At 47.5% G+C, this 230,686-nt stretch carries 178 protein-coding genes, 3 tRNA genes and 1 pseudogene (2 of these 182 cut by a window edge); 75 read left to right on the top strand and 107 right to left on the bottom strand.

The window, feature by feature from the left end:
- From ACO08K_RS18840 to ACO08K_RS18805, 8 genes are all read right to left on the bottom strand, one after another.
- On the bottom strand, nt 1-820 hold the 5' portion of the coding sequence (locus ACO08K_RS18840; RefSeq protein ID WP_421797963.1) for a hypothetical protein. It extends 533 nt beyond the left edge of the window; only the first 820 of its 1,353 coding nucleotides appear in the window; its start codon is at nt 818-820; its stop codon lies off the left edge, out of view.
- A 159-nt stretch (nt 821-979) separates the two neighbouring features.
- Complete coding sequence (locus tag ACO08K_RS18835) at nt 980-2,602, bottom strand: SulP family inorganic anion transporter (protein ID WP_421797962.1); 1,623 nt, start codon at nt 2,600-2,602, stop codon at nt 980-982.
- A 158-nt stretch (nt 2,603-2,760) separates the two neighbouring features.
- On the bottom strand, nt 2,761-3,522 hold the full coding sequence (locus ACO08K_RS18830) for an NADH:ubiquinone oxidoreductase (RefSeq protein WP_421797961.1): 762 nt from the start codon (nt 3,520-3,522) through the stop codon (nt 2,761-2,763).
- Nucleotides 3,523-3,533: 11 nt separating this feature from the next.
- The gene (locus ACO08K_RS18825) at nt 3,534-5,069 is read right to left on the bottom strand and encodes an NADH dehydrogenase subunit (protein WP_421797960.1); all 1,536 of its coding nucleotides are present in this window, start codon (nt 5,067-5,069) and stop codon (nt 3,534-3,536) included.
- A gap of 11 nt (nt 5,070-5,080) precedes the next feature.
- Nucleotides 5,081-6,511, bottom strand: coding sequence for a proton-conducting transporter membrane subunit (locus ACO08K_RS18820; protein WP_421797959.1), 1,431 nt, complete (start codon nt 6,509-6,511; stop codon nt 5,081-5,083).
- Between the two features lie 201 nt (nt 6,512-6,712).
- The gene (locus ACO08K_RS18815; protein WP_421797958.1) at nt 6,713-7,342 is read right to left on the bottom strand and encodes a hypothetical protein; all 630 of its coding nucleotides are present in this window, start codon (nt 7,340-7,342) and stop codon (nt 6,713-6,715) included.
- 27 nt (nt 7,343-7,369) lie between these two features.
- Nucleotides 7,370-8,281 (bottom strand): respiratory chain complex I subunit 1 family protein, encoded by a 912-nt coding sequence (locus ACO08K_RS18810; protein ID WP_421797957.1) that lies wholly within the window; start codon nt 8,279-8,281, stop codon nt 7,370-7,372.
- 27 nt (nt 8,282-8,308) lie between these two features.
- The gene (locus ACO08K_RS18805) at nt 8,309-10,288 is read right to left on the bottom strand and encodes a proton-conducting transporter membrane subunit (RefSeq protein WP_421797956.1); all 1,980 of its coding nucleotides are present in this window, start codon (nt 10,286-10,288) and stop codon (nt 8,309-8,311) included.
- 166 nt (nt 10,289-10,454) lie between these two features.
- On the opposite strand from ACO08K_RS18805, the gene ACO08K_RS18800 reads away from it, so the two are divergent.
- From ACO08K_RS18800 to ACO08K_RS18790, 3 genes are all read left to right on the top strand, one after another.
- Nucleotides 10,455-11,459 carry a sensor histidine kinase gene (locus ACO08K_RS18800; protein ID WP_421797955.1) on the top strand — a complete coding sequence of 335 codons (1,005 nt, stop codon included), beginning with the start codon at nt 10,455-10,457 and terminating at the stop codon, nt 11,457-11,459.
- A gap of 411 nt (nt 11,460-11,870) precedes the next feature.
- Complete coding sequence (locus tag ACO08K_RS18795; protein WP_421797954.1) at nt 11,871-15,041, top strand: SusC/RagA family TonB-linked outer membrane protein; 3,171 nt, start codon at nt 11,871-11,873, stop codon at nt 15,039-15,041.
- Nucleotides 15,042-15,059: 18 nt separating this feature from the next.
- A complete protein-coding gene (locus ACO08K_RS18790; RefSeq protein ID WP_421797953.1) occupies nt 15,060-16,703 on the top strand; it encodes a hypothetical protein in 1,644 nt (547 codons plus the stop codon).
- A gap of 141 nt (nt 16,704-16,844) precedes the next feature.
- On the opposite strand, the gene ACO08K_RS18785 is transcribed toward ACO08K_RS18790, so the two are convergent.
- The 4 genes from ACO08K_RS18785 to ACO08K_RS18770 all read right to left on the bottom strand — a co-directional run bounded on the left by ACO08K_RS18785 (nt 16,845) and on the right by ACO08K_RS18770 (nt 20,690).
- Nucleotides 16,845-17,615, bottom strand: coding sequence for a LytR/AlgR family response regulator transcription factor (locus tag ACO08K_RS18785; protein ID WP_421797952.1), 771 nt, complete (start codon nt 17,613-17,615; stop codon nt 16,845-16,847).
- Nucleotides 17,616-17,750: 135 nt separating this feature from the next.
- Entirely contained in the window at nt 17,751-19,154 is a 1,404-nt protein-coding gene (locus ACO08K_RS18780) for a dicarboxylate/amino acid:cation symporter (protein ID WP_421797951.1), read from the bottom strand.
- 77 nt (nt 19,155-19,231) lie between these two features.
- Entirely contained in the window at nt 19,232-20,110 is an 879-nt protein-coding gene (locus ACO08K_RS18775; RefSeq protein WP_421797950.1) for a hypothetical protein, read from the bottom strand.
- Between the two features lie 106 nt (nt 20,111-20,216).
- Nucleotides 20,217-20,690, bottom strand: a complete 474-nt coding sequence (locus ACO08K_RS18770; protein ID WP_421797949.1) for a hypothetical protein — start codon at nt 20,688-20,690, stop codon at nt 20,217-20,219.
- Between the two features lie 313 nt (nt 20,691-21,003).
- Between ACO08K_RS18770 and ACO08K_RS18765 the strand changes: the two genes are divergently transcribed.
- Nucleotides 21,004-21,816 (top strand): hypothetical protein, encoded by an 813-nt coding sequence (locus ACO08K_RS18765; protein ID WP_421797948.1) that lies wholly within the window; start codon nt 21,004-21,006, stop codon nt 21,814-21,816.
- A 115-nt stretch (nt 21,817-21,931) separates the two neighbouring features.
- On the opposite strand, the gene ACO08K_RS18760 is transcribed toward ACO08K_RS18765, so the two are convergent.
- Complete coding sequence (locus tag ACO08K_RS18760) at nt 21,932-22,567, bottom strand: 4'-phosphopantetheinyl transferase family protein (protein WP_421797947.1); 636 nt, start codon at nt 22,565-22,567, stop codon at nt 21,932-21,934.
- A gap of 263 nt (nt 22,568-22,830) precedes the next feature.
- On the opposite strand from ACO08K_RS18760, the gene ACO08K_RS18755 reads away from it, so the two are divergent.
- The 4 genes from ACO08K_RS18755 to ACO08K_RS18740 all read left to right on the top strand — a co-directional run bounded on the left by ACO08K_RS18755 (nt 22,831) and on the right by ACO08K_RS18740 (nt 26,241).
- Entirely contained in the window at nt 22,831-23,745 is a 915-nt protein-coding gene (locus ACO08K_RS18755; RefSeq protein ID WP_421797946.1) for a WD40 repeat domain-containing protein, read from the top strand.
- Between the two features lie 111 nt (nt 23,746-23,856).
- Nucleotides 23,857-24,393, top strand: a complete 537-nt coding sequence (gene dcd / locus ACO08K_RS18750; protein ID WP_320032267.1) for a dCTP deaminase — start codon at nt 23,857-23,859, stop codon at nt 24,391-24,393.
- A 56-nt stretch (nt 24,394-24,449) separates the two neighbouring features.
- Nucleotides 24,450-26,036 carry a sodium-dependent transporter gene (locus ACO08K_RS18745; RefSeq protein WP_421797945.1) on the top strand — a complete coding sequence of 529 codons (1,587 nt, stop codon included), beginning with the start codon at nt 24,450-24,452 and terminating at the stop codon, nt 26,034-26,036.
- 82 nt (nt 26,037-26,118) lie between these two features.
- Nucleotides 26,119-26,241: a hypothetical protein gene (locus ACO08K_RS18740; RefSeq protein WP_421797944.1), complete on the top strand. Its 123-nt coding sequence runs from the start codon at nt 26,119-26,121 to the stop codon at nt 26,239-26,241.
- Between the two features lie 110 nt (nt 26,242-26,351).
- On the opposite strand, the gene ACO08K_RS18735 is transcribed toward ACO08K_RS18740, so the two are convergent.
- The 7 genes from ACO08K_RS18735 to rsmA form a co-directional block, all read right to left on the bottom strand.
- Nucleotides 26,352-27,065 (bottom strand): MIP/aquaporin family protein, encoded by a 714-nt coding sequence (locus ACO08K_RS18735; protein WP_421797943.1) that lies wholly within the window; start codon nt 27,063-27,065, stop codon nt 26,352-26,354.
- Nucleotides 27,066-27,548: 483 nt separating this feature from the next.
- Entirely contained in the window at nt 27,549-28,280 is a 732-nt protein-coding gene (locus tag ACO08K_RS18730; protein ID WP_421797942.1) for a hypothetical protein, read from the bottom strand.
- Nucleotides 28,281-28,357: 77 nt separating this feature from the next.
- A complete protein-coding gene (locus ACO08K_RS18725) occupies nt 28,358-28,810 on the bottom strand; it encodes a hypothetical protein (RefSeq protein ID WP_421797941.1) in 453 nt (150 codons plus the stop codon).
- A gap of 22 nt (nt 28,811-28,832) precedes the next feature.
- Nucleotides 28,833-30,215, bottom strand: a complete 1,383-nt coding sequence (locus ACO08K_RS18720; RefSeq protein ID WP_421797940.1) for a C39 family peptidase — start codon at nt 30,213-30,215, stop codon at nt 28,833-28,835.
- A gap of 10 nt (nt 30,216-30,225) precedes the next feature.
- A complete protein-coding gene (locus ACO08K_RS18715; RefSeq protein ID WP_421797939.1) occupies nt 30,226-30,906 on the bottom strand; it encodes a response regulator in 681 nt (226 codons plus the stop codon).
- A 75-nt stretch (nt 30,907-30,981) separates the two neighbouring features.
- The gene (locus ACO08K_RS18710) at nt 30,982-32,022 is read right to left on the bottom strand and encodes a sensor histidine kinase (protein WP_421797938.1); all 1,041 of its coding nucleotides are present in this window, start codon (nt 32,020-32,022) and stop codon (nt 30,982-30,984) included.
- A 246-nt stretch (nt 32,023-32,268) separates the two neighbouring features.
- Entirely contained in the window at nt 32,269-33,048 is a 780-nt protein-coding gene (rsmA, locus tag ACO08K_RS18705) for a 16S rRNA (adenine(1518)-N(6)/adenine(1519)-N(6))-dimethyltransferase RsmA (protein ID WP_421797937.1), read from the bottom strand.
- A 75-nt stretch (nt 33,049-33,123) separates the two neighbouring features.
- On the opposite strand from rsmA, the gene pdxA reads away from it, so the two are divergent.
- Together pdxA and ACO08K_RS18695 are read left to right on the top strand one after the other, a co-directional pair.
- A complete protein-coding gene (gene pdxA / locus ACO08K_RS18700) occupies nt 33,124-34,311 on the top strand; it encodes a 4-hydroxythreonine-4-phosphate dehydrogenase PdxA (protein WP_421797936.1) in 1,188 nt (395 codons plus the stop codon).
- Nucleotides 34,312-34,442: 131 nt separating this feature from the next.
- A complete protein-coding gene (locus tag ACO08K_RS18695) occupies nt 34,443-35,168 on the top strand; it encodes a lipoprotein signal peptidase (protein ID WP_421797935.1) in 726 nt (241 codons plus the stop codon).
- 102 nt (nt 35,169-35,270) lie between these two features.
- Here ACO08K_RS18695 and ACO08K_RS18690 read toward each other — a convergent pair whose 3' ends face one another.
- Nucleotides 35,271-35,507, bottom strand: coding sequence for a CDGSH iron-sulfur domain-containing protein (locus tag ACO08K_RS18690; RefSeq protein WP_421797934.1), 237 nt, complete (start codon nt 35,505-35,507; stop codon nt 35,271-35,273).
- Between the two features lie 94 nt (nt 35,508-35,601).
- Between ACO08K_RS18690 and ACO08K_RS18685 the strand changes: the two genes are divergently transcribed.
- Entirely contained in the window at nt 35,602-36,273 is a 672-nt protein-coding gene (locus ACO08K_RS18685; RefSeq protein ID WP_421797933.1) for an RluA family pseudouridine synthase, read from the top strand.
- 417 nt (nt 36,274-36,690) lie between these two features.
- Here the strand turns inward: ACO08K_RS18685 and ACO08K_RS18680 are convergent, their stop codons facing one another.
- Nucleotides 36,691-37,122 carry a hypothetical protein gene (locus ACO08K_RS18680; protein ID WP_421797932.1) on the bottom strand — a complete coding sequence of 144 codons (432 nt, stop codon included), beginning with the start codon at nt 37,120-37,122 and terminating at the stop codon, nt 36,691-36,693.
- 83 nt (nt 37,123-37,205) lie between these two features.
- Between ACO08K_RS18680 and ACO08K_RS18675 the strand changes: the two genes are divergently transcribed.
- The 4 genes from ACO08K_RS18675 to ACO08K_RS18660 all read left to right on the top strand — a co-directional run bounded on the left by ACO08K_RS18675 (nt 37,206) and on the right by ACO08K_RS18660 (nt 42,808).
- Nucleotides 37,206-37,832, top strand: a complete 627-nt coding sequence (locus ACO08K_RS18675) for an ABC transporter ATP-binding protein (RefSeq protein WP_421797931.1) — start codon at nt 37,206-37,208, stop codon at nt 37,830-37,832.
- Between the two features lie 128 nt (nt 37,833-37,960).
- Nucleotides 37,961-39,355 (top strand): ABC transporter permease, encoded by a 1,395-nt coding sequence (locus ACO08K_RS18670; RefSeq protein ID WP_421797930.1) that lies wholly within the window; start codon nt 37,961-37,963, stop codon nt 39,353-39,355.
- Between the two features lie 203 nt (nt 39,356-39,558).
- The gene (locus tag ACO08K_RS18665) at nt 39,559-39,945 is read left to right on the top strand and encodes a BlaI/MecI/CopY family transcriptional regulator (protein WP_421797929.1); all 387 of its coding nucleotides are present in this window, start codon (nt 39,559-39,561) and stop codon (nt 39,943-39,945) included.
- A 145-nt stretch (nt 39,946-40,090) separates the two neighbouring features.
- Nucleotides 40,091-42,808 (top strand): M56 family metallopeptidase, encoded by a 2,718-nt coding sequence (locus ACO08K_RS18660; protein ID WP_421797928.1) that lies wholly within the window; start codon nt 40,091-40,093, stop codon nt 42,806-42,808.
- Between the two features lie 125 nt (nt 42,809-42,933).
- Here ACO08K_RS18660 and ACO08K_RS18655 read toward each other — a convergent pair whose 3' ends face one another.
- The 9 genes from ACO08K_RS18655 to ACO08K_RS18615 form a co-directional block, all read right to left on the bottom strand.
- On the bottom strand, nt 42,934-44,199 hold the full coding sequence (locus ACO08K_RS18655; protein WP_421797927.1) for a serine hydrolase domain-containing protein: 1,266 nt from the start codon (nt 44,197-44,199) through the stop codon (nt 42,934-42,936).
- A 357-nt stretch (nt 44,200-44,556) separates the two neighbouring features.
- Nucleotides 44,557-46,560 (bottom strand): M1 family metallopeptidase, encoded by a 2,004-nt coding sequence (locus tag ACO08K_RS18650; RefSeq protein ID WP_421797926.1) that lies wholly within the window; start codon nt 46,558-46,560, stop codon nt 44,557-44,559.
- Nucleotides 46,561-46,681: 121 nt separating this feature from the next.
- A complete protein-coding gene (locus ACO08K_RS18645) occupies nt 46,682-47,566 on the bottom strand; it encodes a tetratricopeptide repeat protein (RefSeq protein WP_421797925.1) in 885 nt (294 codons plus the stop codon).
- 123 nt (nt 47,567-47,689) lie between these two features.
- Nucleotides 47,690-48,199: a hypothetical protein gene (locus ACO08K_RS18640; RefSeq protein ID WP_421797924.1), complete on the bottom strand. Its 510-nt coding sequence runs from the start codon at nt 48,197-48,199 to the stop codon at nt 47,690-47,692.
- A 14-nt stretch (nt 48,200-48,213) separates the two neighbouring features.
- Complete coding sequence (locus ACO08K_RS18635; protein ID WP_421797923.1) at nt 48,214-48,795, bottom strand: hypothetical protein; 582 nt, start codon at nt 48,793-48,795, stop codon at nt 48,214-48,216.
- A gap of 129 nt (nt 48,796-48,924) precedes the next feature.
- Nucleotides 48,925-49,845, bottom strand: a complete 921-nt coding sequence (locus ACO08K_RS18630; protein ID WP_421797922.1) for a helix-turn-helix domain-containing protein — start codon at nt 49,843-49,845, stop codon at nt 48,925-48,927.
- A gap of 15 nt (nt 49,846-49,860) precedes the next feature.
- On the bottom strand, nt 49,861-50,736 hold the full coding sequence (locus ACO08K_RS18625; RefSeq protein ID WP_421797921.1) for an SDR family oxidoreductase: 876 nt from the start codon (nt 50,734-50,736) through the stop codon (nt 49,861-49,863).
- Between the two features lie 130 nt (nt 50,737-50,866).
- Complete coding sequence (locus tag ACO08K_RS18620) at nt 50,867-51,046, bottom strand: SDR family NAD(P)-dependent oxidoreductase (protein ID WP_421797920.1); 180 nt, start codon at nt 51,044-51,046, stop codon at nt 50,867-50,869.
- 137 nt (nt 51,047-51,183) lie between these two features.
- On the bottom strand, nt 51,184-52,236 hold the full coding sequence (locus ACO08K_RS18615; RefSeq protein WP_421797919.1) for an NAD-dependent epimerase/dehydratase family protein: 1,053 nt from the start codon (nt 52,234-52,236) through the stop codon (nt 51,184-51,186).
- Between the two features lie 209 nt (nt 52,237-52,445).
- On the opposite strand from ACO08K_RS18615, the gene ACO08K_RS18610 reads away from it, so the two are divergent.
- The gene (locus ACO08K_RS18610; protein WP_421797918.1) at nt 52,446-54,005 is read left to right on the top strand and encodes a sulfatase; all 1,560 of its coding nucleotides are present in this window, start codon (nt 52,446-52,448) and stop codon (nt 54,003-54,005) included.
- Between the two features lie 115 nt (nt 54,006-54,120).
- Here the strand turns inward: ACO08K_RS18610 and ACO08K_RS18605 are convergent, their stop codons facing one another.
- The 23 genes and pseudogenes from ACO08K_RS18605 to ACO08K_RS18495 all read right to left on the bottom strand — a co-directional run bounded on the left by ACO08K_RS18605 (nt 54,121) and on the right by ACO08K_RS18495 (nt 88,980).
- Nucleotides 54,121-56,094, bottom strand: a complete 1,974-nt coding sequence (locus ACO08K_RS18605; RefSeq protein ID WP_421797917.1) for a glycoside hydrolase family 97 protein — start codon at nt 56,092-56,094, stop codon at nt 54,121-54,123.
- Between the two features lie 126 nt (nt 56,095-56,220).
- Nucleotides 56,221-56,763, bottom strand: a complete 543-nt coding sequence (locus tag ACO08K_RS18600; RefSeq protein WP_421797916.1) for a hypothetical protein — start codon at nt 56,761-56,763, stop codon at nt 56,221-56,223.
- A 219-nt stretch (nt 56,764-56,982) separates the two neighbouring features.
- Nucleotides 56,983-61,104 carry a hypothetical protein gene (locus ACO08K_RS18595; protein ID WP_421797915.1) on the bottom strand — a complete coding sequence of 1,374 codons (4,122 nt, stop codon included), beginning with the start codon at nt 61,102-61,104 and terminating at the stop codon, nt 56,983-56,985.
- A 141-nt stretch (nt 61,105-61,245) separates the two neighbouring features.
- Complete coding sequence (locus tag ACO08K_RS18590) at nt 61,246-64,701, bottom strand: hypothetical protein (RefSeq protein WP_421797914.1); 3,456 nt, start codon at nt 64,699-64,701, stop codon at nt 61,246-61,248.
- A gap of 139 nt (nt 64,702-64,840) precedes the next feature.
- Entirely contained in the window at nt 64,841-65,566 is a 726-nt protein-coding gene (locus tag ACO08K_RS18585; RefSeq protein WP_421797913.1) for a superoxide dismutase, read from the bottom strand.
- 175 nt (nt 65,567-65,741) lie between these two features.
- Entirely contained in the window at nt 65,742-67,085 is a 1,344-nt protein-coding gene (chrA, locus tag ACO08K_RS18580; protein ID WP_421797912.1) for a chromate efflux transporter, read from the bottom strand.
- A 48-nt stretch (nt 67,086-67,133) separates the two neighbouring features.
- On the bottom strand, nt 67,134-67,997 hold the full coding sequence (locus ACO08K_RS18575) for a chromate resistance protein ChrB domain-containing protein (protein WP_421797911.1): 864 nt from the start codon (nt 67,995-67,997) through the stop codon (nt 67,134-67,136).
- Nucleotides 67,998-68,094: 97 nt separating this feature from the next.
- The gene (locus ACO08K_RS18570; protein WP_421797910.1) at nt 68,095-68,298 is read right to left on the bottom strand and encodes a DUF6496 domain-containing protein; all 204 of its coding nucleotides are present in this window, start codon (nt 68,296-68,298) and stop codon (nt 68,095-68,097) included.
- A 25-nt stretch (nt 68,299-68,323) separates the two neighbouring features.
- On the bottom strand, nt 68,324-68,938 hold the full coding sequence (locus ACO08K_RS18565; protein WP_421797909.1) for an SOUL family heme-binding protein: 615 nt from the start codon (nt 68,936-68,938) through the stop codon (nt 68,324-68,326).
- A gap of 3 nt (nt 68,939-68,941) precedes the next feature.
- Nucleotides 68,942-70,039 (bottom strand): alkene reductase, encoded by a 1,098-nt coding sequence (locus ACO08K_RS18560; RefSeq protein ID WP_421797908.1) that lies wholly within the window; start codon nt 70,037-70,039, stop codon nt 68,942-68,944.
- 246 nt (nt 70,040-70,285) lie between these two features.
- Nucleotides 70,286-72,547: a TonB-dependent receptor gene (locus ACO08K_RS18555; protein ID WP_421797907.1), complete on the bottom strand. Its 2,262-nt coding sequence runs from the start codon at nt 72,545-72,547 to the stop codon at nt 70,286-70,288.
- A gap of 350 nt (nt 72,548-72,897) precedes the next feature.
- Nucleotides 72,898-73,278, bottom strand: coding sequence for a hypothetical protein (locus tag ACO08K_RS18550; protein WP_421797906.1), 381 nt, complete (start codon nt 73,276-73,278; stop codon nt 72,898-72,900).
- Nucleotides 73,279-73,595: 317 nt separating this feature from the next.
- Complete coding sequence (locus tag ACO08K_RS18545; protein ID WP_421797905.1) at nt 73,596-74,027, bottom strand: hypothetical protein; 432 nt, start codon at nt 74,025-74,027, stop codon at nt 73,596-73,598.
- Nucleotides 74,028-74,197: 170 nt separating this feature from the next.
- On the bottom strand, nt 74,198-74,413 hold the full coding sequence (locus ACO08K_RS18540; RefSeq protein ID WP_421797904.1) for a heavy-metal-associated domain-containing protein: 216 nt from the start codon (nt 74,411-74,413) through the stop codon (nt 74,198-74,200).
- 25 nt (nt 74,414-74,438) lie between these two features.
- Nucleotides 74,439-76,688, bottom strand: a complete 2,250-nt coding sequence (locus ACO08K_RS18535) for a heavy metal translocating P-type ATPase (RefSeq protein ID WP_421797903.1) — start codon at nt 76,686-76,688, stop codon at nt 74,439-74,441.
- Between the two features lie 295 nt (nt 76,689-76,983).
- Nucleotides 76,984-78,687, bottom strand: coding sequence for an efflux RND transporter periplasmic adaptor subunit (locus tag ACO08K_RS18530; RefSeq protein ID WP_421797902.1), 1,704 nt, complete (start codon nt 78,685-78,687; stop codon nt 76,984-76,986).
- Between the two features lie 248 nt (nt 78,688-78,935).
- Nucleotides 78,936-80,099 carry a TolC family protein gene (locus tag ACO08K_RS18525; RefSeq protein WP_421797901.1) on the bottom strand — a complete coding sequence of 388 codons (1,164 nt, stop codon included), beginning with the start codon at nt 80,097-80,099 and terminating at the stop codon, nt 78,936-78,938.
- Nucleotides 80,096-83,248, bottom strand: a complete 3,153-nt coding sequence (locus tag ACO08K_RS18520) for an efflux RND transporter permease subunit (RefSeq protein ID WP_421797900.1) — start codon at nt 83,246-83,248, stop codon at nt 80,096-80,098. The genes ACO08K_RS18525 and ACO08K_RS18520 overlap by 4 nt, the downstream gene beginning before the upstream one ends.
- A gap of 59 nt (nt 83,249-83,307) precedes the next feature.
- Nucleotides 83,308-84,318 (bottom strand): heavy metal-binding domain-containing protein, encoded by a 1,011-nt coding sequence (locus ACO08K_RS18515; RefSeq protein WP_421797899.1) that lies wholly within the window; start codon nt 84,316-84,318, stop codon nt 83,308-83,310.
- A 256-nt stretch (nt 84,319-84,574) separates the two neighbouring features.
- Nucleotides 84,575-85,023 (bottom strand): annotated as a pseudogene (locus tag ACO08K_RS18510) (HYC_CC_PP family protein).
- A 96-nt stretch (nt 85,024-85,119) separates the two neighbouring features.
- Nucleotides 85,120-87,348 (bottom strand): TonB-dependent receptor, encoded by a 2,229-nt coding sequence (locus tag ACO08K_RS18505; RefSeq protein WP_421797898.1) that lies wholly within the window; start codon nt 87,346-87,348, stop codon nt 85,120-85,122.
- 238 nt (nt 87,349-87,586) lie between these two features.
- Complete coding sequence (locus ACO08K_RS18500) at nt 87,587-87,937, bottom strand: hypothetical protein (RefSeq protein ID WP_421797897.1); 351 nt, start codon at nt 87,935-87,937, stop codon at nt 87,587-87,589.
- A gap of 266 nt (nt 87,938-88,203) precedes the next feature.
- A complete protein-coding gene (locus ACO08K_RS18495; protein ID WP_421797896.1) occupies nt 88,204-88,980 on the bottom strand; it encodes a hypothetical protein in 777 nt (258 codons plus the stop codon).
- Between the two features lie 156 nt (nt 88,981-89,136).
- Here ACO08K_RS18495 and ACO08K_RS18490 point away from each other — a divergent pair, with 156 nt between their 5' ends.
- Nucleotides 89,137-90,048, top strand: coding sequence for a helix-turn-helix domain-containing protein (locus tag ACO08K_RS18490; RefSeq protein ID WP_421797895.1), 912 nt, complete (start codon nt 89,137-89,139; stop codon nt 90,046-90,048).
- 56 nt (nt 90,049-90,104) lie between these two features.
- Nucleotides 90,105-91,283, top strand: a complete 1,179-nt coding sequence (locus tag ACO08K_RS18485; protein ID WP_421797894.1) for an alpha/beta hydrolase family protein — start codon at nt 90,105-90,107, stop codon at nt 91,281-91,283.
- Between the two features lie 85 nt (nt 91,284-91,368).
- On the opposite strand, the gene ACO08K_RS18480 is transcribed toward ACO08K_RS18485, so the two are convergent.
- Entirely contained in the window at nt 91,369-92,994 is a 1,626-nt protein-coding gene (locus tag ACO08K_RS18480) for a sulfatase (protein ID WP_421797893.1), read from the bottom strand.
- A 47-nt stretch (nt 92,995-93,041) separates the two neighbouring features.
- Complete coding sequence (locus ACO08K_RS18475; protein WP_421797892.1) at nt 93,042-94,217, bottom strand: MFS transporter; 1,176 nt, start codon at nt 94,215-94,217, stop codon at nt 93,042-93,044.
- 32 nt (nt 94,218-94,249) lie between these two features.
- Here ACO08K_RS18475 and ACO08K_RS18470 point away from each other — a divergent pair, with 32 nt between their 5' ends.
- Complete coding sequence (locus ACO08K_RS18470; RefSeq protein ID WP_421797891.1) at nt 94,250-94,816, top strand: Crp/Fnr family transcriptional regulator; 567 nt, start codon at nt 94,250-94,252, stop codon at nt 94,814-94,816.
- A 200-nt stretch (nt 94,817-95,016) separates the two neighbouring features.
- On the top strand, nt 95,017-95,721 hold the full coding sequence (locus ACO08K_RS18465) for a class I SAM-dependent methyltransferase (protein WP_421797890.1): 705 nt from the start codon (nt 95,017-95,019) through the stop codon (nt 95,719-95,721).
- Nucleotides 95,722-95,725: 4 nt separating this feature from the next.
- On the opposite strand, the gene ACO08K_RS18460 is transcribed toward ACO08K_RS18465, so the two are convergent.
- Nucleotides 95,726-96,127, bottom strand: coding sequence for a VOC family protein (locus ACO08K_RS18460; RefSeq protein ID WP_421797889.1), 402 nt, complete (start codon nt 96,125-96,127; stop codon nt 95,726-95,728).
- Between the two features lie 196 nt (nt 96,128-96,323).
- Here ACO08K_RS18460 and ACO08K_RS18455 point away from each other — a divergent pair, with 196 nt between their 5' ends.
- Nucleotides 96,324-97,421: a glycoside hydrolase family 130 protein gene (locus ACO08K_RS18455; protein WP_421797888.1), complete on the top strand. Its 1,098-nt coding sequence runs from the start codon at nt 96,324-96,326 to the stop codon at nt 97,419-97,421.
- Nucleotides 97,422-97,424: 3 nt separating this feature from the next.
- Here ACO08K_RS18455 and ACO08K_RS18450 read toward each other — a convergent pair whose 3' ends face one another.
- The 3 genes from ACO08K_RS18450 to ACO08K_RS18440 form a co-directional block, all read right to left on the bottom strand.
- Nucleotides 97,425-97,844, bottom strand: coding sequence for a PH domain-containing protein (locus ACO08K_RS18450; RefSeq protein ID WP_421797887.1), 420 nt, complete (start codon nt 97,842-97,844; stop codon nt 97,425-97,427).
- A gap of 108 nt (nt 97,845-97,952) precedes the next feature.
- Nucleotides 97,953-99,224, bottom strand: a complete 1,272-nt coding sequence (locus ACO08K_RS18445) for a glucose-1-phosphate adenylyltransferase (protein WP_421797886.1) — start codon at nt 99,222-99,224, stop codon at nt 97,953-97,955.
- 62 nt (nt 99,225-99,286) lie between these two features.
- Nucleotides 99,287-100,714 (bottom strand): glycogen synthase, encoded by a 1,428-nt coding sequence (locus tag ACO08K_RS18440; protein ID WP_421797885.1) that lies wholly within the window; start codon nt 100,712-100,714, stop codon nt 99,287-99,289.
- Nucleotides 100,715-100,758: 44 nt separating this feature from the next.
- On the opposite strand from ACO08K_RS18440, the gene ACO08K_RS18435 reads away from it, so the two are divergent.
- A complete protein-coding gene (locus ACO08K_RS18435) occupies nt 100,759-101,028 on the top strand; it encodes a hypothetical protein (protein ID WP_421798332.1) in 270 nt (89 codons plus the stop codon).
- Here the strand turns inward: ACO08K_RS18435 and ACO08K_RS18430 are convergent.
- Nucleotides 101,012-101,113: a 30S ribosomal protein THX gene (locus ACO08K_RS18430; RefSeq protein WP_421797883.1), complete on the bottom strand. Its 102-nt coding sequence runs from the start codon at nt 101,111-101,113 to the stop codon at nt 101,012-101,014. The genes ACO08K_RS18435 and ACO08K_RS18430 overlap by 17 nt on opposite strands.
- A 100-nt stretch (nt 101,114-101,213) precedes the next feature.
- Between ACO08K_RS18430 and queG the strand changes: the two genes are divergently transcribed.
- The 3 genes from queG to ACO08K_RS18415 all read left to right on the top strand — a co-directional run bounded on the left by queG (nt 101,214) and on the right by ACO08K_RS18415 (nt 103,929).
- Nucleotides 101,214-102,161, top strand: coding sequence for a tRNA epoxyqueuosine(34) reductase QueG (queG, locus tag ACO08K_RS18425; protein WP_421797882.1), 948 nt, complete (start codon nt 101,214-101,216; stop codon nt 102,159-102,161).
- 81 nt (nt 102,162-102,242) lie between these two features.
- Nucleotides 102,243-102,974, top strand: a complete 732-nt coding sequence (locus ACO08K_RS18420; RefSeq protein ID WP_421797881.1) for an esterase family protein — start codon at nt 102,243-102,245, stop codon at nt 102,972-102,974.
- Nucleotides 102,975-103,101: 127 nt separating this feature from the next.
- Complete coding sequence (locus ACO08K_RS18415; RefSeq protein WP_421797880.1) at nt 103,102-103,929, top strand: amidohydrolase family protein; 828 nt, start codon at nt 103,102-103,104, stop codon at nt 103,927-103,929.
- A gap of 261 nt (nt 103,930-104,190) precedes the next feature.
- On the opposite strand, the gene ACO08K_RS18410 is transcribed toward ACO08K_RS18415, so the two are convergent.
- Nucleotides 104,191-104,820, bottom strand: coding sequence for a hypothetical protein (locus ACO08K_RS18410; RefSeq protein WP_421797879.1), 630 nt, complete (start codon nt 104,818-104,820; stop codon nt 104,191-104,193).
- Between the two features lie 66 nt (nt 104,821-104,886).
- On the bottom strand, nt 104,887-105,456 hold the full coding sequence (locus tag ACO08K_RS18405) for a Crp/Fnr family transcriptional regulator (protein WP_421797878.1): 570 nt from the start codon (nt 105,454-105,456) through the stop codon (nt 104,887-104,889).
- Between the two features lie 108 nt (nt 105,457-105,564).
- Here ACO08K_RS18405 and ACO08K_RS18400 point away from each other — a divergent pair, with 108 nt between their 5' ends.
- Entirely contained in the window at nt 105,565-106,626 is a 1,062-nt protein-coding gene (locus ACO08K_RS18400; protein WP_421797877.1) for a ferredoxin, read from the top strand.
- Between the two features lie 4 nt (nt 106,627-106,630).
- Here ACO08K_RS18400 and ACO08K_RS18395 read toward each other — a convergent pair whose 3' ends face one another.
- Nucleotides 106,631-107,095, bottom strand: a complete 465-nt coding sequence (locus ACO08K_RS18395; RefSeq protein WP_421797876.1) for a pyridoxamine 5'-phosphate oxidase family protein — start codon at nt 107,093-107,095, stop codon at nt 106,631-106,633.
- A 330-nt stretch (nt 107,096-107,425) separates the two neighbouring features.
- The gene (locus ACO08K_RS18390) at nt 107,426-108,130 is read right to left on the bottom strand and encodes an aspartate/glutamate racemase family protein (protein ID WP_421797875.1); all 705 of its coding nucleotides are present in this window, start codon (nt 108,128-108,130) and stop codon (nt 107,426-107,428) included.
- Between the two features lie 206 nt (nt 108,131-108,336).
- On the opposite strand from ACO08K_RS18390, the gene ACO08K_RS18385 reads away from it, so the two are divergent.
- The 4 genes from ACO08K_RS18385 (at nt 108,337) to ACO08K_RS18370 (ending at nt 114,309) form a co-directional block, all read left to right on the top strand.
- The gene (locus ACO08K_RS18385) at nt 108,337-109,605 is read left to right on the top strand and encodes an adenylosuccinate synthase (protein WP_421797874.1); all 1,269 of its coding nucleotides are present in this window, start codon (nt 108,337-108,339) and stop codon (nt 109,603-109,605) included.
- Nucleotides 109,606-109,814: 209 nt separating this feature from the next.
- Nucleotides 109,815-110,612 carry a hypothetical protein gene (locus ACO08K_RS18380; protein ID WP_421797873.1) on the top strand — a complete coding sequence of 266 codons (798 nt, stop codon included), beginning with the start codon at nt 109,815-109,817 and terminating at the stop codon, nt 110,610-110,612.
- A 39-nt stretch (nt 110,613-110,651) separates the two neighbouring features.
- Nucleotides 110,652-111,620 (top strand): 6-phosphofructokinase, encoded by a 969-nt coding sequence (gene pfkA, locus ACO08K_RS18375; protein ID WP_421797872.1) that lies wholly within the window; start codon nt 110,652-110,654, stop codon nt 111,618-111,620.
- 16 nt (nt 111,621-111,636) lie between these two features.
- Complete coding sequence (locus ACO08K_RS18370; protein ID WP_421797871.1) at nt 111,637-114,309, top strand: GNAT family N-acetyltransferase; 2,673 nt, start codon at nt 111,637-111,639, stop codon at nt 114,307-114,309.
- Nucleotides 114,310-114,467: 158 nt separating this feature from the next.
- Here ACO08K_RS18370 and ACO08K_RS18365 read toward each other — a convergent pair whose 3' ends face one another.
- Complete coding sequence (locus ACO08K_RS18365) at nt 114,468-115,409, bottom strand: DUF4382 domain-containing protein (RefSeq protein WP_421797870.1); 942 nt, start codon at nt 115,407-115,409, stop codon at nt 114,468-114,470.
- A 184-nt stretch (nt 115,410-115,593) separates the two neighbouring features.
- Here ACO08K_RS18365 and ACO08K_RS18360 point away from each other — a divergent pair, with 184 nt between their 5' ends.
- From ACO08K_RS18360 to ACO08K_RS18335, 6 genes are all read left to right on the top strand, one after another.
- Complete coding sequence (locus tag ACO08K_RS18360) at nt 115,594-116,064, top strand: RidA family protein (protein ID WP_421797869.1); 471 nt, start codon at nt 115,594-115,596, stop codon at nt 116,062-116,064.
- A 374-nt stretch (nt 116,065-116,438) separates the two neighbouring features.
- On the top strand, nt 116,439-117,005 hold the full coding sequence (locus ACO08K_RS18355) for an RNA polymerase sigma factor (protein ID WP_421797868.1): 567 nt from the start codon (nt 116,439-116,441) through the stop codon (nt 117,003-117,005).
- The gene (locus tag ACO08K_RS18350; RefSeq protein WP_421797867.1) at nt 117,002-117,373 is read left to right on the top strand and encodes a hypothetical protein; all 372 of its coding nucleotides are present in this window, start codon (nt 117,002-117,004) and stop codon (nt 117,371-117,373) included. Before ACO08K_RS18355 ends, ACO08K_RS18350 begins: the two co-directional genes overlap by 4 nt.
- Entirely contained in the window at nt 117,357-117,857 is a 501-nt protein-coding gene (locus tag ACO08K_RS18345; protein ID WP_421797866.1) for a c-type cytochrome, read from the top strand. The genes ACO08K_RS18350 and ACO08K_RS18345 overlap by 17 nt, the downstream gene beginning before the upstream one ends.
- Before the next feature lie 268 nt (nt 117,858-118,125).
- The gene (locus tag ACO08K_RS18340) at nt 118,126-118,590 is read left to right on the top strand and encodes a DUF5606 domain-containing protein (protein ID WP_421797865.1); all 465 of its coding nucleotides are present in this window, start codon (nt 118,126-118,128) and stop codon (nt 118,588-118,590) included.
- A gap of 151 nt (nt 118,591-118,741) precedes the next feature.
- Nucleotides 118,742-120,463 (top strand): M3 family oligoendopeptidase, encoded by a 1,722-nt coding sequence (locus ACO08K_RS18335; protein WP_421797864.1) that lies wholly within the window; start codon nt 118,742-118,744, stop codon nt 120,461-120,463.
- Nucleotides 120,464-120,467: 4 nt separating this feature from the next.
- On the opposite strand, the gene ACO08K_RS18330 is transcribed toward ACO08K_RS18335, so the two are convergent.
- From ACO08K_RS18330 to ACO08K_RS18315, 4 genes are all read right to left on the bottom strand, one after another.
- Nucleotides 120,468-121,169: an SMI1/KNR4 family protein gene (locus ACO08K_RS18330; protein ID WP_421797863.1), complete on the bottom strand. Its 702-nt coding sequence runs from the start codon at nt 121,167-121,169 to the stop codon at nt 120,468-120,470.
- A 13-nt stretch (nt 121,170-121,182) separates the two neighbouring features.
- Nucleotides 121,183-121,842 carry a hypothetical protein gene (locus ACO08K_RS18325; protein WP_421797862.1) on the bottom strand — a complete coding sequence of 220 codons (660 nt, stop codon included), beginning with the start codon at nt 121,840-121,842 and terminating at the stop codon, nt 121,183-121,185.
- Nucleotides 121,843-121,883: 41 nt separating this feature from the next.
- Nucleotides 121,884-122,492, bottom strand: a complete 609-nt coding sequence (locus ACO08K_RS18320; protein WP_421797861.1) for a Uma2 family endonuclease — start codon at nt 122,490-122,492, stop codon at nt 121,884-121,886.
- Between the two features lie 145 nt (nt 122,493-122,637).
- Nucleotides 122,638-123,240, bottom strand: a complete 603-nt coding sequence (locus ACO08K_RS18315) for an HD domain-containing protein (protein WP_421797860.1) — start codon at nt 123,238-123,240, stop codon at nt 122,638-122,640.
- Nucleotides 123,241-123,591: 351 nt separating this feature from the next.
- On the opposite strand from ACO08K_RS18315, the gene ACO08K_RS18310 reads away from it, so the two are divergent.
- The 8 genes from ACO08K_RS18310 (at nt 123,592) to ligA (ending at nt 133,103) form a co-directional block, all read left to right on the top strand.
- Nucleotides 123,592-124,728, top strand: coding sequence for a S1C family serine protease (locus ACO08K_RS18310; protein WP_421797859.1), 1,137 nt, complete (start codon nt 123,592-123,594; stop codon nt 124,726-124,728).
- A 350-nt stretch (nt 124,729-125,078) separates the two neighbouring features.
- Entirely contained in the window at nt 125,079-125,783 is a 705-nt protein-coding gene (locus tag ACO08K_RS18305) for a ComF family protein (protein ID WP_421797858.1), read from the top strand.
- 94 nt (nt 125,784-125,877) lie between these two features.
- Nucleotides 125,878-126,285: a GxxExxY protein gene (locus ACO08K_RS18300; RefSeq protein WP_421797857.1), complete on the top strand. Its 408-nt coding sequence runs from the start codon at nt 125,878-125,880 to the stop codon at nt 126,283-126,285.
- A gap of 236 nt (nt 126,286-126,521) precedes the next feature.
- A complete protein-coding gene (locus ACO08K_RS18295) occupies nt 126,522-127,793 on the top strand; it encodes a hypothetical protein (RefSeq protein WP_421797856.1) in 1,272 nt (423 codons plus the stop codon).
- A gap of 92 nt (nt 127,794-127,885) precedes the next feature.
- The gene (locus ACO08K_RS18290; protein ID WP_421797855.1) at nt 127,886-129,316 is read left to right on the top strand and encodes an L-serine ammonia-lyase; all 1,431 of its coding nucleotides are present in this window, start codon (nt 127,886-127,888) and stop codon (nt 129,314-129,316) included.
- A 66-nt stretch (nt 129,317-129,382) separates the two neighbouring features.
- Nucleotides 129,383-129,934, top strand: a complete 552-nt coding sequence (locus ACO08K_RS18285) for a 1-acyl-sn-glycerol-3-phosphate acyltransferase (RefSeq protein ID WP_421797854.1) — start codon at nt 129,383-129,385, stop codon at nt 129,932-129,934.
- A 123-nt stretch (nt 129,935-130,057) separates the two neighbouring features.
- Nucleotides 130,058-130,894, top strand: a complete 837-nt coding sequence (locus ACO08K_RS18280; protein ID WP_421797853.1) for a choice-of-anchor V domain-containing protein — start codon at nt 130,058-130,060, stop codon at nt 130,892-130,894.
- A gap of 73 nt (nt 130,895-130,967) precedes the next feature.
- Entirely contained in the window at nt 130,968-133,103 is a 2,136-nt protein-coding gene (gene ligA, locus ACO08K_RS18275; protein ID WP_421797852.1) for an NAD-dependent DNA ligase LigA, read from the top strand.
- A 111-nt stretch (nt 133,104-133,214) separates the two neighbouring features.
- Here the strand turns inward: ligA and ACO08K_RS18270 are convergent, their stop codons facing one another.
- From ACO08K_RS18270 to ACO08K_RS18260, 3 genes are all read right to left on the bottom strand, one after another.
- A complete protein-coding gene (locus ACO08K_RS18270) occupies nt 133,215-133,646 on the bottom strand; it encodes a hypothetical protein (RefSeq protein ID WP_421797851.1) in 432 nt (143 codons plus the stop codon).
- A gap of 307 nt (nt 133,647-133,953) precedes the next feature.
- Nucleotides 133,954-134,370: a hypothetical protein gene (locus ACO08K_RS18265; protein ID WP_421797850.1), complete on the bottom strand. Its 417-nt coding sequence runs from the start codon at nt 134,368-134,370 to the stop codon at nt 133,954-133,956.
- Between the two features lie 213 nt (nt 134,371-134,583).
- Nucleotides 134,584-135,588: a T9SS type A sorting domain-containing protein gene (locus tag ACO08K_RS18260; RefSeq protein ID WP_421797849.1), complete on the bottom strand. Its 1,005-nt coding sequence runs from the start codon at nt 135,586-135,588 to the stop codon at nt 134,584-134,586.
- A 358-nt stretch (nt 135,589-135,946) separates the two neighbouring features.
- Between ACO08K_RS18260 and ACO08K_RS18255 the strand changes: the two genes are divergently transcribed.
- Both ACO08K_RS18255 and ACO08K_RS18250 read left to right on the top strand, forming a co-directional pair.
- Nucleotides 135,947-137,290 carry a cytochrome P450 gene (locus ACO08K_RS18255; protein ID WP_421797848.1) on the top strand — a complete coding sequence of 448 codons (1,344 nt, stop codon included), beginning with the start codon at nt 135,947-135,949 and terminating at the stop codon, nt 137,288-137,290.
- Between the two features lie 55 nt (nt 137,291-137,345).
- On the top strand, nt 137,346-137,858 hold the full coding sequence (locus ACO08K_RS18250) for a hypothetical protein (protein ID WP_421797847.1): 513 nt from the start codon (nt 137,346-137,348) through the stop codon (nt 137,856-137,858).
- Nucleotides 137,859-137,875: 17 nt separating this feature from the next.
- Here the strand turns inward: ACO08K_RS18250 and ACO08K_RS18245 are convergent, their stop codons facing one another.
- A complete protein-coding gene (locus ACO08K_RS18245; RefSeq protein WP_421797846.1) occupies nt 137,876-138,643 on the bottom strand; it encodes a GNAT family N-acetyltransferase in 768 nt (255 codons plus the stop codon).
- A gap of 129 nt (nt 138,644-138,772) precedes the next feature.
- On the opposite strand from ACO08K_RS18245, the gene ACO08K_RS18240 reads away from it, so the two are divergent.
- Complete coding sequence (locus tag ACO08K_RS18240; RefSeq protein ID WP_421797845.1) at nt 138,773-139,876, top strand: DNA alkylation repair protein; 1,104 nt, start codon at nt 138,773-138,775, stop codon at nt 139,874-139,876.
- 188 nt (nt 139,877-140,064) lie between these two features.
- On the opposite strand, the gene ACO08K_RS18235 is transcribed toward ACO08K_RS18240, so the two are convergent.
- The 4 genes from ACO08K_RS18235 to ACO08K_RS18220 form a co-directional block, all read right to left on the bottom strand.
- Complete coding sequence (locus ACO08K_RS18235) at nt 140,065-140,670, bottom strand: class II aldolase/adducin family protein (protein ID WP_421797844.1); 606 nt, start codon at nt 140,668-140,670, stop codon at nt 140,065-140,067.
- Between the two features lies 1 nt (nt 140,671).
- A complete protein-coding gene (mtnA, locus tag ACO08K_RS18230) occupies nt 140,672-141,772 on the bottom strand; it encodes an S-methyl-5-thioribose-1-phosphate isomerase (protein ID WP_421797843.1) in 1,101 nt (366 codons plus the stop codon).
- Nucleotides 141,773-141,834: 62 nt separating this feature from the next.
- The gene (locus ACO08K_RS18225) at nt 141,835-142,833 is read right to left on the bottom strand and encodes a LacI family DNA-binding transcriptional regulator (protein ID WP_421797842.1); all 999 of its coding nucleotides are present in this window, start codon (nt 142,831-142,833) and stop codon (nt 141,835-141,837) included.
- A gap of 570 nt (nt 142,834-143,403) precedes the next feature.
- Complete coding sequence (locus ACO08K_RS18220) at nt 143,404-145,326, bottom strand: serine hydrolase domain-containing protein (protein WP_421797841.1); 1,923 nt, start codon at nt 145,324-145,326, stop codon at nt 143,404-143,406.
- Between the two features lie 92 nt (nt 145,327-145,418).
- Between ACO08K_RS18220 and ACO08K_RS18215 the strand changes: the two genes are divergently transcribed.
- Complete coding sequence (locus tag ACO08K_RS18215; protein ID WP_421797840.1) at nt 145,419-146,765, top strand: D-alanyl-D-alanine carboxypeptidase/D-alanyl-D-alanine-endopeptidase; 1,347 nt, start codon at nt 145,419-145,421, stop codon at nt 146,763-146,765.
- Between the two features lie 145 nt (nt 146,766-146,910).
- On the opposite strand, the gene htpG is transcribed toward ACO08K_RS18215, so the two are convergent.
- Nucleotides 146,911-148,779, bottom strand: coding sequence for a molecular chaperone HtpG (htpG, locus tag ACO08K_RS18210; protein ID WP_421797839.1), 1,869 nt, complete (start codon nt 148,777-148,779; stop codon nt 146,911-146,913).
- 674 nt (nt 148,780-149,453) lie between these two features.
- Here htpG and ACO08K_RS18205 point away from each other — a divergent pair.
- Entirely contained in the window at nt 149,454-151,241 is a 1,788-nt protein-coding gene (locus ACO08K_RS18205; RefSeq protein WP_421797838.1) for a WG repeat-containing protein, read from the top strand.
- A gap of 20 nt (nt 151,242-151,261) precedes the next feature.
- On the opposite strand, the gene ACO08K_RS18200 is transcribed toward ACO08K_RS18205, so the two are convergent.
- The 3 genes from ACO08K_RS18200 to ACO08K_RS18190 all read right to left on the bottom strand — a co-directional run bounded on the left by ACO08K_RS18200 (nt 151,262) and on the right by ACO08K_RS18190 (nt 154,445).
- Nucleotides 151,262-152,908: an NACHT domain-containing protein gene (locus ACO08K_RS18200; RefSeq protein ID WP_421797837.1), complete on the bottom strand. Its 1,647-nt coding sequence runs from the start codon at nt 152,906-152,908 to the stop codon at nt 151,262-151,264.
- Between the two features lie 242 nt (nt 152,909-153,150).
- Nucleotides 153,151-153,885 carry a tetratricopeptide repeat protein gene (locus ACO08K_RS18195; protein ID WP_421797836.1) on the bottom strand — a complete coding sequence of 245 codons (735 nt, stop codon included), beginning with the start codon at nt 153,883-153,885 and terminating at the stop codon, nt 153,151-153,153.
- A gap of 5 nt (nt 153,886-153,890) precedes the next feature.
- The gene (locus tag ACO08K_RS18190) at nt 153,891-154,445 is read right to left on the bottom strand and encodes an RNA polymerase sigma factor (RefSeq protein WP_421797835.1); all 555 of its coding nucleotides are present in this window, start codon (nt 154,443-154,445) and stop codon (nt 153,891-153,893) included.
- Nucleotides 154,446-154,701: 256 nt separating this feature from the next.
- Here ACO08K_RS18190 and ACO08K_RS18185 point away from each other — a divergent pair, with 256 nt between their 5' ends.
- The 4 genes from ACO08K_RS18185 (at nt 154,702) to ACO08K_RS18170 (ending at nt 158,364) form a co-directional block, all read left to right on the top strand.
- Entirely contained in the window at nt 154,702-156,759 is a 2,058-nt protein-coding gene (locus ACO08K_RS18185) for a T9SS type A sorting domain-containing protein (protein WP_421797834.1), read from the top strand.
- 152 nt (nt 156,760-156,911) lie between these two features.
- Complete coding sequence (locus ACO08K_RS18180; RefSeq protein WP_421797833.1) at nt 156,912-157,259, top strand: ArsR/SmtB family transcription factor; 348 nt, start codon at nt 156,912-156,914, stop codon at nt 157,257-157,259.
- Nucleotides 157,256-158,197: an SRPBCC domain-containing protein gene (locus ACO08K_RS18175; RefSeq protein ID WP_421797832.1), complete on the top strand. Its 942-nt coding sequence runs from the start codon at nt 157,256-157,258 to the stop codon at nt 158,195-158,197. Before ACO08K_RS18180 ends, ACO08K_RS18175 begins: the two co-directional genes overlap by 4 nt.
- A gap of 44 nt (nt 158,198-158,241) precedes the next feature.
- Entirely contained in the window at nt 158,242-158,364 is a 123-nt protein-coding gene (locus ACO08K_RS18170) for a hypothetical protein (RefSeq protein ID WP_421797831.1), read from the top strand.
- Between the two features lie 69 nt (nt 158,365-158,433).
- On the opposite strand, the gene ACO08K_RS18165 is transcribed toward ACO08K_RS18170, so the two are convergent.
- The 4 genes from ACO08K_RS18165 to ACO08K_RS18150 form a co-directional block, all read right to left on the bottom strand.
- On the bottom strand, nt 158,434-160,695 hold the full coding sequence (locus ACO08K_RS18165) for an ATP-binding cassette domain-containing protein (protein WP_421797830.1): 2,262 nt from the start codon (nt 160,693-160,695) through the stop codon (nt 158,434-158,436).
- A 125-nt stretch (nt 160,696-160,820) separates the two neighbouring features.
- Nucleotides 160,821-162,236 carry a hypothetical protein gene (locus ACO08K_RS18160; protein ID WP_421797829.1) on the bottom strand — a complete coding sequence of 472 codons (1,416 nt, stop codon included), beginning with the start codon at nt 162,234-162,236 and terminating at the stop codon, nt 160,821-160,823.
- Between the two features lie 147 nt (nt 162,237-162,383).
- Nucleotides 162,384-163,127 carry a beta-ketoacyl-ACP reductase gene (locus ACO08K_RS18155; RefSeq protein WP_421797828.1) on the bottom strand — a complete coding sequence of 248 codons (744 nt, stop codon included), beginning with the start codon at nt 163,125-163,127 and terminating at the stop codon, nt 162,384-162,386.
- 167 nt (nt 163,128-163,294) lie between these two features.
- Nucleotides 163,295-164,248: an alpha/beta fold hydrolase gene (locus tag ACO08K_RS18150; protein WP_421797827.1), complete on the bottom strand. Its 954-nt coding sequence runs from the start codon at nt 164,246-164,248 to the stop codon at nt 163,295-163,297.
- Between the two features lie 630 nt (nt 164,249-164,878).
- Here ACO08K_RS18150 and ACO08K_RS18145 point away from each other — a divergent pair.
- The 3 genes from ACO08K_RS18145 to ACO08K_RS18135 all read left to right on the top strand — a co-directional run bounded on the left by ACO08K_RS18145 (nt 164,879) and on the right by ACO08K_RS18135 (nt 170,043).
- Nucleotides 164,879-167,419 (top strand): TonB-dependent receptor, encoded by a 2,541-nt coding sequence (locus ACO08K_RS18145; protein ID WP_421797826.1) that lies wholly within the window; start codon nt 164,879-164,881, stop codon nt 167,417-167,419.
- Nucleotides 167,420-167,556: 137 nt separating this feature from the next.
- Nucleotides 167,557-168,546, top strand: coding sequence for a 3-oxoacyl-ACP synthase III family protein (locus ACO08K_RS18140; protein WP_421797825.1), 990 nt, complete (start codon nt 167,557-167,559; stop codon nt 168,544-168,546).
- A 9-nt stretch (nt 168,547-168,555) separates the two neighbouring features.
- Entirely contained in the window at nt 168,556-170,043 is a 1,488-nt protein-coding gene (locus ACO08K_RS18135; RefSeq protein WP_421797824.1) for a class I adenylate-forming enzyme family protein, read from the top strand.
- Between the two features lie 6 nt (nt 170,044-170,049).
- Here ACO08K_RS18135 and ACO08K_RS18130 read toward each other — a convergent pair whose 3' ends face one another.
- From ACO08K_RS18130 to ACO08K_RS18100, 7 genes are all read right to left on the bottom strand, one after another.
- On the bottom strand, nt 170,050-170,718 hold the full coding sequence (locus tag ACO08K_RS18130; RefSeq protein ID WP_421797823.1) for a Uma2 family endonuclease: 669 nt from the start codon (nt 170,716-170,718) through the stop codon (nt 170,050-170,052).
- Between the two features lie 109 nt (nt 170,719-170,827).
- Entirely contained in the window at nt 170,828-173,224 is a 2,397-nt protein-coding gene (locus ACO08K_RS18125) for an ABC transporter permease (RefSeq protein WP_421797822.1), read from the bottom strand.
- 52 nt (nt 173,225-173,276) lie between these two features.
- Nucleotides 173,277-175,667 carry an ABC transporter permease gene (locus tag ACO08K_RS18120; RefSeq protein WP_421797821.1) on the bottom strand — a complete coding sequence of 797 codons (2,391 nt, stop codon included), beginning with the start codon at nt 175,665-175,667 and terminating at the stop codon, nt 173,277-173,279.
- A 28-nt stretch (nt 175,668-175,695) separates the two neighbouring features.
- Entirely contained in the window at nt 175,696-178,131 is a 2,436-nt protein-coding gene (locus ACO08K_RS18115; protein WP_421797820.1) for an ABC transporter permease, read from the bottom strand.
- A 125-nt stretch (nt 178,132-178,256) separates the two neighbouring features.
- The gene (locus ACO08K_RS18110; protein WP_421797819.1) at nt 178,257-180,647 is read right to left on the bottom strand and encodes an ABC transporter permease; all 2,391 of its coding nucleotides are present in this window, start codon (nt 180,645-180,647) and stop codon (nt 178,257-178,259) included.
- A gap of 117 nt (nt 180,648-180,764) precedes the next feature.
- Nucleotides 180,765-181,442, bottom strand: coding sequence for an ABC transporter ATP-binding protein (locus ACO08K_RS18105; protein WP_320031896.1), 678 nt, complete (start codon nt 181,440-181,442; stop codon nt 180,765-180,767).
- A 103-nt stretch (nt 181,443-181,545) separates the two neighbouring features.
- On the bottom strand, nt 181,546-182,790 hold the full coding sequence (locus tag ACO08K_RS18100; RefSeq protein WP_421797818.1) for an efflux RND transporter periplasmic adaptor subunit: 1,245 nt from the start codon (nt 182,788-182,790) through the stop codon (nt 181,546-181,548).
- Between the two features lie 282 nt (nt 182,791-183,072).
- Between ACO08K_RS18100 and ACO08K_RS18095 the strand changes: the two genes are divergently transcribed.
- The 6 genes from ACO08K_RS18095 to ACO08K_RS18070 all read left to right on the top strand — a co-directional run bounded on the left by ACO08K_RS18095 (nt 183,073) and on the right by ACO08K_RS18070 (nt 189,615).
- A complete protein-coding gene (locus tag ACO08K_RS18095) occupies nt 183,073-183,492 on the top strand; it encodes a hypothetical protein (RefSeq protein WP_421797817.1) in 420 nt (139 codons plus the stop codon).
- Nucleotides 183,493-183,588: 96 nt separating this feature from the next.
- Nucleotides 183,589-184,326 carry an RDD family protein gene (locus ACO08K_RS18090; RefSeq protein WP_421797816.1) on the top strand — a complete coding sequence of 246 codons (738 nt, stop codon included), beginning with the start codon at nt 183,589-183,591 and terminating at the stop codon, nt 184,324-184,326.
- Between the two features lie 372 nt (nt 184,327-184,698).
- A complete protein-coding gene (rlmD, locus tag ACO08K_RS18085) occupies nt 184,699-186,105 on the top strand; it encodes a 23S rRNA (uracil(1939)-C(5))-methyltransferase RlmD (protein ID WP_421797815.1) in 1,407 nt (468 codons plus the stop codon).
- Nucleotides 186,106-186,202: 97 nt separating this feature from the next.
- Nucleotides 186,203-186,550, top strand: coding sequence for a hypothetical protein (locus ACO08K_RS18080; protein WP_421797814.1), 348 nt, complete (start codon nt 186,203-186,205; stop codon nt 186,548-186,550).
- Between the two features lie 40 nt (nt 186,551-186,590).
- Nucleotides 186,591-186,950: a response regulator transcription factor gene (locus tag ACO08K_RS18075; RefSeq protein WP_421797813.1), complete on the top strand. Its 360-nt coding sequence runs from the start codon at nt 186,591-186,593 to the stop codon at nt 186,948-186,950.
- Nucleotides 186,951-187,128: 178 nt separating this feature from the next.
- Nucleotides 187,129-189,615, top strand: a complete 2,487-nt coding sequence (locus tag ACO08K_RS18070) for a penicillin-binding protein 1A (RefSeq protein ID WP_421797812.1) — start codon at nt 187,129-187,131, stop codon at nt 189,613-189,615.
- Nucleotides 189,616-189,867: 252 nt separating this feature from the next.
- Here ACO08K_RS18070 and ACO08K_RS18065 read toward each other — a convergent pair whose 3' ends face one another.
- Nucleotides 189,868-190,908, bottom strand: coding sequence for a S66 peptidase family protein (locus tag ACO08K_RS18065; RefSeq protein ID WP_421797811.1), 1,041 nt, complete (start codon nt 190,906-190,908; stop codon nt 189,868-189,870).
- 89 nt (nt 190,909-190,997) lie between these two features.
- Here ACO08K_RS18065 and ACO08K_RS18060 point away from each other — a divergent pair, with 89 nt between their 5' ends.
- Both ACO08K_RS18060 and ACO08K_RS18055 read left to right on the top strand, forming a co-directional pair.
- Complete coding sequence (locus ACO08K_RS18060; RefSeq protein ID WP_421797810.1) at nt 190,998-192,659, top strand: AMP-binding protein; 1,662 nt, start codon at nt 190,998-191,000, stop codon at nt 192,657-192,659.
- Nucleotides 192,660-192,723: 64 nt separating this feature from the next.
- Nucleotides 192,724-193,950, top strand: a complete 1,227-nt coding sequence (locus tag ACO08K_RS18055; RefSeq protein ID WP_421797809.1) for a T9SS type A sorting domain-containing protein — start codon at nt 192,724-192,726, stop codon at nt 193,948-193,950.
- A gap of 112 nt (nt 193,951-194,062) precedes the next feature.
- Here the strand turns inward: ACO08K_RS18055 and ACO08K_RS18050 are convergent, their stop codons facing one another.
- The 8 genes from ACO08K_RS18050 to ACO08K_RS18015 form a co-directional block, all read right to left on the bottom strand.
- Nucleotides 194,063-195,631 (bottom strand): M28 family peptidase, encoded by a 1,569-nt coding sequence (locus tag ACO08K_RS18050; protein ID WP_421797808.1) that lies wholly within the window; start codon nt 195,629-195,631, stop codon nt 194,063-194,065.
- A 170-nt stretch (nt 195,632-195,801) separates the two neighbouring features.
- On the bottom strand, nt 195,802-197,181 hold the full coding sequence (locus ACO08K_RS18045) for a sigma-54-dependent transcriptional regulator (RefSeq protein ID WP_421797807.1): 1,380 nt from the start codon (nt 197,179-197,181) through the stop codon (nt 195,802-195,804).
- Between the two features lie 6 nt (nt 197,182-197,187).
- Nucleotides 197,188-198,024: a universal stress protein gene (locus tag ACO08K_RS18040; protein ID WP_421797806.1), complete on the bottom strand. Its 837-nt coding sequence runs from the start codon at nt 198,022-198,024 to the stop codon at nt 197,188-197,190.
- 13 nt (nt 198,025-198,037) lie between these two features.
- Nucleotides 198,038-199,063, bottom strand: coding sequence for a TerC family protein (locus tag ACO08K_RS18035; protein ID WP_421797805.1), 1,026 nt, complete (start codon nt 199,061-199,063; stop codon nt 198,038-198,040).
- 217 nt (nt 199,064-199,280) lie between these two features.
- Nucleotides 199,281-199,351, bottom strand: a tRNA-Cys gene (locus tag ACO08K_RS18030).
- A gap of 112 nt (nt 199,352-199,463) precedes the next feature.
- Nucleotides 199,464-200,363 carry a 4-hydroxy-tetrahydrodipicolinate synthase gene (gene dapA / locus ACO08K_RS18025; RefSeq protein WP_421797804.1) on the bottom strand — a complete coding sequence of 300 codons (900 nt, stop codon included), beginning with the start codon at nt 200,361-200,363 and terminating at the stop codon, nt 199,464-199,466.
- Nucleotides 200,344-200,898 (bottom strand): DUF6913 domain-containing protein, encoded by a 555-nt coding sequence (locus ACO08K_RS18020; protein ID WP_421797803.1) that lies wholly within the window; start codon nt 200,896-200,898, stop codon nt 200,344-200,346. The genes dapA and ACO08K_RS18020 overlap by 20 nt, the downstream gene beginning before the upstream one ends.
- 61 nt (nt 200,899-200,959) lie before the next feature.
- Nucleotides 200,960-201,940, bottom strand: coding sequence for an acetyl-CoA carboxylase carboxyltransferase subunit alpha (locus tag ACO08K_RS18015; protein WP_421797802.1), 981 nt, complete (start codon nt 201,938-201,940; stop codon nt 200,960-200,962).
- Nucleotides 201,941-202,174: 234 nt separating this feature from the next.
- On the opposite strand from ACO08K_RS18015, the gene ACO08K_RS18010 reads away from it, so the two are divergent.
- The 5 genes from ACO08K_RS18010 to ACO08K_RS17990 all read left to right on the top strand — a co-directional run bounded on the left by ACO08K_RS18010 (nt 202,175) and on the right by ACO08K_RS17990 (nt 205,250).
- Nucleotides 202,175-202,251 (top strand) — tRNA-Asp (locus ACO08K_RS18010).
- 25 nt (nt 202,252-202,276) lie between these two features.
- Nucleotides 202,277-202,350, top strand: a tRNA-Asp gene (locus tag ACO08K_RS18005).
- Between the two features lie 133 nt (nt 202,351-202,483).
- On the top strand, nt 202,484-203,491 hold the full coding sequence (locus tag ACO08K_RS18000) for a TlpA family protein disulfide reductase (RefSeq protein ID WP_421797801.1): 1,008 nt from the start codon (nt 202,484-202,486) through the stop codon (nt 203,489-203,491).
- A 102-nt stretch (nt 203,492-203,593) separates the two neighbouring features.
- A complete protein-coding gene (locus tag ACO08K_RS17995; RefSeq protein WP_421797800.1) occupies nt 203,594-204,409 on the top strand; it encodes a DUF6597 domain-containing transcriptional factor in 816 nt (271 codons plus the stop codon).
- A gap of 67 nt (nt 204,410-204,476) precedes the next feature.
- Nucleotides 204,477-205,250 carry an isocitrate lyase/PEP mutase family protein gene (locus ACO08K_RS17990; RefSeq protein ID WP_421797799.1) on the top strand — a complete coding sequence of 258 codons (774 nt, stop codon included), beginning with the start codon at nt 204,477-204,479 and terminating at the stop codon, nt 205,248-205,250.
- Nucleotides 205,251-205,311: 61 nt separating this feature from the next.
- On the opposite strand, the gene ACO08K_RS17985 is transcribed toward ACO08K_RS17990, so the two are convergent.
- Genes ACO08K_RS17985 through ACO08K_RS17975 form a run of 3 tightly spaced genes read right to left on the bottom strand, consistent with a single transcriptional unit; the run spans nt 205,312 to nt 209,441 of the window.
- Complete coding sequence (locus tag ACO08K_RS17985) at nt 205,312-206,052, bottom strand: 4'-phosphopantetheinyl transferase family protein (RefSeq protein ID WP_421797798.1); 741 nt, start codon at nt 206,050-206,052, stop codon at nt 205,312-205,314.
- A gap of 14 nt (nt 206,053-206,066) precedes the next feature.
- Entirely contained in the window at nt 206,067-207,410 is a 1,344-nt protein-coding gene (locus tag ACO08K_RS17980) for a cytochrome P450 (protein ID WP_421797797.1), read from the bottom strand.
- 12 nt (nt 207,411-207,422) lie between these two features.
- Entirely contained in the window at nt 207,423-209,441 is a 2,019-nt protein-coding gene (locus ACO08K_RS17975; RefSeq protein ID WP_421797796.1) for a 3-oxoacyl-[acyl-carrier-protein] synthase III C-terminal domain-containing protein, read from the bottom strand.
- 287 nt (nt 209,442-209,728) lie between these two features.
- Here ACO08K_RS17975 and ACO08K_RS17970 point away from each other — a divergent pair, with 287 nt between their 5' ends.
- From ACO08K_RS17970 to ACO08K_RS17955, 4 genes are all read left to right on the top strand, one after another.
- Nucleotides 209,729-211,453 carry a fatty acyl-AMP ligase gene (locus tag ACO08K_RS17970; protein ID WP_421797795.1) on the top strand — a complete coding sequence of 575 codons (1,725 nt, stop codon included), beginning with the start codon at nt 209,729-209,731 and terminating at the stop codon, nt 211,451-211,453.
- Nucleotides 211,450-212,757, top strand: a complete 1,308-nt coding sequence (locus ACO08K_RS17965; protein ID WP_421797794.1) for an LLM class flavin-dependent oxidoreductase — start codon at nt 211,450-211,452, stop codon at nt 212,755-212,757. The genes ACO08K_RS17970 and ACO08K_RS17965 overlap by 4 nt, the downstream gene beginning before the upstream one ends.
- 71 nt (nt 212,758-212,828) lie before the next feature.
- On the top strand, nt 212,829-218,501 hold the full coding sequence (locus ACO08K_RS17960) for an SDR family NAD(P)-dependent oxidoreductase (RefSeq protein ID WP_421797793.1): 5,673 nt from the start codon (nt 212,829-212,831) through the stop codon (nt 218,499-218,501).
- A gap of 1 nt (nt 218,502) precedes the next feature.
- Nucleotides 218,503-221,715, top strand: coding sequence for a non-ribosomal peptide synthetase (locus ACO08K_RS17955; RefSeq protein ID WP_421797792.1), 3,213 nt, complete (start codon nt 218,503-218,505; stop codon nt 221,713-221,715).
- A gap of 193 nt (nt 221,716-221,908) precedes the next feature.
- Here ACO08K_RS17955 and nadB read toward each other — a convergent pair whose 3' ends face one another.
- The gene (nadB, locus tag ACO08K_RS17950; RefSeq protein ID WP_421797791.1) at nt 221,909-223,516 is read right to left on the bottom strand and encodes an L-aspartate oxidase; all 1,608 of its coding nucleotides are present in this window, start codon (nt 223,514-223,516) and stop codon (nt 221,909-221,911) included.
- A 178-nt stretch (nt 223,517-223,694) separates the two neighbouring features.
- Entirely contained in the window at nt 223,695-225,509 is a 1,815-nt protein-coding gene (locus ACO08K_RS17945; RefSeq protein ID WP_421797790.1) for a T9SS type A sorting domain-containing protein, read from the bottom strand.
- 210 nt (nt 225,510-225,719) lie between these two features.
- Here ACO08K_RS17945 and ACO08K_RS17940 point away from each other — a divergent pair, with 210 nt between their 5' ends.
- Nucleotides 225,720-228,956, top strand: coding sequence for a SusC/RagA family TonB-linked outer membrane protein (locus ACO08K_RS17940; protein WP_421797789.1), 3,237 nt, complete (start codon nt 225,720-225,722; stop codon nt 228,954-228,956).
- 49 nt (nt 228,957-229,005) lie between these two features.
- On the top strand, nt 229,006-230,686 hold the 5' portion of the coding sequence (locus ACO08K_RS17935; protein WP_421797788.1) for a RagB/SusD family nutrient uptake outer membrane protein. It continues 32 nt past the right edge of the window; 1,681 of the gene's 1,713 nt are visible here — the first part of the coding sequence; the start codon lies at nt 229,006-229,008; its stop codon lies beyond the right edge, outside the window.

The raw sequence follows: 230,686 nt of genomic DNA, 5'->3' as shown, positions 1-230,686 counted from the left end.
TGCTGCGCAGCCACATGGCGTCTTTCTGGAAAATGCCCCCAACTGCAATGTTGAATACTTTCTTTTTACCCAAATAAGTACCCGTCATATAAGGTGTGTTGTGGCCTTCATGGTCGAAAAACTGCCAAATGAGGTAACCTTGGGCTTGTTTGTGGCGACCAAATTGGGAAAAATTGGCCACTGAAGACGACAAGGCAGGCAGAGCTTGTCCATTCGAATTGATGGGAAAGGGATCGCTCAGTACCAGGCGATAGTCCAGTTTACCAACCTGGCCTCGCGCATACAAACTCAATTTGCGGCTGAATTCATCGGTTTGATCCACAGTGGTTTGCAGGCCTACGGGCACATCCAGTGTCATGATGGTACCAATGCTGGGCTGTGAAAAGCGGGAAAGGCCATTGGCAATGGTCAAACCTCCACCCAACTTCAAGGCATTGCCTTGACCCACTTTAAATTCGCACAAGGCATCGTGGAAAAAAGCCGCCAACTTACGGTTAGCGCCGGTATTGAACTGGCTGTTGAAGTTGTTTTGCCCGAACTGGAAATAGATAAAAGCTTTGTCGGTAATTTGGCCAAAGAGCTGGATCCGCGTGCGGCGCAAGCCGATATCGAAAGTTTGGTCCTGAGCCTGCCCCTGTACCAATGTTCCCGGATTGCTTTGGTTGTAGCGCAGCCAAGTCTGGTTCAAAAAGGTAGCCTGAAAAAAGTGGCTACCACTTTCATTGATGTTGATTTTCAGTGCATCCTTTTCAGGGTTGCTTTGTGCAAAAAGCAAGGTACTCAGTAGGCTGAATGCTACCAAGGCAAGGAAGTTTCTCATCGGATGATTGATTAGATTAAAGGGGGGGCGAGTATCCTTACTCGCCCCCTGGCTAGTATGAAAAGACAATTTTACAAATAAAATCAAAAAGAAAGAATGGTATGGAACTGTTTGAAGGACTTCCTTCAGGTAATAGCAAGGTGAAAATTTAAACAAGTTCTAGGTGTGCTGAATCATGTCGTCGTTTTTGCCACGACGTGCAGCCAATGGGTGATCAGACAGCGGTTTGTGCCGTTCAATACCGGTCACTTGAAAATTACCGCCCCCCAACTCGTGCTCACGCTTGTAGTTGTGCAGGTTTTCCAGCACGGTGTGGTCTACATAGCGAGATTTTTCCAAATTGATGCGCACATTGGAGCCAGAAGGCACCTTATCCAAATGTTTTTTGATGTTGAGCAAATTGCTGAAGGTTGCCGCACCGCTCACTTCCAGGAGGTATTCCTCTTCAGAAATGGACATTTTGATGGGCTGACGGAAAACGTATTTCAGCGGCACACCAGAGATCAATTGCATGATCAGTTTAAGCAAGATTCCGGTGCCTACACCAATCAACAAATCCGTGGATATGGTGGCAATAACGGTTACAATAAAAATGAGCAACTGTTCCTTACCGATGTGGTAGACGTGGATGAACTCTTTTGGTGCTGCTAAACGGAAACCTACAAAGATGAGCATCGCAGCCAATGAGGCCACGGGGACCATTTTGATTAGTGGGGTCAATACCACTACAAATACCAGCAGCGACACCCCTTGGAATAAATTGGCCCAACGGGTACGACCGCCGTTGCCAATATTGGCAGAACTACGGGCAACTTCTGAAATCATCGGCAGACCACCCAAAAAGCCAGCTACCATGTTGCCTATCCCTACTGCGGTAAGGTCTTTACTTAGGTTGGCTTTGCGCTGGTAAGGATCGAGCAGGTCGATTGCTTTACCCGTCAACAAAGACTCAAGGCTACCTACCAGAGTAAACATCAGGACGTATTTCAGAAAAATCGGCAACAAATCACTACTCAATCCGGCAAAACTTGCGTTAAAAGCCAATTTAAAGTCGCCAGGACTTACCAATGGTTTGATGTTGGCATAGTTGGGGTCCGATAAATGGAAATACAAACCCATCAACACCCCTACAATCAGAACCAATAGTGCTGGTGGGAATTTTTTCAAAGCTTTCACTTTGATGAACTGCCAACCAAACAGGATCACCAAACTGACGAAGCCGATAATGGCAACGTGGTACTCCATGTGGTACAAACTATGTGGTACCATGGTCAAGAGTTCCAGCGGTTCCTTACCCTTCAATTCAGCAGGCGAAATACCTACCGCCAGGTGAATTTGTTTGGACATGATGATGATGCCAATGGCGGCCAACATCCCGTGAACTGCCGAAAGCGGGAAAAAGTCGGCTAGTTTAGCCACCTTAAAGATGCCAAACAGCACCTGGATGGCTCCCGCTACCACCACTACACCCAGGGCCAGTTTCCAGCCCAGGTCATTGTCCCCTTTACCAAGCTCTTCAACGGCACCAGCAACAATAACGATGAGCCCGGCGGCCGGGCCTTTAATGGTCAATTCAGAACCTGCAAAAAAAGCAACAACTATACCGCCTACTATGGCTGTCATTACACCCATGATGGGAGGGAAGTTACTTGCTCCGGCGATACCTAAACTGAGTGGTAACGCAATCAGGGACACCAAAAATCCCGACAACAGGTCTTTTGACCAGTTTTCTTTGAATCCAGCCCAGCCAGTTTTAGGGCGAATAATGGTTTGTTGTTCCATGGTGAATAATTGTTTGAGTCCTTTTTGAAAAAACAGTCTCCTAGCCGCAACAGGGAGAGATTCCTGTGCAGTGGAATGGTGTTCCGGTCTGTTCTTAATTGGGCGGGTCAGCAAAAGGTCAACTCCAGATGCTGGGTTTCATTATGTTGAGGAACAGGTTATGACCTGCTCCGGCTCAAGGCCAAAATGCCATTGATGAAGGTTAAGGGATGTGGGGGATTCCCTGGTACGTAAAGATCGATCGATACCTTGTTCAAAAAGCTGCGATTCAATGCACCACTTCCCGCAAAGATGCCACCACTGATGGCGTCGGAGCCAACCAGTACGACAATTTTGGGATCGGGTACTGCTTCGTAGCATATCTCGGTAGCTTCAGCCATGTTTTGCGAAATTGGCCCCGTGATAACGATGCCATCAGCATGGCGTGGCGAAGCCACAAATTCGATGCCATAACGGCCCATGTCAAAGTTGACGTTGCCACAGGCGTTCAGTTCTGCTTCGTGGCTGTTCTCTCCTGCGGCAGAAATCTGGCGCAACTTGAGGGAACGGCCGAACATAGCGGTAATCTCTTTTCTGATTTTGTCAGGATCCAGTTCTATTCCACGGGTATCTCCTTCTGCTACAATGAGTCGCTGACGGACATTGCTGGCCAGGCGATGATCATTGGTAAAACGAATCGCTTGTGGATAAGCCAGCGCACATTCGCCGCAGAAGTAACATTTACCCAAATCAATCGAAAGGGGATTCATCCCTATCGCTTCCACGGGGCACAAATCAGCCAGGGCTTGCTGCGTGTCCTGGCTCATGCCCACTTGTATCTCCGGGCGGCCTCTAAAAGGCGCCGGTACTTCGGCCTTTAGTGGATCCGGGATGTATTGCCAGCCATGTTGGCGCAGGATGTTGATTTCTTCGATGATCATGTTTTCCTGTTTTACAAATCAAATCCACAGTAGGATAAATTATAACTCTTGTTGTTGATGGGGAAATCGGAAATTTCCAGATTCCGCAAGCTCAGTGCCAGGGCCAACCAATTGTGGAAGGAAGGATCTTTGACCTTGTAATGTTGCAAATCCCCATGCTCATCAGTAATTGCGCAGTGGCAAATCTCACCTCTCCAGCCTTCCACCAGGGCCAAGCTGAAAGTATTGGGTTTCATGCTGGCTTCACTTTGCTTCAATGGCGCACCAGACTCCTGATCTACGTATTGCCGCATGTCCAACAAGTGGCGAATCATCGTGATGGATTGTTTGATTTCCAGCCTGCGCATGATGAAACGGGCCAATACATCCCCGCCGTTTTGCATTTCGGGGAGTATTTTGAGGATTTCGTAAGCCATTACCGGGTGGGTATAACGAGTATCTCGAATGAGCCCTGCTGCTTTTGCCGCCTGGCCTACCGCGCCGATCAGGGTCATTTGTTTTTTGGTCACTTTGCCAATGCCGTCAAAACGGTTCAGTACAGAAGGCAAATGGAAAGTTTTTTCGGCCATCGCATCAAAACGGGTCTCAAAATCGTCCATGATGGCTACCAATTTTGCCACCAATTCATCCGTCAGTGGATAATGGGCTCCCCCAGGACGGATCAGGCTTTTGCCAAAACGGTTGCCACACCAGGATTGGAAGAAGTTGATGACTGGTGTACGCAGTGCGCCAAACACTGAATTGGCCAATTGATAAGCAATCCCGATATTGAGGTTCGACAAATCAAAAATGCACATTGCAATACGTTCCCATTCCAGGGCAATGGTTCGCTCGATATCGAGCATCGTATTTTGAGTATGAGCGCCAGTCAAACTTTCACTTACCAAGGCATAGGCAGTAGCGTGTCCTACTGCCGTATCCCCGGCGATGTTTTCCGAAAGAATAGCACGCTGTAACATTGTTTTTTTATCCAAGTACAATTGTTCTATGCCACGGTGCTGCCAGCCCAACTGAATTTCGAGGTGCAAAACCGTCTCACCATTGCACAAAAACCGGAAGTGTCCCGGTTCGATAACACCAGCGTGAATGGGCCCAACCCCCACTTCATGCAATTGATCACTCTCAATTTTATAAAAGGGGTAGTCATTGACTTGCATCTCCTGGTTGAAGCGGTTAAACGCAAAGCGCACCGGTTTGGGCCAGGGATGGTTGTTAAAAACTACTCCGTAATTTTCGGCAATTTCTCTTTCGTAAATGTGCATGGGCATCGCCGTAGCACTCAGTGCGTCCAATTCGATGTTTTGGCCTTTTTGCTCATGCGAAAGCAAATAAATCTGCGCATTGGAATCATCGGCAATCGCGGCAATGAATTTTAATCCACCTGCAAATGGATAGGCGAAGTAGGCTACACAATGACATTTTTCAAAATGCAACCAGGTTAAAACCTGCGCTTTAAAGTCGGAATAAGCCAACACCGGGATCTCCGCTATCGAAACGGCTTCCGTGTTGTGTATGCTGATGCTTTTTTTGTCAGTTGTCAGTACCATGGATCCGATGTTTAGCGTACGCAAGCTTGATTCAAAAGGTCAACCAAAAAAACCGGAGGATTGAATCCGATATAAATCATCAATCCCAGTACGGTGATTTGGGCAATAATTTCCAGCGCGTCTACTTTGACCACTGCCACATCTGTTTTGATTTTGGCTTTGATCCCGTAGAGCATGTTCATCACCTGTCGCCCCAGGGTTAAGAGTACAATGGTCATTAAGAAGAGGACTAAAACCAGTACCCACCACTGTTTTTGCGCAGCGAGTTGCGAAAAAATCATCAACTCGGTACTGAACAACCCAGAAGGCGGCAGCGCCATAACACCAATATAACCTAGCAAAACCACCAGCGACCCAATGGGGTTGCTATGAAAATAGGCGGCATTTTTTTCAGGAAAGTGGTGATCGTAAATCCGGTTGACTTGCCCCATCTGTAGGAAAAGGCCAGCTTTGGCAAAAGAGTGCAAAACAAGGTGGAAAACGGCAGCATAAAACCCGACTTGCCCCAATGAAAGGCCTACCAAGGCCAAACCTACGTGCTCCAGACCCGAGTAACCGAGCATCCGGTTGAGGTTTTGGGTACGTTGGGTTTGGGTCGCTGCCAGTGCAATTGAAATCAATCCAACCAACAACAACACATGACTGGCCCATTCAGCAATGGAGGTTTGCATCACTGCCTGATACAAGCGAAATACAGCGACGAAGCCTGCATTTTTGAGGGCAGTCGACATGAGTACATTGACCGGATGTGGTGCTACCATGGTGGCATCAATACCGACCGTATGAAAAGGAAAAACACCCATCTTGGTGCTCAACCCGGTTACCATCAAGGCAAAAGCTACTTTTAACCAAAGAGGGTCCAGGTTCTTTGCATTTTCCAGTACTGCACTGATGTGCAAACTTGCCCCCGATTCGCGGTGCATGGCTACATTTAAAAACAAAAGGCTAATCAGCACCAATGAAATCCCCACCGAACTCAGGAAAATGTATTTCCAGGTAGCCTCCAGAGCCAATTTGGTCCGGTAGAAATAGATCAGTGCAGCCAGCGCTATGGTTGAAACTTCAATCAACACCCACAGAATGCCATAGTTATCGGCAAAATAAACGGCAGTCAATACGGCAATGAGTATAATCAGGGCGGCAGTATAAAGACTGGCCTTTCGTTTGTCTGCCCATTCCCCCGTTTGGTGCTCCAGCATACGGTAGCTGTTGTAAAAAACGGGCAAACTAATGATACTCAGCACCGAAGTAAAAATAAAACCCAATGCATCGAAGCTAAAATAGATAGAATCGGTCTGACTCAGATGCCCCCATGCATAATAATTGAGCCCCAACTGAGTGCTCAAAAAAGCCAAAACAGCCAGTACGCTTGCCCAGCGTTGCTTTACCCCAAAAGCCAGTGCACTACAGCACAAAGCGATGAATAAATACAGTGCAATCATAAAATGGCCGTTTTTGACTTGTGGTTAAATATGCTTGTCGTTAAAAATAAACACGCTTACTCTTTTTTAAAAAGGTGGGGGAATCGAGTTCCCCCAACCCATAGTTCGGGCGCTTCTCTCCAACGCCCGAAAAACCCCAATTAAGCTCTTGATTGAGTCGACAGAATGCAATTCCCTCCACTCAATCAGTCGTATAGCGCATCAATCCTTTAATTCAGAAAGATGGCTCAAGGCTGTAGCACCAAAACTGGTACTCAAACGATTGATAATCAACCCCAACACCAACACGGCCAGTACAATATCCAGCAAAATGGCACCATTGACGATGAACGGCATCTCGCCGCCCACGGCTAGGGTAAGCAGGAAAATTCCATTTTCCAGCACCAGGTAACCCATCAAGTGAGTCAATACCTTGTCGTGTTTTACAATCAGCATGATACCGGTAAGAATGGCGGCTATACCTACCGAGAAGTACTTGGCCTGAATGGCATCCGAAGATTCATGCAACAAGTGCCCGGCGGTAAAGCTAAACGCGATAATGACCGCCATCCATAACCCTTTACTGAAACCCGATACTGCCTGGGTGCTGACCCGTGATATTTCGTTTTTCTTTTTTACCCGCAGCAAAAAAAGTGGCAATACCACTGCTTTAACTACCAGGGTTTCCAGTAGGATGATAACCAAATTGAGCACATCAATATGGTGCAACTGCACAATGGCCATCCCAAACAACAATACACCCTGCAAAATCAACATGTCGATGTGCCGCCGTACCCGATCGGCAATCCCCATGTAAACCAAAGTGAGTCCAAAAGCCAGTAGCAAAAGCATAGGTTTTTTGTTTTGGGTGATTGGTAATTAGATTCGGTTGGCGATGATCATTACCGTAAAAAAGAACAGCAAGGAAACCGCCGACAGCGTAAGGATGAATTGGGGGTTACGCGCCATTTTGTTGCGTGCCCGAAAGGACTCCAACAAGCCCACCATCACCCCAAACAGTACAGCAATCACAAGGGCAAAACCCAAGCGCAAACCCAACGGCAACCATATTGGCACCATCAAATTGGCCAGTAGCCCGGCATAAATCCCAAACTTGAGGCTATTGGTGATCATGATGATCCCGAAATCAAAACCACTATTGTCGAGTACCATCACTTCGTGCACCATCGTCAATTCAAGGTGTGTCCTTGGGTCGTCCACGGGTAGGCGACTATTCTCCACCATGGCTACTTGTCCCAGGATGTAAGCACCCAGAAAGCCTAATAAAATAGCGTATTGAGTCGTATCCTGAAATTGGCTAAAAATGTCGACAAAAGAATTGTGCCCACTCAGCAAGGCCATCGATCCCATGACAATGAAAAATGCCGGTTCAGCCAACATGGAATAAAGCGCTTCACGATTGGCCCCCATGCCTTCAAAACCACTGCCTGTATCCATGGCATTCAGGATCAACAAAAACTTGCCTAAACCCAGTAGGTAGGCAAAAAAGACAAAGTCGCCCTGAAAATGCATAAGGCCAGGAACATCTCCCAGTGGAATAAAAGCCAAAGCCAATAAAGCCGCCGCAAAATTCACCAGTGGAGCATATTGGTACAAATAACTGGTAGTTGTACTGTATACGCTGCCTTTGCGCAAAAGGCGTAAAATATCGTAGATCGGCTGCCACAATCCTGGCCCTTTGCGCCCACTGAGCTTGGCCTTGGTGATGGCAATCACCCCTGGTATCAACAGGGCACAGCAGGTATAAAGCAAGTAGAGTAGAATTGACATTTTTCTTTCTTTTGGGTCATCAAAGGTTTACAGCAGCTTCAAGTAAGACATCGCGCCTACCACAATCAGAAAAAGCAATCCGTACCAGAGGTAGTGTTGCAATTTGCCAGATTGAAATACGGCAGATTTTTGCAGGTAGTACAAGAGGGCATTGCCCGGTTTTTCCACCAAATTGGCCTCCATTGGATCGTGCTGATGCCGCTCAAAATGGTGGGTTTGGGGGAAAATTTCCGTTTCAGCAAAAGGGGAATAGTGCGTTTCTACACCCAAAATAGGCTCCGCCAATTGGACGAAATTATCAGCATAGGATGTAGCGGTATATTGGTGTAGCGCTGGATCAGCTCCGGTATAACCACAACCCCAGGTTGGGCCATAAGCCACTTCTACCCGCCGCTGTTGGATACTCCGCAACAAAACCAGAATGACCAACAACAGGATGAAAATCCCCGAAGCAATACCTACGTAGCGCAGCGTATCCAAATAAGCATGTGGCAAACTGGCATCAGGAAGATAAAGGTGGGCAACCTGCTCGATGTAGTGTACAAAGAAACCAGGTACCAAACCAATCGCCAAGATGACCAAACCAATCAGCCCTTGTGGCAACAACATGCTGAGGCTTACCTCCTGGGCACCTGTTGTCGAAGCGCTGCGGCTCGAACCCAGAAATACAATGCTGAATACTTTGGTGAAGCAAAAAATGGCCAACCCACCGATCAAGGCCAAACTCAGAATACAAGCCAGGAGGATCAAGGCCTCATTCATATCACCTGCACCAATGTGGTTAAAAGACCCGTAATAGATCAAAAACTCGGAGATGAAGCCATTAAAAGGAGGCAAACCACAAATGGCCAGGGCTCCCAACAAGAATAAAAATGCGGTATAGGGCATTTTTTTGATCAAACCACCCAATTTTTCCACGTAGCGGGTATGGGTTTGTTGATACACCGAACCTGCGGAATAAAACAGCAGTGACTTGAACAAGGAATGGTTCAGGATATGTAAAATGCCTCCGGCAAAAGCCAAAGTTGCCAATACCGGATGCCCCAGGGCATACCCCATCATGCCCAGCCCAATGCCAATGCCGATGATGCCTATGTTTTCAATACTATGGTAAGCGAGTAGTTTTTTTACATCGTGTTGCATGATGGCGTAAATCACACCCATCACTCCAGAGATGATCGAAACAATCAGAATGGTTGCCCCCATAGTCATCCAATGCTCCTTGGGCAGATAGATCACGCAGCGCAAAATGCCGTAAATCCCCATTTTGATGATGACGCCCGACATTACCCCCGAAACATGCGAAGGTGCAGCGGGGTGAGCGTGTGGCAACCAAGTGTGCAAAGGCATAAACCCGGCCTTAAAAGCAAACCCAATCAAAAGCAGCAAAAAAGCTTGCACCGGCATTTGTGTCTTTGCCAATCCGCTAAAACTAAAACTGCCACCGCCCTGGTATTGGATCAAAAACAAACCAATCAGGATAAAGACAAAACCTACGTGCATTTGTACCAGGTAATTCAAGGCAGCATGTACTGATTCGGGTTTTTCCCATTCAAAAGCCACCAGGATAAAGGCAGTTAAAGTCATGAGTTCCCAGGCGAATAAAAATGGCGTTCCTTGTGGCACCATGACTACAACAATCATGGCCAGATGCAACCAGAGATAAGTAAAGCGGTGAAAAGACAACTCAATGACGCTCTTGCTTGATTCGTAAGGCTTGAGGTAGCCCCCAGAATACCAGGCCCCCGTCAACATCGTGAGGTTGATGACCATCACAAAAAAGGCACTCAATGCATCCAATTCCAATCTTATAGGTTCACCTAGTAAATAAATACCCGTATTGATCGCCCAGGTTTGCCCCTGAAATACGGCTATGGCCACGCTGGAACTTGCTACGATCACCGCCAGATGCAGCAACATAGCAGCCCAGTAACGCAGTTGCCCCTGCAGCAAAAACAGCAGTGGCGACAGCAACATGGAACCTAGTAAAATGGATTGATTTGTCATGCCTGGTTTTTTACTCAATCAGCAAGGCAAATTTCTTGAATGCGGCTGGCATTTCAGCGGCGAGTTTGCCCGCTTGAGGGGAGGTCCTGCCCGTTTTGCAGCGAGTGAACCGAAGCAGAAGATCTGCATCAGCTATTTTTGATTACTTTTGGGAAAAAAACGAGAATTGGTTTTTCAACGCTACTTTCGAAGAATTGCCATTTGGGCTACCCTGGCCATTACCTTTTTCTTCATGTTGAACCGAGCGGTTGATGGAGAATACAAGGACGTGTTGCAAGCATCCATCGACTTTTTGGTGCTTTGCACGTATTCGATTTTGATCTGGCAATTCAACTTTGCCTTGGATCGACGTGAAGAGCAATTCCGCAACTCTTTCAAATCTGAGGCGCTCAGGTTATTTGTGCAAAGTGCCATTAGCCTTTTTGTAGGCGTCTCTTTGGTTTTAGTCGTCGAAATTATTGTTCATGAAACGATCAAGGAAGAAAAGGCACCATTGGTTTTTTTCATTTTCCGGGGCATCCTCATCAACATCATTTTACAAATTCTTTTTTATGCGGTGCGCTCGGTATACCAGACCCAGCAAGTGCAGGTAAAAAATGCGCAACTATTGGAAATGAGTGCAAAGGCGCAGATGGATCTGTTGCGCCAACAAGTCAATCCGCATTTTTTATTCAACGCACTAAATACCTTAAAAACACTGGTAAAAGGCAATAACCCCAATGCTCAGGACTTCATCGTGCAATTGGCGGATGTGTACCGCTATTTGTTGCAAAACAACCAAAAGGAAAAAGTATCCTTGCGTGAAGACCTATCGATTGCCCGATCCTACGCCAGTTTAATTCACGCCCGCTTTGAAGACAATTTTAAATTGCAAGTATCCCTTTCTCCAGAAGTATACGAGAGTTACACCCCTCCCAATACCTTCCAATTGCTCATTGAAAATGCAATAAAGCACAACATGATTGGGGTAGGGAAAGCACTTCTGGTCGAAATTTATGATGAGGATGGCCACATCATCGTCCGCAATAACCTTCAACCCAAACGCACTGTTGAACACAATACGGGCCTTGGTCTGGAGAACATTCGACAGCGCTACAAACTACTCTGTGGCCGCGACATCAGAGTCGATAAAGGGGAAAAGCACTTCGAAGTGGCATTGCCAATTGTTTGATCAGAATGAATACTTTAAGTAGTTCTATTTTTAAAATGCTGATTTTTTTGAAGTTTTTTGCCCAAATAAACACTTTGATTTTTACCTTGGTGCTTAGGTTTGTGGATGAAACCATTTTTGTTTACCAAACCTTGGCAGCATCTTATCAACTTTAAACGTTGTTCTCAAACACCAGGACTGTTAAAATTCTCTCAAGGCTCTAATTTCACCTACTTCCATTTCGCATCAAGCTTTTTATTGTTTTCACCTCAATTAAGCCTTTTCAATTCACCTCAATTAACATTTTTTCTGCAACAGTGATCTGACTTGTTTGTCAGCTCCCTGTATTTCATTGCTTTGGCTATTCTCTGTTTTTGGCAGGCCCAAATACAGGTGTGGTATAACTATTGCTTTTTTAAAAACGAAATTAGTATGAAAAAAATCTTACTAGCACTTGCGCTGGCGCTATTTGCTATGGCGGGAGCTATGGCCCAAAAAAGCATCAGTGGCAAAGTGTCCGATCAGAATGGCCAGCCCTTAATTGGTGCCAGCATTCTAGCCAAAGGCACCACAGTTGGGACTGTTTCCGATGTAAACGGTAGCTATGTCCTCGCTTTGCCTGCTTCTGTAAACGTTATTGTGGTCAGTTACACTGGTTTTACTACCCAGGAACTTACCGTTGGTGACGCCAGCACACTGGATGTGATTTTGAAAGAAGCGGCCACCAACCTTAGTGAATTGGTCGTTACAGGCTCCGGGGTGGCCACCAGCAAAGCCAGACTGGGTATCTCCGTAGAAACCATCGCTGCCAAAGACCTGCCCGCAGTGCCTACGGGCTCCGTAGACCAGGCGCTGATTGGTAAAATCGCCGGTGCACAAATCAGCACCGTAAGTGGTAGCCCGGGGGCAGCTGTAAACATCCTGCTCCGTGGTATCAACTCCGTAAACCGGGGTACCACTCCGATGATTCTCGTCGACGGCTTACAAATGGCCGCCTCGGATTTGAACTCACTGGACTTGAACTCGATCGATCGCATCGAAGTTGTACAAGGTGCCGCATCTGCCTCCATTTATGGTGCCCAGGGCGCGAATGGCGTAATCCAATTGTTTACTAAAAGAGGAAAAAGTGGAAAAGTGAGCATTGACTTTTCTTCAGGCATCACCAACAACACCTACCTCAACATTGGCGGACTGGCCAAATCCCAATTCCACGGGTATGCTACAGATGCCAACAACAACGTAGTAAGTGGCAGTGGTGTGCCGTTGGCAATTGACCCTGCTACGGGCATCTACAATGCCAACCTGGTGTGGAACAGTACCGATCCCACCAACCTGACCAATAAGCCTTACAATGCCAACCTGAAATACCACGATCACTTCAGCGAGTTCTTTGTCCCCGCCAATACCTTCAACAACAGCGTATCCATTTCAGGCGGTGCCGACAAGATTGACTTCAGTGTATCTGGCTCCAACAACCGCCAATATTCCAACTTCATCAACAACGGGTACAACGACCGCAGCAACCTGACCCTCAACATGGGCGTGGAGCTGGCCAAAGGATTGCGTTTCCGCAATACAACCCAGTTGGTGCGCACCGAGAATACGGTAAATGGGGAGCAAAGTTTGGTGTATCCGGTCTTCAACAGCCGCGCTTTTGCCGATTATGGTGCCAAACTGCCCGATGGTTCTTACTCGGCTTATTTGGGCGATGCGGTGGGTGTAAATGGTGCAAACCCCTTTTATTACGAGCAATACCGCACCAAAAAAGACCTCAAGACGGACATCATTCAGAACTTCAACCTGAACTACAAATTCGCCAAATTTGTAGAATTGGATGCCAAGTACGGGATCAACTACCGCAAAGAAGACCTCGTTTGGAACATCGCCAACCAATCTGGTAACGCCAACTCCAATGAGGCTCAGTATTATGTTGGGGGTAACATCACTCCAGACAATACCGGGGGAATTGACAAGTATTTTTATACCAACTCTTTCCAGAACTTCCTGGCAACGGCTTACGTCCGCACCGATTTTCAGAAAGACTTTGGCATGAAAATCCCGATCACCACTTCTACCCAAATCACTTTTGACCACCGCAGACAAAAATACACCGAGTACGACGCTTCTTCAGCGGGATTGCCTTCCTATACGCCATATACGGGCTCACAAGGTACCTCGTTCAAGGTGCTCACCGACTATGTTGAACCATTCGTGACTTATGGTTTCCTGGTCAACCAAAAAATTGAATTTGACGACATCGCTGGTATTTCTGCCGGGGTGCGGAGTGATTATTCTTCAGCTTTTGGAGAGGGCTCCAAGCCATTTACTTTCCCACGTGGAGACGCTTATTTGCGCTTGTCTTCAATGGATTTTTGGCAAAACAGCAATTTGACCAACATTATCCCTGAATTCAAATTACGTGCTGCTTATGGTCAGGCGGGTATTCAACCTCGGCCATTTGACCGTTACGTTACCCTGGGTACCCGGACTTTGGGCGCTTCAAACGGTTTCTACTTCAACCCTGCTCAAAACAACCCTGAGTTGAGTGTGGAAGTATCCAAAGAAACCGAAATTGGTACCGACATCACCTTCAATGTAGGTGGAGAAAGCAGCAACTGGCTCAATAGTTTGCGCCTTTCGGCTACTTATTGGAAACGGACCACTGACAACGCGATTTGGGACGTAAACGTAGCGCCTTCTGCTGGTTCAGGCTCCCTTAAAACCAACGCATTCTCTTTAGGTTCTTCCGGCTTGCAGGCTTCTTTGAACACCAATGTTTTCCGCAGCAAAAAACTCAACTGGAATTTTACGCTCAACTTCACCAAACAAACCTCACAAATCAACTCAGTGGTTGGCAACCAGGAAATTGTAGTAATTTCCAATGCAGGTAGCACCAACTACGTATTGAGAGGGGGCGAAAAAATTGGCCAGTTGTACGGTTATTTTATGTTGCATAGCATCACTGAGAAAAAACCGGATGGCACGCCTTTTATTCCTGCTGACCAACAAGGGCAGTACACCGTGGGTAGCAATGGTTGGGTAATCAACAAAGCGACCAAATTCCCTTATGTAACTCCTGACAAGTACAGCTTTGGTGATCCAAATCCAAAATTCAACTTGTCTTTCATCAACGACATCAGCTTTAGTGATTGGTTGACCTTTTCCTTCCAGATTGACTGGGTAAATGGCAATCACCTGTACAACCAAACCAAAGAATGGATGTATCGGGATGGTATCCACAGTGATTATGCACAACCCTTCACCATTGATGGTCAAACGGGTGCCTGGACCGCATTTTACCGTGGGGTTTACGCTGCAGTTTCTCGCAATGGTACCAAAAACTATTTCTACGAAGATGCCTCTTTTGCCCGCCTGCGGAACGTAGCGCTAGCCGTAGATTTTGCCAAAGTGAGCAAATTGCCCGTTTTGAAAAGATTACAATTGGTTTTGTCTGGTCGCAACCTCGTAACGATTACCAAGTATACGGGAATGGATCCCGAAATTTCTTCAGGTTCGATCAACTCTGCCTGGGACCGTGGTACTGATCACAGCACCCTACCCAACTTTAAGTCATACCAGGCAACCCTCAATTTTGGATTCTAACTTTAAATCTTCTACGCAATGAAAAATAGCAAAATATTCATTTCCATGCTGGTGTTGTTGGGGCTTTCCGTTTCCTGCAAAAAGGAATTGGACATCCTGAATCCCAACCAACCCACTACTGGAAGTGCCAATTCTGAAGCGGGCATCATCGCTCTTGCCCAAGGTGGAGTTTACGTCAATGGCTTTCGCACGGTAAACTATGGCGGTTTCCAGGGTACCTTTTTTGGCGACCCTCTAGCTTACCACGACATCATGGGTGACATCGTTGCCTGTGAAGCGGCCAACCAACGGGTCAATGAAATTGGTTGCCCCAACTATGTCATCACCGACAATGGCACCAAAATCATCAACCCCAACTCGCCCAGTACCCAGCCAGCGATGTTGCGCCAGGTCAACATCAACGCCAACGCCAGCGACAACCCACTTTATTACGAGTGGGCCTATATGTATGGCCTGAATACCGCCTGCAACAACGTTTTAGCTTTGGTCGAAACCGTTTCTTTTACGGGTGACGCCAATGCAAAGAAAGGTGTATTAAAGGCTTGGGCCTATTGGTGGAAAGGTTTTGCCTACGCCCGAATTGGCTCCATTTATTACGCTGGCATCATCAACGATGCGGTTTCGGGTACCAACGATAAGTACTACAGCAAAGAAGACATCATCAAGGAATCCAATAAAAACCTGGATGCTGCTGCCGCTGCCCTGAATGGATTGAGCGCAGGTGGTGATTACAGCAAAGTTTTGGGTGCCTTGATCCCCGATTTCTTTCAGGTAGGAAAGGGTGGCGTTTTGACTCCAGACATGTGGAAGCGCAACATCAATTCCCTGAAAGCGCGCAATATACTTGTAAATACAATTGCAAAAGATATGACGCCTGCCCAATGGAACGCCATCATTGATTTGACCAACAATGGCATCAAATCCTCCGACTTTGTGTTCACTGGGCGCTCCAACTCCAATGCTGACTTCTTCTCCGCAACGGGCAACGTGCCTGCTACACTGGCAGTTGGTGCAACCAACGTAGGCGTAACCTACCGCATCAGCGAACGTTTTATCCAGGATTTTAAAGCAGGCGACAAACGTTTGGAAAACAACTTCAACAACGGACCTGCTGCGCCCTGGATTGGCAACAGCGACCGGGGTAACGTTTTTAATACCCGTTGGGGCATGGTCAGCAATGGCAAAGGGCTCCCCGGAGTCATTTTTTATGGCTCCAGAGACGTAGGCGCTTATGAACTGTACCTGGCTACTACCTACGAGGAAAACGAATTGACCAAAGCAGAAGCCTTGATCAATACTGGCAAAATTGAAGAAGGGTTAAAAGTCATTGACGCTATTCGCAGTTTGCAAGGTGCTGGTTTGGCCCCAGTAGCAGGGACCAACTTGACTTTGGCGGATGCCAAAGAGGAGCTGCGCAGAGAACGGCGGGTAGTGTTGCCTTTCCGTGGCTTGGCATTCTACGATGCCCGTCGTTGGGGCGTTATCGACGACATCAGCAAAGGTGGTGGCCGTACCAATTGTGTTGTACTGGATAAGTTCAATATCCTGAACACCAAGGCAACCATCAACTATAACTACCTCGACTATTGGGATGTACCCGACAATGAGTTGGCGTACAATCCAGCCGGAGCAGGAAGTGCCGCCGTGAAAAATCCTAAATAAGGGTGGATTAAATAAAAAAACTTCCAATGAATTGACCTTGTGGTCGTTCGTTGGAAGTTTTTAATAAGCGTTTTTTTTTACTATCTGTATTGCGAGGTGAAGCCTTCTCTTGGGCGGGCTTCACTCTTTTTATTCCCATTTTTACCTTTCATTCATCCATTGCAAAAACTCACTTGCCTTCGCCTTGCTCACTGTGATTTGATCGTGGCATTTGACTTTGGGTTTGATTTTCAACTTGCGGGCAAAGTCCTGTTCAATGGATTCAATCAGTTCAAAATTAATGAGGTGCTGGCGATTGGCCCGGTAAAACTGCTGGTGTCCCACCATACGCTCAATTTCTTCCAAAGAGTGCGGCACCAAATAAGTATTGCCCTTGAAAGTTTGTAAACAGACATCTTCTCCTAAAATGTAAAACAGGGCAATCTCCTTGGTTGGGATGGGAATGAAGCTACCTCTAAAGGATACTAAAAAATTACTTTTGAGCCCACCACTGTTGTGCAAGGTATCCATCGCTTCGGCAAAGGCGCGCAAATCCGGGGCCTCCGAACGATAAAAACTCGCCAGTGATTTTACTTTATCCAGGGCCAAACGTACATCTGCCGTACTAAAGGGTTTGAGCACGTAGGCTACTCCATTGGTTTGAAAAGCTTGCAAGGCATATTCATCGTAAGCGGTGCAAAACACCACCGGGCAGAGTATGGTTGTCTCTTTAAAAATATCAAAACTAAGGCCATCCGCGAGTTGGATGTCTAAAAAAATCAAATCTGGCGCCGGTGGGTAAGCCAAAAAATTGAGCGTACCTTCAATCGAATCGGTGATGCCCAGAATGGTAATGGAGGAATCGATTTCCTGGAGGGTTTCGCTCAAGTCCTGGGCGGTCTTGGGCTCGTCTTCTACGATCAGGATTTTCATTGGTACATTATGGTTTAGGGAAGTTGAGGAAGGTTGAGGAAGGTTGAGGCTCCGCGAGCAGCTTAGACATAGCACTTGCTCAAGTCGCTCGCGGAGCCTCAACCTTCCTCAACCTTCCTCAACCTTCTCAACTATCTAAACTTGCGCAACCGGCTCTTCATCCACAAAATTGGTCTCTCCCTCCCATTGGCCTACAATGGCCGTTGCCAGGCAATTACCAAGGGTATTGGTGGCCGTGCGTCCCATGTCCATCAGAGCATCAATACCCAGGATGGCGGCAATGGGCCAATCTGGCAAACCAAATGAAGCAGCTGTTCCAGTCAAAATCACCAAAGATGCGCGCGACACCCCGGCGATGCCCTTTGTGGTCAGCATCAAGGTGAGCAGCATCGTGATTTGGGCGCCAATAGGCATTTCAATTTTACCCGCTTGGGCCACAAAAATTGCCGCAAGGGACAAGTATAAGGTGGAACCATCCAGGTTAAAACTCAATCCTGTAGGCAAAACAAAAGAAACCACCCGACGGGAAACCCCCATTTTTTCCATATTTTCCAGGGCTTTGGGCAAAGCCGCTTCGGAGCTGGTTGTAGCAAAAGCAATCGTCACTGGCTCAGAAGCGTATTTCCAAAAGCGCCGAATCGGAATGCGGAAAATCAAGGCAGCAGGTAACAATACCCCCAGAATAAACACGATCAAGGCACCATACAGGGTAAGCAGCAGGAGTCCTAAATTGGCAAAAACCCCGAGCCCCAGTTTGGCCACGGTGTAGGCAATGGCGCCCCCAACGCCAAAAGGTGCAAAATACATGACGATGTTGGTGAATTTGAACATGATTTCGGACAAACTCTCCGCAAAAGTCAGGAAAGGGCGGCGATGCTCTGGCTTAGCCTGCGTCATGGCAAAAGCGAAAATCAAACAAAAGACGACAATTTGTAGGATTTCTCCTTCGGCTACAGATTTGATCAGGTTTTCAGGAAAGGTATGCAGAACGATCTCGGGACCAGTCATGGGCTTGCGCACTTCCGGGAGCGTTTCGGACGTAGGCATGGGGGGCAGGTTTTCGCCTGCTTTGGTGATATTGATGGCCGCCAACCCGATTACCAGGGCAATGGTGGTCACAATCTCAAAATAAATAATCGCTTTCAGCCCCATCCGACCTACCGATTTCATGTCGGAATGCCCGGCAATACCTACTAGCAAAGTGCCAAAAATCAAAGGTGCGACAATGGTTTTGATCAATTTGATGAACACTTTGCTCATCACATTGTACCATTCGGCACCTCCCGGCAGGGTATGACCCACTTCAGCACCAAAAACCAGTGCAAAGAGTATCCAGGTTGTAATGCTGCCTTTGCGGTAAGCCAAATAAGCCAGGCCAGCCAAGCCAACCCAACGGGCAATAGTAGCAACCAGGTCTGGTACAACTTGTACCTTGTAAGCCAGGAAGTTGATAAATAAGGCTGTTGCAACAACTATCCATACCGGCAATTGCTCCTTCAAGGTCAGTTGTGGGGAAGATTTGGTGTTTGTTTGTTCCATCTCGTGCTGTCTGTAATTTGGTTTCAGCTTACAAGATAGCAACAATGGGGAAAAACCTAGGGCAGCGGCTAAAAATCTTAAAACTGACGGGATATGGATAAGCCAAAATAGGCACTGCTGCTTTGTTCTTCATAGGTTTCACCGGGCAAAGGCACCGAAACAACCAAATTTGGGGTCAGGCCAAAAGTCCAATTCCCCGCGTAGTAATAAAATGGCACTGCCAAATTGATGCTCATCAGGCCAAAAACATTGGCGCTGCCTTCTTGTCGGGGCCTTGGAGTGGGGGTCGGTAGCTTTTTTTTGCGCTCGGTCCAGCGTACTCCAGTTGCCCTTTCAAATTGCGCTAGAGGCAAAGTGTAAAAGGGAATGTTTTCGGTGCCGAACAAACCTGATAGAGACGGCCCAATGGCACAATTCCCCAGGACCCCCTTTTGCCCCAGAGGCCAATATCCAGAAGAAAAAAGATTGAGCCGATATCCATTTTCTTCCCCCAGCATGGCCGTGAATGAGGTACCTACATTAAACGCACCAAAAGTCAAATCGGTAGATAGTCCAATGCCATTGCTTAGCAGTCCTTCTTCAGCAGGGTTAAAAAAGGTGTGGGCAAAAGACAAACCGTAACGCCAATTGGATGTAAAGGAACCCGCAAAGCCCAGACTTAAATTGGTCTGGGTATAGGATAACGATGCAGAATCTCCATACATACTGCCACTCAATCCGACGTACAGTCCAGTTGGATGGCTGTAAAAAACACCTGGAAATAGGCCAACCTGACTACTTCCAAAATCCCGCCCGGCGGAAAGCACCCGGCTATTGAATGTGGTAGAGATGGTCCAGGAGGCGGTTTTGATTTGTTGGGTTTGAAAACTGGTATCGGGCAAACGGTTGATGTCTGGGTTTTGGGCACAAAGCTGGCCCAACAAAATCAGGATTAGACTGGTCAATAAGGGTTTCATGAGCAGGTGAATTTAAATTGTGGTGCAAAGGGATGCTTGTTTGGATATGCTTTGGGAAAAATCAGAGGTCTGTCATCCCAATGCACCACAACAGGATGGGAAGAAATTAATTCACTTTAGTCCGACGGTTGGCTGCATTCTCTACCGCGGTGTTGCGCCGCGCATCCGAATTTTGCTGGGCAGCACCTTTACGGGCAGCACTGTTGGTAGAGCCGGTTTCCTGGCGTGCGGCAGAGTTGGTTTTGGCATTCGCCAGGCGCTCTTTTGAATTCTGGTCTACCAATTGTTTTGCTTCGTCTTTGCTTACCTGGCCGTCGGCAGCAGCAGCTTCCCGTTCGCCTTTGTTTTCGTCATAAGTGGACTTGCGGACCTCGCTGTTGGCTCCTTTCGTCGCTTCCCGATTGGCTTGTCCGGCAGTAGCCGTTTCTTTGCGGACAGTTGAATTACTTTTGGCTGTCTCACGGCGATTCTGAGCATTTTGCTCCGGGATGGTGCTTGATTGGGCATTGCTGTTCACAAAGCTAAAAGTCATCAGGGCCAAGGTGCAGGCGAAAAAGCGAATCATCAATTTTGTTGACATGGTTTTGAAATTTTTAGGTGAAAAATGTACACTTGTTTGTGTTTGATGATTCAAAAGTAGAGGGCGGAACAAGGCCTGCCAACTTTATTCAACCTGGGGAGAGAAGCCTTCAACCAATGGTGAATTTTCTTCAATTTGGCAGATAGATTAAACCCGTCAAGCGTAACCAATCGCCGTTTCAGCACGTCTTTGCTCTGTAGAAATGCACTTTGATCCAAAAAAAATCCACCCTGATCGGAATTTGAAAAGACCAAAGGTGTTTTGTACCCTATATTTAGAACACTTTCCCGAACGATAAATCAAGTACCGCACCATGTCAAACTTTCGTACCTACCTGAAAGAGCATTTTAATCAATTTTTGTACACCCTCCACTCCATTCCGGAGGCTGTGCGTTTTTTTCGCAAAAACCGCTTATGGGAAGGTTTCCTAGCCTATGGCTGGGTGAACAAAATTTTGATCCTGGTGGGCATCATCGCAGGCGTCAGAACCCTGGCGAATGTTTTTGAATCCGTAAATGCGGTGGATACCTCGAATGCAATGGCGCTAATGAGTTCGATGGACAATTTTGTGAACAATCTGGTCAAAAACCAGTGGGAGTTTTTTACTGACGAAGGCTTCCGTTACGGCGTTTTGATCCTACTCGAAATTTTCATTTTCCATGTTTGTCACCGCACAGTAGACATTTTATTAAAAGACAAAATGCGGGAACCCCGCCTCAACGACTTCATCAAAGCTCAAATTCGCATCGCTGTATTGGGGGCTATTTGTATGGCCATTGAAGGTGTGGTCGTAGCCATTATTGAACCTATTATTGAAGGCATCCCGGTAGTAAGCTGGTTTAAGGAGCCCCTTCTCTTTTTTATCCATTGTTTCTTTATGGGCATCCTGATTCTGGACAACTACAATGAGATGTTCGGCCTGAAAATTAAAGACAGCTTTAAATACTCCCTGCGTTTTCCTGGCATCGCTCTGGCGGTAGGAATGGTCCTACGGATTTGTTTCGTGGTGCCTGTAATTGGCCCAATTGTAGGCACATTGGTGACTGCAGTCACTGTATCCATCGTGATGCATGAATTGGCCAATTTGCAGTTGGGAGACGGGGATTGGGAAGAGGAGTTGGTGTGAAGGTTGAGAAGTTGAGGAGTTGAGAAGTTGAGGCTACCGCGAGCGACATTGACAATGTCCTTGTCTAAGCCGCTCGCGGTAGCCTCAACTCCTCAACCTCTCAACTCCTCAACTGTTAAACTAGCTCCGCCGTCACCAACATACAATCTTCAAAAGTGGAATACTGTAGCTCAAACGTGGCTTCAAAATCATCCTTGATAACCCGCCCCTGAAACGAGCCACCTGCTGTTTGATAGTCAAAAGCATCGAGCAGCAGGTGCTCACAAAAATCGATTTCCCGCTTTCCATAAGCTTTGTACAAAGCCTCCTTGGCGCACCAACAGACGTGCAAGTGGGCAATGTGGTGTTCAGCCGGATGGATAAAAGCCAGTTCACGCGCACTTAAAAAACGTGGGGCCAGGCGACCAATTTTTTCTACGATTTGCTGAATGTCAATGCCCAGTACTTTTTCACCCACCATCGCTGCTGCCAACTGATGGGAATGGCTGATTGATACTTGCAAGGGGCTATTGTGCAAATGTGGTTTCCCGTATTCATCCTTGACCAGCATAGCCCGCTCCTCCCCGGGAACCAATGCAGCCACCAACTGTCGAACGGCCAACCATTCCATCCTCCGCCAACCTTTAATCGTTTCCAGTTGCGCCTGCTCAGCTGCACTAAGCTGTAACTGCTCCAAAAACCACGCTTCGGATTCTTCGATGCGCCAGATGGCGTAGGTACTCTGATCTTGATGTTGACTAATGATTGGCATTTCTGGTCTATCTGCATATATTTGAGCGCATCGACCAGCGGCAGAGCCGCGAAACGTCTGTAGGAAAATGGCAAAAATCCGGCATGAAGGTGCAGCGCACCGGAACATTTCGCTGACATTGTTCCGGTGCGCTGCACCTTTACGCTGGTCTCATGCCTTAAATCTACAGACGTTTTGCGGCTCTGCCGCTAGTCGTCAGCGCCATTTGTTGCAAATAACTAAACTTTTCACCATTATTTTTTGTCAAAAAAGCCTAGAAAAACATGGGTTCTTCCTTACAATATCAACGCCACGCCGTACTCACGGGCCACAATGCCGCAGTATTTGCCCTGAGTGCAACGGATGATCCCCGTTTTTTCCTCTCCGGAGCAGGTGAGGGTTGGGTAGTGCGTTGGGATATGGAAGCGCCGGAGTTGGGCAAGCTGATTGCCAAGGTGGACACCCAAATTTTTTCCCTTCTGCATTTGCCCGATCTCCAGCAAGTGGTGGTCGGCAATATGAATGGTGGCGTGCATTGGGTGGACCTGGCTGAACCGGAGGCCACCAAAAACATTGCCCACCACCGCAAGGGCGTTTATCGCATCCTGCGCATAGGGGAGCAAGTTTTTACCGCTGGCGGCGACGGCATTTTAACTCGTTGGGACATCCAAAGCGCCCGCACCCTGGAGAGCATTCAACTGAGCCACCAAAGCCTGCGTGGCCTGGCCTATTGCCCAATCCGTCAGGAAATTGCGGTAGGTGCCAGCGACCACAACCTCTACCTTGTTGATGTGCATACCTTTCAAATCAAAGCCAAAATTCCTAAAGCCCACAATCATTCGGTTTTTTGTGTGCAATACAGCCCGGATGGAAAATACCTGATCAGTGGTGGGCGCGATGCCTTACTCAACGTTTGGGATGCCGAGAACCTGGATTTGCTCAATTCACAAGCGGCCCATCTGTTTACCATCAATGACATTGTTTTTAATTCCGCTGGCACCCTGTTTGCCACCGCCAGTCGCGACCGAACCATCAAAATCTGGGACGCTGAAAGTTTCAAATTGAATAAGGTATTGAACACCATCCGGGACCATTGCCACGTCAATTCGGTCAATGCCTTACTCTGGTCAGCGCACGACAATCTGTTGATTTCTGCTAGTGACGACCGCAGCATGATGTTGTGGCGGAGTTTGTCGTAAAATTTAATTTTGTACCTTGCCCCCAGAAAGGGCGATAAAAAAGATAAGAACTCATTTTGCCAAAGATGAAAACTTATTTTTGCCCCACTACAAAGAAAACCACTCGAGCACATGATTTTTTCGGATAAGAAGATTTTGGAGTCAATTGAGGCAAAAAAAATCGTCATTGAACCTTTTCGACGCGACTGTTTGGGCACCAACTCCTACGATGTACACCTCGGCAAATGGCTGGCTACGTACAAAGACCAAATCCTGGACGCCCGCAAACACAACGAAATTGAGCACTTCGAAATCCCTGAAACGGGTTTTGTACTACACCCTGGCATTTTGTACCTTGGCGTAACCGAAGAATACACCGAAACGCACAACGCTGTTCCTTTTCTCGAAGGCAAATCCAGCGTTGGCCGCCTGGGCATCGATATTCACGCTACCGCAGGAAAAGGTGATGTAGGTTTTTGCAATACCTGGACTCTCGAAATTTCGTGCACCCAACCCGTGCGGGTATATGTAGGCATGCCCATCGGGCAACTCATCTACTTTGCGGTGGAAGGAGAAATTGAACGGTACTACAACCTCAAAAGCGACGCCAAATACAATCAACGGACAGAAAAACCCGTAGAAAGTATGATGTGGCGGAATAGTTTTTAAATTTGAATCTTTGTTTACCAATAAAACCTTATTCAATCACTAACCTTCACAATGGTATGAGTAGTAGCAATACAGAATCCTGGGGCTCCCGAGTTGGCCTGGTACTGGCCATGGCGGGTAACGCGGTAGGTCTGGGTAACTTCCTGCGCTTCCCGGTACAGGCCATCCAAAACGGCGGTGGTTCCTTCATCATTCCCTATCTCGTCTGTTTTTTATTGATGGGTATTCCACTGCTTTATGTGGAATGGGCAATGGGTAGATTTGGTGGAAAATACGGCCACCACAGTACCCCCTTTATCCTTGATTCCATGTCGAAATACGGCTTCTGGAAATACATCGGGGTATTTGGTATTTTCACCAACCTGGCTGTAGCAGCTTATTATTGCTACCTGGAAAGTTGGACTTTGGGTTACATCTGGCATTCCGTGGCGGGCACCTTCAATGGTCAAACCCGTGATGAAGTAGCCAATTTCTTTACCAACTATACCGGATTGAGTGATGCTCAGCCAATCATTTTCTGGATCATTTGTTTGTTGCTCAATACCTGGATCCTATCCCGTGGTTTGAGTGGCGGGGTAGAAAAAGTAGCCAAAATTGGGATGCCTTTGTTGATCCTTTTTGGCATCATTCTGGCCATTCGTGGGGTAACTTTACAGCCCGGCAGTGGAAATGCCTTGTATGCTGGTACCGAAGGTTTGAATTACCTCTGGACCCCTGATTTTTCCACCATCTGGTCGCCTAAGGTCTGGCTGGCTGCCGCCGGGCAAATCTTCTTTACCCTCTCGGTGGGCATGGGTAGTATTCAGTGTTATTCCTCCTACCTCAAATCCCGCGACGACGTGGCGCTCAACGCCATGAGTGCGGGCTGGATGAACGAATTTGTAGAAGTGTGTTTGGGTGGTGCCATCGTGATTCCCATTACCGTGGGGTATTTTGGCATCGATGGCATGTTGGAACTGGTGAACAAAGTAGGTGGTTTGGGGCTTGGTTTCCGCACCTTACCTTTCTTGTTCCAACAATGGGGCCCCTTCCTGGCAGTTATGGCCAGCGTGATGTGGTTTGGTTTGTTGTTCTTTGCCGGGATTACTTCATCGCTGGCGATGGGAACACCATGTATGGGCTTCCTGCAGGATGAATTTGGTTGGAAAAGAGAGAGTGCAGCCTGGGCATTTGGTGCTACGGTTGCCGTTTTGGGTCTTCCAACCGTTCTTTACTTCAACTACGGCGTCTTCGATGAATACGACCACTGGGCAGGCACCGTTTCCCTGGTCATTTTTGCCTTCTTCGAACTCATTCTGTTTGCCTGGGTTTTTGGCATGAAAAATGGCTGGGAAGAAATTACCCGGGGTGCCGATATCAAAGTGCCGATCATTTTCCGCTACATCATTCAATACGTGACTCCGGTTATCCTGGGCTGGGTATTGTTTGCGAGTATGCCGGCAAACTGGGACAAAATCATGAACACGGGCCTGTACGCTCAAATTGCTGAAGCGACCGACCCTGCAGTGATTGATCACCTGAAAAAAACAATAATGTACCAAAACATCGCACGCCTGGGGCTTTTAGCCATTTGGGTGGGTGTTGCCGTACTCGTATACGTGGCCTACCGCAAGCGCATGCGCGAAGGTAGATTTACCCATTAATTACTTATGTATGACGCAAAACATGAGTCATCTCGAATTTTCGGGATGACTCATGTTTCTGTGTCACTAAAAATCAACTATCATGAACACAACTGCATTGTTGATGTATCTTGGCGCAAATATTACGGTGGCTGCGTTCACCGCGTACTTTTTTTACAAAGTATTGACCACGCCAGCACAAAAGCACGATGATGACGAGGCTTAGTGCTTCATCATCAAGTTGATACAAAAAGAGCTTGGGGCAAATAAATCGCCCTCAAGCTCTTTTTAATTTAAGGAGCAACTGAAAATTAAGTTGCTTGGTTTTTATCTTTCCTAAAAGCCAAACCCACTCATAATCGCCCCGGCAATCACTGCGGCGATAACTGGCCCAAGCACCGGAACCCAGGCGTACCCCCAATCACTTCCGCCCTTGCCCGCAATGGGCAAAATCGCATGGGCAATCCGTGGCCCTAAATCCCGCGCCGGATTAATCGCGTACCCCGTAGTACCGCCCAGACTCAAACCGATGGCCCACACCAATACACCCACCAAATAAGGGGACAAGCCCGAACCTGCTTCCGCATACAGCGCAATCACTCCAATGAGCAATACCATGGTACCAATGATCTCACTGATGAGGTTGGCGGGAGCATTGGCAATGGCAGGGCTGGTACTGAAAGCGGCCAGTTTTAGGCCTTGATCATTGGTAGCGCCCCAGTGAGGTAAGTGATGCAACCAAACCAGCGTGGCTCCCAGGATTGCGCCGATCATTTGAGCGGCTATGAATGGCAGAACATTGCTGTAATCACTGTTTTTGATCGCCATGGCGATGGTTACAGCGGGGTTGAGGTGCGCGTCAGCACTGCCAAATTTTTGTGCAACAAAAATTCCGATGGTCACCGCAAAGGCCCAACCTGCGGTGATGGCAATAAGCCCACCATTGTTGCCTTTGGTTTTGTTGAGCAATACGTTGGCGACTACACCATTGCCAAGCAAAATCAAAACGGCGGTACCGATGAGCTCGCCTAAAAAAGGAGAAGTGGTCATTGGATGAAAGGGTTTTAAGAGTTGCCTTGTTGAGCACCTCCAAGGAATGAGTTGAATTGTTCTAGGACTGCTGAACAAGATAGTAAGGGGATTTGAATCTTGCAAATTTGCTTTGTAAGTGATGAGCTAGCCCAAAAAAAATGCCAGTAAGGGCTTGGGAGGCACGCTTACTGGCTTTGTATAGGGGTCTAGTTGGAATACTTGGGGTTCACAGAGTGTTTTACTTAGGGCACAAAAAAATAGCACGCTACAAGTATTTCAGTGTTGTTGGCTTTTTATTAGTACATCACAATAAAACTGTAAAAGGGGGCGGTCCCGGCAATCGTAAGTCAAATTAATAAATTGTTGTAGGGTTTTAGTTTTACACGACCAACCGGGAACAAGCGCCAAACCCTCAGGGATACAGTGCTCTATCGTTCTCATGATGTAAAGATACGTGGGAAAATCCTCCAAAAACATCCCCGGATCAGGGGGCATATCGCACTATTGGCGAAGGAATTGAGCATATCGGCCATACGAAAAGCCGATGGTGAATAGGAGTTGGCTGATCATTTCAATGATGGAACGACCAATCATGATTTTAATGAATAGGAGATAGTCTGTATTAGAGATTTTATCTCCAGCGAAATATAAAAATATGCTGAGTAGATTAGGGATGATTAAACCAATATTTACCCAAAAATAAGGATTCTTGTTAAGTGGAACTTTAGAGTCAGTGTGGTAAAGTATCCACATGTATATGATCGGAAGTACGAAATTGAAGATTGCTAATGAGGTAGAATTGAAGGAACCATAAGCGTCTGGCCCTTCTATAAAGAAGAAATTTATCAAAATCGCAGCCAAAAGACTATACGACGTCCAAAGTACCCATTTAGCTTTGGGTCTAGGTAATAGTAATAAATAGAAAAAATAGCCGAGTAGAGAAAAATTAGTAAGAATAAAAAAGATTTCATAAAAATTAAAAGTTTTCAACGAAAAAAAAGCTAATAAAGGTTGAATTATATGTGGTTTGTTATTCATTAAATAAAAAACGACTTGTTCCCCAAGTGCTGTAATCAAGTGTGCGATTAAAAAATAATAAAAAACTTTTAGGGGCTTATTTAATGCTTTTAAGTGCTTTATCGAAGCTACAATCGGCAAAAGCATAGTTACCAAAGCTATTCTTGTCAATATTAGCCAAACATAGAAAGCTGCGGCTTCGGGATCTTGGGGCATGGCATCCAATTTTAAAGTGAAGAATTATGGAGTTAAAGACAAAATTTTACCTTTAACTCCATTTTGACAGAGTAATACTAAGGAGATGGAACTTTTGCACCATGTAGAAGGCCACCACCACCACCACCGATAAAATCTGTGTATGAACCCATTACAAGATGTGCAGTAATTGGGCGATTTTCATTTTTCCCAAGTCTAAATGCAATGGTATTGCTGCCTCTTGCTTTTGCTTTCAGAGAATCATATACGGCTTCCGATAAAATAAAATAGTAATCCGGAATGTGAGGCAATATGCTTATTTTATCTATCCAAAGCCTAGATACGGACAACCATGACACTCTGACGTTTGCCATGTCTCCGTAGTCCATTACTCGAATAGCAATGTGCTTATTGTCTTGATAAGCAAACAGTTGTTCTATTTGCGAGTCATGCGCTAAAAAGGTAATTACATTACCAAGTGCCGTAGTCTCGGTTCTCAAGTCATCTTTATTGAATCCTTGACCGGCGGTAAATTCGAAAATAGCTCCCATAATGAAATTTTTTATTGATTAATCACTTGTTAAAGACCTTAGAACGGACTTCTTCCAATTGACTTTGTATGTTCAGTTTTTTGGGGTTTAAGTAATCATTTTGCCTAAGCTCTTTTTTTAGAACCTTTGGGTTTAATGGAACTATTGGCTTGTCAATTTTATTTCCAGAGGATATTTCAAAATCTTTAGGGTCAAAAAAATACTCAGCTTTATCTTTTTTTACATAATAATATTCTTTGTACAAAGGGCCATAAGCCCTAATCAGCTGTAACTCAATACTCCTATCCTCCTGTAAATTAACAGGAATAAGTTTCCTATTCACTTGTATAGAAAAAACAATAGGATACCTACCCGTTTTTACTTGGGTAATTTTTAGTTCTTTTTTTACAAGTTGCTTAGTAAGAATATTATTTTTTTTCTCATTAAAGTAATAAAAATCTGTATCTCTTGCGATTACGAAATCAGTTTTCTTGTAATTTTTACGGAGAAAAATGTTTCTTGAAGCTTTCAACCTCATATAATTCACGGGCATTTTAATATAATTCTTTTCGTTAGCTAGTTTTCGAATCAACCCCTCATAACTTAAATCTTCCTTGAAGGCCTTCAATTGTGCAGATGAAACTGATAACTGAGAGTCTTTGCTGGTAAAAGGGTCAGTCTTAAATACGCAGGAATCACACAAGCGTTTGTTTCTAGGTCTAATTCCAGCTAGTAAATAGTCAATTTTTGAAACTATCTCATCATCACCTATCATGCTCAAATTTATCATGCTTATTGGAGCAATTTCACAAGAGTTTTCTACAAAATTCATGGGGTCGTTTATATGTAAAATTTGTTGATGGTCCGACGTTTCTTCGTATCCACTAATCACGACAATGTGGTTGCCGGAATCTGCATCTTCCCCCGCTCCACTGCCATACTCAAGTCCTAAAACCAAAGGCATACAGTAATTAATCTCTTTTACTATATCACTAAATACCAACTCTTTTAACATAGTATTATAATATCCCAATTTGTGAAACACCGAGGAGTAAGTTGAATTGAAAAAATAAGAGGGATAAAAATAAGGTATAGTAAAATTCCCAGGGGTTCCACTGTCGTCGCACAAACAAGTTCCGCAGCATTCTGAAGAAACAGATAACGGGAAGTCATCTGTATCTATGCCATATCTCGGCGCTGAACCGTGTAAACCATCAAGAAAAAAATCTACAATTTGACATTGGGTGCTCAATGTGCCTCCAGAGGTAGTAATGTCTCTGTTATGAAATTTATCGATCATCTCAGCACTCGCAGCCCAGCACCAAAGCGACTTTTGCTGTTTACACATTGGGACATCCAATATCGTTTGTCCGATAATCATTGTTGACAAGCTCAAGAATAAAGTAAAAAATATAACCTTCTTCATATTTATTTTTTTATTTATAAAACAATCCAATTAATAAAACCATAAACTGAAACAACCGCCACTTCTTCACCGCCTCAAGGGCCGAGTTCACATCCAGTTTTTCATAAATGGCTTTGATGTGATCCCCCACGGTGTATTCTTTGATCCCCATTTCGTCTGCAATCATTTTGCGGCTGAGACCATCGGCGAGTAGCTCCAAAATTTCTTTTTGCTTTGCCGAAAGGGGTTTGAAATTGGGTTTTTCGAATATGGTTTTGTCATTAAAAAAGTTAATGACTTTGTACGCAATGGAAGGCGACATGTAGCCGCAGCGCTCGGAAGTAGCTACGTCTTTAATGGCCTGAATCAGATTGATCCCTTCTACTTCATCTTCGGTTGCTTTCAAAGCATACCCATTGGCACCTGCACGGAGGGAACTGAAAATTTTGTCGTCGTCATCAAAACCAGTAAGCATCAATACTTTGGTGGTCATTTTGGCCTTACGGATCTCAATAAGTGCTTCTATACCCGTTTTACCCGGCATTTGTATATCCATCAAAACAATATCGGGGTTGATCTCCTTTATTTTTTTCAAGGCCTCCTTGGCATTGGGAAAAGCAGCTATCAGCTCCACGTCTTTGTCATCAGCTAAATAATCAGCCAGGCTTTTCCTGAATTTTGGATTGTCCTCAAATAATATTGCTCGAATCATAGCCTCTGAATTTTACAATGACCAAAAATCGTATACTATTTCCAGCTTACCTATCCCCAGAATTGGGGGGTATGTTTAAAGTTTGGGTATCAAAACCCTGATGTGGGTCCCCTGCCCAGGTGCAGTGTCCAATGAAAATTTGAAAAAACTTTCCGCTGAGCGGGTTTCAAAATTGGAGAGCCCATTTCCTTCACTTGGTACTTCCCGGCTGAATCCCTTCCCGTTGTCGTCTATTTTCATTTCAATCCAGTCGTGATTGTGAGGCGAGAATTTGATGCTCACTTGCTGGGCTTCGGCGTATTTGATGGTATTGTGCAAAGATTCTTTAAAAATTAAAAAGACATTACGGCGTTGCTCCATGCCGATCTTAAAATTATTTTTTTCACTCAAATCACTCGCAAAATCCAAGTTGATGCCGCGATTTCTAAGCAATTTACTCGCCGTTGATTTGATGCGTTCAACCAAACGCAGAAAATCATCGTTATCCGTTTTAATGGTCCAGACGGTATCTCGCAAGTTGGTAATGATTTCTTCAGCCGTTTGGCGCACTTCCTCCAAAGCAGCATGGATGAATGCTTTGGGTTCATCAAGTTGGGTCTGGATTTTTTCGATATCTAACTTAATACTGGACAAAGAAGAACCTATTTCATCGTGTAAATCACTGGCGATCCGGTTGCGAATCAATTGCATCTTTAAATTTTGCCTCAGGTTATATATCGCCCAGAAATAAACGATGGCCCCCAGAATCAAAACAATGTAAAAAACAATGGACGGATAAAACCACCAGGTTTCTGCCAACTCCTCTTCTACCTTAATTTTGAGGGTTTGAAACTTTACTTTTTTCCCCTTGGATAGAATGACATAATTGAATTCATACTCACCTCCTTTGAGAAAAGTATAGCGGATTTTTGGACTGATGCTGGATATGAGTTTTTCATCAACACCCTTTAGCTGATAAACATAAATAATCTCAAGATCCGTGGAATCGATAGGCTTCAATTTGATCTCCAGAATATCCTGAGTAGCAGCCAAAGGAAATTCGGGTTCAGCCCCTGTCCATGCTTGGCCATTGATGCTATCAATTTTTACTTGTGCAAAAGCAAGTTGAGATACCAACAGTATCGATGCGGTGGTTGCAAGCTTTATGAAGGAAACATAGCTCCCTAAAGGTAAGTGTAAGCCAAAATGCACGGAAAACGGGAGGACGGCACAGGGTTTCATCGTCTAAGGGTTTGTTATACTCCCTAAAAATAAAAAAATAAAATCAGAAAACATTATTTTTTTAACATAACACAAAATAAACCATGCATTTAGCCAATGTAAGACTAAAATATTTGTGGAGTCACCTGCTTCTTGAATGCATCAAGTAGTCTGTTTCCCCAAAAGCTGGGTCACCCTCACAAAATCCGCCAAACTCAACTGCTCCGGCCTTTTTTGAAAAAATTCATCCTCCAATTCCGTACTGCCTTCCGGGAAGAGCGGCTTTAGGGTATTCCGCAACATCTTTCGCCGTTGGTTAAAGGAGGTTTTGACCACCTGCCGAAACAGCCCCTCATCACAGCCCAAATCCTGATTTTCCTTGCGAATCAAACGAATGACCGCCGACTGTACTTTGGGTGGCGGGCTAAAACAACTTTTGTCCACATTGAAGAGGGTCTTGCCCTCGTAATAGGCCTGTGCCAGCACACTGATCACGCCGTAATCCTTACCTCCGGGTTTAGCAATGATGCGATCGGCCATTTCCTTTTGGAACATCCCCACCATCTCGGGTACGATGGCGCGGTATTTGATCATGTGAAAAACGATCTGGGAAGAAATATTGTAAGGGAAATTCCCGATCAAACTAAAACTTTGGCCCTCAAAGACTGCCGCCAGGTCGACTTTTAAAAAATCGCCGGAGATCACGCGATTTTCCAGTTGAGGGTAATATTTGTGCAGGTAATTGACCATGTCTACATCGGCCTCTACCACCTTGAGCAAAGGGTATTGCTTGAGCAAATATTTGGTCAACATGCCCTTTCCCGGGCCGACTTCCAAAACAGGATGGCCCAATTCGTTGTTTATCGTTAAACTATCGGCGATGCGTTCTGCAATTTCTTCCCGATTGAGAAAGTGTTGCCCGAAGGATTTTTTAGCTTTCAAAACAATTTTCTGCTTTTTTTACCATTACTTTGCAAAACTATCAAAATTACAGCAACCCGTAGGATTTTTACTGTGATGAATGAACAAGCAGCAGCCCAGGAAAAACTGGACAAACTAAAAATCGGCATCAGCATCGGAGATATCAATGGTATTGGACTGGAGGTGATCATCAAAACTCTGGCCAACCCCAAAATAATCGACTTTTGCGTCCCCGTCTTATATGGGTCTTCCAAGATCGTTTCATACCACAAAAACATCGTCGGTATTGATTTTCTTTTTCAGCAAATTCGCAACGCCGAACGGGTTTTTCCCGACCGGGTCAATGTGGTGAATTGCTGGCAGGAGAATGTCAATATTTTGCTGGGAAAACCCACCGATGTCAGTGGTAAGTATGCTTATATGGCCCTCGATTTTGCGGTCAAAGAATTGAAAGCTGGCAACATCGACGCCCTGGTTACGGCTCCTATCAATAAAGAGGCCATGCAAATGGCAAACTTCCCCTTCCCTGGGCATACCGAGTTTTTGACCCAGGAATTGGGCAATGGCAAAGAAAGCCTCATGTTGATGGTTAGTGAGGAGCTGCGCATCGGTGTAGCGACCAATCACCTGCCTATACGCGAAGTAGCAGGCAAAGTGACCAAGGACCTGATTGCCCGCAAACTCAAAACCTTTGAAGAAACCCTGCGGATCGATTTTGGTATTGATCGCCCCACCATCGCGGTTTTGGGCATGAACCCGCACGCCGGGGATGGGGGTGTTTTGGGCGACGAAGACGATCGCATCATCCGTCCGGCTATCATTGAGGCCAAAAAGCACGGCATGCTGGCCATGGGGCCCTACCCTGCTGATGGCTTTTTTGGCGCGGGTTATTACAAAAAATTTGATGGCATTTTGGCCATTTACCACGATCAAGGTCTGATTCCCTTTAAATTGCTGGCCTTTGGAAGTGGCATCAACTATACAGCGGGATTAAGCGCGGTACGCACCTCGCCCGATCATGGTACAGCTTATGACATTGCCGGTAAAAACGAAGCCGATCCCGATTCGTTTCGCGAAGCCTTGTTCATGGCCATCGAAATTGCCAAAAACCGCAAGGAATACTACGGCGATCGCGCCAATGCATTGGTGCGCCGCAGCAAGATAAAGTCGGAAAGTGGCATTGAAGAAGAGGAAGAAGAACTCGAAGACGAACTGGAGGATGAACTGGAAGACGATCAGGCCTACGAGGACGAAGGATACGAGGAGGACGAAGAAGAACAATAATACCAAGTTGAGGAGTTGAGGGGTTGAGGAGTTGAGGCTGCCGCGAGCGATTTTGACATGTCCTTGTCTAAGTCGCTCGCGGCAGCCTCAACTTCTCAACTCCTCAACCTCCTCAACCTCTCAATCATACTATGAAGCCATCCACTAAAGTAGGAATCTTGATTTTTTTGGTTTTGCTGGCCGATCAGGCATTGAAGATCGGCGTCAAAACCCATATGGAATACGGGGCTGAAATCCAAATTTTGGGCTTCGATTGGGCCCTGCTTCATTTTGTGGAAAACAATGGCATGGCCTTTGGCTGGGACCTTGGAGGCGATTACGGCAAATTGGCGCTGAGCCTGTTCCGCATTGCTGCCGTCATTTTTTTGATTTTTTTTATCCGCCAACTCATCAATGAAAAGATCCGTTTTGGCGTATTGGCCAGTTTTGGGCTGATTTTGGCTGGAGCCATTGGCAACATCATCGATAGTGCTTTTTATGGCCTGATTTTTTCCCAATCCTGCCATTATTGTGAAGTGGCTACGCTTTTTCCTGCGGAGGGGGGCTACGCTGGCTTTTTACATGGCAAGGTGGTGGATATGATGTATTTCCCGATTTGGCAAGGCATTTATCCCGATTGGGTACCCTTATTGGGCGGCAAAGAGTACTTCTTCTTTAAACCCGTATTCAACATTGCAGATGTGTCCATCACGGTTGGGGTGCTCAATATTTTAATTTTTCAGCGCGATTTTTTCCGCTATTATCAAAAGGAAGAAAACGCCACTCCTTCAGCAATCATGCCAGCAGCTGTGGAAACCAACAATCCCGATTTGCCAGAGGCACAAGATTTGAACAACCAGCCGAATAATCCGCAATAAATTATTTGATAATATGGTAACATCGGGGCAACGTAAAATTTCGGATTGTAGAGACGCACGGCCGTGCGTCTCTACAATCCGAAATTTTACGTTGCCCCGATGTTATTCCTGTGATGCTACCGTTTCAAAAGGTGGCAATGTTTTATGGGCGCCATCGCAAAAAGGTTTGTTAGCCGAGGCACCACAACGACAAAAAGTAGTGCGTGGCCCAGGCTTATTTACGATGGTTCCATCCGCCAGTTTTACTTCCAAAGGACCCAGTACCCGCAATGGGCCATTGGTGATCACTTCAATGATGGTTGGGTTTTCAACAACTTCAGGATTTGACTTTTCTTCCATAATGTGCTTATTTGTGACAATTCTGCATTTGTGGGCTCTAAACTAATGGTTTTTTTGCGGAACTACTTATTTTGTACAACAGCTTTGAGAGAACATGACAGAACACAAGCCGAATTGGTGGATTGCTGAAACATCAGCCTGGATCGCGGTCAACAAGCCCTTTGGTCTGAGCGTTGAAAAAACCATTGGCGCCAATGACACCATTGAAGATCAAGTACTTGCCTATCTCAGGCGCAGTACTTCCATGCCTTTTTTGGGCATTGTTCATCGCCTTGATCGGGTAACTTCGGGGATATTATTGTTGGCCAAAAAAAAGAGTGCTCTCCGCAAACTCAACGAACAATTTTCGCAACGGCAGGTCAAAAAAACTTACCTCGCAGTGGTGGAAGGTGTACCCGAAAAACCCGAAGCCCACCTCTCCCAATGGTTGTACAAAGATCAGAAAGAAAAAAAAGCCATAATTTTTGATGAAGCTGGTGAGCAGCGGGACGCCTGTCAATTGTATTACCGGACCCTTAAAGAAGATGGAAAAAAAGCCTTGTTGGAGGTAGAGCTCCTGACTGGTAAATTTCACCAGATTCGCGCCCAATTGGCAGCTATGGGTACCCCGATTATTGGGGATGATAAATACGGTGCTGGACTCACTTACGCAGACAAAGGCATTGCACTACACGCCTATAACCTTTCCTTTGTGGATCCAATCGATGGAGCTCCGATTTTACTGCATGCAAAAACTCCACACAATCCAATTTGGAAGATTTTATGAATAGAAGCTACCTGAGACAGAACGGAGGGCTTTTGAGCTTCTGTTCATAAAGTCTAGTGGTAGAAAAAAAAGTGCCCCAGCTGACAAGTATTACAGTGGGGCCCTCTGGTGTATAATGACGAACACACTAGTGGATGCGAAACAAGTGGGAAGCCTGAGTACGGTTTCCGGTCGGACAGGTACAATTACCTGAAATTGAAAATTATGTACTTATTAGGGAGAAAACACACTTCGTCAAACGGTGATGTTTGATTCAATTCAGTGTATGGTGTGTAGATAGCTTAAATCGATGCGTAAATATATATACTTTTTAAATCTCAAGCAACTTTTTGTCAGGAATTTGTAAAAAAATGCTATGTGTATTTTTTTGGTGCACCAGTTTAAAGAGATGAATTGATGCACCAAAAAAATACATTGCTATTTAATCGGCACAACCATGTGCTGCTCGTAATGGTAACCCTCGTCAGTTTGTTCTTCCGCTTGCCAACCTTTCATTACCACAACTTTCCCTTTGACTTCCAGAGCATAAAAGTAATCACCCGCTCCGGCATACCAACCTCCGCAGGCAGCTATAGCATTGGAAGGGATTTGAAAATTGAGGTAGCCATCCTTGGTAATTTCATCACAGGCGGTAACATCGGCAACTTTGGTACTTCGGTCGTTGACCACCAAAAAAACCTGATTATGGGGTACCTCATTTTTGTCTTCGCCAACGAATTCGCATCGAAAACTGACCTTAGCCTTAGGTGGATCGGTAGTCAAGCCCGTTCCATTGTCCTTGGTTTTGGACTCTGGCTGACAAGCCGTAAAAAAAAGTAGAAAAATTGAAGAGTAGACCAACAAGCGCATGGTAAAGATGTTTATTTTTGAAGAATCTATCAAAGTTAACATTACCTGAGTAATCCACTAACCAAATCGCTTATTTTTATTCCATGTTAGCAATCAAACAATTACAGTTCAGTTACACCCGCAATCAGGTGATGAACTTTCCCGATTTTAGCCTGCAAAAAGGTGAACATTGGCTTTTGCTGGGACAATCAGGTAGTGGAAAAACCACTTTGCTCCATTTGCTCGGTGGCTTACTTTCGCCCACTGGTGGCTCCATCCAGATTGGGAACACCGAATTGGGTCAACTACGTGCTTCGGCACTGGACCAGTTTAGGGGCAAAAACATCGGCATCGTTTTCCAAAAATCTCATTTTGTGCGGGCCCTCAGCATTGGTGAAAACCTGGCCCTGGCCCAACAATTGGCCGGATTAAAACCCAACCGGGAACGGATTGTAGAACTGCTCGAAAGGCTCAACATCGGAGATAAGTTCCGCCTCAAACCCGATCGCCTGAGCATTGGTGAGCAACAGCGCGCCGCCATCGCCCGAGCCCTCGTCAATCAAGCCCCCATCATTCTGGCAGACGAACCCACCTCAGCCCTGGACGATCACAACGCCACCGAGGTCATTAACCTGCTCGAAGAGCAAGCGAGTGCCCTGGGCTCTACCCTGCTCGTAGTCACCCACGATAAACGACTCAAAGACCGCTTCCCGAACCAAATCGCCCTCTAGCTCCCCCAACCCATGGCTTTAGCCGTGGGAGGGACCAACACAGCTCTAACCCATGGCTTTAGCCGTGGGAGGAGGGAATCCACCGCCCTAACCCATGACTTTAGTCTTGGGAGGCTAAACATACTCAAATGACCTTACTCAACCTAAGCTGGAAAAACCTCAGCAATAAACCACTCACCATGCTGCTCAGCCTCGTGCTTTTTGCACTGGGCGTAGGGCTCATTTCTTTTTTGTTGCTCATCAACCACCAAATCAGCGAAAAATTTGAAAAAAATCTCGCGGGTATCGATCTGGTGATTGGCGCCAAAGGCAGCCCTTTGCAGCTGATTTTGTCGAGCATGTACCACATCGACGCACCTACGGGAAACATTCCCATCAAGGGCGTCATGCCCTACCTCAACCCCAAAAACCCCTTCATCAAATCCGCCATTCCTCTTTCCCTGGGGGATAGTTATCGGGGATACCGGATTGTGGGCACTACCGCCAACTTTTTAGAGCTGTACAAAGCCAAAGTGAACACTGGCCGCTCCTTCAAAGCGGTAATGGAAGTACTCGCCGGTGCTACGGCTGCGCAGGAACTGGGCTTAAAAGTGGGCAGTACCTTTCAAAGCTCACATGGCTTGATTGAAGACGACAACCTGGTTCACGAAGGCCACGCCTTTAAAGTAGTGGGAATCATGAAACCTACCGGGGCCTCCATCGATCAACTCCTGCTTACCCCGGCGCAAAGCATTTGGGAGGTGCACGAACACGCCGGGATGGGCGCTGCACCCACTGTCGAGGAGCCAGAGGAAGCCGAACACAACGACGAGGAACACGCGGCCGAAGATAGCATTGCGGAAAACCACGCCGATAACACCCAACAAATCAACCAGATCGCACTCACCAATCAGGAAGAAGACCACCAGAATGACGATGAGGCACCCCACGATCATGCGGAAGAGCACCAGCTCAAATCCATTTTAGAATACCCCGACAAAGACATTACCGCTCTGCTGCTCCAATTCAATGGGCACAACATCACCACCCTCAACCTGCAACGCATGATCAACCAAAATACCAGCATGCAGGCAGCTACCCCGGCCATCGAAATTACCCGCTTGTACAGCTTGATGGGGGTCGGGCAGGATGCGCTGCGTTGGTTGGCCTTCATCATCATGGGGGTATCGGGCTTGAGCATTTTTATCTCGCTGTTTTCTTCCTTGCGGGATCGGCGCTATGAACTGGCGCTGATGCGCACAATGGGGGCCTCCCCCGGCAAGTTGTTTGCCATGATCATTATGGAGGGGCTCTTATTGGCCATTTTTGGGTACCTGATTGGTCTGGCGATCAGCCATGGCGGTATGGAATTGCTGGCTGGAGAAATGAAAGCCGCTTACCGTTATACGTTTACCGGGCGTACTTTCCTTTTGGAAGAAGGGTATTTGCTCCTGGGAGCACTGGCAGTAGGATTTGTAGCTGCGGTGATTCCGGCGATTCAGGCAAGGAATACGGATATTTCGGAGACTTTGGCGGAGGGGTAGGTTTTAACCAAAGCGACATTATTTTAGCCACAAAGGCGCTAAGACACGAAAAAAGCAGGGTTTTGCTTGGTGTCTTAGCGCCTTTGTGGCTTTAAATGAAAAAAAATCAAAAAAAAACATCTAGGAATTTTGTCGTACGAAAAATTTCCTAGACATTGCACTAGGATTTTTTTCCTAGGTATTCTGTTACCAAAAATACAAGCATGCAAAATAACGAACAGGCCAATCCGACCAAATCCGAACTGGAGATTCTCCACGTGCTTTGGCAATACGGCCCATCTACCGTACGTACCGTTAATGAACATCTCAACGAACAGCGTGAGGTCAATTATTCCTCAACCCTGAAGTTGATGCAAATCATGGAGACTAAAGGACTATTGAAGCGCGATACCAACGACCGCAGCCACGTATACCGCCCGGCAGAAAATCCCGAAAAAGTACAAACCCAGGTGGTCAATGGTCTGCGCGACCTGGCCTTCGGAGGCTCCACCTCCCGACTGGTGATGCGTGCACTCGGCGATGGCTCTGCGACACCTGAAGAATTGGAAGAAATCAAACGACTGATAGAAAAAATGCAAAGGAAGGGTTGAGTTAGTTGAGAGGTTGAGAAGTTGAGGAGTTGAGGCTGCCGCGAGCGACTTGGACAAGGTCATTGTCAAAATCGCTCGCGGCAGCCTCAACTCCTCAACTTCTCAACTCCTCAACCTTTCTCAACTGACCTCAAACTCTCCACCTATGTTAGCCTTTTCCCTTTTTGACCGCCAGCTCGAATACGCGCTGGGTTGGATGGTGCTTCATTCCCTGTGGCAAGGGATGTTGATTGCCCTCATTACCGGAGTGGTTTTGATTGCGCTACGCCACCACAGTGCCAAAGACCGTTACCTGGCCGCTAACTTTGGGCTTTTTGCGGTGGTTCTGGCCGCAGGCTTTACTTTTTATGTGTACACCCAATCAACATCCGCGAGCAGTGTCGAACTGGCTTTAGCTCGAATCGAAATGCAAGCCCCTCAGGAACAGATCAACACCGCGCTGTTGGAACAACTCGAAGGTTTGGAAAACCTTGATGTCCAGTTGGCAGAAGAACTTGCAACAGAGCTAGCTCCACCTGATCAGGCATTTGCTCCTGGTTTTCCTGCTGAAGAAGGATCTTTTGCCTTTAACTGGCAAAGCATTCAAGCTTATTTCAACCAAAATTTGCCGCTGATTGTAGGCTTATGGATCCTGGGCGTGGCCATTTTCCTGCTGCGCATGCTCAGCAGCATCAGTTATGTGTATTACCTGAAAGGGCGGATGAATTTCCCAGCGGATGAATATTGGCTGGACCTGCTGGATGATATGATCAGAAAAATTGGATTGGACAAAACCGTAACCCTGGTTGAATCCGCCCTGGTGCGCACTCCTCAGGTAGTAGGTTACCTCAAACCGGTTATCCTTTTCCCTTTGGGGATGATCAATCGGCTCCCTGCGGCTGAAGTGGAAGCCATTCTGGCCCACGAATTGTCGCATATCCTGAGGCACGATCACCTGTTGAATGTGCTACAGAGCGTGGTCGAAACCCTGTTTTATTTCCATCCCGGAGTATGGTGGATTTCGGCCCAAATCCGTACCGAACGGGAAAGCGCCAGCGATGAAATGGCCATCCAACTCACGGGCGATGCACTTACTTACGCGCAGGCACTGGTTACCGTCCAGGAAATGGGGTACATGCCCATGTCGCCCGCCCTGGCCTTCGCCGGACAACACAAAAGCCAATTTATGCTGCGTTTGCAGCGCATTTTACACATTAAATCACCAACGACTAACACAATGGAAAAAATGCTCACCGTCGTCCTCATTGCCGGAACCCTCGTCGGCATGGGATGGATCAAAAATTTTGCCCACAACACCTACACCCACATCAAGGCAGGTTTGGTTGAAACCCAAGATGAACCCTATTACATCATTGAAACCAACAACAATGCCTTTATGGCCCGGAATGGTTTCTGGAATGCCGAAATAAAAGGAGAAAGGGTGTATGTCAACCTGCAATCCAAAACTGAACATTCCAATTGGAACACCTCCCGCTATTTTGATAAAAAAGAGTTTTCAGCATTGCCCACCACCGAGTCTGATTTCAACCTCAAGAGAGAGGCTGGGGTGATCAACTTTAAAGGCAAATTTGAAGGCAACGAAGGGTACGGCAAGTTTGAATTTGTACAAAGCGCCGAGTTCAAGCAATACCTCGATCAACAAAAAGTGACGGGTGTTGACGAAGACGACATGTTGCATCTCTTTATGGCCAATGTCAACAAAGATTACATCGCCTATTTGGGGCAAAACGGCTACACTTCCGTGTCGGGCTCCAAACTGGTAGAAATGGCCATTCATGGTCTGGACAAAGAAACGCTGGCAGGATATTTCGATGCCTTCAAAAAAGCGGGATATGGTCAGGTGAGTTTAAGCAAACTGGTAGAACTGAAAATTCACGGTGCTGGTCCTAAATACATGCAGGGCTTGACCGATCTGGGCTTCAAAAACCTGGATCTTGACGAAGTATTGGAAGCCAAAATTCATGGCGTTTCCGCAGATTACATCAAGGATTTGAAAGATGCGGGTTATACCAATCTGCCCATGGAGAAAATTGTTGAGTTCAAAATTCACGGCGTCAATGCTGATTATGCGAAGCGAATGGCTCAGGCCAATGGTGGCAAAATAATGTCTGCCGATGAGTTGGTCAGCTCCAAAATCCACGGCCTGAATCCTGATCGAATCGAAAAAATCCAAAAAAGCGCCAATGGCCAAATGAGCATGGATGACATGCGCAACTACAGCATTCATGGTGTGGATGACGCGTACATCCAATCTTTGAAAGACGCTGGTTTTAGCAACTTGGATCCGCAGGAAGTGGTGCAAGCCAAAATTCATGGCCTGAATGGCGCTTACATGAAAGACTTGAAGGAGGCTGGATACAGTGATCTTTCTTTCGAGCAAGCCATTGAGGCAAAAATTCATGGCTTAAGCTCCGAGCTGGTCAAGGCTTATAAAACCGCTTACAAGGATTTGTCTTTCAGCAAAGCGGTTGAATTCAAAATCCATGGCGTAAGTGCCGATTACCTGCGGCAATTCACCGATGCTGGCTTTAAAGACATTTCAGCGAGCAAATTGGTGGAGTTGAAAATCCATGGGGTAAATCCTAAAGCTGCGCAAGAGTACAGCGCGCTGGGTTTCAAAGACATTTCCGCTGGTGATTTGATCAACCTGAAAATTCATGGCGTAAGCCCCGATTTTGTCAAATCCTTGCAGGGCATGGGCTTCAAATCTTTTGACCTGGATGAAGCGGTCAATCTGAAAATCCACGGAGTTACTCCGGAATACATCCAAAAAATGCGCGACAAGGGCTTTAAAGACCTGGATTTGGATGACTATGTAAAAATGAAAATCCACGGCATCGCCAATGGAAAGGATGAAAAGTAGATAAGAGCGGTTGAGAAAGTTGAGAGAGGTTGAGAAAGGTTGAGGCTACCGCGAGCGACTTGGACAAGGACATTGTCAAAATCGCTCGCGGTAGCCTCAACCTTTCTCAACCTTCCTCAACTTTGTTAGTTCCCCCCTTGCAGGTTATCCAGGAACAAGTCCTTTACGATGCCGCGCAAAGACCAATCGTCTACGCTGATTTTGGAGTTGACCAACAATACCAGTTCCATACCGTTGGGGAAGTAGTAGATTACACTCTTTTCAGAACGACCACCGCTGCTCCAGCTACCATTTTTGTTGTAGATTCTACCCGCAGGGGTGTCAATAGCTTGGTCAATACCGAGCTTCTGATCCAACATTTGTTGCGCACGAGCAGCAGGAATAATTGTGTTTCTGCGGCGTACGTGATCCATCACTTTCAACAAATCATCAACCGAAAGCCTCCAGGCTGCACCACCGGCCATACTAGCCAGATCGCCAGAGTTCCAGCCATCTTCATTGTTGTGTGGGAATTTGTACGCCAGGGCATTTTTGAAGCCAGCCAAAGGAACAAAGCTTGCGTTGGGTACTCCAGCAGGATTGAAGATATGGGTTTGGCAATAAGATTTGTAAGCGTTGATCCCCACCGCGTCCCACACTTGATCGGTAATTGGGCCGACATTGAAGTTTTGAGGAATATTGCCGTTGATTACAGCCAACAAGAGGCGACACAGGCCGAAGTTCATGTTTTCGTAGTCGTAAGAGCCGTTGCTAGGTGCACCCGCAGCGACCATTTGCTTCATGAAGTTGTAGTTGGAAGCAGAAGAGTTGGAAGCAAAACCAGAAGTATGGTTCAACAACTGCCGGAAAGACACCAGGTTCACTTTAGGGCCTTTCACCCAATGTGCAGGCAAATAGTTGATGATCTTGGCATCAAGGGAAATCCCTTTAGAGTCCAACAATTTCACCATTGCAACGGCGGTGATGTACTTGCTCACACTGGCTACGTGCATCCGGGTATCGAGTTTCCAGCCTTGGCTGGCATCGGCTGGAGTTTGAGCCCAGTTCCAGATCAAGGTGTACGCTGGAGCGCCGTTCTGGCGCAATTGCATTGCATAACCAGTTACATGGTCTTTGATCTTGGCGTGGAGCTCTTGCCCAAATGCATTTACATTGAGTTTAGGAGCAGTGTTGAACTGGATTCTTGGGCGGAATACAAAAGGCATAACCCGCTCTTGTTCTTCACCGTCGGTACTTACGCCGCGCAGTTCAACGGGATCAATGATGTGGGCGTTTACTTGCTGAGGGGTCAAGCCGCCGGGCAATTGTTGGGCTTGGGCCTGGAAGGCAATCAGCAGTACCGCAGTGGCGAAAAATGATTTTACTGCTGTGAAAAAAATGGACTGTTTCATGGTGTTAAAAGATTCTAGGTGTAAAGGATTAAATTGTTGTTACACCTGAATGTGTGCGGGCCATGAGGTAGCGTTCCAGATTTTTGGAAAAAGATGAAAAAAAGGTTGAGGGAGCTTGAGATGGTTGAGGAGGGTTTAGGCTACCGCGAGCGATTTTGACAATGACCTTGTCCGAGTCGCTCGTGGTATCATTAGGCGCTGGTGCTGGTACAAGTCTCCAGACTTGTACCAATATCAACACGTCTCTGACGTGTATACTTACTCGAGATTTTCGCATTGCTTGTGCGTCAGAGACGCGAAAATACTGGTACAAGTCTGGAGACTTGTACCAGCTAAAGTTGCTCGCGACAGCCTCAACTATTTCTTTGGCCAAACATTATCCCCCACATTCGCATCCGGGAAACGGCCATGCGGGTCCAAAGTAATCTTTTTGATCTTGCGTTTACCAAAGTCCATGACAGCGTCAAACGTACGTTTTCCATCAAACCAAACCGATACTGGCCAAGTTACTTCTGCCGTAGTTGCATCAATCATTTTGGCGTTGGGCAAGGTCTTAATCGCGGGGCCTTCGGCTTCAAACTCTACCTTGAGCACCACTGGCGAAGGCATCTCCCCGGCCTGATGAACCTTTACCGTTGTTTTGTTGCCAGCCATTTTCACCTCCTGGATCGATCCTTCCACCGACTCCGTTGTCCACAGCCAGTAGTACCAGAACCATTCCAGGTTTTGCCCCAATTCATTGTTCATGAAGAAAATATAATCCCAGGGCGAGGGGTGTTTGTACACCCAGGTTGCCGTGTATTTTTTCATGGCATTGATCACCGCCTCATCACCTACAATTCCGCCCAGCATGGAGAGCATCAAGGGCGCTTTTTGGTAGGTTTGGAAGCCATAGCCACTTCCCGCATCATTGGCACTCCACATCATGGGTGCCTCACTTTCGCTGCCACTCATCCGGCCATAACTCTGGCCCAGGCCATCCAGGTTGTAGGGCTTGTTTTGGTTATCTGCACCCGAGAGGATATTCATGTATTGGTTGAAGCCCTCGTCCATCCAGCCATAACGGGTTTCATTGGTGCCCAGCATCATTGGCCACCACTGGTGGGCGGTTTCATGATCGGCGGCACCCTGATTCGAGTTGATGACCATGGGGTATTCCATGCCCGCACTGGGGCCATCCTGCAGGGTCAATTGTGGGAATGGATAGGGCGCCCACAATTTGGAATAAAACTCCAGGGCGTGGCGGGTCACCTTGCCCGCTCTTTCAAAAAACCGGGCCCTATCGGGCAAGTAAAACATATGGATGGGGACCGGGCCTTTGCCCGGAATGTTGGCGCGGGTGGCTTTCCACATAAAGCTATCCGCCGTCGCCCAGGCAAAATCATTCACCTTGTCGGCCAGAAAATGCCAGGTCAATTTGTCGCCTGGAGCGGTAGCCTGACCGGGGCCTTTCTCCTTTTCACCTACAATCATTACCTCCTCATCAGAGTTGAGTACGGTGGCCAAACGTTGCCTGGCGGTGGCGGTCAATACCTCATTGGGGTTTTGCAACAAGCCGGTACCACTGACAATCCAGCCGCCGGGTACGGTGATGCGCACATCAAATTTGCCAAAGTTGTTGTAAAACTCGGAAGGCCCCAGGTAAGGGCTGGTTTCCCAACCACGCAAATCGTCGTATTTGGCCAGACGCGGGTACCATTGGGTGGGTTGGAACAATCTACTGTCAAATCGCTGGGTCATCCGGTGTCCGCGCCCATTGGGACCACCGGGCAATTTGGTGTGCCATTCTATTTCTAATTCAGCGGTGGTTCCAGCTTTGATCGGATCGACGAGGTTGATGGTGGCGATCGTCTGGGTAAGGCCAAAGATGCTCACTTTGGAAGCGCTGCTGCCACCACCGGGGCGCCCCATACCAGTTGCCGCCTTGAGGTCTGCAGCCTGACCTGCTACTTTCAAACTGGTCAGCACCATACCCTCCGTGGCCTCTGCAGGTACGGATGCACCACGCTGGGCTTCGGGGCGAAAGATGTTGTGATCGAGGCGCAACACAACCGTTTTTAGATCGTCCTTGCTGTTGTTGTGCAGGCTGATTTTTTCTGAGCCCGTGATGGTTTGGGTTGCAGGATCAAGGCTGGCCTGAATGGTATAGTCGGCTTCCAACTGCCAGTAATTTGGCCCCGGTTTGCCCGAAAAGTCGCGTGTGCCCGCTTCAAAGGCTTTGCGAATCGAATTGGTCATCGGCACGTCGAGCCGGATGGAGCGGGTTGGCGTTTCGAGGGTTTTGCGGAGGGGGATATTTTGTTGCGCTGATAGAGTTGTGGTGCCAATCAGCAGGGTTAGAAGGGTAATTTGTTTGAGCATGGTTCGTTTGTGGTTAAGGAGATTTGAGGGCTAATTTAGGGATAATTGTTGGGAATGGGAGGGGGCACCATTATCGAGGTGGCTTTTTTGTATTGGTTGATAAGGCCTCATTCTTTGCTATTCATTTTATCAATCGTTTATAAAAATTTCGATTCTGAATGTAATTAATGATGTTCTGTTTGTCAGGTATTGAGTTTTTATCAATGAAATAGATTGTCCAATAATGGGGAAGGTTTTTGTCTGGATAAACATTGCTTATTGGAATGTTATAAACTAGTCTATCCAACGAAAAGGAGGCAACCCAATTTCCATTATCCAATTTTTTTATTTCTAACTGGTTGATTGCGTTGTCAAATTTAGGTTTAAACGGCGTTTTATCAACGAGTTTTATTAAAACATCCTCAGAGGCTTTAAAAAAATTTTCAAGCTTATCCGAACAAATCAATTCTGTTATGATCAATCTGATTGCCTCTTCAGGTTTGTTTAAATTTTGCAATACCTCAGCCTTCCATGCTAATAGATACGCTTGTCTTTTACTCACATTCGATGCGCTACCCTCAAATCCCCAATAACGATATAGCGTGTCTGCTTTTTCCAACCATTGTAAGACTTCAGTATAATTTGAATCTAGTTGATACAGTCCTGCAAGTGCTACTGCTGCTTTGTGCTTGTAATTGGTATGAGGATCCATTAACGAGCCTGTTTCATCATTATCCTTTAAATCAGAGGCAAGTATTTTCCTGTACCAGTCTCTTGCTTTATCGTAATTCTTTATTTGCCAGTATATAGTGGGAATATTAAAAAATGCGTTGCCGTAAATATCAGAATGAATACCTATTTTATTGTCAACAATTTTTGTCCAAATGATAAGGGTAGAATCCAGGTTACCTTTCTTGTAAAACTCAAGCCCACGATTAAAAAGTTTTATTCCAACTGTATCATCTGGCGTCTGTCCAAACAAATGGAAAGGCAGAATTATAAGTATAGTAATGATTATATTTTTCATATTAATGAGTCGTTGTGAATAGTTGCCAGTGTGGAGTATATATTTTAGTGAAAATAAATCAAGCACTTCAAAGCTCCAAAACATTAGCCGTTTTTAACTTTATTCACCGTCGCAAAACCGTGGTCAGTTACTTTCCTTCATCCCCCGCCCCCAATGAAATACCACATACAGCAAGGCCACAGTCACCAGGATTTGTAAAACAGTCAACGCAGTTGCCAGTCTTGCTGCAAAAGGGTTTAATTCGGCATATTCCGGTCCTGATTCCGGTAACATCGATAAGGGCGGATATGCTGTCCAACCGAAATTGGTGCCAAGCATGACGAGCGATTTATTGACAAAAGCAAGCAAGGTGATTAAACCAAGACCAATCAGCAACAGTAGGATATTGGGAATTTTTCTACTAAACTTATTGCGATTCTCTTTGATAAAAAAGAGCAAAAAGGCTACCAGAAGAAAAACTGGAGGAACGATTGTTGTAGTCGAAAGGATGATGTAGGTATCGGACCTTTGCGGGGTTATTATTGCCCCCCGGGCGTCCCAATCAAGCAGGAGATAACAAATAAGCGCAGCCGCAATAAAGGCAATTGCCAACCAAAGGAGTTCGCTCAAAATGGGTTTAAATGATTTTGCCATCACAAATGATCCAATTATTTCTTACTCTTGATTCTTACAAATGTTCCACCATAGAAAAAACCAGTGGCCTTGTCATTTGCATCGTATTGAACCGATTTTAATTCGTATTCATCGGCTGAAACCCATTTGTAAGAATAAAGCCGGTAAGTTCCTGGAGCTTCGTCCGCAAAGGAGATTTTTAAAAAAACATCGCCATTTTCGTTTACCGTTCCTTTACCTACACCTGCTCTGGTCGTGCCAAAACTGGACAAATGATCCACTTCCTTTTTTACGGGATTATAGGACCAAAAAATATGCCCATAAGGTGGAACACCATCGATTACTGCAAGCAGGCTGTTGTCGGTATTGAGTTGCCGACAAATGGTATGGTGATGAGGAATTTTGATGTGTTCATCCGCTCCGCCCCAATTTTGAGACCAATTGTCATCTTTTAAAGTCCATTCCCCAATGAATTTGTTGAATGGATTTTTAGGATTTTGGACGAGGGCTTCCTTTTTATGCCCGCCAGCTGATTGGTTTTTCTGTGCATAGCAATGGGCAAAGGAAAAATACAATAAAAACAGGAGAATCAGGGATTTAAACGAGGTGCTTTTCATTGAAATTGATAGATGTTGATTTTTTCCTAACGGAGAAAAAGGTTCATTATTGCAGCTAAGGTTAATGCAGCAAAAGCAGTGCAGCAGTGGATTTATTTACCACTTCGACACCCCCTCTTCATTAATCCCTCAATTAAACGACTGCCTGAATTCCAAAGGCGAAACACTGGTTTTTTTCTTAAAGAACTTGCTGAATGACTGGGAATGTTCAAAACCCAGTTCATAGGCGATTTCACTCACCGAAAGAGTAGAAGTAGAAAGCATTGCCTTGGCTTTTTCGATGAGCTTTTCATGGATGTGCTGCTGGGTGTTCATACCCGTCAGCGATTTGAGCAAGGAACCGAGGTAGCCCGCCGAAACATTCAAGTGTTCAGAAACCCATTGTACCGTAGGCAAACCTCTGGACATCAGCTCCTCGTTGCTGAAATAGCCTTCCAGCAAAATTTCCATTTTTTCCAGCAACTGGTGGCTTGATTTTTTTCGGGTGATAAATTGGCGCTGATAAAAACGTTCAGCATAATTCAGCAAGGTTTCAATTTGGGCGATGATGATGTTTTGGCTGAATTTATCAATGTTGTTTTGGTATTCTTCCTTGATGCTGTTGATGATGTGGTTGAGGGATGCTTCTTCTTTTTCCGACAAAAACAAGGCTTCATTTACCGCATAGCCAAAGTAATCGTATTGCCTGATGTTTTTGGCCAGGGGGGTGTTCCACATAAAATCGGGATGGATGAGCAACATCCATCCCGAACGCACCGCAGAGGAACCCGCTAGTTTTTCTATTTTCAGCAGCTGGTGCGGAGCTATAAAAGACATCACCCCTTCGTCGTGATCATAAGTTTGCTGACCGTATTTCAATTTGATGGGTAAGCCTTTTTTTACCGAAATCAGGTAAAAATCAAACAGGAGCCCCTGGCTCTCATCCGCGTCCCCTATTTTCATTTTTGAATAGTCTATCACACTGATGAGCGGGTGCTCAGGAGCAGGCAGGCCCCGGAGTTTGTGAAATGCGCTGATGGATTTCAGGTGGAGTGGTCTTTTTGCTTCCATTGAACTTAATTTTCTTTAAAAATAATTTTCTGCTACATCTTCCAACAAACCAATCTGCTCCGGCTGCCAGCCCAGTAGTTCCTGAGTTTTCAAACCAGAGGCAGGGCTGTCAAACCCGATGAATCTGCTCATCCATTCAAAATGCTTTGCCACCTCTTCACCTTCAACTGCTTTTACTGGCAAGTTAAATTTTTCCGAAATTAATTCAGCGATGGTTTTTACAGGAACACCCCCATCACCAATGGCATTGTACAAGGCTCCTTTTTCGGCTTTCTCCAAAGCCAGCCGATACAACCTGGCAGCATCCAAACGATGAACGGCAGGCCAACGGTTACTACCAGTGCCGGGATAGGCGGATACTCCTTTTGTTCTGGCCAGCTGGATGATGAATGGAACAAAACCCTGGTCACCTTTGTCGTGTACGGAGGGCGGCAAACGAACCACGGAGGCCTTTATTCCCTTCTCAGCAAGAGCCATTGCAACGGCTTCCGATCCTCGGGGCATACCTGGGGAAAGGCTTTCCTCTGTAACAACTCCATTTATCAGCGGCAATCCCAGGATTCCGGCGGTCACCACGAGTGGCTTATCTGTTCCTGCCAAGGCCTCGCCCAGGGCATTGATGGCCGTTTTGTCTACCTCGGCGGCTTTGGCGTATTCATTAAAATTGTGAATGAATGCCGTGTGAATAACCCCATCAGCCGCTGAGGCACCTTGTTTGAGTACATCCAGATCTTCCAGGCTGCCCAGCAGCACTTCAGCTCCTGCCTGACGAATGGCTTCGGCCGAAGCTTCCGAACGCGCCAAACCTGTTACTTCATGCCCTGCTTTGATCAACTCCTGCACCACGGCTGAACCAATAAAACCCGATGCACCGGTTACAAATACTTTCATTGTTAGATTATTTTGTTGGCACAAAGTTCTTAAGGTTTTAAGCAGGGGGCGTGTCCAAATCGATGTTTCCTGTAGCCAAAACCATCCTCAGCAAAAGGAGTAACAGTTCATACTACTGGACTTTTGTTTTTTAGACATCGCTCTGAATGATGTGTACTGCTGGAAGTTTCTGTTTGGTTTCCTGCAATTTCTGAGCATTTCTGCCCGTGATGATTACCGTGTTGCCAAGTGCGATCAATTTGGATGCAAACTCAAAGCCAAAGCCGCTCGTTCCGCCCGTGATCAAAATGGTGTTGTTTTCTAAATGCATGGTCGTTGAATTTTGTTGCTGCAAAGTTCAACTGCAATCAGAAAACCCGCGTAGCCGAAAGTCGGAAGCTTGTAGTCAAAAGGGAAGATGTGGTTGCTGTGGCGGCCTAATTTGTTCGGACCAAATGGAACTGGTAATTATCGGCTACTCTCCAACCAGGCTGCTTCCGGCTGAAATTGCTCCTTCAAACCATCCTTGAGTTTTATTTTTTTGATAAATGAAAACCAGCGGATGGTATCCTGCATGGTTTCTTCCATAGTGTAAAGTTTGTAATCGAAATCTTTCAAGGTTTTGGAATTGTCATATTGCGCATAGCGGTGACTCAATTCCCGGGCAACCCCTGCGGTAAATAGTGGGTCCCATCCGGTTAATTTTGCCACCAGCTCCATCATCATGGCTGAGGAAATATTGACGAAGCGTGGAAAAGGAAGATGGGGTACCAGTTTACCAGATAAAGCTTGTACCAATTTACCAACGTCCTGCATTTTTATTCCGGTATTACTGAGGATGTACCTTTGACCGATGTACCCTTTTTCTACTGCTAAAGCATAAATTTCTCCGGCATCACGGGCATCTATAAAGGAGAACACGCCTTTAACGGTTAGGCCCCGGCCCCTCAACATATCAAGAATTTGCCTGCTGGTGGGGGTGATATTGTAGTCGTATCTCCCCAATATCCCGCTTGGGCAAAATACCAGCATGGGAATATTGTATTTGCTCGAAAGCTCCCATGCCAATTCCTCGGCTTTGGTTTTGGCAAGGTAGTAGGGAACCATTTCACTTTTGTTCCAGTCTTTTTCGCTCAGAAACTGCTCTGGACTGGTGGATACCCCTACCGCAGTAGTCGAACTGGTATAAATGACCTTTTCGATTCCTGCATTTGTTGCTGCTGAAAACAGGTTTCTGGTTCCCTCAATGGCCGGTTCCATAATTTCAGCAACAGTTTTGCCCCAAAGTTTATACACTGCCGCATGGTGAATAATGATGTCGCAACCTTTTACAGCTTCCTTGAGTGCAGCTACATCCTGAATGTCGCCATATTTATAGGCCAGGGGGAGGCCTTTCAGGCCGCTTAGGTTGGAGGTTTTTCGGACAAAAGCTGTTACGTTATGCCCCTTGTTTAATAGCGCCCGAACGGTGTTTACACCTAAATGGCCATTGGCCCCGGTTACCAGGATGTTTTTGCCCATTGGATTTGATTTGAGGAGGTTGCAAATTAAATATCCAGGTTTGGGATAGGACTTAAGCTTGGCGTTGCTGTCAGCAATTAAAGATAAAATAAATTTACCAAAATTGCTATAAAATGCTTATAATCAGGGTAAATTGACCGAAATTTTAGTTTGTTTTGAACATTTTTATCTTTAAAGTTCCACCAATCTTCACCAGAAAATTTCTTGCAATGCCACACTCCATCCAAAAAGCATTCCTGTCCATTTTTTTCTGGTCAATGTTTCCAGGTCTCTTTTTTATTCAATCTTTTTCAACATCGGCACATGCAACTTCTCCTTCGGACAAGCCAAATATAATCATTTTCCTGGTTGACGATCTTGGCTATGGAGACCTGGGGTGTTACGGCAATCCAATTATCAAGACCCCAAATATAGATCGCTTTGCCACCGAGGGCGTTCGTTTAACCGATTGTCATTCAGCTGCGACCGTTTGTTCTCCTTCCAGGGCGGCTCTGTTGACGGGGCGAAATCCGTATAGAAGTGGTTTTTATGACATCCTGGGAAGTTTTAACTGTTATTTGCAGGGGCGGGAAATCACCTTACCCGAACTGCTCAAACCCGTAGGATACTCAACCTGCTTTATGGGTAAATGGCATTTGTCCCAAATCAACACCAGCGGAAAAGCCAACAGCCAAAACAGTCAACCCTCCCCTGGTGAGCAAGGATTTGATCATTGGTTGGCCACTTCACTCAATGCGTTTGAAGGCCCCAGAAATGTCAAGAAATTGGTAAGAAATGGCGTTCCACTTGGCGCAGTAAGCGGCTCTTATTGTGATATAATTGTTAAAGAAGCTTGCGATTGGATCGGCCTTCAGAAAAAAGACCAGCCTTTTTTTCTGGAAATTTGCCCCCATGAACCCCATACCCCGATTGATCCGCCGGAGGAATACAGCGCCCCCTACCGGAACGCAGCAGTGGATTCCTTGGAGAAAACCATCAAATATGGCGGGGTGCCAAGACCTACTGGCATAACAAAACACAAAGACAAATATTACGGCACGGTAACCCAACTCGATCATGCCTTTGGCCAATTAATGAAATTCCTGGATGCCAATGGATTAAGCGACAACACCCTGGTGATTTTCACCAGTGACAATGGCCCTGAATCGCCCGTAAATTTTGATGAATCGAGAGGCCTGTGGAAGGATACCATCAGAGACCAATGTTTCGGAACGCCAGGCTTGTTGCGGGGCATGAAAAGGTTTACTTACGAAGGTGGTCATCGGGTGCCCGGTATTGTACGTTGGCCAGGTAAAATTCCGGCGGGCATTGTGAGCGACAAACTGGTGAATGGAACCGACTTTTTTTCAACGATCTGTGCTATTGCAGGCATCAAACAACCTGATGATCGGGCTATTGATGGTAAAAATATTTGGCCAACCTTATTGAATCGGCATCAAGACAAAAACAGGTCGGTAATCTGGCCCCTCCAGTTGAATGAGGATATGTATCCAAAAATGCCGGATATGTCCATGCGGTATCGGGAGTATACCCTAATTGGCCGGATGCCGCCTAAAACCGATTCAGTAAGCCTGCTAAACTGGATGTATCAGTCCCAGCCGGAAAAATTTGAATTGTACAACATCGCAAAAGACCCGGGGCAGCAGTTTGACATTGCCGATCAGCATCCCCGGCTTTTAAAAAAGCTGATCCCCATTATGACGAAAATGTGGATCAATATTCGGGATGAGGGAAAAATGAATGCTGCGGCATTTAAAGCTCAAAAATGAAAATCCTTTTGCTCCTCATCAATCAAATTTGCCTGAGCGGGCAAGGGAAAGGAAATGACCAGCCAAATGAGTTCAGTCAAAATGGGTTTATATGAGTTCATACCACCCGACAGTTTTATTCCTCCAACACCATCACCCAGCCTCCTCCCGGCGCCAGTTTAATTGGCAAGGTGTCCCCAGCCTTCACCTTCCTCTCCAATTCCCGCAACACGTAATCCGATCCAAAGCGGTGTGCATTCACCCCATCCGCACAAATGGTAGCCCGATAGGTTTTCCCCTGGGGCAAAAAATCCAGTTTGACTGTAGTTTCATAAGGCGTCCAATCATTGATGGCTGCCAGGTACCAACGATTGCCGTGGCGACGGGCCAGGACCAAATGATCGCCCAATTGAGCCTGCAAAACCCGGGTTTCGTGCCAGGTAGTCGGGAAGCTGCCCAACAGTTCCATGTATTCTGGTTCCAGCCAGGCTGACGAGGGGTTGCCGCTGAACATTTGCAGGGGGCTTTCGTACACCAAAAACAGCGCCAGCTGATGCGCCCGAGTGCCCTGAGTCATTACTTTTTCGGCAATGGGTCGAAAGGTCTTTTTGGACGCATTGTCCAGGCCTCCCGGCTCATAGTCCATGGGCCCACTCGGCTGGCGGATAAAGGGCAAGAGCAGGTCGTGATCGGGCGTCACAGTTTCGCTCCAGATGTTGAACTCTGAGCCCAGCACCCCCTCACGGGTGATCAGGTGCGGATAAGTGCGTTGCATGCCCGCAGGTTTGTAAGCCCCATGAAACATCACCATGATCTTGTACCTGGCCGTTGCTTCCGCAATGCGTTCATAAAAATTGACCATAAACTGATCGTCGCGATCCATAAAATCGGTCATGATGCAACGTACCCCCCAGCGCTGAAACTGCCGCATGGCACTGTCCAGTTGCCGATCCAGGGTCATGGAAAGGGTCCACAGGATCAGGCTTACGTTTTTTTTGCGGGCGTAATCAGCAATGGTATCCAGGTTCATTCCCGGGCTGATCTTGAACAGGTCTTTGACGTCGCTCCAACCCGCGTCGAGCATCACATATTCCAGGCCAAAACGGGCGGCAAAATCGATGTAGTACTTGTACGTATTTGTATTGATGCCCGCTTCAAAAGGCACATTGTACAAATTGCTACCAATGATCCACTCCTCGGTGCTGGTGCCAGGCCGAATCCAATCCGTATCCACGAGCCGATTGGGGCTGGCCAAACGGTACACCAAGTCGCTTTGCACCAGATCGGCATCATTGGGCGCCACCACAAGTACCCGCCAGGGGTAAGTTCGGGTACCCGCACAACGCGCGATCCAGTTTTCGCGCTCCGTCACGATCTGCTGCGGGAATTCTCCTTCCGTAACCTTGATTGTTGCAGGGTAAGGGGCAAATACGCCGCGCAAACTGTTTCCGCTGCCTTTTTGTAAAAACATGCCCGGATAACCCAAGAGGTCCGATTCGGTCAGCAGGATTTTGGGCCCAGTTTGAGGCATGAGCAGCACTGGCGAAAAAGCCAAATCTGCCTTCGGCATGGTATCGAGCCGCACAAATTTGTATGGCGCTTCAAAACTGGTATGGTAAATGTCGGCATCGCTGCGTGGCCATACACTGGGGTAATACAGGGTGCTGGAGCCTGGTACCCGCACTTCGGCCACCTCGTTTTGAATGGTAATGCTGTCTTTAAAGCGGGTGGCAAAACGGTAAGCCAGGCCATCGTTGTACACCCGAAAGTGGAGACTGTAATTGCCCTGAAAATCCAGACTAAGTTCCTCGTACTGCTCGGGAATCAGGGCGCGTTTTTCGGGCACGATTGGGCGAATGGTATCCCGTACGCTGCGGCGGGTTTCTTTTTGCAATTTGGCCCGAATCCCCAATTGCTGGCCATTGAGCAATTGTAAACTAAGGGTGCAAGAGTCCAGAATACTGCGCTGCTGGTATTTTACCTGGTAGTGCAGGGTGGAACCTATCCCAATTTCCAGTTCGAGCTGGCCGTTGGGTGAGCTGAGGCGGAAACTCTGGCCATGGACTTGAACCCCTAGAAATAGGATAATGTAGAGTAGGTAAAGGCGCATAATTGAGTTATTGCCTTAGGTGTATCATCAGTGCCTTAAGTTACTTAGGTGGTGAAATAATGTCTTCTTCTTCACCACCTAAGTAACCTAGGACACCGAAGAACCACCTTAGTAGGTTATCGAACTTCATTCCCAGGACCTCACTTCAATCAACCTACTGATCGCCCAACTGATGAAAAACGCGATAATGAAGGAAGAAACAAACGGTATCCAGAAATAAATGCGGAAGTACTCCAGCAGCAATTGTAGTGGGAAGTAAAAAACCGCATTACCCGTGGTGCGTGCCCAGGCCACCGAGATGATTGATTGCCCGTCTTCGCGCAACAACAGCGTAGTAGCAATCAATACCAGACTCAACAATAGAGAGGTGCTCCACACTTCGCTCACCCACTCGCGCATCAGCGCCAGGACGACAATTACCAAACCCAGGGTAAGCGGCGCGGTCAGGCGGATCATTTTGTAAATCAAGGTGATGCCCTCAGCATCCAAACTAAAATCGCCTTGCAACACCGTAGACAAGATACCCGGCAAGGAAAATGAGGTGAGTGTCGTGATGACAAACACGGCAAGCCCCCCAGCCGTACTAATGTCTTTTAAGGCTTGTTTGAGGCTGTGTTTTTTCTTTTCCGGTTCTGCGGCAGGATTGGTGGTTTTTTCGCTGGCCTCCATTGGTTTTTTGTGTAAATATAGGGGGTTTAGGGAAAAAATCAACACCTATTTGGAACACCCGGATTGGCCCAAGGGCACAACCTGGACTGAACCGTCCAGTGGCAAAAGCAACACATTCGAATTGCCACCATCCTACCCGACTTTTTACTCGGAGGGCTTGAATAGCCGCTGGTTGCTAAAGCCCGATGTCCTTGACTTTAGCATTTTTGGATTATTGGCTCACACCACACCATTCACCTCAAACACATCCAAAAACACCAATCTTTCCCCCATCGTCACACTTTTATTCTCCACCCCTGGCGCAAAACCACTCTCCCGTACCGGATCATTCGCCACCAATTCATACTCCTCCACAATCACCCGGAAGGGCTTACTTTTGTACTCATCAGGAATCTCTACACCAGTGTTGAAGGCCATTTGCCCATCCACGATGAAATTCCGATCGATGTCAAACTCCTTCACCCACAGGGTCGTCGTTTCCCGCAAGATGCTGATGAAGGCCTCGTCCGTTTTCGGAATCGTTGGCGTTTCCACCGCAATGCGGATGCGCGAGCGGATCATCGGGTTTTTATTGCCCGTATCCAGTAGCGGCATGGAGATCGCTACCGGAACTGGGCCAGCTACCCCAATGGAAAACTTATTTTTTGCCGCAGGCCCACCCGAATAGTTCAACACCACCGTACGCGGCGCTGGCAACTGGATCCAATCCGTATGCACCACCCCACTCAGGCAACAATCCTTGTTGTCGATGCGTAGCGAGTTCTTTTGGTAACGGGTCAGGGCCAGTTTGACAAAAGGGAAATAGGCTTTACCCGTAGCGATTGGCACGTTGGCGTAGTACAACTGCCGCTCTTCGTCGAACAAGGGTTGGTAGGCCGCCGTAGCTACCCGCACCGTTTCCACTTCCGCCAAAGTCAGCGACTTTTCATACGCCGCTGCCAGGGGGAAAGTGTTCAAATCCGGCGTCGGAAATTGCTGGTTGTTCAAACCATTGGCCACATAAATCGGATCCTGCCCCCAGAGCGTCGCGTAGGGCTCGTACCCAGCATTGTTGTTGGGCGCCAGCACAACGCCCAGCATTTCCTCCTCCCCACTGCTGAACCAGGGCCGCTTGAGGTACACCTGCACATTGGCCGTGCGGATATGGGTTTCACTTTTGCCCGGACTGCTGGATTTCAGCCAGTTGAAGCTCGGGATCACGTATTCTACCAGTGGAACCGCCGGGCGTGCCGTGCTCAAAATGCTTACTTCCTGCGTAACGCCCCCTTTGGTGACCAGCGGAAAATCCTTCTTTTGTTGAGCCAGGACGGTAAAATATTCCCGATAGCGCGTAGTCGCAATGGTTGTGTAGCGAACCTTGCGGTGTTTGGTATCCTGAAAAGCCTGGATCACCTGGCGGCCATTTTGCCCGCTGCCCCAATCCGAGGTATCGTCGTTGTAGCCAATCAGCAGGGATTGTACATCGGCACTGCTGGGCTTGATGTTGGCTTTGACTTCTGAAAGGTCATCTACGTATTCATTCCAGCCTGCGATCAAGGCCACCTTTTCGGTGCTGGCAGCATTCGTTTTGAGTTGAAAGCGCAGGGCGGCGGTGGTGTCGCCGTATTTGCGTACAGCTTCAATTTCTACAGTGCCCTTTTTTACAATACTCGGTGCGGTCAAAGGTTGTTGCAGCGCATGCACCAGCGTAATCCGCCGCCAGGGCGAGACCATCCAGTGCAGGCTTTTTAGCGCAAAATCACGGGCCGGTGCAGCGGGATTGCCGTCGTTGAGCATGGCGAACACCCCCGAAAGGCCCTGCAAATCCGCAGGTCGCCAAAAGCTGGCATAGCGGAGCACGGCCATTTCACCCTTGGGCAAATACACCGTGAGGATGCGGCGCTCATCGTCCCATACCGGCGCTTTGATGGCGTTGCCCGTGTTTTCTTCCAGGCGGATACGCAGGGATTTGGGCGTTTGCCATTGCTCGTAAGTCAGTGCGGGCAAGGTGGCAGGATCACTGATTTCGCCTTTTTGGTAAAAACTGAAAAAATGTGGTTTGCCCCGCGTCCAGCTGTCGGTCAGGTTGCGGCGCGGCGATTCTGGGTCGAGGCAAAATACGATGCCCATCGCCATCGGGTCGGCGATGTACTCCAGCTCCAGATTGCTGGCTTCCCGCTCTTTCAGGGCGATGAAACTGCGCGAAACTTTGGTAAAATCACTGGGGTTATTGAATTCCTGGTCTTTTTTGTCGATCCAGTTCCATACATCCTGACGCCGGCTGGGTTCACTCATGGGTTTGTCAAACAGACCGTGCTGTTCAACCAACAATTGGGCTGCCCGGGGCGCCTTGATGTGCCGCTCGGAGTAGGGCGGATAAGCTCCCGGGAGTTCCTTTGTGATGAGGTTGTTGCGCTCGTAATCCACGGCACTGACATTGCCGTTGCTGCGCACCACCATCCGCTCCATCGATTCCCCATCGCGTTGTTCGTTGCCCAGAACTAGTGCCGGGGTGGGTAGCGAGTCGAAGCGTTGGTAAGTGATTTCAGGACTGATGGTAAGGCCAGGGTTCTCCGGGGTTTGCTCGTGGCTGAGGCTGTTGCCTGCGAGGTCCACGGTGCGGATTTTGATGCGGTATTTGTTGCCAAAACGCAGCTTGGGCAAGGTGCCTTTGACCAAATTGCTTTTGATTTGCAGACGGAAATTTTTAAAATCTTTGGGCAAAAGATACTTGTCCTTGGTGGAATCGTCTACCTCACTGGTTCCGGGGCGAGGGTTGTTCAAGGCTTTGCCGGGGCGGGGTACCGAGAGGCTCCAACCCTCCCAGCGCGCCAGCACTTCACCTACACGCAACTGGGTTTTGTCTTGCGTATCCTGGGTGACCGACAACTGGATAAAACCTTCGTCCTCCACATTGTCTTTCAAACGGATGTTTTTGCCCTCGGGGTCGAGCACGTATTCGTCGAGGCGGCGGTGCAGGGAGTACCATTTTCCGCCCGCCTGAATGTCCATGCGGTAGCCTTGCACCAGGTCGTCGGCATAAAGCAGATTGGTGGGCACAGCAGGCAGGACGAACACCGTTTTATCGGCTTTAAACTCTTTGGTTTCGGGCGCAGTTTTCAAAAATTTTTCGCTAAAGGCATAAGCATTGACCCATTTTTTGTTGAGTTGGGCGGCCAGTCCATTGCGCACTACGGCCAGTCCAGCGCTGCGCAGGGCTGGTAACCCCGCTTCGCGCGGCTTTTCATTTTCGTAGTCGAGCAGGTTTTGCGGACTTATTTTGACCGATCCACTGTAGTTGTTGCCGTTGTAAAAGTTCAGCGCCTGCTTGCCCTTGAGTTGCATGAGGTTGTCCATTTGTTGGGCCAGTTTCAGGGCTGCGCCGTTGGCGTCGATTTGTACAATGGCAAAATCGGCGCTGTTGATTTTGAGGCAACCCTTATCAATACTGCTTTCGGGGCGGGATTGGGCGTAAAAACCAGCGGGAGTCAATTGATAAGCCGTTGCAGGACAGGAAATTTTGGTGTCGGAGTTGAAGTTCATCCTTTCGGGCGCCACGCGTACAAAACCCGTACTGGGTATATCTTTCAACGCTTTTTCCGGCACCACCAAATCGATCACCAGCCCAAAGCGCCGCAACAAATCGGGATGGGAGGATAAAACCGCCAGGATGTCGTGGTATTCAAAATCGGGTCTTCTGATTTCCGGCAGTTGTCCCCTGATGTTTTTTTTGTTGCTGGCATCGTTAAAAATGCGGACTTGGGCAAAATCGGTTTGGGGATTGGGGGTAGGCGAAAAAGGCATGGCTTTGTACACCGACAATTGCCTTTTGATGCGCGATTGCCCGGTGGGGCGGTATTGGACAAAATCGGCTTCGCTGTACGGAGGGCGCTTTTTTTGAAAATCCATCACCAGTTCGTACTCGCTGATGTCGCTTAGTTCTTTGACTTCGCTGCTCAGGAAGTTTTCATCGGGCAGAGTTTGTACTTTTTGGTTACCCACCTTTTTGTAGAGGTCTTGAACAAAACTCGCGATGTGTTTTTCTGGAAAAGAATTGAGGGTGAGTTTACCCAGGTCTTCAGGCTGGTAGGAACGGACTTTTATCCCCGAATTGAACAATTGCTCGTAGTTGTCGCGATCGAGTTTTACCTCCAGATCGACCTTGTATTGTTTGTCATCGTTGAAATATAGGGTAAAACGCCCTTGCTCCATCAGGCGGGGCCATTTGAGGAGGTCGGGGAAACTTTGCAGGGTTGTCTCCGTCGTCGAGCTCAATTGAATACTGACGTGAGCGGAGATCATCATTTGCCCGGTTTTGGGGTTTTTCCAGGGCAGGGCGGTGAAAATGAATTGCTGAGGCATATGAAGAGTGATGAAGAGTTAAAGAAAATTAGTTGAGGAGTTGAGGAGTTGAGAAGTTTGGGCTACCGCAGCGATTTTGACAATGTCCTTGTCCAAGTCGCTCGCGGTAGCCTAAACTTCTCAACCCTCAACTTCTCAACTTCATCCAAACGCATCCCAGTAGTTATTCCAGTCATCCTTGCTAACCATCATGCCGAAGGTGGGGTCAGCCCCCGATCCAGCGAATTCGCGGCGGGTGGTCAAGGAGACGGTTTTGGAGAAGAACAGGACTTCCACTTTTACCATCAAAATTGCTTCACCCCAGGCTTTGCCCGTGCTGACATTGTATTCGAGACCCAGATAGAACATCACCGAGACCGTGATCAAACCCAGCACGCTCAAAGCTCCATTGATGCGCACATAACCCGTAAGACTGGTGACGGAGTTGCCATTGTCGATGGTCATTTTGAAATAAATGCCCGCCATGACCGATACGGCACCACTGGCTACGCCCAGGTTGAGGGCCACGGCAGCACCAAATTCCAGGGCAGCTTCCAGGGAGCGCAGGCCTTTTAAGTCTAGCTCCAGCCCAAAAAATCCACCACCACCCAAAGCCGAAACCGTGAGGGTAAAGGGCTGGTGTCGTTCACAAAAATTGAAACGCAGACTCATCGGTGAACCTGTAAAAGGCAAATTCACCATGGCACCCAGGCTGATGTTGCGCAACATAAAAGCGCCCAGCGAAAGGTCGGGCACGGCGAGGGTATACCCGGTTTTTACCCCGCCACTCGTCACGTCCAGGAAGGGTGGATCGCTGAAACCATCAGCAGGAATGAGGTTTTTCAGGTCGTTGAGGAAAGAAAGTGGCCCCAGGAAACTCATGGGTTCCGCTTGCATGTCCACACTGATGTCGGTTTTGGCCTGGCTATTGACCGAAAAACCGACCTTTTTAAAATTGACCTGAATGATGCCCGCAAGCAAGACATTGAAATTGTTGATTGAAGAGCTGGTAGTAAAAGTAGGCGCAGCCCCATTGCGCGGGCGGCTGATGGCCGTATTGATTTTGATGGTTTCGGTCGGCGTGTTTGATTTTAAGGTAAGCAAACCACCTGCGAGTTTGTATTCTGGCTCGGTTTCGCCATTCCAAAGCATTTGGGTCACCACCTTGTCGGGCAATTCCACGTTTTTAAACACGGGCATTTTGGCCGCGTATTTGCTCATTTTGTCCTGCAAGGCGGCGCTTTCGGCGCTCAGGGCATTTTTGGCCGTTTCCAATGCTGCCCCGCCACTTTCCTTGGCCTGTTCCAGTTTCGCTCGTGCATCTTCAACTTTGCTGACGGCAGTTTTGATGTCGGACACATAGCCTTCTACATTCAGATTCATTTTTTTCATCAAGCCAGAGAGGGGCACTACCCCAAACAACTTGGCTTCGGCTTGCCCGTTTGGCTTAAAAAAATTGGCTGGGTTAAAATTCAGGTTTTGGATTTCGTTCAAATCACCACCTACCGCGCCCTGAATTTTGGACAAACCCGTGAGTTGAAAATTGGGCACCAAGGCGCCTCCGGCTTTGTCGGCATTCCCGGCAAAATCCAGGTTGATCGAGCTGTTGGCTTTGGCAAATACCTGGCCTTTGTTGCTTTCCTGGGTATCGTCCACCAGTTGCACCGTTACGGTCTCTTTTTTACCCGTAAGGGATTCGTAAGCGGGCTCGTGCAGGTCAATACTGCTGATCTTGGGGTAAAAACCCGTGGGGCTACTTTCCAGATACTGCACGCCAAACTGGATCTGGTCTACTTCAAAACTGGTATCTCCCGGTACCAGGCTACTGGCAATGGCCATTTTTTGACCTCGAATCCCAGCCCGGGTACTTGGCTGCACGCCCTGACTTTGTATAAAAGCATAGGCGTTGTATTGCTGGAGGAGTTTGTCGAGGGTGCTTTTATTGGCTTTGCCAACCACGTTGGTCCCTACAAATACCAGGGGGAGTTCAAAATCGATCTCCCGCCCTTCCGGGTCCACTCCACTCATTTTGAAAGGAAAGCCTTTGCCGCCGACTGCAATCGCAAAGTTGGACTTGTCGGCCGTTACTGATTTTTCAAAGGCCTTGACGGGCTGATCCATATTCGGCGTGATCAGGGTATGGATGCGAATCTGGCGGAAAGGGAAGGCCATAAAGGTATCGCCCGGGTATTTTTTCTCTGCCTCGGAAATGATCACAAACTCGCGGGTGCGGTTGAGCGCAAAGCCGGAATCCGTTTTCCTTTCTGTAATTTTCACATAAGCGGCGCGGTGTCCAAAAGGCAATACATAGCCTTCCTTGACTACCTCCACGTAGTGATCGCGGCCCATGGTAGCCAAGTGCGACCATTTGATCAGGTTAAGCGCAGCGTAGGAGGGCGGGGTGAAATTGCTGTCGAGCCAGCCGCCCAGCGCACTCAACATCAGTCGATTGACTTCAATGGATTGTGGCGTATAATTGGGGATATTCCAATTGCTGCTTTTGTGCACAATCTGGTGGCGATCGTCGTTCGAGAGGGCAGTTTTAAAATTGGGGTCAGCACTCGGCAATTTGCTGTAATCTTCATTGATGCCATAGGCCCAGATGGCGCGCAGAGTCAGGATTTTTCGCGCAGCCTCACTTTCGTCGATGCCTTTGGCGGTACGCATACCCAGGCGGGTATGCCACATTTCGTACACTTCAAACTGGGTGGGTTTGCCCTTGTTGGCATTGACAAATTCGGCAAAGAGGCGCAGTTTGTGGTCGTGGGCAAAACCTGCAAACTGGTTTGGCGACAAAATGACCCGCCAGGGCAATTCGATGGCGGTTTCATTTTGATCGGGCTCCCCCATCCGAATGGAACGGGGATTGACACTGCTGGGGGTATTTTTGAAGGTTTCTTTGATCAAATCTTCCAATTGCTCTTCGCTGGCCAGGCGGTAGGTTTCATTCTGCCGCTGGGTGCGCAGTTTGGCGGAGCTCAGATTTTGGCTTTGCTGGTAATTGCTCAATACCTTGTTGGCTCGAGTGTTCAGGGTGAGGTTGTTGGCGTTGAGGTTGGCATTGGGGCGGACTTGCCCGGTATTGAAGTGAGCTCCAGAGAGGATGAACTTGTTGGCTGCCAAAGCCCGGCCATTCACCACCAACTCGTACTTGCTCCAGTCGAGTATTTTTTCTGCGGTTAGCGAAATGGTAGTAATATTGGCGGGGATTTTGAAGACCAGGCGGCTGGGGCCAGATAAAAAGGCCGCGGCAGGGTATTGTCTGGTTTCAAGTTGATCGAAAGCCTGCTCGGCAATACTTTGTGGTTGGAAAAAGACGGCCAAAAAAGCATCACCCCCGCTGCGTTCCAACTGGTTGCCAGTGCCTTTTTTAAAATTGAGGAAAGACATTTTCAGGTGCAGCAAATCCTGCGGTCGGAAGATGCTGAGGTTGACCTGCCCATCGATTGGCGGGAGGTCATCTTCAGAAAAAAACAGGGCCGTGCTCGGGTCAGCCAACAAGGAACTTACCGGTAAGCTCACCCCGATTAATGCTAACCAGCTCAAAAAAGCGCGGCGGGAAGCCAAAGGGAGTTCATCCCCGACCTCGGGTTCGGTGTTTGGGACCATGGAGTTCATGCCAAATTGGTTTCCAATGGGTTGATGGAAAAGGGGGAGGGACAAACAAATATAATCAAGGGTTTTGAAAAAGCATAAATTCAGTGCTTTTAATTATTGCAGTCCCAGCCACTTAGCCCAACAACAGCCTGGAATTCCCTTATTTTATCAACTTCAACCCTGTGTTGTATCGCTGCGCCACATTGTCCCAATTCAAAATACTAAAGAGGTTGTCCACAAAATCGGCGCGTTTGTTGCGGTATTTCAGGTAATAGGAATGTTCCCACACATCAATCACCAACAGTGGAATGACGCCCCATTGGGTCAATTTTTCGTGGTTTTCGCATTGCAAAACTGTGAGTTTATCGGTATAGGGAAGATAGCCCAGGATGCCCCAACCATTGCCGTCCACGTCTTTGGAGGTTTTGGAAATGAGTAGTTTTAATTTGTCGTAAGAGCCAAAATCGCGTTCAATTTTTTTCAGTAACTCCCCTCCTGGCTCGGTTTTTTTATTGGTCAAATTCGTCCAAAAGATGGTGTGCAGGATGTGCGAGGATAAGTGATAAGACAATTTTTTGGTCCAATAATCCACAGTCTCCACGTTGTTTTCATCCAGGGCCTTACGGATCATTTGTAGGTCTTTGTTGGCTCCTTTTACTGCGCCGCCGTGGTGAAAGGTGTAGTGGAGGTGCACCGTTTCTTCATCCATGTAGGGTTCGAGGAAAGTTTCTTTGTAGGGCAGGGCTTGCAGGGCAAAATTGCCATCGGCATCCACCAGTTTGTCGATTCCATTTTCGCTGACATTGTTGGCAAAAACGGAATTGTTTGGCAGCAGCGAAGCCGTGCCCAGAATGGCTGTGTTTTTGAGAAAAGTACTTCGATCCACAACAGTTGATTTTAAAGAATGAAAAATTGTAACTATTTAGCAGCCGCCTGCGGAGGGATTTTTCACCACGAAGACACTAAGGCACAAAGACACGAAGAGGCAACATTTTTGCGCTTAATGTCTTTGTGCCTTAGTGTCTTAGTGGTATAAAATAAAAAACCTCCGCAGGCGGCTGCTAAATAGTTACGAAAAATTTGAAAATCAGTCCCAAGACTATACAAATACCGATGGTACGCAACATGTCCCATTTCAAACGAAAAGAAAAAAACAAGGCAGCCAAAGTAATGATCACCGCCCCCCACTCAACGGTATTCCACACCGGAGCAGGAATGTGCAATGGCCCTGCACTCACTTCATTTACCTGAGCGAATAAAGTATGCAAACTGAACCAAATCCCCAGGTTCAAAATCACCCCCACTACCGCCGCAGTTATGCCCGAAAGTGCGGTGCTCAGTGATTTGTTGCCTCGCAGGTATTCGATGTAGGGCGCTCCTGTAAATATGAACAAGAAGGAAGGCAAATAAGTTACCCAGGTGACCAACACCGAGGCGAGTACCCCAGCCAAAATCGGATCGAGGCTACCTGCATTGCGAAAAGCGCCCATAAAACCGACAAATTGCACTACCTGAATGAGTGGACCCGGCGTAGTTTCGGCCATACCCAGCCCATCCAACATTTCGCCGGGTTGTAACCAGGCATAAGTTTCTACCGCCTTCTGGGAGATGTAGGCCAATACCGAGTACGCGCCCCCAAAGGTGACGATAGCGGATTGGCTAAAAAACAGTGCTTCCTTGGTGAACACGTTTTCGCTCCCCAAAATCAAAAACAAGGCTACAACCGGAACCAACCACATGGCCAGCCAAAACAGAGCCACCCCCAGCGTTTTGACCAAAGTAGGCCGTTCTGCCTGGATGTAGGAGTCGATCAAACCCATTTCGCTATTTTTTACGTCGGCGTGGCCTTTGATCACGTAGAATTTTTCTTCCCAGATTTTCCCTCCGAAATAGCCCAGCAGTCCCGCTGCCAAAACAATGTAGGGAAAGGAGATTTTGAAGAAAAAGATGGCAATGAAGGCCAAAACGGCAATGCCCACCATGACCTCGTTTTTGAGTGCCCGTTTGCCAATTTTGATGACTGCACCCACCACCACCGCCAGCACGGCAGGTTTGATGCCGTAAAAAATGCCCTGAACAAAGGTCAGGTCTTTCCACAACGCGTACAAAATGCTCAAAACCAGAATAGACAAAAAACCTGGCAATACAAATAAGCCCCCAGCTAACAAGCCACCCCGGGTTTTGTGCATCAACCAGCCAATGTAAGTAGCCAATTGCTGCGCTTCGGGGCCGGGTAATAGCATACAATAATTGAGGGCATGCAGGAAGCGGTTTTCTCCGAGCCATTTTTTGTCTTCTACGATGTATTTGTGCATCACCGCGATTTGTCCGGCGGGGCCGCCGAAGCTGTACATCGCCACTTTGAGCCAGACTTGGAAGGCTTCGCGAAAGGAAGGATAAGCCATTTTTACCTGCAAGATAAGCAAGCTGCACTCAGGAAGAATAGAACAAATTTAATCACTAGCATCCGTTTTACCTTTTTGCAGTAATTTTCGATAAACAGAGGGCTGCACGCCCAAATGTTTTTTAAAAATGCGGTTGAAATGGCTCTGATCGGAAAAGCCGGTGATATAGGCAATTTCGGTCAAGGACATGCCCGTCGTTTCCAGCAGTTGCACCGCTTTTTCGATGCGCAACTTGCGGATGTACTCACCAAAAGAAAGGTTGTCAAAATACTTGGAAAAAGCCCTTGACACGTAGGCTGGGTGTAGGTCCAGTTCCTGCGAAATGTCTTTTAAACTCAAACTGAAATTGGTGTCCACATAGTCCTGAATGGTTTCTTTGAGCTCCTTAGCCCAGGCGGGAATGCGCTGCTTTGTTGCCGATTTTTCACTAATGTACTTTTCCACCATTTGCAGCAAGAGTTGTTCTACCGGGTCGCCCGTATGTTTTTCATGCTGGAGGTATTTGACCCAGGTATACAGGGCGTCGTACAACAGCATGCCAACTTCCAGGAGTTGGTGGTCATCCTGGATATTGTAGGCCAAGCCGGCCGAAATAGCCCATAGTCCTGCCGCCTGCGGAGCCAGCGCAAAATGGTCGGTATCGGCAGCCCGCACAATGACGGCCAGTTGCTGCAAAGCGGGGTCGCTTAACTGGTGTTTTTTCAGGATGTAATCGAAGGTACACAACTCGCCTTCGTGCGAATATTCCACGTTGGGGATATCGAAAGGGATCGCATTCAATTCCTCCGCTTTAACAAGCACTTCAGCTTCGGGCACGTAGATGAATACTGCCTCTGCGTCCACAAAGTTTTTAATCAGCCAGGGGCAGGCAATGCGGTCGATTTTCGGGCGTTCGCGGGTGATCCATTTCATGACTGTAATTTGGATACGAAGGTAAAATTACCCGTCCATTTTCCGGTCAGTCTGGATTTATTTTACTTTCACCTGCCCCAAATTAGAAGGCATGCACTCAATCGTTTTTTTTAGGGGTTTCGGCTTCCACCTCACTCGCTTCACTGAGTGCAATCGCAATTGCCTGTTTGCGATCGGTGACGATGGTATCACTTTTCCCCGAGTGAAGTTCACCTTCTTTAAATTCATGCATGACTTCTGCAATCTTTTCTTTAGCAGGAGAAAGTGCCTTTGGAGCTGCTGCTTTTTTTGCCTTTTTCATAAATTGTTATTTGGTTACCAGTTATTCAATGTTTAGCCAGGTTTAGTTCACGCTCATTGAGCGCAACAATCACTTCATTCCTTCTGCCAAAGATTTGATAGGGTGGGTTGTATCCCAGGAAGCGAAAATTTCCATGGTGAGATAGGCCTGCCTCCTTTAAGGACTCCTGGAGGATTGCGATGTGCTTGTTTATCCTGTCAGTAGAAGCAAAACCGCCAAATTTCACTGCAGCAACAAATTCGGGTTCTGATGCCCTAATGGCTATGCTGCTGTCGTTGGGTTTTGGTAAATCATCCTGGTTATAGCCTGAGGGGAGCACAAATGCCATGGTGGAAGTGGTGTCGTTAATGTCCATGTGTACTGGCGAGGTCATGGCTATTTGTTTCTTTTCATCATTTCCTCCGAAAATATACTTTGCCAATTTTCCAAATCCTGAGCTCCCCAAGTCGCGGTAAGACTTTGAGGTAGACGAAATCATGGCCATCATTGCCACCGGGTAGTATCGAATTTCAAAATTTTTCTCAACACGAATTACCTGGTAGGCCTGAGTTTCTGTTTTATGAGTAGACATGGTGGTGTAAATTTGAAATAGCACAAACAATGAAATGAGGATGCTTGCTGTGATCAGAAAAATTTTCATGGCTTATTGAATTTGAAGCACCTCTGGCGTTGTGAAATTGGGGTAATCGGTATAGCCATTTTTGTCCGCAGTGTAGAATAACTCCGTTTTAAGGTCTTGCGATAATTCCTCATTGTTTTCCAATCGTTCTACCAAATCAGGGTTATTGATAAATGGTCGGCCGAATCCTACCAGGTCACACAAACCACTTTCAATAGCTGCTTCTGCACTTTCTTTGTCAAAACCACCGCAAATAATCAGGGTGTTTTTGAAGTTTGTACGAATCAGTTCTTTTATTTCTATCGGCACAGTAGGGGCACCCATTGAAGAATGGTCAACAAGGTGAATATAATTATTGAGTTCTTTTGAGAGGTAGTCGTAAGTTGAATCAATTTCAGGATAATTTGGCATGTCACTCGCAACACCATAGGGCGATAAGCGAATGCCCGTTTTCTCTTTGCCAATAGCAGCTGCGACAGCGCTTGCCACTTCTAGTACAAAGCGGCAACGATTTTCAATGCTGCCAGCATACTTATCGGTGCGCACATTGCTGACAGGCGATAAAAATTCTTCCAGCAAATACCCGTTGGCACCGTGCAGTTCAACGCCATCAAATCCTGCTTCAATGGCATTCTTTGCGGCGGCCACATACTCGGCTTGGGTCGCTACAATATCTTCTGTAGTCATTGCTTTAGGAATGGGGTAGTCCTGCAATCCTTTGGCATCGGTCCACATTTGTCCAGTTGCTGCTTTGGCAGAAGGTGCTACTATTTCCGTACCCTGTGGCATATTCAGCATGTGGCTTATTCTTCCCGTGTGCATCAATTGAATAACAATCTTGCCACCGCTTTTATGTACCGCTGCGGTTACCTTCTTCCAACCGAGTATCTGCGCTTCGCTAAAAATACCCGGAATACGAGCATAGCCCAAGCCATTTACCGAAGGGGATGTACCTTCGGTGATGATTAAACCAGCCGTAGCACGTTGTTGGTAATAAAGTGCCATTGAGTCATTGGGGATGTTTCCAATGGCCCGGCATCGGGTCATTGGAGCCATGACAATGCGATTTTTCAATGCTAGCGCGCCAACCTTTGTAGAGGCAAATAATTTGTATGGGTTCATTTTGTTACTATTTTTTTGTTCATTTTGACCAGGTAGGGATACTTTTTTGATTTGGTGACTCGTCAGTATTCTGGATCATAACTACTGATTTGTACAAAATTTCTTGTGCAATAAAATTAGGGGCTTTGCTACCCAAAAGTGTTACACAACTTCATTGGTCAGTTACATGATTCACGCATTTATTTAAAAAGCCCGGCAAACGTTCCATTCGTCTGCCGGGCTTCACTTAATTTATAGGAAGTTGTCTTAAAAAAAGAACGTCGCACTCACCTTCGCAAAAAACGGCGTCCCCGGCGTATAATGCAATTCCGATACCGAATTCGGCTCATTGAACAAGCGACTTTCCGTATCAAACTGCGCCTCATTCCAGTCTACATTCAGGATGTTTTCGAATGACAAACCGAACTCCGCTTTGCGGGCGGTGTAAGTGAGGCCGCCATCCAGCAGTGTGTATCCCAAGGCCGTTACGGTATTGTTTTCGTTGGCCGGACGATCGGCAACATGACGGTAGCGGATACTGCCGTTCAAGCCTTTCGCAAATTTGGTGGTAAGGCCGCCAATGCTGGTGAAGGTAGGTGCCAATGGAATGAAGTTCTCACCTTCGGCCGCTTCCCGGCTACGCGGCCGGGTGTAGTTCATGTCCAGGTCTACAAACAACCACTTCGTTGCCTGGTACCGCGCCGATAGATCAAGACCATAGCGGCGCGTTTTGCCCGAGGGTTCAACTACGGCCTCGTCGCCCACGTACACAAACTCCTGATCCAGGTCAAGAAACCAGGCTGCAACATTCAAGAACAGATTGGGGAGAGGTTTGACAAAAGCGCCAAAATCCACGCCGTAAGCTTTGGGCAGGATTTCAACCCCATTTTGAGGAACCACCACCCGCGCATCATTGGAATGAAAGCCAAGGCCCGACTTGAGGTAAACCTGCACACTCGGACTGGCATTGTAATAAAAATTCAACTTGGGGCTGACGGTATTGGCAGCTACCACAGGGTGGTCATACAGGCTGTCCAGCAAGTTGACGTAGCCAAAGCTGAACTGGTCAAAACGCAAGCCGGCATTGATTGTAAAGCGGTCACTCAGCTTCAATACTTCATCCACGTAGAGCGCCGCATTCAGCTGGTCAATATCCCCCAGTGCTGCATAACTAATGAGGGTATTGCGCCGGCGGGTATGGGCGAGGTCGGTTCCCTTGGTTTTGTCGTAGCGGATGTTTAAGCCCGCTTCTGTGCGTAAGGACATGCCACCAAGTTTACGTTCTGCGCTGTACGAAAGGTTGTAGCCAAAAATGTCCCGATCTTCAGTTTGGCGAATTTCGTCCCCATTGACCGGGTCATTGAGGAAAAAGGTAAAATTGGAGAAGAGTTGAAACTTGTTTTTGACGTAAAAAAACTGGTTACGCAATACATCGCCATTATCCAGGGTTTTGAGCAGTTGAATGTTCGCGTTGGTTCGACTGGTATTGCCCCCTTCGTTGTCGTCGATGGCACCAAAGCGGCTGATGAGGCCACTGCGCACCGCACGATCTGGAATCTGCCCCGATGCTTCCCAACGGCTGCTGAAAGTAGATAAAGAAACAGTAAGCACCTGATCTGAGCCAATCAAACCGTGGTATTTGCCCATCAGGTTGATGCGGTTGAAATTTTGGGGACTTTCAAAAGGCCCATTGCTGAAGGTAAGGTCGGAGCCGAAATAAGCATTTTGCTGGCTACCGGCATTTTTACCCAATAAATCCAAAAGTCCGACGGCCCGGTAGGTATCGAATCGCCCGGTTTCCAGTTTGATGGAACTGCGCGACAGGGCATTGCGGGTATTGAAATTGGCATAACCCGCAGTGGTGAAGTCGCCTTGTTGGGTATAGTATGGCCCTTTGTTAAAATCGACATTGTCGATCAGCTCGGGGATTAAAAAATGCAAATCAGCATAACCTTGCCCGTGGGCGTGGCTGACCATATTGACCGGCATGCCATCTACCGTAACCCGAATGTCGGTGCCGTGGTCAATGTCAAAGCCGCGCAAAAAAATTTGTTCAGCTTTGCCTCCACCCGCATGTTGGGCAGTGATGAGTCCGGGGATCATCCGCAGTACGTCCTGTGAGGAACGGGTGGGGCGCAATTCCAGGTCAATTTTGTTGATCAGGGTCATGGTTTTGCCCAGATCCCGCTGATTGTTTACCACGAATTCACTTAGGTCGAGCACCGTAGGCTCCAGGCGAATGTCCAGCGGTTCGCTGGTATTTGCCTGCACATTTTGGGTCAAAAAGCCCACAAAAGAAATGCTCAATTCGTATTGATCGCCGTCTAGGTCTTTGATGCTGAAGGCCCCCAATTCATTGGTGGTGGTACCCGTTTGTAGCGCCGGAATAAAAATGGTGGCGCCGGCGATGGCTTCTCCCGTTTGGGCATTGAGCACCCGCCCGATGATGTCGTGTGCACAAAGTAAACCGGTATGCAACAACAGGAGCAAACCCAATAGCATCGTTTTTGGGTAATATCGTTTTTTCATGATCAAAATAGCTTGGGCAAGCCAGGTACAGCACTTCTGTGCGGATGTACCTGCGCTAGAAAGTTAAAAAAGCAAGGTCCAGCCTGGTCCCTTCGCTGGGCAGGCAGACATGATGGATAAAGAAAAATGGGGAATACGCACACTATTGGACTCGGAGGACATGAATAGCCCCAGGCTTCAGCCTGGGGTCATGGAGAGCCCTCTTGTTTGGGCTTTAGCCAAAGCCTTAATTTTCAGAGTAGGGCTGAAGCCCAGATTTGATGGTCTTACGACCACCCCAGGCTGAAGCCAGGGGCTATTCATGTCCTTCGTGCCTGAAAAACAAAAATGTCCAGTAGTGTGATAAATCCTTAGGCGAGCTCTGGTGGTTGGAAAACTGCGTTCCCTACACCCAATGACCAAGAAAAAGAATAAAGTGGGATGGGAACTTGTTGAATACAACCTAATCTGCGCGTTTTGAAAACGATGGTCGGTGCAATTAAGTGCAGCGATAAAGTGAATTTATAGTCGGGTGATTCCGAAATGGCTGTGGTAGCTCCGTGATCCAGATTCAACAACTGGACGATTTCTTCTGCTACGTGAGTATGGTCTTCGTCGCCATGGTGCACGTGTTCCAGGTGATGATGGTGCCAAAAAAGGTGCGCAAGCGTATCCTTCAATACTGGCAGGAGCTCCACACAGGAGGCCGTAAGATAAACCAGTAAAAGAATCCAGATGCTTGCTTTTTTCATGTGTTATGGTACTGCACAAATATACGTAGCAAAGCATGGATTGGGATTTGGGATTCAGGATAATCTTTATATCATGAGCTCCATGCACTAGGTCGACGTTTTTTAGTGGTGCTAAAAAACTCCGTTCAGCGACCTTCTCTTTTATCAATCAACGGGGAACAGGCTCGTGTACCATTTCGTTGGCCATAGGCGGAAGGTTGGAAAACCCCTATGTCCCTGATGCCGTTTAGCCAACCTGACAAATTGATAAAAGTGCGCCAAACGGAATTTTTTAGAACAATCTTTTAAAAGATTTGGGGCTGTTTTATTTTAAGGGCTTATTTTTTTGTAATCATTTTCATTCCGTGCATGTCCTGCATGTTTTTCATCACATTTGGATTTTCTTGCATAGACTCCATCATCATTTTGCACATGGCCTGGTCCTCGTTGCACATCGCCATTGATTTATTCATCATCATTTTGAACACGGAGGAATCCTCCTTGCCCATTTCCATCATTTTGTCCATTAGATCTGACCGAATCTGGTCGTTGTTTTTGGCAGTCATTAAAACATTGGTAAGCATGGCCTCAGGGTGCTTGGTCTGCATGGAATACATCACTTCCGAGCGGTAAGAATCATTGTCCATTAATTCGGTGATGATTTTTGCGCGGGAAGAATTGCTGCTGAGATCCAGGGGCGCCGCAGTATCGCATTGGCTAAGCAAAATCAAGGCTGCAAAAGCGATGAAGAACGAGCTTGTCTTTTTCATTTTTTGTGTTTGAATTCGAAAAGAATTTTCCGCACAATAAAATTACGCTGCTATCCACTCAAAAGCATTACACAAGTTCAACACAAAGTTGTAAAATTCACTGATTTATCAGCGCTAAGCACGAACTGCCAGCCTGGGCCTTTTGGCACCAAACTGACAGTTGCAATGAATCAAGCGGCAATGACTTCTTTTACCTCAAATCCGGCCTCCACGACCAGGGCTCTTACTTCCTCCACAGAAATATCCCCTTTTACGGTCAGGATTTTGTCGGGACTGGTAGTATCCACTTCCCAGGATTCTACCCCTTCCTCATCTTGAATAAAGGGGGTAAATTGGGCCACACAGCCCATACACTTGATGTTGGTTTTAAACTTCTTTTCTTCCATTGGAAAAAGGTTTTGGTTGAAAAAATCATAATTTCAGTCGTTTCAGCCTCAGACTATTGGTGACTACTGATACCGAGCTAAGCGCCATGGCCAGACCCGCCAACATTGGATTGAGTAAAAACCCGGTGGCTGGATACAAAATCCCGGCAGCAATCGGAATCCCGATCAGGTTGTAAATGAAGGCCCAAAAAAGGTTCTGGCGAATGGTCCGCACCGTGCGTTTTGACAAGTGAAACACCTGTGGCAATGCACTTAAATCGGAGCGCATCAGGGTGATAGACGCCACATCCATGGCAATATCCGTCCCCTTGGCCATGGCGATGCTGATGTCCGCTTGCGCGAGGGCAGGCGAGTCATTGATGCCATCGCCAACCATGGCTACAATTTTGCCTTCTGCCTGTAATTTTTGTACAAATCCCGCCTTGTCGTTGGGCATCACCTCGGCTTGATAGTGCGCGATACCTGCGAGCTGGGCGATTGCCGCAGCGGTTTGTGGATTATCACCAGTGAGCATGTAGACCTCAATGCCTTGTGCCTGTAGTTGTGCTACCGCAGCGGACGATTTGGGCTTGATGGGGTCGGCCATGGCCACTACCGCCAGAATGCCTGCATCGGCACCAGCGAAAAAAATGACCGTATAGGCCTTTTCCCGCCAAAGTTCCGCCATTGTTTTGATCTCGGTTGAAAGGACAATGCCGCGACCTTCGGTCATTTTTTCATGGCCCACCCAGTATTGCTGACCTTGATAAGTCGCTTCTACACCTTGGCCGGTAATGCTTTCAAATTTGTCCAGTGGCAGTTTTTCCGAAACCCCCTCTTGCTCCAATTTTCGCAGGATGGCATCGGCCAGTGGGTGCTCCGATTGGTTTTCAATGGAAAAAAGCAAGGCCTGGTGTAGCGGATTTTGACTGACCCAATGCCAGGCCAAAACCTCCGGCTTGCCTTCGGTGATGGTACCCGTTTTGTCCAGCACTACGGCATTGACCCGGTGGGCAATTTCCAAACTTTCCGCGTCCTTGATCAGGATATGGTTCTCGGCACCTTTACCCACACCGACTGTAATTGCAGTTGGCGTGGCGAGTCCCAAGGCGCAAGGGCAAGCAATGACCAGTACCGTAACAAAGGCCAACAGTGCGTAGGTAAAGGCATTTTCTCCGCCAAAAATCATCCAGAGCCCGAAGCTCAGCAGGGCAATACCAATGACCGCAGGCACAAAAATACCCGCAATTTTATCCACCAGTCGTTGAACCGGAGCTTTGCTGCCCTGGGCTTCCTGAACGGTTTGAATGATTTGGGCCAAAAGGGTTTGGCTACCTACTTTTTCTGCCCGAAACTGTAAACTGCCTTTTTGATTCAAAGTGCCCGCAAATACCCGATCCGAAGTTTGTTTTTCAATGGGCAGCGGCTCGCCATTGAGCATACTTTCGTCCACAAAGGAGCTGCCTTGAATGACTACACCGTCTACAGCAATTTTTTCGCCGGGGCGCACCAGCACGACATCGTCGATTTGCACCTCAGCAATGGGAATGGTCTTTTCCGCCCCATCGCGGATAATGCGGATGGTTTTGGGTTGGAGCCCGATCAATTTTTTAATCGCGGAGGAGGTTTGGCCTTTGGCTTTTTCCTCCAGCAGTTTCCCCAGAAGGATGAAGGCAATGATCACTACTGCAGCTTCAAAATACACGTGTGGATGTAAGCCCCTTTGGTGCCAATAAGCTGGATAAATCGTATTGAAGGTGCTAAAAATGAAGGCGACTCCAGTACTCATGGCTACCAGGGTATCCATATTGGCTTTGCCATGTTGGGCCTGCCGCCAGGCGTTGCGGAAAAAGTCCTGGCCAAAAAAGATCAATACAGGTAAAGAAAGGCCCAGCATGATCCAGTTGGCATAGGGCATGTTCATAAAAAACATCCCGATGATCACCGTTGGCAAGGCAAGGATCATGGCACCGATGGTCTTGCGTTGCAATTTTTGGAACTGAATTTCCTGGATTTCAGCCTGCTGCTCGGTGGCGTTTTCTTCCTGAATGATCAAATCATAGCCAAAGGATTGCACGGCCTTTTGCATTTCCGGCAAAGTGATGACTTCCTGATTGTAGTTTATTTGAACGGTTTGGGATGCGAAATTGACCTCCGCACTTGAAATACCCGGCAGGCTGCGCAGCACAGACTCGATGCTCCCCGCACAAGCCGCACAACTCATGCCCAGTACGGGTAGGTTGGTTTTAGCGACGATTGTGCTATTCTTGGTGGGTGATTGCGTGATGGTTGACATAGTGAATATTGGTTTTGACTCTACAAAGTTCACTACATCTACAAGCAGAAGCGTTATACAATTTTGGGAGAATTGTACATGATTATGGGTTTCAGAAAGGCTTAATACCTTCCCTAAAGGATCACAAAGAAAAATTAGCACAAAGGACACAAAGGCAGCACAAAGGACACAAAGACCGTCAACGTCTAACTTTGTGTCCTTTGTGCTGCCTTTGTGTCCTTTGTGCTTAAAAATTGTGTCGCTTTGGGTTTAAGCGGAAATCCGAGATGACCTCCCGCCTAAAACACCGTTCCCCTTACTGATTCAAATACATCATTTTCACCTCGTACACCCCATTGATCACCACCTTCGTGCTCTCTTCAAGGCCTTTCAAGATAAGCGTACGGGTGCCGTCATCCTCGCCGGTTTGCACATAAGCCAATTCAAACTCTTCAGGCCCATGTTTGAGAAAAACGGCGGTTTTTCCATTGATTTCGGTAAGGGCTGAGTTGGGTACAGTCACCTGGCGGCTGCTTTGTTGATTGAGCGCCTTCAGGGTAACAAACTCGCCGATTTTGAACTCACCCTGGGGATTGTCCAACTCAAAAATCACCCGTTGACTTTGGTTGCCCGGATTCATCGTCTGGGCGGGTGAAAGCAGGCGTACTTTGGCCGTTTTGTGGTCGTCGGTTGCGCAAAAAACCTGGAAGGAATTGCTGGCCTCGATCAGCGGAACGTCGCGGTCGTATACCTGTGCTTCAACGTACACCTTGTTCAGGTTGGTGACGCTGAACAGGGTTTGCCCGGCCACTACTTCGGCACCAGAAGTAAGGGTAAAAGCCCCCACCACACCCGAAATTGGAGCAACCAGCGCCACAGTACGCGAGTTGGCCGAGGTATTGGCCCCCACTGCCCTACTCTCCAGGGTTTGTAGTTCGGCCTGAGCAGCATTGTAAGCAGATTCTGCGGCTTGTACATCCCGTCCGGCAGCAATGTCTTCGATCTTTTTCAATCGCTTGTATTCACGCTTGGTGGCAGCAAGTCGGGTTTTGGCACTTTCGATTTGTACGGCCAAGCCGGAATTGTTGGCAGCGATCCCCACCTGGTCGGCGGTAGTGATGTTTTGCTGCAGGATCGCTAGGGTTTGCCCGGCGCGTACGGTTTGCCCTACAGCGGCATTGAGGCGGATGATGCGGCCGGATTGAGGGGCCACAACGGTGCCCAAACCACCCGATGCTGGAATAATGGTGCCATACATGGTGGTCGCCGACTGGTAATCTCCGATGGCAATCGCCTGGGTGGTGATTTCAAATAAAAACTGGGTTTCTTTGGGTGTGTACACCGATTTGCCATAGCTACTGCCGCCCGATTTAGGGCCATGCTCTTCATCGCCGTGGGCAAAAACGGGGTTTATCCCTGGAGTTGAAAACCAGGCGCTGGCCAAAAGCAGGAGCATGGTCAACACTCGCTTGCGGCGACTGATCAGCCAAACGACCAGCCCACCAATGAGCGCGCCACCCCCAAACCACCACAATACCCCGACGAAAGGGGAAGTGGTGCTGGCAATTTCGGCAGCAGCAACCAGTTTTTTGCCCACCTGAATCCCTTGCACCCCAATGAGGTCAGCACCATTGGAGTGGCTGATCTGAAAATTGAGGGTATAGGTTTTGTGCTCAGGAAAGCTACCGTGTAGTTCGTACACCCCTGGCGCAATTTGTTCTGCTTCAAAAACAAGCTTGGGGTCTTCTAAAGTGCTGATCTTAAATTTGGCCTGATCGATCGGGCGATTGCTCTGGTAATCGGCCAGGTATAGGGTCAGGTGCACGTCTTTTTTTGCTTCCAGCTCGGGGTAATACAGCGTCAACTCATAACGCTCTGATTGCCCATACACAGTAAAATGATCCTTGGCAATGCCTGGGTCGTTTGGGATTTCATCGCCGTAGGCAGTAAGCACTTGAGGCGATAGCGCAAGGCCAAAAAACAAGGAGAAAATTCGGATGAAAAGATTGGACAAATTCATGGCCATTGTTTTTTTTATGGAAAATGGTGATCGTCATAATGCTGGACGTTTTGCTCGGAGGACATCAATAGCCCCTGGCTTTAGCCTGGGGTCATGGAAACGCCCTCTCGATCGGGCTTTAGCCCAAGCCTTAATTTCAAACGAGGGCTAAAGCCCAAATCGGAAGGTATTACACCAACCCCAGGCTAAAGCCAGGGGCTATTCATGTCCTCCGTGTCTAGAGTACAAAAACGTCTGTAGTATGCTGATCATTGACCTACCAGATAAAGCAGTTTAATTCGAGCCGTTTCAAAGCTTTGCACCTGCGCGGTATACTCGCCCTGTATGGCATAAGCCTGGTCCAGGGTACGCAGAAAAGTAAGGTAATCCACCTGCCCGGCCTCTCGCATCCGCAGCGCGGTAGCGATGAGGGTACGGCTGCGTGGCAGTGCATTGCGTTCGTAATAACGAGCCTGATTGAATGCAGTGGCTGCCTCGGTTTGGGTGCGGATCAACTCAAGTTCCACCGCTTGTTGTTGGCCTTCCACTCTGCTTTGTGCAGCTTGAGCCTGACTCTCGGCGTTTTGCCGACCGGCGCGGTATTGCCCAGTCCAAAGGGGAATGCCAACGGTAACCCGGAAGCGGTAATCGAGCGGGGTTCCCCGTGCCCCCTGGTTGAGGTAACCCATCGAAAAGCTGGGTAAATCGAGGCTTTTGGCCAAACGGACCTGCTTCTCGGCTACTTGCAGCGATTGTTGTTCAAAAGCCACACTGGGGTTGCTGGCAATATTAGCAGCAGTGCCTGACCCGAGTGAATCAAGGGTAAGCGGAAGCAAGGTGCCTAAATCGTTCAATCCACTTAGTTTTGACAATTGTTGGCGCAAGGCGATGGCGTTTTGTTCGGCGGCAAGGCGCTCCTGATGTACTTGTCCGGCTTCATTTTCCGCCAGGATTTTTTGCAACAAATCGATCTCACCACCAATAAATTGGCGGGCTGCTACCGCCGCGACCGCTGTGTAAAGGCTATCGCGGGATACCCATTGCCGGACCAGATGCTCCGCAGTTTGCAACTCCAGGTACAGGGAACGCACCGTGTAACGCAGGTCATTTTCGCTCACCCGCTGCCCCGATTGCGCGAGAGCAGTTTCGGCCTGGGCCACCTGCTTTTGCCGGGCATAAACGGTGGGAAACTCAAAGGATTGCAAGACGCCTACTGCATAAAACTCACCAGTCGGGCTTTCTGCGTTTATTTCGGGATTCGGTAATTTCAGGGCGTTTTTTTCGGCGTATTTTTTGGCTTGCACTTCAAAAGAAGCAGCTTTCACCGAGGGGTGGTTCCGCAATGCCGCGCTGATGACAGCATCAGGTGTGGTTTGTGCAAACACCCCCGTTGCAATCAGGCCAGGCAGTATGATGTTCATCCAGGATTTCATAGGGAATGATTGTCAGTTGTAAGGTTTTCAGATTGTTTTTTGCCATCAAAATAAGCCTCCACCGCCTTTTTTCCCCAGGCCCAAAAAACGGTAGGGGTCACGATCATGTCCAAAAGGGTGGAAGACAAAAGCCCCCCTAGAATCACAGTAGCCACTGGATAAAGGATTTCCTTACCCGCCGCCTGGGCATCCAGGGTTAATGGAATCAGGGCCAGCGCCGCCACCAGAGCGGTCATCAGTACAGGCACCAGGCGTTCGAGGGAGCCACGTACAATCATACCCTGGTCAAATTTTTCTCCTTCGTGTTCCATCAAGTGTAGGTAATGGGAGATCATCATGATCCCGTTGCGCGAAGCAATCCCGGTAAGGGTAATGAAACCCACCAGAGTAGCCACTGAAAAAGTCCCCCCCGTAAGCCATACGGCAGTGACACTACCGACCAGCGCCAGTGGGACGTTCAGCATCACTTGTAGCACAATGCGCCAGGAGCGAAAATGCGCGTACAGCACCAGAAATATACCCAGAAAAACAAACAAACTCAAGATGCCAATCAGCCGCGAAGCTTCTTTTTGGGCTTCAAACTGGCCGCCGTATTCAAGGAAATAACCTTGGGGAGGAGTTATTTTTTCGGCCACCATTTTTTGAATTTCAGCAGCGGTACTTCCCAGGTCACGCCCCTGCACATTACAGGACACAATGATGCGGCGTTGGCTGTTCTCGTGGCTTACGGTGTTGATACCTTTTTCGTACTCGATGTGGGCAATACTTTCCAGCGGAATCAAAATTCCTTCGGGAGTATGAATTTGGGTGTTGCGGATGTTTTCCAGATTTTCCCGGTCTTCGGCTACGGCGCGTAGAATCAAGTCAAAGGTTTTTTGACCATCCAGAATTTGTGAAACCACTTTACCGCCATACAGCACTTCCAGATCGCGGGCCACTTCCCCCGTTTGCATGCCATAACGCTGGAGTGCGGCGCGATTAAGGCGAATGGTCAATTGAGGCACCAGAACCTGGCGTTCTACTTGTACATCTACTGCCCCGGGGATGGTTTCAACCACTTTCTGCACCTCGGCAGCCAGTGCCCGGAGTTCACCCAGGTCTTCCCCAAATATTTTAATGGCAATTTGTGCCCTAACGCCGCTCAATAAGTGATCGAGGCGGTGGGAAATGGGTTGCCCAATGCTCAGGGAAACTCCTTTGAGGTTGGAGAGCTGTTGGCGGATGTCGGCTACCACTTCCGAACGGGAGCGGGCATCTTCGTGCAATTCTACTTCGATTTCCGAGTTGCTGACCGGCTCCACGTGTTCGTCCAGTTCCGCCCGCCCGGTGCGCCGGGCCGTGTATTGTACATCGGGTACCCGCAGGATGAGTTGTTCTGCAACGGTCCCGATTTTATTACTTTCTTCCAGTGATGTTCCAGCTGGGGTATAGAGGTTGACGGTGAAACTTCCTTCATTAAAAGGTGGTAAAAACTCGGTGCCAAAACGGGTAGCTACTCCCATAGCGATAAGCACCATTACCGCAGCCGATCCAATGATCAGACGAGGATTGGACAAACCAAAATGAAGCAGCTTGCGGTCTTGTTTTTTCAACCACTGAACCAACAAGGACTCTTTGCCTTCACTCAGTTTGGATTGGGGCAACAAGTACGCACAAAGCGCCGGAGTAACCGTCAGTGAAACCAACAAAGAGGCCAGAATCGAGGTAATGTAGGCAATACCCAGCGGTGCAAAAATCCGGCCTTCCATCCCCTGCAACTGAAACAAGGGCAAAAAGACCAACACTACGATGATGGTAGCATAAACGATGGAATTGCGCACCTCGCTACTCGCATCGTAAATGACTTGTAAGGGGCTTTTAGGATCGCCGAGTTCCCGGTTTTCGCGCAAGCGGCGGAATACGTTTTCCACGTCTACAATTGCATCATCCACCAACTCACCAATCGCGATGGCCAAACCGCCCAGAGTCAGGGTATTGATGGAGATGTTGAACCATTTAAAAATCAGGGCGGTGATCACCAACGACAAGGGGATTGCCGTCAAGGTGATGACCGTAGTTCTAAAATTCAACAGGAACAAAAAGAGGATAATCACTATCAAAATAAAACCATCACGGAGCGCCTCTTCTACATTGCTCAAGGCATTCACGATGAAATTTTTCTGCTGAAAAACCTTGGCATTGAGGCGTACATCAGCGGGCAGCGATAATTTTAATTCGTCCAGGGCTTTTTCAATTTCTTCGGTCAGGGTTACGGTGTTGGCGCCGGGTTGTTTTTCCACAGTCAGGATGACGGCGGGCTGGGCATTGATCGAAGCGTCGCCACGTTTGATGGCTGCGCCAAATTTCACCTCCGCGACCTGGTTCAACAAAACGGGGCTACCTTCCCGGTTGACAACTACAGTACGTTGTAAGTCTTCCAAACTTTTGGACCTTCCCAATACCGAAATGAGCACTTCCGAGCCGTAGCGGTTGAAAAAACTACCCGTAGCGTTCAGGTTGGCATTCGCCAAGGCGCGGTCGAGGTCTTCCAGGGTAAGGTTGAATTGTTTCAATTTTGCGGATGAAACCAGAACCTGGTATTGCAGGCGGTCGCCCCCGATGGGAATCACCTGGGCCACTCCCTTGATTGCCAGCAATCTGCGGCGGATGGTAAAATCGGCCAGGGTGCGCAAATCGGCCGCAGTGCTGATGGTTTTCCCACTTGCACTGTCCCGTTCTGCGGTTACCCCAACCAGCATGATTTGCCCCATCACGGAAGAAATCGGCCCCATCACGGGCACTATTCCATCGGGCAGGGGCACGGTACTCAGCTTTTCAGCCACCAGTTGGCGGGCGCGGTACAGGTCGATGTCCCAATCAAACTCTACAAACACGAGGCCAATCCCCCGGGAAGAGTTGCTGCGCACCACTTCTACACCAGGCGAACCATTGAGGGCTGTTTCGATGGGCAATACGGCTTGTACTTCAATTTCTTCCGGCGACATTCCCCCTGCTTCGAGGAATACCGTGACCCGTGGGCGATTGAGGTCGGGTAGCACGTCGACGGGGAGGTTGACAACTGTCCAAGCCCCCCAACCGAGCAGTAAGGCTGCTGAAGCGACTACAAAGAGTCGGTTTTGCAACGAAAATTGGATGATCCGATTGAGCATTGGGAAAGAATATGGTGGCTCCGGGTTTGGCCAAGTCAAAGCCCGGAGCCAATTAAATTTTAATGTCCAGCGTGTTCGTCTGCACTATGACCATCATGGGTCCCTTGCTTAACTTTTAGCACAAAATCAGCGGTGTGTACCTTGCCATCGGTTTGGAATTGCAACCAACCACGATAGGTCCCCGGCTTGGCAAAAGTGGTGTGGATGTCCAATTTGCCATTTTCCACCGAGGGGTGGGTGTGTACAAATTCCTTGGAAGCAACTTCAACCATCACCAGGTGAGCCTTTTCGCCCAGGTAATTTTCAAAGGTAGCTGGGTCAATGGCCTTACCGCCTTGTTTGATCGAAACCGGAATGTGCTGCTGACTGCCGGAGCTAAAGCCCGTGCCATCGTGCCCTGCCTCCATGGTGAGGTTGAACCCGTCGACGTTGGCGCTCAGTTTGGGTTGGTTGTAGGCAACGGCTTTGCCAGGAGTACCCAGTACATTGATTTCGGTTTTGTTGACCTGATTCAAGGCACCGGTAGGTTTAAAATCTGCAAAAGCCCAGTATTTGCCTCCGGCGTCAAAGCGGGTTTCATTGTGCCCACGGCCGTCAGTGAAGTTTTCCCCTTTGCCTAAAACCTTGATGTCATAAGTACCTGCATTGGAAAACTCGGGGTGGATGTGGTCGAACCAAGAGAGGTCGTCACTGACCAGAATCAGGTGCATTTTTTTCTCATGTACGAGATCCAATGGCACTGCAGCGCTTTCGTTGCCCTTGATTTGAGGGGTAAAAGACATGGCACCGGGTTTGCCCGCTTCGAGTTGGGCTGGGTTGCTTACAAATGCGGTAATGTATTCCGACTTATTGGCTTCAACTTCGGCTTTGGTTGGTTCCAGATCCATGTGGCATACGGGGCAGGAACCCGGTTCGTCGTAAGTCTTTCCATCTTCACAGTTCATTGGGCAGATGTATTTTACACCTGCGGCGGCGGTTTCTACTTCGGTTTTAGGTGCGTTGTTTTGGCACGCGGTAAAAAGACCAATCGAGAGCACAAGCACCAGGCTTGCGGTGAACAGATTTTTCATAAAAAAGATTTTTGAACTTGAGTTTAAAGCACTTGCTTGAATGATGAGACAAATTTCAAGCATTTGAAAATCACTGGCATTACACAATTATGGGATAGATTTATATGATTTAGGGTTGCCGAAAAACCCTAATGCATTGGAATAGATGCATAGAACCCTGTGGTCCATAATCATTCTTTGGATACCCATTTTTGTGAAATGAAGCGATTGACCCTTTTTGTTGGAGCAACAAAAACAGGGCATTTTGGAAAGACAACTAACAGAGGAAAGACTGTATAAACACCCGAATATCGGTCACCGTGGGCGGTGGTTTATACAGGTAAAAACGCAGTGCTTTTTGGCTGATTGGAATAATGTCCAGGCTCAATACCACAAACGGGTTAACCGGAAAGTCGATGGCTTGAAGGTTGAAATCAGGGAGCGCTATTTTTGGATTGCTCCGTCGATATTGGATTTGAGGACTTGGGTTTTATCCTGGCAGCAAGGCTTTTTGGAAAATGTGCTGTGTGGTTTTGTTTGGTCAGCGCTGCAACCTTTCTTTTCACACAGCTCTTTTTTCAGGACGATATGTTTGCAACAGCCCTTGGGTTGGATAAAAATACTTAGTGTTCTACCCTTCATCTGGCAGAGGTGCTCGAATACTGTGATCCCCGTTGAGGACAACAGTATGTGAAGCGCCAAAATGAGATGTAGAACTTTAAGCATTTTTAAACTGGTATAAATGACATAACGATTAAACGTTCCCTGGTGGCATTTGTTTCAAAGGCTCGATTTTCGTACAAATGAAACTTTTACAGTCTCTTACAACCTCATCCTCACCCCCACATACAACTCCCTTCCCCGCGTAGGTCCCCAGGCAAAAGCTGTATCAAAATACTCATCAAAAGGATTTTGCCAATTGATGATGGGGCGAATCTGGCGGAAATCAAAGAGGTTTTCACAACCCGCATAAACATCCAGCTTTTTCCAAACCTTGGTGAATTGCACATTGGTCACCGAAAAAGCGCGGGAAAACTCGGGCTGTCGTAAGCTCTCTGGTAGTGCTTTGGTATCTGGCAAACGCTGCGGGCCCATCCAGTGCAGGTTTACATCGGCGTGCCATTGTTTGTTTTTGGGTTCGTAGGAAAAAGCGCCAACCACCCGGTGGCGGGCATTGAACGGCAAATAAACTGGCCCTTCAATCGTGGGGCGATACACGTCCAAAAAGTTGTAGGCAAACTTGGCTTCAAAAATTTTCGACAACACAAATTTGGCATCAAACTGAAACCCATTGGAAACCGATGGGCTGCGGTAGTTTTGAATGATCGCCAAACCTGGATTGGAATCGTAATCCGGGAAAATTTGATTTTGGAAGCGGGTATGGTAAAAATCGACCGAAAAAGTAGCCACCAGGTTTTCTCCCGTAGCAGTATGGGTGAGGTTGATTCCCGAGTTCCAGGCTCTTTCCAGTTCCAGGGGCTCCGCAAAACGAATGTCGCGGGAACTGATCAGCAGTGAGACGTTTTCGGCAAATAAATTGACTGAGCGCAAACCACGACCCACATTGGCGCGAATAACCGTGGCATCGCCTGCGTTGTAGCGCAGGGTTAGGCGCGGCACGAATTGCCAGCCAAATTGCCGATGGTGGTCCATTCTGGCTCCGGCAATGATGCTAAAGTTTTCAAAATTGAACACGTTTTCGGCAAACAGGCCTGGGGTGCGTTCCTGCCGTAGGTAATCGCCTGCAAAGGTGCGCTTCAGGTCATTATTTGAAAAACGGATGCGCTCGTCCAGATTGAGGTGGCGGTAACTGAGGCCAAACTTCAGGTCGTGTTTTTGCGCCCAAAGTTGTTCGTATTGCAGGTTTGTGTAGGCATTCAGGTGTTTGGCGTTACCCAATACAACGCCAAACCAGGCCGATTGCTGGTGCTGAAAAGCTGAAGCAATCAGGGATATTTTTGACTGGGGGTTGAAACGAAAGCCGGTTTTGGTGTACAGTTCGGGTTGTTGGTACTGCACGGTCTGGCCATAAACCTGAGTGGAACCCTGGTCATTTTTGGCATCAAAGGTCGTCTGCCCGCCAATGCGTTTTTCATCCAGGTAGCGCAAGCCAATTTTGCTGCTCCAACCTTCGGTCTGTTCATCACCCAGGGTAAATTTTTGATAAATGGCCAGGCGGGTTAGCAAGGGCAGGTCCAAAAAAGCATCGCCATCCCGGTCGCGTTTGCCAGCGGGTTGTACCAGGTGCAGGGAAGTCAGGCTTTTCCAGTTTTTGCCCAGGTTGGTGGAAAAATTGGCATTTAGGTGTTTTTCTCCAAAAGAATTGAGGTAGGCGTTGAGTAGGATTTTTTCTTTGTCGGGCTTTGGCTCTTTCAACACCACGTTGACCTGGCCGCTGATGCTTTCAAAACCTTGCAAGACCGAATTGGCGCCTTTGGCTACAAAAATCTGATCAACCAAAGTGCCGGGGATGCTGCTGATGCCGTAGGTGAAGCTGCTGCCCAAAATCATCGGCATACCGTCTACCAGAATTTGGTTGTAAACGCCGGACAGACCCAGAATGCGCAGTTCCTTGCTGTTGAGCAGGAGGTTCGTGGTTTGGGCCTGGATGGTGCCCTGGGTTTCAAAACAACCCGCCAAATCACAACAGGCCGCTTTGGTGAGTTCTTTTTGGTTGATGACTTCCACCTTGATTCCTTGTAAGGCCGAGATGAAGGAACCGCCTTGCTGGGCTACGACGGTGGCTGCTTCCAGGTTTTTGGGGTCGGGACTGAGGTAAATCGAAAAATAGGTCCGGCCTGCAATGGCTACGGTATCGGTTTTGAAGCCTAAAAAGGAGACGACCAGACGTGGGTCGGCGTCGGCGGGTACCTGGATGTCGAATACGCCAAATTCATTGCTCACTGCGCCCTGGGTAGTGCCTACCAAAGTGAGGGTGGCTCCGGGCAGGATTTCATTGCCGGAGGGGGTTTGGCCAAAGATCTTGCCTTTGATCGTCTGGGCGGAAAGGACACAGGGGAAAAGGGAAATGAGCAGTAGAAGAAAGCGCATGGAAGCATAATTTTACCAATGGAGCTCAGGGAAAAGCTACCCGTTTGGTTTATAGCGGGAGTGTCAAATAGGTTCCATCCCGAATTTTGTCATTGCTTAGGTGACTCCTTGGGTGCCTTAGGTTTCTTAGGTGGTGAAAAATGTGTGGCCTGCTTCGCAGGCTTTTTTCTTTACCACCTAAGAAACTTCAGGCACCATAGACTCACCTCAGGTTATGCACCTTGAATGAGAAGCTTGTTTACAAATAAGTAACCGCTTTCACCTTGTATGGTAGATCCCCAGGTTTTTCACAACCTTCGGTTTTTTCAATCAAGCTACGAATTTTGGCTTCCGAAATAAGCCCAGGGTGGTAAGTCACCTTGATGTTGGTCGCTTCTTTCTTGGCATCACCAGCGGTCACCGCATCGACGCCTTCCTGGTTGACCAGTTTCTTTTTGATGGTGGCCAGGTCGCCATTGCAGCATACGCCGCTCACTTTTACCGAAACTACCTTGACTTCGTCCTTTGGGGCATTGGCTGTTTGTGCCATCAGGTTTTGGGCAAAAAACAGGCAGGCGAAGGTCAAAAATGCAGCGAATACGTTTTTCATGGTTGATGAGTTTTAAAAGCTGTTTGGATGTATCTCGTGGGCTGCAAAGGACCTATTTTAAACCAATTTTCGTTCCGAAAATGCTCATTTAGCGCTGCTAAACTCCGCTTTTCGTGCCTCAATTGGTTTAAAATAGGCTCCTTTTCGCTTCCACGAGATACATCTAAACAGCTTTGAGAGAATTTTTTTGGTGCTGCAAAAATAGGGGAAATACGCTTGAGATGCGAGGGCTCAAGAAGTTTTAACAGGTGAATAACAAGTAAAAACTAACGCCGAGTCAAAGTGCTGGTTTTAAAATAGGTATTGTTGATGTTGTAAACCAGCCCCAGGCTCCACAAAAAATCTTTCCCGGCAATTTCCGACTGGATTTTTTGACTGATAATGGCTGAAAAGCTAAGTGGAAAATGTTTTTTGGCCAGCCCAAAGCTGGCATTCCAATAGGTTCCTTCCAATTTATCCTGTTTCAGGTAATAGACTTGTGGTGAAAAAGAATAATTGAATTGTGAACCCAATTTCAGGTTGGTGAAGATGGCTCGGGCCGCTACAAAATTGCCCAATTGAATCAAGTCTTTGGTCAAACCATGTGAACCAATGTAATAGAAGCCCACGGCTACATTTTTGTTGAGGCGATAAGTGGGCGAAGCTTCCCAAGCTACATAACGCTGGGCAGTCAAGGTTTCTTTATTGATTCCGGCAATAGTGGCGGTTTCGGTGCGGAACAACAGGGCCGGGTGTGCACCGATCCCGAGCGTGAATTTGCGCTGGTCCACTACTTTGTAACGAAACCAGAAAATCAAGGTCCAGGGTTTGCCGTCCAGGCCAAAGCGGAACATGGGGTCAAAACTCAAACGGCCCTTGCCTATGGACAAATCGAACAAAGCTGCAGGTTTGTTTAGGGAAAAATTGGGGATGAGGGAGATGCCGTTGTTGGTGGCGGTGATTTGCCCGCGGAAAAAACTGGGGATTTGGGTCGTATCGATGGTTTGTGCAAAGGAGCAGAGTGTAAAAAGTAAAAAGCTGAAAAAGGTGATTGTTTTTTTCATCAGTTGAAGCGCTTTGATTGTTGTGCACAAAGCTCCATCCCTTTTGTTAAAAGCTACTTACCCAGATTACTGCATCCCATACCATTTTTACGGATTGGTGTAGACAAACAGAAAATCAAGGCTACTATTGTATTTTTAAAGCCTAAACAAGCTGCCATGGCTGAAATTGAAAAACTGTCCACTGTGTCCCAATTCAGTTCCCGCCGGGGGCAAGAAACCCTACATCCCCTGGTGAACGTATTGGATCAATCCAAGTCCATACCCATCGCCGCCAATCGGTGCTTGTCGGAGATTTATGTGGTTTTTTTAAAAGACTTGCGCTGCGAAGATTTTCAATACGGCCGCAACAAATACGACTACGAGGAGGAAACCTTGTTGTTCATTGCTCCAGGGCAGGTTTTTGGTTTTGATCTGCCAGAAGAAACCCTGGTACAACCCAGCGGCTGGGCTCTGGTTTTTCACCCCGATTTGATCAAGGGTACTTCTCTGGGCCAAAAAATGAAGGACTACCGATTTTTTGCCTATGACGCGAGTGAGGCACTACACATCTCCGCCCGGGAACGACAGATTGTGCTGGAATGTTTCCATAAAATCAAGGAAGAGCTGGAGCGCGGCATTGACAAACACAGCAAAATGTTGATTGTGAGCAACATTGAATTGTTCCTGAATTACTGCATCCGCTTCTACGACCGCCAATTCATTACCCGCGAAAACCTGAACAAAGATATTTTAACCCGCTTTGAGCACTTGTTGGAAGCCTATTTTGACTCGGATTTACCGCAGTCGCTCGGCTTGCCAACGGTGGCTTATTGCGCGGAAAAATTGAACCTCTCCGCCAACTATTTTGGGGATTTGGTTAAAAAAGAAACGGGAACCTCTGCCTTGGAATACATTCAGGCCAGTATCATCGACCTGGCCAAACAGCAAATTTTTAACCAGAGCAAATCCATCAGCGAAATCGCGTATGCCATGGGGTATAAGTATCCGCAGCATTTTACGAGGTTGTTTAAACAAAGGGTGGGGGTTTCGCCATTGGAGTATCGGATGGGGGGCGTGAATGAGAGCTAAACCAAGTATTCTTGTTTTTTTATTTAAATTTGAACGTCGAACAAAAAACATTTGCCATGAGAAGTTCAGCCTTGTTTGCCTTCCTTTTCACCCTCCTCTCCAGCACCCTCCTCGCCCAATTCAACCCCGAAAAGCCCGAGCTCTGCCAACGCAACTTCTACACCGAAGCCCAGGCCGTAGAAATCCACCGTGCCGTAGCCGAAAAATACACGGACCAAGCCAGCTGGGAAAAACGCGCCCAACTCATCCGCCAAGGCATTCTGGACGGCGCCGAAATCAAATCCCTGAGCCATAAAAAGCCCAACAACATTATCATCCACAGCCGGAAAACCCTGAACGGCTATGCCGTGGAGAACGTATCCTTCCAATCCCTGCCTGGCATTTACGTGACCGGGAATTTGTACACCCCGCTGGAGAAAAAAGGCAAACTGGCCGCCATCCTCGCCCCGCATGGGCACGGCCCCGAGCCCCGCTACAAGGAATACGTCCAGCAGCGTTGTGCGACCCTCGCACGTATGGGCGCAGCGGTATTTGCCTACGATATGGTGGGGTATGGCGACGCCAAATACTGCGATCACAAAATTGAAAAGGCCTTTAAACTGCAACTCATCAACAGTACCTATGTGCTCAATTTCCTGCTTTCATTGCCTGGAGTGGACAAAAACCGTGTGGCCATGAGCGGTGAATCTGGCGGCGGCACCCAAACCTTTATGCTGGCCGCAGTGGACGAACGCATCAAGGTATCGGTGCCGGTAGTCATGGTGTCGGGGCATTTTTTTGGGGGCTGTACCTGCGAGAGTGGCATGCCCGTACACAAACGCCCGACCCACATCACCTCCAACCTCGAAATTGCGGCGCTTTTTGCCCCCAAACCCCTGCTGCTGATCTCTGACGGCGACGATTGGACCAAAAACACGCCCAGCTTTGAATATCCCTTTGTGCAACGCATTTACGGGTTTTACAACAGTACGGCCAATGTGGAAAACGTGCATTTTCCCCAGGAAAAACACGACTACAATGCCTCCAAACGCCAGGCAGCCTATACCTTTTTGGCCAAACACCTACACTTGAATACGGTGGGAGTGCTGAAAGACGGGAAATTTGATGAGAGCACCAATACGGTTTTGACGGAAGGGGACTTGAAGGTATTCAATGAAAAATACCCACTGCCTGGCGATGCTTTAAAAGGCGACGAGGCAGTGGGGAAGGTATTGAATGAGCTCGTTGGAAAATGAGAATCGAATTGGTAAGTTGATTGTTTTAGTAGCGTTTTTTTTAAGTGAGGAGTGACGAATACAGGAGTAGTGTAATCCCCATTCCTCACTTAAAAATCTTCCCCTGCGCCTCCAACTCTTTATATTTCTCAATGTACATCTTATCCAGGGCCTCCGAATCCTTGTACTTCAGCCGCAGTTTGGCTAGTTTTTTGTGCAATTCTGCCCTTACTTTGGCGTATTTGGGATCGTTGTACACGTTTTTCATTTCATTTTTGTCGTTCACCCGGTCGTACAATTCCCATTCGTCGATGTCGTAATAAAAATGCACCAGTTTGTATTGTTCGGTGACAATCCCGTAGTGCCGCTTGACCATGTGTACGCTGGGGTACTCGTAATAATGGTAGTACGCCGCGTCTCGGAAGTTTTGGCCCTTGCCTTTAAAGATGGGAATCAGGCTTTCGCCCTGCATGTCGCTCGGGGGCTTGATGCCCGCTGCTTCCAGGAAAGTTTGGGCGAAGTCCAGGTTTTGCACCATTTGGGAGTTGCGTGAGCCGGGCTGGATTACCCCCGGCCATTTGATCAGGAGAGGGGTTTTGAACGACTCATCAAAAATGAACCGTTTGTCGAACCAGCCATGCTCACCCAGGTAAAAGCCCTGATCGGAGGTGTACACCACAATGGTATTTTTATCCAGGCCATTTGCTTTCAAAAAATCCAACACCTCCCCTACTCCCTCGTCCACGGAGGCAATACAACCCAGGTAATCCTGCATGTAGCGTTGGTAGCGCCAGCGCATTTGGTCTTCCTGGGACATATTGGGATAGTTTTGGATGAATTCCTCGTTCATTTTGCCGTACACCGCATCCCATTCCTTGCGTTGGGCTGCGTTCATCCGCCCGACTGTCGCGTTGTAATTGCGTTTGTCGTAGGAATGTGATTCCTTGATGCCCAATTTATCCATGTTCTCGGGGGAAATTTTGGAATCACCCGCCCAGTTCATGTGGGTGAGGAGGTTCATTTCCTGCTCTTTGGAGGCTCGGCCCCGGCCTTCGTAGTTGTCAAAAAGGGTGGCAGGTTCCGGAAATTTGCGCTGAATGAATTCCTTATAATGCCGTTCAGCGGGGAGCCATTCGCGGTGGGGCGCTTTGTGCAAATAGGCCAGAAAGAAGGGTTTGTCTTTCTTCCGCTCGTTTTTCAGCCAGTTGAGGGTCATGTCGGTGATGAGATCCGTGACATAGCCGGTCAACTTGATGTTGCCTTCTTTTTTGGTGATGAAGTCAGGGTTGTAATAATTCCCTTGATCGGGCAGGATTTTGAATTCGTCAAAGCCTTTGGGGTTGTTGCCAAAATGGAGCTTACCGAACATGGCTGTTTGGTAACCATTGGCTTGCAACAGTTGTGGAAAAGTGACATTGGTGGTATCAAAAGGGAAGTAGTTGTCAACTTTTCCGTTCAGGTGGCTGTGTTTGCCCGTGAGGATGACTGCCCGCGAGGGCGCACAAATCGAGTTGGTGACGCAGGCATTGGTAAACAGCATGCCTTCTTTGGCAATGCGGTCGATATTGGGGGTTTGTAACAGTTTATCGCTGTAGGCCGAGATGGCCTGGTAGGCATGATCGTCGGACATGATGAAGACGATGTTGGGGCGCTCCGGCTTTTGGGGCTTGAAGGACCAAAAAAGCAAGGCTCCTGCTGCTAATAAAAACAAACTGATGTAAGCTCTTTTCATGCGACCGTTCTTTTGAGCAATGTTAAGCATAAAACCGGAAACCTTTACTAAGTTTTGGCTACTGCAGGAATTGCCAGTATAAAATACCCCGCAATCACCAAAGCCATTGCCCCACTCAAAGCCAAAGTAGCCGCTGCCCCAAATTGCCACCAAATCAGCCCCGCCAATGAACTGGCCAGCATGGTGCAAATACTCTGAAACGCCGAATAGATGCCGATGGCGGTTGCGGTATCCCCCTTAGCCGAGATGTTGCTGATCCAGGCTTTGGAGACGCCTTCGGTCGCAGCGGCATAGAGGCCGTACAACAAAAAACAGGCTGCGAGGGCATAGGCATTACAGGTAGTGGCCATGCCCAAATACACGATGGCAAAAAGCAATAGACCAATGCTGAACATCTTTTTGAGTCCGATTTTATCCGCCAGTATCCCCAATGGAAAAGCAGCCAGGGCATAAATGAGGTTGTAAAAAATGTACAGCCCAATGATCCAGGTATCGTTGAGCCCGCTGGCCTTTGCTTTGAGCAACAGGAAAACATCCGAGCTATTGAACAAGGTAAAGGCCAGAAGCCCGAGCACCAATTTGCGGTAATCCACCGGGCTTTTTTTCCAATAACCCAAAAAAGCGAGGAAAGGGATAGAGGTGTTTTTTTTACCCAGCAGCAGCTTTTTTTCCTGTAAAAAAAATGACGCTGCTACCGCCAACACCCCGGGAATAAAAGCGATGTAAAACAAAGTAAGGTAATCCTCGGGGTAAAAATAGAGGTACAACAAAGCCAAAAGGGGCCCTAAAACCGCGCCAAAAGTATCCATGGAGCGGTGAAAACCAAACACCTTTCCCTTGGTATCAGGAGTTGCCTCGTCTGAAAGTAGCGCGTCTCTTGCCCCTGTGCGAATCCCTTTGCCAAAACGATCAATGGTACGGGTAAAAAATATCCAGATGGGGTGGATGAAAAAGGCCATCATGGGTTTCGACAAGGCACTTAGCGCGTAACCAATTTGTACAAAAGGAACCCTGCGGCCCATTTGATCCGACAATTGGCCAAAATACCCTTTGCTCAAACCCGCAGTTGCCTCGGCAACACCTTCGAGGATTCCAATCAGCACGATAGAAAAACCAATACTTTTGAGGTAAATTGGCATGATAGGGTACAACATTTCACTGGCCGTGTCGGTAAACAGGCTGATGAGGGATAAAACCCAGACGCTGCGGGTGATGTATTTCATACCAAAACAGAATTTGTCATGAACAATTGATCATGAAGGCTTTACTGACTTATTTTCAACAATTTCAAGCGCTAAATAAGGAATGCCAGGATCAACTGCTGGTCATTTCCAAGCTGCAACATTTGAAAAAAAATGAGATTCTGCAACCCATTGGCCACACCTGCAAAACCATTTACTTCGTACAAAAAGGCATGGCCCGCATTTTTTATTACAAAGACGGCATCGACATCACCGAGTGTTTTGCTGCCGAAAACCACATCATCGCCCGGGTAGAAAGCCTGTTTACCCAACGCCCCTCGCAAAAAGGCATCCAAATCATCGAAGCGGCGGAAATCATTGCCATTAATGCCCCTCAACTTTTCACCTTGTACGACCAATATCCAGCTATTGAGCGACTCTTTCGCAAGATTTTTGAACAAGGTTATGTAGAAACCGTGAATCGTCTGGAAAGCCTGCAGTTTTATAACGCGGAGGAGCGCTACACCCGACTCCTGGAAGAAATGCCGGAGCTGTTGCAGCGGGTGCCCCTTAAATACATTGCCTCTTATTTGGGCATTACACAGGTGAGTTTGAGCCGGATTCGGGCCAGTGTAAAATGATTGACACTACTGGATATTTTTGCTTGGAGGACTTCAATTGCCACGTGCTTTAGCGCGTGGATTGGAGCTACACCTCTTGATCGGGCTTTAGCCCAAGCCTTAATTTTCAAGCCAGGGCTAAAGCCCAAATCCGATGGGTTCCTCCCCCCCAGGCTGAAGCCTGGGGCAATTGATGTCCTCCGAGCAAAATGTCCAGTAGTATGGATTATTTATCAAATGTTAAAGGATGCCATCCAAAAACCCTGGAGTTTTGTACGGTAATTCAAAACGTATACTCCATGGACACAAATGGCGCAAGGCAGTCGCACTGGGATCAGGTTTACAGCAGCAAAGCATTGGAGCAAAGCAGTTGGTATCAGCCCAGACCCAGCATTTCCCTTGATTTTATACAACAATTTTCGATTGCTAAAGATGCCGCAATCATTGATGTGGGCGGTGGGGATAGTTTATTGATAGATCATCTGCTGGACTTGGGTTATCAAAACATCAGTGTGCTGGACATATCCTCTAAAGCCCTGGAAAGAGCCCAAAATCGCCTGGGTGAACGGGGCAAAGCCGTCAAATGGATTTGTGCTGACGCTGCCCAATTTGAACCAGCCGAGCAGTACGATCTTTGGCATGACCGGGCCGCATTTCATTTTTTAACCACCACAGCGGACATCCAACGCTATGCTCAAACGGCAGCGCAAGCCGTCAAACCCGGCGGTTTTTTAGTCATTGGAACCTTTTCGGAACAAGGTCCAAAAAAATGCAGCGGCCTGGAAATTACACAGTATTCTGAAGAGAGTCTGGTGCACGTTTTTGGCAGTCAATTCCAAAAAATACGTTGCCACCAAGTCGATCATTTGACGCCGACCCAGGCTATCCAACAGTTTATTTTTTGTGCTTTTCAAAGAATGGGATGACTCGCTATCGATACAAAGTCGACACCTCAATCCGGTTGTTATCCGGGTCCAAAGTTTCAAACTCATAATACCCATCCCCCGTTTTGCGCGGTCCACTCAGGATCGGGAAACCTGCTGCACGCAATTCCTCTACTTTTTGGTCCACCTCAGCCATGGTATCTACGCCGAAGGCGAAATGGATCAAGCCCAGGTATTGTGTGTTTACTGGATCGTTGGTATTCGCCGGAATGTCGGGCCGACTCATCAACTCCAGGCGTGCACCTGAATCAAAGCTTAAAAAATAACTCTGGAACTGTTTTTGGACATTGGTGTACTTGTCATTGGGCTGGGCACCAAAGTATTGCACGTAGTAATCTTTTAGTGCCTCCAAATTTTGGGTCCAAATGGCGAGGTGTTCGATGATCATTGGATGTAAATTTAGTAGAATTGTTGCCACAAGACAGGCTTAGTAGTGGGGCAAAAATAAGTGATCATTTTTCCTGAGCCAGAGGATTAGATAAGATACTTGAAATGAAACGTTTTCTTATCCAATCCTCTGGCAAAATGATCACTTATTTTTTTATCGCCCCAAATGCCTACATTCGTAGCAAAACCTATTCAACATGCGCAAGTTCGGCCTTTTTCTCCTCATTGCCCTACAGTTTTCGGCCTGTGCCGTCCAAAAGATGCACAGCGGCCTGGAAAAGTTGTCTTTTTACAAACCTGCTGAAAATCCTATTCTAAAGGCTGATTCCAGTTTTACTTTTTTTGATCCCGTCAAAAAACAAAACGTGCGTTGGCAAAGGGCGGATGTGTTCAATCCCGGCGCCATTGTCAAGGATGGCAAGGTGTTTTTGTTGTACCGCTGTGAAGACAACCCTGCTGCGCATCTGGGTGGGCGTACTTCACGCCTGGGTTTGGCCGAAAGTACGGATGGTATCCATTTTACCAAACACCCCAAGCCTGTTCTCTACCCAGACAATGATGCCCAAAACCAATACGATTTCCCCGGTGGTTGTGAAGACCCTCGACTGGTTCAAACCGAGGATGGACTATACGTAGTGGCCTATACAGCCTGGAATTACAAAACGCCTCGCTTGTGCATCGCTTTTTCCAAAGACCTGGAAACCTGGGAAAAGAAAGGCCCCGCCTTTGCCAAAGCCTACAACGGAAAATTCCTGGACATGGCCTGCAAATCGGGCTCCATGGTCACCAAAATGGTCAAAGGCAAACAGGTATTGGCCAAAATCAATGGCAAGTACTGGATGTATTGGGGGGAATTGTTTGTCAACCTGGCCTGGTCGGAAAACCTTTATGACTGGTACCCCGCCGTAGACGAAAAAACCGAACTCAAAGCCGTCATCCGCACCCGTCCGGGTATGTTCGACAGCAGCCTGACCGAGTGTGGCCCGCCCGCCATCATCCTCAACAATGAAATCAACCTCTTTTACAATGGCCGCAATAGTACCGATGAGAAGGCGGATCCCAAATTGCCCAAGGGCACTTATTCGGTAGGTCGGGTCACTTTTGATGCCAGTAATCCAGAAAAGATGCTGCGCCGCCTGGACGAGCCATTCCTCAAACCTAGTTTACCTCACGAAGTGAAGGGACAATACCTGGCCGGGACAACTTTTGCCGAAGGGCTGGTTTATTTTAAAGGGAAGTGGTGGTTGTATTATGGCACGGCGGATTCCTTTGTGGGGGTGGCAGTGTCCGAGTAGACCTTATCTTTTTTTGTAGTGAATACTGATCTTGGGATTGATCTGGAGAAGTTGATCCAAAAAATCTTGTTTTTCCTTTGGAGAAATGATGACACTGTTGTGCGACCCGTAACGGATTTCCAGGCGATCCAGCGAAATCGCCGGGGAGCTGATCAAATTATTGGTTTCGGACACTTTGCTGATCGTGTGAATATCGATGGTCGAATTGTACAAAAAGCCGGATTTGACGGTCAATAGATGGCCTTCAATGGTGTAATGGGTGTTAAAAAACAGGTGCAAGATAAAAGCCAAGACTGCCAAAATAATCAATAGGCCAAGCCAGGATTTGGATGTGATCATGAGGGCACTCGTGCTCAGGAGAATGAAAAGGATCGGGAGCAGGAGTTCGAGGCCAATTTTGGAGGGGTAGGTTTTGGCGAACATTAAGGTGATTTTTTCAAGACAAAGTATATCCCAAGTTTCCGTCTTGCCACAAAAAAGAGGTGAGCAGTCCATCTTTGATAAACTACTCACCTCTCATTTATGATAGGTTTACGCCAACCCAATCCGTGTCCCGCTCGGAATTTTCGCCTTTTTCTTCAGCACGATAATTCCATCCCGGATCACGTAGGTAGCCGTTTCCATATCTTCCAGCGAGTGGTGGCCTTTGATCACCACATTATTGCCAATGCTGCAGTTTTTGTCGATGATGGCATTTTCGATGTAGCAGTCCTTGCCGATGCCCATCGGGATGTCGGCTGCTTCGATTTGCTCCAGCGACTCGTAATAGTCCGCCCCCATCAGGATGGCGTTGTTGATTTCGGTGCCGTCGCCAATCCGGGAACGAATCCCCACAATGGCCTTATCGATCTTTTTGGCGTGGATGATACAGCCTTCTGCCACCAGGGTACGGTTGAAGAAAGTTCCGTAAATCTTGGAGGGCGCCAAAGGCCGGGGCCGGGTAAAGACCGTAGCACTTTTGTCAAATAGGTTGAAGTCTGGAATTGGATCGGTCAAGGCAATGTTCGCCTCAAAGAAGGAAGCAATGGTACCAATGTCCGTCCAGTAACTATCAAAAGCGTAGCTGGCTACTTTGAAGTTGTTGTTGATGGCGTAAGGAATGATCTCCTTGCCAAAATCCGTCGCGTCTGGTTTTTCGGCAAACAGGCGCTCCAACACGTCCCGCTTGAACACATAAATACCCATGGAAGCCAGGTAATCTTTGCCTTTGGAGGTGTATTTCTCTTCCAGTGGCGAACGCCAGGCTGGCAATACATCCTTTTTGGGTTTTTCGGTGAAGTCCTGAATGTACTGGTCTTCATCCACTTTGAGGATACCGAATTCGGAAGCCTCTTTGGCGACTACTGGAATGGTTGCAATGGTCAGGTCTGCCCCTTTTTCAATGTGGTAAAAAGCGAAAGCCTTGAAGTCCATCTGGTACAACTGATCCCCGGAAAGGATAAGAATGTAGTCAAAGTCATGGTTGATCAAGTGGTGCATCGACTGGCGCACCGCATCGGCTGTTCCCTGAAACCAGTTGGGCGAATTGGGGGTTTGCTCTGCCGCCAAGATATCTACAAAGCCATGCGTAAACATGTCAAAGGTGTAGGTATTCTTGATGTGTTGGTTGAGCGAAGCCGAGTTGAATTGAGTCACCACAAACATCCTGCGCACCCCGGAATTCAAACAGTTTGAAATCGGAATGTCGATGAGGCGGTACTTTCCAGCAATGGGCACCGCTGGTTTAGAGCGTTGCTCGGTGAGTGGATAAAGCCGCGAGCCAGCGCCACCGCCGAGAATAAGTGCGATCATTTTCACTTCCATACAAATTTAGGTTGGCGTATTCAGGTTTGTGATAAACCCGTGTTTTTTTATGAATATTAGATTTATAAACTGCTGTACACCGTAATGTAGTTCTCCGCTGCACTTTCCCAGGAAAAGTCCACCTGCATGATGTGTTCTCTCACCTGAGATAAAGCGCCTGGATTGTGGTACAATTCGTGGGCCCGGTATACGGCCAAAGCAGCATCATTCAGGGTAAAGTGATCGAAACGAATGCCCCGACCCGGCAAATCAGGTTCACCAATATCAATTACAGTATCTTTTAATCCTCCCACCGAACGTACAATCGGCACGGTGCCATAACGCATGGAGTACATTTGATTCAAACCACAAGGCTCCACCCGCGAAGGCATCAATAAAAAGTCGGAACCAGCGTAGAGCTGATGGGCCACCCCTTCATTGTAGGCCAAAACCACCGCACAACGGCGTGGGAAACGCCATTGCAAGTCGGCCAATGCCTCGTGCAAATGGGGCTCACCCGTACCCAAAATCAGGAAAGAAACACCTAAACCTTCGGATAAGACCCTGGCAATCAAATCGGGAATCAAATCTGCACCCTTTTCTCGCACCAATCGACCAATGAAGGTAATGACCGGCAAATCCAGATCAGCGTTGAAATGTTGTTGCAACGCTAACTTGTTGACTGACTTGTAGCTGTCAATGTTCCCTTCAAAATGGTGCGGCAAATAAGGATCAGTTGCCGGATCCCACACATCAGCGTCGATGCCATTGAGAATACCCGAACATTTGGCGGCTTCTGTGCGCAAAAGCCCTTCCAGGCCATTGGAGTATTCCATCAATTCATCCAGGTAGGTCTTCGACACCGTGGTCACCCGCCAGGCGCACTTGATCGCTGAAGCGAGCGGATTAATGGCCCCTTCCCAATCGATCAATCCTGAAGCGCTGGCTTCAAAGGCGGGCAATAAAACGTGTTTGTCCCAACCAAAAGCGCCATGGTATTCCCCATTGTGGATGGTAAAAACAGTGGGGATATGGCTAATGCTGCGGTACTCCATACTGTGTTGCACCATAAAGGGGATCAAACCCGAATGGTGGTCATGACAATGTAGCACTGCTGGCTTTTCAGGCATGTTCAGCACCCAGTTTAAAATGGCTTGCTGAAAAAACACCCAACGTTCGGCATTGTCGTTGAACCATCCGCTGGCATCCCCATAAATCCCGGGGCGATCAAATTTGCCGGGTAAATTCACCACGTAAAGAGGGAATCCGAGGCTGTCACCCAGTTCTTTTTCAATGGCGAAGGGGTAATAAACGTTGTGCAAGCGGAAGGCTCCAGCGTAAACCAGCTCAAATTGCCGGGCCTGGAACCAGGGCAGCTGGTACTTCGGGATTACAGCAGCAGATGACCATCCGCGCTGACTCAGGTATTTCGGTAGTGCACCGACCACATCACCCAAACCACCTGCTTTGGCGGCTGGGTAACATTCTGCACTGACGTGTAATATTTTCATGGCAGAGTACTAGTTCGTGTTTTGTTGGGGCAAAACAATTGGTGTTGCGCCAAACAATCGTCAGTGCTAAAAATAGAATATTATTGGAGAAAAAAAGCAGGAAAGAGAAAATAAAATTTGGCTTGCTAGAAGAAGCTTCGAGGGTTTTAAAGACCAAGGTTCCGGGCTTGCAAAGTTCCAGGTTACAAGGTTCTTGGGTTCCAGGGTTTAACAGTAAAAGAGTCTGGAACATTGAATGCCCTTTGAACCCTGGAACTTTGAAACCCTGGAACCTTGGAACCTTAGAAGCGAGCAGGTTTATTCCTGCTTTTTGACTTTTTTGCCTTTCTTGGGGCGAGTATTGCCGTAAGAGCTCATGAAGAGCTTACCGCGCAAGGTTCTTTTGTCACCTTTTCCCATGGTTGATTAAATTTTGTGGTTTTAAAGGCTGCAAAGGTACACTTTTTTAGCTAAGGAAAAGCTAAACGTAGAGTAAGAATTGCTTTTGTATCTTTGTATGATGGCATCAACACAAGCCCATACCGCTCTTATCCGTACTGAAGCCCAACGTTTGGGCTTCAACATGGTAGGTTTTGCCAAGGCAGAATTCATGGATGAAGAGGCGCGGCGTTTGGAGGACTGGCTCAACCGAGGCTTCCATGGCCAGATGCACTACATGGCCAATCATTTTGACAAGCGGGTGGACCCGACCCAACTGGTACCGGGGGCAAAATCAGTTGTCAGCTTGCTCTATAACTACCACAATCCCGACAAACAGGAAGACCCCGATGCCCCAAAAATTTCTCAATACGCTTACGGAAAAGACTATCATTTTGTACTCAAAGACAAGCTCAAAACCCTCTTGCAGTACATTGAGCAAAACATTGGGCAAGTCGCCGGGCGTTGTTTTGTGGATTCGGCACCCGTATTGGAGCGCGATTGGGCCAAGCGAGCTGGCTTGGGCTGGACAGGACGGCACACCTTATTAATTAATCCTAAAGCAGGGTCTTATTTTTTCCTGGCCGAGCTCATTCTGGATCTGGAATTGGATTACGATGCACCCATGCGGGATTATTGTGGTACTTGTCGGCGTTGTATTGACGCCTGCCCTACTGAGGCCATTTCACCCGAAGGTTATTTGTTGGATGGAAGCAAGTGTATCTCATACCTGACGATTGAGTTGCGCGAGGCCCTACCGGTGGAATTCAAAGATAAAATGGACAACTGGATGTTTGGCTGTGATGTTTGTCAGGATGTTTGCCCATGGAATCGTTTTTCGCAACCCCATCAGGAACCTGCTTTTGAGCCCCACCCCGATTTGTTGTCTATGCGTAAAAGTGATTGGGAGGAGATCACCCAAGAGGTTTTTAATCAAGTCTTTAAACAATCCGCGGTCAAACGCACCAAGTTGGAGGGCTTACAGCGCAACATCGCTTTTTTAAATCAATCAAAGGGTGATCAAGAATAATAATCGTCTGGCAAGGGGAAATAAGGTTAAAAAACCGTATGTTTCCTTCTTCAAATCAGAAAACAGTAAACTACAAGCTGTATGCACCGCGAAATACACCACTGGTACAGTCCGAATCTGAACAAAAACATGGAGATTGCCATGTATGGGCATTATGGCTTTGCCTTACTTTTGTTGCCCACTGCGGCGGCTGACTATTTGGAATACGAGCGTTTTCAGCTGATTGATGCCATTGCACCTTTTATTGAGAGTGGTAAAATAAAGGTATTTTCAATCAACAGCATCAATTCCGAAGCCTGGCTAAACGACCACATGAATCCCGTGCACAAAGGGATTCGCCACCAGCAATTCAATGCCTATGTAGAGCAGGAGGTCATACCTTTTATCAAGGACAAAACCAGTCAGGACACCAAAGTCATTATTTCCGGGGCCTCTTTGGGGGCTTTACATTCAGCCAATTTGTTTTTCCGCAGGCCCGATTTGTTCAATGGGGTGATTGCCATGTCCGGTGTTTACGACCTCACGGCCTATAGCAAGGGGCATTACGACGACAATGTGTATTACAATTCGCCTTGTCATTATTTGCCCAATTTGACCGACGAGCACACTTTACACTTGTTGCGCTCCTCAGGGCACATTCACTTGGTAACGGGCTCAGGGGATTATGAAGATCCACAGGCTAGCCGGAATCTTTCGTACATCCTGAGCAATAAAGCCATCCCACATGAATTGGACATTTGGGGGCCAGATATCAAGCATGATTGGCCGACCTGGCGGCAGATGTTGCCTACTTATTTGGGGACAAGATTCTAATCGGGGCGATAAAAAATAACTCATTTTGCCCTACTACATAGATTGACAAACAGACTACCCCGCTAACAACTATTCATCAAAAACAACACTGTATTCTTAAAGAAACAGTAAGACTTCACGACAACTCATGCGCATCGATTCCCATCAACATTTTTGGAACTACAGCCCTGAAACCCACGCCTGGATCAATGACGAGATGCATTTGATTCAGCGCAATTTTTTGCCAGCGGATCTGGCTCCAGCCTTGAAACAGCACAGTATCGACGGCACCGTCTTGGTACAAGTAGATCAAAACGAGGAAGAAAATCTTTTCTTTTTGGAATTGGCGCAGCAAAATCCCTTCATCAAAGGAACAGTGGGCTGGGTAGATTTGCGGGCAGAAAACGTGGAAGAACGCCTGGACTTTTACAAGCAATATCCAACGTTAAAAGGATTCCGGCACATTGTCCAAGGCGAATCCGACCCATATTTTTTGCAAAATCCTGCCTTCCGTCGGGGGATTGAGGCCCTGGGCAAACGGGGGTACACCTATGATATCCTGATTTATCCCCATCAATTGCCCGCCGCGATTGAGCTGGTAAAAGCTTTTCCAGACCAAATTTTCGTGCTGGATCACCTCGCTAAGCCCTACATCAAAGCCGGGCAAATTGATCAATGGGCTTCCTTCATCCAGCACCTGGGTGAGATGCCCAATGTACACTGCAAGGTATCAGGCATGGTAACCGAGGCGAACTGGCAAAACTGGGAGTTCCGCAATTTTCGGCCATTTTTGGATAAAGTCACCGAAGCTTTTGGCACCCAACGCCTGATGTATGGCTCGGATTGGCCGGTGTGCCTGGTTGCCGGGAGTTATTCCAATGTGATTGGTATTTGTGAGGCTTATTTTGGCAGTTTCAGTGCCGATGAACAGGCAGATGTGATGGGACGGAATGCGGAGCGGGTGTATTCTTTGTGAAAATGTAACTAAATAGATTAGGCGCTGGCGCTGGTACAAGTCTGGAGACTTGTACCATTATCAACACGTCTCTGACGTGTGTTCACTTAATATTTTTGCGTTGCTCATGCGTCAGAGACGCGGAAATGTTGGTACAAGTCTGGAGACTTGTACCAGCGAAGAGCGAGTGTATTCTTTGTAAAAAATGCAGCCACGAAAGGACATTTTTCGCCTCAAAGACACCCAATTTGAGGCAAAAAAATGTCCCTTAACATTACAACCCTACCTCCGCATCATCAACACCCCCATACTCACAATCCAGCTCAATAAGCCAAAAATAAAAATCCTAAACCCGGTCAGGTCAATAAAATTAAACTTAGTCACCAGTCCCAATAGCACCAACAGCAAAAACAAAATCCCCAAATAACCCGCCCACTTGGGGAAAACTGCCGTCCGCAGGATCAATACCGACCAAACTCCCATCGCCAAAAGGATAGAAATGATGAACACATAATCCATGGGATGATTGATGGCCGCGCCGTATCGGACGATGGATTGGACTACCTCCGGTTGGGATTGAATCGCCTCTGTGGAATGGGATAAAAACAAGGGCAAAGTCAGGCCGTTGATGGTTCCCGCAATCATCGCCGCAACCAAGCCCAAAGCAGCCATCATAAATGCCAGGGTAGCTACCCGGCCAGGCGTTTGTAAAGCCTCCGAGATGCCATAAAACCCAAAACCAATAAAAGGCAGACACAATATGGCCAACGAATGGGAGCCTACAATGACCTTGGAAATGCGCAAAATATGCGCTACGCTACCCCCACTCGGGTGCAAAACCATCGTCGCAATGAGCAATAAAGAGCCGATAATCAGGCTGATGCCTGAAGTCCGTTTGAATTGAAAGTCCATAATCTGTGGTATTTAAAATGTAACTCAAAGATATCTGAACTCCAGCCTAAACACACTTGATCGAAATCAAGAACGACCTTTGCCTTTGGACAATTTATCACGCACCCTGCTCAGGGTCTCTGGCGTGATTTTCAGGTAAGCAGCAATGATTTTGAGGGGAAACTGTTGGATCAAATCGGGGCGATGATCCAACACGTATTGGTATTTCTGGAGCGGAGTCATCAGGTTGTCAAAAAAATGAACCCTGCTCGTGGCAGACTCCAGCACTTTACCCAATTGCAAGAAAACTGGCGATACCGCAATGAGCTCATGCAAGCGGAACACAGATAACTCAAAAATTGAACAGTCTGTAAAGGCTTTGATGCAACAATCCGAGGGCTTTTGGTTGAAAAAACTGCTGGCATTCAAAAACCATTCCTGATCCAGGTGCAGATCAATTACGTTTAATTCATTGTCCACTTTGTGATTGAATTGATAAAGGGCTCCACTCAAGTTGTAAAAAACGGAAGAACAAACGCCCCCTTCGGGCAAAACAATGTCATCCTTGCTCAGCTTGCGGTACACAATTTTGGATTCAAACAGTTGTACCTGCTCTTCATTAAAATTTCCGATTTGTTTCAAAATCTGCGCAATCATCGCTTCTCGCTTTGAGCTGGTAAAGGAATGCTTCAATTGACAAAAATCATCTTTCTCAAGATAAGTTACACCTTTATATTCACGCCAGTTAAAAAATATTTCTGCGTCATGGCAAAAAACAATCCAAGATTTCAGGCTACTTCAGTCCTGAGCGGAACAAATCAGTTGCTCTGGCTGATTTTGCAAGGATTGTTTTTTGTACTGGGTCTGGGAATTTTCATAGCCTTGATTTTGGCACCAAACCTCGGCATCAAGGCCTTTTGGAATGTGCTGATTCCACTCGCGCCTTTGTTGTTCGTACTGGTGGTGGGCTTATGGCGCAATGTTTGCCCGCTGGCCGGTATTGCTTTGCTGCCTCACCGTTTGGGTTTTTCTCAGCGAAAACGTATTCCGCTCAAATGGCAGGACCGTTTGAATTTGGCCAATGTTTGCCTTTTGTTTCTCATTGTGCCCGCCCGTCACCTTTCACTGAATGTCGACGGACTGGCAACGGCACTGCTTTTGGCCTTGCTGGCCTGTATCGCCTTTGTGGGGGGCATTTTTTTTGACGCCAAAAGTTTGTGGTGTTCAGGCCTATGCCCCATCCATCCGGTAGAAAAATTATATGGGCAAAAAGTTTTATTCAGTCCCCCAAATGCCCATTGCGGAGCTTGCCACAACTGCGTCATTCCCTGTCCCGATTCTACCCCAATTGCCGAATTGAACTGTTCCCCAAAAAACCGAAAGCTCCAGCAACTGGCGGCAAACCTACTGACCGGGTGTTTGCCTGGTTTCATATGGGGCTGGTTTCAGGTGCCTGATTGCCAGAATTCTGCGGGGTGGATAGAATGTGTTTGGGCTTACGCCTTGCCTTGGGGAACCATGTGCATCACCCTGTTGCTGTTTTTGGGGTTCCGCCGGGTTTTGCCCCGCTCCAGGTGGGGAACACTGGTAAATGTATTTGCCGCCGCCGCGGTTTCTTGCTATTACTGGTTCCGCATTCCCGCTTTGGTGGGCTATGGTTTGTATCCTCAGGATGGCTTGTTGTTCGACCTGCGCCATAGCCTTCCTTATTGGATGGTACTGGCGGCTCAATTGTCGGCCCTGGCTTTTTTTAGCTGGTGGCTGGTGTTGCGCAATCCTGCACCTGGCGTTTGGGCGCTTCGCCCACCTTTTTTGGTCAAGCGTTAGAAACTCATTCCGCAGGTTTCACCCCGTAGGTTTTCATCGCTCCTTCAATCTGGCTCTGCTCGGTGGTGCTGTCCGGGAATAACCAATAATTTGGAGCCAGAATGGAATCGACTTTGGTCACTTTGATTTCAATGACGCATTGGACAGGGTATTTGTCTGAGAACAAGTCAGCGAAACGTTTTGCTTTGGCGGCATAAGAGGAATCTTCTTTGGTGATGAGTTTGGCTTCGCCCTTTAGTTTGAACCCTTTTTGGGTAAACACGTCCACAAAACTGACGCTGACCTTGGGTTGCTGCGCAATGTTGCGCACGCTATTGGGCGAGGCGATGTTGGCAATCAGCAGGGTGTTGTCATCCAGGTAAGTGAACATCTCTTTGGGCGAAACATTGGGTTGCTGGTTTTCATCCACCGTGGCCAACCAGCAGAGTACACAGGTGTCGATGGATTTTTTGATGTCGGTGGTGAACATGTTATTGTGATGTTTTGATTATTAACTCATATTACACAGTTCTATTCCTATACTACATCTAATTTAAGCATCACTGATGCACACATCGATTTCAATATAACCATATTTTTTTACCGCAGAGTTTCACAGAGTTTTTAAGTTAGGCCATCTGCGATGGCAAAGAGTACTCAGAGGCCGCACTGAACAGCAGTTGGTAAGAAAAAAATCAAATTTCAGTAGTGCCCGAACTCTCGCCACCGCAGGTGGCAAACTCCTTAAAACTAAAAGAAACTCTGCGAAACTCTGCGTGTACTCTGCGAAACTCTGTGTTTTAAAACTGCGTAATGTGAGTTATTTATTTTCAGCCCCAAGCGCAAAATCCACCGCCGCCGAGGCATGAATTCTCGTCGTATCAAAAACCGGTACCGCCACATCTTCCTGACTGATCAGCATCGGGATTTCAGTACAGCCCAAAATGATGCCTTCCGCACCCTGGTTGATCAGGTCTTGAATAATGGCCAGGTAACTCTCCTTCGTTTCTGGTCGGATGATGCCTTTGCTCAGTTCCTCCCGCAAAGTTTCCTGGATGTAATCTCGCACCGCCAACTGCGCTGGAACCATAACTTCGATGCCATTTTCAGCCAATTTGTTTTTGTAAAAATCCATCTCCATCGTAAACTTGGTCCCCAACAAACCCAGTTTTTTCAAACCTTTCTGCTGAATGGCCTCCGCTGTCGCCGTTGCAATGTGGATGAGGGGCAATTGCACCCTTTCCTCCAATTTTTCCGCAACTGCATGAGCCGTGTTGGCGCACAAAACAATGGCTTCGGCACCGCCCTTTTTCAGGTTTTCTGCGGCATCAGCAAGGAGTTCAAGCGTAGCTTCCCAATTGCCTCCTGTGTTGTTTCGTTGAAAATCATTAAAATTCACCGAGTAAAGCAGACACTCCGCAAAATTGAGTCCACCTAATCTTTCGTTGACTGCTTCATTGATAAAACGGTAATAATCAATGGTGGAAATCCAGCTGATCCCCCCAACCAAGCCTAATTTTTTCATTGTGCACGTAGTATTGACTGTTTTCAAAACAACACCGCGCATTGAACGCAAGTTTTCCCCCTTTCACTATTTCAATTCAACTTTTCTCTCTACATTGCGCCGTAAAAACTTATTCAGCACAAAATGGGCCTAAAGCCTAAGCACTAATCAATAAAAACCTAACCGACCGCTGGTCAGTTAGGTTTTTATAATTTATACACAACCTTATGGGAATCGATGTACTATTGGGCCTCCAGTGGGGCGATGAAGGAAAGGGTAAAATTGTGGACTACCTGGCACCAAAATACAACATTGTCGCCCGTTTCCAGGGAGGCCCCAATGCCGGGCACACCCTCAAGTTTGATGGCAAAAAATTTGTCCTGCACACCATCCCTTCCGGTATTTTCCGTGATGACCTGATCAACGTGATTGGCAATGGTGTGGTGTTGGACCCCATCACGCTGGAAAAGGAAATTGAAAAACTGGTTGAAGTTGGGGTAGATTACCACAGCCGCTTGTTCGTTGCCCGCAAAGCCCATTTGATTTTGCCTACTCACCGCTATCTGGACGCTGCTTCGGAAAATGCGAAGGGCAAAGCCAAAATTGGTTCTACCTTGCGCGGTATTGGCCCAACTTACATGGACAAGACTGGGCGCAACAGCCTGCGCGTAGGCGACGTTACTTCGCCCAACTTTCTGGAGAAATACGAAACCCTCAAGCAGAAACACCTGCTGCTCTTGGGGCAATATCCTGCCGTAGAATTCGACCTGGAAGGCGAAGAAAAAAAATGGATGGATAGCTTACAAATGCTGCGTTCGCTGAACCTGGTAGATTGTGAATACTACATCAATCAGGCTCTGGCCGAAGGCAAACGCATCCTGGCTGAAGGTGCTCAGGGCTCCATGCTCGACATCGACTTCGGGACTTACCCATTTGTCACTTCTTCCAATACCATCACCGCCGGAGTTTGTACGGGTTTGGGGGTAGCACCTTCGACCATCAAGGAGGTAATCGGCATCACCAAGGCTTATTGCACCCGGGTGGGTTCAGGGCCGTTCCCGACTGAGTTGCACGATGAAACGGGTGAATTGCTGCGCAAGGAAGGTGCGGAATTTGGTGCCACTACTGGCCGTCCCCGTCGTTGTGGCTGGATCGACCTGCCACAGCTTAAGTATACCATCATGCTCAATGGGGTAACCCAACTGAACGTAACCAAACTGGACGTACTCAATATTTTTGATACCATTTATGCAGCTACGCATTACAAAATCAATGGCCAATTGACCGATCAGTTGCCTTTTGATCTTTGTGATGAAGAGGTTGAGCCTGTTTATGAAGCCTTCTCTGGTTGGCAACAATCGCTTCCGGCTGGCATCGAATATTCGGCATTGCCCGATACTGCCCGCACTTACCTGGAGGCGCTGGAGCGTTACCTGGGTGTGCCGATTACCATCATTTCGGTGGGACCGGAGCGGGCGAGCCTGATTTTGAAGTAAGTTGAGGAGTTGAGAGGTTGAGGAGTTGAGGCTACCGCGAGCGACTTAGACAAGATTAATGTCCACGACGCTCGCGGTAGCCTCAACTTCTCAACCCCTCAACTCAAAAGATAGTTCCTTACTGACATATTACCCATCCCCCAATTGACGTTTTTCAACATTCGTAACAAACATTTCCGTATTTTGTAACCCAAAATGAATTAGCCGCAATGGATTTGCAACAAGCCCGAATTCTCGTTCGTAAGATCAATTCACTCTTCAAGAGTATGGAAATGGATGGTTCGCCTCAACCTACACCAATTGAGCGCGACCTGATGTTGAGTTATCTACGCCAGTTGTACCAAACTTTTTTGGAAGATGCCGGAGAGTCTGGTAAAATTACTGTAAGTGCTCCCTTGGTAGAAATTCCAGTCAGCAAGCCTGAGCCCAAGCCAGAACCCAAACCGGAGCCGGAGCCCGTCAAGCCGGTTTATGAAGCGCCCAAAGCCTACGTGCCACCCGTGGTCAATGTAGAGCCACCCAAAGTGGAAGTACCTCCCGTTGTAGAAGTACGCGAGGAGCCCAAAGTATACATTCCACCCGTAGAGCAGCCCAAACCTCCAGTGGTAGAGGTAAAACCGGAGCCAATTCCGGTGACACCCACACCGCCTCCGCCTCCACCTGTAACACCAGAACCTACTCCTTCATCAGGCAGTAGCAATAGTCGGGTAGAAGCGCTTTTCTCCTTCAAAAAAGCGACTGAATTGTCCGAAAAGCTGAGCGAGATGCCTATCGCCGATTTGACCAAAGGCATGTCCATCAACGATCGGCTCTTGTACATGAATGAGTTGTTTGGTCGGGATATGAACAAATTGGACGAAGTCCTGCGGGCACTGAATAATTTCCCCAGCCTGGAAAGCGCCAAAAGTTACCTTGTTGGCGTGGCCACCCAATTCAACTGGGGCGACGACGAGCGCAGTGAAATTGCGCAGTCGTTTATCAAGTTGGTGCGGCGGCGTTTCGTGTAACGATCCCTTCCCTACGGTCACCCCAATAACCCGAACAACATGAAAAAGATTGCCGTATTCACCTCTGGTGGAGACTCTCCGGGCATGAATGCCTGCATCCGCGCGGTAGTACGTACTGCTTTACACGAAGGCCTGGCCGCTGCTGGTATCTGTCGTGGTTATCAAGGCTTCATTGATGGGGACATGTACGACATGGATCACCATTCGGTCAGCAACATCATTCAACAAGGGGGGACAATTCTACGTTCGGCGCGTTGTGCCGAATTCCGCACCCCTGAAGGCCGTCGCAAAGCCTACGAAAACCTGGCCAAATTTGGCATCGATGGCATCGTCGCCATTGGAGGGGACGGCACCTTCACGGGTGCTCATATTTTTATGCAGGAATATCCAGACATCAAGTTTGTAGGTTGTCCTGGTACCATCGACAATGACCTGATGGGGACGGATTATACCATAGGCTACGATACAGCAATCAATACAGCCATGGACGCGATCGATAAAATTCGCGATACCGCCAGCGCCCACGATCGTTTGTTTTTTATTGAAGTGATGGGGCGAGATGCCGGGTTTATTGCCATGGCAGCAGGGATTTCTACCGGAGCCGAGGCCATTCTGGTGCCCGAAACCCATACCGACATTGAGGGTTTGATTGAAAAACTGGAATGGGGTTGGAAAAACAAAAAGAACTCCAGTATAGTGGTGGTTGCCGAAGGGGATGAGGCAGGCGGTGCCCACAAAATTGCCGAAATGGTCAAAGCCCGCCTCAGCCATTATGAAATCAAAGTTTCCATCCTCGGACACATCCAACGAGGTGGCCGCCCCACCTGTATGGAGCGGGTACGCGCCAGCCGGATGGGGGCAGCAGCAACTCGGGCCCTGATCGAAGGTAAATCCAACGTAATGATCGGGATTGTGAACAACGAAATTGTCTATACTCCATTCGGTCAGTGCATCAAACACCAACAAATGGACAGCAATCTGGTAGAAATGGTCGACTTGTTGAGTTAGCGTAAATGTATAAGCCATGAAGCAGAAGCTGGACAAGCTTTTTAAACCACAATCGCTAGCCATCATTGGTGACTTCATTGAGGTGGATAACCTCGGTTACCGCCTGGTACACAATCTGGCTCAGGCTGGCTTCAAAGGCTCCATCTACACCATTGCGCCTAGCGGGCAAGCTGCGGGTGGCCCTGCTTCGTTCAAAACCATTGCGGAATTGCCCAGCAAAGTTGATCTCGCGCTCATCACCACCGCACCCAATCAATGGGGGGAACTACTCAATGAATGTGGTAAGGCCGGGGTGGGCAGCATTGCCCTGGTGGCATCCGATCAGCTCTACCCTGCTGAAACCCTGCAACAATACCGTCAACAAGCCCAACAGATTTGTCGCAGGTACCAAATGCGTTTATTGGGACCAAATAGTATGGGTTTTATTGCCCCACATCAACGGCTCAATGCCAGTTTTTCTTCCAAAATGCCCTTGCCTGGTAATCTGGCGCTGATTTCACAAAGTGGTGCGCTACTCAGTTCTATCCTGGACTGGTCTGTTGAACAAAGGGTTGGCTTCAGCTATGTAGTTGGCCCGGGGCAGATGTCAGACATTGGTTTTGCTGATTTGATTGACTATTTTGGCTCTGATTCGCAGACTTCCTGCATCCTGATCTACATGGAAAGCCTGCAAAATGCCCGGCGATTCATGAGTGCAGCCCGGGCTTTTGCCCGCCACAAGCCGATTATCGTCCTCAAGGCCGGTCGCAGTGAAGAAGGGGTAAAAGCCGCTTTTTCCCATACTGCCACCCTCACGGGCAACGATGCCGCTTTTGATGCGGCGTTCCGTCGTGCCGGGGTCATTCGGGTGACCACCATTGCTCAGCTGTTCAATCTCGCGCAGGCCCTGGCCATGCAACCCCGCCCCCGGGGCAACAATCTCGCCATCGTCAGCAATGGTGGTGGCCCCAGCGTATTGGCTACCGACCACCTGATCCACAATCGAGGGCAACTGGCCACCCTATCGGATCGCAGCATTCAAACCTTGACCGGAATACTGCCATCCACTCAAGAAATTTGCAATCCCGTAGATTTACCCAGTCAGCCCGATCCGGAGCAGTACGGAATGGCGGTTCAAACCTGTTTGCGCGATGAAGGTGTTCACGGGGTATTGGCCATTTTTTCCCCCAGCAATGAAGCCCAGGCGGTAGCCATGGCCGAGGCACTGGTCAAAGCCAGTCGCCACTGCAACAAACCCCTGCTCAGCGCCTGGATGGGAGAAGGGGAAGTACGCGCTGCCCGCAAAATCCTGGAAGCCGGGCGAATTCCCAACTACCGTTTTCCCGAAAGCGCCGTAGATGCCTTCTTACGCATCCATCGCTACATGCGCGATTTGGAATTGTTGTACGAAACACCTCCGGCAATCCCCAAAGATTTTGAGCCCGATACGGCCAAAGCCCGAACCATCATCCAAAATGCCCGCCAGCAAAAGCGCAACGTATTGCTCGATCACGAAGCCAAAGCGCTTTTGGCAGCTTATCAAATCCCGGTCAATCGGAGTTTGTTTTGCCAAAGCATTGAAGAAGCAGCCGAGGCGGGTGAACAATTGGGCTATCCGGTAGCGCTGAAGTTGGTTTCTTCCGCAATCGGCCACAAAACAGAAGTGGGTGGCGTACACCTGCACCTGCAAGATGAAAATGCCTTGCGCCTGGCTTACCGCAATACCCTGCACAACCTGGAGCAGCACCAACCCGGCGTCAAAGCCGAGGGGGTTATGGTGGAAAAAATGGTTTACCGCCCCTTTGAAATCATCATGGGAGCACAAAAAGATCCGGTTTTTGGGCCGGTGATTGTGTTTGGGCGCGGAGGAATTGCAGTGGAAGTGTTTAAAGATACCCAGATGGGTTTGCCGCCCTTGAACATGGCTCTGGCGCAGCGCCTCATCGAGGGTACCCGAATGTATCCCCTATTAAAAGGTTATCGCGGACAGCCGGGCAGTAACCTGGCTGAACTCGATTTTTTGCTGTGCAAATTTTCCTACCTCGTGATGGATTTTCCTGAACTCAAGGAGATCGAAATGAATCCCTTGCTGGCCGACGCGAAGGGAGGAGTTGTGGTGGATGCAACGGTCGTTTTGGAAGAAAACATTCCGGAGAACAAGGGACTGGAATACCGACACCTGGTCATTTCACCCTATCCAGGCAAAAAATACAGCAAAACGGTTACCCTCAAAACAGGGGAAGTAGTCACGCTGAGGCCAATTCGCCCGGAGGATGAACCTGCCATGGCCCGAATGTTACAGGGCGTTTCCAACGATTCCCTGTACATGCGTTTTTTTGGCTACATCCCCAAAATAAACCACGCCTGGATGATTCGCTTTACCCACATTGATTACGATCGGGAAATGGCCATTGTAGCGGAAATCAGCCGTGGGGCCGGTCGGGAACTCTTGGGCTCTGTACGGATCATTGAAGATGCCTGGCGGGAAACGGCGGAGTATTCTATCTTGATTGCGGATCATTTTCAGGGCCGGGGACTGGGGAATATCATGACCGATTATATTTTGGACATCGCGAAAGATCGGAAGATTAAAAAAATTGTGGCCTCGGTTTTGTCGCAAAATAAGTCGATGATTAGGCTGTTTGAAAAACGGGGTTTTACTTTTGATAAGAGTGACATGGAGGTGTATGAAGTGGAGTTAGAACTTTAATTTTAGTGCGCTGCAGCTTTAGTTAAAGCTAATTACTGAGGTGGCCCTTTAGTGCCTTAGGTTTCTTAGGTGGTGAAATAATACCCTGCTACGCAGGTTTTTTCTTTTTCACCACCTAAGAAACCTAAGGCACTAGAGGGCCACCTCAGTAGTTTTCGTTACAGCGGCAACAAGGCCGTTACCAAAACATCCACCGTCAGTGCGACGCCAGCGTTAAGGTTCAGCAGTCCGAGGTTGAGGCTATTGGTAGAATTGGCCGTCAAGGTACCCTTCAAACTCATTTGCCCGGTGCTATTGTTTTTGGTGTAGCCGGCAATGACCAACTCATATTCACCCGTTTCCAGGAAGTGCAGCTCATAATTCCCACTGGCATCTACAGTCGCACTGGTCACAGCGTTGCTGAATTCGACGTCGCTTGCGCCCTGGCCATCCACTTCTGTATTGCGGTTGAATTGCCCTTTTTTATAGGCATACACCACAATTTTGTCACTTTGGGAAATGACGTCCTGGACTTTTCCTTTGATCACACTTGCTTTTGATTTGGCAGCTACACGCAGGGCGGTATTGAGCTCGGCGGCAGTGACAAAATCGTACTTATCGGTCGTGTTGTCTTGTCTTTTGATCGCTTTGCGCAAATCAAAATCTACGACCAGATCGGTTTGTTGACCAGCCTGAACGAGGTAGTTGTAGTTGAGCGTGATTTCGTTTACAGTGGAGGTCAGCGCGTGCCTGCTGCCATTGGTTTCTTGTACATAGCAACCCGGTGCGGCACCATTCTGGTCTTTTTCGTAATCCAGAACCAGGGTGATGTTGCTGTAGGTTTTGGCATCCAGTTCCGCAATACCAAGTACTTTGGTGTTGCCTTTTTGGTAGGCCAAAAGGTCAATGGTGACTTTGGAAAAACCTTCTACTGATTTTCCATCCAATTTAACATCCGCAATGGTAACGAAGGTGGATTTGACGTTGGCATCGTCGATGGGGGCATCGGTAATTTCGATGCGTGCAGTACCTTTTGATTCATCGAGATCACTTTTTTCGCAAGAAAACATAGTGATACTGAACATTGCTGCGCACAGCAATGCGGTGAATTTTGTGTTCATGGTTATTGGTTTTTTGAGGTAATTAACAAGCCCTTAAACGCCCTGAAAATTCCGTCTATTGCCCCTTAACATTCCAAGGGTCCCTCAATTTTGCATAAACCTAATCTGTAAGTGCTTTAGTTCTACGGGGTTTAGTATCTTGTTTGCGTTTTTAAAAAAAAGCAAAAAAAAATTTCCTAACGCCATGGAAAACAGCAATATCGAAAAAAAATTGGCCGAATTGGGCCTCGTTTTACCTACTCTACCCGGCTCAAAAGGCATTTACCACAGTTGCCTCACGGTGGATAAGCTGGTCTATGTGTCTGGTCACGTCTCGGTACAAAGCGACGGCAGCTACATCAGTGGAAAGTTGGGCCAGGACCTCGACGAAACCGAAGGCCAAATCGCCGCCCGCCAATGTGGCCTGGCCATGTTGACCTCCCTCAAAAAACACCTGGGCAACCTGGACCGCATCAAAAGAGTGGTCAAATTATTGGGTATGGTGAACAGCACCCCCGAATACACCATGCACCCGGTGGTGATGAATGGTTGTAGCACCTTGTTCGTCGATTTGTGGGGCGATGAATACGGTAAGGGCGTGCGGAGTGCCGTGGGCATGGGCTCCTTGCCGGGGAATGTGGCGGTGGAAGTGGAAGGGATTTTTGAGATTGAATAAGGTATTGTCCTACACAGCCATGTCTTCATTTCCAATGTTATTAGATAACCAACCAATATTAGGTTACCACCAGCGGCAGCGCCGCCAAAACGTCTGTAGAAACCAGGGGCATCGTTAAATTAAAGGTGCGTAGCACCGAAACAACAAGCCTCATTTGTTGCGGTGTGTTGCACCTTTAACTCAATGCTGCGGACAAAACCTACAGACGTTTGGCGGCGTTGCCGCTGGTCGTTGAGCTTAAGACTATTAGTTCCTTGATTATCAATTCGCCTCATCCAGATTAAAGAAGCACCTGTTTAGTGCAAATAAATGCATCCCCCGTGCAACGTTTCCCTCCCCTTCCTGCGCCATATGGTTAACTTTACACCCGAACCATGGCGAAAGCAAGCAACACCCTTATGGCCTTAGAACCCGATGACCTGCTGCAATCCTGTATGGCAGGCGATAGCCGTGCTCAGTTTCGTTTTTATGAACGCTACAGCCCCCGTTTGTACGCCGTCTGTCTGCGCTATGGGCGCGACGAAGGGGAAGCGAATGACATGCTCCAGGAAGGTTTTATCAAAATTTTTCGGGAATTATCGGCCTTTCGCGGCGAGGGAAGCATTGAAGCCTGGATGTGCAAAATTATGGTCAATACCGCGCTGAGTCGCTTGCGCAAAAAAAGCCTTAAGTTCCTGCCCTACGTAGAACCCCCGGAAAACCTTTATACCGATGAAGACATCATTGGGGCGCTTAGCGCTTCAGAGTTGATTACCGTCCTCAATCACTTGCCGCAGGGCTACCGCACGGTGCTCAATTTGTACGCCATCGAAGGCTATTCCCATGCCGAAATTGCCACCATGCTCGACATCAGTGAAGGAACTTCGCGCTCGCAGTACCTGCGCGCCAAGATTGCCCTGAAAAACCGCTTGGAACAACTCAAAAAAATGAATGCCAGATGAAACCAAGAGATCCCAAATCCTTCGAAGGTTTGTTGCAAAAAAAGCTGGCTGAACACCAGGCCGAACCACCACCCAATTTATGGGCAAAAATTGAGCGGGAAACAGCCCCACAAAAGTTGCGCTTTTTGGCCCGACGGCTGAATAGCAATTTGCATTGGTTGAATCTGGCGGCAACGGTTTTGCTGGTGATGGTGGTGCTGTTCTTTTTGTACCCACCTCAAAACAAGTCGCTCGATTTGCCCCTCCCGAAGCTCAAGACGCCCTTGCAACATCAACTCAAGGGGGTGTCGGATAGCATAGATTCTTTGGAAAAACGTTTTCATTTACCCAAAATTAAAACCCACACAAACCATGAAAAAGCACATTGAAGAAGAAAGTCAGGAGAGCCTGAATACTGAGATGCTGGCCGCCCTTTCCAAACTTACCCGGGCTGGTTTTTTGCTGCTGATCGTACTGATTTTGTTGTTCTGGCAGAACTATTCCAGTTTTTTGGGCAGCAAAAATGATGCAGAACAAGCCGTCCAAACGGCGTTACCAGTGCTTAGCCCTACTGCTCAAAAAGGCAAAGACCTGTTCAAAAACAATTGCGCCGCCTGCCACAATCGCGACATGAAATCGAACCTGACCGGGCCAGCCTTAGGAGGCGTGCAAGAACGTTGGGCTGCTTACCCCCGTAGCGACCTTTACCAGTGGATTCGCAATTCGCAGGCCCTGATTGACGCCGGACACCCCCGGGCTCAGGAGTTGTGGAACAAATGGAAACCGGTCATCATGACGCCATCCAGCAGCCTCAAAGACGAGGACATTGAAGCCATTCTGGCCTATGTGGAAGCGCAAAATCTTGCGCGTTGATTGTTTTATAGAAAAAATAAATCGACCGTTTACCCAAAAAAAACAACCGCACACCAAAAAAGCTTTGGATTATAAAAATTTTTTTACATTTGCATTACAAAGAGGCTTTCCATACACATTTCACTATTATTCTGGCCAATACTCCACGAACTGATTCGTGGTTTGCAAAACCCACCCGGGTATCTCACGAATGAATGCGTGAGCTATATGGGTTATCATAATTGTTTGTACATTTGCGCGTTCAATTGAAAAACAGAAATTGTACAACATGAAAATTAAGGGTTTAGTAGCGGTGAGCGGCTTACCGGGGCTGTTTAAGATGGTTGCCAATCGCAACAACGGGTTGATTGTAGAAGACCTGGCCAACGGTAAAAGACGTTTTGCATCTGTACGGCAACATCAGTTTACACCATTGGAATCCATTGGCATTTATACGAATGATGGTGAAACTTCAGAATTGAAAATTGTTTTCCAAAGCATGCTGGACAAACTGGAATCAGTGCCTATGCCTGCTTTGACTGAAACTGGCGATAAGCTACATACTTATTTCGCGCAAATCCTTCCCGATTATGACCGCGATCGGGTGAATACGGGCGACATCAAAAAAGCCATCAAGTGGTTCTTGCACTTGCACGAACTGGGTTACACCACGATGGAAGAAGATGAAGAAACCGAAGAAGACGAGGCAGAGGTGGTAGAAACGGAAGGAGACGCGGAAAAAGGCGAAGAATAGTTGAAGGGTTGAGGAGTTGAGAAGTTGAGGAGTTGAGACGCACCAAACGCCGCAGCATAGTCGGTCACTGTTTGTTGCTTCTGAACAACCTCATTCTCAACTTCTAAACTCCTCAACTTCTCAACTTGAAACTTTTTAGGCGACCTATACTATGCGTAATCTACCGGCGACCAAAACCAGCGCTTGTACGGACTATTCTGTACCGGCACTACCACAAACCTGGGAGGATGTAGAACCTACATTCACCACATTGCTCCAGCGGCCGATCCACTCGGTCCAGGACTTGAGTACATGGATCACTGAGCGCAGTGAACTTGAGGCTCAGTTGGGAGAAACCATCAGTTGGGCATACATCCAATTGTCGGCAGACAACCAAAGTCAATCAGCCAATCAACGTTACCAATACGTTATCCAGGAAATTTTACCCAAATTAGATCCACTCGATCAAGCCTTGAACAAAAAACTGGTAGAGTCGCCCTATTTGAACCAGTTGGATGCGCGTCGGTACGAGATTTATTTGCGCAATATTCAGGCATCGGTAGACCTGTTTCAGGAAGAGAATGTCGCCCTCAACACCGATGTACAACTCAAAACCAAGGAATACGCCCGTATTTTTTCCCAAATGATGATTGGTATGGACGGCAAACAAATGACCCTCCAGCAAGCCAACACCATTTTGGAAGAACCCAATCGCCAGCGTCGCCGCAACATTTACCACAAAATCAATCGGCGCATCCTGCAGGATACCGCGCAATTGGATCAGTTGTTTGATGAGTTGCTGCAAAAACGCCACGCCATTGCCCGCAACGCCGGGATGGAGAATTACCGGGATTATGCTTTTCAGGAATTGGGTCGTTTTGATTACACTCCTGCCGATTGCCATGATTTCCATCAGGCAGTGAAGGCCGAGGTTTTGCCAATTTTGAATGAATTGTACCTCACTCGCAAACAAAACCTGAAGGTCACCCAATTGCGGCCCTGGGATTTGAATGCGGATACCGCCGGGCAAGCGCCCTTGCACCCTTTTAAGGATACCAACGAATTGCTGCACAAGGGCATTCAGTGTCTGGAGCAGGTTCATCCTGAATACGCACGGATCATCCGTTTGATCCAGCAAAATGGTTTCCTGGATTTGGCCTCCCGCCCTGGCAAGCGCCCCGGTGGCTACAACATGCCTTTGCAGGCTACCCGGATGCCTTTTGTGTTTATGAATGCGACCAACTCCCTGGGGGATTTGCGCACCTTCATGCACGAAAGTGGCCACGCCATTCATTTTTTCCTCACCCGCGATTATCCTTTGTTATTTGATCGGAAATTTACATTTGAAGTAGCCGAACTGGCTGCCATGACCATGGAATTGCTTACAATGGATCACTGGCACCTGTTTTTCCCCAACGAAGCCGACCTGCGCCGCGCCAAAATCACTCAATTGGAGCACGTGCTTAAGGTTTTGCCCTGGATCGCTACCATCGACCAATTCCAACACTGGTTGTATACCCACCCCAATCATACGCAGGAAGAGCGCCGGGCCAAATGGACCGAAAGTTTTCACGCCTTCACGCCAGGAGTGTTGGACTACTCCAGCCTCGAACAATACATTGAAAACCTCTGGCACAAACAGCTCCACTTGTTTGAAGTGCCCTTTTATTACATCGAATACGGTTTCGCACAGTTAGGTGCCATCGCCCTGTGGCGGCAGTACCGCGAAAACCCAGAACAGGCCGTTGCAGCCTTTACCCGCGCCATGCGCCTGGGCAATACGCGCTCGATTCGGGAGATTTATGCCGAAGCGGGCATCCGTTTTGATTTTTCGCAGGAGTATGTAAGGGATTTAGGGACTTTTGTAAGGGGGGAGATGGAGAAGTTGAAATGAGGGTTCAATCTGAGGAGCGTTGATCAGAAGAAGCCGCACCAAAAATCATACTTTTATAGTGCTCAAGCCTATTAAACCCTGTAAAGCCTTTTCCAACTAAGTAGGTCAATATTTGAATGTCATTAGCTTCGTAGGCGAGGTCGAAAAGTTTGATGTCCAACCATGAGTACAGTTGGATAATTTTATCTCCATCTTTTTGTTCCAAAAGGATTTTTAATTGGGTTAAGTCTTTTGTGCTAACAGCCTTTAAAATATCCTCTTCATCACAAGCAAAACCATCCACTTCATATAAAGTATCTATAAAATCCTTTATGGAAGAGGCAAGGTAAATGATGCCAAAATCACCATTATCCACATAATATAATTTGCCTTCATGCCGCCCTCCAATGGCCATGGCAATGTTTCCAGTCAAACACTCGGCAATGAAATAAAGATATTCGGGTTCAACATAATCAGATGTTAGGTCAAATGTTCCAATGTATTCTTCTAAAAAAGACCTGAAATCGTTTTGATCTAAAAACGTACTTGCCTCAAAAAAAAATCTTAGCACATTTGACATTTTATAACCATCTCGCAGGGTGATAGGAAACCCCAATTCCTCCTTACTAAGTAGATCAAAATTGCTCAAAAACTCTTTGTATTCATTCGGGAGGGAATGCTGAAGCTTGGTTTCAACTTGTTGTATAGTTATCAAAGTTTGATCCATAAAGAAAACTTGTTCATCGTTTTTGTACATACAGAAAGATGCCCAGAAACATAAGGGGGAATAAGCAATAAAGCGCAATTTCAGTCCTGAAAGTTCGCTTCTGTAGTCGGTTATTCTCTTTTTCCAAACTACGAATCTCCTGGTCTTTTTTTTCAAGGATTGTAAAAAAACTTTCACCTGCTGCGCCACGGATTTTGCTCAAACGCAATAATTCACGCTGTTCATCTTTACCCCTTTCCCGGTCATATTGTTCCGAAACCATGAAATTTGAAGCGACAATCTCCCGACTTCGGCTGCAATATTCAACACCCAGAGCACCTGAATAGGGACTGACCGAACTATACACGAGGTAATATTTATTAGGCACAAAACACTCCTCGCAACTGCTTTGATCACAAGGGCTCAAAACAGAAACAATGTATTTTTTGTCCACTGACTGTTCAAATTGATCCGTATCAACACCTTTATAACCTCTGATCACCTCGAAATTGTCAATTTTAAAAGGCCTTCCAGTCACCCGATAATAATCAGTGGTGTACTTGGTCTCAATGTGTTTGCCATAAAAGATAGCTTCATTACGTTGAAATGCATTGGCAATGGTAGCCAATCCACAGCTACAGGCGATTGATTGAACCTGAGGAATGACAAGCATCATTAATAAAAATAGCTTCATAAAAAATCATCTAAATCGCGATAAGTGCATCCAACGAAATTTTACCTGATAGCAAATACCTGGGCTAAATCAATCTCCAATTCAGGAAATGCTGTTGAGTGTAGCAAATCGTCTTCAATGACTGGTGCCAAGCCAGTATATTTCCCATCCGGATTGAGGACATAGACCCGGACTTCGCGGTCCAGCGGATGAACCAGCCAATATTCCCGCACGCCAGATTCTTCATACACCTGATATTTCTCACGCATTTCCCGCTTGGTGTTGCCGGGAGATAGGATTTCAACAATCAAATCCGGGGCACCATTACAACCTTGCTCGTCGATTTTAGTTGGATCACAGATCACGCACAGATCAGGTTGAACCACAGTAGTCATTTGGCCTTTTTTGAGACTAACTGGTAAACGAACATCAAATGGAGCACTAAATGCCTGGCAAGTGGATTGGTTAAAATACGTAAATATGCGCAAACTCAATTCACGCGAGACCCTTTGATGAAGTGTACTAGGGGCAGGGCTCATGGGAAACAATCGACCACGAATTAACTCTACACGCTCCTGAAACTGCCAGCTGAGGTAGTCAGAATAGGTATAAAATCCTTGAGGATCAAGCTGAGAGAGACTGGTAATCGGCGTAGTAGCAAGGGTTGACATAAGTACCGTTTTGTGATCAACAAGTTAAGGGTTTTGCAATGGTCGCGCAAGGTTTTAGATAAATTCCCATTTAGTTTGGTTGCGTGTGGAAACCGAAGGAAGCGACCCTGCCAAATCAAAAAAATAATTCAGTCAACTTTATTGCTCAAAAATCCACCACCTCAATATTCCGTATCGTATGCTCAAACCACTTCACGGGTGCCTGAGTTTTATCCCCCGTGCGGGTATCACACTTGAAGAAGAGATAGTACAATTGAATGTTGTCGCCAATGCGGTTGAGCAAGCTTTTTAGTCGCGCCTGGCCTTCGTCGTACTGATGGTACAGGTATTCCATGCGCCAGGAGTAGTAGGCTTCGTCGTGCAGCTCAGTGATGTCGAGGATGATTTTATTGTCGGTGTATTTTTCCAGAAACTGCGCAGCCAGTACGCTGTGGTGCCGCGTCCAGTCGCGAGGACTGCCTTTGTGTTCGGCGTGTTTGAAGGTATCGTGGGCAAAAGCGATGGTGCGCAGGATGCGCCGTGATTCAGGGTCCAGCTTGATTTTGTCAATGTTGGCCAACACCTCGGCGATGTGGCGATAGACCTCACCCTCGGGGTGCCCATACCTGGGTAAGCCCCAATCCAAACCCTCCAAAAACGCTGGATCTTCAAGCAAGGCAAGTTCCAACTCATTTTCCGGTTTCAGTTCCCCGTGGTAATCTATCTTGTTTGGGTTATTCCCTTCCATCCCATTGTGAATGCCTACCAATTTTTTACTGCTTTTTTGGTAAAAATTCTTAAGTAGTGGGGCAAAAATAAGTTTTCATTTTCTCTGAGCCAAAGGATTAGATAAGAAACTTAAAATGAACCGTTTACTCATCTAATCCACTGGCAAAATGAAACACTTATTTTTTTATCACCCCGAAATGAAAATTTCGCGATCAAAGATAAGCTGCTTTTTTGAGGCACTACATGTTAAAATCTGGTTAAAGCAAAAAAAAAGCATAACCAATGCCTTTACACGCTGGTTACTTCTCTGTAACTTGAACGATGGAACCCGTTCGTCCAACTTGCAACCTAATTGATTTAAAAATACTCTTTGTAAAAAACATCAATAGCCATGAAGCAGTGGATTGCTTTAGTATTCTCCGGAGTCTTGGGTGGAGTAATCACCCTGACTGGCAGCCATTTTCTCAATCGTGAGGACAACGCTGAAACCCTTAAAACCGAAGCCGTATCCTATACCCGGCCTGTCAATGCTCCCTCCTGGTCTGGCACGGTACCCTTCGATTTTGTTCTGGCAGCTCAAAAAGCAACGCCCTCGGTGGTGAACATCACCGCTAAAATTGCCCGAACTGCCCGCTCCAACCAGGACGATTTCTTTTTCTTCCCATTTGGCGGCCGCGGCGGTGGTGCACCTGCGGAAGGCTCCGGTTCCGGGGTTATTTATTCCGAAAACGGGTACATCATCACCAACAACCACGTGGTGGAAGGTGCCAACGAATTGGAAGTCACCCTTTCCGACAACCGTAAATTCAAAGCAACCCTGGTGGGTACCGATAAAAGAACCGATTTGGCGGTCATCAAAATTGACGCCACCGGGCTGACCCCTACCGAGGTTGGCAACTCCGACGAAGCCCGCATTGGCGAATGGGCCCTGGCCGTTGGCAATCCCTTCGAGCTGACCTCTACGGTTACCGCAGGCATCATCAGTGCCAAAGGCCGCAACATTGACCTTTTGGGCAAAGGTGCAGCCATCGAGTCGTTCATCCAAACCGATGCTGCGGTGAACCCTGGCAACAGTGGTGGAGCACTCGTGGATGCTCAAGGCAAACTGATTGGCATCAATACCGCCATTGCTACCCGTACGGGCTCCTTCCAAGGCTACAGCTTCGCCATTCCAGTGAATCTGGTGCGCCGGGTGGTCGACGACATCATCAGCTACGGCGGCTACAAGCGTCCATACCTTGGCGTGGGCATTCAAGAGTTGGATAGCGAATTTGCCAAAGAACTCAATGTCGACATCTCACAAGGCGTAGTGATTGAAAGTTTGGAAGAAGGTGGCTCAGCTCAGTATGCTGGCCTGCAAATCAATGACGTGATCGTTGGCGTTGATGGCCGCGAGGTTAAATCGATACCAGAACTTCAAGAAGTGGTAGGTCGCGCCAAAGTAGGAGATACCGTTAATTTGAAGGTTCTGCGCAAGAACAAGCCCATTACCGTGCCTGTGAAACTGCGCGAACAGAAAAATCAATAAAGTTTAACAAACCGATTTAAACAAGTCTCTTGGAATCCTGTTAAGCTTAGTATGGCGCAAAAAATTATTTCCCGATTTTTTTGAGGCTTTTGAATAGGAAGCTCACTTGAAATGAACCGTTCGACTTCCTATTCAAAACCCAAATCGGGAAGTTAATTTTTCTGCGTTTTTAAGAGACTTGTTTAAAGTTGGTTTTTCGTTTTGTTTTGAGGCGTCTGTCACGGTTTTTCGGGGCAGACGTTTTTTATTTTTTGGTAAAAAAGCCTATTTTTGTCCTGCCTTTATATCTACAACTATACTTACACCTCCTTTCGCGAAAACCACATTCTTCCACCGCGAAAGCCATCATCATGTTTAGTACCGCTCTTGAATGGATCGACAACCTCATTGGTTTGCTTTACCCTCGTCTATGTCCTGCCTGTGAAGAAAATGCCCTGCCTCGGGAAAGCCTGATTTGTTTGCAATGCCATTGTGAACTGCCTTACACCGAACAGCACCTCGAAGTTGACAATGCCTTTACCGAACGTTTTTGGGGCCGGGTACCATTGGAATCGGGTGCGGCTATGCTGCACTTTGTCAAAGGTGGGCGAGTACAGGCGCTGATGCACCAGTTGAAATATGGTGGCAATCAGGAAGTAGGCATCCGGCTGGGGATCATGTTCGGAGAAACACTACGCAACACCCCTCTTTTTGAATCCATAGACTTGATCATCCCCATTCCGCTACATGCCCGACGTCAGCGACAGCGGGGTTACAATCAAAGCGCTTGTATTGCTGCGGGTTTGTCGCAAGGGATGGGTATAACGTATGGAGAACAATACCTGCGCAGGGTGGCCTACACCAATACCCAAACCAAAAAATCGCGGATGGGGCGATTCGACAATGTTAGTACGGCTTTTCAGGTGCGGAAGGCCGAGCAATTGGAGGGGAAGCATATTTTATTGGTGGATGATGTGCTGACGACAGGGGCGACCTTGGAGGCGGCGGCTTTGCAGTTATTGGAGGTGCCGGGCTTGAAGCTGAGTATGGCTACGCTGGCGATAGCGGGGCAGTAAATTGAATATCAAACAAAGCATTAGGTACAATTGTGTGCCTGGCATTTTAAAAATCGACCTTATACAAAATCTTGGTCAATCCAAATTAACTGAAATGGCGACGAGAAAACTTCTAGACATTTTAGAGTATGCCTTAACAGGTGCTTTTATTGAGGTCCACAAAGCATTAGGTCCAGGTCTACTGGAAAGTGTTTATCACAAATGCTTAGCTCACGAATTAGATTTGCGGAAAATCTATTACGTTTCCGAATTGACAATCCCCATAGTCTACAAAGGACAATTAATAGATACGGAACTTCGCCCTGATTTTGTGATCGAAGATTGTGTAATTGTGGAGCTCAAAGCTGTTGAAACTATATTGCCTGTTCACCAAGCTCAATTACTGACATACATGAAGTTACTAGAAATGCCAAAAGGTTTTTTGGTTAACTTCAATTGTTCAAACATAATAAAAGAAGGTAAAAAAGCCTTTGTAAATGAGTATTATCGTGAGCTTAGATAGTTTACCATTAATGACTTTTTAATTGAACCACCTTAGGCACCTTAGAGCACCTTAGGGGAAGTAAATCTCCTTTCCTAAGGTGCTCTAAGGTGCCTAAGGTGGTTCAATTAAAAAGCAGCGAAGCTGCAAAAAACTTTTTTATCAGCTACCAATTGAATTGAGCAGCAAAAAAATCCTAGGCTCTCCTCCTTCACTTCCCCCTAAATTCCACCATCTTTACACAAATTTTCAACCCGATGAAAACCAAATTTTTCTCCTACATCAGCTTGATTGTGATGTGCTGGTTCGCCACCAACGGAGCCATTTTTGCCCAAAGCGCTGCCACCCTCCTGGCCTCCGCCAAAGCAGAATTCAAAAAAGAGTACGCCACCCAAAACATGGCCCAAGCCGCTCAGCAGCTCCAACAAGCCTTGCTCAGCCAGCCCAACAACCCTGAAATCCATTACTACCTGGCCAATGCGCTCGATCGGGTCAATGCTGCTGAAGCGACCTGGGTGGCCAGCAGCAACCGCAAAAGTGTGGCCCAAATCAGCCAACACCTGGAGCAATGCATCCGCTTGTCGCCGCGCTACAAGGGCGAAAAACTGGCACTGGATCCCTATTCCAAACTAGGCACGGTATGGGGAAGCCTGGCCATGGGCTACCTCGCCCAAAACCTGCCCGACTCGGCCCGCTGGGCCTTTAAACAAGGCAAAAGCAAGGGCGCTTACCTCGAGCCCAGCCTGGAGCTAGGCCGCAATTTGCTCAATTCCTGCAGCAAGGACGCCATCCTATTCACCTCTGGTGACAATTTTTCTTATCCACTGTTTTACCTGCAAACGGTAGAAAACCTGCGGCTGGATGTACAAATTGTCGATGTCAACCTCCTCAACACCGATTGGTACTGCCTTTACCTGGCCGCACATGCCAGCAATGCCACCTTGCGGGAAGGGGTCAGCATCGATGCCATTCCCAATTTGGTGAGCTGGAAACCGGGGCCCGTTTCTGCTAAAATCAGCAGTGGAGATTGTGGCAACGACAAAACCTTTGAGTGGGACATCCCTGAACTAATCAACGGCGACTTCCTATTGCGCAGCGAATACGTGCTTTTACAAGTCATCATCGGCAACCAGTTTGCCAAGGAGGTGTATTTTACCGTAGGTTTTTCCAAGGATGATTTGTTGTACCTCGACAGTCATCTGGAGTTTGGAGTCCTGGTGCAAAAACTCAAACCCTGCGACAACCAAAAATCAAAAAATGCAGCGGATTACCTCCGCAACTATAACCTCAATAGTTTGCCCCAGCAGCAAGCCGCCATCACCAATAGCCCCGACCTGGTGAACCAGCTCAATTTTTACCGCATCGGCTACGCCAATGCCATTTTCCAATTGATCGAACTGGGCAAAACCGATGACGCCAAAGCCTTGATGGCCGCACTAGAAACCCGACTCCCCACTACCCTGGTTCCAATGTTTAGTGCTACCTTGAACGATTATATTGAAAAATTGAGAGTCAGCCTTAACCGATAATTTGTAAAGAGTCTGATTTCAATCGCCGGTCACTGAGCGTAGTCGAAGTGCCGATGATTGAAATCAGGCTCTTTACAACATAGCCTAACCAAATGGAATTCATCAGTGTTTTTGACATGCTCAAAATTGGCGTGGGGCCTTCCAGTTCCCATACCCTTGGTCCCTGGCGGGCCGCAGAGCGTTTTGTAAAAGAGTTGAAGGAGCAATCCCTGCTCGAAAAAACCCAGAAATTAGAGGTTTTGCTCTATGGATCTTTGGCCCTCACTGGCAAAGGCCACGGAACCGATATTGCCATCCTGATGGGCCTGAGCGGAAAAGACCCGGTAACCGTGCCCGTTGTAGAGGTAAAAACCCTCCCCGAGCAAATTCAGGAACGCAAACAACTCCAGTTGGGCGGAACCCACCCCATCACCTTTGATCCCGAGCACGAGATCCACTTTCGCGGCTATCAAATGCTCCCCTACCACGCCAATGGCATGCAATTGAATGCGCAGGATGCCCAGGGAAACAGCCTCCACCAAAGTACTTATTATTCAATCGGTGGAGGTTTTGTGGTCAAAGAAGGGGAAGAAAATACCCCCTTGCGCGAAGAGAATGAAGTCCCCTATGTCATCACCAGTGGTGCCGACCTGGCGCAATGGTGCAAGCAGCGCAAGTGCAGGATTTCGGACATCGTGTATGAAAATGAAAAGAACTTCCTGAGCAAAGCTGAAATCGACGAGCGACTGCTAAAAATATGGTCGGTCATGCTGGACGCCATTTACCGGGGTTGCCACACCGAGGGCATGTTGCCGGGTGGTCTGGATGTTGCCCGGCGGGCTTTCAACATCAACCAAAAATTGCTCGCTGATGGTGAGTATACCTCGGCTCAGGAATGGATTCAATGCATTCGCTTTAGCCGCATTGGTTTTTCGGAAGTGGTCAAATGGATTGGCTGTTTTGCCATGGCCGTCAATGAGGAAAATGCCAATTTTGGCCGGATCGTCACAGCGCCCACCAATGGAGCAGCAGGGGTGATTCCATCGGTATTGATGTACTACCTCTGTTTTGCTAAACCCCTGGCCAAAAATGAAGACATTGTGCGGTTTTTATTGGTAGCTGGACAGGTGGGGTCTTTGTTCAAACAAGGTTCAACCATCAGCGCGGCCATGGGTGGCTGCCAGGCTGAAATTGGGGTGTCCAGTGCGATGGCCGCCGCGGCGCTCGCCGAATGTTTGGGCGCTACCCCGGATCAGGCTTTGATGGCCGCTGAAATTGCGATGGAACACCACCTGGGGTTGACTTGTGACCCGGTAGGTGGTCTGGTGCAAGTCCCCTGCATTGAACGAAACTCAATGGGCGCTGTTAAAGCCATCATGGCGGCTAAAATCGCGATGGAAAGTGACCCATCTAAAGCCAAAGTGACCTTAGATGCCGTGATCAAAACCATGTGGGAAACCTCACAAGACATGAACCACAAATACAAAGAAACCAGTTTGGGTGGCCTGGCGGTCAACATTGCCATCGCCTTACCGGAATGTTGAGCTGACTTAAATCAGTGGAATAAATTTCGCTTTTTCCTTTATCTTTCAGTTTAAAATTCAGCATTTATGTGGGCAGCCATTTGTTCCTTTATCTATTTCAAACTCTGGGGCTGGAAACTGGTGGGTGATTTCCCCAAACATCTAAGAAAATACATTCTGGTCGTTGCTCCACATACTTCCAATTGGGATTTCCCCATGGGGCTCCTCCTGCGTAACATTCGGGGGGTTGATGCAAAATTTTTGGGCAAATCTTCTCTGTTTAAACCGCCCATTGGCTGGATTTTTCGCGCATTGGGTGGCTACCCGGTCGATCGCAGCAAAAGCAACAACTACGTAGATGCCGTAGTGGATATTTTCAACTCCAAATCCGATTTTATCATCACCATTACACCCGAGGGCACCCGGAAGCGGGTGGATGAATTCAAATCTGGGTTTTATTACATCGCTTTGGGTGCTAAAGTGCCACTCGTGATGGTAATCCTCGATTTTGGCAACAAAACGGTGACTTTTACCGAGCCTTTTTACCCCACTGGCAATAAGGAACAGGACTTCGAGGTCATCCTGAATTATTTCCGGGGCGTAAAAGGTAGAAACCCCGACGATGGCATCTTTTTTTAACCAGCTTTTGTCCGCCAATAACATTTTGCAAAAAAAGCAATGTATGGATAGAACCTAAAGTTAAACTTTGAAGTTTGGATTTAGTCTGAATGCTTGTTTGAGCGATTCAACTAAAGTCAAATCATGAAAAAATCTGTACTCCTCTTCTGTACACTCTTATCCGCAATCTGGATTGTTTTGAGCAGCAACGCTTCTGGGGCTGGTTTTAATCAGGGCGTAGACCGCTCAGGTTCGCCGCTTGGTGACAGTTTTTGTGGGGATTGCCACGGTACTGGCACCTATAATCCCACTGTAGAGATTGCCATGCTGGATGGTACGAGTCCCATTACTACCTATGTTCCCGGAAAAAGATACACCATGCAGGTCAGCATCGTGGCAGGCGCAGGTACTCCCGGAGGTTATGGCTATCAGGCAACGGTTTTGAACGCCAAATCAAATGCCCAGGCAGGTGCCTTTAGCTCAGCACCTACGGGACAAAGGATAGTCACCCTCGGCGGTCGCCAATATGCCGAACAATCCCGTCGCTCTACTTCCAACACTTTCCAAATGCCCTGGACGGCACCAGCCGCAGGAACAGGTGACCTGAAGGTATACGCTGCAGGAATGGCCGTCAACGGCGATGGTGGTACGGGTAGGGATAACGCCGTAAAAGCTACGCTTAGCCTCAGTGAAGCGACTTCAACTGGCTTGAGCTCGAATAAGATTCTTAAGGCTCAAATCAAAGTTTATCCGAATCCAGCTATTGAATTTGCCCGGGTAGAAATTGAGGGCAACTCCGAAAACGAACAACTCTGGGTCAACTTACTGGATGTTCAGGGGCGCATTTTGCAAAGTAAAAAGCTGCAACAGTCCACCCAAAGCTCACAAGTAGACCTGAACGTCAAAGTCTTGCCAAAAGGACAGTATTGGGTCCAGGTCAGCAATGGTCAGCGAACAAAAACTATTTCATTGTTAAAATAAAACAAAAAATAGTTTTAAATTTTCAAAATCGAAAGAAAGGATTAATTTTGGATGAGCTTAAAGCCATCATCCAATGTACACCCAATCTGACCAAAAATCCCTGTACGAACGCTCGAAGGCCTACCTTCAGGCGGATCACGCAGTACACACCCAGGCCCCTGCCCAGCAACACGCCGACTTGAGCGCCTTGATCATCTACCACGAATGGCGGTATTACATCCAGAATGATCCCGTGGTGAGTGATTATGAATACGACCAGCTGTTCAAGCAACTGGAAAAAATTGAAACTGAGCACCCGGAACTGGTGAATGCAGACTCCCCTACCCAACGGGTATCTGCCGATTTGACCGAAGATTTTTCGCAGGTCGAACACCTCACCCCCATGCTCTCTTTGGCCAACTCCTACAATGCCGAAGACCTCAATGATTGGGATGCTTCTATCAAACGATTTTTGAACATTGATCCAGATACCGAACTGGCTTATGGGGTCGAGCCCAAATTTGACGGGGGCAGTATTGCCCTGGTGTACGAAAATGATGTTTTGGTGCGCGCCGCTACACGTGGCAATGGGGTCATTGGTGAAGAAATTACCAACAACGCCAAAGTAATCCGCTCCATCCCGCTAAAAGCCGCTTTTTCCCAATACGGCATCCACCGCGTGGAGTTGCGTGGCGAAGTGCTGATCCGCAAGGATATTTTTGAAAAAATGAACGCCAAACGTGCGGCAGAGGGCGTCACCCTTTTTGCCAATGCCCGCAATACCGCCACCGGAGGTTTGCGCATCAAAGACCCCAAGGAGGTCGCCAAGCGTGGACTCGAAGCCTTTATTTACACCTTGGGTTACGCCGTGGACAAAGAGGGCAACAACGTTTTGGGTCAATTTTCGACCCACCTTGAAAGTTTGGAAACCCTGGAAAAGCTCGGTTTTAAAGTCCCGGTTCAGGAACGCAAACTCTGCAAGAACATCCAGGAGGTCATCGATTTTTGCAACTACTGGCAACAGCAGCGCGAAGGCTACGCCTACGAGATTGACGGCATGGTGGCCAAAGTCAACAGCCGGGAATTGCAAGAGCGCTCGGGCTTCACCTCCCACCACCCCCGCTGGGCCATTGCTTTTAAGTTCCAGGCCAAGCAGGCTACCACCAAATTGCTCAATGTAGAATACCAGGTGGGTAAAATTGGCTCCATCACCCCAGTGGCCAAACTCGATCCGGTGCAATTGGCTGGAGTAACCGTTTCTTCCGTTTCGCTGCACAACGAAGATTTCATCACCAGTCGCGACCTGCGCCTGGGCGATACCGTACTCGTCGAACGCGCCGGGGATGTGATCCCCTACATCGTCAAGGCCATGGACGAACTACGCGATGGCAGCGAAACGCCCATTGTTTTCCCCAAGTTTTGCCCCATCAACACCACCGATACTCCCGTAGAATTGCTGCGCGAAGGGGAAGAAGCCGCCTGGCGTTGCCCCAATTGTGTGTGCGGTGCCCAGGACCTGCAACGCATCATTTTCCACGTTTCCAAAGACGCAATGGACATCGATGGCATGGGCAAACAAATCGTGGAGCGTTTTTATGAGCTGGGTTGGGTTACCAATTTTGCGGACGTGTACCGACTGGATTACGCCCAATTGGCACAATTGGAAGGTTTTGGCGCAAAATCGGCAACCAACTTGCAGGCGGCCATTGAAAAAGCCAAGAAAAACCCCATCCATCGCTTGTTGTACAGCTTGTGCATCCACCACCTTGGCAAAAAGGTATCCAAACTGATCGCCGCAGAGATCAGCCATGTGCGGGAACTGGCCGACTGGCAATTGGAAGATTTCACCAAAATCAAAGACGTTGGCCCGGTGGTAGCGAAAAACATCATCGATTTTTTCCAGGTCTGGACCAACATCGAAATGCTGGGCGAAATGGAATCCCTCGGGGTCAATATGACACAAACGGACGAAGACCGCCCCAAAACCGCAGCTGAAGGAGCTGTATTCTCTGGCAAAACCATCCTTTTTACCGGAACCCTCAATAAAATGGGCCGCAAAGAAGCCCAGGAAAAAGCGGAAGCCGCCGGTGCTAAAAACATCAGCGCTGTGAGCAAAAACCTGGATATTTTGGTGGTAGGTGATGAGGCGGGGTCAAAATTGAAAAAAGCCCGGGAGCTGGGTACGGTGACGATTTTGACGGAGGATGAGTTTTTGGCGATGTTGGAGTAGTTCGTACTATATTACAAAGTTCAGCGGCGAAGAAAAAACGCCAAGACGCGCCCTTCGAAAGTTTCAGACTTTCGAAGGGCTTTCATTTGCACGATTGTGCGCCAATTAATTTTAAAGATCATAATACCCTCTTTTAAATGCAATTATTCCTTCCGGTGGTAAGTCTTGATCCGTTTCATCAATGATAAAACACCCAAATCCTAGTTTGTAGGATGTGAAACCAGATTCATTTTCTTCCAGTTCAGCGTCGTAGCGACCTATGATGTTTTTTACATTCGCATATGTCTGTTCGAATAGATTCACACCTTCGAATGTAAAATCAGCAGACTGTGTAAACTCCAAAGCTTCACAAGTCATTGCTTCATCATAACAAATGAATATACCTAGGCGATCAATCGCACCTGTAGGGGCAGGATCTTCTTCTCCTCTATAAAATTCTTCATAGTCTTCCCCCAGAAAAAGCAGAATGATCTCATCTTTGGTCATCCCAAATCGGATTGGGCCAATGTTTGAATATGGATTAAAATCAAAGGTTGTTTTCATTGTACCTCTTTGTTGTTCTTGAGTTTTCCGCTAGTTCTAGTCTTTTCCAATCAACTTACAAAACGTACTGCTAGTATAGTGTCTTCTCCAGACTTATCCTGTCCCAGTGTCTACAGACTAACAAATATTTACCATGCCAAAAAAAGTGCAAATTGTGAGTGGGGTTTGGTTAGTGCCTTTCCCCTACCACCGTGCATACTTTGCATCTGTAGATGTAGTGATAAGGGGGACAAGTCAGAGAGTTATTCCAGCGATACACTTGCGCCAGCAGAATGGGGATACACTTACGCCAACCTCTTTGTGAAATTTATTGTTCAAACAATACCAAGTTGTTATGATGTGTGTCGAATAAAATTTTTTCAATCAAGTCATCGAAAATAAAGTATTCAAAAAATTGTTGCTGATATAACAAAGCGATAACAGAAACCTTATCCCCAGCATTTACAACCCATGGGTAGAATTCATCATCAGTGACTACTAAATAAACAGATGAAGGAAAATATTGATTTAGAAGTTTAGAAAATATTGAATCCCAATCATCACCATATTCCCAGCTACTACTTTTTTCAACTTTAGTCTCCCAAAGAAAAAGCTGATTAAAGTTTAAATTAAAAGCAACTCTTAACTGTTCCAAGAGAAGCGATGTATTATCTTGAGTAAGTTTAAACAGATTCAATCCATTTTGGATTATTGTTTTATCTATTTGTTCTATCAACTCTGACATGATTCAATTTTTTTATCACGTTGAAGGATGTTTTGGTGCCTCATAGGGACTGTTTCCTCTTTTTGTACCTTCCCTTGATCTTTTCCCAGCACCCTGCCGACTAAAACGATTAGTGTCATGCTGTAGACTCAGCGGTTTATTCAAGCCATCAACCAACATTTACCCTGTTCGCCAAGTCTTCCAATTAATACCCCAAGTACAACAATTCTCTTTTTACAATTTGATAAATTTCCCCAAGTAAATCTCACCTCCCTCACCTAACCCCTGCAAGTAATAATGCCCAGGCTGAAACAGATGAGTATCGATGTAGTTTTCATATGTCGAAACTGGCAATAATTTATTGACCAGCAATCCACTAGAATGATACACCTTTAACCATTTGAGTGGAGTGGTATTGGATTCAAAATACAATCGATCTTCTACGGGGTTAGGAAAAATACGGATGGGTAGGTAGCTTATTTCTTTAGCCGAAGTAATGATATTGCAATCCGCATTAGTACCCACACAATAGCACAATAACCCTCCAATCTTTTGCCATTCCAAGATTATTCCGCCACTTCCTCGCCATTGTTCAAAAAATGGGCCATACTTTTGGTAACCAATTCTTTCTAAAATTTTGACACTATTTTTTGCAAACGTAGATTCCCAATATCCGTTAACATTTAAGGTTCGCAGCTGTTTTTTGTCATTTTTATCGCCATAAGTATGAAAGCATTCATATGGTGTATAAGTTATACTGTCCACTTGCAATAAAGAACGTTTGGCCAAATTACCTAACAAGCAAGATTGTAAAGTATCTCCAGATGATGCGCTGAAATCAAATAGCAAGGTTTCTTGGCCACCTACTATGCATTCCCTGTATAAACCAGAAGTAGGAGGAATTATACCAAATACTTTTCGTTGAAGTGTATCATCTCTAATTAAGGCAGTTAAAGATATTTTGATGACTACAGGTGGATATGATAATTTTTGGTTAGGATGATCAATAAAAAAATCATCACGGTACATCTTTTTGTAAACTTTACCTTCTATCACCGTATCTCCTCTGATTGTCCAACTGAAATACTCATCCCCCCAAGGCCTATCGTAGGCTTTATAACAAATCCAATGTGCCCCTTCTACTGCCATTGGCTGATACTCCGTACTGATTTGTGCACTTGTCCGATTGGTAATTAGCCACAGAGGTAAAATGAATACGTATAACGTTCTTTTTTTCATGGGATTGATTTAAATCGGATTGAATCAAGGGGATTCAATAGGAATGATGACCCGGTTATTCTATCTAGAAGCTAGTCAATAGCGGATTGGTGTTATTTATGTCCACAATTACTTTGTTTTTTATTGAACTTGTCAAGAGGACAAAAGTTAAAGTCCAAAAAATCAACATTGAACTCCCTTTGAATTTGAATATTACGCTCAATACACATCGGCGCCCTGATGGATACGAGATAAGTTTGTAGCATTGCTTATATTTGGGCGTATGGTAACCAAATTAATTCAAGGTTCTATTTATCCAGATACAAGTGTCCGGCTCTAACTTCTTTGCTAAACCGTACACCGCTCAAATTCCACCACCATGTCCAGCACCATCCCCACCATTCCCCGCTTCAAAACCCTGATCAACTCGATTAAATTCCTCCGCAATCCCCTTACTGTCATTCGGGGCAACATGGCTGAGTACGGCCACACTTACCGCTTTTACATTGGTGGCATCATTCCGGCTACTTTTACCGCCGATCCTGCTTTTATCCAGCATATTTTGCAAAAAAACCATCGGGTGTATAAAAAGTCACCCATTCACTTCGATCACCTGGGGCATTTTGTTGGCAAGGGGCTGCTCACCATTGATGGCGATCATTGGTTGCGGCAGCGCCGTTTGATTCAACCCAGTTTTCACCGCTCCCGTTTGGCCAGCCTCACGCATTTGATGAACGAGGTGATCGAGGAACGTTTGGCCAAATTTGACGAAGAAATCAAAGCTGGTCCGGTCAACATGGCTGAACACATGATGGACATGGCCTTCAGCATCATCATGCGCTCGATTTTCAGTATCAGTGTACCCGAGGAGCAGGTGCAAAAAATGAGCGGGCAAATCACCCAAATTCAGGCATTTGTCATCCAGCTGATTCGGCAACCTTACCTCAATTGGTGGCGGGCCTTGAGTGGCAAAACCAAAGAGCATGAAGCCCTCGCCGCCGACCTGGAAGACGCCATCCGCAAACTGGTGCACCAACGCCAGGACAGTGGCGAAACCCGCGACGACCTCCTACAAATGTTGCTCGACTCACGTTACGAGGATACCGGCGAGGCCATGAACGAACAGCAGTTGTTGGACGAGTTGAAAATCATTTTTGTGGCTGGCCACGAAACTTCCGCCAATGGCCTGGCCTGGGCCTGGTACCTGTTGAGCCAGCATCAAGATGCCCTCACCAAAATCCGGGAAGAGCTGCAGCAAGTAGTGGGTGAACGGACGGTAGCTTTTGAAGACCTCCCCAAACTGGAATACCTGAGTCAGGTGGTCGACGAGATTTTGCGCATGTATCCCCCGGCCTGGATCACCGACCGTATGGCGGTGGAAGCGGATGAATTCAATGGCATCAAAATCGCCAAGGGTGCGATTGTAGCGACTTACATTTATGGAGCACACCACTCCCCCGAGCATTGGGATAATCCCGAAGCTTTCCGTCCTGAACGTTTTGCCAAAAACGCCAAAATAACCGCCTTTGCCTACTTGCCGTTTGGTGGCGGCCCTCGTTTGTGCATCGGCAACCATTTTGCGCTGATGGAAATGCAGTTGGTGATCGCCGAGATGGCGCGGAGGTATGATTTTGCGCTGGAGCCGGGGCATGAGGTGGTGCCTCAACCCTTGATTACTTTGCGGCCAAAGGATGGTGTGTGGATGCGGTTTTGGAGGAGGTAAGAAAAGGATTAATTGATCAAAAATCATCATCTTTATAAAAACATAAAACTTCAATATGTCATTAAGAGTTAAAATGGCGGCCATTGAAAAGATGCTGGCCGATATTGCTGGGGGGCATGCTTCTGCAACTGTAAAATATGGTTTTTTTTTAATCAGCGAGTTGATTTTTTCAAATCAAAAAATTGATTTTGAGGGAAATACAATAATTTATCACTCCCAAATAGAATGGGTTAAAATCCCAGATGATCTAAGTAGTATGGATGGATACAAAAGAAGAATTCAGATATCAGAGCTTTTGCCTTTGTTGATTCAAAAACTGCATGAAGCCTGGGATTTTACCAAATCATTTTCTTGGATTGATAAAACTCAACTTTATAAATTGGAAAAGACTGAACAGGAACTTAGTCAATTAATTGAAGCGTTTGCTCATAACTTTATTGAACGACTAGATGCAGAGCATGAACTTTTCGAGCTTTACTTTGATGAAGGTGGTTATGACTACCGAATTTTTCTGGCCAAAGGGAAAGGAGAAGTTCAAATAATCGAACTTTTAAATTTTATTGATTAGTTCGGAAATAGTTGGTGCTAACTAAATTCATAATAATTCCCACCTCGTTTAAACCCCACCTTCTCATAAATCCTCAACCCATCCTCAGACGCTTGCAGGATCACCTGGTGGTAGCCCAGTGCTTTGGCACTATTCAACGCAAAGGTCAACATCGCCGAAGCAATTCCCCTACCTCGATAAGCTTCCAGGGTAGCCAAACTGTAAAATCCGAGCGTATGCTCGTCGCTGGGGAACATTTCCAGGCAGGATACTACTTGTCCTGCTTCGCGGTAAAGCAACAATTGAATCCGGTGCGCGGGATTGAGGATAACTGGTGCTACTTGTTGGTAATAGCGCAGCACATTTTGGTCTGGCGGCGACCAATTGGCGGCAATGGATTCGGCAAATTCGGCCAGTTGAGTGGGGGTATGCACGAATTCCACATTTTGATGCAAGGTAGAGTGGATAATTTCGTACTTATCTAAGTCCAAAACCATTCCAGGTTCGGAATTCTGGACTTGAATGCCCATATCCTGAAAACAAACTTGTACTTCACGGCTAAGGTTTTCCTCGTTTACCCAAATACAATAGGCCAGGTCTTTTTGGCGAAAATAGTCCACCGCAACCCGGATTTCAGGAGCTACCTCCTCACCGTTGAGCACGTGAATGATGTTGAAAGTATCACAGGAAAGTCCACTATCTATGTAGGTTAATTTGGGACTGCGGAAAACCTGCATGCCCGGCGTTTCGCCAGGGATGAAATAGGCGTGGCGGTCGAAGTTTTGGGTAATTAGAGAAGATTGCATGGTCAAATTTACTAAAACCAAACCAATGATTCCAGTAGGCAAAAAACCTTAACAAACAAACAAAAACACATCATTTATACACAAAAAAATAAAATAAAAAACTTATTTTTGTTTGCTAAAAAACTTTCTATGCCTGAGCCACTCAAAAACATTTTCTCCCGGCCCTTAATCACTCCTTTTGCGGAACTTGTCAAAAAAATATGGCCCGATTTTTCCACCACCACCTTCCTTGAAAAGGTCTTTGACGAGCACTACGAAGGTCTCGAGCTCAAACAACGCACCCGGCACATCGCCCACGCGCTCCGTGCCTGCCTGCCTACCGCCTATCGCGATGCCCTCAAGATCGTTTGTGACGTCACCCAATCCTACATCGATCAACACGGGGAAAAACTGACCTTCCAGTGGATCTTTTTACCCGAGTTCATCGAAGCCCACGGCGTGGAAGACCCCGACGCCTCCATCCCCGCCATCGAAACGGTGACCCGCTGGAGCAGTTGTGAATTTACAGTGCGGCCTTTTTTGCTGAAGTATCCAGAGCGGATGTACGCTCAAATGTTGGCTTGGGCGGATCACCCCAGTCCGATGGTGCGCCGCCTGGCTAGTGAGGGCATTCGCCCACGTTTGCCCTGGGGCATGGGGGTACCTGCGCTCAAACGTGATCCAGCTCCGATTTTACCCATTTTGGAAAAACTCAAAAACGACCCCGCCGAAACCGTGCGCCGCTCGGTAGCGAACAACCTCAACGACATTGCCAAAGAACACCCACAAGTCGTACTGGATATTGCAGGACGCTGGTTGGGCCAAAACCCGGATACGGATTGGATCGTGCGCCACGCCTGCCGGGGTTTGTTGAAAAAAGGGAATGCTCAAGCCTTGGCCTATTTTGGGTTTCAAAAAGGGGCAGAGGCCGTCGAAGTATCGAACTTGCAACATAGCCTCGAAGTAACTGTTGGGGGCAAACTGGATTTTTCTTTTCAACTCAGCAACCATGCCCCCAATGTCCAATCCCTGCGCCTGGAATACCAAATCGATTACCAGACACTCTCAGGGAAAATTTCCTCCAAAGTTTTTAAAATCAAGGAGCTGGAATTAGGCGCAGGGGCAAGTGTGGTGGTGGAGCGGTACCAGCGTTTTCAGGATTTCACCACTCGAAAGCATTATCCGGGTGAGCACGTCTTAAGGGTTTTGGTAAACGGGTTAGCATTGGCGGAAGGGAAGTTCATTGTATCATAAAAATAATTAAACATCAAGGGTAACCAACTTAGATGTCCCTTAGATGTCTTAGATGGTTCAAAAAGAATCTTAGATTTAAGAAACATATTAGACTCATTTTGAACCATCTAAGACATCTAAGGGACATCTAAGAAAGGACGCATCTAGAGTACTTACAAGTAAAAATAAAGTGCTAGTTGTTACAAAATTTAAGCTTTGATGGTAGCTAATGCCTTGAGTAGCACCTCCCCAGCCTGATCCAAGGTAGCCCCGAAACTAAAAATCCCCTCCAGGTGCCCCTCCATCACAAAAATGCGCTGCTCCGGCAAATCAGTATCCCGCAACAATTGCATGATCGAATAAGCCATTTCCGGGGTACCGTAAGTCACACCAGTCGCGGTAGTTGGCACTTTGTGCAGGAGTTGTTCCCACATTTCTTGATGATGCACATGAAAAACAGCATTGACCCAGTCACATTCCAGGTAGACCGCAGCATGGCTCATTGATTCGGAAGAAGCAATGATTGGCCCGGTACAATGCAAGAGGTTTTGATCCAATTCCACGGCAGTAACCAGTGTGTAATGTTCGGGGCCCAACTGAGTAAAATTACCCGTAGTTGAACCGCTGATGATGAACTGCCCTTGCGCATTCCAGCGCTGGCTGATGTTGCCAAAGCCAATGCCATCTGGATATGCACCCAATAAGCCAAGTTGGTACAAACGATCACGCCAGTGGTTCAATTCAGTGATTGTGCTGGTTTCCAGTGGTGCCTGTCGCTGCCAGTCGGCCCGAAATTTGATGTACCCTTCATCCATGTTATTCCGCAAACAAACCTAAAATACCCGCTTCGCTGGCTTCACAAATGCCGCGCTCGGTAATCAAGCTGGTAATGAGGCGAGCCGGGGTAACGTCGAAGCCATAATTGGCAGCAGGGCTTTCCAGGGGAGTGGTCAGGACTTTGTGGATTTCACCCTCTTTCCAGCCCCACACGTATTTGACCTCCTCTTCACTGCGTTGTTCGATGGGGATTTCTTTCAGGCCATCCCGCAGGTTCAGGTCGAGGGTGGAAGAAGGTAAAGCGACATAAAAAGGCACCCCATTGTCTTTGGCGGCCAGGGCCTTGAGGTAAGTACCAATTTTGTTGGCCACGTCGCCCTGGCGGGTGGTGCGGTCAGTACCCACGATCACCATGTCTACCATTCCGTGTTGCATGAGGTGGCCCCCGGCATTATCGGTAATGATGGTATGAGGCACGCCGTGTTGTTGCAGTTCCAGTGCGGTGATTTTTCCACCCTGGTTGCGGGGCCGGGTTTCGTCAACCCATACGTGTACTGGAATACCCAGGTCATGCGCCAGGTAAATGGGCGCAGTGGCAGTACCGTAATCGATACAAGCCAACCAACCCGCATTACAATGGGTAAGGATATTGACGGGCTCACCACCTTTGCGTTCACTGATGGCTTTTACAATCTCCAGGCCATGCACCCCAATCATGCGGCATTGCTCGGCGCTTTCATCCGCAATGGCATTGGCGGTAGACAAGGCGGTATCGATGCGGGTTTCGCGATCGGTAGCATGGGCCAATTCGCTCATCATCCGTTCGATGCAATGAAAGAGGTCGACCGCAGTGGGGCGGGTTTCTCTTAAACTCTTGGCCGCATTTTCCAAAAAACTGGCCCCCTCTTCACCTTCTGGAGCAGCCAAAGTGGCCAGGTAGAGGCCATAGGCTGCCGTAGCGCCAATCATAGGAGCGCCCCGCACGTGCATTTCTTCAATGGCCTCGGCGGCATCCTCATAGGTATACAACGCTTCTTCAACGATCTGAAAAGGGAAGTAACGTTGGTCAAAAGTACGAACGATACGTGGATTGGCTTCGTCGAGCCAGATGGTGCGGTAGTGTTTGCCTTGCAGTTTCATGCCTAGAATTTCTAGGCTCAAGATTAAGCATTAATTCAAAGCTATCCAAGTGAATGTAGCGCTTACACTGAACCCAACTCCACCAACCTGCACTCCAACTGCACGTGCAGCGGGTCTTTGATTTCTTCCCGGATGACGCCCAACAACAAGCGGGCCGCCTCTGCCCCTACCTCATAGCCAGAATGTCGAATGTGGGTGATTTTAGGGTTGTAAAATTCCGGGGCAAAACCATCGCTGATGGCAATGATGGCAATCTCTTCGGGAATACGTAGGCGTTTTTGCTCAATGGCCTGTACGGCACCCACCATCAACTCGTCCGACATGGTGAAAAAAGCGGTTATGGCTGGGGCTTGCTCCATTATTTTTAAAGCTTGCTGGCTTCCCTGCTCCGAATCTTGGGCAAATGCGATGTGTTTTTCCTCAAAAGGAATGTCCAGTTCTTGTAAAACCTGTTTGAATCCACGAAAACGCTCGCGGGTAATGGTCAAATTGGGGTCACCAAACAGGCCACCAATTCTCCTATGGCCGTGGTCGGCCAAATGCCGCATAGCCTGGCGCGTAATTTCTACATCATTGATGGTAACCGAGCAAGAGTGGTTTTGGGGAAGGATTCGGTCAAAAAACACAACCGGCACTTTCTGATCCAACAATGGTGCAAAGTGGCTCAGCTCCTGCGCCTCCGAAGCCAGTGAAACCAAAACCCCTTCTACCGCCAGTTGTCGACAAATCTGGACATTTTGTTTCTCACGAATGAGGGTATTGTTGGATTGAAGAATGATCAAATGATAACCATTGGCATAAACTTCCTGCTCAATCGCCCTAAATACAGAAGGATTGAAAAACATGTTCATTTCAGAAACCAATAGGGCAATGAGGCCACTGTGGCGTTTGCGCAAATTCACTGCCAGTTGATTGGGCGCATAGCCCAGTTCTTGCGCCAGTTCCTGTACTCGATTGCGGGTTTCGGGGCTGACGTCAGGATGGTTATTCAAGGCTCGGGAAACCGTTGAGGGATTGAGCTGCAACAACCTGGCAATGTCCGTAATAGTGGGTCGATTCATTCAAATGAAGTATTGTTCGGTCAATCAGGGGCTAGTCCAAATATACCACAGAAAAAAAACGCCCTTAAAAGTAATAATTTTTTCCACAGCAAACGTTTGCACAAACCTTTGCGCATGGCAAGGCTTTTTTCAGCTATTGCATAACGCCAACAATGGGGTAAATTTGTAGAAGCAAAGAAAATCTGATTTTCAATGCACAGCAGTTCAGTGACTTATGTAATGGATTTTTGAGAAAAATGCAGAACTGCTGAAGGGTATTGCTGCGCGTTTAACAGCTGAAATCTAAGCCAAAAAATAGCACAATACTTCACGAGCTGTGTGGAAAACCACCAGCTCTATCAGGTTCGCTCTTTTCGTATTTTAACCCAACATAACGAAGCCCGGATAGTTTTTTAAAACCCATCCGGGCCCTTTAGTCTTGGGCCAAGAAAAAGTGGCCCTTGTCAAAGATAATTTTTTATTTGTTCTTTATATACTTCATGTTTGTTTTGTTGCTGTTTACACTAGCAGGTAAGTAATGTATGAAACCAGATGACTAAGTGGAGGGATGCCCCAGGTATTCCTCCCTTTTTATTTTGGGTCAATTCCATCCGATTTTTTTATGGCATCATACACTGCCTGATGTAAGCGGGGCCGCAGAGCCCGGTTCGCCAAGATTGGGTTGCTGCGCGAAGGATGCACCCGATTGGTAAAAAAGACCACCAATAGCTGGTTTTTAGGATCCGCCCAGGTGAAGGTGCCCGTAAAACCAGTATGCCCAAAACTTTCCGGACTAGCATCTCTGGCATAAGAACTACGCCCAGGGGCATATTCCAAAAAAGGTTTATCAAACCCCAGACCACGATGGATTCCCTCCGTTTCACAATACTGACAGCGGGTAAATTCTTTCACCGCTGATTCGGCGATCAGTTGTTCATTCCCGTATCGACCCAGGTTGAGGTAGGTTTGCATCAACTTGGCCAAATCATTGGCTGTCCCAAATAAACCAGCATGTCCGGAAATGCCTCCCAACATGGAAGCCCCTTCGTCGTCCACTTTTCCGTGCAACAAACTCATGCGGAAAAAAGTATCGCGTTCAGTGGGAATGATGCGGTCTTTCGGGAAAAACCGCAATGGATTAAAGGTCAATGAGTAAGCACCCAATCGCCGGTAAAAAGTATTTTTCAGGTAAGGTTCAAAATCAACCCCAGTGCGTTGTTTGACAATTTTAGGCATGGTATAAAAGAAAAAGTCAGAATAGACAAAGCCGGGTTTTTCACTCAAGGGCGAGCGATAGATGGCATCATACAAAACCTTATCACCGTATTTTCGGTACAGCCACAAACGTTCGGTTACCTGCACATTAAAGCGGGCAGTGGAATCGGGTTTGAAGGTGCGCGGTTTGAACTGAAAATCGTTGACCCGAACATTGTCCCAACCCTCTTCCCAGGGGTAATCGGCATTCCATTTCAAAGTCGAGCGCCAAAAGGGAATCCAGGCCATCAGTCGGGCCGTGTGCGTTAGCAAACGCCGCATGGGAATTCCGGCTTTATTGCTGCCAATACTCTCCGCGAGGTACACACCTAGTGAATCATCCGGGTTAAAGGTTCCTTCGCCGTACCATTTCATCAACACGGGCAAACCCGTGGAAATTTTGGTGATGGAGGCAAAATCATACAGGTCATTCAACCTTACCAGGCGCTCATTTTCATAGGTGTGGTAACCAAAAGCCTGGTGGTAAACAACCTTGCCATCCTTGGCAACCAGCACTTGCCCGCCCGGAAATGCCCGAAAACGAATCCCTTCTTCCACAATGGCCTTGATGCTATCGCGCAACAACGCGCCATCGATGCCTACCAGTTCCGAAGGTGCGTAACCCAGTCGAATAGCCGCTGGGGTGTCCATTCCACTTCCCGGAGGGTATTGAGGACTTAACAGCCTGCGCAAACGCCCATTGGTGCTCACCCCGCCAAAAATCAATTGGGCAGCTAAGGATTGTCCTTCCTGGGTACCATCCGCAGTAATAATGACTGGTGTCTGGGCCAGTTCGGGTAATTTATTGAGGATTTGTTGGGGATTAAATAGCACCAAAACCACGGGGTCCGCAGCCATCAAACCCTTGATCCAGACCGCGTCGGCTAGGTAATTGGGTTGGTCTACAGCCGCTGAAACATCTTCAATACTCAGGATAAAACAATTGAAACGGCGGGTTTGGGTATTGATCCAGTTTTGAGTTTCGGAGGCGGAGGCAACAGCAGGAAAGTTGAGTGGGGTAATGTTGGTGTAACGCTCCAGAAAATCCTGAAATGCGGCCTGCCGAGGTCCGCCTGCTGATACATACGCAATTTGCAAACTATCCAAGCGCTGTAAGGGGGCCAAAGTTCCTTCATTGCGAAGCAGGACCAAATTGGCCAATGCCTCCTGGTAAAGGTTCACAACCGCATTGCTTTGTGCGCTCAGCCAGATATGGCAAACCACAATACACAGGCTTAGCATTAGTTTTCTCCACAGCATATTTTCAGGGTTGTAAATTTTTTTGTATTCTAGGGGCGATAAAAAAATAAGTGCTCATTTTGCCCCACTACCTAGGCGCAAATAATCGCTCTATGCTCTACAAGTTTACCAAAATAACTACTTTTTTGCTGCTTTGCACGCTGTATTTCCCACATAATCTTTTTGCCCAAGCGTTAAGCACCCCGCAACAAGTGGCGATGGACAAAATGCTCTTGCAGTCGCCCATTTTCGCCCGTCATTTTTACGGTTTTATGTTGTACGATCCCAATGGCAAGTTGACCCTGTTTCAAAAAGATGCGGATAAGTTTTTTACCCCTGCTTCCAATACCAAAATTTTCACGCTTTACACTACCCTTAAAGTACTCAAGGACAGCCTGCCGGTATTGCGCTATACTCAGGATGGCGGATTCACCGTGTTTCAAGGCATGGGCAACCCCATGTTCCTGAATCCACTTTTCCCACAAGACAGCGTTGCCTGGGAATTTTTGAGCCAGGAAAAAAGGTATCTGGCTTTTTCAGCCAGCAACTACAAGGACAATCGCTTTGGGAATGGTTGGGCCTGGGATGATTTCCGGGATGATTACCAAACGGAAAAAGGCTCCTTCCCAATTTATGGCAATCTGGTGCGGTTTCGTCTTGATTCTAGCAGCAAAAAATGGCGCACTCAACCCAATTATTTTTTATCGACCCTGGAATACGATCCACTCAACACCAATGGCAAACCCGAAATCCTGCGCGAAGAACACGATGGTCATTATTTGTACAATGCAGCATGTTTGCGGGCAGCAAGGGTGAACATCACTACCCCATTCAGGTATACGCCACATTTGGTCAGCGAGTTATTGACCGATACCCTCAAGCGCAAAGTGCAAGTGTGGAATCCCCCAGTCTTGACCAACAACTGGCGGACCTTGTCCACTCCTCTGCCGGATACACTGCTGAGTTTATTCATGCAGGAAAGTGACAATTACATTGCCGAGCAGTTGTTGCTGAGTTGTTCGGCCAAGCTGTATGGTGATCTGGACATCAACCGCACCATCGAGTATGCTCAACGCAGCATCCTGGGCAGCAACCCGGATGGAATGGTTTGGGTAGATGGTTCTGGCTTGTCGCGCTACAACCTTTTTTCGCCGCGGACGATTGTTTCGGTTTTGGAAAAATTATACCTGGAATACCCCAGCGAGCGCTTGTTCAAGATTTTTCCAGCGGGAGGGGTGAGTGGCACGATTCAGGATTGGTATGGTGGGAAAGATGGTAAACCCTATGTTTTTGCTAAAACGGGCACTCTTTCCAATAACCATTGTTTGAGTGGGTATGTGCGGACAAATAAGGGGCGGGTACTGATTTTTAGCTTTATGCACAACCATTTTTTGGGTAGTACAACGCCGATTCGGAAAGAAATGCAGAAAATATTGGAATGGGTGCGGGATAATTTATAACAAGATGATATTTGCTTAGGTGAGTCTTAAGTGCCTTAGGTTTCTTAGGTGGTGAATAATTTTTTGCCCTGCTCCGCAGGACTTTTTTCTTTTTTACCACCTAAGAAACCTAAGGCACCTAAGAGACACCTAAGGGAAATATAGTTTAGAGATTTTCAAGGCTGCGCTTGGTGAACTCTGCCAATTCCGCTCCTTTCAACATGCCCTGGTTCAGCAGCGCCAATTGATAGAGGTATTTGGCTAGATTGGAGCGTTGCGCTTCGTCGCTTTCATGCAGAATTTTTTTGGCCACCAGCTCGTGGTTGCCATTGACGATCACCTGAAAAGAATCCGGGAAACCATCCATACCCATGCCCTGCATGGCCTGCATTTCTTTCATCCGGCGCATAAATTCAGGGCGGGTGATGATCACTGGCGCTTCCTGTGGAGATAAGGGTTGGACTTCCACCCGACCCGCAGGGTCACTCACCACTGATGTAAATACATCCTTCACCTTGGTTTTTTCCTCCTCGTTCAGCACCAATTCAGGCTTTTCATCCTTTTGAATCAGGTTGTTGACCGTATCGGAATCCACTCGTACAAAGACCAAGTTCCCCAATTTGTATTCCAGTTGCTGCATGAATGGGCTGTCGATCATGGGCTGATCCATCACCACCACTTCGTAGCCATAGGCTTTGCAGGCTTCGATTTGGGTATGTTGTGCTTCGGGTTGGGTGGTGTAAATGAGCACCACTTTGTCGTGTTTGTCAGTTTGGGTGGGTTTTACCTTCTCAACGTATTCTTCGATGGGGTAAAATTCGCCAGCCAGGTTTTTCACCAAAGCGTACTTGATGGCTTTTTCGTAGAATTTATCGTCGCTGAGCATGCCATATTTGACAAAAATGCCCAGGTCGCTCCACTTGGATTCGAAGTCAGCACGATCCTTGTTGAACAATTCGGCCAACTTGTCGGCTACCTTTTTGGTGATGAAGCCGCTGATGCGCTTGACGTTGCTGTCGGCTTGCAGGTAAGAACGGGATACGTTGAGCGGAATGTCCGGAGAGTCGATTACCCCGTGCAACAAGGTCAGGAATTCCGGTACAATTTCCTTGACGCTGTCCGTTACAAAAACCTGGTTGGAATACAGCTGGATTTTGTTGCGCTGCAACTCCAGACTATTGCCCAATTTAGGGAAATACAATACCCCAGTGAGGTTGAAGGGATAGTCAATGTTCAAGTGGATCCAAAACAGCGGTGCATCGTAACTTTGAGGATACAATTCGCGGTAAAAATTGCGGTAATCCTCATCCGTCAGATCGGCAGGTTGTTTGCGCCAGGCGGGTTCGGGGTTGTTGATGATGTTGTCGACCTGGATGGTGCGTTCGGTTTGTTCCTCCCCTTCGCCTTCGAAGATGGTTTCGTCTTTGGTGCCAAACTGGATGGCGACTGGCAAAAACTTACAGTATTTTTCCAATAAGCCCTCAATGCGCTCATTTTCCAAAAATTCCAGACTGTCCTCAGCAATGTGCAGGATCACATCGGTACCCCGGCTGTCTTTTTCAATGTTTTCGAGGGTATATTCGGGGTTACCTTCGCAGGTCCAACGCACGGCGGCATTGCCTTCCTGCCAGGATTTTGTTTGTACTTCTACGCTGGAAGCCACCATAAAGGCAGAGTAGAAACCCAAACCGAAGTTACCGATGATGTTGGTTTCGTCTTTGTATTTTTCCAAAAACTCCTGGGCGCTGGAAAAAGCCACCTGGTTGAGGTACTTTTTAACCTCTTCTTCAGTCATCCCGATGCCCTGATCGCGAATGGTCAGAGTTTTGGCGTCTTTGTCAATCAGGATTTCAATTTTCAGATCGCCAATTTCACCCTTGGCTTCGCCCCGACGAGACAAGGCTTTGAGTTTATTGCTGGCATCCACGGCATTGGATACCAACTCGCGGAGGAATATTTCGTGATCAGAATACAGAAAGCGTTTGATGATGGGGAAGATGTTCTCCGTTTGTACAGCTATGTTACCTTTTTGCATGACTATAAGGTTTTATTTCTTTTGGCAAAAAGACTGTCAAACAACATGCCATGCTTGCTTATGCTGCCATTTTGACACAAACACTCAGATTACACTGCCGCATGCGCCGATTGTGTTTTCTAGTAATAAAAGTGTTATACCCTCAAGTTGGTATTTTTCTCGATTGTAAAAAAAAATAATACGTCTGACTTGATTTAGTTCAGTTATTTTCTTTTCTTTGTATCACGTTTTTATTCTTACCAAAAAGAGCTTTCTACACTTCTACACAATTTCTGTGTAAAATTTCTATCTACACATACCATTGCATTTTCGTGGCATTCTGCTAACGCTTGTCCTGTATTGCCTTTTGTGTTCAACAAAAAGCAATACACCTACAAGAGCTTGCAGTGAACTGAACGATCAACAAAGGGGGGACGCTTGATCCGGAGGTTCACTGCATCATTTTTTTCCATTTGGATTGGCAATATTCAATTGGCTTGACCACTCAAAAGGGTGTCGCCACAATACGCCATTGCCTTGATCCAAACATCAATTTCGGAAGTAAACCTGAATGGATATTTAGGGCCGGTTCCAATTTAGGGGGGAGAACCGGCTTTTTTTATTTTTAGCAAAAAAGTACTGTTGAATTTTCTGATCTTGACGCCTCAAATTATTCCAGAGCTCAAGTTAATCCTATGCCAAGCTATTCTCTCCGCCTCTCGGCTATACTCTATCTTATTTTGCTTACAGTCTTTGCCCAAGGCCAATCTCTTCAAGATACAGTTGGATTAAGAAAAGAATGTGTTACTCAAGCTAGATATTTTTTCGAATCTGGCTTTAAAGGAGATGTAAATCAAACGATCAAATACTATCACCCTGAAATAATCAAGCTTGCAGGAGGTGAGGCCGCATTCATCCAGGAACTCAAAGAAGGAGCAAAATTCGCAAAAAAAAGCAAGTTACCAGTGTTGACATTTCATGCCGATTTACCTGAAATCTTGGTAATTGATGAAAGTTCCATTCAGTGTATTTTCTCCTATTGGCTCAAAAGTGCAGGAACACCAGCAATGGAAGCACACCAATCCAGTCTCATTGGAATTTACAACCCTACACTACGACAGTGGTATTTCATTGATAAAAAAGATACCGAGATAGAAGATTTGAGATCAATCTATCCATTCATTAGTTCAAAACTTGGTTTAAAAGAAGAAGTACAGGCTTTGAGTACTGACTCGTCTGCTATAACATGGAAGGTCCCTCCTTTTTTAGAGGCCAGTGAAATTCTCGCTTTCAATCCAAATAAAGGAAGGGTAGTATATGGGGTACCTATTAAATCTATTGAAAATGGCGGAGGTGTGGGTTTGATCACTACAGACAACAAAAAACTAATCCAGCCTCGTTTTTTTTGGATCGAAGACCAGGACAGTTTACTACTTATTGATCAAAGATCGATAATATACGATGGCAAATGGAATAACTTAGAAGAACGCCCTGAACATATTGTAAATAAAGATTTGAGTCAAATTTATAAAACAGAAAGCAAGGATTCTGGATTAAAATATACCTGGATAGGGGATGATAAGTATAGGATTTCGACTTTAAATGGAGAATTCATTATGGAACTTAAAGCAGATGAACCGCCACGTCTTGCCAAAGGATTCATTGTCTATAAACGTAACTATAAAATGGGCGTTTTTAGTCAGAAGGGTAAAGAATTGATTCCTTTAAAATATGACCATATTGAACCCTTTTATAATGGAGTCAGCACTCTTGCAAAGTTGGAGCGGAGAGATAATGGGTTAATTATTGATACCTTAGGAAATATTCTTTACACTCCAAAGGGTGACGGGGTTCACCTAGATATACCTGATGGGTTTTGGCCTACAACAACATCTCATTTTGTTTTAAAAAGGGATTCCGCTTACCTTTCCTACTATGGTTTGGTTGATAATCAGGGAAAAGTTGTCGCAGAACCTGACTTGAGGTATATTTCCTTAAATGAAAAATATTATGCCTACGAAAAAAACTGGAAATGGTATATAAACTCAATAATTGGCAACCAACCTGCCTTGGGCGGCAAGGCTTTTGATGTTATTACTTTTGACGGGAAATATATCGTTGTTTGTGATGGAGAAAACAAAGTCACAACAGTTTTTAATGAAGATTTACAGCAAATTTTGTCTATCCCTGGGAACTGTAGGGTAGTTATGATTATAACTTTCAATAAAGAGCCGATGCTCTATATCAGTTTTAAAGGCGGAGGACACTATTTTCATTTGGATGGAAAACCAGTTGAAATTCACCTGGACTATCATCATTTGATTGATCTTGGGTTCGTGATTGAAAAAAACAACAAATTTGGTTTAGCTGATTTCAATGAAAAATTAATTATCCCTATTGAACTTGACGAAATAATATACTTGAAAGAAAGCCAGAGTCTCTGGGGGCGAATCAATGGGAAATGGGGCTTGCTAAAATATTAACTTTAGTATTTTTCTCCTTTTTATTTGGCCACTTCTACCTTGCTCCACGGAGTAGTGATTTGTGTACCCTGCACGTCAATAATCTTTAAATCCCGATTGATGTTTTCTGTGAATAAATATGCAAAAGAGCATAATTCAGGATTGTCCATCACCTTCAACTCCTGCAATCTAGGCATAACAGCTACAATTTTAAAATCCCGCAACTGCGTATTGGACAAATTAATCTGAGTCACTTCTTTCAATTGGTTCAAACTGAAGCTAAAAAAGAAAGCCTTTTCGTAAGAACCAATGGGCAAAAACAGGGCTCCGGTTCCCAAACGGGCTTTGAATTTTTGCACCTCCTCTGCGCTGTATTGTTTGCCGTGTTCCAGGCCAAATTTTTCCAAAAAAAACGGTTTAGCTACCAGTTCCAGCACCATCTCCTGATAAAACATTTTGAGCATGTCAAAGCCTTCAAAACCCTTGAATTGAGGCAAAAACTGCGGGTTTTCGAACAGTTCCAGCGCCAAAAAATACTCCAATAAAGACTTGTGGGTGAACTTGTAGTTGTTGTGCGCTCCTCGGGTGAGCAGGGAGTGGGCCTGCATGTCGAACAAATCGAGTTCAACCTGATGTTGCTGGGATAATTTTTGTAAAACGCCCAAATCGCTGATCGACAAGTTTTCGCGGTGCTGGTACAACTCCAGGGCAAAATAGCGGGAGAAGTGATAGAGGTTGTCTACAAAATTGTTGCCCTTGTTCCGAATGTTGCGCTCCCGCTCCAGCCAGCGCTGGATGATCTGGGCGTACACCTGATAGCTGTATTGGTAATTGGGCGCTTTGTCCACCAAATAATCAATGTAACTCAGGATCATCGGCCGGGCCACCAGCTCCTTGTACTCCTCAATGAATTGCAGGCAGTTGCGGTAACGTCGGCTGAAGCGTCCAAATTTTTTGCGCAAAAAAACCTTGATCTCATCCTGTTGCAGTGGCGAAATGTAGCGCGTCACGATGCGGCGCGGGGCCCTATTCGCTGACATGCTGGAAAAGGGCAAAGTGCTGGGAATGTCTTCTTCCCGGGCAAAAAACTGGGTGCGGCAGGTGATGACCACCGTTTGAAAGTGGCTGACTTTTTTGAATAGGCTGGCGATGCGATCGTTGGGTTGCTCGATGGCTAAAGGATCTTCATCCAGACCGTCCAAAAGCAAAATGGTTTCCTTACGCTCCTCTTCCGAAATTTTTTCAATCTCCTCATCTACTCCGGCATTGAAGGGAAATAGGCGGATTTTGTATTTTTTGGCCAAGCGGCGGCGATAAGTATCGTACAGATTGATCATGAAGGTGGTTTTGCCCATCCCCGAGTCGGCTAAAACCATAAACATGTAATCGTCTTTGTCTTTTTCAAAAATGCGCAAAAAGTAGGGAATCAAGGGTTCACGGGGCTCGGTATCCCGGTTGATTTCAGTGCCTTCAGTGGGCGACTTGGACTGACATTGCGTGGGGATGAAATACTTGGTGTGGCTCTTGATCTCGCTGGCGGTGTAAAAAGGATGGAGGCAGCGCGACAGACGGCTTTCCTTGCGGCGTTGCATGAACCAGGGGATGATCCAACGGAACGTTGCAAATACCCCACCCGCGATGGTGAGACTGACTTCCAATAAATCACTCAAATCCAGACCTAAAAACATGTAGATCTATATTTTGGCCACAGTACTGCACATCCGGCTCGGAGGACATCAATTGCCACGTGCTTTAGCTCGTGGATTGGGATTGCCTTTTGGTCGGGCTTTAGCCCAAGCTTTCATTTTCAAGCCAGGGCTAAAGCCCAAATCAGAGTGGCCCCTAAACCCCAGGCTGAAGCCTGGGGCAATTGATGTCCTCCGAACCTAATGTCCAGTAGTGTGTATTTAGACTGCAAGTTAGAGAAGTTTTACAGGCGCTTCAACAAGTCTTGCGCTTTTTGTGCAAACTCCGACTCTGCTGGCACTTGTTGCAACACCTTGCGGCACTCCGTTTTGTTCCCCTCCTTCAAATAACTCAAGGCCAGGTACCATTGTCCGTAATCCACAAAGCTGGATTCTCCCTTGCTAATGCTGGTAAACAAGTCCCGGGCAGCGGCATATTTTCCGGTTTCGAGCAAACAGATCCCCAGGTAGAGTTGGGCTTGCAAATCTTCCGGTTTTTCCTGCACATACGCCTGCAAAAGCGGCAAGGCCTTGGAGTAGTCCTTTTGATTAAAAGCCGACTCCATCGCCGCCAGATTGTCCTGGGCGGCATTGGATTTTTCAATCATGGCCAGGGGCGGGTATTGGCCGTATTGCTCATACAGGTTGGGCTGGAACAATAAAAACCGGGCTACCAGGACCAAGGCGACGGTCGCGGCAAGACCGATGACCCAGCGCAGCGTCTGATTGCGACGCAAGGGCACGATGCGTCCGGTTTCTTTGGGTGCAGTGTTCTGGAAAAACTCGCTGCCCATATTTTCCAATTGCCCTTTTAGCGCAGCCCGGCGATCCTGTTTGCGCAGGAATTGCTCCATGTCTTTTTGCAAAGCCAGTTCGGCAGCCAGTTCTGCACTTTGGTTCAATTCGGCTTCAAAAGCATTTTTGTCGGCTTCGGGGAGTTCGCCGCGGAGGTAACGGTCTATTTTCTCAGTGTTGTTCATGGTTCTTAACTTTTGAATTGTTGGGCAAAAAGCTCCTTCCAGCGGCCCATGCAGCGGTGTTTGCTTTGGTACACCGCATTGGCAGCCAGGCCCAGTTGTTCGGCGATTTGTTCGCTGGCCACGCCCTTGCCCAATAAAGTGAGCAATTCCTGGCATTGCGCCGACAACAAGGCGAAGGTTTTCGTCAGGGTTTCCTGCTTGTGCAGTTCCTGGAAAGCAGCTTCCGATTCCAAACCGGGGTCGTCTTCATCATTATATCTTTCCTCCTCTACTTTTCTTACGACTGCTTCGCGATTTTTTTCTTTCAATCGATCGAACCACTTGCGTTTACAGATGCCAAAGAGTAAGGCCCCAAAACTACTATTGAATTGAATATCAGCCCCACAGTAGCGATCGTAAATGGCCATCAGTCCATCCTGAAATAAATCCTGGGCATCGGCAGCTGAGCCATTGTTGGCTTCCACCCAACGCTGAATCGGCGCAGCATGCTGCTGATAGATGGCGCGGATCCGCAAGGGGTCTCCGGCACATAGGGCGAGTAGGTCTTGGTTGTCGCTCATTTGTACGGTTGAGGAGTTGAGGAGTTGAGAAGTTGAGGAGTTGAGGCTACCACGAGCGGCTTAGACACCATCTTGTCAAAACCGCTCGCGGTAGCCTCAACTTCTCAACTCTTCTCAACCCCTCAACTTTCTTAACATTTTTTTAACACTTCTCAGTAGTAAGATTTTTCCCCCCCTTGCAGATGTATGGATGTAGGCGGCAAAAACCGCAACCAAGATAACACCTTATTCCATCATCCTGTTAAATCTGTTACCCATGAAATCCAGAATCATTACCCGTTTGCTTTTAATCGTGTTCCTCTGTATCCAGGGGCTGGTGAATGCTTCTTTTGCTCAAACCACTACGGCTGATACCCTCAGCATGGCTGACAAAAAACCCTGTATCCCACCTAAAATTGCGATCATTGACCCCAGTGGCACTGCTACCAATGTGCCCAACACTTCGCCAGCCCCACCTTTTTCTTATGCCGCCAATTGTCAAACCGACTACCGCATTTGTGCCAAGTTCGCTTGCGCCAATGGTTTGGCACCATCCTACATAGCCACAGTAACCGACAAAGACGGGGTGACTGCCAGCTACACGGGCACAGGCGCTTCATTTTGTTTCAATCACCAATTCAACAAGGAAGGGGTGCACGTCGTCACGCTGCATTTTTTCTGCGGCAATGTCTGTTGTTATTCGGTAACCTTTTATGTATATGTCTGCTCTTGTCCTTGTAGTTGTGAGGGAGGCAAACTGGATTACATCAACTTCTCTGCACCCAATTGGCACGCAATGAAGATTGAATGTGGCCAGACTTACGAATTTTGCAGCAACAACCAGGTAACCTTTAACGTAGGCTACGATTGCCCTGGTGATTGCCAGGCCAAGTACGAATACCTCGTCAATGGAGTAAGCACAGCTACTGGTTCTGGTAATACCTTTTCACAAGCACTGCCAAACGTTCCAGGTACCTATGTAATCGCCATCATCATCCGCTGTGGGGATAAGATTTGTTACGAATGCAAGTTCATCGTAAAAATTGTCAACTGTGAACCTGTAGATTGTTGTGGAAAATGGGAAAACCTGCCCGACCTGATCGGCAATGGCATCAAGTACGAAGACGTATGTGGCAAAGGTTTCGAACTTAAATGTGGCAAGTTCCAACTGATTGGCAATTACCTCTGCAAGGATACCTGTAAAGCGACTTACGATGTAACCCTTTACCCAGCCGTTGGTGCTCCCATCGTCATCACCGCCAACGACAATACCCTCAATGAAGTGCTCAATTTCACGGCCAATGGTGCTTACTCCGTAACCGTAGTAGTGAAATGTGGAGGAAAAGTATGCGACAAGTGTGTCTTCAAATTCCAGGTGTTCGGCTGCGCCTGTGAGTGCCCTGCACAAGGAGAAGGTTGGCAAAAAATCCAGATTAACCTGGGTGGCAGCATCACTCCTGTTAAATGTGGTGAAACCATCGCCGCCAAGTGCAATCAAGCCTACTACATCGAAGCGATGTACCAGTGCATCGGCAATGGAAATTGCGCAGCAATCAAGGGTTTTGTGAGTGCTCCTGATGGAACGACCACTAATTTCTCTGGCGCAGGTTCCGTTGCTGTACCTTTCAGCTTTACCCAAAGTGGTCTGTATACGGTATTCCTGCAACCTTACTGCGATGGCAAACCTTGCCCACCTTGCCGCTTCTTCATCAAAGTGGAATGCCCTCCGGTTGATTGCTGTGGTCAGTGGGAGAAAAAGCCATCCCTGTCGGGCAATGGTGCCATCTTCCCCGAGTTGTGTGGACTAGGTTTCGACCTCAAGTGTGGCAAATACAACCTCAGCGGCTTGTACCTCTGCAAAGCACCTTGCCAGGCTACCTACGACATTACCGTAACCAGTGCCAGTGGGGCAGTTGTGTACAGTTCGCTCAATGATGCTACTTTGAATGAAACGATTGGTTTTGGCAACAATGGGGTGTTCCTGGTGCAAATTATCGTGAAATGTGGTGGCAAAGAATGCGCTCGCTGTGAGTTCAAAGTGAATATACAAGGCTGTGTAGGAGTTCCTACTGATCTCAACAAGAGCAGTGGCCTACCCCAGGGGCAATTGCGGGCTTTCCCCAACCCAACTACGGGTCAGTTGAATCTGGATTTACCAGTCAGCTCCGCTGCTTACCAGTTTGTACTCCGCGATTTGACGGGCAAAACCGTGCTGCACAAACAAAATGGCAGCAACCGCGAATCCCTGAACCTTGACGAATTGCCAAACGGAACCTATTTTCTGGAGGCCATCTCTGCTGAAAACCGATATAAAACCTTAGTAGTCAAACAGTGATTGTTTGCATAATCCCATGAACATTTTTTGATCCCATGTAACAGTGGTGCAGGTCCGCGGGCCTGCACCTTTTTTTGTTTTATCAAAAATTGAAAATAAATTTGCGTAAGCAAATGCTTACATTTATATTTGTAAGCAAATACTTACACATTATGGCCTCAATCGCACGAACTGCACGCAGAGACGTTTTTCAAGCCATCGCCGATCCAACCCGGCGTGAAATCATCAGTTTAGTGGCCAACCGTTCCTTAAACCTCAATGCCATTGCCGAAAATTTTGGCATGAGTCGGCCAGCCATTTCCCAACACATCAAAATACTCAATGAATGTGGTTTGATTGTGGTTCACCAAAAAGGCCGCGAGCGCTACTGTGAAGCAAAACTCCAACAACTCAACGAAGTGGCAGATTGGGTAGGCCAGTACCGTGCCTTCTGGAATACCAAATTGGATGCCTTGGAGCAATTTTTAGACAATAATAAACCTGAAAATACCCTGCTATGAGTCAGCAATTAGGCCAGGTCAGCAAGGAAGCTGATGGCTTTAAAGTAGCGTTCGAACGCGTGTTTCAGCACCCTATTGAACAAGTATGGGACGCCATTACGAACCCGGAAAAACTAAAAATCTGGTTCACCGATATGGAATTTGAACTGGTGCCCGGTAGCAAAATGGGTATTTGGTTTCGAGATGAAGCGCATACCGAGAGCTACGGACAAATTCTAGTGGTGGATCCGCCGCATCGCTTTGAGTTCAGTTGGGAACACGAACTGGCGGTGTGGGAGCTGAGTTCAATCGGCGAAAACCAAACCAAACTGCTTTTTACCTATAGCAGACTGGATGCCCAATACGCCACCAATGCTCCGGCAGGTTTCCATATGCTGCTGGATCAGTTGGCAACCGTATTGGCTGGCCGCACCGAGCCATACCCCTTTGGCTCCGAGGGGAGTACCCCAGAGCAATTGCAATTACAAGCTCAGTATTCCGCCATCATTTTGCCCTTTTTCCCGGAGTTGGACAAATACCAGCCTCTGGTCATTGAACGCACCTTCAATGCTCCCGTAGAAAGGGTCTGGCAAGCCATTACCGACCGGGAACAGATGAAAGAGTGGTACTTTGATTTGTCAGCATTCCAAGCAGAAGTAGGTTTTGAGTTTCAATTCCCCGGACAAGGTCAAAAAGGGGAACAGTACCTCCACAATTGTAAAATTCTGGAAGTGGTGCCTTTGCAAAAACTTCAATACAGTTGGGCTTATGAAGGACACCAAGGCATGTCGTATGTGAGTTTTGAGTTGGCTGGTGAAGGCCAACAAACCAGGCTAAAACTTACGCATCGAGGTTTGGGTAGCTTCCCAGATAGCCCTGATTTTGCAAAAACCAGTTTCCAGGCGGGTTGGAGCGAGTTGATTGGGGTGAGCTTGAAGGGATTTGTGGAAGGAGTGTGAGCAGCGCATCCTAAATGACCTAAAGCGACCTGATGGGAAAACGGATGAAACGGACTAAACGGATAAAAACGGATTTTGACTCGCCTTCGGCTCGTCCTTATCCGCCGCAGGCGGAAAAAATCCGTTTTATCCGTTTAGTCCGTTTTCAATCCTGTCGCTTTGGTTGAATAGAAAGAAAGAAAGAAAGAAAGCGTCGTGTCCGCCGTCGTGTTAAAGACAAGACTTATAGGTTTAGCTTAAATCACCCCCTTCAAAAAACGCCCCGTCACCGATTCAGCACAATTCAAAATGCCCTCCGTCGGCCCGGCATACAGCACCTCGCCACCATTTTTGCCCCCTTCCGGCCCCATGTCGATGATCCAATCGGCGTGTTTGATGATATCGAGATTGTGTTCGATGATGATGACGGTATTGTTGCTGTCCACCAGTTTTTTGATGATTTTGTAAAAATGCTCGATATCCGAAACGTGCAAACCAGTGGTCGGTTCATCCATGATGTAGATGTTGCTTTCGCGTTGCAGTTCGGTCGCAATTTTGAGGCGTTGGCATTCGCCGCCAGAGAGGGTACTGAGCGATTGCCCCAGTTTTAAATAATCCAAACCTACCGCTTGCAACAAACGTAGCTGCTTGTTGATTTTTTCACTGCGGAAAAATTCCAGCGCTTGACCCACACTCATGTCCAATACTTCCGCGATGTTTTTATCATGCAGTTTGTATTCCAGCACTTCGTTGTGGTAGCGTTTGCCTTCACACTCATCGCACTGGGTTTTGACCGCATCCAGGAAAGCCAATTCCATACTGACCGTGCCCTGGCCATTGCACTTGGGGCAAGCTCCGGTGCTGTTGAAACTGAACAAACTAGCCGGCGCCTGAGTGGCCGATGAAAACTCCTTGCGGATGTTGTCGAATACCCCCAGATACGTGGCGGGGTTGGCACGGGAAGTTTTGCCTACGGAAGATTGATCAATGACAATGGAATCGGGGTGCGCTTTGAGGAAACATTCGTGGATCAAACTGCTTTTGCCACTTCCCGAAACGCCCGTTACGCAGGTCAGGACTCCTTTGGGAATTTTTACGGAAACATTTTTCAGGTTGTTGGCCTGGGCATTGTTGATCTCAAAAAACGCAGTCGGGATTTTTCGTTGATAGCTGGTCTTTTGATTGCTGTACAAGTATTTTCCTGTGATGCTGGGTGTATTGACAATGCCAGCAGGTTCACCATTGTACACCACTTCGCCACCATATTTACCTGCCTTGGGACCAACGTCGACAATCCATTCGGCGGCCCGGATGATTTCAGGGTCGTGTTCTACCACGTAGACCGAGTTGCCTTTGTCCCGTAAGCGATAGAGCAAGGCCAGGAGTTTTTCGGTGTCTTTGGGATGAAGCCCAGTAGACGGCTCATCCAGCACATAGAGCATATCGACCAAATTACAGTCGAGCTGCTTGGCCATTTTTACTCTTTGGGACTCTCCTCCGGAAAGGGTGCCGACTGGGCGTTCGAGGGTCAGGTAGCCTACCCCAATTTCAATCAATTGCTCCAGTACAAATTGGGCTTTGCTGACGATGGTACGCGAAGTATCGTCGTCAATGGCTTTTAAAAAAGTATATACCTCGCTGAGTTCGGTGCGGCACAATTCGTCAAAGGACATGCCATTAATGGTCACTGTTCGAGCCCGTTCATTGATGCGGGAGCCTTTGCAGTGCTCACAAAGCGAGTATTTGAAATGTTTGGTGTAGGCGTTTTTGTCTTCCTCCGCGGCCTCATCTTCCCCCTTGCCGATGACGGTTTGTTCCAGTTTGCGGGCGATGCCTTCAAAGGTTTTCATGTACGTCATTTTGCCTGGAGGGGCTACAACTGGGTATGGCTCGGCGTACAGTAATTTGAACAATTCGGCTTCGCTGAAATCTTTCAGTTTTTTTTCAGCATTGAACAGTTCTAAGTTGATGACCTCTTTCCACATAAAGCCGCCCACTTTGTAATGCGGATGCAGGATGCCACCTTCCTTGATGGATTTTTCCCAATCCAAAAACAAATCCAGGTCAACTTTTGCCACCTTTCCCAGGCCATTGCAATGCTCACACATGCCCTCGGGGTGGTTAAAAGAGAACAAAAAAGAAGCTCCAATTTGGGGTTGGCCAATGCGGGAATACAACAATCGCAAATAAGTATTGACTTCGGTAACGGTACCTACGGTGCTCCGCAGGTTGTTGCCCATTTTTTTTTGGTCAATGACGATGGAGGTGGAAAGGTTCAAAATATCGTCCACATCCGGCCTTGAAAACTTGGGCATGAAGGTGCGGGCAAAAGCGGAGAAGGTTTCGATCAGTTGTCGCTGCGCCTCTCGGTAAATGGTATCGAATAAAAGAGAAGACTTACCCGAGCCTGAAACGCCGGTAAAGGCGACCACTTTGTGCTTGGGGATTTCCAGCGAAATGTTTTTGAGGTTGTTGGCATGTGCGTTTTGCACAATGATGGATTCCTTGTGGGTCGACATACGGGTGATTTTGGAGACTTTGGTCTTGGTGGAAGACTTGTCCTAACAACAGTGTCTTGGAAAAAGTGCCATCAATAGCTAGAATTTTTCCAAAAAATTGCCTCCAAAATTAAACAAATAATTGATTATGTCCAAATTTGTAAATAATTAATTACTTCTGGTGCGTGTGGCTTCAATTCATTCAAGAGTTCTCCAATCTGGTGGCTACGGTCTTTTTCGCCCCGGTGGGCATTAAAGTAATCCTGGAGCCGGCGCTGGAGGGTGTTTTTATCAATGATTTCTTCCTTGTATTGCGCGATTGAGGTGTACCAGAGCAGGGCGGGCACATAGTCGGGACGGGTTTCGTAGCCTTTTTCCAAATCCAGCAAGCGGTATTTGGTGGTTACCCGAATCATCTTTTGAAACTTGCGCTGGCTCAGCAAAGCACCCATGTAAGCCGTAAAAAAGGTGTGCCAGCGGTATTGCAAAACTTCTTTTTCGTAAGCCGAAAGAAAGGTTTCCGCATAACTCTCGGCATTGCGCAATAGCTGGTTTTGCAACAAACACTTGATGTAAAAAGCCACAAAGCCCACCTTGTTGTAAAAATTCTGACTACTTTTCATTTCCGGTGCAGCGTTGCGCATCATGGTCAGGGCTTCCTGGGGTTTGTTTCCGCGCAGCAGTACCGCACCGAGGTTGTTGACGTAAAAGAGGTAGTCGTGGGTTTTACCCCGAATGGACAGGTAGCCGTAGTGAATCGCCTTGTCAAACTCCCGCAAACGCGCGTGCAGCAACATCCGCAAGTGGTAATAATTGAGCAAAATCCGTTTGGAATAAAACTTGCCTTCACCAAAAATGCGATCGAGGTAAGCAAATTTTTCGCCCAATAAATCCAGTTTGCGGTAGTTGAAGCTGATAAAAGTGAGGCGGACAAAAGCCATGTAACGGGTATAACCTTCCAGCGTCTCATCGTAAAAAATGCGGGTCAACCACTTTTCCCACTGGATGGATTCGGCGGAGTTTTCGGAGTACTGCTTGACGATGTCGAGGGTAGCCTGGTGGAATTGCTCCGAAATCCGCTTGCTGTTGGCATAAGCTTCCTGGTAGGTTTCCAGGAATTTGTGCACAGTTTGGTGGTCGGCATACCGCATGCGGATCAACAAAAAATGGCGGTATTGCTGGACCAGTTCATAAAACTTGGTGAAAAAAAAGCCCGGATGCTGGTACTGCCGGATTTCGCGCAGCAAGGTTTTTTCCTCTTCCGCCTCAATGGCATCGGTGGTGATTTGCCGCTCCAGGGTACTCATCCATTCAAAGTGAGCATCGACGTCCAGTTCAGTAAGGCGTTGTTGTACCCAGTTTTTGAGGTGGGAATACTTGCGTTTGTCGATGTTGGGATCGTAGGGGGTAAATTGGTTGATGTGCTGGCAATTGTAATCCACCCGTTCCAAAATACCAAGCTTCACCTGATCGGCCAATTGCTGCACGCCCAGCAGGTAGTGCGTTTCGTGCGGCAGCAGGGTATTGGCGAAATTGGTGAAGATTTGCAGTTTGTTGCGCATAGCAATCAATTGTTCACAATAGTACAAAATTCCCGTAGGGGCGACCCTATGTGGTTGCCCCTACGAGGAAAAAACATAAAACCTGGGGCGATTGTAGGGGCAACCACGTAGGGTCGACCACGTAGGGGCAACCACGTAGGGTCGCCACTACAGTACCAATCCCCCATCCACCGACAGGGTTACCCCATTGATGAACGAGGCCTCATCCGATGCCAAAAACAAATACGCATTCGCCACGTCCTCCGGCATGCCCATTCTGCCCACGGGGGTGCGGCTTTCCAAATCCGCCAGGTATTCTGCTGGAATGGTTTCGACCATTTCGGTTTTGATGAAACCCGGGGCAATTGCATTCACGGTGATGCCTTTACGGCCAAGTTCCCTGGCCCACACTTTGGTCATACCAATCACGCCAGCTTTAGCGGCCACATAATTGGTTTGGCCAAAATTGCCGTACAAGGCCACCACCGAAGCAGCGTTGACGATGCGGCCATAATTGCGTTCGCTCATGTAGCCACTCACCACTTTCGTGCAATAAAACACCCCACTAAGATTGACATCAATGACCTGCTGCCATTGCAAGGGCGACATTTTTTTCAAAGAAGAATCCCGCGTAATCCCCGCGTTGTTGATCAGGATGTCGATTTGCCCAAAATCCTGCACAACGGCGTCGGCTCCCGCTTGTACCGCATCCATGTCAGCAGTGTTGATTTTATAAAACTTGCAGGCCATGCCCTGGCCAGCCCATTCTGTCGCAAGAGCTTTGCCGCTGGCTTCATTGATGTCCCAGATGGCGACAGTGGCACCTTCTTGCAAAAAGCGCAGGGCGGTAGCTTTACCAATTCCGTTGGCGCCGCCGGTGACGATGGCAACCTTTCCTTGTAGTCTGTTCATTGATGGGTATTTTTGAATGCAGCAGAGATCCAAAATCCCATCCCGAAAGTTTCAGACTTTCGGGATGGTCGGGCAAAGCGAGATTTTTCGATACACGTAATATCCTGCGTTGCTTGAACTCCTCGAAAGTCTAAAACTTTCGAGGAGGGGTTTTAGATTTGTGCTAACTATTTGGTATTGAGAAATATTTGCATCGATTTTACAACGGTTTTGGCTCCATCCCAAAGCACAAAGTGACCGCATTGTGGCACCATCACCAATTGGCTTTGGGGTAGTTGTTCTTGCCCTTGTTTGGCAACCGCTTCGACACTGAGTTTGGGATGTAAAATCCGATTCGGGATCAACAAATCGTCATTGCCGTAGAAGACCAGTGTCGGTGTTTTGATTTCAGCCAGACGATCAAAAACGGGTTGCTGCAACATCCCTTGCACACATTTGGGAATCATGTTGCAATATTTGTCAAATTCTGCGGTTTCCCGCATCAGCAGGCGATCCTCGTACATAAAACGGGCGTCAGCAGGCATTTTTGCCCCGTAGAAATTGACGTCAAAGTTCCGTTCAATCTGGGCTACCGGAGTCGCCTTAAACACTGCTGGCGTGACGTATTGGGTAAACCAGGCACGATCGGCCTCTGTAAAGGTTTCGAATCCAGCTGGTGCCAATAAGACCAGTTTTTGCAACCACTGGGGTTGACGCAAAGCCAGGGTTAAGCTGATTTGCCCGCCCATCGAATGCCCCACCAAACTGACCTTGCGCAGTTTGAGCTTTTTGACGAAGGCCTCGATACAATCGGCAAAAAAAGCCATGTCGTAGCTCCAATCCCCCCGCCCCGATTTGCCATAACCCGGCAAGTCCAGCACAATACAACGGTAATCCTGGCGCAGTTCTTCCACCACTTTTTTCCAGGCAGGCAGGTAACTGCCCAGGCCGTGGATAAAGATTAGCGTCGTTTTGCCTTTGCCTTTATCAGCATAAGCTACGCTAACCTGATTGGGTAAGGTTATTTTTTTGACCGCAAAGGGGTATCGGATGTCTTCCATACTTTTGACTTGCGTTTGGCTGTACACAAAAAATGGCATGATGCAGGTGAACCAAACCATCACAGCGCTTCGTGAATTCATTTTCTCGGAACTTTGTATTATTTTATTTGGCAAAAAATCATGGCCGAAAAATAATTAATTGTAATTGAGGTAGATGATGTTTGGCTTGTTTTGAAAAATACAAATCAAGGTTGACTTAAAGCCATTTTTATACATACTTTTCAAAATGGGCGAGAAAAAACATTGTAAAACCCTAATTGTTAATTTTTTACAAAAATCAAAACCAATCAGATTAATGAATGATTTGCTACTTGACTTTTCTTTTTACCTTCACCTTGAGCAGAGTGTACGCACTGGAAAAATGGCTTTGTACTTAAAAGTTTATTTTTCCCATTGTTTTCATTTTCAGCGCAATATGTATTTTTAGGGCAAATCCCCCAAAAAGCCCTTTACTCGCGAAACCATAACTGAGTCAAGCTTGACTTTAAAACACCAATAACACTGTTTTTCAGTTATTTAGAATACATTTTATTCTCCTGTTTGCAAAAAGTCAACCTCCCTGAGTTTTTTGATCCTACATCCAGCACATCAATCTCCTTCTAATTTTAATCCCGAAATCATTCATTACCATCAGGGACTTGGTTGAAAGTATATTTTGTCCAATAGCCTGTTCACCATTCATCATTCTAATTCATGCAAAACGCACTCGTTATGAAAAAAGCCTATACGCTCTTGTCGTTGCTGTGCGCGGCGCTGTTTACCTGCATCAGCCTGCAAGCTCAAAATGGAACCATCAAGGGGACAGTAAAAGATGCCGAATCAGGCGAAGCGTTGGTGGGAGCCAACGTAGTCATTGCCGGTACCAGCCAGGGCGCTGCCACCGACGCCAGTGGAATGTACACCATTGCCGATGTTAAACCCGGGGAATACGCCCTGGAAGTTACTTACACGGGTTTCCAAAACTTCAAAAAAATCATCGTCGTAAAAGCTGGCCAAACTACCACAGCTGACTTTTCGATGGGAGCAGCAGTGTTGCTTGGACAAGAGGTGGTTGTTTCTGCTTCGCGCAAAGCCGAAAAGCTGACCAATGCTCCCGCCACCATCACGGTGATCAATTCCAAAGCCATCAGCGAGTTGCCTTCTTTTAACGTAGCCGAATTATTGGGCAGACAAAGAGGGGTGGACTATGTTCGTTCGGGTGTGCTCGGCGTGGGCATCAACGCCCGCGGCTTCAACAGTGCATTTAATCCCAAAAACTTACAGTTGAACGACAACCGTTTGACTACCCTCATTGCTACGGGCTTACCCTTGGGTGCGTTGAGTACTACCGTGAAGGAAGATGTAGAGCGGATAGAAGTCATCCTCGGCCCTTCTTCCGCGCTTTACGGCCCCAACGCCCACAACGGCTTGTTGAACACCATCACCAAAGACCCACGCACTTCCCAAGGAACAACCATAGCAGTGGGAGTAGGCAACCAAAATGTATTGAGCACTAGGTTCCGCCATGCCAGTAAATTGGGCGATAAATTTGCCTTCAAAGTGAGTGCTGAATATTTGAAAGGAACCGAGTTTGACTACACCGATACCGTTTATTACAACAACACTGCCTTTGACAATAAACTCTTTGGTGGCGCGGGTAATGGCTCTAAAATCATCCGGCATAAATCTGCAGAGTTGGAACTGAACCGCGATTTCAGCTCCCTGCGCGGCGAGGCGGGCCTTTATTACTCTCCTACCAGCAAGTCAGACATCATCTTGTCCTACGGCCATAGCACGAGCAACAACATCGGGATTACCAATGCTGGCCGCAACCAAATCAAGGATTGGCAGATCAATTGGTTCCAGTTGCGGTATGTATCGCCACGGTTCTTCGTTCAGGCTTATCAGACCTACTCTAAAACCGAGGATACTTACGCCATGAATCAGCGTACCCAAAACTACTGGTCGTTCAAAGATGCGGGTTTTAGCGAAGAAGAATCTCGTCGTCGTTCTTTTGGTGAGCAGTGGTTCGGCATCAGCCCAACGGTGGGCGTGCCACTCAATCGCAACTCCGTTTTTAAAGACAACTCCAACCGCACGAATGCCGAAGCCCAATACAACAACAGTGTAGCAGGTTTCGACTTCATCCTGGGAGTGCAATACCAGCAAGATCGAGCCAACTCCAAAGGAACCTACCTGCTGGACGGTGGCGAAAACATTGAGGTTGCCCAGGTTGGTGGTTACCTGCAAGTCGAGCGCAAATTTGGCGAACACCTTAAGGCCGTAGCTGCTGCCCGTTTTGACAACCACGAATTGTACGGCTTCAACTTCATTCCCAAGGCCGCATTGGTGTATTACAACGACGCCAGTTCTTTCCGCCTGACCTATGGCCGCGGGATCGCTGCGCCAACCATCCTGAACCTGGAAGCCAACATTTTTGGTGGGGTATTGCTGGGCAATAGTGTGGGTTACACCTTGTCTGACGGCACCAAAATTCCGGGTTTGAAAGTAGAAACCATTCAAACTGTGGAAGTGGGTTACAAAAGCACCCTTGGAGAGCGTCTGTTTGTAGATGCGAACGCCTACTACAATACTTCCGAAAACTTCCTCAGTCCATCCATCAACATTGCTACCGGGGGCCGCACGGTGACCCACCGGGGTGATGTGCCCATGAGTCAAGTGGTACCAGGCACTCCGGCTGCTGGCTCAGCCTTGGTCTTGACCTATCTGAACTTTGGTAAGGTTGCCACTTACGGTGCCGATGTATCGTTCAATTACAGCGTTGCAGCGGGATTGTTGGCCACTTTGAATTACTCCTGGTTCAACTACGACCTGGACAACTCCGATACCGCCAACGATGGCAACCGCGATGGCAAAGTGAACGAAAACGACTTGCCCATCAATACACCTACACACAAGTTAGGCCTTGGCCTGAATTACTCCAAAGGCAAGTTTTTCACCAGCTTATTTGGTCGCTGGGTACAAGCTTATGACTTTTTCTCCGGCATCAACGTGGCTGCCAAAACCAATCCAGACTTGATTTACGCAGGTTCACCCGTGTACGAAAACCGTCAGGTTGGTCGCAACTTCAACTTTGGTCCGCTCGGTGGATTTTTCAACGTGGACCTGAGCGCAGGTTACCGTTTTGGCAAACTCACGGTAGCTGCGCAGGCAGTGAACCTATTTGATTCCGAAGTACGGGAGTTTGTGGCTTCGCCAGCGATTGGTCGCTTGCTGTCTTTGGAAGTGAAAGTTGATCTACCGAAAAAATAAGGAGCGTTGAGGAGGTTGAGAAGTTGAGGAGTTGAGAAGTTGAGGGTCGTCTGCGTCCAAGTCGCTGCGGCAGCTTCAACTTCTCAACTTCTCAACCTCCTCAACCCCTCAACTTTCTTCTTTCAAACCTCTCGATAATGCGCAACGCCCGCATCATTTCTACCGGCGCTTATGCCCCGGAGCGTGTTGTTACCAATCAATATTTCAACGACCTATTGGGTGAAGACGTAGCCACCTGGTTGAGCGAGAATGTACACATCCACGAGCGCCGCTGGTGTGCTCCGGATGAGAGTACCGCCGACCTATGTGTAGCTGCAGCCCAACAAGCCCTGGAGCGCGCCTCCCTCAAACCCGAACAATTAGACCTGATTCTCATTGCTACTGATACCCCGGAATTTGTTTCGCCCTCCACAGCAGCAGTAGTACAAGCCCGTTTGGGAGCCAGCAATGCCGGTACTTTTGACATCAACACGGCCTGTGCCGGCTTCGTTACCGCACTGGACATTGGGGTCAAGTACATCCGTGCCGATGAACATTACCAACATATCCTGGTGATTGGGGCTTATGCCATGAGCAAGTACCTCAATTTAGAAGACAAAAAAACCGTTACCCTTTTTGCAGACGGGGCGGGCGCCGTTGTGCTCCGGGCCGATAATGACGAACAAGTCGGCTATTTGGGCAGTCAACTCATTTCGCAGGGGCAATACCACGGATGGATGGGTATTTATGCCGGCGGTGCTCGTCACCCGATTAGTGATGCGATTGTGGCCAACCATGATCACCAACTGAAGTTCATTCAAAAATTCCCCAAAACCCTCAATCCGAATATGTGGTCCCAAATGGCCCAAACACTTTGTGATCGGATTGGGGTGACCCCACAGGATGTAGCCCAGTATTTCATCACCCAAATCAACATCAATTCGATTTGGGATACCCTGGACTTGCTGGAAGTGCCCCGCGACCGGGCTCATACCATCATGCACCACTACGGCTATACGGGTTCGGCCTGTATTCCCATGGCATTTAACGATGCGGCAGAAAAAGGCAAAACCAAAGCGGGAGATTTGGTATTTTTCATCGGCTCGGGTGGAGGATTGGCTTTTGCTTCGGCAGCATTTAGACTTTAAGCAACAACAATGAAGGATTGGTTCAGCAAATGGGCACTCTACAGCCCGGATGAAATTGCGGTAAAAGAATGGGAAACAGGCCGTACCCTTAACTACGGTGTGCTCAATAAAATGGCCAATCGCCTGGCGTGGTACCTAACACAGGACTTGGGTTTACATTTGGGCGATCGAGTGGCGGTGTTGGCGGATAGTTGCCTGGAATACATTGTCTTATTTGCCACTGCGCAAAAAACGGGTCTGGTACTGGTGCCGCTCAACTACCGACTGAGTGCACCGGAAATTGATTATTTGCTGCAAGATTCAGCCCCAAGATTGGTTCTGGCAGAAACAAAATACCAGTCCTTGTTGGATGCAGCGCCAACAACGCCAAATATCGAACAACACTGGAATATTGAGGGCTTAGGCCTTTGGTTGGAAGCCGCAGCAGGCCAGTCCGAATGGCCCTATACCCCTGTTTTTTTGGACGATGATCATCCGATTTTTATCCTGTATACCTCAGGTACCACGGGGTTCCCCAAAGGTGCCTTGTACACCCACAAGATGTTGTTTTGGAACAGCATCAATACAGCCATGAGTCTGGTAATCAACTCCCATAGCCGTACGGTAGTGTGTATGCCGCCTTTTCACACCGGAGGCTGGAATGTGCTTACCACCCCGCTCTTACACCACGGCGGCTATGTGTGTTTGATGAAAAAATTCGATGCGGAAGAAGTGCTCAAAGCTTTGAAGGAAGAGAATCCGAGCATATTTATGGGGGTGCCGACCATGTTGAAGATGATTGCCGATTGTGAAGGTTTTACCGAGTCAGATCTGTCCAGTTTGTACTACATCATCGTGGGTGGAGAACCTATGCCCATTCCACTCATCGAAACCTGGCACGACAAAGGGGTGTACATTCGCCAAGGCTTTGGCATGACCGAAGTGGGTCCGAATCTTTTTTCCCTGCACCACCGCGATGCCATGCGCAAAAAAGGCTCCATTGGCCGCCCCAATTTTTACGTGGACATCAAAATTGTGGATGAAACCGGCGAGGAAGTTCCAGTCAATACCCCCGGCGAACTCCTCTTGCGCGGCCCGATGACCACACCTGGCTACTGGGGCAATCCCAAGGCTACTGCCAGTTCCATCCGCGAGGGCTGGTTTTACAGCGGCGACATGATCCGGCAAGATGAAGAAGGCTACATTTATGTGGTAGACCGCATCAAAAACATGTTCATTTCGGGTGGTGAAAACGTGTATCCGGCGGAGATCGAACGGGTGCTGGTGGCTCATCCGCAAGTGTCAGGCGCAGCGGTGATTGGGGTGAAGGATGAAAAATGGGGTGAGGTGGGCAAGGCGTTTGTTACCCTGGAAGAAGGGCATTCGCTGAATGAGGTGGAGCTTAAAAACTGGTGCGTGCAGCACTTGGCGAAGTTCAAGGTGCCGAAGTATGTTGAGTTTTTGGAGGTATTGCCGGTGAGTGCAACGGGGAAAATTGATAAGAAGGTGTTGCGGTAAGAGATTTTATTTCTCCAAAATCCGTCTCAACTCCGCCAAGTTCAGCTCCTCCTCAAAAACCGCCTTTACTTCAATGGCAAAACCCTCGACAACTTTTGACCGAATCGGGCCTTCGCTCAATTTGAGGTGCAGTTTGTACACTTCGCCATCTAAAAAATATTGTTCAATGGTTTCGTCTTGAGGATCAATGATCCAGTATTCTGCCACACCATGAGCGGCGTAATCGTTAAATTTGATGCCTCGGTCCCGATGCTCAGTTCCATCAGAGAGTACTTCTACCACAAAATCCGGGGCCGGATATTTCCAATGCCCTTTTTTGAAATGAGCGGCTTTTTCAACCCCGAAAAAGACGACATCTGGTTCGTAATCATTGCGGGTCAGCGCAGTTAACACCTTCTCGTAACCGACGTAGCCCAATGCGTGGATGCGCACATAAGTGTCCAGAATTTTGTACAAGAACCCCGTAGCATCGGTGTGTTCCTTTTTGACTGGCGAATGAACAATGATTTCCCCATTGATGAATTCCACTTTCATGTCATCATCAATGTCGTGGTAGAACTTTTCCCGCCTTTTTTTCTCTTCCTCCAAGGCAATCATGAGCCGATTGGCCAACAGTGGAGCACTGGGGCTTTCCAGAATAGCCGCAATTTGATGTTCTTCGGATGCGAGAAGCATTAGGTTGAAAATTTTGTTCAAAATAAATCATTTCAATACAAAAAACAATAGGGGCTTTGTTCAATGCAACAAAGCCCCTGTATTTTATATATCTCTGAATCAACTTTTCTCACTCACTCCTTAACGACTTCACCGGATTCGCCGTAGCCGCCCGTACACTTTGCACACTCACCGTCAAAAAAGCGATCAAAAGCGACAAGAAGCCTGCCAGTACAAATACCCACCATTGAATTTCGATCCGGAAAGCAAAAGCATTAAGCCAGTTTTGCATGAAATACCAGGCAACAGGTGCTGCAAAAACCAGAGAAATAAGCACCAAGCCCAAAAAGTCGCGCGACAACAAGCGCACAATACTGCCTACAGAAGCACCCAGGACCTTGCGCACCCCAATCTCTTTGGTTCGCCGCTCAGCGGTAAAGGCAGCCAAACCAAACAAGCCCAAACAAGCAATCAGAATCGACAGGCAAGAAAAAACCAATACTACCATCGCGGTACGGTGTTCGCGGCGGTAGAGGGTGTCCAGGTGCTCATCCAGGAACACGTAGTCGAAAGCCGAACTAGGTAAGATCTGGTCAAACACCTTTTGAATTTGTTGCATGCTGCCTTTGAGGTCTTTGGTATTCAGCCGGACCAGGCTATACGATTTTGCCTCCGAAGGAGAGTTGTGAAAAGCATATCCATTAATGGGTTGGTGCAAATCCTGGAAATGGAAGTTGTCCATTACCCCAACAATTTCGGCGCGGTCGTATCCAAATAAATTGGTTGCTTTTTTGCCAATGGCTTCCTCCGGAGTATAGCCTAAAAAGTCAGAAACCATTTTATTCACCACTACTTTTACCGTGGTATCTCCAGGCACACGATCCATCATTGGAGCAGGATTGCCTGCCAGGAGTTTGATCCCCAATACCTTTAAAACATTGTTATCGGCGTGATTGGTACCTACCGGAAATGTTTCCTCCAGATTACTGGGGCGGGAAACCATACGGCCACTAGCTCCTGCTCCAGGAAAACTCTGCGCCTGACAAACATCCAACACCGCGCCAATTGACTTACAAGCATTGCTGAAGGTGGCAACCTGAGCGGGGTCTTGAGCTCCAGCCATGTTGATGGCGACCACTTGTTCGGGGTTGTACCCCAGATTTTGCTGTTGAATAAAATTGAGTTGTTGGTAAAAAAGTACGGTGCAAATCATCAGCATGATCGAGGCCGAAAATTGCACAATGACCAATGAGCGGCGCAAAAGCCCGCCCGATGATTTTTGTTGAAAAGTGGCCTGCAAGAGGTTTTTGGGGTTGAACGCGGACAAAAGCAGTGCTGGATAAGCCCCTGCCAGGAGTACCACCACGGCCCAAAGCCCTAGTAACCCCAGTAAAACCTGGGGAGAAAGAATGGCTTTAAAGTCAAATTGTTTTCCTGAAATCTGGTTGAATAAAGGCAAAAAAAGCAGCACCAAAGTCAGTGCTATGCCCAATGCCAAAGCAGCCAAAACAGCAGTTTCCAGGTAAAACCGCCCAGCCAATTGGGCTCTGGTGGCCCCCACTGCCTTGGTGATACCCACCTCTCTGAATCGTTGTTGCGCGCGGGCGGTGGCCAGGTTCATGTAATTGATGCAGGCAATCACCAGGATGACGATGGCCAAAATGATGAGAATACGCACCTGCTGGGGGTCACCACTTCTTTCGGTATAGCTATCGCTTATTTCGGCAGAATGAAGGTGAACCTCTTTCAGCGCTTGTAGTGCAAATTTTTGCCATTGCCGATCTTTGGGAACGTATTTATCCAAAACATCGGCCATTTGTTTTTCAATTGTGCGTGGATTGGCCTTGGCGTTGAGCAAAAAATAGGTTTCAAAACTGGAATTGTCCCAGGTCAAAGCCCGAAACATCCGACCTACCGTAGGAAATGAACCAATGATTGCTGCATCCAGGGTGGAATTGAGCGGAAAATCCTCGTATACGCCAGTCACCTCAAGGATCAGGCTATTTTCGATTTTGATGGTTTGGCTGACCGCCTCCATACCGGGAAAATAACGCTCAGCCACCGATTTGCTCAAAATCACTTTATTCGGACCGTTCAATGCGGTATTAGGGTCGCCAGCCAAAAATTTCAGGTCAAAAATTTCCATCAACGACGAGTCCGCCCAAAAGAAATTTTCCTGACTGAATTTATTCCCATTGGCATTGATCATGGCTTTTTCGCCGTAGTTGAACTCCCACATGCGCATTTGTGCCTCAATGCCCGGGATTTCATTTTTCATCACCGGCCCGACACTATTCGGTACAGTCGCCCAGGTTTCTTCCCCGTCGCCATAATCCACTTTGGCCAGGCTCCGATAAATCCGGTCATACTTCGAATGATAGCGATCAAAAGACAACTCCTCCTTTACAAACACCAGCAACAACAGGGCTACAGCAATGCCTAGTGCCAGCCCCATCAGGTTCAACCCGCTGAACAATTTATTTTTCATCAGATTGCGAATGGCGATTTTCAGGTAGTTTGTAAACATCAAGCAGTTTTTTGGAAATTGGAAGCAAGAATAAGACTAAAAATCCATAGTATTATTCGCTGCGCAGCGATTTGATCGGATCAACCGTAGCCGCCCGAACACTCTGCATGCTCACCGTCAGAAATGCGATCAGCATAGCACCAGCACCGGCCACTATAAAGACCCACCATTCTATGTTGATGCGGTAAGCAAATTCCTTCAGCCAGCCATTCATAAAGTACCAGGCCACAGGCGAAGCGATGACTACCGATACCAACACCAAACGCAAGAAGTCGCGGGAAAGCAATTGTATGATACTGCCGATGGACGCGCCCAGAACCTTGCGTACCCCAATTTCTTTGGTGCGTTGCTCGGCAGTGAAGGCAGCCAAACCAAACAAGCCCAGGCAGGCAATCAAAATGGCCAGGCAGGAAAACACCATTACCACGGAGGCCGTCCGCTGCTCACGGCGGTACAAGGTATCCAAGTGATCATCCAGAAAAACATAGTCGAAGGCCGAAGTGGGCAAGCTCTGATTGAACAGGGCCTCGATTTGTTTCATGCTTTGGGGCAAATCCTGGGTTTGCAACTTGATCAAGGTATAAGTGCGTGGTTCGGTGTTGGCGTTGTGGAAGGCATAGCCCCCGATGGGTTGGTGAAAGTTGTCGAAATGAAAGTTGTCCATCACCCCTACGATTTCAGCATTGTCAAACAAGTTCGGTGCTTTTTTGCCAATCGCTTCTTCCGGAGTGTAGCCCAAAAAGTCGGCAACAAATTTATTGACCACCACTTGAACTGTGGTGTCTTTTGGGTCCTTTTCGGCAGCAGGAATGGATCTTCCAGCCAGCAATTTAATGTCCAGCACATCCAGAATTTCTGCATTCGCGTGGTTGGTGGTGACCGGGATGGTTTGGGTCTCCCTATTGGGTGGTGAAATGCTGCGGCCACTCCCCCCTTCCCCGGGGAAAGTTTGGGCGCGCGTCACTTCCTGTACACTGCTCAAGGCTTTGCAGGCATTGTTAAAACCATTGACCTGATCCCTGGTCTCGGCAGCCGCCATGTTGATGGCCACCACCTGATCGGGCTTATAACCCAGGTTGCGTTGCTGGATGTAGTTGAGCTGCTGGTAAAATAAAACTGTGCAGATAATCAGAATAATCGAGGCAGAAAACTGTACGACTACCAGGGAGCGCCGCAATACTCCCGCAGATGACTTTTGGCGGAAAGCAGTTTGTAACAAATGTTTCGGGTTAAAAGAAGACAACATCAAAGCCGGATAAGAACCAGCGATCAGGGTAACGATGGTACCGATGGCCAACAAACCCAACAAAACCGCCGGGGTGAGCACATCCAAAACCCCAAAACGTTTGCCCGCCAAATCATTAAAAACGGGCAGAATTCCTAGCATCAGAGCCACTCCCAACACCAGAGCGATAGCCACCATCAGTGCCGTCTCCAGGTAAAAACGCCGTGCCAATTGCATGCGGGTAGCCCCTACTGTTTTGGTGATGCCAACCTCGCGGAAACGCTGCTGTGAACGGGCGGTAGCCAGGTTCATGTAGTTGATGCAGGCAATCACCAGGATCACGATGGCCAAGATGATGAGTATACGCACCTGTTGAGGGTCGCCAATCCGATCGCTATAGGAGTGTCCGATGGTCGCTGAATGAAGGTGAACGTCCGTCATGGCTTGCAGCCGGAATTTCATCCAGCGGTTATCTTTGGCGACATTTTTTTCGTAAATTTTGTTGAATTGCGCTTCCAGTTTCCGGGGATCTGCCCCTGGGCTCAGCAAAAAGAAGGTTTCAAAACTGGCGTTGCTCCAGCTCAGATTGCTCACCGTCCAGGCAACGCTGGGAAAGGAGCCAATCACTTCAGCATCCAGCGTCGAATTTTGTGGGAAATCTGCGTACACCCCGGTTACTTCCAGTTCCAGCGAATTGTCAATTTTGATCAATCGACCAATCGGATCTTGTCCGGGAAAATATTTTCCCGCTACCGATTTGCTCAGGATCACTTTTTTTGGCCCATTCAGCGCAGTGGCGGGATTGCCATCCAATAGTTCAAGGTCAAAAATTTTAAAAATGGTCGAATCCGCCCAGGCAAAGTTTTTTTGTACAAACTTGCGTTCGCCAGCACTGACAAAAGCGGGATCTCCGAAATTGTGCTCCCACATGCGCATTTGCTCCTCGACACCGGCCACTTCACTTTTCATCGTAGGGCCTACAATATTGGGATAACTTGACCAACTTTCATTGATCTCTCCAAAAGTCACATCTACAATGCCTCGATAAATGCGCTCCACTTTGGTGTGAAACCGATCAAAAGACACTTCATCCTGTACATACACCAACAGCAATAAAGCTACGGCAATGCCCAGGGCCAGCCCCAATAAATTCAAACTGGTGAAGAGTTTGTTCTTCATCAGGTTGCGGATAGCTATTTTTAGGTAATTCGTCAGCATAGGAGTGTATTTGGGAAATAAAGAAAAATTAGTCGTTGCGCAAAGACTTAACGGGGTCGCTCAACGCAGCTTTGATGCTTTGAATACTAATGGTCAAAAAAGCCAGTGTTGCGGCACCTAGTCCAGCCACCAGGAACATCCACCATTGCGGGGAGATGCGGTAGCTAAAGTTTTCCAGCCACTGTTCTGAAAGATACCAGGCAATAGGTCCGGCAATCAAGGTTGCCAGAATCACCAGGCGAATGAAGTCTCGCGAGAGCAAAGCGGTGATGCTGCTGATGCTGGCACCCATTACTTTGCGGATGCCAATTTCTTTGGTGCGGCGTTCTACGGCATAGGTCGCCAGGCCGAACAAACCCAGACAAGCGATAAAAATGGCCAGGCTTGAACCCAATTGAGTCAGGCGATTCAAACGACTTTCGGCAGCATAAATGGCAGCAAAACGATCGTCCATAAACTCATAATCGAAGGGTTTGTCGGGGATGACTTTTTGCCAGGCTTTGGTGATGGCCGCCAGGTTGCTGGACAGGTCTTTGATGGATACTTTTACACTGATTGAAGTGGTCCAATTGCTGGCCCGCATGCACAAAGGTTCAATGTTTTGGTAAAGACTATTGAAATGAAAATCCTTGACCACACCTACCACCTGCCCCATGTCGGTCATTTCGGCATAGCGCATCTGTTTTCCGATGGCTTCCTGCGGTGTCCAGCCCAGTTGTTTGGCCAGGGTTTCATTGATCAGGTATTCGTTGCCTTTGGCTGGCCCTTCGGCGCTGATGCCCTTACCCGCCACCAGTTTCATGTGGTAAAAGTCCATGAAGTTTTGATCCACTGCAACCCTAGGAATGGAGATGTGTTCCATTTTGCCTGATTTGCCCTGGTATTTGACGCCATTTTGGGTCAGGCCATTGCCCAGCGTCTGATCCGATAATGCGACGGAGACTACCCCCGGTAATTTTTCAAATTCACTTTTTACCACTTGGCTTTTGAATATATTCGACAAGCCCAGATCGGCTACCATAATTTGATCGGTAGCATAACCCATATCACTTTTGAGCACAAAATTGAGTTGGCGCGAAGAAACCAGGGTACAGACCACCAATACGATAGCCGCAGTAAATTGCAAAACGACTAGCGCTGGAACCAGTTTGCTGCGCCGCATTTCCAGGCCTTTGCTACCCCGGAATATTTTTACTGGCAAAAAACGGGATACTACAAACGCGGGATAAGCCCCCGATACAACACCCAGGATCAGTACTGATGCCAGGATGGCCATTCCAAATCCCGGAGTCCACAAATACTTCAACGCTGCAACCGGATAATCTAGATCCCGCAACATTGGGCGCAGCAAAAAAATGATGCCCACTGAAAGCAGCAGTGCAAGGCTGGTCATCAGAAGCGATTCGTTTAAAAACTGCACAATGATGGACTGGCGGGAAGCGCCAATGGTTTTGCGCACCGCAATTTCACGACCTCTACGCCCAGCGATAACGGTCGAAAGGTTGGAATAATTGATACAGGCGATGAATAAAATAAACAGACCAATTGCCCCAAAAATCAACAAATAGGCTTGATCAAAGCGGGCATGGTTGCTCGCTTCACCATCTTGTAATTTTCCTGAACGCAAGTGTATGTCCTTCAAGGCCTGCAATTGGTGGCCTACCTTATCGGATTCTTGCATCCGCAACTTTAGCCGCTTGGGAATTGCTTTTTCCAATGCCGCTACATCTACTTTGTCACTGCGTACCGTCACATAGGTAATTGCCGCCTGGGCGTGCCAGTTGTTGACCATGTCAGGGTTCCAAACTGCCCAAAAAGGTAGGCGTTTGATGTGGAAAAGCAGATCAAATTGCAGGTGGGATTGGCTGGGTATTTCCGCCAATACGCCACTGACTTTAAACTGCTCTACGGTATCTTGGTTTTGCTTGAAAGGGTTCGCATAAGTTTTGGTCAGTACTTTGCCTAGTACATCGGTGTGGCCAAAAATCTCTTCAGCCTTCTGTTTGCTCAACACCACATTGTGTTCATCCGCAAAAACGGTACGAGGATTGCCAACGAGTAAGGGAAAATCGAAGACCTGAAAGAAGGTGGTGTCCACCGCAAAAACCTGGCGAATGGTATTGGTTTGCCCTTTGTAAGTGAGCACAAAGTTTTGGTCAATTGGAGACAGGCGAGTATAATTTTCAATTTCCTTTTCAAAGGTATTGGCCAAAAAAGGGCCCATTGGATAACTGCTGTATGGCCCTGTGCTTTCCGCCATGCCATCGTAACGAGAGATGGTATTCAGCCGATAAATGCGCTCAAAGCGGCTGTGAAAACGGTCAAAATCCCGCTCGTGCAACACCATCAAAAAGATCAGCGTGCAAACTGCAAAGCCCAATGCCAAACCTAGCAGGTTGATACCCGAAACGAGTCGATTGCGTTGCAGGCTTTTGAAAGCAAGTTTTAATGGATTATAGGCCATGAGGATAGGTGTTGAGAAGTTGAGAAGTTGAGAAGTTGAGAAGTTGAGGCTGCCGCAGCAGCTTGGACAATATCTCGTCTAAGTTTCTGCGGCAGCCTCAACTTCTCAACTTCTCAACCCAAAAATTATTCTGATTTCAACGACTGCACCGGATTCACCAGCGCAGCCCGAATAGCTTGTATACTTACTGTAATCAGAGCGATCGCAATGGCCATCAAACCTGCCACTACAAAGAACCACCATTCGATGTTGATGCGGTAGGCGAAATCTTGCAACCAACCTTGCATAACGTACCAGGCCAGCGGTGAAGCGATCAGGATGCCGATGCAGACCATGATGACAAAGTCTTTGGACAAAAGGGTCACAATACCCGCTACGGACGCGCCCAAAACTTTGCGTACTCCAATTTCTTTGGTCCGGCGTTCTGCGGTGAAGGCAGCCAGGGCAAAGAGCCCCAGGCAGGAAATAAGGATAGCAATCACCGAGAAGATGTTGAACATCAAGGCTGAACGCTGGTCTTTTTCGTAAAGTTTTTCGAACTCGTCATCCAGGAACTGGTATTCAAAGATGCGGTCGGGTACGTTTTGGCGCCAGAGGTTATTGGCAAAATCTACCGCTTTACTCGCATTTGAGCCCGTGGTTTTGATATACAATGTACTCCGCCAACTGGGGTCTCCATTGATGACCACGGGCGGGATTTTTTCATGCATGTCGCGCAAGTGGAAGTCTTTGACTACCCCGATGATTTGCCCCTTAATGCCATTGCCTTCAAAGCGTTGACCGATGACGGGTGATTTTAGGTTGCAGATTTTTACGGCTGCTTCATTGAGCACAAAATTGCTTTCGTCTGCTTTATTTCCTTCCTGGAACCAGCGACCTTCCAACAGTTTTAAGCCAAAGATCTTTTGAAAATTGGCATCTGCCGAAAATGGCGCAAAGGTTGGGTTTTCGTTTTCTTTACGGCCCTCCCATTCAAAATTGCCACTGCTGCTAGAGCCGTGATTGACAATGTTCGCAGAGGCCATACTGATGCCACTTACTGCTGGGTTGTTTTCCATTTCCCGCACCATCCGCTTCATGGTGTTTTCTCCGGAAGGGGTTCTGAGTAATTGCCAGGGGAAATTGATACGCATCACGTATTCCCGGTCAAAACCCAGGTTGGTATTCCGAATAAACTGCAACTGCTTGTAAATGGTGAGTGTACTTACAATTAAACCCACCGAAATGGCGAATTGCAAAACCGCCAAACCTTTCCAAAAGCCGGTTTTGTGTTTGCTCAAAAAATTGCTGCCCTTCATGATGTTGAGCGGCTGAAAGGAAGACAATAAAATAGAGGGGTAAATTCCGGTCAATAAGGTGACCAAGACCAGGACGAACAGAATGATTTTCCAAAGGTTGAAATCCAGGAGATCCAATTTGAAATTTTCACCCGTCAATTGATTAAAAAGGGGCATGCTGAGTTTGGTCATCAGTAAGGTGACCAGCAGCGCAACCGTACACATGGCCGCGGATTCCAACATAAACTGACTAAACATCTGCCCTTTGCTGGCGCCCATTATTTTTTGCACACCAATTTCTTTGCCCCTCTTACTGGTACGGGCAATGGACAAGTTGACGTAATTGATACAAGCAACCACCAGAATCAAGAGTCCGATGATGAAAAATATGCGAATCGTGCTGAAGTCGGTGGTACTGGCTTCCGTATTCATCACCGACTGGTCGAAGCGCATGTCCTTCATCGGTTCGATGGTGGCTACAATGGTGCTGTCATTCTTTTCTTTGCGTAAAATCCGGGTAATCTGCTTGCCCAGTTTTTTGGCATCCGTATCGGGGCGAAGGCGGGCGAAAGCGTTGTAGCTAAAATTGCCCCAGGTGTTGTCATTTCGCTGATTGTTGGGGTCACCTTGGCGCAAAGCCAGCGGAATCATCAGGTTAAACTTAAAACTGGAGTTGAGTGGATCGTCCTTTACGATACCTTGCACTACACATTCATTGGTGTCAACCCGCAACAACTGGCCGATGGGATCGGCGTCACCGAACAATTGGCGGGCAGTGCTTTGATTGAGGATGACACTTTTAGGGTGTTGAAAAAAGGCTTCGGAGCCTCCATCTACAAATTCGTATTTGAACAGTTTGAACCAGCTGGAGTCAATCGTAGCGCAACGCTCCACTTTGATCAACTGGTTTTTGAGCTTTACCGTAGCCTCTCCTGCCCCACCAGTAGACTGGGAAATCAATTCAATTTCAGCCAATTGGCTCCCCAGAATACCCGCCAATTTTAAAGGTACCGTATTCCAGTGCCAGGTCTCGGTATCGCTGATTTTGATGTGACTCTTGATGCGGTAAATGCGCTCGGCGTGATCGTGGTAGCGATCGTAACTCAGTTCATTGGTGACCCACATGCCGATGAGCAGGGCCCCAGTCATACCCAGAGACAATCCAATGATGTTGATCAAACCGGAAGTTCGATCCTTGAGGAAAGCGCGCGAGGCAATGCGCAGGAAGAGTTTGAACATGGCAGTCAGGTTGTTGGGGCACGCCCACGTGGGTGCCCAAATTGGAAATACCCGTAGGGGCATCCCTATGTGGGTGCCCAAAACGTAGGGGCATCCACCCAAGGATGCCCCTACGATTTACACATGAAAATTCTCCGTCACTACCTTGCCATCAAACAAGTTGATCACCCGGTGAGCAAAGCCAGAATCATGTGGAGAGTGCGTTACCATTACGATTGTGGTGCCTTCATTATTCAGTTCGCGGAGCAAGTTCATCACCTGCTCGCCGTTGGAGGAGTCGAGGTTACCCGTAGGTTCGTCCGCAAGAATCATCTTTGGGCTGGCCACTACTGCGCGGGCGATAGCGGTACGCTGTTGCTGACCACCTGATAGCTGCTGCGGGAAGTGATTGCGGCGGTGCATCATGTTCATGCGTTCGAGGGCTGCTTCGGCGCGTTTTTTGCGGTCGGCAGCAGGTACTTTGAGGTACAAGAGGGGCAGCTCCACGTTTTCATACACCGTAAGTTCATCGATCAGGTTGAAGCTTTGGAATACAAATCCGATGTTTCCTTTGCGCAATTGGGCGCGACTGCGTTCGGGCATTTTAGCGACTTCGGTGCCATAAAAATGGTATTCCCCAACTGATGGGTTGTCCAACAAGCCCAAAATGTTGAGCAAAGTTGATTTTCCACAACCAGAAGGGCCCATGATGGCCACAAATTCTCCGTCTTGGATTTCCAGACTAATGCCGTTTAGGGCGGTGGTTTCTACTTCTTCGGTAGTGAAAACCTTTTGTAGGTTGACGGTCTTTATCATTGATTTGAGGAGTGATGAGTGATAAGTGATGAGTGATGAGTGGTGAATTGTGCGGCTCGCGTTTCCAATTCATCACTCATCATTCATCATTCATCACTATTGACTAAAATTCGAGTACTTCGTTGTCACCAAAGGTATCGTAAGAGGAGGTGATCACCCGTTCGCCGGGTTTCAGGCCTTCCAATACTTCAAAATATTCAGGGTTTTTACGTCCCAGGGAGATCCGGCGGCGCACTGCGCGTTTGTCGCCCTTTTCCAGTACGTACACCCAGTTGCCACCCGTAGTGGAGAAAAATCCTCCGGTGGGCAGCAAAACCGCTTGAGTGGGTTGGCCCAATTGCAAACGAATGGTCACGGATTGACCCCGTTTGATGCCCTCAGGAGCACCTTGCATGAATTTCATGTCTACTTCAAACCTGCCACTGCGCACTTCAGGGTAAATCTTGATGATTTCGAGACTGAACGATTTGCCATTGAAATCAAAACTTCCTGGCAAGCCGCTGAATACCCGATTGATGTAGTATTCATCGATGGCAGCCCGGATTTTGAAGCCACTCAGGTCGTCAATCTGGCCGATGTTTTGACCCTGACTGATGTTTGAACCCACTTCCACATCCATTGATGACAAGAGGCCGGGTACAGGGGCCTTTACTTCGAGGTTTTCCAGGGTTTGACGCCAGAGCTCTACGTTTCTTTGGGTGCGCTCCAGGGTGCCTTCCAGCTGTTTGATCTGGATGACCGCGTTTTCTTCCTGGTACTTTTGCGATTCAATTGCAATTTCGCGTTGTTTAACCAGGCGTTCATAGTCGCGTTTGGCGCGCAGGTATTCTTGTTCAGAGACGACTTTATCGGCAAATAGTTGCTTGTTGCGGTCGTATAAATCTTTGGCTTGTTCAATTTGGAAGTCCAGCTCATTCAAACTACTGCGCAGGCTAAAACGCTCCACTTTGAGTCGTTGACGTGTGTTTTGCAGGTCGTTGACGAGGCGACTGGCCTCGGTTTCAGACTGCAAAAAGTTGAGTTTGAGTTGTTGGTTTTCCAACTTCAACAGGGTTTGCCCTTTGGTTACGGCATTACCTCCTTCTACCATTTTCTGAGTGACATAGCCCCCTACAACGGCATCCAGGCGGATGGTTTTGAGGGGTTGCACATTGCCCGTGATGGGAATGGTTTCATCAAAGGTACCATTCATGACCTCCGAGATGGTGAGTTTGTCTTGTTCGACATTGAGCGTGGTTTTGTGGTCTTTCAGCAATTGCCAGCCGAAAAAACCCACAAATGCGGCACCGAGTACAAAAAGTACAATTCGTTGGGTGGTCCAAAATTTCTTTTCAATCTTTCTATCCATGGTAATGTTTGGCTTGTTGTTCTCTTGGAATGATGGGTTTGTCACCATTCTTTGTCCTGTTCATGCAGATTCAAGCCTCATGCCAAAGTTGTAAAAATTTGAAAATCAATATCTTGAAATAGTCAAAAGCGAAATTTCTTGTTCAGAAGCGGACATAAAGTGTTCGAAAACGGACACCAATTAAAACCTGTTCTATTGCACTGACAAATATCACTTTTTTTTCGTACCTCCATCAGTTCCCCTCATGGCGATGCGGAACAACTTGTAACAAAAATCAAAGCAATGACCATCCAAATCAGTCCGAATGACCACATCAGCGATCTGCAAAATGCCTTTTCGGCGGCCTATCCACATTTGAAATTGCAGTTTTTTTCCAAGGCACATGGAGAAAGTAAGGGGAGTTTTGCCAAATTTATGATTCATGATCGCAACACCCAGTTGCGTGACCTCAATCCAGTGCTCCGGGCTAGCAGCATCAGTATTGCACCAGATACCATCACCTGGGCTTTAGAAAAAAACTTTGAAGAAGCTTTTAACTTGCACGTACAGGTATTTCGGCAATCGGGCTCCATCTGGCTGGAAACTTCGGTGAGCGATCACCTGACTTTGGCAGAACAAGAAGCAAAGGGGGCCAAAAGCAAACTTACTACAGAAGGTCAAACTACAGCTGAAGAGCAAAATGATTACCACGAGCAGGAGTAGTTTTTGTACAAAAAATTGCATCCTGCTAAAACCTGCTGTATTTTCGTGGTCGGCTAAATATATACTGAGTATTTCCTTCAATCTTCAAGCACGCCCATGCAAACCATCGAAATTAAAACCACCCAGAATGTTACCATCGAATACGAATTGGCCTCATTGTGGGAGCGGGGTCTGGCCACCTTTATTGACTTGATCATTATTGTGGTAGGCAGCGTGCTCGTGCCAGCGCTTTTGGGCCTGGCAGGTTTGTTTGCCCTGGTTCCATTTCAGCTGCTTTTTGCGCTGTGTTTCCTCAGTTTTTTCTTTGGCTATTTCTTTTTATTGGAAAGTATGATGGGTGGGCAAACTCTGGGCAAAAAAATGACCAATATCCGCGTCGTTCGGCTGGATGGTGAAATCCCTACTGTAAATGATTACCTCCTCCGAGCCGTTTTTCAATACGTAGACACCATTCTTTCGGGGGGCATTTTGGCAGCCATGCTGATCAGTTCCACCACCCGGCAGCAACGCTTGGGCGACATGACTGCAGGTACCACCGTTATCCGCAAACGCAACAACATCCGCATGCACCTGCGCAACATCCTCAATATTGACACTCTCGAAAGTTATGAGCCCGTTTATCCACAGGTAAAAGTGCTCAGCGAACAGGATATGCTCAGCATCAAACAGGTCATTAGCCGGGTACGCAAATACCCCAATGACGCGCACTGGGAAGTGGTGGAGTCGCTGGCAGCCCAACTTAGAGAGCACCTGGACATCCACGAAGTCCGCAAAAGTGACGACCTGGAATTTTTGCGCACCCTCTTGCGCGACTATATCGTACTTACCAGATAGTTTATATTTATTAACTCACATTACGCAGTTTTTAACCGCAGAGTTTCGCAGAGTGCACACAGAGTTTCACAGAGTTCCTTTTAGTTTTAAGGAGTTTGCCACCTGCGGTGGCGAGTGTTCGGGCACTACTGAAGTTTGATTTTTCCCTGCCGATTGCTGTTCAGTGCGGCCTCTGAGTACTCTTTGCCATCGAAGATGGCCTAACTCAAAAACTCTGTGAAACTCTGTGTGCACTCTGCGAAACTCTGCGGTTAAAAAACCAAAAGTTAAATAGAATAAAGCTATACACTTTAGCTGCACCTTATGAGAATCAAACTTGCGTAATGTGAGTTATTGCGATAGGATTGTATCTTCGCGCTTTAATTCAAATGGATGGCCAGAAAGAAAAAAGATGTAATCCTTTCCAATGTGCAGTTTTTTGGCATTGCTGATGAAGGGAAAGCGGTTGGTAAAACCGAGGACGGGCAAGTGGTATTCGCCAAAGGGGTAGTGCCTGGCGATAGTGCGGAAATTTTGGTGCTCAAAAAACGCAAAGGCCGCATCGAAGGGCTCTTGCAAGCCATCACGACCTATTCGCCCAACCGGGTTGAACCCGCCTGCCAACATTTTGGCACCTGCGGGGGCTGCAAGTGGCAAAACCTGGATTATGCCACTCAATTGCAACAAAAAGAAACGGTAGTAGAAAATGCCTTGATTCGTCTGGGCAAAGTGGAAGTGGGAGAATGGCTGCCCATTCTTGGTGCCGAAAATCCCTTTTACTACCGCAACAAAATGGAATTTGCCTTTTCTTGCAAAAAATGGCTGACCAATGCCGAGATCAAATCCGGGATCAGCAATGCAGCAGATGTGCTGGGTTTTCACCCCGCTGGAGGTTTTGACAAAGTAATCAACCTCGAACACTGCTGGCTCCAACCCGATCCTTCCAACGAAATCCGCAATACCGTACGCAGCATTGCCATTGAGCAGGGGCTGAGTTTTTACGATGTCAAAAAACACGAAGGTTTTATGCGCACCCTCATGCTGCGCATTACTACCTTGGGTGAAACCATGGCCTTGATTTCCTTTGGTGAAGACAATCCCGACTTGCGCAAACCCTTCCTGGAGGAAGTGCAGCGGCGCCTACCCCAAATCACTACCCTGTTGTACTGCATCAATCTCAAAATGAACGATACCATTTGGGATTTGCCGGTACACACCTGGTCGGGCAAGGGCTACGCCGAAGAACGCCTTGGGCATGTCGTTTTCCGCATTGGGCCCAAGTCTTTTTTTCAAACCAACACCCGCCAGGGCCAAAATTTATACGATGTTGTAAGCCGCTTCGCCAACTTACAGGGGCATGAGAATGTTTACGACCTGTACACAGGAATCGGCAGCATCGGTTTGTATGTAGCCAAAAACTGCAAACAAGTGGTGGGCATCGAAGAGGTGGCCGCGGCCATCGACGACGCCAAGGTCAACGCTCAGATCAACGGAGTGGACAATGTGCAGTTTTATGTAGGGGATGTGCGGGCCATTTTGACCGCCGATTTTGCAGCAAAACACGGCAAACCAGACCTCTTGATCACCGACCCCCCACGCGCAGGTATGCACGAGGATGTGGTGAATATGTTGCTTGAACTAGCCGCTCCCCGCATTGTGTACGTGAGTTGCAACCCGGGAACCCAGGCTCGTGACTTGGGCCGTTTGGCAGCCAAGTACAAAGTGCTAAAAGTGCAACCAGTGGATATGTTTCCACATACGCATCACATTGAAAGTGTGGCATTACTGGAACTGGTTTAGGAGTTGAGAAGTTTAGGAGTTGAGCTGACATTGTATTTAAATCGCTCGCGGTAGCCTAAACTTCTCAACCCCTCAACTTCTCAACTTTTTAACAACAATGACACTTTACGAACGCCTACCGAAGGAACTCGCCTCCTACCAAAAAATGATGGGGCAGGCAGCGGATACCATCATGGACGAAGACGTATCACGCTACCCAATTTTTGCAGTGCACCAACTGGAACTGGAATTGGGTATTCTTTTAATGCAGCGCAGTGAAAACGGCGCTAAATGGTCGATTCACGCTTCAACGCTGGAAGAAATGGTCACCAAAAAACTGGTACAAGCGGATCGGGTGGACGATTTCAGGAGGGTTTACAAAAATCCTCGCGAGTTTTTCTGCCTGTTTGTGCTCAGTGATCAAGGTGCCCAATTCATCTTTTTGCCGCGCGAAGACGACGTTTAAACCCAGCGTAAAATTTAACACATTATCAAAAGCCCGATTTATGAAAGTATTGATTTGTGAAAGTGAAGAAATATTACTGGCCGCCATTGAATTTCGTCTGAAAAAAATAGGGCTGGAAGTCATTTACAGCAAAAAGAGAGGCTCTATCTTGGAGGCGATCAGCCTGGAAAAACCCGACCTCATCATTGTGGATGCAGACATGGGCAAACAGGCGGGCTTGGAAATCATTCAACAAATCCAGGATCAGAATGCTGCTGCCAATATATTATTGTTGATTGACCCCGATGAAGAAGAACAAACCATTAAAGCGCTCAAAATGGGTATTGTAGATTTTTTGTCAAAACCATTCAAACCAGCCGAATTGATTTTACGGGTAAAAAAAGCACTCAACACCCTGTAATTCACATGGTAATGTGGAAAACCAGACGATTTTGTGGAAAAAAACCAGCCTCGCAAATAGTTAAGAGCATCCGCACAACGTTAATTTCATCCACAATCTTTGTAACTTTGTGCGACTCATGCTGTGGAGCAGTTGAATCAAACCATGAAGCAGCATTGGGTCTAATCATGGAAAACCTATGGAAAGTATCAGCGAGTGGCTACGAACAATTGGGCGTTACATTGGCCAAGGGCTTGATCCACTTTGGCAATCACTGCGCAGTGTGTTCATTTGGCCAATCACCTGGAAAGTTGCACTAGGCTATCTCACGGTTGGATTTGCGGGCATCGGCCTGGGTCTGGCTGTTCTCATCACCTTTGTAGCGGGTGGTTTTTTTGGCTACATTCCCCCCAAATCAGAATTGCGCCTGGTGCGCAACAGCACCGCTTCCGAAGTGTATTCCCGCGATGAGGTGTTGATTGGACGCTACTTCCTGACCAACCGGGTCAATGCCGAGTTGGACGAAATATCCGACACCCTGGCCAATGCGCTCATTGCCACCGAAGATGCCCGCTTTATGAAACACAGTGGCATCGACTTGCGGGCTTTGTTTCGGGTATTGTTCCGTTCCTTGATCCTCAATGAAGAATCTTCGGGTGGAGGTAGTACCCTGAGCCAACAGTTGGCCAAAAACCTTTACCCACGGCGCACTTACCGCGTTGCGACCATGCTCCTCAACAAAATCCGGGAGATGATCATCGCCCGCCGGATGGAGGATGTGTATACCAAAAAAGAATTGCTGGGCATGTACCTCAATACGGTGCCTTTCAGCGAAAACGTGTACGGCATCAAGGTAGCTGCACAACGTTTTTTCAATAAATCGCCTAAGGACCTAAAGATTGAAGAAGCTGCCATTCTGGTGGGCATGCTCAAGGCGACTACTTCGTACAACCCACGTACCAATACGGAAAAAGCCAAAGAGCGCCGCAATTTGGTCTTGGAGCGCATGCACAAGTACAAGTACCTGAGTGATGCAGAATTGGATTCTCTGGCTGGTTTGCCCTTACAATTGGAGTACGACTCTTTGGACGTGCAAAATGAGGGACTAGCTACCTATTTTCGTGAATTTATTCGCACGGAAATGGAAGGGGTACTCAAAAACTTCAAAAAAGCAAATGGCGAGCCTTACAACCATTATACTGACGGTTTGAAAATTTATACCACCATTGACGCACGTTTGCAAAAACATGCCGAAGATGCGGTTAACGAACAATTGCCAAAAATTCAACGTCGCTTCAACGGTGAATGGAGCAATCAGGATCCCTGGGAAGAGCCTGAAAATTTCCGTAAAATCCTGGAAGCAAATCCCATTTACCAGAGTTGGAAAGCCAAAGGTTACTCCCATCAGGGCATTGTAAACCGGATGAGTGAAAAATACCAGATGGAGCTGTTTGATTGGAAAAATGGCTCGATTCGCCGGGAAATGAGCCAGCTCGACTCCATCAAATATTACTTGCACCAATTGAATACGGGCTTGATCGCTGCGGACCCTGAAACCGGAGCCATTCGGGCCTGGGTAGGTGGGTTTGACCATCAATTTGTACAATACGACCACGTCAAATCGCGCCGTCAGGTTGGTTCTACCTTCAAGCCCATCCTGTATGCTCAAGCGGTGGAAAGTGGAATGGATCCTTGTAAGTACTTCCCGAACCAGCCCAAAATGTACCCTGAGTACGAGAACTGGCAACCCAAAAACTCCGACAACAGTTACGGTGGGGGGTACTCCCTCGAAGGTGCGCTGACCAAATCGGTCAACACGGTTTCGGTTCAAATCATCATGGAAACGGGCATCAACCCCGTGCGCAAACTGGCTGCCGATATGGGCATCAAAACCAAAGTACCTTATGCCCCTTCTATCGCTTTGGGTACCTTGGAAACCTCACTGATGGAAATGGTACAGGCTTACTCGGCTTTTGTCAACCGTGGCATCAAACGTCCTTTTTATTTCATCGAACGAATTGAAACTGCCGATGGCGAATTGATCGCCCAATTTGGTCCCAATAAAAATGTAGAGCCCGAAAAACGGGTACTCTCCGAACGCACCTCCGACATCATGCTCAAAATGATGCGCTCAGTTACCTCAGGAGGTACCGCCTCCAGTGTACGCTGGAAATTTGGCATCAATAGTGATTTCGCAGGAAAAACCGGAACAACCCAAAACCAATCCGATGGCTGGTTCATCGGCCTTACTCAAAAACTAGTAGCCGGGGTATGGGTAGGTGGCGAAAGCCCATTTATTCACTTCAAAAGTTTGGACTCGGGCCAGGGTGCGGCTACTGCGCTACCCATCTGGGGTTCCTTCATGAAGCGGGTGTACGAAGATCCAAAATTCAGTTCCTGGAAAGATGCAAAAATGGCGGAATTGCCCGACTCAGTAAAGTATCGCCTCAGTTGCGCCCATCGCATTTGGTATCCTTCAGACTCCCTCTTGTTGGATAGCTTGGCCCGCATGAAGGCGGAGTTGGAACAACTCAAGGCTGATAGTATAGAGATTGAATCGGATCAGACGCTTTCCCCCGAAGAGAAAAAAGAACAGCGCCGCAAACGTAGGGAACAGAAGCAGCTGGAAAAAATGATCAAGAAGGAAGAAAAGGAAGGTGAAACCGGAGAAAACGACGACAATTAGTGTTCTTTGATCCAGAACTTATAAAAATGGGTTTGAGGTAGTGCCTCAAACCCATTTTTATTTACAAAATCACTCAAAAAAGTACCCTTTGGGTCTAGTTCGTCGCCCCTGACAAAATCAGGATCGACTGGATAGCAGGTATATCGGATTGGTGGTGGGTGTCCCTATTCAAAAAATGAAGTCCCAGTCTGGTACTTCCAAAAAATACCAGATGCTACCACACTATTCGTCATTCGTCATTCGAAAAATTCGTCATTTGACAGCGCTCTCCAACAACCTCAGCGTCTTCGCCTCCGTATCCAACTCCGCCATCACCCCCAACGGCAAGGTACACTGCTGCGAAATGTGCCCAAAGGAAAGCCCATAGGCTGCCGGAACCGGGATATCTGCCAAACGATCAATTACCGTATCCTTCAAAGACAGGGAATTTTCCCCCTCATCCGGGTTACAACCATCAAAAATCCCCAGGGCAAAACCCGCAGCCTGGTGAAATTTGGCCGATTGCCGCAATTGGGTCAACATCCGATCTACCCGGTAAGGGCGCTCTTCGATGTCTTCCAAAAAGATCAGTTTATTCGTCGCATCCAGTTCAAATTCTGTACCTGCCATCGAGGCCAGGAGGGAAAGGTTGCCCCCTTGTAATTCGCCCTGTACCCGCCCTTTGTGCAGGGTGAAATATTTGTACAAATCATCCTCTGGTTCCAGGTAAGCCTCTGCCAGCGGAATGGTGTGTGGCGAACGCCCTTCCATCACCACGGCCCTGAAATGTTCTACCGAATAGGGATTAAAAGTAGAGGATGCCACCGGGCCATGAAACCCGATCAAGCCAGCTCGTTGCAAAAAAGCCAGGTGCAAGGCAGTGATATCACTGTATCCAATAAATACTTTCGGGTTCTTTCGGATCAGTTGATAATCGATGTAAGGCAGGAGCCGCGTGCAACCATAACCACCCCGGGCACACCATACTGCCTTGACTTCGGGATTGGCGAAAGCAGCGTGTAGATCTTCCAGGCGTTGAGCATCGGTACCCGCAACAAAACCGTATTTAGCGCGCATGTTTTTGCCGGGAGCAATGCGCAAGCCCAACTCTTCCAGGTTTTTTACTGCCTTTTCCAACCCGGAATCAGGAATGTAACTCCCTGGCGTGATCAGCGCTACCAGATCGCCTTCTTTCAAACGATGGGGTTTGAGCAAAGCTGGCCGTTCGGGGCGGCGATTGCTCTTTTGCCCATTCAAAACAAATGGCAAAAAAGAGCCCAAAGCTAAATTGCGGGTAAAAAATCGGCGATTCATAGCGCGTGTTTTTAAGCATTCCTATCGCAATATTGTTATTTTTGCTTTGAGTGGCAAATAAAATTACAAATCTATACTTACACTGATCCATGAGTGAATTTCGCCCCTGGCTAAAAAAATACCCACACGGGGTTGCAGCCAACATCAATACTGAGGAGTACGCAACTGTGGTCGACTTGCTGGAAAAAGCTTTTAAAAAGTACGCCAAAAATACCGCTTTCACTTGCATGGGGAAGTCGATGACCTATGAGCAAATCGACCGTTACTCCAGGGATTTCGGGGCTTATTTGTTGTCCAGAGGAGTAGAGCCCGGCGAAAAAGTAGCCATCATGATGCCCAATTTGTTGCAATACCCCATTGCACTCTTTGGCGCCATGCGGGCGGGTTTGGTAGTCGTCAATACCAATCCATTGTACACTCCCCGGGAAATGGAACACCAGTTCAAAGACTCCGGTGCTACTGCCATCATCATCGCCGAAAACTTTGCGGCCAACCTGCAAAAGATTTTACCCAATACCGCCATCAAAACGGTCATCACCACCAGCATTGGCGAACTCCTGGGATTCCCCAAAAAAGTAGTGGTCAACTTTGTGGTGCGCAACCTCAAACGGATGGTACCCAAATTCGAAATCCTCAATACGGTTTCGTTTACGGAGGCCCTGGCCCAGGGGAAAAAATTTCAGATTCCGCCCCATACCGGCAAACCCGATGATGTAGCAGTGCTCCAATATACCGGTGGCACCACTGGAGTATCCAAGGGTGCAATGTTGACCAATGGCAACCTGGTGGCCAATATGCTACAGGTGGCTGCCTGGTGCAAACCCTTTTTTAAGGAAGGCGAAGAGGTCGCGCTTTGCCCACTGCCCATGTACCACATCTTTGCGTTCACCGTCAATGTGTTGTCAATCATGAGTATTGGTGGGCAAAATGTGTTGGTGACCAATGCGCGGGATATTCCTTCGGTGGTCAAGGCCCTGCAAGCACACCCGATTACTTTGATTACCGGGGTCAATACTCTTTTTAATGCATTGACCAACAACGCGGAATTCCTAAAACTCGATTTCAGCAAACTCAAAGTAAGCGCCGGAGGTGGCATGGCTGTGCAAAAAGCCGTTGCCGAAAAATGGCAAAAAGTAACGGGTTGTTACCTGGCGGAAGGATACGGCATGACTGAGTCTTCACCCGTTGCAACCAGCAACCCTTACGATGGTTCGGGTAAAATCGGTTCCATCGGCATTCCCCTACCTTCCACCGATCTGCGCATCGTAGATGACCAGGGCAACGTGGTTGGTCCCAACCAAATTGGCGAAATCCAGATCAAAGGCCCCCAAGTCATGAAGGGCTACTACAACAACCCTGAAGAAACGTCCAAGACCATTGTGGATGGTTGGCTGATCACTGGTGATATTGGTTTGATGCACGAAGATGGCTACTTCCAGATCGTCGACCGCAAAAAGGACATGATTCTTGTATCGGGCTTCAATGTATTCCCCAACGAGGTGGAAGATGTCATTGCCGCACATCCCAAGGTATTGGAAGTCGCCGCAATCGGTGTTGAGGATGCAAAATCGGGTGAAGCGGTGAAAGTATTCATTGTCAAAAAAGACAAATCACTCAGCAAGGATGAGATCATTGCCTACTGCAAAGAAAACCTGACTGCATACAAGGTGCCTCGGATGGTAGAGTTTCGGGATGAACTGCCCAAGACGAATGTGGGAAAAATTTTGCGCCGTGCCTTAAAAGATGCCTAAGCTTTTGTTCCTTAATTGGTTATAAATACATTAACTAATGAGGGCCCCTTATAAACCAAAAACCATGAACCGATTTATCTTATTCCTATGGGTTTGCTGTTGGCTTACTCCTCTTGTTTTGTTGTCCCAAATCACTGGGAGCGACGGAAAATTGCTGCGGATTGATACGTATCGGAACTACAAGATGCTTGATTCTACTGCGTTTCAACGCGTACAATACGATTACCCCATTCCAACCCAACGCATCGAAACAAGCTATCAATTTGAAGCAGGATTATGGGTAGCACAAACCCGTTTCAATTATACTTTTGATGCTATGGGTAGGACCTTAGAGACCATTTTGGAGCGCTACGATCCGGGCGCGAAGGTTTTTTACCCTCAAATTCGAACCCAAAATTTTCCGCAGGGTAATTCCCTCAGTCTGGCTGATTCGGTATTCACCTACAGTTGGTCCGACAGTCAACAAGCCTGGGAGCTGTCGATTGGCCAAAGGAATCGTTTTAACGCACAAAACCAGTTGATTGAAACCATAACTTCTATTGCGTTTTCCGGGCAAAATTTTCGCAACCGCGATCTGAATTTTTATGACGCCAGTGGCAACAATATCCGAATCGAAAACTACACTTTCCTCAATGGACAATACACTAAAACGGGTTTTACCGTTCAAGTTTTTGACAATATGCAGTTGCGCAGCAGTACCCGTTATGCTCCCGTTCCGCCAGCCGATTCTGTGCCTCTGAGCAGAACCCTCATTACCTACACGCCCAATAAACTCATCAGTAGCACGGAAGGATTTACTTGGGATATTGTAGCCAAAGAATGGAAAAAAAGCAGTAGCACCGTATATACCTACAATGCGGAACAACAAGTCCAATCCCAAGTGACCACACTGAGTACCGCAGCAGTGGAGCAAAAAAGCCGGGCTGATTTTTATTATACTGCAAATGGGCAGATTGCCCGCGAGGAAAGTTACCAAGGCAGCGGAACCCCCACCGAATGGAGCCTGGATAGCAAAAAGTTTTATTACTACGACCTGGCTTCTTCTTTGCGAGAACCCTCCCTTGCTCCGAAATCGTTTAAAATCAGTCCCAATCCCAGTGCCGATGAAGTCCGTTTGGATTTGCCTTTGGGTTCCAGTTTCCAGGTCTTCAATGCCAGTGGGCAGTTGCAGGTCTCGGGTATCATGAATGGTCAAAAGGCGCTGGATATCCGCAACTGGGACAGTGGAATGTATTGGGTTGTGGCACGAAAAGGCACTGAGGTTTTGCTGGGAAAAATCATCAAACCCTAACTAAGGTGCGCCTTAGGTGCCTCAGGGTTCTTAGGTGGTGAAAGATTTTTTTCTTTTTCACCACCTAAGAATCCTAAGGTACTCAAGGGGCACCTTAGAAGTTATATCGGGTTTATTTTTTATCTACTTTAATCCTTTGCTCCCGATTTGCCAACTCCCAGGCAGTGTGAAACACCAAATTTCCAATCTTAACCATTTTGTCAAAATTGATTTTATCTGGAGTATCGCTGGTGCGGTGGTAATCCGGGTGCACGCCATTGAAGTAAAAAATGGCTGGAATACCGTTTTTGGCAAAGTTGTAGTGATCCGAACGGTAGTAATAGCGGTTGGGATCTTTTTCGTCGTTGTATTTGTAATCCAGCGTCAGCTTGGTGTAAGTTGAATTGGCTGTTTCGTTGATTTGGTGCAATTCCGAACTCAAACGATCGGCACCAATCACGTAAATGTAATCGGGATTGTCTTTGTGTTCGGCATCTACTCGGCCTACCATGTCTACGTTGACGTTGGCTACCGTTTTGGCCAAAGGGTAAATCGGGAACTGAGCGTAGTACTGCGAGCCCAACAAGCCCTTTTCTTCGCCCGATACCAGCATACACAACACACTGCGCCGGGGGCCAATTCCTGCTTTTTTGGCCTCAGTCATAGCCTGGCAAATTTCAAGGACAGTGGAAGTTCCCGAAGCGTTGTCGTCAGCCCCTGGATACATGTCATCGCCGCGTTTGCCCAGGTGATCGTAGTGCGCGGTGACGACTACGTATTCATCCTTGAGTTTTGGGTCCGTGCCCTCAATGAAACCCAATACATTGGCCCCTTTGAGTTGGCTGTAATTTTTTTCAGCGATGATGTTCACCGCACACTTGAATTCCACGTTGCGCGGTTTGCCTTTGCTTTCAATTTTGTCGCGGGCACTGGTGATTTTCCCCACCATTTTGCCAAACATACTTTTGGCCAAATCCGTAGTGATGAAGTAATTGGGCGCAAAATTGTTTTCAGGATCTTCGTCCTTGGCCATATCCATGCGCGAATTGAGGATGGCTTTGCGCGCTTCGGCTACATTTTCCTTGAACTTGCGGTCGATGATGAACAACGCCGCAGCACCATTGGCCTTGGCCGCACGGGCTTTTTTACGCCAATCGCTTGCCCACTCGGAAGCCGTGCTGTTACCAGTGATGGTGGATTTGCCCCCTTTCATTGGCTCACCGTCGTATACCACAACCAGTTTGCCTTTTACATTGACGCCCTTATAATCGCTGTATTCGGGGGCGTCGATACCAAAGCCCAGAAAGATGGCATCTTCAAATTTGGCCTCGAACTGCTTGGGATTGGTAGCAGGGTAAGTATAATAATCCCAAAGGTGGCGCAGGTCTTTATCCGCGTCTTTCATCTCGATTTTGCGCCAACTTTGATTTGTAAAAGTGATAGATTGGAAATACCCGCCATTTTCACCTACTGCGGGCAAACCCCAGGATTTCATCTGCGCAGCGATGTAGTCAGCTGCACGGCGCTGACCTTCCGTACCGGTTTCGCGTCCTTCAAATTCAGCCGAGGTGAGTTTGAACAAATGCTGGCGCAGGTCATCCGCACTGATTGTGTTGGCAAAACGTTGGGCGTTCTGGTCCATTTGTGCCCGCAGGGCTATGCCCAAAAGCAAGAGCAAACTGAGAACAAGTGGTTTTTTCATACTACTTTTTATTGCGTACTGTTTTGAATAGCACAGTTTGATTGGTGTATACCATTGATGTTGAACAATGGGTGATTGTGGGAACGAAGATAGGTATTTGTGGGAATTTCGAAGGATTGAGCACTGATGTGACCGCTACCATACAAGTTTTTGAAATGAACTGGATTTTTCTAATCCTCTTCTTCTCCTTCCACCACAATCCCGTACTTTTCCAATCGCCGATACAAGGCAAAGCGGGTTATGCCCAGTGACCTGGCTACTTTGGACAATTTATTCTGGTGGAAAGCCAGGGCTCGTTTGATCATTTCCAGTTCCATTTCCTCCAGGGTCATGCTGCCTACCTCGGGAAATTTTGCACTGCTTTTCGTACTACTACCTTGTGTTTGAAGGTTTTTTTGGAAATCCGCGATCCCCAATTCATCCCCGGTGCTCAACAAAACGCTGCGTTCCACCAGATTTTTCAGTTGCCGGATGTTGCCCGGCAAAGGCAGGTTTTTCAGCCATTGCAGCGCCTCTTTGTTGACGTACAAGTTGGGACGCTGGTAAAGGGTTTTGAGGTTGTTGACAAAAAAATTGACCAGCGCCGGAATGTCTCCGGGGCGCTCGCGAAGGGCAGGCAATTTAACCGTGATGAGATTGATGCGGTAAAAAAGGTCTTCGCGGAAGGTACCTTGGGCCACCATTTCTTCCAGGTTGCGGTTGGTGGCACAAACGATCCGAACATCCACCGTTTTGCTGCGGCTACTCCCCAGTGGCTCAAAAGTGCGGTCTTGCAGCACCCGCAGGAGTTTGACCTGACTGGCCAAATCCAGATCCCCAATTTCATCCAAAAAAATACTGCCCTTGTGCGCCATTTCAAATCGACCAATTCGGTCCGTTTTGGCATCTGTAAAGGCGCCGCGCACGTGGCCGAACAGTTCACTTTCAAACAAGCTGGATGATATTCCGCCCAGGTTAACTTTGACAAAAGGCGCCTTGTTGCGCTTGCTGTTGAGGTGCACCGCTTCGGCAATGAGTTCCTTTCCGGCACCACTTTCCCCGGTAATCAGGACTGGGGCATCGGTAGGCGCTACCCGGGCAATTGATTCAAGCAATTCCAACAATTGAGGGTCTTCACCCACAATGTTTTCAAAATGGTACTGCTCATCCAGGCGTTTGCGATTGGGTGATTGAGGTTTGGATTGAGCCAAATTGAGAATGGTGCGCACCGACTGCAACATGGCCTCATTCTGCCAGGGTTTGGTCATAAAATCCGCCGCTCCAATTTTCATACCTTCAACGGCCAATTCAATAGTTCCCCAACCAGTGAGCAAAATAACGGGCAGGAGCGGCTGCAAGGCTTTGATTTTCTGAAGTGTATTTAAACCTTCCGTTCCTACCGTTTCGATGGAAAAATTCATGTCCAGAATGGCCAGTTGGGGTGTATTTTTTTTCAAAAAAGCCAATGCTTCTTGAGGAGAACTGGTAGCATGTACATCGAAACCCTCTTGTTGAAACAGGAGCGACAAGGAAGTTTGAATCGCATGATCATCGTCAATCAGGAGGATCAAGGTGGATCAGGATTTAAAAATGAGTACAGGAATATTGACTTCTTCGATGATTTCGTGTGCCAGCCCACTGCGGAAAATGCGATCCCAAAAACCTTTGCGGTGGGCAGTCAGGGCAATGAGGTCGGCTTTTACTTCTTGCATGTAGCTTTCGAGATGGTCCATGATGTCCTCACCTTCCAGGATGGAAAACCCCACTTGACGGTCTTCGTTGTCTTCCTCCAGCGCCCGCATGATTTTTTCCATTTGTTGTTTGGCCCAGGCTTTCTCAGCGGGGTCATCATTGACATGGACGAGGTGTAAGTGGGCATCCAAAGCCTGACACCAGGCAACCATTTTTTCAATGGAAGCCAAATTGGCCACATCAAAATCCGTGGCGTACACCACACTCTGAATGGGCGAAAATTTGGCACCAGGGGGAGTCATCAGCACTGGGGCTTCCGAAAAGTTGATCATTCGAGCAGCTAATCCGCCAAAAATTCGGCCAGCTAGTCCCATCCGATTGCGCATCCCCATGATGATGAGGTCTGCATCGTACTGCTTGGTGAGCGTTTCTATACTATCTCCCAATCCGCCGCCCGCAACTATTCCTCGAATGGGTAACTTTTGATCGGCTGGAGTGAGATTGGATTGAATGAATTGCCGCAACTTTTGCAGTTCTTCGACTTGCTCCTTGTCTTCAATTTCACTCAGGTCCTCAGTGTCTTCCTGCACCGCAAAGTCAGCACCGTCTTTAATGTGGGCGATGTATAAGTCGTTGTGCAAATGGCGAGTCAGATGCAAGCCGTACAAAAAAGGCTGAGCACTATTTAAATGATAATCAGTAAGACATAAAATGGAGTCCATTGAAAAGGGTCTTTTATTCTGCTTTTTCAGCACTTCGACTTCGCTCGGTGACCCCCTCGACTTCCCGGATTGAATCTTTTACCTCTTCCCTGCGCTGCCGCAAAACTTCGGGCAAAGAAGGAAGAATCCCGGCTGCCAGAGAAAGTGCAATAACTGCGAGCGATAGCCATTCTGGTAAATCAATGTGGTGCACCAAAAACATCTTAATGCCCACAAAAGCAAGAATGACCACGAGGCTATAACGCAGGTATTGGAACTTGTCGAGCATGGAAGCCAAAACGAAATACAAAGAACGCAGCCCTAAGATAGCAAAAATATTGGATGTAAATACCAGAAAAGGATCAGTGGTAATGGCAAAGATGGCCGGAATGCTGTCGAAGGCAAAAAGAACATCCGTCGTTTCTACCACCAAAAGGGCAATAAACAAAGGGGTTGCCGCTGTGGCGCCGCCAATTTTTACAAAAAACTTTTGATCGTGAAAACGATCGGTAACCGGAAAAAAACGTTTGGCTAAAGCCACCAAAGGGTTTTTATCTACCTCAACATCTTCATCGTGATCTTTTTGGACGAACATCCGATAGGCAGTGTACAAAAGAATACCACCAAAAATATAAGTAATCCAGCTAAAGCGGTGCAAGAGCGCCGCACCTATCACAATCATGAGGCCCCGGAAAATTACAGCACCGATGATCCCCCAAAACAATACCCGGTGTTGATATTGCTGTGGAATCCGAAAGTAGGCAAAGATGACTGCGATGACAAAAATGTTGTCGATGCTCAGTGATTGTTCTACCAAATAACCCGTCAGGTAAGTGATAACCGCTTTTTGGCCCGAAAATGGAGCGCCATTTTCATGAACCCAGTGATTTTCGTAAGCGAAGTAAATGAAGATGCTAAATAAAAGGGAAAATGAAACCCAAACCCCTGTCCAACGAAAAGCTTCTTTGGCACTGATGTTGTGCGCATCTTTATTAAAAACGCCCAAATCCAGAGCGAGTAAGGCTGCAACCAAAACTAAAAAGCCAATCCAGATTAACATAATTTCAAATTCTGTTGATGGTAAAGCAAATGCTAGGCTAAAGGGCGATAAAGAACAAGGGGGTATTTTGCCCCACTACTAAGGTAATGATAGTAGTTTTTCCATACAATGATTTCTTACGAAATACAAAGCCTTCATTCAACATCCTAAAGAGGGAAGGAGTTCAGGGAAAAAAAGAAGGGCAATCGAATGGATTGCCCTTTTGGTCGAAATTGTGAGGTCGGAAGCGGATTTGAACCGCTGTACGAGGTTTTGCAGACCTCTGCCTAGCCGCTCGGCCACCCGACCCTGTGGTCGTCAAAACGCGCGATCGCGCTTTGGAGTGGCAAAGATAGGTGAACTAGAAATGCTGTGCAAGTACTTGTGAGAAAAAAATGATCACTTATTTTTTTATCGCCCCTCACACTACACTGAATTCCCTAACCTTTGCCATTTCTTTTTGTAGATTCTGATAATTCCCCTCTGAAAGTGGTACCAATGGAATCCGCACTTCCTTGTTGCACAAGCCCAAAATTTCCATGCCTGCTTTCACCCCAACCGGATTATTCTCGATGTACAACCAGGGGTGAATGTCCAGCAACTCGGCATTCAGCCGGGCCGCAGTGGCAAAATCCCCGTCCAGCGCGCTGCGCACCATCGAGGAAAATTGAGCAGGATACATATTGGCGATCACCGAAATGGCCCCATCACCCCCACAAGACATCATCGGCACGGTGAGTGCATCTTCGCCTGAAATCACCGCGAAATGCTCGGGGCGGTGTTTGAGGATTTTCATGGCTTGTTCCAAATTCCCAGAGGCTTCTTTCACCCCTGCAAATTTGTCGCTGCTTTCCGCCAGGCGGATGATGGTTTCGGGTTTAACGTTGCTACACGTGCGCCCCGGGACATTGTAAATGATAATAGGCACTGGTGAAATCCCGGCGATCTGCATGTAGTGCTGGAAAATCCCTTCTTGTGGCGGTTTGCTGTACGCCGGGCTGCTCGACATGATGGCGTCGAAGCCTTCCAGATTGTAATTGCGGATCTTTTCTACCAGTGCCTCCGTAAAATTGCTGCCGAACAGACCGGCAACCAGCGGCTTGCGCCCCTTCACCACTTTGATGGTAAAATCAAATACCTCCCGACACTCCTTGCTGCTGAGCGTGATAGCCTCTCCGGTGGTGCCCAGCGACACAAGGTAGTCGACGCCCCCCTGGATGACATGCTCAATGATGGTTTCGAGGGCATCGTAATCTACTGCTTTGTTGCGAAAAGGGGTAATCAGTGCTACACCCGTTCCTCTAAACTTTGCTAGCCCCATGTTTGATATTTGTCTTGGTCAACAACTGCTCCATCTCGCGGATGAAGTCCATCACACTATTTTTATTGCGTACATCGATCATCAGATCGTAGCAGTAAATGTTATTCGTACTCGGGCCAATTTTAAGGTGGGCATTGGCTAGCGCCGAAATGTACTCCACATGCTGATTGGTCAGGGGGTTGAGCGTAATTAGGATGTCGTAGGCGCCTTGCAAAAAGCTTTCTACACTTTTCCCTCCAGGGCGCAAAGCCCAGTCGATGTTTTTGCGGTTGAAATAGCCAAAGGTGAAGTCGGGGCTGTCCTGCTTGCTGTCAAAAAAGCCGAGGAGCTTTACCTTTTTGCCTAGTTTGCTCAGTTTTTCGGCGTAGCTGAGCGCGGTTTGCCGTTTGTCGTTGTCGGTAGCGTCAAAAATGAGGCCAACGGTTTGGGCTTCTTCAAAATTCACCCTTTTGCGCTGCTGCACTTTTTGTAGTTGCAGTTTGCTTTTGAGGGTGTTGTTGCGAAAATAGTTTTGAATATTGCGAATGATGTCCATTTGTTTTGCTTTGTAACGCAGAAAGATTACTTCCCGGTTTTTTGCGTCATCCTTTGTGGGCTTACTTTTCCTCCGTTTTTACCGGTTCATCGACGTATTCGTATTCGCCCATGTTGGAATATTTATCCACCCGTGCGTCGATGAGTTCGTCAATAGTCATGGTCTTGAGCTCGGCCAAAGACTTCATGATGGCGTTCTTCAGAATCTGCGCCATTTCTTCCGGGGCTGAATGGGCTCCACCAATGGGTTCTGGAATGATGCCATCAACCAGGCCATTGGCATACATGTTTTCTGCCGTCAATTTGAGGGCTTCCGCAGCTTGTTCTTTGTAGTCCCAGGTCCGCCATAGGATGGTAGAACAGTTTTCCGGGGAAATCACCGAATACCAGGAGTTTTCCAGCATGAACACTTTATCCCCCAGACCAATTCCAATGGCCCCACCCGATGCACCTTCCCCAATGATCACACAAATGATCTGGGTTTTGAGTTGGGCCATTTCAAAAAGGTTGCGGGCAATCGCCTCGGCTTGTCCACGTTCTTCAGCTTCCAAGCCCGGAAAAGCCCCCGGAGTATCGATCAGGGTAATGACCGGAAACCCAAAACGTTCAGCTATTTTCATCAGGCGTAGCGCCTTGCGGTACCCATCGGGGTTAGCCATCCCAAAGTTGCGGTATTGCCGCATTTTGGTGTTGGTCCCTTTCTGATGGCCCAGAATCACCACGGTTTGACCATCAATTTCGGCCAGACCGCCCACAATGGCTTTGTCGTCCTTTACATAGCGGTCGCCGTGCAACTCGATAAACTTGTTGCACATCTCCTTGATGTAAAATAAGGTGTAGGGCCGCTCAGGGTGGCGCGAAAGCTGCACGCGCTGCCAGCCTGTAAGGTTGTCATACAGTTCCTTACGCTTATCGGAAATCTTGGTCTCCAGGGCTTTTATCGACTCTGAAACGTCGATTTCTCCGCTAGCGCCGATTTCCTTGAGCTTTTCCAGTTGCTCGTACAATACTTCCAACGGCTTTTCAAACTCCAAAAAGACCATAGCTGTGCAATTAGATTAGAGGGGCAAAATTAACAATTACCTGTATCGAAAATGGAAAGCGCAGTTTTTTTTTATTTTTTGATGAAAATGAGTTGCAAGTTAGCAGAACTCATTTTACATTTGCAGCCACGCTAGCGAAAAGCGCCTGCGTGCGTTCCAGGGGTGCCAGATTTGCCGCCTCTGTTACTATATAAAGTTTCGATCTATCGGGCAACCGCAAGGCTGCCCAAATATGGTTCGGTAGTTCAGTTGGTTAGAATACCTGCCTGTCACGCAGGGGGTCGCGGGTTCGAGTCCCGTCCGGACCGCCAATAGATCGAAACAAAAAATACCGTTGGTTCGGTAGTTCAGTTGGTTAGAATACCTGCCTGTCACGCAGGGGGTCGCGGGTTCGAGTCCCGTCCGGACCGCAAAAGAGCTCAGCAGATTGCTGGGCTTTTTTCGTTTAAGAGAAAATTTCAACTTCGTTTGTGTAACGTCCTTCACCTTTTAGCATTATATCTTCGTGAAATTATTCATTCCAATATCCTAAAGCCTGGCAACATGAAAACTATTGCCCTATTTTTTATCGCCGTATCGTTTTCATCTGTTTTATTCAGCCAGACCAAGATTCAAATCATCACCAAAGACCTACTATCCCGGAAAATTGACAAAGTAGAGTTCCTCGATTTGAGCAAAAAACAGTTTTACACCTTCCCTTATCAGGATACCATCAATGTTACCTTTTCTAAGGAAAATGCAGATGGCTACCATATTCGCTATCATGTTGGAGGGAAAATATTGAGTCAACAAACCTGGTTGGATGCCGCAAATATTGTCATTAAAGGGCACCTTGATACCCAACGTTTGGTCATTGATACAGTCATCAACGCTCCTTTATATTACGAGGTGCTCGATTTTGGAAAGCAAATTGCTGCTTTGTACAAAACAAAAGACACCACCCGTTTAAATAAATTTTTGTTGGAGTCCGTGCAAAAAAACATTCAAAATCCTTTCTCCTTGATAGCTGCCGACCACTTTGTTCGTGCCAATCAAAATTCAAAATTAAATCTCTTAAAATTAAAACCTTATCTGGAAAAGCAGGGAAACCAATTCAGCTGGTTTTTATTTTACCGTTCACTGGAGCGGATCGACAAAATTCTGGCTATCCAGCAACTCCAGTTAGAGCAGTACTCATGTATCGACCCTAAGGGAAAAAAAGGGAGTCTTGCCCTGGCTTCGGCAGACTACACTGTACTAGACATGTGGTTTCTAGCTTGTCCTCCCTGTGTTGAGCAGCATCAGGAAATGAAGGAAAAACTGCCACTGTTGAAACAACACAACATTGAAATGATTGGTATTTCCACAGACCTAAACCAAAAAAAATGGCAGACCTATCTTCGCCAACACGAGTACGATTGGCTTAATTATCGGGAAGACGGAACTCAAAAACTTACCAAAGATTTGGGTATTTTTGGTTATCCCACTTATGTCATTCTGGACAAGACTGGAAAAATCGTGGGGTATTACAATGATTTTCAGTCTGTGTTGAAGTTTTTAAAGCTGAGCTAAACAATTCAAACCACTTCAAAGGTCTTTGTTCGCATTTGTACAATTTCATCATCCGGCCTTTTCTTAAATTGCAGGCTGCATTTATTAAATCCTGTAGCCAAAATGAAGTATCAGGAATTCCAACCTTGCGCCTTGTTGAAACCGTACATCAAGTGCTATTACCTGTTCGAGGTTTCGACGGAAGTGCCTTTTGAAGACCAGGCTTTTGCGACAGGCTGCATGGAAGTCATGTTCAACCTGGGGTCTGGGCATTGGCAAATTTCTACCGGGAATCAATTTGTGACCAATCCCAGAGTTGAGCTATGGGGACAAATTATTCAACCCCTCACTTTTCGTTCCATCGGCCACAATATCATGTTGGGTGCTCGTTTTTTCCCACATACCGCTGCTTGCTTTTTGCAAGATGAGATTCAACAGTTTAATGATGGAGTGACCGACTTCCATGTTATTGGCGGCAATGGTGTACAGATTTTGCACGAGCAATTGTTGGAAGCCGCTTCACTTCAGCAGAGATTGGCCTTACTTGAAAACTATTTACTTGATCAGTTGACCACAAAGGCTAAGCACTGGAATAAATTTTTGTTGGTCAACAATGTCATGCGTGAACTACAACGGGATGATTTTTTTGAAAACATCACCCAAGTCGCACATCGACAAGGTGTCAGCTTACGACACCTCCAGAAGGTTTTTCAAGAATACACGGGTTTGAGCCCAAAATTGTACAGCAAAATCCATCGCTTTCAAAATAGCTTATTAAAAGTTGCTCAACAGGATTTAAGCTTGACTTCTATCGCTTACAATTGTGGTTATTTTGATCAATCCCATTTTATTCGCGACTTCAAAACTTTCACTGGTTTTGCACCTTCCAGTTTTTCCCCGGAAAGATCATCCGTGCTTTTTGCTTCTCCAAATAAATAAATCGACTGTTCGCTTTTGTCCAATTTTCGCTTTTCTGGCCAGGCTATTTTTGTAAAAAAATAAAAGCATGTCTATCAATTTTGAACAGTTCAAGACCCTCCACCATGGCACCGAATTATTCGTTTTGCCCAACGCTTGGGATGCCAAAAGTGCGCTGTTTTTTCAGGAAAAGGGGTTCCCCGCAGTAGGTACATCAAGCGCTGCCGTAGCCGCTTGCTTAGGCTATGAAGATGGAGAAAAAATGCCCCTTGAGGATTATTTGTTTGTGATCAAACGAATCCTGGCGTGCGTAAAAATCCCGCTAAGCGTGGACTTCGAAATGGGATACGGGGAAACCAAAGCGGCTATTTTGTCCAATCTTTTGAAATTATCTGAAATGGGCGTGGCGGGGATCAACTTGGAGGATTCAATCATTGTAAACGGAAAGCGGGCTTTGCAAAATGGCCACGCGTTTGCAGAGACGATTGATTTCCTGAAAAACAAGTTAAAAGCTGAAGGCGCAGCCTTGTTCTTCAACATCCGCTGCGATACTTATCTGCTCAACCTAAAGAGCAAGCAGGAAGAAAGCGCCTTGCGCTTGCCATTGTATGAGTCAGCAGGTGCAGATGGCATTTTTTTGCCCTGCATCAACGAGGAAGCCGATATTGTTGATGCATTGAAAAGCACCAATCTCCCTTTAAACGTCATGTGTACTCCGGGGCTGCCCGATTTTAATAAGCTCCAGACATTGGGCGTAAAAAGAGCCAGTATGGGACCATTCTTTTTGAATAAAACCTATGAAAAAGCGGCTGAGTTGTTACAAATGGTTGTCGAAAAGCAAAGTTTCTCGGCATTGCTTTAAAATATCGCAGCCCTTGAGTTTCAGAAAAGCAAGGAGGCGGGTCTGATTTTTTGTATGTTATTCACCCATAATAACCCCAATACGAAAAACCACAATCCCCTCCTTCAACCACAATGGCAGCAGTGTACCCTGGGGCAGGCAACAAATCTTGCACATACCACTTTGGTACCTTGCCCTCATCACCAGGCAATAGAATCGGCGCCAAAGTGCTTCCATTTACCCTGGAAACATCAAGCGTTTCAACTGGAAACGAAAGCCCAACCCCTGTGGCCTTGATTAAAGCTTCCTTTCTGGTCCAGTATTGAAAAAACAGTTCATTCCGCTTGGGTTCAGCTAACTGCTGCATGGAAACAATTTCTGGCTCAGAGAAGAATTGGTTCGCAACTTCCTCAATGGCAATATCTTGCTGTATATACTCAAGGTCGATGCCGATGTTTCGATTGTAGGCGAAGGCGTACAAGGCCATATTACCGGAGTGGGATAAATTGAATTGAAGCGTTTCGTTGTTAGCCAGGAAGGGCTTTCCATTATTACCGTAGTTAAATTGAAGGGTATGAGGTTTTTTTTGCAAATAAGCACCCAGGATTTGACGTAATATTCCTCGCGCTTCAATGAAACGTCTTTGATCTTTTTCGAAACGAAACCGACTGACCCTTGACAACTCATCGGCGGACAGTGTACCCAACAAGTGTTCCTTTGGCGCTTTGTTTAAGTCGAGAAAGGCACGCCATACATGAACTTCATTCGGATCGATCAAACTTCCGGGAATTGCTGGCTGCCAAGGCTGTTCATTATTTTCCATTTTGTAGGCATCACTTATTTTCTGCGCTCAAGCTCCATCATCATGCCGTACTTCGGGCGCAAATTAATCAGTTGCAATAACTCAACTGGATGTCCTGGTACCAGTTTCAATCGCCAGGATTGAGCAATGGTAGCCAATACCAGCACACCTTCCAACCAGGCGTAAGGCTCTCCAATGCATGCGCGCGGACCCCGGCTAAACGGGAAATATTCGTATTTCGAGCTTATCCCCTGTGAGTGTTCCTCCCAGGCATAGGGATTAAACGTCTCAGGATCATGGTGGAAGCGGGCATCGTGATGAATCAAATACGGGCTGATAAGCACAATGGTATCAGCTGGCACCACGTATGGGCCAATCTCAAAATCTTCCAGCGCCTGCCTGGTAATGAGGTAAATAGGTGGATAAATTCGCATGGATTCCCCCAAAACCATGCGCGTGTACTTTAGTTGAGGAAGATCTTCCACTGTTGGAATCCGCCCCTGCAACACCCGATCCAATTCTTCATGCAATGTTTTTTCTGCCTCAGGATTTTGGGAAAGCAGGTACCAGGTCCAGGTGAGGGCAATCGAAGTGGTATCGAATGCAGTTAGAAAAAGGGTCAATGCTTCATCGCGAATTTGTTGATCGCTCATTCCCTCCCTGCTGTCTTGAGCATGGAGCAATAATGAAAGCAGGTCTTCGTGCTCAATCTTGCTTTGTCGGCGTTCCGCTATGATTCTATTAATGGTATCATCCAGGCGTGCTTTTGCATTGTAAAATTTCCTCGTGCTCCTGAGCGGAAGTTTGAACAACCATTCCGAAAAGGGCAGTGAAATTCGCCCAAACAAGCTCATGACATCTTGTAATGCCTGATTGATTTCTGGTGTTTCGTGTTCGGTATCTACATTGAATAAGGTCTTTCCGGAAATGGCTGTGCTCATCCTGATCATTTCTTCAAACATATCCACCTGTATGCCATCCTTCCAAGTGTTCATCAGATTTACTGTGCATTCCGTCATGGCAGGGGCATAAGAATCCAGCATTTTGCGGTGGAAGGCAGGTTGAATGATTCGCGATTGGCGTTTATGGAACTCTCCTTCACTGGTCAGGAGTCCCTCTCCAATCAGTTCTTTGGCCATTTTGAGCGGCCGCCCTTTGACAAAATTGCTGTTTTGTGTGGATAGTACTTCTTTGATGTAATCCGGGTGATTCAGCAAAATAACCCGGATTGGGCCAACTTTGAAATGAACGATGTCACCAAATTCGTCAGCAATCTTTTTTAAAAAAGCGAGACTATCTCGTTGAAAAGGAAACAAATGACCGAGCGGAATTTTCGTCTTCGGCCCAGGCGGTAACTTGGTTTTTTGGATAGTGCTCATGCCTTGAAGAGATCAAAAATGATAAATAGCGCAGCCCACCTGAATTCCTGACCCTACTGTAATCATCAATCCAATATGACCCGTTTTGACCCACCCTTGTGCAAAAGCATATTCAAATGCATAAGGAAGGGAAGAAGAAAACAGGTCAGGACCTTCGCCAACCACATCAACAAACTTTTGTCCGGGAAGATTCAAGGCCTCACTCAAGCGGATAATGAACTCAGTAGAAATTTGTGGCGGGAACACCCAATCAATTTGTTTGAGGTCAAGGTTTTCTAGTTCCAGCAATTCCTTTACCGCAGACAAAATTGCATCAAGGTACAAGGTTTCAAGGTTTGGTGCTTTCTCCACCAGAAGATGAGGTGTTACCTCCTTGAGATCACAATAGGTGGTATAAGCATCCAGTGATTCCTCATGATAATTGAACAAAAAACGAGAAAATCCCTTGCCCTCCAGGGGATGTGTATCCAAGATAAATGCTGAAGCTGTTTCTTGAATCCCCAACTGTTCATTGGGAAACAGGGTGGCGTTGTTTTCATTTTCGGCAGCAACAACCATAGCTGTCTGACATTTTCCAGCCGCGATCATTTGTTGGGCAAGATGACAGGCATTTAAAAAACCTAAAGCCCCATTAAACACATCAAAAGCAAAGGTTTTTTTGCCGTCCATACTTGTGCCCATTGCATTCATACCCAATTCACCAGCCAGCAAAGCCGCATACGCTGGCTCTAACACATAGTCGCTGCGATAAACTCCAGCGTAAATCAGCAACCCAATGTCATTGCACTGGTAGGATGATTTCGAAAGGCCATTTACAGCAGCACTTTTAAGCAGCGCAAATGAATCATTCCTGCCGAGGGTGGTTTCCGGGACTGTTCCTACACTTTCGATACGAATGTGGGGACCATTACTTTGTTTGTTCGAGTACAAAGCTTTTTGGACCATTGGGGAGGGATCGGAAATTTTTTGTACTTCGCTTTGCCGCAGACGATCGGGCAAATCGTCAAAAACATACAGTGCAGTACCCGTAGTAAGGCCGGAAGCGGAAACGCTGAAAATTACTTGATCTCCAGATTGGATTTTTTGGTTGCGGATATGATCAGCCAAGGCAACAACATGGGAGGTTGAAGCGGTATTTCCGCGTTGCTCCAGGTTATTGATGGTATTGCCATCGTGACAAACATTGCTACTCAACAATCGATTGATTTCGTTCCGGGCACTGTTGAGAGTCGTACTTGAAGTCTGGTGCATGATCAAATGCTGAAAACTTTCAGCCCCCCATCCGCCCCGTTCCAAAACATCCATAGCATGTTTTGCACCAGATTTAACAGCTACATCCGTCAAGTTGACTGAATCCGTGTACATGATCATGCCTCCTTGTTCGGAGGTTTTGGCTATGCAGTATTGACCATAACGGCCCAAGGTTTGCATGTCAATTTCCTGAAAACCAACCTGTTGATCAGCAGCCTGTTCCAGAATTAGCGCTGCACCTGCGTCACCCAGGGTTAAACAGGCCATCCGGGAATCCATAAAACCTTCAATCTCGCGCTGCGCACTTTGGGTGAGGTGGGTAATGTATTCACCGCTGACCACCATGCCTCTGCGAATCGCACCAGCCTTTAAAAAAGCATCAACAATGTGGATGCCAGTAAACATGCCGGCACAGGCATTGGCAATGTCAAAAACGAGCGCATTGGAAAAATTAAAATCTTTCCTTAATTTGATGGAAGTATTGGGTTCAAAGGCCAGCATGTTTTTGCCATCATACCTAGATATATTGCAGCAAATCAGCAAATCGATGTCCGCTGGATGGTATTTTGAATTGGCCAGGCATTCAGCAACTGCGCGTTTGGCCAAATCGATCGAAAACTCGCCCTGCCCCGCTACCCGCCGGTTCTTAATACCCGTAACTTTTTCAAATGGGAAAGGAATTGGGTTTTTACACCCTTGGATTACCTCGTCGGTAGAAAGTGATTGGGTTGGAAGATAAACCCCAATACTTTCGATGATGGTGTTCAGTTTTTGGTCCATAACTTCGCAACAATTCAAAGGTTCAAACATTTTCCATGCTGAAAGATATAAAATGTTATTCTGAAAAATCATAGAATAAATAATTGAGTTATTCTTTTTTTGCAAAATTTTTTTTACCTTAACGAGGCGATAGTGTTGCAATATTTTTTGCGACTGAACTGCTCCTTTCCCTTCAACATTCCCGAAATTCATTCCCGCATTTTTCATGTCCAGGTCATTCCTGAACAGGGTATTACAATTAAAATAGTTCTTCTACAAGTAAGAGCGGTTAATGTAAATGTATTGGTATGAAACAGGCTCCAATTTCATTGATTGATGTATTAAGCCGGCGTGCAAAGGAGCAACCTGACAAGTTGGTATATCGATTTTTGGTGGATGGGGAGTATGACGAAGTGGCTTTGAATTATGCAGACTTGGATCGACGTGCCCGTTCAATCGGAGCATTACTTCAGTCTTGTACCAAACCTGGAGATCGAGCACTTTTACTTTTCCCGCCGGGTATTGATTTTATTGTGGCTTTTTGGGGATGTCTCTATGCAGGAGTTATGGCGGTTCCTGCCTATCCTCCGCATCCTGTTCGGCTGGAAAAAAGCCTACCTATCATTTTACGTATCGTTGCTGATGCCAGACCAAGTGTAGCACTGCTGACTTCTACACTATCTGCTGCGATTAGTTCTCGAAATGAAATCCTGGCAGAGTTTGGCAAAATGAAATTGCTAACAACTGATACTGCTGAGCCAGGTGCTTGGGCTGAACAATGGGAAATGCCCGAAATAGGCGCAAGTGATGTCGCCTTTATCCAATACACATCAGGCTCAACCTCCATTCCCAAAGGAGTTGTGCTTAGCCATAACAATCTAATTCACAACATGAGGTTGATAGAACAGTGCTTCGGTACCAGAGAGGAAACCCAAGGTGTACTTTGGTTGCCGCCTTATCACGATATGGGGCTTATTGGGGGCATTTTGCAGCCCGTTTACACTGGAGCCCTGGCTATCTTGATGCCACCAATGTTGTTTTTGCAACGTCCCTTTCGTTGGCTGGAAGCCATCTCTCGCTTTCGGGCCACGGTCAATGGCGCCCCCAATTTTGCTTATGATTTATGTGTGCGCAAGATCAAGCCTGAACAAAGAGAACTCCTTGATCTCAGTCATTGGGAAGTTGCTTTTAATGGAGCGGAGCCAGTATATCACAAAACCTTGGCACAATTTGCGGATTACTTTGCGCCCTGCGGTTTTCGCCCTGAGGCTTTTTTGCCTTGCTACGGGGTAGCCGAGGCAACCTTATTGGTTTCTGGGGGGCCAAAATCCAAACTTCCGACCCAACTTACGCTACTCAATTCTGGTCTTGAGCAAAATCTGGTTATACCTTCTACCGGAAATCATGAGGGCTCCCGAACGCTGGTCAGTTGTGGACAAACTTTATCCGATCAACAAATCTGCATCGTAAACCCCGAAACATTGGAGGCATGTCCTGCTGATGAAATTGGAGAAATTTGGTTAAGTGGCCCTTGTGTCGCAAGTGGATATTGGGACAAACCTCTGGAGACAACTGAGACTTTTGAGGCCCGCCTGGCAAACAGTGGAGAAGGACCTTTTTTGCGCACAGGTGATCTTGGATTTTTAAAGAACGGCGAATTGTACGTTACCGGAAGGATCAAAAACCTGGTTATTTCTGGCGGCAAAAATCACTATGCTCACGACCTGGAAAGGACAGTGGAAGATGCCCATCCGGCCATCTGGCCAGCAGGGTCCGCCGTTTTTTCAATCAGCAATGATGGCCCTGAGCGCATTATTGTCGTTGCCGAGGTGAATGCTAAACTCTTTGAAAAAGAAGAGCTTGTAATAAAAGCCATTCGTGAAGCTATTGCAAAATACCACGACTTGCATGTAGATGACATCCAGCTTATTCCACCAGGAGGTATCCCCAAAACGACAAGTGGTAAAACCAGGCACTTTCTCTGTAGACAATCGTATTTGGACGGAACCTTGAAGAAATTCTCATTGATATGAAATTTGGATTATTTATCGACCTACAGTTGCCCCGCCCCTGGCAAGACGGGGATGAGTCCAGGCTTTTCCAGGAAGCCCTGGAACAAGTGGAGTTGGCAGACCGGATTGGCATTGATTATGTGTGGGTACAAGAACATCACTTTCTCGAAGAATACAGTCATTCTTCAGCGCCGGAAGTTTTTCTTGCGGCCTGTAGTCAACGGACCAAAAATATTCGCCTGGGGCATGGGATTATAGTAATGTCACCCAAATTTAATCATCCGGCGAGAATTGCCGAACGCCTCGCTACACTTGATCTTATCAGCGGCGGACGAGTAGAGTGGGGTACTGGTGAATCAGGATCACGGATAGAGTTGGAAGGGTTTGGGGTCGATTTTGTTGACAAACGGCCCATCTGGGCTGAGGCCGTCAGGGAGACGGCAAAAATGATGTCCATGAACCCTTATCCTGGTTTTCAGGGCAAATATTTTTCGATGCCGCACCGAAATGTCCTACCCAAACCTTTTCAAAAACCTCATCCTCCCCTCTGGGTGGCCTGTTCGAACCGGGACAGTTTAAAAATGACAGCCAGCATGGGCGCGGGGGCTCTTACTTTTGCTTTTGTCAATGCAGAAGAAGCAAAGTTTTGGGTAGATGAGTATTATGAAACCTTTAAAAACAATTGTATTCCCATCGGTCAGGCAGTCAACCCGAATGTATCGATGCTCACCGGATTTATGTGCCACCAAGATCCGGAAATCGCGCTCCAGCGAGGCATGGAGGGTGCCCAGTTTTTTGCATTTGGTCTTGGGCATTACTGGCGGGATGGAGTGCACATTCCAGGGCGGACTAATCTGTGGGATGAATTCAAAAACAAACCGGTCTCCCACCTTGAAAAAATGGAACGGGAACGAAAAAAGGCAGGCATGGGAGGTATTGGAAGCCCCCAGCAGTTGATTGAAAATTTCCGGGCTCTTGAAGAAGCAGGAGTAGACCAGTTGATTTTTTTGCAACAAAGTGGGAACTATCAGCATGAGCATATTTGCGCCTCCATGGAGCTTTTTGGCAAAGAAGTCTTGCCTCAGTTTAAGGAAAGGGAGGTGAAACGTTTGCAAATCAAACAGCAAAATCTCGAACCTTATATAGCTGCAGCGCAGCGCAATATCCCAACACTTGAGCCTATGGCGGAGGTGCCTCCCGTAGAAGCCTATCCGCTCATGTGGAACAGCATGAGTGCCGAAAACCTGCAAAGTGTACCAGACCGGCGGCCAGGAATGACCGCATTCTGGCAGATGCAAGTAGGAGGCAATCGCAACAAGAAGTAAGCCTAGGCAAAGCAGCCACAGATCTTTACAGATCGGGGAGAAAAGTATTTTTTTACTAAACCATTGACAACGTGCTGACCTCAAGAGAAATTCAGGATTGGTTGATTACTCATATCGCGGAGCTGTTGAATGTCGCTCCAGGCACCATCGATATCCGAGAGCCTTTTGCAAGTTACGGGCTATCCTCGCTTGATTTGGTAAGCCTTTCAGGTGACCTGGAAGAAGTCCTGGGTCGTCGACTCTCCCCCACCCTGGCGTATGATTACCCCAACATCCTTACACTAGCTCGATATCTGGCCGAGGATTTAGAAAAAGAAAATTCAGCTACAATCAAAAAACCGGCGACAGAGCGATCAATGGAAGCAATCGCGGTCATTGGTATGAGCTGTCGCTTTCCAGGCGCTAAAGACCCTGCTGCTTTCTGGCAAATGCTTTGTGATGGTGTAGACGCCATCTCCGAAGTACCAGCAGACCGCTGGGAAAAAGCAGCATTCTACCATCCCGATCCTGGTACTCCTGGAAAATCCATTTCATATTGGGGCGGGTTTCTTGATCGCATCGACCAGTTTGATCCTTTCTTTTTTGGCATCGCACCTGTAGAAGCAGAACAGATGGACCCGCAACAACGCTTGTTGTTGGAATTGTCCTTTGAAGCTTTTGATGATGCGGGGCAGGCCAAAGAAAAACTCGATGGCAGCAAAACTGGAGTATATGTTGGCATTTCTGTAAATGAATACACCCCCCTTCAATTTGGCGATCCCACACGGATTAGCGGGCACTCGGGGACCGGGGCCGCATTGTCCATCGCAGCCAATCGCATTTCTTATTTTTACAACTTCCACGGGCCAAGTATGGCCATTGATACAGCTTGTTCTTCTTCCTTATCTGCTGTGCATTTGGCTTGCCAGAGCCTGAGGAATGGGGAATGTGAGATGGCACTTGCAGGCGGGGTCAACCTGATTCTTTCCCCAGCGCATTCCATTTCTTTTACCAAGGCAGGTGTTTTGGCTCCAGATGGAAGATGCAAAACTTTCGACGCTCAGGCAGATGGATATGTACGGGGGGAAGGCGGAGGCTTTGTTGTGCTAAAACCACTTTCGGTTGCCTTGGCTGACGGAGACCCTGTTCATGCACTGATTCTGGGTAGTTCCATGTGTCAGGACGGCCGCACCAATGGACTGATTGCTCCCAATCGGGAGGCCCAGGAAAATTTATTGCTAGAGACGTATCAAGCAGCCGATGTTTCACCAGGAAGTATTCAATACGTGGAAGCCCATGGAACGGGTACGCTGTTGGGGGATTCCATGGAAGCACAAGCCCTTGGAGCAATTGTTGGCTCCAACCGCAGCAATGGCCCTTGTGCCATCGGCTCCGTTAAAACCAATATCGGACACCTCGAAGCAGCAGCTGGAGTTGCAGGTTTAATAAAGGTTATCCTTAGCCTCAAACACCACAGTCTGCCACCAAGCCTTCATTTTCATTCCCCCAATCCACATATTCCTTTTACTGACCTGAATCTGCGGGTTCAAAACAAGTTGACCCCCTGGCCCGCTGGTGCTGAACCCGCTCTGGCCGGGGTGAGTTCATTTGGCTTTGGTGGAACCATCGTACATATGGTGTTGCAGGAAGCAAACCAGTACCATTCAAAAAGTGGTGATGAACGGCCACAATCAACTACTTCCACAAGCTACTTGCTGCCTTTATCTGCACGCAGCACCGGGGCGCTTCAATCACTGGTCGGCAATTTTCAGGATTTGCTTGCCACTGATTTTTCAATCGAAACAAAGGACATCTGTTATGCCGCCAGTCTCCGCCGAAGTCAGTACGATTACCGAATAGCGGTGCTGGGCCATTCCCGGAAAGAATTGCACGACAGCCTGAAGGCTTTTCTACAAGGAGAGCAGCAACACAATTTAATCAATAGTAGTGCTCCAGGTCCTCGGCCCAAGATTGCCTTTGTTTTCCCGGGTCAGGGTGGACAATGGTACGGTATGGGCCGCGATTTGCTCAAACAAGAACCCGTTTTTTATCAGGCAGTAAAACGAATTGATCAACTTATTCAGTCAAATTTTGGCTGGTCTTTGTTGGAGGTACTTCAAGGTGAAAGCGCGGCAACACGGCTTGAAGAAATTGATGTAATCCAACCAGCACTGTTTGCCATTCAGGTTGCACTCGCAGAGCTTTGGCGATCCTGGGGCGTACAAGCAGATGCTGTAGTCGGCCACAGCATGGGGGAGGTCGCCGCCGCACATGTGGCAGGAATATTAAATTTGGAAGATGCTGTAAAAATTATCTGTAAGCGAAGTCTTTTGCTAAAGCCTTTTCGGGGGCGCGGCAGTATGTTGGTGACGGAGCTGTCGCCCGATCAGGCAGAAACATTACTCCAGGAGCTCAAGCAGGAGGTGGCTATTGCTGTGATCAACAGTCCAAACACGACGGTATTGTCTGGGGATTCAGAAGCCATTCAGGTAGTCATGGACCTCTTACAGAACCTTGGGCTCTTTTGCAAGCTGGTCAACGTGGATGTGGCTTCCCATAGCCCACAAATGGACGAGGTGCGTAAGGCATTACTCGAAGCATTGAGCGGATTAGCGCCCCAAGCCGCAAAGACGCCCTTCTATTCGACAGTGACTGGCACCCGCGCAGATGGCCTCAGCTTCCATGCTGACTATTGGATGGACAACCTTCGAAAACCAGTGCTGTTTTCCCGGGCAATCAAACAATTGCACCATGATGGATACAGTATTTTTATCGAAATCAATCCTCACCCCATTCTACTCAGCTCCATCCAGCAATCCCTGCCTCCTCATGGCCAGCCTATTCGATTACTACCTTCTTTAAGACGGGAGGAGCCCGCCCGCGACATCTTGTACAGAACCTTGGGTGAATTGTACACTACAGGATTTCCTGTTTTGTGGCGCCATCTTTATCCGGGTGGAGCAAAGTATGTTCCGCTCCCTTTAATGCCCTGGCAACACCAGCGTTATTGGATAGATACAAAATCTTCAAACTTACAAAACCTGTGGCAGGGAGTTCAGCGCAATGGGAGCCATACTCATCCACTATTGGGTGAACGTATCCAGTTGGCCAATGCAGCGACCTCTTTTGTTTGGCAAACTACTCTAAAAAATGAACCCCATGGTTTTCTGAATGATCATCGAATCAATGATGAAATCGTGTTTCCCGCAGCTGCTTATATTGAGATGGCTTTACAAGCTGCAGAAGAAGCAGGTTTGAATAATTCTCACACGTTTGTTCATTTTTCCTTCAAAGAAAAAATGATTTTTCAGGATGGTGGAGCAAAGTCAATTCAAGCCCTACTCTCACCCAAGGTCGAGGTTGGTTTTTCGTTTAGCGTGCACAGCCGAAACAATCCACATGAAAATTGGATGGAACATGCTTCCGTAACCATTAAACCAACCCGAGAGGTAGATCATTTGTCGACGCGACTCAAATCTCCCCCTGCGCTGATTCGCCAACAGCACACTTCGCAGTCCACTGCGGCTCAATTTTATCAGGAGTTGGAGCAGCGAGGAGTGCATTACGGACCAGCTTTTCAGGCCATCCAGCAGGTTTGGAGCAAAGGCAATGAGTCATTGGCCCGCTTGCACATACCCGAGTCCTTGCAATTCGAAGCTCAAGCTTATCAAATTCACCCTGCACTGTTGGACGCCTGCTTGCAGGTCTTGTCTGCCGCCCAGGGAGCTTCCGCGGAACAAGATCTTTTCATTCCTATTGGGTGCGAGCGCATTCAGTTTTACACCCGACCTAAGCGGATCGTATGGAGTCAGGCAGCGCTGCCTTCTGAAATGCCCCCGGGTACAGATGTCATTGATGCAGAACTCCGTTTACTAGATGAAAACGAACAGGTTGTTGCCGAATTTATTGGCCTCCGACTCCAACGCATTGGAAGAAGGGTCCGCCAATTGATCGCTCAAGAGGACACCTGGCTGTACCGTTTACACTGGGAATCCCAGGAAATGCCAGTTGTTTCACCCCAAGTCCAAACGAACAAAAATTGGTTGATTTTTGCAGACAATACTGGCTTTGCTGAAGCTTTGGCGAAAGAATTGGAAGCAGCCGGGGATCATGTTTACCTGTTGCAGTACAAAGAGGTATGCGAAAAATTGGAGGGCACGGGAAAAAATGCTCTTCCTGAAATCATTGAGCAAAGTCTAAATAAAATACCTCTATCCTTGTTTGGGATCATCCACTTGTGGAGCCTGGCGGCCCCTGCTTCGCCTTCATCCAAAGAAATCATGGAGGACTTCAGCTGCAACAGTGTTTTGTACCTGGTGCAAGTTTTGACGAAACGCATCGCGGCAATGCCCCGTTTGTGGCTGCTTACCCGCGGCGTGCAGGCAATCCACGCGAATGAGTCTATTGCAGTTGAACAGTCACCTTTGTGGGGTTTGGGGAAAGTCATCAGCTTCGAGGTTCCCGATCTTAAGTGTGTTCGCATTGATCTTGATAGCCAGGCGTCGGATGCAGCGGTGCTTCCGCTACTTTTGCGGCAATTTTCCCTTGATGATGCCGAAGATCAAATTGCTTTTCGTGCGGGTAGTCGGTACGTTCTCCGGCTTTTGCCCTTTACCTTTTCTACTTCGACCTACTCAGCGAAAGTATCATTGCGAGCAGATGGCACCTACCTGATCACCGGTGGCCTGGGAGCATTAGGCCTGGCCACTGCCCAATGGATGACTCAACGGGGCGCACGACATCTGGTATTGCTGGGCAGAAGCGAACCTACACCAGAAGTACTGAGGATAATCGATCAGATGCGGGATGAAGGTATTCAAGTTGTCACCGCCCAGACAGATGTCAGCGACCGGGCTCAATTGGAAAGCGTTCTCAAGCGAATCGAAGAAGATATGCCCCCGCTCCGGGGTATCATCCATTCAGCTGGGGTGTTGGATGATGGGGCTTTGCTCAATCTCGATGCGAGCCGGATGAGGACAGTAATGGCACCAAAAGTAGATGGAACCCGGAACCTTCACGAAACGACCCTGGGTTTGCCCCTAGATTTTTTTGTCCTCTTTTCCTCCGCCGTATCTGTACTCGGATCACCAGGACAAGGTAACTATGCAGCAGGTAGTGCTTATCTGGATACCATGGCTTATCGTCGACACAACCTTGGCTTACCTGCCATCAGCATCAACTGGGGACCTTGGGCCGATATTGGTTTGGCCGCAGAAACACTAGAAAAGCTGAAAGAGCAGAACGCTTCAACCCAACACCTGGTGAAGGTGATACAAATTGATCGGGGTTTGGCTACCCTTGAGCAACTGCTATTGGAAAAGACACCTCAGGTGATGGTATTGCCTTTCGATTTGAAGAATTTGATCGAGCTGTACCCAACTGCCGCCAGCATGCCATTCCTGGCCGAGGTAGGGGGAAGCAATACCCATGTTGCCCGACTTTATGCACGGCCAAACCTGCGACAACAATACGTCGCTCCGCGAAATGAAATAGAGCTCAAACTAGCTGAATTATGGCGGCAAACCTTGCACATTGATCAAGTCGGCGTGCAGGATTCTTTCTTTGAACTCGGTGGAGATTCGGTGCTTGGTGCTCAAATTTTGACCTTGGCCCAGGGCACTTTTGGTATCCGCATCAGTTCGGAAGACGCATTCAAGGCTTTTACCATTGAGCGACTGGCTGAAATTTTAGAAACAGAAATCCTGCGCCAGGTTGAAACCATGAGCGAGGAGGAAGCCCAACAATTACTTACAAAGCTGAACTAACATGTCGAACCAGGAACTCTCACCCGTAAAACTTGCCTTGTTGGAAAAATGGCGGAAGGGGCAATTGAACAATGCATCCATTGGGATTCCTCCACGCCCTGTTGATCAGCCAATTGCACTTTCTTTTCCCCAACGGCGCCAGTTGTTTCTTGAATTGCTCGAACGGGGCACCGCGGTCAACAATCTTTCTACCATTCTACAAATCAAGGGTAATCTTGACCTGGGTGTTCTAGAACAAAGTGCAAACCAGATCCTCTTACGGCACGAGATCCTGCGAACGCGTTTTTCTTTTGGGCTAGGCCTTCCTGTCCCTGAAGTTTTGCCTGAAGTGGCGGTCCCTTTGCCTGTTTTTGATTTGCGTGGGCTTGAGTTGTCAAAACAAGAGGGAGAGGCCCTACGTCTGGCAGAAAAGGAGGTTCTAAAACCCTTCAACCTGAATCAGGCACCCTTGATCCGCCTTACACTTTACCGATTGGGCAATGAGGAGTATTTGTTGTTGCTTACCGTTCACCATACCATTGCAGATGGTTGGTCTTTGGGGGTGTTTCTTCGGGAATTGATGTTGTTCTATCGGGCGATCAGCAGTGGTCAGCCAGTGGAGCTACCTCAACTGCCCATTCAATACGCAGATTTTGCCCATTGGCAAACGGATGATGCGCGCCAGGAAAAGATACAGCCGTCCCTGGACTATTGGAAAAAGCAGTTGGGTGGAGAAATCCCCGTTTTGGAATTATCGACCGATCGGCCCCGTGGTGCCCGACAGACCTTTTCGGGCGGAACGCATCGCTTCGTCCTTTCAACAGCGCTAAACGAGGCCCTCGAAAAACTGAGCAGAGAAGAAGATGCCACTTTGTTCATGACTTTGATTACAGCATTTTTTATTCTGCTTCAGCGCTACAGTGGGCAGGATGAAGTATTGATTGGAACCCCGATTGCCAATCGCAACCTTCCCGAGTTGGAAAACTTGATTGGCGTTTTTATCAATACACTTGTTTTGCGTGCTCATTTTTCGGGTAATCCAAGTTTCAGGGATTTACTCAAGCAGGTGCGGAGCCTTTCGCTGGAAGCTTATGCGCATCAGGATTTGCCTTTTGAGCGACTGGTAGAAGTATTAAAGCCCCAACGCGACCTCAGTCGCCCCCCTCTTTTTCAGGTAGTTTTTAATCTTCAAAATTCACCGCTGCCAAAGCTGGATATTCCTGGTTTGCAAACAGGTTTTGTGGAAATTAACCGGGGCGTTTCCCAGTTTGACCTGACCTTGATGGTGTCCAGGTTAGATGGTCAATGCCATGCTACGGTGGAATACAATGAGGATCTTTTTGCACCAGCGACCATTGCCCGAATGTTTCGCTCTTTTCACCTGATCCTGGAGTATGCCATCGCAAAACCTGATTACCCAATTGCTCAACTGCCTTTGCTTTCCAAGGCGGAGGAACAGCATTTAATTTATACACTGAACCAGACCCAGCTCGACTTTCCCTCTGAAAAATGTGTCCATCAATTTTTCGAGGCACAAGTTGACCGAACACCAGAAGCAGTGGCAGTGATGTACGGGAACAACTCGCTGACCTATCATGAGCTGAATCGTCGAGCCAATGGTTTGGCCAGGCAGCTACAAGATCTGGAGCTTGGCCCAGCCATTCAGGTTGGTATTCTGATGGATAAATCCCCGGAAATTCTGGTGGCACTCCTGGCTGTACTCAAAGCAGGAGGCGTATATGTGCCCATTCACCCTTCCTTCCCAGCAGAACGGATACAATTTATGCTGAAGGATGCAAAAGTTCAGGTCTTATTGACCAATGTTGTTCCCGAGCTTGGTGAGCTAGAAAACATACGAATCGTCAAATTGAATGAAGATCGATTTAACGACACCATCGATTGGCCAAATCCTCAATTCAACATCAGCACTGATGATCTGGCCTACATTATGTATACTTCAGGCTCAACAGGGCAACCCAAAGGGGTGATGGTGCAGCACGCTGCGTTGGTGAATTTTTTGTGGTCTATGCGTCAGAAACCCGGAATAAGTGCAGAAGATGTGTTGTTATCCGTCACCTCCATCACCTTTGACATTGCCGCTCTGGAATTGTATTTGCCGCTCATTGCAGGTGCAAGAGTGGTAATAGCCAGCCAGGAAATGGTTTCCAACCCTCGTTTAATTGGAGAAGCCATCGATCAATATCAGGTAAGTATGATGCAGGCAACACCAGCAACCTGGCAATTGCTATTGGAAACGGGTTGGAAAGGAGCACCGGGGCTAAAAGCGCTTTGTGGGGGAGATGTCCTGACACGTCGCATGGCAGATCAACTTTTGACTCGGGTGGGCAGTTTGTGGAACATGTACGGCCCTACCGAAACCACAATCTGGTCTTCAGTCTGCCAGATACAGCCGGGGAATGCCCCCATTACCATTGGGCAAGCCATTGGCAACACCCAACTTTATATCCTGGATCGCCATTTGCAGGTCTTGCCAATTGGGGTTATTGGAGAACTGCACATCGGGGGGCAGGGGTTGGCACGTGGTTATTGGGATCGCCCTGATTTAACCAAAGAGCGATTTATCCCTGATCGTTTTCGATCCGACCCTTCAGAACGATTGTATAAAACAGGTGATAGTGCCCGCTATTTACCAGATCACTCGATTGAAATCCTGGGTCGCAGCGACGATCAGGTCAAGATCAATGGCAACCGCATCGAATTGGGTGAAATCAGAACCGTGCTGATGCAATACCCAACTATTTTGGAAGCTATAGTGCTAACCCGAACCGAAACATCTGGTAATAAACAATTGCTGGCCTACTTTGTACCTCAACAGGATACAGTTGTTGTTGTGGATACCTTGCGGGACTTTGTGCGAAAAAAATTGCCCGCTTACATGATCCCATCTAGCTTTGTTCGTCTGGATAAATTGCCTTTGACCCCAAATGGAAAAATAGACCGCAAGGCTTTGCCATTGCCAGAAGACCTGCGCCAACGCTCCGGATACCTTGCCCCCCGCAATGAGGAGGAGGAACTTTTGGCCAGCATTTGGCAGGACGTGCTCAGTATTGAACAGGTCGGGGTGCATGATAACTTTTTTGACCTGGGAGGGGCATCGATTCAAAGCCTACAGATTGTAGCCAAAGCCAATATGTTCGGGTTCCAACTGCGGGTTGAACATATTTTTGAATACCAAACCATCGCTGAACTCGCTGAACAATTCAAAAAAGGCTGAATGGATCGGGGCTAAATAGTGGTTCTCCGGCAATGGAAAGCTTAAATCTTACCTACCTAAGTATGACGCAAAAAATTACTTCTCGATTTTTTTAGAGGCTTTTGAATAAGAGCTTGTCTAAGAAGCTCACTTGAAATGAAGCGTTCGACTTCCTATTCAAAACCCAAATCGGGAAGTTAATTTTTCTGCGTTACTAAATCACATTCGCCTGCACAAACCCCACCTTCTCCGGATAATCCGTAGTGTAATGCAAACCCCGGCTTTCCTTGCGCAACCTCGCCGAGCGGGTAATCAAATAGGCAATGGTGATCAAATTCCGCAACTCGCACAATTGTGGACTAATCGTGGTGGTATTGTAAATTTCTTCCGTTTCGTGGTACAACAACTCCAGGCGGTCCAGGGCACGTTTGAGGCGCACATTGGAGCGAACGATACCTACGTAGCTGCTCATGATCTCCTTGAGTTCTTTGATGCTCTGGGTGATGAGGACCATTTCTTTGGGGTCGGTGGTACCTCCGGCGTTCCAGTCGGGGATGCCTTTCTGGATGCTCCACTGGTCAATTTTAGGCAAAACATCAGCGGCAATGCGGTGGGCAAAAACCATCGCCTCCAGTAGTGAATTGGAAGCCAGGCGATTGGCGCCGTGCAAGCCGGTGGAGGTACACTCCCCTACCGCGTACATGCGCTGAATGGAGGTTTGTCCCAATTCGTCTACCTTGATCCCTCCACACATGTAATGGCAGGCTGGAGCTACCGGGATCATGTCCTTCATGGGATCGATGCCGATGCTTTTGCATTTGTCGTAAATGGTGGGAAAATGGGCAATGAAGTCCTCCTGATTGAGGTGCCGACAATCGAGGTACATGCAGTCTTCCCCGCGAATTTTCATCTCGTTGTCGATGGCGCGTGCTACGATGTCGCGAGGGGCCAGGGACTTGCGTTCGTCGTATTTGTGCATGAACTCCTCTCCTTCTTTGGTTTTAAGGATGCCCCCAAATCCACGCACCGCTTCTGACACCAAAAAGACTGGGTTGTCCCCACCCGGATGATATAAGGAGGTAGGGTGAAATTGCACAAACTCCATATTTTCGGTCCAACCCTTGGCTCGATAAGCCATGGCAATCCCATCCCCAGAAGCGATCACCGGATTGGTCGTCGCCCGGTACACTTGGCCGGCGCCACCCGTAGCCACCACGGTCACTCGCGCCAGGATGGTTTCGATGACGTTGTTTTTTTTGTTCAGGGCATAGGTGCCATAACACTGTATATCCCGCTTGAGGCGGGTAACCGAATGCCCCAGGTGGTGTTGGGTAATCAGGTCGATGGCAAAATAATGCTCGTAAATGGTGACGTTGGGAAATTCGTCGGTTTTGGCCATAACTGCCCGTTGCATCTCCCAACCCGTGAGGTCTTTGTAATGCAGGATGCGTTTTTCGGAGTGGCCCCCCTCCCGAGCCAGGTCATATTCACCGGCGTCGTTCTTTTTTTTATCAAATCTGGCCCCCCAATCAATGATGTCTTGTACCCGATCGGGCCCTTCGGAAACTACAATATCGACTATTTTTTCATCACACAATCCGTCGCCGGCATCCAGGGTATCCTCCTTGTGCTTGGTATAGGAGTCCACTTCCACATCCCATACTGCGGCTACACCGCCCTGGGCATAGCGGGTATTGCTTTCTCCCTCAATCGTTTTGGTGAGTACGGTGATGGATAAATCAGGGCGTGCTTCGGCAATTTTGATAGCAGTACTTAGCCCGCCGATGCCAGAGCCAATAATGAGGACGTCAGTTTCGATCATCAGAGTGGAATTGTTTGAAGTACAAACGCAAATCGCTTGTGCTTGTTTGAATCAGGCCTTAAATATCCGTAAAAAACTGCGGTATGAAGAAATTTTTGAGGGCTAAAAACAAACACAAAAGCCGCTACCTTCAATAGAAAAGTAGCGGCTTTGGTAAGGATCATTCTAAAGCAAGCTGCTAATATTTGATGATTTTGGAACTTTGCAAAGTGCTTTTCCCCATCCACTCAATAAAATAAACACCAGCAACATAATTACTCAAATCCAACCTGGCTTCAAAAGCCAGTGGGGCGATCTTGATTGTTTCGAGCTGTCGCCCGGTTGCATCACGTAAAGTGAGCTGAGCGGGTTCCTCCTGTGGCACCCAGCGTACTTCCACTAGGTCAGGAGTTGGATTGGGTGAGATACGGATGCGAAGGTCACGATCATATTTGGTAGGCAAAACAGGAAAATTGATACGGGGCAATTGCTTGTTTAGAGAAAAGCAAGCAAAAAACTCTGTATGCTCTTGTATGAGAGAATCTGTAGTGCGCTCTCGTTCCATTGCATAACGGTAAGGGCTGGAGAGGAGTGAGTCCCTTTCTAGTGGATGGAAAACAGCATAAATTCGCCCATCAGGATCAAATTTACAATTGGAGGCGAGCATAATCCCCTTGGGTGTCTCAATAGGAACTAAGGTCTCCAACTGTCCTGCCGAGGAAAAATGAGCGATAACTGAGGCATAGTTTTCAAAACTTGCTTGAATTTCTTTCCCTTCAATTTCTCTTGGAGTTTCAGCGTCTTCATTGATTACAAAGAGTGGCACCAATAAACTCCCACCTGGGCCAAAACTCCCTGGCGAGGCACTAAACAAATTACCATCGTATACAGGAATGGGAGCATTTTCCAATTGTTTTTGCCAAAGTACTTTACCATCTGCTCCAATTTTTAAAATAAAGCCATCTGCCAGATCATCTTTATTTTCAAATAAAATCTTCTCTCCAATTTGCAGTGTATCGTTGAAAGCACCAAGTACATAGGTATGACCACTAGAATCAGCAAGCATTTGGCAATCTGTTGCAGCCACAATATCTAAAGCCCATAAAAGTTTTCCGTTTGAGCTCTGTTTTAACAATAAAAATAACTCATAGTCACCTATTGGCTTTTTGATTGAATGACTTGTTCCTTCTCGAGCACTCAGGGTAAGTTCTTTTGCATCTATTCCATATATATTTCCAAAAACCAGCACAGAACCATCTTTTTGAGTGCTTGAATTAAAGGGAAGCAATATACTTCCCCCATCCATTTCAAAGGTGGTGAAATGCTCCAGTTCATTTTTGGACGAAAGTTGTAAGGTGACCACCTTGACGACGTACTGCATACGAATTAGCTTATCTCCGATACGCAACATTGGTGCATCAGTTACAAAAGTGAATATTTTTTTACCCCGGGAATCCACATGCAAGATTGGATATAAAACTTGATGATTTTCAGGCATTGCAAAGGCTATCTTGTCGATCAAGTTGCCTTGAGGAGAGTAGGTTGCAGTAAATAGGTTGTGACAAAGACCGGGACTACAGGCAGCTGCTAATCGTGTTCCACTACCAAAGTCTAGCTCATTAGACCAAAAAAGACCACTGATGATCAGGTTTTCCTGAAGGTCAAAACAAATGCTGTTTGTCCATCCCCAATGAGCCTCGTCTCCACCGTTGTAGCCAACAATTTTTCTAGCCCATTCCAGTTTTCCCTCTGAATTATGTTTTGTTAGCAGAAATGCATCATGCCCATCCGTAGTAAGGGTAGTATCTTCTAAACTGGTTTCATCTCTGAAAACTTGTAGTCGATAACTATTCCCTCGGGAGTCTACCAGCAGGTGATTGTTGGAGTAGAAAGTAAACCGCTCGGCGCGGAGGACTTCCATTTTTTTCATCCATTGGTAGTTGGGTTGCTGGCTGAATAAACTGTTTTGGAAGAACAAAAACAGTAGAGAACAATAGAATGTAGTTAGTTTCATGGAAGTGAAGTTGTTAATGGGATTAAATTGTTGTAAAATTAGAAGCTTAATATTTACCACACAATACATTTGCAAAAAAATAATTCCAATCCAGAAAAATTAACCTATAAGGGTTAGTCTAATTTTAAACACAAAACTTATCTACCATTAACTAAAAAAAATACTTTTAAATAGTGCCCAATATTATATTTACCAAATAAAATTCCATTCATGAAGAACACTCACACCCACCCATTCAGGCTTTTCCTGAGTTTGTGCCTGTTTTTGATAGGCACCTGCGCTTTTGCGCAAAAGACCATCTCCGGCAAAGTTACCGCCGATGATGATGGTTCAGCACTCATCGGTGCCTCGGTCTTTATCAAAGGAAGCACTGTAGGCACAGTCACCGACCTTGAAGGAGCTTTTACCTTACAGATTCCCGAGGGATCTACCAACACCCTGGTGGTCTCTTACACAGGGTATTCCACCCTTGAGGTTGACATGGGTACGCAGACCAGCTTCGATTTGAAGCTCAAGTCCGACGTTACCTTACTACAAGAAGCCGTGGTTACGGGGTACGGTACCCAATCGCGGCGCGACATCACTGGTGCGGTAGCCAGTGTAGACACCAAACAATTGCTCTCGGTACCCTCTACCAACGTGGCCCAAGCCATGCAAGGCCGGGTAGCCGGCGTAAACGTTAGCAACGAAAATGCTCCGGGTGGCGGCGTGATGGTGCGCATCCGGGGTTTTGGTACCATCAACGACAACTCTCCACTGTTTGTAGTTGATGGGATGCCAACCAAGGGTAACCTGAACACTTTGAACCTGAACGATGTAGAATCCATCCAAATCCTAAAAGATGCCTCTGCTGCTTCCATTTATGGCTCGCGTGCGGGCAACGGGGTAGTGATCATCACCACCAAGCGAGGCAAAAGTGGCAAGCCAAAATTCAGCTACGACGCCTACTACGGAACCCAAACGCCCATCAAGTTTTTGGACCTCTTGAATACCCAGGAGTATGTTAATTTACTTTGGGAGTCACGGATCAATGCCGAAAACCCGGGTTTGCTCGTGGACGGTAAAATCTCCGATCCTTCCAAAATTGTTTACCCCAATATCCCGATGTTTGGGGGTAAAGTAGCTACTCCGATTATCCCTGATTACATTTTCCCAGTTGGTGCCGTAGGTACTGTTGATGAAAGCAAGTACAGCGTTTCACCCAAAAACCTGATCACCAAAGCCAATAAGGTAGGGACAGACTGGTTTGACGAAATCTTCGATTCTGCACCCATTCAAAACCACCAAATTGGGGTAAGTGGCGCAAATGAACAGGCGCGGTACTCCATGTCGATGAACTACTTCGATCAGCAAGGGATCATGGATTACACCAGCTTTAAGCGTTATTCCTTGCGGGCGAATACCGAATTTAATGTGAGTAAAAAAATCCGCCTGGGCGAAAACATGCAATTGGCCTATGGCGAACAGATTGGCCAACCCAACGGCAACCAAAACGAAAGCAACCCGATTTCTTTTGCTTACCGGGTTCCACCCATCACACCAGTTTATGACGTAAAAGGGTATTTCGCCGGCTCTCCCACCGTGTTGGATAACTCACGTAGCCCTGTAGCAGAGTTATACCGCAACAAAGACAACAAGAGCAAGGAAATTCGCTTGTTTGGCAATGCCTTTGTAGAAGCAGATATCCTCAAGGATTTGACTGCCCGCAGCCAGTTTGGGGTAGACTATGGCATCTTTAACCTTCGTCGTTACCGCGCCAACGACCCTGAATCACCAGAGCCCGTTGGAAACAACAACCTGAACACTTCCAACAGTTACGACGTAACCTGGACCTGGTACAATACCCTTACCTATTCCAAAGAGCTTGGGGAAAAACACCGCATCAATGCCCTGATCGGTACCGAGGCAATCAAAAACTACTTTGAGTTTTTCAGTGGTGAAAGAAATGGTTTCGCCGTGGATGATTTGCCCAACCGCTACCTCAGTGCAGGCCGGGCTGGTATCAACAACACTGGCGGCGCCGCTGAATGGTTGTTGGCTTCGGAGTTTGGACGTCTGAACTACGTCTATGACGACAAATACCTGATCGATGCAACGGTGCGCCGCGACCGCTCTTCCCGTTTTGCACCAGAATTCCGTACCGCCATTTTCCCGGCACTTAGTGCGGGCTGGGTAGTGTCAAAAGAAGGGTTTCTAGCAAACAGTCAGGCCATTACCTTTGCCAAACTGCGCGTAGGTTGGGGCCAAACGGGTAACCAGGAAATTGGTAACTACAACGCCTTTTCTACTTTTGCAACTTCTCCGGAATCTTCATTTTACGACCTTTCTGGTTCCAGAACCTCTTCACAGCCTGGTTACGAGCTGGGTCAATTCGGCAACGCCAAAGCCAAATGGGAAACCACAACCTCGCTCAATGCCGGTTTTGATATGACTTTGTGGGGTGGCAAGTTCGATATTGCCTTCGACTGGTTCGATCGCCGTACCACGGATATGCTCTTCCCTGTTGAAGTTCAGTTTACTCAAGGTGTTGCGACTAACCCATTTCAGAACATCGGTGAAATGCAGAATACCGGGGTTGAATTGGGCTTGAACTATCGTGGCAAAAGTGGAGAGTTTTCTTATACCATCGGAGCCAATTTCTCTACTTACAAAAACACAGTGATCAAAACCAACGGAGACCCTAAAACCCAATACTTTGGATTCAGCAACCTGCGCTTACCAACAGGTACTGTTTCCGTAACTCAACAGGGCTTTCCCCTGGCGTCCTTCTTCGGCTACGACATTCTGGGCATTTTCCAAACTGATGCTGAAGCTGCTGAAGCTCCAGTTCAGTTCGGCGGTGGTTCAATGAACAAAGCGGGTGCCTTCAAATACCGGGATGTAAACGGCGACCGGATCATCAACTCTGCGGATCGCACCATCATTGGTAGCCCACACCCTGATTTCACCTACGGTATCAACCTGAGCTTCAATTACAAAAACTTCCAACTCGACATCTTTGGCCAAGGGGTTCAAGGCAACGAACTGTTCAACTACGTTCGTTACTGGACCGACTTCCCAACCTTTGGTGGCAACCGCTCACAGCGCATGTACGAGGATTCCTGGCGCCCTGGCAAAACCGATGCCAAACTGCCAATTCCACGTTCCAACGACGTTATCAGCTCCAACCCTTCCACTTATTACCTGGAAGATGGTTCCTATTTCCGTTTGAAAAACGTGCAGTTGACTTACAACTTGCCACAAAAACTGATGTCCCGCTTGGGAATCGGCGGTTTGCGGGTATGGGCTCAAGGTCAAAACGTATTGACCATCACCAAGTATGAAGGACTTGATCCAGAAGTAAACCTGCGGAGCTACTCTGCTGGTTCTGACCGGCAAATCGGGGTAGACGAAGGTACCTATCCTGCTTACCGCTCCATCAACTTTGGCCTCGGCTTAACGTTCTAAATCAATTTCCAAGAGCACAGTCTTTTGGACTATTAAAATGATTTCAACCATGAAAAAAATAAAAATCATAAGTGCAGTAATGGTGGCCATGCTTTCGGCTGCTTCCTGCAACGATGAGTTTCTATCGGTTACCCCTTTGGGTGTATTGAGTGAAGCCACCCTGAGCAATGCTGCCGGAGTCAATCTGGTACTAACCGGGGCTTATTCCCTTTTGGACGGCGTACAAACCAACGTGGGTTCTCCATTCCCTGACTGGACAGGCTCTGCTGACAATTGGGTGTACGGGTCGGTCACTTCGGATGACGCTTATAAAGGTAGTAATGCCGGGGACCAACCCGAAATTTCCCTCATCGAAGCGTTTACCCATACATCAGACTTGACCCACTTCCGGGGCAAATGGCGGGCAGTTTACGATGGCGTAGCCCGTTCTAATGACGTCATCCAACTGGCCCCCAAAGCCACTGACTTGAGCGACGCAGATAAAAACCTGGCGATTGCACAAGCCCGTTTCCTGCGTGGGCACTATCACTTTGAGGCGCGTAAAATGTTCAACAAGGTGCCTTATGTTGATGATAAAACCTACAACGCTGCTGACGCACAAAGCACCAAATTGCCCAATGACAAGGAAATTTGGCCAAACATCGAAGCAGATTTGAAATTTGCTTATGACAACCTACCCAACCGCTGGGCGGGCGCACCTGGCCGGGCTACCAAATGGGCAGCGGGAGCTACCCTCGCCAAGGCCTATCTTTTCCAGGGTAAATACGCTGAAGCCAAGCCAATTTTGGAAGCCATCATCAATACTGGTGGTTACAAACTGGTCGACAATTACCACGACAATTTCCGGGCAGCAACCAACAACAACTCGGAGTCCATCTTTGAAATCCAGCACTCCGTAAACGATGGTGCGGCTATTTCGAACAATGGCAACCGTGGCGCAACCCTCAACTATCCTTATGGTGGTGGCGCATTGACCACCTGCTGCGGCTTTTTCCAGCCTTCTCAAAACCTGGTCAATGCCTTCAAAACGGATGCTGATGGCTTGCCATTGATCAGCAATTTTAATCAAGGAGATGTACCAGGTACCAATTCTCAGACTTATGCAGGTAACCTCGATCCACGCCTCGACTGGACAGTTGGCCGCGAAGGGGTTCCTTACCTCGATTGGGGCATCCACAACTCCCAATATATACGCGACCCTGCTTATGCGGGGCCTTTTTCGCCCAAGAAAAATGCGCCTTACCGTTCTGAAAATGGCACCAACACCTGGACAGGTAACCCTCGCCAGAACGCCAACAACTACCGGATCATTCGCCTGTCACACGTGATCCTTTGGTTGGCTGAATGTGAAGTGGAAATTGGTAGCCTGGACAAAGCACGGGAATTGGTGAATCAGATTCGCAAACGTGCCGCCAATCCTAATGGTGTAGTAAAACTGGCGAATGGCAATCCTGCTGGGAACTATGTGATCAAGGAATACGCAACGCCATGGACCGACAAAGCTGCGGCACGCAATGCGGTGCGCTTTGAGCAGCGTCTGGAATTTGCGATGGAAGGACACCGTTTCTTTGACCTGGTGCGTTGGGGTATTGCCGATCAGGTAATCAATGATTATTTGAGCGTTGAACAAAACCGCCGGGTTTATTTGAAGGGCGCAAAATTTGTCAAGGGCAAACACGAATATTTCCCTATACCTGCTCAGGAGATTCTGAATAGTGCCATTGGAGGGA

Source organism: Haliscomenobacter sp., assembly GCF_965225875.1.
Classification (GTDB): domain Bacteria; phylum Bacteroidota; class Bacteroidia; order Chitinophagales; family Saprospiraceae; genus Haliscomenobacter.
Note: the sequence above shows the minus strand (reverse complement) of the source record. Positions and strands in the feature narration are given on the sequence as shown.

What these genes read in the sequence shown, in the direction of transcription:
- ACO08K_RS18835 (WP_421797962.1), bottom strand. Translation starts at nt 2,602, where the DNA reads ATGGAACAACAAACCATTATTCGCCCTAAAACTGGCTGGGCTGGATTC.
- ACO08K_RS18830 (WP_421797961.1), bottom strand. Translation starts at nt 3,522, where the DNA reads ATGATCATCGAAGAAATCAACATCCTGCGCCAACATGGCTGGCAATAC.
- ACO08K_RS18825 (WP_421797960.1), bottom strand. Translation starts at nt 5,069, where the DNA reads ATGGTACTGACAACTGACAAAAAAAGCATCAGCATACACAACACGGAA.
- ACO08K_RS18820 (WP_421797959.1), bottom strand. Translation starts at nt 6,511, where the DNA reads ATGATTGCACTGTATTTATTCATCGCTTTGTGCTGTAGTGCACTGGCT.
- ACO08K_RS18815 (WP_421797958.1), bottom strand. Translation starts at nt 7,342, where the DNA reads ATGCTTTTGCTACTGGCTTTTGGACTCACTTTGGTTTACATGGGGATT.
- ACO08K_RS18810 (WP_421797957.1), bottom strand. Translation starts at nt 8,281, where the DNA reads ATGTCAATTCTACTCTACTTGCTTTATACCTGCTGTGCCCTGTTGATA.
- ACO08K_RS18805 (WP_421797956.1), bottom strand. Translation starts at nt 10,288, where the DNA reads ATGACAAATCAATCCATTTTACTAGGTTCCATGTTGCTGTCGCCACTG.
- ACO08K_RS18795 (WP_421797954.1), top strand. Translation starts at nt 11,871, where the DNA reads ATGAAAAAAATCTTACTAGCACTTGCGCTGGCGCTATTTGCTATGGCG.
- ACO08K_RS18790 (WP_421797953.1), top strand. Translation starts at nt 15,060, where the DNA reads ATGAAAAATAGCAAAATATTCATTTCCATGCTGGTGTTGTTGGGGCTT.
- ACO08K_RS18785 (WP_421797952.1), bottom strand. Translation starts at nt 17,615, where the DNA reads ATGAAAATCCTGATCGTAGAAGACGAGCCCAAGACCGCCCAGGACTTG.
- ACO08K_RS18780 (WP_421797951.1), bottom strand. Translation starts at nt 19,154, where the DNA reads ATGGAACAAACAAACACCAAATCTTCCCCACAACTGACCTTGAAGGAG.
- ACO08K_RS18775 (WP_421797950.1), bottom strand. Translation starts at nt 20,110, where the DNA reads ATGAAACCCTTATTGACCAGTCTAATCCTGATTTTGTTGGGCCAGCTT.
- ACO08K_RS18770 (WP_421797949.1), bottom strand. Translation starts at nt 20,690, where the DNA reads ATGTCAACAAAATTGATGATTCGCTTTTTCGCCTGCACCTTGGCCCTG.
- ACO08K_RS18765 (WP_421797948.1), top strand. Translation starts at nt 21,004, where the DNA reads ATGTCAAACTTTCGTACCTACCTGAAAGAGCATTTTAATCAATTTTTG.
- ACO08K_RS18760 (WP_421797947.1), bottom strand. Translation starts at nt 22,567, where the DNA reads ATGCCAATCATTAGTCAACATCAAGATCAGAGTACCTACGCCATCTGG.
- ACO08K_RS18755 (WP_421797946.1), top strand. Translation starts at nt 22,831, where the DNA reads ATGGGTTCTTCCTTACAATATCAACGCCACGCCGTACTCACGGGCCAC.
- dcd (WP_320032267.1), top strand. Translation starts at nt 23,857, where the DNA reads ATGATTTTTTCGGATAAGAAGATTTTGGAGTCAATTGAGGCAAAAAAA.
- ACO08K_RS18745 (WP_421797945.1), top strand. Translation starts at nt 24,450, where the DNA reads ATGAGTAGTAGCAATACAGAATCCTGGGGCTCCCGAGTTGGCCTGGTA.
- ACO08K_RS18740 (WP_421797944.1), top strand. Translation starts at nt 26,119, where the DNA reads ATGAACACAACTGCATTGTTGATGTATCTTGGCGCAAATATTACGGTG.
- ACO08K_RS18735 (WP_421797943.1), bottom strand. Translation starts at nt 27,065, where the DNA reads ATGACCACTTCTCCTTTTTTAGGCGAGCTCATCGGTACCGCCGTTTTG.
- ACO08K_RS18730 (WP_421797942.1), bottom strand. Translation starts at nt 28,280, where the DNA reads ATGCCCCAAGATCCCGAAGCCGCAGCTTTCTATGTTTGGCTAATATTG.
- ACO08K_RS18725 (WP_421797941.1), bottom strand. Translation starts at nt 28,810, where the DNA reads ATGGGAGCTATTTTCGAATTTACCGCCGGTCAAGGATTCAATAAAGAT.
- ACO08K_RS18720 (WP_421797940.1), bottom strand. Translation starts at nt 30,215, where the DNA reads ATGAAGAAGGTTATATTTTTTACTTTATTCTTGAGCTTGTCAACAATG.
- ACO08K_RS18715 (WP_421797939.1), bottom strand. Translation starts at nt 30,906, where the DNA reads ATGATTCGAGCAATATTATTTGAGGACAATCCAAAATTCAGGAAAAGC.
- pdxA (WP_421797936.1), top strand. Translation starts at nt 33,124, where the DNA reads ATGAATGAACAAGCAGCAGCCCAGGAAAAACTGGACAAACTAAAAATC.
- ACO08K_RS18695 (WP_421797935.1), top strand. Translation starts at nt 34,443, where the DNA reads ATGAAGCCATCCACTAAAGTAGGAATCTTGATTTTTTTGGTTTTGCTG.
- ACO08K_RS18690 (WP_421797934.1), bottom strand. Translation starts at nt 35,507, where the DNA reads ATGGAAGAAAAGTCAAATCCTGAAGTTGTTGAAAACCCAACCATCATT.
- ACO08K_RS18685 (WP_421797933.1), top strand. Translation starts at nt 35,602, where the DNA reads ATGACAGAACACAAGCCGAATTGGTGGATTGCTGAAACATCAGCCTGG.
- ACO08K_RS18680 (WP_421797932.1), bottom strand. Translation starts at nt 37,122, where the DNA reads ATGCGCTTGTTGGTCTACTCTTCAATTTTTCTACTTTTTTTTACGGCT.
- ACO08K_RS18675 (WP_421797931.1), top strand. Translation starts at nt 37,206, where the DNA reads ATGTTAGCAATCAAACAATTACAGTTCAGTTACACCCGCAATCAGGTG.
- ACO08K_RS18670 (WP_421797930.1), top strand. Translation starts at nt 37,961, where the DNA reads ATGACCTTACTCAACCTAAGCTGGAAAAACCTCAGCAATAAACCACTC.
- ACO08K_RS18665 (WP_421797929.1), top strand. Translation starts at nt 39,559, where the DNA reads ATGCAAAATAACGAACAGGCCAATCCGACCAAATCCGAACTGGAGATT.
- ACO08K_RS18660 (WP_421797928.1), top strand. Translation starts at nt 40,091, where the DNA reads ATGTTAGCCTTTTCCCTTTTTGACCGCCAGCTCGAATACGCGCTGGGT.
- ACO08K_RS18655 (WP_421797927.1), bottom strand. Translation starts at nt 44,199, where the DNA reads ATGAAACAGTCCATTTTTTTCACAGCAGTAAAATCATTTTTCGCCACT.
- ACO08K_RS18650 (WP_421797926.1), bottom strand. Translation starts at nt 46,560, where the DNA reads ATGCTCAAACAAATTACCCTTCTAACCCTGCTGATTGGCACCACAACT.
- ACO08K_RS18645 (WP_421797925.1), bottom strand. Translation starts at nt 47,566, where the DNA reads ATGAAAAATATAATCATTACTATACTTATAATTCTGCCTTTCCATTTG.
- ACO08K_RS18640 (WP_421797924.1), bottom strand. Translation starts at nt 48,199, where the DNA reads ATGGCAAAATCATTTAAACCCATTTTGAGCGAACTCCTTTGGTTGGCA.
- ACO08K_RS18635 (WP_421797923.1), bottom strand. Translation starts at nt 48,795, where the DNA reads ATGAAAAGCACCTCGTTTAAATCCCTGATTCTCCTGTTTTTATTGTAT.
- ACO08K_RS18630 (WP_421797922.1), bottom strand. Translation starts at nt 49,845, where the DNA reads ATGGAAGCAAAAAGACCACTCCACCTGAAATCCATCAGCGCATTTCAC.
- ACO08K_RS18625 (WP_421797921.1), bottom strand. Translation starts at nt 50,736, where the DNA reads ATGAAAGTATTTGTAACCGGTGCATCGGGTTTTATTGGTTCAGCCGTG.
- ACO08K_RS18620 (WP_421797920.1), bottom strand. Translation starts at nt 51,046, where the DNA reads ATGCATTTAGAAAACAACACCATTTTGATCACGGGCGGAACGAGCGGC.
- ACO08K_RS18615 (WP_421797919.1), bottom strand. Translation starts at nt 52,236, where the DNA reads ATGGGCAAAAACATCCTGGTAACCGGGGCCAATGGCCATTTAGGTGTA.
- ACO08K_RS18610 (WP_421797918.1), top strand. Translation starts at nt 52,446, where the DNA reads ATGCCACACTCCATCCAAAAAGCATTCCTGTCCATTTTTTTCTGGTCA.
- ACO08K_RS18605 (WP_421797917.1), bottom strand. Translation starts at nt 56,094, where the DNA reads ATGCGCCTTTACCTACTCTACATTATCCTATTTCTAGGGGTTCAAGTC.
- ACO08K_RS18600 (WP_421797916.1), bottom strand. Translation starts at nt 56,763, where the DNA reads ATGGAGGCCAGCGAAAAAACCACCAATCCTGCCGCAGAACCGGAAAAG.
- ACO08K_RS18595 (WP_421797915.1), bottom strand. Translation starts at nt 61,104, where the DNA reads ATGCCTCAGCAATTCATTTTCACCGCCCTGCCCTGGAAAAACCCCAAA.
- ACO08K_RS18590 (WP_421797914.1), bottom strand. Translation starts at nt 64,701, where the DNA reads ATGAACTCCATGGTCCCAAACACCGAACCCGAGGTCGGGGATGAACTC.
- chrA (WP_421797912.1), bottom strand. Translation starts at nt 67,085, where the DNA reads ATGGCTTATCCTTCCTTTCGCGAAGCCTTCCAAGTCTGGCTCAAAGTG.
- ACO08K_RS18575 (WP_421797911.1), bottom strand. Translation starts at nt 67,997, where the DNA reads ATGAAATGGATCACCCGCGAACGCCCGAAAATCGACCGCATTGCCTGC.
- ACO08K_RS18570 (WP_421797910.1), bottom strand. Translation starts at nt 68,298, where the DNA reads ATGAAAAAGGCAAAAAAAGCAGCAGCTCCAAAGGCACTTTCTCCTGCT.
- ACO08K_RS18565 (WP_421797909.1), bottom strand. Translation starts at nt 68,938, where the DNA reads ATGAAAATTTTTCTGATCACAGCAAGCATCCTCATTTCATTGTTTGTG.
- ACO08K_RS18560 (WP_421797908.1), bottom strand. Translation starts at nt 70,039, where the DNA reads ATGAACCCATACAAATTATTTGCCTCTACAAAGGTTGGCGCGCTAGCA.
- ACO08K_RS18555 (WP_421797907.1), bottom strand. Translation starts at nt 72,547, where the DNA reads ATGAAAAAACGATATTACCCAAAAACGATGCTATTGGGTTTGCTCCTG.
- ACO08K_RS18550 (WP_421797906.1), bottom strand. Translation starts at nt 73,278, where the DNA reads ATGAAAAAAGCAAGCATCTGGATTCTTTTACTGGTTTATCTTACGGCC.
- ACO08K_RS18545 (WP_421797905.1), bottom strand. Translation starts at nt 74,027, where the DNA reads ATGAAAAAGACAAGCTCGTTCTTCATCGCTTTTGCAGCCTTGATTTTG.
- ACO08K_RS18540 (WP_421797904.1), bottom strand. Translation starts at nt 74,413, where the DNA reads ATGGAAGAAAAGAAGTTTAAAACCAACATCAAGTGTATGGGCTGTGTG.
- ACO08K_RS18535 (WP_421797903.1), bottom strand. Translation starts at nt 76,688, where the DNA reads ATGTCAACCATCACGCAATCACCCACCAAGAATAGCACAATCGTCGCT.
- ACO08K_RS18530 (WP_421797902.1), bottom strand. Translation starts at nt 78,687, where the DNA reads ATGAATTTGTCCAATCTTTTCATCCGAATTTTCTCCTTGTTTTTTGGC.
- ACO08K_RS18525 (WP_421797901.1), bottom strand. Translation starts at nt 80,099, where the DNA reads ATGAAATCCTGGATGAACATCATACTGCCTGGCCTGATTGCAACGGGG.
- ACO08K_RS18520 (WP_421797900.1), bottom strand. Translation starts at nt 83,248, where the DNA reads ATGCTCAATCGGATCATCCAATTTTCGTTGCAAAACCGACTCTTTGTA.
- ACO08K_RS18515 (WP_421797899.1), bottom strand. Translation starts at nt 84,318, where the DNA reads ATGAAAAATCTGTTCACCGCAAGCCTGGTGCTTGTGCTCTCGATTGGT.
- ACO08K_RS18505 (WP_421797898.1), bottom strand. Translation starts at nt 87,348, where the DNA reads ATGCGCTTTCTTCTACTGCTCATTTCCCTTTTCCCCTGTGTCCTTTCC.
- ACO08K_RS18500 (WP_421797897.1), bottom strand. Translation starts at nt 87,937, where the DNA reads ATGAAAAACGTATTCGCTGCATTTTTGACCTTCGCCTGCCTGTTTTTT.
- ACO08K_RS18495 (WP_421797896.1), bottom strand. Translation starts at nt 88,980, where the DNA reads ATGAAAAAAACAATCACCTTTTTCAGCTTTTTACTTTTTACACTCTGC.
- ACO08K_RS18490 (WP_421797895.1), top strand. Translation starts at nt 89,137, where the DNA reads ATGGCTGAAATTGAAAAACTGTCCACTGTGTCCCAATTCAGTTCCCGC.
- ACO08K_RS18485 (WP_421797894.1), top strand. Translation starts at nt 90,105, where the DNA reads ATGAGAAGTTCAGCCTTGTTTGCCTTCCTTTTCACCCTCCTCTCCAGC.
- ACO08K_RS18480 (WP_421797893.1), bottom strand. Translation starts at nt 92,994, where the DNA reads ATGAAAAGAGCTTACATCAGTTTGTTTTTATTAGCAGCAGGAGCCTTG.
- ACO08K_RS18475 (WP_421797892.1), bottom strand. Translation starts at nt 94,217, where the DNA reads ATGAAATACATCACCCGCAGCGTCTGGGTTTTATCCCTCATCAGCCTG.
- ACO08K_RS18470 (WP_421797891.1), top strand. Translation starts at nt 94,250, where the DNA reads ATGAAGGCTTTACTGACTTATTTTCAACAATTTCAAGCGCTAAATAAG.
- ACO08K_RS18465 (WP_421797890.1), top strand. Translation starts at nt 95,017, where the DNA reads ATGGATTATTTATCAAATGTTAAAGGATGCCATCCAAAAACCCTGGAG.
- ACO08K_RS18460 (WP_421797889.1), bottom strand. Translation starts at nt 96,127, where the DNA reads ATGATCATCGAACACCTCGCCATTTGGACCCAAAATTTGGAGGCACTA.
- ACO08K_RS18455 (WP_421797888.1), top strand. Translation starts at nt 96,324, where the DNA reads ATGCGCAAGTTCGGCCTTTTTCTCCTCATTGCCCTACAGTTTTCGGCC.
- ACO08K_RS18450 (WP_421797887.1), bottom strand. Translation starts at nt 97,844, where the DNA reads ATGTTCGCCAAAACCTACCCCTCCAAAATTGGCCTCGAACTCCTGCTC.
- ACO08K_RS18445 (WP_421797886.1), bottom strand. Translation starts at nt 99,224, where the DNA reads ATGGAAGTGAAAATGATCGCACTTATTCTCGGCGGTGGCGCTGGCTCG.
- ACO08K_RS18440 (WP_421797885.1), bottom strand. Translation starts at nt 100,714, where the DNA reads ATGAAAATATTACACGTCAGTGCAGAATGTTACCCAGCCGCCAAAGCA.
- ACO08K_RS18430 (WP_421797883.1), bottom strand. Translation starts at nt 101,113, where the DNA reads ATGGGAAAAGGTGACAAAAGAACCTTGCGCGGTAAGCTCTTCATGAGC.
- queG (WP_421797882.1), top strand. Translation starts at nt 101,214, where the DNA reads ATGGCATCAACACAAGCCCATACCGCTCTTATCCGTACTGAAGCCCAA.
- ACO08K_RS18420 (WP_421797881.1), top strand. Translation starts at nt 102,243, where the DNA reads ATGCACCGCGAAATACACCACTGGTACAGTCCGAATCTGAACAAAAAC.
- ACO08K_RS18415 (WP_421797880.1), top strand. Translation starts at nt 103,102, where the DNA reads ATGCGCATCGATTCCCATCAACATTTTTGGAACTACAGCCCTGAAACC.
- ACO08K_RS18410 (WP_421797879.1), bottom strand. Translation starts at nt 104,820, where the DNA reads ATGGACTTTCAATTCAAACGGACTTCAGGCATCAGCCTGATTATCGGC.
- ACO08K_RS18405 (WP_421797878.1), bottom strand. Translation starts at nt 105,456, where the DNA reads ATGATTGCGCAGATTTTGAAACAAATCGGAAATTTTAATGAAGAGCAG.
- ACO08K_RS18400 (WP_421797877.1), top strand. Translation starts at nt 105,565, where the DNA reads ATGGCAAAAAACAATCCAAGATTTCAGGCTACTTCAGTCCTGAGCGGA.
- ACO08K_RS18395 (WP_421797876.1), bottom strand. Translation starts at nt 107,095, where the DNA reads ATGTTCACCACCGACATCAAAAAATCCATCGACACCTGTGTACTCTGC.
- ACO08K_RS18390 (WP_421797875.1), bottom strand. Translation starts at nt 108,130, where the DNA reads ATGAAAAAATTAGGCTTGGTTGGGGGGATCAGCTGGATTTCCACCATT.
- ACO08K_RS18385 (WP_421797874.1), top strand. Translation starts at nt 108,337, where the DNA reads ATGGGAATCGATGTACTATTGGGCCTCCAGTGGGGCGATGAAGGAAAG.
- ACO08K_RS18380 (WP_421797873.1), top strand. Translation starts at nt 109,815, where the DNA reads ATGGATTTGCAACAAGCCCGAATTCTCGTTCGTAAGATCAATTCACTC.
- pfkA (WP_421797872.1), top strand. Translation starts at nt 110,652, where the DNA reads ATGAAAAAGATTGCCGTATTCACCTCTGGTGGAGACTCTCCGGGCATG.
- ACO08K_RS18370 (WP_421797871.1), top strand. Translation starts at nt 111,637, where the DNA reads ATGAAGCAGAAGCTGGACAAGCTTTTTAAACCACAATCGCTAGCCATC.
- ACO08K_RS18365 (WP_421797870.1), bottom strand. Translation starts at nt 115,409, where the DNA reads ATGAACACAAAATTCACCGCATTGCTGTGCGCAGCAATGTTCAGTATC.
- ACO08K_RS18360 (WP_421797869.1), top strand. Translation starts at nt 115,594, where the DNA reads ATGGAAAACAGCAATATCGAAAAAAAATTGGCCGAATTGGGCCTCGTT.
- ACO08K_RS18355 (WP_421797868.1), top strand. Translation starts at nt 116,439, where the DNA reads ATGGCGAAAGCAAGCAACACCCTTATGGCCTTAGAACCCGATGACCTG.
- ACO08K_RS18350 (WP_421797867.1), top strand. Translation starts at nt 117,002, where the DNA reads ATGAAACCAAGAGATCCCAAATCCTTCGAAGGTTTGTTGCAAAAAAAG.
- ACO08K_RS18345 (WP_421797866.1), top strand. Translation starts at nt 117,357, where the DNA reads ATGAAAAAGCACATTGAAGAAGAAAGTCAGGAGAGCCTGAATACTGAG.
- ACO08K_RS18340 (WP_421797865.1), top strand. Translation starts at nt 118,126, where the DNA reads ATGAAAATTAAGGGTTTAGTAGCGGTGAGCGGCTTACCGGGGCTGTTT.
- ACO08K_RS18335 (WP_421797864.1), top strand. Translation starts at nt 118,742, where the DNA reads ATGCGTAATCTACCGGCGACCAAAACCAGCGCTTGTACGGACTATTCT.
- ACO08K_RS18330 (WP_421797863.1), bottom strand. Translation starts at nt 121,169, where the DNA reads ATGGATCAAACTTTGATAACTATACAACAAGTTGAAACCAAGCTTCAG.
- ACO08K_RS18325 (WP_421797862.1), bottom strand. Translation starts at nt 121,842, where the DNA reads ATGAAGCTATTTTTATTAATGATGCTTGTCATTCCTCAGGTTCAATCA.
- ACO08K_RS18320 (WP_421797861.1), bottom strand. Translation starts at nt 122,492, where the DNA reads ATGTCAACCCTTGCTACTACGCCGATTACCAGTCTCTCTCAGCTTGAT.
- ACO08K_RS18310 (WP_421797859.1), top strand. Translation starts at nt 123,592, where the DNA reads ATGAAGCAGTGGATTGCTTTAGTATTCTCCGGAGTCTTGGGTGGAGTA.
- ACO08K_RS18305 (WP_421797858.1), top strand. Translation starts at nt 125,079, where the DNA reads ATGTTTAGTACCGCTCTTGAATGGATCGACAACCTCATTGGTTTGCTT.
- ACO08K_RS18300 (WP_421797857.1), top strand. Translation starts at nt 125,878, where the DNA reads ATGGCGACGAGAAAACTTCTAGACATTTTAGAGTATGCCTTAACAGGT.
- ACO08K_RS18295 (WP_421797856.1), top strand. Translation starts at nt 126,522, where the DNA reads ATGAAAACCAAATTTTTCTCCTACATCAGCTTGATTGTGATGTGCTGG.
- ACO08K_RS18290 (WP_421797855.1), top strand. Translation starts at nt 127,886, where the DNA reads ATGGAATTCATCAGTGTTTTTGACATGCTCAAAATTGGCGTGGGGCCT.
- ACO08K_RS18285 (WP_421797854.1), top strand. Translation starts at nt 129,383, where the DNA reads ATGTGGGCAGCCATTTGTTCCTTTATCTATTTCAAACTCTGGGGCTGG.
- ACO08K_RS18280 (WP_421797853.1), top strand. Translation starts at nt 130,058, where the DNA reads ATGAAAAAATCTGTACTCCTCTTCTGTACACTCTTATCCGCAATCTGG.
- ligA (WP_421797852.1), top strand. Translation starts at nt 130,968, where the DNA reads ATGTACACCCAATCTGACCAAAAATCCCTGTACGAACGCTCGAAGGCC.
- ACO08K_RS18270 (WP_421797851.1), bottom strand. Translation starts at nt 133,646, where the DNA reads ATGAAAACAACCTTTGATTTTAATCCATATTCAAACATTGGCCCAATC.
- ACO08K_RS18265 (WP_421797850.1), bottom strand. Translation starts at nt 134,370, where the DNA reads ATGTCAGAGTTGATAGAACAAATAGATAAAACAATAATCCAAAATGGA.
- ACO08K_RS18260 (WP_421797849.1), bottom strand. Translation starts at nt 135,588, where the DNA reads ATGAAAAAAAGAACGTTATACGTATTCATTTTACCTCTGTGGCTAATT.
- ACO08K_RS18255 (WP_421797848.1), top strand. Translation starts at nt 135,947, where the DNA reads ATGTCCAGCACCATCCCCACCATTCCCCGCTTCAAAACCCTGATCAAC.
- ACO08K_RS18250 (WP_421797847.1), top strand. Translation starts at nt 137,346, where the DNA reads ATGTCATTAAGAGTTAAAATGGCGGCCATTGAAAAGATGCTGGCCGAT.
- ACO08K_RS18245 (WP_421797846.1), bottom strand. Translation starts at nt 138,643, where the DNA reads ATGCAATCTTCTCTAATTACCCAAAACTTCGACCGCCACGCCTATTTC.
- ACO08K_RS18240 (WP_421797845.1), top strand. Translation starts at nt 138,773, where the DNA reads ATGCCTGAGCCACTCAAAAACATTTTCTCCCGGCCCTTAATCACTCCT.
- ACO08K_RS18235 (WP_421797844.1), bottom strand. Translation starts at nt 140,670, where the DNA reads ATGGATGAAGGGTACATCAAATTTCGGGCCGACTGGCAGCGACAGGCA.
- mtnA (WP_421797843.1), bottom strand. Translation starts at nt 141,772, where the DNA reads ATGAAACTGCAAGGCAAACACTACCGCACCATCTGGCTCGACGAAGCC.
- ACO08K_RS18225 (WP_421797842.1), bottom strand. Translation starts at nt 142,833, where the DNA reads ATGAATCGACCCACTATTACGGACATTGCCAGGTTGTTGCAGCTCAAT.
- ACO08K_RS18220 (WP_421797841.1), bottom strand. Translation starts at nt 145,326, where the DNA reads ATGCTGTGGAGAAAACTAATGCTAAGCCTGTGTATTGTGGTTTGCCAT.
- ACO08K_RS18215 (WP_421797840.1), top strand. Translation starts at nt 145,419, where the DNA reads ATGCTCTACAAGTTTACCAAAATAACTACTTTTTTGCTGCTTTGCACG.
- htpG (WP_421797839.1), bottom strand. Translation starts at nt 148,779, where the DNA reads ATGCAAAAAGGTAACATAGCTGTACAAACGGAGAACATCTTCCCCATC.
- ACO08K_RS18205 (WP_421797838.1), top strand. Translation starts at nt 149,454, where the DNA reads ATGCCAAGCTATTCTCTCCGCCTCTCGGCTATACTCTATCTTATTTTG.
- ACO08K_RS18200 (WP_421797837.1), bottom strand. Translation starts at nt 152,908, where the DNA reads ATGTTTTTAGGTCTGGATTTGAGTGATTTATTGGAAGTCAGTCTCACC.
- ACO08K_RS18195 (WP_421797836.1), bottom strand. Translation starts at nt 153,885, where the DNA reads ATGAACAACACTGAGAAAATAGACCGTTACCTCCGCGGCGAACTCCCC.
- ACO08K_RS18190 (WP_421797835.1), bottom strand. Translation starts at nt 154,445, where the DNA reads ATGAGCGACAACCAAGACCTACTCGCCCTATGTGCCGGAGACCCCTTG.
- ACO08K_RS18185 (WP_421797834.1), top strand. Translation starts at nt 154,702, where the DNA reads ATGAAATCCAGAATCATTACCCGTTTGCTTTTAATCGTGTTCCTCTGT.
- ACO08K_RS18180 (WP_421797833.1), top strand. Translation starts at nt 156,912, where the DNA reads ATGGCCTCAATCGCACGAACTGCACGCAGAGACGTTTTTCAAGCCATC.
- ACO08K_RS18175 (WP_421797832.1), top strand. Translation starts at nt 157,256, where the DNA reads ATGAGTCAGCAATTAGGCCAGGTCAGCAAGGAAGCTGATGGCTTTAAA.
- ACO08K_RS18170 (WP_421797831.1), top strand. Translation starts at nt 158,242, where the DNA reads ATGAAACGGACTAAACGGATAAAAACGGATTTTGACTCGCCTTCGGCT.
- ACO08K_RS18165 (WP_421797830.1), bottom strand. Translation starts at nt 160,695, where the DNA reads ATGTCGACCCACAAGGAATCCATCATTGTGCAAAACGCACATGCCAAC.
- ACO08K_RS18160 (WP_421797829.1), bottom strand. Translation starts at nt 162,236, where the DNA reads ATGCGCAACAAACTGCAAATCTTCACCAATTTCGCCAATACCCTGCTG.
- ACO08K_RS18155 (WP_421797828.1), bottom strand. Translation starts at nt 163,127, where the DNA reads ATGAACAGACTACAAGGAAAGGTTGCCATCGTCACCGGCGGCGCCAAC.
- ACO08K_RS18150 (WP_421797827.1), bottom strand. Translation starts at nt 164,248, where the DNA reads ATGAATTCACGAAGCGCTGTGATGGTTTGGTTCACCTGCATCATGCCA.
- ACO08K_RS18145 (WP_421797826.1), top strand. Translation starts at nt 164,879, where the DNA reads ATGAAAAAAGCCTATACGCTCTTGTCGTTGCTGTGCGCGGCGCTGTTT.
- ACO08K_RS18140 (WP_421797825.1), top strand. Translation starts at nt 167,557, where the DNA reads ATGCGCAACGCCCGCATCATTTCTACCGGCGCTTATGCCCCGGAGCGT.
- ACO08K_RS18135 (WP_421797824.1), top strand. Translation starts at nt 168,556, where the DNA reads ATGAAGGATTGGTTCAGCAAATGGGCACTCTACAGCCCGGATGAAATT.
- ACO08K_RS18130 (WP_421797823.1), bottom strand. Translation starts at nt 170,718, where the DNA reads ATGCTTCTCGCATCCGAAGAACATCAAATTGCGGCTATTCTGGAAAGC.
- ACO08K_RS18125 (WP_421797822.1), bottom strand. Translation starts at nt 173,224, where the DNA reads ATGTTTACAAACTACCTGAAAATCGCCATTCGCAATCTGATGAAAAAT.
- ACO08K_RS18120 (WP_421797821.1), bottom strand. Translation starts at nt 175,667, where the DNA reads ATGCTGACGAATTACCTAAAAATAGCTATCCGCAACCTGATGAAGAAC.
- ACO08K_RS18115 (WP_421797820.1), bottom strand. Translation starts at nt 178,131, where the DNA reads ATGGCCTATAATCCATTAAAACTTGCTTTCAAAAGCCTGCAACGCAAT.
- ACO08K_RS18110 (WP_421797819.1), bottom strand. Translation starts at nt 180,647, where the DNA reads ATGTTCAAACTCTTCCTGCGCATTGCCTCGCGCGCTTTCCTCAAGGAT.
- ACO08K_RS18105 (WP_320031896.1), bottom strand. Translation starts at nt 181,442, where the DNA reads ATGATAAAGACCGTCAACCTACAAAAGGTTTTCACTACCGAAGAAGTA.
- ACO08K_RS18100 (WP_421797818.1), bottom strand. Translation starts at nt 182,790, where the DNA reads ATGGATAGAAAGATTGAAAAGAAATTTTGGACCACCCAACGAATTGTA.
- ACO08K_RS18095 (WP_421797817.1), top strand. Translation starts at nt 183,073, where the DNA reads ATGACCATCCAAATCAGTCCGAATGACCACATCAGCGATCTGCAAAAT.
- ACO08K_RS18090 (WP_421797816.1), top strand. Translation starts at nt 183,589, where the DNA reads ATGCAAACCATCGAAATTAAAACCACCCAGAATGTTACCATCGAATAC.
- rlmD (WP_421797815.1), top strand. Translation starts at nt 184,699, where the DNA reads ATGGCCAGAAAGAAAAAAGATGTAATCCTTTCCAATGTGCAGTTTTTT.
- ACO08K_RS18080 (WP_421797814.1), top strand. Translation starts at nt 186,203, where the DNA reads ATGACACTTTACGAACGCCTACCGAAGGAACTCGCCTCCTACCAAAAA.
- ACO08K_RS18075 (WP_421797813.1), top strand. Translation starts at nt 186,591, where the DNA reads ATGAAAGTATTGATTTGTGAAAGTGAAGAAATATTACTGGCCGCCATT.
- ACO08K_RS18070 (WP_421797812.1), top strand. Translation starts at nt 187,129, where the DNA reads ATGGAAAGTATCAGCGAGTGGCTACGAACAATTGGGCGTTACATTGGC.
- ACO08K_RS18065 (WP_421797811.1), bottom strand. Translation starts at nt 190,908, where the DNA reads ATGAATCGCCGATTTTTTACCCGCAATTTAGCTTTGGGCTCTTTTTTG.
- ACO08K_RS18060 (WP_421797810.1), top strand. Translation starts at nt 190,998, where the DNA reads ATGAGTGAATTTCGCCCCTGGCTAAAAAAATACCCACACGGGGTTGCA.
- ACO08K_RS18055 (WP_421797809.1), top strand. Translation starts at nt 192,724, where the DNA reads ATGAACCGATTTATCTTATTCCTATGGGTTTGCTGTTGGCTTACTCCT.
- ACO08K_RS18050 (WP_421797808.1), bottom strand. Translation starts at nt 195,631, where the DNA reads ATGAAAAAACCACTTGTTCTCAGTTTGCTCTTGCTTTTGGGCATAGCC.
- ACO08K_RS18040 (WP_421797806.1), bottom strand. Translation starts at nt 198,024, where the DNA reads ATGGACTCCATTTTATGTCTTACTGATTATCATTTAAATAGTGCTCAG.
- ACO08K_RS18035 (WP_421797805.1), bottom strand. Translation starts at nt 199,063, where the DNA reads ATGTTAATCTGGATTGGCTTTTTAGTTTTGGTTGCAGCCTTACTCGCT.
- dapA (WP_421797804.1), bottom strand. Translation starts at nt 200,363, where the DNA reads ATGGGGCTAGCAAAGTTTAGAGGAACGGGTGTAGCACTGATTACCCCT.
- ACO08K_RS18020 (WP_421797803.1), bottom strand. Translation starts at nt 200,898, where the DNA reads ATGGACATCATTCGCAATATTCAAAACTATTTTCGCAACAACACCCTC.
- ACO08K_RS18015 (WP_421797802.1), bottom strand. Translation starts at nt 201,940, where the DNA reads ATGGTCTTTTTGGAGTTTGAAAAGCCGTTGGAAGTATTGTACGAGCAA.
- ACO08K_RS18000 (WP_421797801.1), top strand. Translation starts at nt 202,484, where the DNA reads ATGAAAACTATTGCCCTATTTTTTATCGCCGTATCGTTTTCATCTGTT.
- ACO08K_RS17995 (WP_421797800.1), top strand. Translation starts at nt 203,594, where the DNA reads ATGAAGTATCAGGAATTCCAACCTTGCGCCTTGTTGAAACCGTACATC.
- ACO08K_RS17990 (WP_421797799.1), top strand. Translation starts at nt 204,477, where the DNA reads ATGTCTATCAATTTTGAACAGTTCAAGACCCTCCACCATGGCACCGAA.
- ACO08K_RS17985 (WP_421797798.1), bottom strand. Translation starts at nt 206,052, where the DNA reads ATGGAAAATAATGAACAGCCTTGGCAGCCAGCAATTCCCGGAAGTTTG.
- ACO08K_RS17980 (WP_421797797.1), bottom strand. Translation starts at nt 207,410, where the DNA reads ATGAGCACTATCCAAAAAACCAAGTTACCGCCTGGGCCGAAGACGAAA.
- ACO08K_RS17975 (WP_421797796.1), bottom strand. Translation starts at nt 209,441, where the DNA reads ATGGACCAAAAACTGAACACCATCATCGAAAGTATTGGGGTTTATCTT.
- ACO08K_RS17970 (WP_421797795.1), top strand. Translation starts at nt 209,729, where the DNA reads ATGAAACAGGCTCCAATTTCATTGATTGATGTATTAAGCCGGCGTGCA.
- ACO08K_RS17965 (WP_421797794.1), top strand. Translation starts at nt 211,450, where the DNA reads ATGAAATTTGGATTATTTATCGACCTACAGTTGCCCCGCCCCTGGCAA.
- ACO08K_RS17955 (WP_421797792.1), top strand. Translation starts at nt 218,503, where the DNA reads ATGTCGAACCAGGAACTCTCACCCGTAAAACTTGCCTTGTTGGAAAAA.
- nadB (WP_421797791.1), bottom strand. Translation starts at nt 223,516, where the DNA reads ATGATCGAAACTGACGTCCTCATTATTGGCTCTGGCATCGGCGGGCTA.
- ACO08K_RS17945 (WP_421797790.1), bottom strand. Translation starts at nt 225,509, where the DNA reads ATGAAACTAACTACATTCTATTGTTCTCTACTGTTTTTGTTCTTCCAA.
- ACO08K_RS17940 (WP_421797789.1), top strand. Translation starts at nt 225,720, where the DNA reads ATGAAGAACACTCACACCCACCCATTCAGGCTTTTCCTGAGTTTGTGC.